General features: G+C 67.3%; 205 protein-coding genes, 1 tRNA gene and 1 riboswitch (1 of these 207 cut by a window edge). Of the genes, 129 read left to right on the forward strand and 77 right to left on the reverse strand.

Annotation, left to right across the window (positions count from 1 at the left end; genetic code table 11):
* Positions 1-345: HNH endonuclease signature motif containing protein (locus G154_RS18515; RefSeq protein ID WP_036480139.1), on the forward strand; the 345-nt coding region annotated here is incomplete at its 5' end.
* 81 nt (positions 346-426) lie between these two features.
* Here G154_RS18515 and G154_RS18520 read toward each other — a convergent pair.
* A complete protein-coding gene (locus tag G154_RS18520) occupies positions 427-798 on the reverse strand; it encodes a hypothetical protein (protein ID WP_023985719.1) in 372 nt (123 codons plus the stop codon).
* Positions 799-853: 55 nt separating this feature from the next.
* On the opposite strand from G154_RS18520, the gene G154_RS26560 reads away from it, so the two are divergent.
* Positions 854-997 carry a hypothetical protein gene (locus tag G154_RS26560; protein ID WP_155944852.1) on the forward strand — a complete coding sequence of 48 codons (144 nt, stop codon included), beginning with the start codon at positions 854-856 and terminating at the stop codon, positions 995-997.
* A 113-nt stretch (positions 998-1,110) separates the two neighbouring features.
* Here G154_RS26560 and pgl read toward each other — a convergent pair whose 3' ends face one another.
* Genes pgl through tkt form a run of 5 tightly spaced genes read right to left on the reverse strand, consistent with a single transcriptional unit; the run spans position 1,111 to position 7,577 of the window.
* On the reverse strand, positions 1,111-1,830 hold the full coding sequence (gene pgl / locus G154_RS18525) for a 6-phosphogluconolactonase (protein ID WP_019513100.1): 720 nt from the start codon (positions 1,828-1,830) through the stop codon (positions 1,111-1,113).
* The gene (gene opcA, locus G154_RS18530) at positions 1,823-2,734 is read right to left on the reverse strand and encodes a glucose-6-phosphate dehydrogenase assembly protein OpcA (protein WP_019513101.1); all 912 of its coding nucleotides are present in this window, start codon (positions 2,732-2,734) and stop codon (positions 1,823-1,825) included. The genes pgl and opcA overlap by 8 nt, the downstream gene beginning before the upstream one ends.
* Positions 2,735-2,768: 34 nt before the next feature.
* Entirely contained in the window at positions 2,769-4,310 is a 1,542-nt protein-coding gene (zwf, locus tag G154_RS18535; RefSeq protein WP_019513102.1) for a glucose-6-phosphate dehydrogenase, read from the reverse strand.
* Between the two features lie 43 nt (positions 4,311-4,353).
* Entirely contained in the window at positions 4,354-5,469 is a 1,116-nt protein-coding gene (gene tal / locus G154_RS18540) for a transaldolase (RefSeq protein ID WP_019513103.1), read from the reverse strand.
* 17 nt (positions 5,470-5,486) lie between these two features.
* A complete protein-coding gene (gene tkt / locus G154_RS18545) occupies positions 5,487-7,577 on the reverse strand; it encodes a transketolase (protein WP_019513104.1) in 2,091 nt (696 codons plus the stop codon).
* Between the two features lie 216 nt (positions 7,578-7,793).
* Between tkt and G154_RS18550 the strand changes: the two genes are divergently transcribed.
* From G154_RS18550 to G154_RS18560, 3 genes are all read left to right on the forward strand, one after another.
* Positions 7,794-8,720 (forward strand): heme o synthase, encoded by a 927-nt coding sequence (locus G154_RS18550; protein WP_023985720.1) that lies wholly within the window; start codon positions 7,794-7,796, stop codon positions 8,718-8,720.
* 69 nt (positions 8,721-8,789) lie between these two features.
* Complete coding sequence (locus G154_RS18555; RefSeq protein ID WP_031601472.1) at positions 8,790-10,091, forward strand: dicarboxylate/amino acid:cation symporter; 1,302 nt, start codon at positions 8,790-8,792, stop codon at positions 10,089-10,091.
* A gap of 22 nt (positions 10,092-10,113) precedes the next feature.
* Positions 10,114-10,995, forward strand: a complete 882-nt coding sequence (locus G154_RS18560; protein WP_019513107.1) for a DUF4349 domain-containing protein — start codon at positions 10,114-10,116, stop codon at positions 10,993-10,995.
* On the opposite strand, the gene G154_RS18565 is transcribed toward G154_RS18560, so the two are convergent.
* Positions 10,992-11,963, reverse strand: a complete 972-nt coding sequence (locus G154_RS18565) for a quinone oxidoreductase (RefSeq protein ID WP_019513108.1) — start codon at positions 11,961-11,963, stop codon at positions 10,992-10,994. The two genes, G154_RS18560 and G154_RS18565, sit on opposite strands and share 4 nt — an antisense overlap.
* An 18-nt stretch (positions 11,964-11,981) precedes the next feature.
* Here G154_RS18565 and G154_RS18570 point away from each other — a divergent pair, with 18 nt between their 5' ends.
* Positions 11,982-12,920 (forward strand): RimK family alpha-L-glutamate ligase, encoded by a 939-nt coding sequence (locus tag G154_RS18570; protein ID WP_019513109.1) that lies wholly within the window; start codon positions 11,982-11,984, stop codon positions 12,918-12,920.
* 16 nt (positions 12,921-12,936) lie between these two features.
* Positions 12,937-13,275 (forward strand): MmcQ/YjbR family DNA-binding protein, encoded by a 339-nt coding sequence (locus tag G154_RS18575; RefSeq protein ID WP_019513110.1) that lies wholly within the window; start codon positions 12,937-12,939, stop codon positions 13,273-13,275.
* Here G154_RS18575 and G154_RS18580 read toward each other — a convergent pair whose 3' ends face one another.
* The 6 genes from G154_RS18580 to G154_RS18605 form a co-directional block, all read right to left on the reverse strand.
* Positions 13,276-14,331 (reverse strand): ABC transporter ATP-binding protein, encoded by a 1,056-nt coding sequence (locus tag G154_RS18580; protein WP_019513111.1) that lies wholly within the window; start codon positions 14,329-14,331, stop codon positions 13,276-13,278.
* Between the two features lie 21 nt (positions 14,332-14,352).
* Positions 14,353-15,189 carry a carbohydrate ABC transporter permease gene (locus tag G154_RS18585; protein ID WP_019513112.1) on the reverse strand — a complete coding sequence of 279 codons (837 nt, stop codon included), beginning with the start codon at positions 15,187-15,189 and terminating at the stop codon, positions 14,353-14,355.
* Positions 15,186-16,055 carry a carbohydrate ABC transporter permease gene (locus G154_RS18590; protein ID WP_019513113.1) on the reverse strand — a complete coding sequence of 290 codons (870 nt, stop codon included), beginning with the start codon at positions 16,053-16,055 and terminating at the stop codon, positions 15,186-15,188. Before G154_RS18590 ends, G154_RS18585 begins: the two co-directional genes overlap by 4 nt.
* 49 nt (positions 16,056-16,104) lie before the next feature.
* Positions 16,105-17,403 carry an ABC transporter substrate-binding protein gene (locus G154_RS18595; RefSeq protein WP_019513114.1) on the reverse strand — a complete coding sequence of 433 codons (1,299 nt, stop codon included), beginning with the start codon at positions 17,401-17,403 and terminating at the stop codon, positions 16,105-16,107.
* Positions 17,404-17,469: 66 nt separating this feature from the next.
* Positions 17,470-18,255, reverse strand: coding sequence for an SDR family NAD(P)-dependent oxidoreductase (locus tag G154_RS18600; RefSeq protein ID WP_019513115.1), 786 nt, complete (start codon positions 18,253-18,255; stop codon positions 17,470-17,472).
* Positions 18,252-19,739 carry an FGGY-family carbohydrate kinase gene (locus G154_RS18605; RefSeq protein WP_019513116.1) on the reverse strand — a complete coding sequence of 496 codons (1,488 nt, stop codon included), beginning with the start codon at positions 19,737-19,739 and terminating at the stop codon, positions 18,252-18,254. The genes G154_RS18600 and G154_RS18605 overlap by 4 nt, the downstream gene beginning before the upstream one ends.
* A gap of 220 nt (positions 19,740-19,959) precedes the next feature.
* Here G154_RS18605 and G154_RS18610 point away from each other — a divergent pair, with 220 nt between their 5' ends.
* Both G154_RS18610 and G154_RS18615 read left to right on the forward strand, forming a co-directional pair.
* The gene (locus G154_RS18610) at positions 19,960-20,775 is read left to right on the forward strand and encodes a BtpA/SgcQ family protein (protein ID WP_019513117.1); all 816 of its coding nucleotides are present in this window, start codon (positions 19,960-19,962) and stop codon (positions 20,773-20,775) included.
* Positions 20,772-21,503 (forward strand): inositol monophosphatase family protein, encoded by a 732-nt coding sequence (locus G154_RS18615; RefSeq protein ID WP_019513118.1) that lies wholly within the window; start codon positions 20,772-20,774, stop codon positions 21,501-21,503. Before G154_RS18610 ends, G154_RS18615 begins: the two co-directional genes overlap by 4 nt.
* Here G154_RS18615 and G154_RS18620 read toward each other — a convergent pair.
* The 6 genes from G154_RS18620 to mptB all read right to left on the reverse strand — a co-directional run bounded on the left by G154_RS18620 (position 21,486) and on the right by mptB (position 27,422).
* Entirely contained in the window at positions 21,486-22,289 is an 804-nt protein-coding gene (locus G154_RS18620) for a DeoR/GlpR family DNA-binding transcription regulator (RefSeq protein ID WP_019513119.1), read from the reverse strand. The genes G154_RS18615 and G154_RS18620 overlap by 18 nt on opposite strands.
* Before the next feature lie 57 nt (positions 22,290-22,346).
* Positions 22,347-23,318, reverse strand: a complete 972-nt coding sequence (locus G154_RS18625) for a heme A synthase (protein ID WP_019513120.1) — start codon at positions 23,316-23,318, stop codon at positions 22,347-22,349.
* A gap of 63 nt (positions 23,319-23,381) precedes the next feature.
* The gene (locus tag G154_RS18630; protein ID WP_019513121.1) at positions 23,382-24,056 is read right to left on the reverse strand and encodes a DUF429 domain-containing protein; all 675 of its coding nucleotides are present in this window, start codon (positions 24,054-24,056) and stop codon (positions 23,382-23,384) included.
* 5 nt (positions 24,057-24,061) lie between these two features.
* Positions 24,062-24,838, reverse strand: coding sequence for an ABC transporter permease (locus G154_RS18635; RefSeq protein WP_019513122.1), 777 nt, complete (start codon positions 24,836-24,838; stop codon positions 24,062-24,064).
* Positions 24,835-25,773 carry an ABC transporter ATP-binding protein gene (locus G154_RS18640; RefSeq protein ID WP_019513123.1) on the reverse strand — a complete coding sequence of 313 codons (939 nt, stop codon included), beginning with the start codon at positions 25,771-25,773 and terminating at the stop codon, positions 24,835-24,837. Before G154_RS18640 ends, G154_RS18635 begins: the two co-directional genes overlap by 4 nt.
* Positions 25,770-27,422 carry a polyprenol phosphomannose-dependent alpha 1,6 mannosyltransferase MptB gene (mptB, locus tag G154_RS18645; protein ID WP_019513124.1) on the reverse strand — a complete coding sequence of 551 codons (1,653 nt, stop codon included), beginning with the start codon at positions 27,420-27,422 and terminating at the stop codon, positions 25,770-25,772. The genes G154_RS18640 and mptB overlap by 4 nt, the downstream gene beginning before the upstream one ends.
* A 90-nt stretch (positions 27,423-27,512) precedes the next feature.
* On the opposite strand from mptB, the gene G154_RS18650 reads away from it, so the two are divergent.
* The 12 genes from G154_RS18650 to G154_RS18705 all read left to right on the forward strand — a co-directional run bounded on the left by G154_RS18650 (position 27,513) and on the right by G154_RS18705 (position 39,209).
* The gene (locus G154_RS18650) at positions 27,513-28,286 is read left to right on the forward strand and encodes a metalloregulator ArsR/SmtB family transcription factor (protein ID WP_234713092.1); all 774 of its coding nucleotides are present in this window, start codon (positions 27,513-27,515) and stop codon (positions 28,284-28,286) included.
* Positions 28,283-29,713 carry a Fe-S cluster assembly protein SufB gene (sufB, locus tag G154_RS18655; RefSeq protein WP_019513126.1) on the forward strand — a complete coding sequence of 477 codons (1,431 nt, stop codon included), beginning with the start codon at positions 28,283-28,285 and terminating at the stop codon, positions 29,711-29,713. Before G154_RS18650 ends, sufB begins: the two co-directional genes overlap by 4 nt.
* 50 nt (positions 29,714-29,763) lie before the next feature.
* Positions 29,764-30,915, forward strand: coding sequence for a Fe-S cluster assembly protein SufD (sufD, locus tag G154_RS18660; protein ID WP_192817337.1), 1,152 nt, complete (start codon positions 29,764-29,766; stop codon positions 30,913-30,915).
* Positions 30,912-31,679, forward strand: coding sequence for a Fe-S cluster assembly ATPase SufC (gene sufC, locus G154_RS18665; RefSeq protein ID WP_019513128.1), 768 nt, complete (start codon positions 30,912-30,914; stop codon positions 31,677-31,679). The genes sufD and sufC overlap by 4 nt, the downstream gene beginning before the upstream one ends.
* Positions 31,680-31,709: 30 nt before the next feature.
* Positions 31,710-32,975, forward strand: coding sequence for a cysteine desulfurase (locus G154_RS18670; RefSeq protein ID WP_019513129.1), 1,266 nt, complete (start codon positions 31,710-31,712; stop codon positions 32,973-32,975).
* Positions 32,972-33,433, forward strand: a complete 462-nt coding sequence (gene sufU / locus G154_RS18675) for a Fe-S cluster assembly sulfur transfer protein SufU (RefSeq protein WP_023985725.1) — start codon at positions 32,972-32,974, stop codon at positions 33,431-33,433. The genes G154_RS18670 and sufU overlap by 4 nt, the downstream gene beginning before the upstream one ends.
* On the forward strand, positions 33,430-33,777 hold the full coding sequence (locus G154_RS18680) for a metal-sulfur cluster assembly factor (RefSeq protein ID WP_019513131.1): 348 nt from the start codon (positions 33,430-33,432) through the stop codon (positions 33,775-33,777). Before sufU ends, G154_RS18680 begins: the two co-directional genes overlap by 4 nt.
* A gap of 453 nt (positions 33,778-34,230) precedes the next feature.
* The gene (locus G154_RS27180; protein ID WP_234713091.1) at positions 34,231-35,967 is read left to right on the forward strand and encodes a family 16 glycosylhydrolase; all 1,737 of its coding nucleotides are present in this window, start codon (positions 34,231-34,233) and stop codon (positions 35,965-35,967) included.
* A 67-nt stretch (positions 35,968-36,034) separates the two neighbouring features.
* Positions 36,035-36,388: a thioredoxin gene (trxA, locus tag G154_RS18690; RefSeq protein WP_019513133.1), complete on the forward strand. Its 354-nt coding sequence runs from the start codon at positions 36,035-36,037 to the stop codon at positions 36,386-36,388.
* A 46-nt stretch (positions 36,389-36,434) separates the two neighbouring features.
* Positions 36,435-37,265, forward strand: coding sequence for an enoyl-CoA hydratase (locus tag G154_RS18695; RefSeq protein WP_031601475.1), 831 nt, complete (start codon positions 36,435-36,437; stop codon positions 37,263-37,265).
* A 24-nt stretch (positions 37,266-37,289) separates the two neighbouring features.
* On the forward strand, positions 37,290-38,918 hold the full coding sequence (locus tag G154_RS18700; protein ID WP_019513135.1) for an ABC-F family ATP-binding cassette domain-containing protein: 1,629 nt from the start codon (positions 37,290-37,292) through the stop codon (positions 38,916-38,918).
* A 99-nt stretch (positions 38,919-39,017) separates the two neighbouring features.
* Positions 39,018-39,209: a helix-turn-helix domain-containing protein gene (locus G154_RS18705; RefSeq protein WP_023985727.1), complete on the forward strand. Its 192-nt coding sequence runs from the start codon at positions 39,018-39,020 to the stop codon at positions 39,207-39,209.
* 15 nt (positions 39,210-39,224) lie between these two features.
* Here the strand turns inward: G154_RS18705 and G154_RS18710 are convergent, their stop codons facing one another.
* A complete protein-coding gene (locus tag G154_RS18710; protein ID WP_019513137.1) occupies positions 39,225-39,791 on the reverse strand; it encodes a TetR/AcrR family transcriptional regulator in 567 nt (188 codons plus the stop codon).
* A gap of 29 nt (positions 39,792-39,820) precedes the next feature.
* Positions 39,821-42,643 carry an aconitate hydratase AcnA gene (gene acnA / locus G154_RS18715; protein ID WP_019513138.1) on the reverse strand — a complete coding sequence of 941 codons (2,823 nt, stop codon included), beginning with the start codon at positions 42,641-42,643 and terminating at the stop codon, positions 39,821-39,823.
* A gap of 209 nt (positions 42,644-42,852) precedes the next feature.
* On the opposite strand from acnA, the gene G154_RS18720 reads away from it, so the two are divergent.
* The 6 genes from G154_RS18720 (at position 42,853) to G154_RS18745 (ending at position 49,126) form a co-directional block, all read left to right on the forward strand.
* Complete coding sequence (locus G154_RS18720) at positions 42,853-43,386, forward strand: DUF6676 family protein (protein WP_023985728.1); 534 nt, start codon at positions 42,853-42,855, stop codon at positions 43,384-43,386.
* A 211-nt stretch (positions 43,387-43,597) separates the two neighbouring features.
* Positions 43,598-45,052 (forward strand): NlpC/P60 family peptidoglycan endopeptidase RipA, encoded by a 1,455-nt coding sequence (gene ripA, locus G154_RS18725; protein ID WP_023985729.1) that lies wholly within the window; start codon positions 43,598-43,600, stop codon positions 45,050-45,052.
* An 88-nt stretch (positions 45,053-45,140) separates the two neighbouring features.
* On the forward strand, positions 45,141-45,791 hold the full coding sequence (gene ripB / locus G154_RS18730; RefSeq protein WP_045546531.1) for an NlpC/P60 family peptidoglycan endopeptidase RipB: 651 nt from the start codon (positions 45,141-45,143) through the stop codon (positions 45,789-45,791).
* A 137-nt stretch (positions 45,792-45,928) separates the two neighbouring features.
* Complete coding sequence (locus G154_RS18735) at positions 45,929-47,065, forward strand: MoxR family ATPase (RefSeq protein ID WP_019513142.1); 1,137 nt, start codon at positions 45,929-45,931, stop codon at positions 47,063-47,065.
* Entirely contained in the window at positions 47,062-48,012 is a 951-nt protein-coding gene (locus G154_RS18740) for a DUF58 domain-containing protein (RefSeq protein ID WP_019513143.1), read from the forward strand. Before G154_RS18735 ends, G154_RS18740 begins: the two co-directional genes overlap by 4 nt.
* Before the next feature lie 106 nt (positions 48,013-48,118).
* Positions 48,119-49,126 (forward strand): VWA domain-containing protein, encoded by a 1,008-nt coding sequence (locus G154_RS18745; RefSeq protein WP_019513144.1) that lies wholly within the window; start codon positions 48,119-48,121, stop codon positions 49,124-49,126.
* Here G154_RS18745 and G154_RS18750 read toward each other — a convergent pair.
* Positions 49,123-50,199 carry an aldo/keto reductase gene (locus G154_RS18750; protein WP_019513145.1) on the reverse strand — a complete coding sequence of 359 codons (1,077 nt, stop codon included), beginning with the start codon at positions 50,197-50,199 and terminating at the stop codon, positions 49,123-49,125. The two genes, G154_RS18745 and G154_RS18750, sit on opposite strands and share 4 nt — an antisense overlap.
* Positions 50,200-50,341: 142 nt before the next feature.
* Between G154_RS18750 and G154_RS18755 the strand changes: the two genes are divergently transcribed.
* Genes G154_RS18755 through G154_RS18770 form a run of 4 tightly spaced genes read left to right on the forward strand, consistent with a single transcriptional unit; the run spans position 50,342 to position 54,033 of the window.
* On the forward strand, positions 50,342-51,274 hold the full coding sequence (locus G154_RS18755) for an AraC family transcriptional regulator (protein WP_019513146.1): 933 nt from the start codon (positions 50,342-50,344) through the stop codon (positions 51,272-51,274).
* 56 nt (positions 51,275-51,330) lie between these two features.
* A complete protein-coding gene (gene fabG1, locus G154_RS18760; RefSeq protein ID WP_023985731.1) occupies positions 51,331-52,086 on the forward strand; it encodes a 3-oxoacyl-ACP reductase FabG1 in 756 nt (251 codons plus the stop codon).
* Between the two features lie 41 nt (positions 52,087-52,127).
* Positions 52,128-52,937: an NADH-dependent enoyl-ACP reductase InhA gene (gene inhA, locus G154_RS18765; protein WP_019513148.1), complete on the forward strand. Its 810-nt coding sequence runs from the start codon at positions 52,128-52,130 to the stop codon at positions 52,935-52,937.
* Between the two features lie 16 nt (positions 52,938-52,953).
* The gene (locus tag G154_RS18770) at positions 52,954-54,033 is read left to right on the forward strand and encodes a ferrochelatase (RefSeq protein WP_019513149.1); all 1,080 of its coding nucleotides are present in this window, start codon (positions 52,954-52,956) and stop codon (positions 54,031-54,033) included.
* A gap of 18 nt (positions 54,034-54,051) precedes the next feature.
* Here the strand turns inward: G154_RS18770 and G154_RS18775 are convergent, their stop codons facing one another.
* Positions 54,052-54,900, reverse strand: a complete 849-nt coding sequence (locus G154_RS18775) for a hypothetical protein (protein ID WP_019513150.1) — start codon at positions 54,898-54,900, stop codon at positions 54,052-54,054.
* A 57-nt stretch (positions 54,901-54,957) separates the two neighbouring features.
* Here G154_RS18775 and G154_RS18780 point away from each other — a divergent pair, with 57 nt between their 5' ends.
* The 3 genes from G154_RS18780 to G154_RS18790 all read left to right on the forward strand — a co-directional run bounded on the left by G154_RS18780 (position 54,958) and on the right by G154_RS18790 (position 58,176).
* The gene (locus G154_RS18780; protein ID WP_019513151.1) at positions 54,958-55,386 is read left to right on the forward strand and encodes an NfeD family protein; all 429 of its coding nucleotides are present in this window, start codon (positions 54,958-54,960) and stop codon (positions 55,384-55,386) included.
* A gap of 66 nt (positions 55,387-55,452) precedes the next feature.
* A complete protein-coding gene (locus tag G154_RS18785; protein WP_019513152.1) occupies positions 55,453-56,661 on the forward strand; it encodes an SPFH domain-containing protein in 1,209 nt (402 codons plus the stop codon).
* A 138-nt stretch (positions 56,662-56,799) separates the two neighbouring features.
* Positions 56,800-58,176, forward strand: coding sequence for a hypothetical protein (locus tag G154_RS18790; protein WP_131701314.1), 1,377 nt, complete (start codon positions 56,800-56,802; stop codon positions 58,174-58,176).
* 1 nt (position 58,177) lies between these two features.
* Here the strand turns inward: G154_RS18790 and G154_RS18795 are convergent, their stop codons facing one another.
* Positions 58,178-58,921, reverse strand: coding sequence for a TVP38/TMEM64 family protein (locus G154_RS18795; RefSeq protein WP_023985732.1), 744 nt, complete (start codon positions 58,919-58,921; stop codon positions 58,178-58,180).
* A gap of 151 nt (positions 58,922-59,072) precedes the next feature.
* Here G154_RS18795 and mutA point away from each other — a divergent pair, with 151 nt between their 5' ends.
* The 10 genes from mutA to G154_RS18845 all read left to right on the forward strand — a co-directional run bounded on the left by mutA (position 59,073) and on the right by G154_RS18845 (position 80,064).
* Positions 59,073-60,908 (forward strand): methylmalonyl-CoA mutase small subunit, encoded by a 1,836-nt coding sequence (mutA, locus tag G154_RS18800; protein ID WP_023985733.1) that lies wholly within the window; start codon positions 59,073-59,075, stop codon positions 60,906-60,908.
* 1 nt (position 60,909) lies between these two features.
* Positions 60,910-63,174, forward strand: a complete 2,265-nt coding sequence (gene scpA / locus G154_RS18805; protein ID WP_019513156.1) for a methylmalonyl-CoA mutase — start codon at positions 60,910-60,912, stop codon at positions 63,172-63,174.
* A complete protein-coding gene (gene meaB / locus G154_RS18810) occupies positions 63,174-64,157 on the forward strand; it encodes a methylmalonyl Co-A mutase-associated GTPase MeaB (protein ID WP_019513157.1) in 984 nt (327 codons plus the stop codon). Before scpA ends, meaB begins: the two co-directional genes overlap by 1 nt.
* Before the next feature lie 118 nt (positions 64,158-64,275).
* Positions 64,276-65,580 (forward strand): serine hydrolase domain-containing protein, encoded by a 1,305-nt coding sequence (locus G154_RS18815; protein WP_019513158.1) that lies wholly within the window; start codon positions 64,276-64,278, stop codon positions 65,578-65,580.
* Between the two features lie 789 nt (positions 65,581-66,369).
* Complete coding sequence (gene pks2, locus G154_RS18820; protein ID WP_023985735.1) at positions 66,370-72,639, forward strand: type I polyketide synthase; 6,270 nt, start codon at positions 66,370-66,372, stop codon at positions 72,637-72,639.
* Positions 72,640-72,700: 61 nt separating this feature from the next.
* The gene (locus G154_RS18825) at positions 72,701-74,146 is read left to right on the forward strand and encodes a condensation domain-containing protein (RefSeq protein ID WP_023985736.1); all 1,446 of its coding nucleotides are present in this window, start codon (positions 72,701-72,703) and stop codon (positions 74,144-74,146) included.
* A 31-nt stretch (positions 74,147-74,177) separates the two neighbouring features.
* Positions 74,178-75,542, forward strand: a complete 1,365-nt coding sequence (locus G154_RS18830; protein ID WP_019513161.1) for a hypothetical protein — start codon at positions 74,178-74,180, stop codon at positions 75,540-75,542.
* 14 nt (positions 75,543-75,556) lie between these two features.
* Positions 75,557-76,927 carry a hypothetical protein gene (locus G154_RS18835; protein WP_019513162.1) on the forward strand — a complete coding sequence of 457 codons (1,371 nt, stop codon included), beginning with the start codon at positions 75,557-75,559 and terminating at the stop codon, positions 76,925-76,927.
* A 56-nt stretch (positions 76,928-76,983) separates the two neighbouring features.
* Positions 76,984-78,729 (forward strand): AMP-binding protein, encoded by a 1,746-nt coding sequence (locus tag G154_RS18840; protein ID WP_036480149.1) that lies wholly within the window; start codon positions 76,984-76,986, stop codon positions 78,727-78,729.
* A gap of 3 nt (positions 78,730-78,732) precedes the next feature.
* The gene (locus G154_RS18845; protein ID WP_019513164.1) at positions 78,733-80,064 is read left to right on the forward strand and encodes a hypothetical protein; all 1,332 of its coding nucleotides are present in this window, start codon (positions 78,733-78,735) and stop codon (positions 80,062-80,064) included.
* Positions 80,065-80,073: 9 nt separating this feature from the next.
* On the opposite strand, the gene G154_RS18850 is transcribed toward G154_RS18845, so the two are convergent.
* Positions 80,074-80,874, reverse strand: coding sequence for a GAP family protein (locus tag G154_RS18850; RefSeq protein ID WP_019513165.1), 801 nt, complete (start codon positions 80,872-80,874; stop codon positions 80,074-80,076).
* Between the two features lie 43 nt (positions 80,875-80,917).
* Positions 80,918-82,189: a glycosyltransferase gene (locus G154_RS18855; protein WP_019513166.1), complete on the reverse strand. Its 1,272-nt coding sequence runs from the start codon at positions 82,187-82,189 to the stop codon at positions 80,918-80,920.
* 108 nt (positions 82,190-82,297) lie between these two features.
* On the opposite strand from G154_RS18855, the gene G154_RS18860 reads away from it, so the two are divergent.
* Positions 82,298-83,533 carry a hypothetical protein gene (locus G154_RS18860; protein WP_019513167.1) on the forward strand — a complete coding sequence of 412 codons (1,236 nt, stop codon included), beginning with the start codon at positions 82,298-82,300 and terminating at the stop codon, positions 83,531-83,533.
* A gap of 24 nt (positions 83,534-83,557) precedes the next feature.
* On the opposite strand, the gene G154_RS18865 is transcribed toward G154_RS18860, so the two are convergent.
* Positions 83,558-84,292, reverse strand: a complete 735-nt coding sequence (locus G154_RS18865) for a hypothetical protein (RefSeq protein ID WP_019513168.1) — start codon at positions 84,290-84,292, stop codon at positions 83,558-83,560.
* Positions 84,293-84,378: 86 nt separating this feature from the next.
* Positions 84,379-84,756: a transcriptional regulator gene (locus G154_RS18870; RefSeq protein WP_019513169.1), complete on the reverse strand. Its 378-nt coding sequence runs from the start codon at positions 84,754-84,756 to the stop codon at positions 84,379-84,381.
* A 134-nt stretch (positions 84,757-84,890) separates the two neighbouring features.
* Here G154_RS18870 and G154_RS18875 point away from each other — a divergent pair, with 134 nt between their 5' ends.
* Together G154_RS18875 and ileS are read left to right on the forward strand one after the other, a co-directional pair.
* Positions 84,891-85,625 (forward strand): hypothetical protein, encoded by a 735-nt coding sequence (locus G154_RS18875; protein ID WP_019513170.1) that lies wholly within the window; start codon positions 84,891-84,893, stop codon positions 85,623-85,625.
* A gap of 231 nt (positions 85,626-85,856) precedes the next feature.
* Entirely contained in the window at positions 85,857-89,033 is a 3,177-nt protein-coding gene (gene ileS, locus G154_RS18880; protein WP_019513171.1) for an isoleucine--tRNA ligase, read from the forward strand.
* Between the two features lie 6 nt (positions 89,034-89,039).
* On the opposite strand, the gene G154_RS18885 is transcribed toward ileS, so the two are convergent.
* On the reverse strand, positions 89,040-89,252 hold the full coding sequence (locus G154_RS18885; protein ID WP_023985737.1) for an RNA-binding S4 domain-containing protein: 213 nt from the start codon (positions 89,250-89,252) through the stop codon (positions 89,040-89,042).
* Positions 89,253-89,309: 57 nt separating this feature from the next.
* Between G154_RS18885 and G154_RS18890 the strand changes: the two genes are divergently transcribed.
* On the forward strand, positions 89,310-90,650 hold the full coding sequence (locus tag G154_RS18890) for a DNA polymerase IV (protein ID WP_081650054.1): 1,341 nt from the start codon (positions 89,310-89,312) through the stop codon (positions 90,648-90,650).
* A gap of 3 nt (positions 90,651-90,653) precedes the next feature.
* On the opposite strand, the gene G154_RS18895 is transcribed toward G154_RS18890, so the two are convergent.
* The gene (locus tag G154_RS18895) at positions 90,654-91,577 is read right to left on the reverse strand and encodes an asparaginase (protein WP_019513174.1); all 924 of its coding nucleotides are present in this window, start codon (positions 91,575-91,577) and stop codon (positions 90,654-90,656) included.
* Positions 91,578-91,656: 79 nt separating this feature from the next.
* Here G154_RS18895 and lspA point away from each other — a divergent pair, with 79 nt between their 5' ends.
* The 5 genes from lspA to G154_RS18920 all read left to right on the forward strand — a co-directional run bounded on the left by lspA (position 91,657) and on the right by G154_RS18920 (position 98,950).
* Positions 91,657-92,364 carry a signal peptidase II gene (gene lspA / locus G154_RS18900; RefSeq protein ID WP_023985738.1) on the forward strand — a complete coding sequence of 236 codons (708 nt, stop codon included), beginning with the start codon at positions 91,657-91,659 and terminating at the stop codon, positions 92,362-92,364.
* Positions 92,364-93,293: an RluA family pseudouridine synthase gene (locus G154_RS18905; protein WP_019513176.1), complete on the forward strand. Its 930-nt coding sequence runs from the start codon at positions 92,364-92,366 to the stop codon at positions 93,291-93,293. The genes lspA and G154_RS18905 overlap by 1 nt, the downstream gene beginning before the upstream one ends.
* Before the next feature lie 2 nt (positions 93,294-93,295).
* On the forward strand, positions 93,296-94,255 hold the full coding sequence (gene rarD, locus G154_RS18910) for an EamA family transporter RarD (protein WP_045546528.1): 960 nt from the start codon (positions 93,296-93,298) through the stop codon (positions 94,253-94,255).
* Positions 94,256-94,282: 27 nt separating this feature from the next.
* On the forward strand, positions 94,283-97,471 hold the full coding sequence (locus tag G154_RS18915; RefSeq protein ID WP_023985739.1) for an RND family transporter: 3,189 nt from the start codon (positions 94,283-94,285) through the stop codon (positions 97,469-97,471).
* Between the two features lie 177 nt (positions 97,472-97,648).
* Positions 97,649-98,950 (forward strand): UDP-glucose/GDP-mannose dehydrogenase family protein, encoded by a 1,302-nt coding sequence (locus G154_RS18920; RefSeq protein WP_023985740.1) that lies wholly within the window; start codon positions 97,649-97,651, stop codon positions 98,948-98,950.
* Here the strand turns inward: G154_RS18920 and G154_RS18925 are convergent.
* Positions 98,938-100,284 carry a mannosyltransferase gene (locus G154_RS18925; RefSeq protein WP_081650057.1) on the reverse strand — a complete coding sequence of 449 codons (1,347 nt, stop codon included), beginning with the start codon at positions 100,282-100,284 and terminating at the stop codon, positions 98,938-98,940. The genes G154_RS18920 and G154_RS18925 overlap by 13 nt on opposite strands.
* A gap of 262 nt (positions 100,285-100,546) precedes the next feature.
* Here G154_RS18925 and G154_RS18930 point away from each other — a divergent pair, with 262 nt between their 5' ends.
* A complete protein-coding gene (locus G154_RS18930; RefSeq protein WP_234713090.1) occupies positions 100,547-101,875 on the forward strand; it encodes a mannosyltransferase in 1,329 nt (442 codons plus the stop codon).
* Here G154_RS18930 and G154_RS18935 read toward each other — a convergent pair.
* From G154_RS18935 to G154_RS18945, 3 genes are read right to left on the reverse strand one after another with little or no spacing between them, the layout of a single operon-like run.
* The gene (locus tag G154_RS18935; protein ID WP_019513182.1) at positions 101,765-102,580 is read right to left on the reverse strand and encodes an ABC transporter permease; all 816 of its coding nucleotides are present in this window, start codon (positions 102,578-102,580) and stop codon (positions 101,765-101,767) included. The genes G154_RS18930 and G154_RS18935 overlap by 111 nt on opposite strands.
* Positions 102,577-103,314: an ABC transporter permease gene (locus tag G154_RS18940; RefSeq protein WP_019513183.1), complete on the reverse strand. Its 738-nt coding sequence runs from the start codon at positions 103,312-103,314 to the stop codon at positions 102,577-102,579. The genes G154_RS18935 and G154_RS18940 overlap by 4 nt, the downstream gene beginning before the upstream one ends.
* Complete coding sequence (locus G154_RS18945) at positions 103,311-104,243, reverse strand: daunorubicin resistance protein DrrA family ABC transporter ATP-binding protein (RefSeq protein ID WP_019513184.1); 933 nt, start codon at positions 104,241-104,243, stop codon at positions 103,311-103,313. The genes G154_RS18940 and G154_RS18945 overlap by 4 nt, the downstream gene beginning before the upstream one ends.
* Before the next feature lie 141 nt (positions 104,244-104,384).
* Here G154_RS18945 and dnaE point away from each other — a divergent pair, with 141 nt between their 5' ends.
* On the forward strand, positions 104,385-107,927 hold the full coding sequence (dnaE, locus tag G154_RS18950; RefSeq protein WP_019513185.1) for a DNA polymerase III subunit alpha: 3,543 nt from the start codon (positions 104,385-104,387) through the stop codon (positions 107,925-107,927).
* 28 nt (positions 107,928-107,955) lie between these two features.
* Here dnaE and G154_RS18955 read toward each other — a convergent pair whose 3' ends face one another.
* Entirely contained in the window at positions 107,956-108,399 is a 444-nt protein-coding gene (locus G154_RS18955) for a PPOX class F420-dependent oxidoreductase (RefSeq protein WP_023985743.1), read from the reverse strand.
* Between the two features lie 74 nt (positions 108,400-108,473).
* On the opposite strand from G154_RS18955, the gene G154_RS18960 reads away from it, so the two are divergent.
* Positions 108,474-108,851 carry a MerR family transcriptional regulator gene (locus tag G154_RS18960; protein WP_187697563.1) on the forward strand — a complete coding sequence of 126 codons (378 nt, stop codon included), beginning with the start codon at positions 108,474-108,476 and terminating at the stop codon, positions 108,849-108,851.
* An 8-nt stretch (positions 108,852-108,859) separates the two neighbouring features.
* Here the strand turns inward: G154_RS18960 and G154_RS18965 are convergent, their stop codons facing one another.
* The gene (locus tag G154_RS18965; protein ID WP_019513188.1) at positions 108,860-109,051 is read right to left on the reverse strand and encodes a hypothetical protein; all 192 of its coding nucleotides are present in this window, start codon (positions 109,049-109,051) and stop codon (positions 108,860-108,862) included.
* Between the two features lie 113 nt (positions 109,052-109,164).
* On the opposite strand from G154_RS18965, the gene ilvA reads away from it, so the two are divergent.
* A complete protein-coding gene (ilvA, locus tag G154_RS18970) occupies positions 109,165-110,439 on the forward strand; it encodes a threonine ammonia-lyase IlvA (protein WP_019513189.1) in 1,275 nt (424 codons plus the stop codon).
* Here the strand turns inward: ilvA and treZ are convergent.
* From treZ to G154_RS18990, 4 genes are read right to left on the reverse strand one after another with little or no spacing between them, the layout of a single operon-like run.
* The gene (gene treZ / locus G154_RS18975; protein ID WP_023985745.1) at positions 110,427-112,163 is read right to left on the reverse strand and encodes a malto-oligosyltrehalose trehalohydrolase; all 1,737 of its coding nucleotides are present in this window, start codon (positions 112,161-112,163) and stop codon (positions 110,427-110,429) included. The two genes, ilvA and treZ, sit on opposite strands and share 13 nt — an antisense overlap.
* Positions 112,163-114,427, reverse strand: a complete 2,265-nt coding sequence (gene treY, locus G154_RS18980) for a malto-oligosyltrehalose synthase (RefSeq protein WP_023985746.1) — start codon at positions 114,425-114,427, stop codon at positions 112,163-112,165. Before treY ends, treZ begins: the two co-directional genes overlap by 1 nt.
* Before the next feature lie 13 nt (positions 114,428-114,440).
* Positions 114,441-116,570: a glycogen debranching protein GlgX gene (gene glgX / locus G154_RS18985; RefSeq protein WP_019513192.1), complete on the reverse strand. Its 2,130-nt coding sequence runs from the start codon at positions 116,568-116,570 to the stop codon at positions 114,441-114,443.
* Between the two features lies 1 nt (position 116,571).
* The gene (locus G154_RS18990) at positions 116,572-118,740 is read right to left on the reverse strand and encodes an acyltransferase family protein (protein WP_023985747.1); all 2,169 of its coding nucleotides are present in this window, start codon (positions 118,738-118,740) and stop codon (positions 116,572-116,574) included.
* 92 nt (positions 118,741-118,832) lie between these two features.
* Here G154_RS18990 and G154_RS18995 point away from each other — a divergent pair, with 92 nt between their 5' ends.
* The 4 genes from G154_RS18995 to G154_RS19010 are packed head-to-tail and all read left to right on the forward strand — an operon-like array spanning position 118,833 to position 122,507.
* Positions 118,833-120,125, forward strand: coding sequence for an adenosylmethionine--8-amino-7-oxononanoate transaminase (locus G154_RS18995; protein WP_019513194.1), 1,293 nt, complete (start codon positions 118,833-118,835; stop codon positions 120,123-120,125).
* Positions 120,126-120,154: 29 nt separating this feature from the next.
* Entirely contained in the window at positions 120,155-121,291 is a 1,137-nt protein-coding gene (locus tag G154_RS19000; protein WP_019513195.1) for an 8-amino-7-oxononanoate synthase, read from the forward strand.
* A 10-nt stretch (positions 121,292-121,301) separates the two neighbouring features.
* A complete protein-coding gene (gene bioD / locus G154_RS19005; RefSeq protein ID WP_019513196.1) occupies positions 121,302-121,979 on the forward strand; it encodes a dethiobiotin synthase in 678 nt (225 codons plus the stop codon).
* A gap of 3 nt (positions 121,980-121,982) precedes the next feature.
* Positions 121,983-122,507 carry a 2'-5' RNA ligase family protein gene (locus G154_RS19010; RefSeq protein ID WP_019513197.1) on the forward strand — a complete coding sequence of 175 codons (525 nt, stop codon included), beginning with the start codon at positions 121,983-121,985 and terminating at the stop codon, positions 122,505-122,507.
* Here G154_RS19010 and G154_RS19015 read toward each other — a convergent pair.
* Positions 122,497-123,081, reverse strand: coding sequence for a TetR family transcriptional regulator (locus G154_RS19015; protein ID WP_019513198.1), 585 nt, complete (start codon positions 123,079-123,081; stop codon positions 122,497-122,499). The genes G154_RS19010 and G154_RS19015 overlap by 11 nt on opposite strands.
* A 70-nt stretch (positions 123,082-123,151) precedes the next feature.
* Here G154_RS19015 and bioB point away from each other — a divergent pair, with 70 nt between their 5' ends.
* From bioB to G154_RS19030, 3 genes are read left to right on the forward strand one after another with little or no spacing between them, the layout of a single operon-like run.
* On the forward strand, positions 123,152-124,147 hold the full coding sequence (bioB, locus tag G154_RS19020; RefSeq protein WP_019513199.1) for a biotin synthase BioB: 996 nt from the start codon (positions 123,152-123,154) through the stop codon (positions 124,145-124,147).
* Positions 124,148-124,171: 24 nt separating this feature from the next.
* Complete coding sequence (locus tag G154_RS19025; protein ID WP_162269055.1) at positions 124,172-124,420, forward strand: hypothetical protein; 249 nt, start codon at positions 124,172-124,174, stop codon at positions 124,418-124,420.
* Positions 124,417-125,097 carry a DUF2567 domain-containing protein gene (locus G154_RS19030; protein ID WP_069566720.1) on the forward strand — a complete coding sequence of 227 codons (681 nt, stop codon included), beginning with the start codon at positions 124,417-124,419 and terminating at the stop codon, positions 125,095-125,097. Before G154_RS19025 ends, G154_RS19030 begins: the two co-directional genes overlap by 4 nt.
* Here G154_RS19030 and G154_RS19035 read toward each other — a convergent pair.
* Together G154_RS19035 and G154_RS19040 are read right to left on the reverse strand one after the other, a co-directional pair.
* Positions 125,033-126,382, reverse strand: coding sequence for a lipase family protein (locus G154_RS19035; protein WP_019512110.1), 1,350 nt, complete (start codon positions 126,380-126,382; stop codon positions 125,033-125,035). The genes G154_RS19030 and G154_RS19035 overlap by 65 nt on opposite strands.
* A 43-nt stretch (positions 126,383-126,425) precedes the next feature.
* Positions 126,426-127,118 (reverse strand): NUDIX domain-containing protein, encoded by a 693-nt coding sequence (locus G154_RS19040; RefSeq protein ID WP_023985750.1) that lies wholly within the window; start codon positions 127,116-127,118, stop codon positions 126,426-126,428.
* Positions 127,119-127,166: 48 nt separating this feature from the next.
* On the opposite strand from G154_RS19040, the gene nadA reads away from it, so the two are divergent.
* From nadA to G154_RS19110, 14 genes are all read left to right on the forward strand, one after another.
* A complete protein-coding gene (gene nadA / locus G154_RS19045) occupies positions 127,167-128,216 on the forward strand; it encodes a quinolinate synthase NadA (RefSeq protein ID WP_019512108.1) in 1,050 nt (349 codons plus the stop codon).
* Positions 128,213-129,784, forward strand: coding sequence for an L-aspartate oxidase (locus tag G154_RS19050; protein WP_019512107.1), 1,572 nt, complete (start codon positions 128,213-128,215; stop codon positions 129,782-129,784). The genes nadA and G154_RS19050 overlap by 4 nt, the downstream gene beginning before the upstream one ends.
* Positions 129,784-130,659: a carboxylating nicotinate-nucleotide diphosphorylase gene (nadC, locus tag G154_RS19055; RefSeq protein ID WP_019512106.1), complete on the forward strand. Its 876-nt coding sequence runs from the start codon at positions 129,784-129,786 to the stop codon at positions 130,657-130,659. The genes G154_RS19050 and nadC overlap by 1 nt, the downstream gene beginning before the upstream one ends.
* A gap of 403 nt (positions 130,660-131,062) precedes the next feature.
* Positions 131,063-132,553 (forward strand): aldehyde dehydrogenase, encoded by a 1,491-nt coding sequence (locus G154_RS19060; RefSeq protein ID WP_031601481.1) that lies wholly within the window; start codon positions 131,063-131,065, stop codon positions 132,551-132,553.
* A 446-nt stretch (positions 132,554-132,999) separates the two neighbouring features.
* Positions 133,000-133,773 (forward strand): ABC transporter permease, encoded by a 774-nt coding sequence (locus G154_RS19065; protein ID WP_019512104.1) that lies wholly within the window; start codon positions 133,000-133,002, stop codon positions 133,771-133,773.
* A gap of 13 nt (positions 133,774-133,786) precedes the next feature.
* Entirely contained in the window at positions 133,787-134,653 is an 867-nt protein-coding gene (locus G154_RS19070; RefSeq protein ID WP_019512103.1) for an ABC transporter permease, read from the forward strand.
* 3 nt (positions 134,654-134,656) lie between these two features.
* Positions 134,657-136,027, forward strand: coding sequence for an MCE family protein (locus tag G154_RS19075; protein ID WP_019512102.1), 1,371 nt, complete (start codon positions 134,657-134,659; stop codon positions 136,025-136,027).
* A 34-nt stretch (positions 136,028-136,061) separates the two neighbouring features.
* Positions 136,062-137,093 carry an MCE family protein gene (locus G154_RS19080; protein ID WP_019512101.1) on the forward strand — a complete coding sequence of 344 codons (1,032 nt, stop codon included), beginning with the start codon at positions 136,062-136,064 and terminating at the stop codon, positions 137,091-137,093.
* Positions 137,090-138,448, forward strand: coding sequence for an MCE family protein (locus tag G154_RS19085; protein ID WP_031601482.1), 1,359 nt, complete (start codon positions 137,090-137,092; stop codon positions 138,446-138,448). Before G154_RS19080 ends, G154_RS19085 begins: the two co-directional genes overlap by 4 nt.
* On the forward strand, positions 138,445-139,773 hold the full coding sequence (locus tag G154_RS19090; protein ID WP_019512099.1) for a virulence factor Mce family protein: 1,329 nt from the start codon (positions 138,445-138,447) through the stop codon (positions 139,771-139,773). The genes G154_RS19085 and G154_RS19090 overlap by 4 nt, the downstream gene beginning before the upstream one ends.
* Positions 139,770-140,927: a virulence factor Mce family protein gene (locus tag G154_RS19095; protein ID WP_023985753.1), complete on the forward strand. Its 1,158-nt coding sequence runs from the start codon at positions 139,770-139,772 to the stop codon at positions 140,925-140,927. The genes G154_RS19090 and G154_RS19095 overlap by 4 nt, the downstream gene beginning before the upstream one ends.
* Position 140,928: 1 nt before the next feature.
* Complete coding sequence (locus G154_RS19100) at positions 140,929-142,359, forward strand: MCE family protein (protein WP_019512097.1); 1,431 nt, start codon at positions 140,929-140,931, stop codon at positions 142,357-142,359.
* Positions 142,326-142,880 carry a hypothetical protein gene (locus G154_RS19105; protein ID WP_031601483.1) on the forward strand — a complete coding sequence of 185 codons (555 nt, stop codon included), beginning with the start codon at positions 142,326-142,328 and terminating at the stop codon, positions 142,878-142,880. Before G154_RS19100 ends, G154_RS19105 begins: the two co-directional genes overlap by 34 nt.
* Positions 142,877-143,443: a hypothetical protein gene (locus tag G154_RS19110; protein ID WP_019512095.1), complete on the forward strand. Its 567-nt coding sequence runs from the start codon at positions 142,877-142,879 to the stop codon at positions 143,441-143,443. Before G154_RS19105 ends, G154_RS19110 begins: the two co-directional genes overlap by 4 nt.
* A 21-nt stretch (positions 143,444-143,464) precedes the next feature.
* Here the strand turns inward: G154_RS19110 and G154_RS19115 are convergent, their stop codons facing one another.
* From G154_RS19115 to G154_RS19130, 4 genes are read right to left on the reverse strand one after another with little or no spacing between them, the layout of a single operon-like run.
* Positions 143,465-144,862, reverse strand: a complete 1,398-nt coding sequence (locus G154_RS19115) for an FAD-dependent oxidoreductase (protein ID WP_019512094.1) — start codon at positions 144,860-144,862, stop codon at positions 143,465-143,467.
* Positions 144,859-145,122, reverse strand: coding sequence for a ferredoxin family protein (locus G154_RS27410; protein ID WP_019512093.1), 264 nt, complete (start codon positions 145,120-145,122; stop codon positions 144,859-144,861). Before G154_RS27410 ends, G154_RS19115 begins: the two co-directional genes overlap by 4 nt.
* Complete coding sequence (locus G154_RS19125; RefSeq protein ID WP_045546513.1) at positions 145,122-147,329, reverse strand: molybdopterin-dependent oxidoreductase; 2,208 nt, start codon at positions 147,327-147,329, stop codon at positions 145,122-145,124. Before G154_RS19125 ends, G154_RS27410 begins: the two co-directional genes overlap by 1 nt.
* Positions 147,326-149,011 (reverse strand): long-chain fatty acid--CoA ligase, encoded by a 1,686-nt coding sequence (locus tag G154_RS19130; RefSeq protein ID WP_019512091.1) that lies wholly within the window; start codon positions 149,009-149,011, stop codon positions 147,326-147,328. Before G154_RS19130 ends, G154_RS19125 begins: the two co-directional genes overlap by 4 nt.
* A gap of 287 nt (positions 149,012-149,298) precedes the next feature.
* Here G154_RS19130 and G154_RS19135 point away from each other — a divergent pair, with 287 nt between their 5' ends.
* The 6 genes from G154_RS19135 to G154_RS19160 all read left to right on the forward strand — a co-directional run bounded on the left by G154_RS19135 (position 149,299) and on the right by G154_RS19160 (position 156,049).
* Complete coding sequence (locus G154_RS19135; RefSeq protein ID WP_019512090.1) at positions 149,299-150,273, forward strand: PDR/VanB family oxidoreductase; 975 nt, start codon at positions 149,299-149,301, stop codon at positions 150,271-150,273.
* A gap of 130 nt (positions 150,274-150,403) precedes the next feature.
* On the forward strand, positions 150,404-151,690 hold the full coding sequence (locus tag G154_RS19140; RefSeq protein ID WP_019512089.1) for a cytochrome P450: 1,287 nt from the start codon (positions 150,404-150,406) through the stop codon (positions 151,688-151,690).
* A gap of 43 nt (positions 151,691-151,733) precedes the next feature.
* Positions 151,734-152,132 (forward strand): SCP2 sterol-binding domain-containing protein, encoded by a 399-nt coding sequence (locus G154_RS19145; protein WP_019512088.1) that lies wholly within the window; start codon positions 151,734-151,736, stop codon positions 152,130-152,132.
* 99 nt (positions 152,133-152,231) lie between these two features.
* Positions 152,232-153,314 (forward strand): NAD(P)-dependent alcohol dehydrogenase, encoded by a 1,083-nt coding sequence (locus tag G154_RS19150; RefSeq protein ID WP_045546524.1) that lies wholly within the window; start codon positions 152,232-152,234, stop codon positions 153,312-153,314.
* 105 nt (positions 153,315-153,419) lie between these two features.
* A complete protein-coding gene (locus G154_RS19155; protein WP_019512086.1) occupies positions 153,420-154,691 on the forward strand; it encodes a CdaR family transcriptional regulator in 1,272 nt (423 codons plus the stop codon).
* Positions 154,692-154,765: 74 nt separating this feature from the next.
* Positions 154,766-156,049 carry a LuxR C-terminal-related transcriptional regulator gene (locus tag G154_RS19160; protein WP_162181526.1) on the forward strand — a complete coding sequence of 428 codons (1,284 nt, stop codon included), beginning with the start codon at positions 154,766-154,768 and terminating at the stop codon, positions 156,047-156,049.
* Between the two features lie 433 nt (positions 156,050-156,482).
* On the opposite strand, the gene G154_RS19165 is transcribed toward G154_RS19160, so the two are convergent.
* The 4 genes from G154_RS19165 to G154_RS19180 all read right to left on the reverse strand — a co-directional run bounded on the left by G154_RS19165 (position 156,483) and on the right by G154_RS19180 (position 159,414).
* The gene (locus G154_RS19165) at positions 156,483-157,580 is read right to left on the reverse strand and encodes a PrsW family intramembrane metalloprotease (RefSeq protein ID WP_019512084.1); all 1,098 of its coding nucleotides are present in this window, start codon (positions 157,578-157,580) and stop codon (positions 156,483-156,485) included.
* Complete coding sequence (locus G154_RS19170; RefSeq protein ID WP_131701313.1) at positions 157,577-158,146, reverse strand: hypothetical protein; 570 nt, start codon at positions 158,144-158,146, stop codon at positions 157,577-157,579. The genes G154_RS19165 and G154_RS19170 overlap by 4 nt, the downstream gene beginning before the upstream one ends.
* A gap of 162 nt (positions 158,147-158,308) precedes the next feature.
* Positions 158,309-158,944 carry a LysE family transporter gene (locus G154_RS19175; RefSeq protein ID WP_019512082.1) on the reverse strand — a complete coding sequence of 212 codons (636 nt, stop codon included), beginning with the start codon at positions 158,942-158,944 and terminating at the stop codon, positions 158,309-158,311.
* A 47-nt stretch (positions 158,945-158,991) separates the two neighbouring features.
* Complete coding sequence (locus tag G154_RS19180; RefSeq protein ID WP_019512081.1) at positions 158,992-159,414, reverse strand: nitroreductase family deazaflavin-dependent oxidoreductase; 423 nt, start codon at positions 159,412-159,414, stop codon at positions 158,992-158,994.
* Between the two features lie 66 nt (positions 159,415-159,480).
* Between G154_RS19180 and hisD the strand changes: the two genes are divergently transcribed.
* The 10 genes from hisD to G154_RS19230 are packed head-to-tail and all read left to right on the forward strand — an operon-like array spanning position 159,481 to position 168,549.
* The gene (gene hisD, locus G154_RS19185; RefSeq protein ID WP_031601487.1) at positions 159,481-160,806 is read left to right on the forward strand and encodes a histidinol dehydrogenase; all 1,326 of its coding nucleotides are present in this window, start codon (positions 159,481-159,483) and stop codon (positions 160,804-160,806) included.
* Positions 160,803-161,933 (forward strand): histidinol-phosphate transaminase, encoded by a 1,131-nt coding sequence (locus tag G154_RS19190; protein WP_019512079.1) that lies wholly within the window; start codon positions 160,803-160,805, stop codon positions 161,931-161,933. Before hisD ends, G154_RS19190 begins: the two co-directional genes overlap by 4 nt.
* Positions 161,930-162,550, forward strand: coding sequence for an imidazoleglycerol-phosphate dehydratase HisB (gene hisB, locus G154_RS19195; protein WP_019512078.1), 621 nt, complete (start codon positions 161,930-161,932; stop codon positions 162,548-162,550). Before G154_RS19190 ends, hisB begins: the two co-directional genes overlap by 4 nt.
* 2 nt (positions 162,551-162,552) lie before the next feature.
* On the forward strand, positions 162,553-163,179 hold the full coding sequence (hisH, locus tag G154_RS19200; RefSeq protein ID WP_031601488.1) for an imidazole glycerol phosphate synthase subunit HisH: 627 nt from the start codon (positions 162,553-162,555) through the stop codon (positions 163,177-163,179).
* Positions 163,180-163,202: 23 nt separating this feature from the next.
* Positions 163,203-163,937: a bifunctional 1-(5-phosphoribosyl)-5-((5-phosphoribosylamino)methylideneamino)imidazole-4-carboxamide isomerase/phosphoribosylanthranilate isomerase PriA gene (gene priA, locus G154_RS19205; RefSeq protein WP_019512076.1), complete on the forward strand. Its 735-nt coding sequence runs from the start codon at positions 163,203-163,205 to the stop codon at positions 163,935-163,937.
* A complete protein-coding gene (locus G154_RS19210) occupies positions 163,937-164,749 on the forward strand; it encodes an inositol monophosphatase (protein WP_019512075.1) in 813 nt (270 codons plus the stop codon). Before priA ends, G154_RS19210 begins: the two co-directional genes overlap by 1 nt.
* A gap of 1 nt (position 164,750) precedes the next feature.
* The gene (gene hisF / locus G154_RS19215) at positions 164,751-165,524 is read left to right on the forward strand and encodes an imidazole glycerol phosphate synthase subunit HisF (RefSeq protein WP_031601489.1); all 774 of its coding nucleotides are present in this window, start codon (positions 164,751-164,753) and stop codon (positions 165,522-165,524) included.
* 31 nt (positions 165,525-165,555) lie between these two features.
* Positions 165,556-165,900: a phosphoribosyl-AMP cyclohydrolase gene (gene hisI / locus G154_RS19220; protein WP_019512073.1), complete on the forward strand. Its 345-nt coding sequence runs from the start codon at positions 165,556-165,558 to the stop codon at positions 165,898-165,900.
* 35 nt (positions 165,901-165,935) lie between these two features.
* Positions 165,936-167,555 (forward strand): N-6 DNA methylase, encoded by a 1,620-nt coding sequence (locus G154_RS19225; protein WP_019512072.1) that lies wholly within the window; start codon positions 165,936-165,938, stop codon positions 167,553-167,555.
* Complete coding sequence (locus G154_RS19230; RefSeq protein ID WP_019512071.1) at positions 167,545-168,549, forward strand: hypothetical protein; 1,005 nt, start codon at positions 167,545-167,547, stop codon at positions 168,547-168,549. Before G154_RS19225 ends, G154_RS19230 begins: the two co-directional genes overlap by 11 nt.
* Here G154_RS19230 and G154_RS19235 read toward each other — a convergent pair.
* Both G154_RS19235 and G154_RS19240 read right to left on the reverse strand, forming a co-directional pair.
* Positions 168,546-169,343 (reverse strand): ABC transporter ATP-binding protein, encoded by a 798-nt coding sequence (locus G154_RS19235; RefSeq protein WP_019512070.1) that lies wholly within the window; start codon positions 169,341-169,343, stop codon positions 168,546-168,548. The genes G154_RS19230 and G154_RS19235 overlap by 4 nt on opposite strands.
* Entirely contained in the window at positions 169,340-170,011 is a 672-nt protein-coding gene (locus G154_RS19240) for a FadR/GntR family transcriptional regulator (protein WP_023985760.1), read from the reverse strand. Before G154_RS19240 ends, G154_RS19235 begins: the two co-directional genes overlap by 4 nt.
* Positions 170,012-170,203: 192 nt before the next feature.
* Here G154_RS19240 and G154_RS19245 point away from each other — a divergent pair, with 192 nt between their 5' ends.
* Positions 170,204-171,841, forward strand: coding sequence for a 2-isopropylmalate synthase (locus G154_RS19245; protein WP_019512068.1), 1,638 nt, complete (start codon positions 170,204-170,206; stop codon positions 171,839-171,841).
* Here G154_RS19245 and G154_RS19250 read toward each other — a convergent pair.
* A complete protein-coding gene (locus G154_RS19250; RefSeq protein WP_023985762.1) occupies positions 171,828-172,283 on the reverse strand; it encodes a peroxiredoxin in 456 nt (151 codons plus the stop codon). The two genes, G154_RS19245 and G154_RS19250, sit on opposite strands and share 14 nt — an antisense overlap.
* 61 nt (positions 172,284-172,344) lie before the next feature.
* On the opposite strand from G154_RS19250, the gene G154_RS19255 reads away from it, so the two are divergent.
* The 6 genes from G154_RS19255 (at position 172,345) to lgt (ending at position 179,553) form a co-directional block, all read left to right on the forward strand.
* Positions 172,345-173,898 carry an anthranilate synthase component I gene (locus G154_RS19255; RefSeq protein WP_019512066.1) on the forward strand — a complete coding sequence of 518 codons (1,554 nt, stop codon included), beginning with the start codon at positions 172,345-172,347 and terminating at the stop codon, positions 173,896-173,898.
* The gene (locus G154_RS19260; RefSeq protein WP_019512065.1) at positions 173,895-174,542 is read left to right on the forward strand and encodes a TIGR02234 family membrane protein; all 648 of its coding nucleotides are present in this window, start codon (positions 173,895-173,897) and stop codon (positions 174,540-174,542) included. The genes G154_RS19255 and G154_RS19260 overlap by 4 nt, the downstream gene beginning before the upstream one ends.
* A 68-nt stretch (positions 174,543-174,610) precedes the next feature.
* On the forward strand, positions 174,611-175,426 hold the full coding sequence (trpC, locus tag G154_RS19265; RefSeq protein ID WP_019512064.1) for an indole-3-glycerol phosphate synthase TrpC: 816 nt from the start codon (positions 174,611-174,613) through the stop codon (positions 175,424-175,426).
* A 40-nt stretch (positions 175,427-175,466) separates the two neighbouring features.
* Entirely contained in the window at positions 175,467-176,720 is a 1,254-nt protein-coding gene (gene trpB / locus G154_RS19270) for a tryptophan synthase subunit beta (protein ID WP_019512063.1), read from the forward strand.
* Positions 176,717-177,505 carry a tryptophan synthase subunit alpha gene (gene trpA / locus G154_RS19275; protein WP_019512062.1) on the forward strand — a complete coding sequence of 263 codons (789 nt, stop codon included), beginning with the start codon at positions 176,717-176,719 and terminating at the stop codon, positions 177,503-177,505. The genes trpB and trpA overlap by 4 nt, the downstream gene beginning before the upstream one ends.
* Positions 177,502-179,553: a prolipoprotein diacylglyceryl transferase gene (gene lgt, locus G154_RS19280; protein ID WP_019512061.1), complete on the forward strand. Its 2,052-nt coding sequence runs from the start codon at positions 177,502-177,504 to the stop codon at positions 179,551-179,553. The genes trpA and lgt overlap by 4 nt, the downstream gene beginning before the upstream one ends.
* 6 nt (positions 179,554-179,559) lie before the next feature.
* Here lgt and G154_RS19285 read toward each other — a convergent pair whose 3' ends face one another.
* Positions 179,560-180,231 carry a DUF222 domain-containing protein gene (locus G154_RS19285; RefSeq protein ID WP_019512060.1) on the reverse strand — a complete coding sequence of 224 codons (672 nt, stop codon included), beginning with the start codon at positions 180,229-180,231 and terminating at the stop codon, positions 179,560-179,562.
* On the reverse strand, positions 180,176-181,150 hold the full coding sequence (locus G154_RS19290) for a DUF222 domain-containing protein (RefSeq protein WP_019512059.1): 975 nt from the start codon (positions 181,148-181,150) through the stop codon (positions 180,176-180,178). Before G154_RS19290 ends, G154_RS19285 begins: the two co-directional genes overlap by 56 nt.
* 348 nt (positions 181,151-181,498) lie before the next feature.
* On the opposite strand from G154_RS19290, the gene G154_RS19295 reads away from it, so the two are divergent.
* The 3 genes from G154_RS19295 (at position 181,499) to G154_RS19305 (ending at position 187,311) form a co-directional block, all read left to right on the forward strand.
* Complete coding sequence (locus G154_RS19295; protein ID WP_019512058.1) at positions 181,499-182,917, forward strand: NarK/NasA family nitrate transporter; 1,419 nt, start codon at positions 181,499-181,501, stop codon at positions 182,915-182,917.
* Positions 182,918-183,037: 120 nt separating this feature from the next.
* Entirely contained in the window at positions 183,038-187,021 is a 3,984-nt protein-coding gene (locus G154_RS19300; protein WP_019512057.1) for a bifunctional nitrate reductase/sulfite reductase flavoprotein subunit alpha, read from the forward strand.
* A gap of 80 nt (positions 187,022-187,101) precedes the next feature.
* The gene (locus G154_RS19305) at positions 187,102-187,311 is read left to right on the forward strand and encodes a hypothetical protein (protein WP_019512056.1); all 210 of its coding nucleotides are present in this window, start codon (positions 187,102-187,104) and stop codon (positions 187,309-187,311) included.
* A gap of 7 nt (positions 187,312-187,318) precedes the next feature.
* Here G154_RS19305 and G154_RS19310 read toward each other — a convergent pair whose 3' ends face one another.
* From G154_RS19310 to ilvD, 3 genes are all read right to left on the reverse strand, one after another.
* Entirely contained in the window at positions 187,319-188,326 is a 1,008-nt protein-coding gene (locus G154_RS19310) for an ABC transporter substrate-binding protein (protein WP_019512055.1), read from the reverse strand.
* Complete coding sequence (locus G154_RS19315; protein ID WP_234713089.1) at positions 188,326-189,108, reverse strand: methyltransferase domain-containing protein; 783 nt, start codon at positions 189,106-189,108, stop codon at positions 188,326-188,328. Before G154_RS19315 ends, G154_RS19310 begins: the two co-directional genes overlap by 1 nt.
* A 56-nt stretch (positions 189,109-189,164) precedes the next feature.
* Positions 189,165-189,351, reverse strand: a riboswitch (cobalamin riboswitch).
* 7 nt (positions 189,352-189,358) lie between these two features.
* Positions 189,359-191,203, reverse strand: a complete 1,845-nt coding sequence (ilvD, locus tag G154_RS19320; protein ID WP_019512053.1) for a dihydroxy-acid dehydratase — start codon at positions 191,201-191,203, stop codon at positions 189,359-189,361.
* A gap of 78 nt (positions 191,204-191,281) precedes the next feature.
* Between ilvD and G154_RS19325 the strand changes: the two genes are divergently transcribed.
* Positions 191,282-192,115 (forward strand): helix-turn-helix transcriptional regulator, encoded by an 834-nt coding sequence (locus G154_RS19325; protein WP_019512052.1) that lies wholly within the window; start codon positions 191,282-191,284, stop codon positions 192,113-192,115.
* Positions 192,116-192,161: 46 nt separating this feature from the next.
* Here the strand turns inward: G154_RS19325 and G154_RS19330 are convergent.
* Positions 192,162-192,247, reverse strand: a tRNA-Leu gene (locus G154_RS19330).
* A 127-nt stretch (positions 192,248-192,374) separates the two neighbouring features.
* Here G154_RS19330 and G154_RS19335 point away from each other — a divergent pair.
* On the forward strand, positions 192,375-193,706 hold the full coding sequence (locus G154_RS19335; protein WP_019512051.1) for a M20/M25/M40 family metallo-hydrolase: 1,332 nt from the start codon (positions 192,375-192,377) through the stop codon (positions 193,704-193,706).
* A gap of 16 nt (positions 193,707-193,722) precedes the next feature.
* Positions 193,723-194,256 carry a YbhB/YbcL family Raf kinase inhibitor-like protein gene (locus tag G154_RS19340; protein WP_019512050.1) on the forward strand — a complete coding sequence of 178 codons (534 nt, stop codon included), beginning with the start codon at positions 193,723-193,725 and terminating at the stop codon, positions 194,254-194,256.
* Here the strand turns inward: G154_RS19340 and G154_RS19345 are convergent.
* From G154_RS19345 to G154_RS19355, 3 genes are read right to left on the reverse strand one after another with little or no spacing between them, the layout of a single operon-like run.
* Positions 194,253-195,305 carry a quinone-dependent dihydroorotate dehydrogenase gene (locus G154_RS19345; RefSeq protein WP_045546520.1) on the reverse strand — a complete coding sequence of 351 codons (1,053 nt, stop codon included), beginning with the start codon at positions 195,303-195,305 and terminating at the stop codon, positions 194,253-194,255. The two genes, G154_RS19340 and G154_RS19345, sit on opposite strands and share 4 nt — an antisense overlap.
* Before the next feature lie 11 nt (positions 195,306-195,316).
* Positions 195,317-195,559, reverse strand: a complete 243-nt coding sequence (locus tag G154_RS19350) for a DUF5703 family protein (protein ID WP_019512048.1) — start codon at positions 195,557-195,559, stop codon at positions 195,317-195,319.
* Positions 195,556-196,569, reverse strand: a complete 1,014-nt coding sequence (locus tag G154_RS19355; RefSeq protein ID WP_019512047.1) for a YncE family protein — start codon at positions 196,567-196,569, stop codon at positions 195,556-195,558. The genes G154_RS19350 and G154_RS19355 overlap by 4 nt, the downstream gene beginning before the upstream one ends.
* 108 nt (positions 196,570-196,677) lie before the next feature.
* Between G154_RS19355 and G154_RS19360 the strand changes: the two genes are divergently transcribed.
* The 8 genes from G154_RS19360 (at position 196,678) to G154_RS19395 (ending at position 203,116) form a co-directional block, all read left to right on the forward strand.
* Complete coding sequence (locus tag G154_RS19360) at positions 196,678-196,989, forward strand: hypothetical protein (RefSeq protein ID WP_019512046.1); 312 nt, start codon at positions 196,678-196,680, stop codon at positions 196,987-196,989.
* A 52-nt stretch (positions 196,990-197,041) separates the two neighbouring features.
* The gene (locus G154_RS19365) at positions 197,042-197,872 is read left to right on the forward strand and encodes an undecaprenyl-diphosphate phosphatase (RefSeq protein ID WP_019512045.1); all 831 of its coding nucleotides are present in this window, start codon (positions 197,042-197,044) and stop codon (positions 197,870-197,872) included.
* A gap of 25 nt (positions 197,873-197,897) precedes the next feature.
* Positions 197,898-198,581: a histidine phosphatase family protein gene (locus tag G154_RS19370; protein ID WP_019512044.1), complete on the forward strand. Its 684-nt coding sequence runs from the start codon at positions 197,898-197,900 to the stop codon at positions 198,579-198,581.
* Between the two features lie 33 nt (positions 198,582-198,614).
* Positions 198,615-199,202: a DUF3090 domain-containing protein gene (locus tag G154_RS19375; protein ID WP_019512043.1), complete on the forward strand. Its 588-nt coding sequence runs from the start codon at positions 198,615-198,617 to the stop codon at positions 199,200-199,202.
* Positions 199,186-200,022, forward strand: a complete 837-nt coding sequence (locus tag G154_RS19380) for an SCO1664 family protein (protein ID WP_019512042.1) — start codon at positions 199,186-199,188, stop codon at positions 200,020-200,022. Before G154_RS19375 ends, G154_RS19380 begins: the two co-directional genes overlap by 17 nt.
* 90 nt (positions 200,023-200,112) lie before the next feature.
* Positions 200,113-200,871 (forward strand): 3'(2'),5'-bisphosphate nucleotidase CysQ, encoded by a 759-nt coding sequence (locus G154_RS19385; protein ID WP_031601492.1) that lies wholly within the window; start codon positions 200,113-200,115, stop codon positions 200,869-200,871.
* A 103-nt stretch (positions 200,872-200,974) separates the two neighbouring features.
* On the forward strand, positions 200,975-202,213 hold the full coding sequence (gene mshC / locus G154_RS19390; RefSeq protein WP_023985768.1) for a cysteine--1-D-myo-inosityl 2-amino-2-deoxy-alpha-D-glucopyranoside ligase: 1,239 nt from the start codon (positions 200,975-200,977) through the stop codon (positions 202,211-202,213).
* Between the two features lie 21 nt (positions 202,214-202,234).
* Positions 202,235-203,116, forward strand: a complete 882-nt coding sequence (locus G154_RS19395; RefSeq protein ID WP_019512891.1) for an SDR family oxidoreductase — start codon at positions 202,235-202,237, stop codon at positions 203,114-203,116.
* 26 nt (positions 203,117-203,142) lie between these two features.
* Here G154_RS19395 and G154_RS19400 read toward each other — a convergent pair whose 3' ends face one another.
* Positions 203,143-204,012: a PAC2 family protein gene (locus tag G154_RS19400; RefSeq protein WP_019512892.1), complete on the reverse strand. Its 870-nt coding sequence runs from the start codon at positions 204,010-204,012 to the stop codon at positions 203,143-203,145.
* 529 nt (positions 204,013-204,541) lie between these two features.
* Here G154_RS19400 and metH point away from each other — a divergent pair.
* A complete protein-coding gene (gene metH / locus G154_RS19405) occupies positions 204,542-208,204 on the forward strand; it encodes a methionine synthase (RefSeq protein ID WP_234713093.1) in 3,663 nt (1,220 codons plus the stop codon).
* 36 nt (positions 208,205-208,240) lie between these two features.
* On the opposite strand, the gene G154_RS19410 is transcribed toward metH, so the two are convergent.
* Entirely contained in the window at positions 208,241-209,056 is an 816-nt protein-coding gene (locus G154_RS19410; RefSeq protein ID WP_019512894.1) for an SDR family oxidoreductase, read from the reverse strand.
* A 65-nt stretch (positions 209,057-209,121) separates the two neighbouring features.
* Here G154_RS19410 and G154_RS19415 point away from each other — a divergent pair, with 65 nt between their 5' ends.
* Positions 209,122-209,805, forward strand: a complete 684-nt coding sequence (locus G154_RS19415) for an HAD family phosphatase (protein ID WP_019512895.1) — start codon at positions 209,122-209,124, stop codon at positions 209,803-209,805.
* Here the strand turns inward: G154_RS19415 and G154_RS19420 are convergent, their stop codons facing one another.
* Positions 209,806-210,609 (reverse strand): serine hydrolase, encoded by an 804-nt coding sequence (locus G154_RS19420; RefSeq protein ID WP_019512896.1) that lies wholly within the window; start codon positions 210,607-210,609, stop codon positions 209,806-209,808. It abuts the gene before it with no gap.
* 216 nt (positions 210,610-210,825) lie between these two features.
* On the opposite strand from G154_RS19420, the gene G154_RS19425 reads away from it, so the two are divergent.
* The 5 genes from G154_RS19425 to G154_RS19445 all read left to right on the forward strand — a co-directional run bounded on the left by G154_RS19425 (position 210,826) and on the right by G154_RS19445 (position 215,452).
* A complete protein-coding gene (locus tag G154_RS19425) occupies positions 210,826-212,295 on the forward strand; it encodes a sugar porter family MFS transporter (RefSeq protein WP_019512898.1) in 1,470 nt (489 codons plus the stop codon).
* 71 nt (positions 212,296-212,366) lie between these two features.
* Entirely contained in the window at positions 212,367-212,648 is a 282-nt protein-coding gene (locus G154_RS19430; protein ID WP_019512899.1) for a phosphoribosyl-ATP diphosphatase, read from the forward strand.
* Between the two features lie 2 nt (positions 212,649-212,650).
* Positions 212,651-213,496, forward strand: coding sequence for an ATP phosphoribosyltransferase (hisG, locus tag G154_RS19435; protein ID WP_023985770.1), 846 nt, complete (start codon positions 212,651-212,653; stop codon positions 213,494-213,496).
* Between the two features lie 79 nt (positions 213,497-213,575).
* Entirely contained in the window at positions 213,576-214,076 is a 501-nt protein-coding gene (locus G154_RS19440) for a DUF4126 family protein (RefSeq protein ID WP_019512901.1), read from the forward strand.
* Positions 214,076-215,452 carry an FAD-containing oxidoreductase gene (locus G154_RS19445; protein ID WP_019512902.1) on the forward strand — a complete coding sequence of 459 codons (1,377 nt, stop codon included), beginning with the start codon at positions 214,076-214,078 and terminating at the stop codon, positions 215,450-215,452. Before G154_RS19440 ends, G154_RS19445 begins: the two co-directional genes overlap by 1 nt.
* A gap of 23 nt (positions 215,453-215,475) precedes the next feature.
* On the opposite strand, the gene G154_RS25635 is transcribed toward G154_RS19445, so the two are convergent.
* Complete coding sequence (locus G154_RS25635) at positions 215,476-216,087, reverse strand: TetR/AcrR family transcriptional regulator (RefSeq protein WP_019512903.1); 612 nt, start codon at positions 216,085-216,087, stop codon at positions 215,476-215,478.
* Between the two features lie 249 nt (positions 216,088-216,336).
* Between G154_RS25635 and G154_RS19455 the strand changes: the two genes are divergently transcribed.
* Both G154_RS19455 and G154_RS19460 read left to right on the forward strand, forming a co-directional pair.
* Positions 216,337-217,284, forward strand: coding sequence for a phosphotransferase (locus G154_RS19455; protein ID WP_157884750.1), 948 nt, complete (start codon positions 216,337-216,339; stop codon positions 217,282-217,284).
* Entirely contained in the window at positions 217,281-217,817 is a 537-nt protein-coding gene (locus G154_RS19460) for a nuclear transport factor 2 family protein (protein WP_019512905.1), read from the forward strand. Before G154_RS19455 ends, G154_RS19460 begins: the two co-directional genes overlap by 4 nt.
* Positions 217,818-218,110: 293 nt before the next feature.
* Here G154_RS19460 and G154_RS19465 read toward each other — a convergent pair whose 3' ends face one another.
* Genes G154_RS19465 through G154_RS19485 form a run of 5 tightly spaced genes read right to left on the reverse strand, consistent with a single transcriptional unit; the run spans position 218,111 to position 221,240 of the window.
* A complete protein-coding gene (locus tag G154_RS19465) occupies positions 218,111-218,710 on the reverse strand; it encodes a flavodoxin family protein (protein WP_019512906.1) in 600 nt (199 codons plus the stop codon).
* Positions 218,703-219,218: an SRPBCC family protein gene (locus tag G154_RS19470; RefSeq protein WP_019512907.1), complete on the reverse strand. Its 516-nt coding sequence runs from the start codon at positions 219,216-219,218 to the stop codon at positions 218,703-218,705. Before G154_RS19470 ends, G154_RS19465 begins: the two co-directional genes overlap by 8 nt.
* A complete protein-coding gene (locus tag G154_RS19475) occupies positions 219,215-219,526 on the reverse strand; it encodes a helix-turn-helix transcriptional regulator (protein ID WP_019512908.1) in 312 nt (103 codons plus the stop codon). Before G154_RS19475 ends, G154_RS19470 begins: the two co-directional genes overlap by 4 nt.
* 53 nt (positions 219,527-219,579) lie before the next feature.
* Positions 219,580-220,398 (reverse strand): thioesterase family protein, encoded by an 819-nt coding sequence (locus G154_RS19480; protein WP_019512909.1) that lies wholly within the window; start codon positions 220,396-220,398, stop codon positions 219,580-219,582.
* Positions 220,395-221,240, reverse strand: a complete 846-nt coding sequence (locus G154_RS19485) for a RecB family exonuclease (RefSeq protein ID WP_019512910.1) — start codon at positions 221,238-221,240, stop codon at positions 220,395-220,397. Before G154_RS19485 ends, G154_RS19480 begins: the two co-directional genes overlap by 4 nt.
* A 133-nt stretch (positions 221,241-221,373) precedes the next feature.
* On the opposite strand from G154_RS19485, the gene G154_RS19490 reads away from it, so the two are divergent.
* Complete coding sequence (locus G154_RS19490) at positions 221,374-222,228, forward strand: tRNA (adenine-N1)-methyltransferase (RefSeq protein WP_019512911.1); 855 nt, start codon at positions 221,374-221,376, stop codon at positions 222,226-222,228.
* On the opposite strand, the gene G154_RS19495 is transcribed toward G154_RS19490, so the two are convergent.
* Together G154_RS19495 and G154_RS19500 are read right to left on the reverse strand one after the other, a co-directional pair.
* Positions 222,225-222,815 (reverse strand): hypothetical protein, encoded by a 591-nt coding sequence (locus G154_RS19495; protein WP_019512912.1) that lies wholly within the window; start codon positions 222,813-222,815, stop codon positions 222,225-222,227. The two genes, G154_RS19490 and G154_RS19495, sit on opposite strands and share 4 nt — an antisense overlap.
* A gap of 10 nt (positions 222,816-222,825) precedes the next feature.
* Positions 222,826-223,320 carry a hypothetical protein gene (locus G154_RS19500; protein WP_023985772.1) on the reverse strand — a complete coding sequence of 165 codons (495 nt, stop codon included), beginning with the start codon at positions 223,318-223,320 and terminating at the stop codon, positions 222,826-222,828.
* 145 nt (positions 223,321-223,465) lie between these two features.
* Here G154_RS19500 and arc point away from each other — a divergent pair, with 145 nt between their 5' ends.
* Both arc and G154_RS19510 read left to right on the forward strand, forming a co-directional pair.
* Complete coding sequence (arc, locus tag G154_RS19505; RefSeq protein WP_019512914.1) at positions 223,466-225,277, forward strand: proteasome ATPase; 1,812 nt, start codon at positions 223,466-223,468, stop codon at positions 225,275-225,277.
* Between the two features lie 21 nt (positions 225,278-225,298).
* Complete coding sequence (locus G154_RS19510; RefSeq protein ID WP_019512915.1) at positions 225,299-225,940, forward strand: hypothetical protein; 642 nt, start codon at positions 225,299-225,301, stop codon at positions 225,938-225,940.
* Here the strand turns inward: G154_RS19510 and G154_RS19515 are convergent.
* Positions 225,895-226,797, reverse strand: coding sequence for a LysR family transcriptional regulator (locus G154_RS19515; RefSeq protein ID WP_019512916.1), 903 nt, complete (start codon positions 226,795-226,797; stop codon positions 225,895-225,897). The two genes, G154_RS19510 and G154_RS19515, sit on opposite strands and share 46 nt — an antisense overlap.
* 72 nt (positions 226,798-226,869) lie before the next feature.
* Between G154_RS19515 and G154_RS19520 the strand changes: the two genes are divergently transcribed.
* On the forward strand, positions 226,870-227,808 hold the full coding sequence (locus tag G154_RS19520) for a DMT family transporter (RefSeq protein ID WP_019512917.1): 939 nt from the start codon (positions 226,870-226,872) through the stop codon (positions 227,806-227,808).
* Here the strand turns inward: G154_RS19520 and G154_RS19525 are convergent.
* Together G154_RS19525 and G154_RS19530 are read right to left on the reverse strand one after the other, a co-directional pair.
* Positions 227,774-228,064 carry a DUF732 domain-containing protein gene (locus G154_RS19525; protein ID WP_019512918.1) on the reverse strand — a complete coding sequence of 97 codons (291 nt, stop codon included), beginning with the start codon at positions 228,062-228,064 and terminating at the stop codon, positions 227,774-227,776. The two genes, G154_RS19520 and G154_RS19525, sit on opposite strands and share 35 nt — an antisense overlap.
* A gap of 119 nt (positions 228,065-228,183) precedes the next feature.
* Positions 228,184-229,353, reverse strand: a complete 1,170-nt coding sequence (locus G154_RS19530) for a hypothetical protein (RefSeq protein ID WP_234713088.1) — start codon at positions 229,351-229,353, stop codon at positions 228,184-228,186.
* 48 nt (positions 229,354-229,401) lie between these two features.
* On the opposite strand from G154_RS19530, the gene G154_RS19535 reads away from it, so the two are divergent.
* Positions 229,402-230,686 carry the 5' portion of a cell wall metabolism sensor histidine kinase WalK gene (locus G154_RS19535; protein WP_019512920.1) on the forward strand. The gene runs 119 nt beyond the window's last position, so 1,285 of the gene's 1,404 nt are visible here — the first part of the coding sequence; it begins with the start codon at positions 229,402-229,404; its stop codon lies beyond the right edge, outside the window.

Genomic DNA, 230,686 nt, shown 5'->3' on the forward strand with positions numbered 1-230,686 from the left:
CCGTTGGATGTCGGGCGCGCCCAGCGGTTGTTCACCCCGGCCATCCGTAAAGCGCTGGCCGTCCGCGATGGCGGATGCGCCCATCCGGGGTGCGGGCGGCCGGTGTCCTGGTGCGATGCCCACCACATCCAACCCTGGAGCGCTGGGGGTGCAACCGGTGTGGACAACGGGGTGCTGCTGTGTCGACTGCACCACAGCTTGATCCATCACGGGGGTTGGCGGGTCTACCTCGGCCGCGACCGGCATCCGTGGTTCATTCCACCCCACGAGCTGGGTGGGCCCGAACCGGAGCCTCTGCGCTCCCACAACCGGCGCACCATGACCGACCTACCGGCGGCGGCGTGAGCGGCTTACCGCGTAGGCCCGGGTCACCCAGGCCGTTGCGAAGCACCTTGACAACTACACAGTGAGAACCGGCGGGCCGAGCTAGATGTGTGCCGCCCGGCGCAGCTGGGAGACCAGACCGCGGACCGCGCTCTCGACTACCGCGATCGGGGTGGCAATGGCCTCACCCAGTTCGACGATCGCTTCTACCCGCGCGACGATGAGCTCAAGGCGTTCGACCATTGCGATCAGCCGGGGAGCCAGTTCGTCGATGCTGTTGATCGTCGAATTGAAGCGGTCCAGCGTGACATCGAGCTCGCCGATCGAATTGTTCAGCGTCACGACGGTGCGGTCGAGATCGGTCAGCAGGGTTTCCACCTGCACGACAGTGGCGTCGGCGTTCAGCGCTGCCTGCGTCAACGTCCTGATTCGCCTGGTAGCCGGGCGGGCCCGACCACCGCTTCCGTCTGCCATGAAATCAGTATGCGGTCGAGGGAACCGAATCGGGCGCAGGTGCGTCTGATTCTGTATGGCGAAGTTCTGTTACGGGAGCCCACGGCTACACCCAGAACCGGGATCGGCGCGTGCGGTGGCCGATTACCTGGCCGGATACGGCGAGGCGCTGGCGGACAGTCGGTCGGACTGCTCGCCAGACCAGATGGCCGAGGACTGACATCGGGCACGCTGACATCGTGCGGACGGAGATCAGGCGGCTCCGAGATCAGGTGCGCTGAGATCACGCGGCCCGCAGATCAGGGTGACCCGCCGGTCAGGGGAGAACGGAGGTCAGGCCGGCAGCTTGCTCGCCGACGCCTTGTCCAGCAGCCACACGGTCTTCTCGCGGCCGACCGCACCCGCGGCCGGGATGTCCACCGGGTCGGCCCCGCCGATCGCCGCGGCCACCGCGTCGGCCTTCTCCTCGCCGGCCACCACCAACCACACCTCTTTGGCGCGTCGCACGGCGGGCAGGGTCAGGGTGATACGTCGCGGCGGGGGTTTGGGGGAGTCGGTCACGGCCACCACGAGCCGCTCGGTTTCGCGCACCGCGGGACTGTCGGGAAACAGCGAGTTGACATGTCCTTCGCCGCCCATGCCGAGCAGATGGACGTCGAACTCGTCGGGGAGCAGCCGTTCGTAGGCGCGCGCGGCACGTTCTGGATCATCACCGAACTCGCCGTCGGATGCGGCCATGGCGTGCACATTCTCGGTGGGAATCGAGATGCTCTCCAGCAGCGCTTCGCGGGCCTGCCGGAAGTTGCGGTCGGTGTCGTCGTGCGGCACGAAACGCTCGTCGCCCCAATAGAGATGGACCTTCGCCCAGTCGATGTCCGGGCTGTACCCGGTGACCTGGCGCAGCATCTCGATGCCGACGGTGCCGCCGGTCAACACCACGTCGGCGCGGCCATGGTTGACGATGGCCGACGTGATGACGCCCACCAGACGCGCGGCGGCGGCCTTGGCGAGTTCCTGCGCATCGAGGTAGGTCTCGATCACCTGCTCAGACATAGCTCACCCTATCGATTCCCTGAAGTGCTTCGAAGTAGATCTCGTCGGCGTCGAGGCGCCGCATGTCCTCGGCCAGGCAGTCGCGGGTCTCCCGGCGGGCCAACGGAATCTGGGCGTCCGGTTTGCCGGTCCTGGTCAGCGTCGCCGTGACACCGTCCTGTGGCCGGCTCAGCGTGATCGTCTCGCTGGCGCGGGTGAGCTCCACCTTGAGCTCGCCGACGGCACGGGTCACCGGGCAATCCAGCCGCCCGGCCAGCCAGCCGGCCAGAATGTCCAGGGCGGGTTCGTCTTTGAGTCCGGACACCACCACCTGCGTGATCGGTTCGTGGGGTGCCTGATCGACCGCCGCGGTCAGTAGCGCCCGCCAGTACGTGATGCGGCTCCAGGCGAGATCGGTATCACCGGGGGTGTAGCCCGACAGCCTGCTCTTGATGCACGCCAGCGGATCTTCACCGTTGGTGGCATCGGTGATACGCCGAATCGCCAACGTGCCCAGCGGGTCCTGCGCAGGCACCGGCGGGGCGAGGTCCGGCCACCAGGTGACCACGGGGGTGTCCGGCAGCAGGAACGGGGTGACCACACTGCTGGCATGGTTGGCCAACGGGCCGGACAACCGGAGTACCACCACCTCGTTGGCACCGGCGTCGCTGCCGATTCGCAACTGGGCGTCCAGGCGTGCGTCCAGGCTCAACCGGTCGCCGGGGATGACCACGATCACCCGGCACGGATGCTCACGGCTCGCCGCATTGGCCGCCTCGATCGAATCCTCAAGCACCGCTTCGGTATCCGGAGCGATCACGAGTGTCAGCACCCGGCCGAGTGTGATCGCGCCACCCTCCTCGCGCAGGGCAACGATCTTCTTGTTGATGGCACCGGTATTGGTATCGGGCAGGTCGATGATCATCGCTGAGCTCCTCGATTCTCCGCGCGTGCACGCGTCACGGCCGCCGCCACTCGCGTCCGACGCGGCGCAACATCTCGAATGCCGACTCCGGGCCCCAGGTACCGGACTCGTAGCTGTCGGGTGTGCCGTGTGACGCCCAGTACTCCAGCGCGGGATCCAGGATCTTCCAGGACAGTTCGACCTCGGCATTGACCGGAAACAGCGATGGTTCGCCGAGCAACACATCCAGGATCAGCCGCTCGTAGGCCTCCGGGGACTCCTCGGCGAACGCCGAACCGTAGGAGAAGTCCATGCTGACATCGCGGACCTCCATGGCATTACCCGGTACCTTCGAGCCGAACCGCAGCGTGATGCCCTCGTCGGGCTGCACCCGGATCACCAGGGCGTTCTTGCCCAGCTCCTCGGTCATGGTCGCGTCGAACGGCAGATGGGGCGCCCGCTTGAAGACCAGCGCGATCTCGGTGACCCTGCGGCCCAAGCGTTTTCCGGTGCGCAGATAGAACGGCACACCGGCCCAGCGGCGGGTGTCGACATCGACGGTGATCGCGGCGAACGTCTCCGTAGTCGAGGTCTGGGAGAACCCCTCCTCGTCGAGCAGCCCGACCACCTTCTCACCGCCCTGCCAGCCCGCGGCGTACTGGCCGCGGGAGGTGGTCTGGTCCAACGGTTCGGCCAACCGGCTGGCGGCCAGCACCTTGATCTTCTCGGCCTGCAGTTCGGCGGGGGAGAAGCTCACCGGCTCCTCCATCGCCGTCAGCGCCAGCAGCTGGATCAGATGGTTCTGGATCACATCGCGGGCCGCACCGACACCGTCGTAGTAGCCGCCCCGACCGCCCAGACCGATGTCCTCGGCCATGGTGATCTGGACATGGTCGACGTAATGGGCGTTCCAGATCGGCTCGAACATCTCGTTGGCAAAACGCAACGCCAAGATGTTCTGCACCGTCTCCTTGCCCAGATAGTGGTCGATGCGGAACACCGACGACTCCGGGAACACGCTGTTGACCAGGCCGTTGAGCTCCTCGGCGCTGGACAGGTCGTGGCCGAACGGCTTCTCGATGACCACCCGGCTCCAGCTGTCGCCGTCCTTGGCGGCCAGGCCCGACCGGGACAGCTGCTCCAGTACCTGCGGGAACGCCTTCGGCGGAATCGACAGGTAGAACGCGTGATTGCCGTTGGTCCCGCGCTCGACGTCGAGGGTGTGCAAAGTCTCGGCCAAGTGTCCGAAGGCCTCGTCGTCATCGAATGCGCCCTGGACGAATCGGAAACCCTCCGCCAGGCGGTCCCAGACCTCCTGCCGGAACGGGGTACGCGCGTGCTGCTTGACCGCGTCGTAGACGACCTGGCCGAAATCCTCGTCGGCCCAGTCCCGCCGCGCGAAGCCGACGAGGGCGAAGCTCGGCGGCAACAGTCCGCGGTTGGCCAGATCGTAGATCGCCGGCATCAGCTTCTTGCGGGCCAGATCGCCGGTGACCCCGAAGATCACCACCGCACACGGCCCCGCGATGCGGGGCATGCGCTTGTCGCGCTTGTCCCGCAGCGGGTTGTGCCATGTCGATGCCTCGGCTGTGCTCATCGCGTGTCCTCTGCTGTCGCGTCGGAGAGGCTGGTTTCTCGGCCTATTTCTTGGCGGCGTCGAGCTGTCCCTGGGTGGCCTCCATCAGCTCGGCCCAGGACTTCTCGAACTTCTCCACGCCCTCTTCCTCGAGGGTGATGAACACATCGTCCTTGTCGATGCCGACCGCGACCAGGGCATCGAAGACACCCTGCGCCTCGGCGGCCGTGCCACTGACCGTGTCGCCGGTGACCACACCGTGGTCGGCGACGGCGTCCAGCGTCTTCTCCGGCATGGTGTTCACCGTGTTCGGCGCCACCAGCTCGGTGACATAGAGGGTGTCGGAGTAGTCCGGGTTCTTGACCCCGGTCGACGCCCACAGCGGACGCTGGGCGCGGGCGCCGTCGGCCTTGAGCGCGGCGAAACGCTCGCCCCCGAACAGCTCCTCATACGCCGCGTAGGCCAGGCGGGCGTTGGCCACACCGGCCTTGCCGCGCAGGTCGAGCGCCTCCTTCGAACCGATCTTCTCCAGGCGTGCGTCGATCTCGGAATCCACCCGCGAGACGAAGAAGGACGCGACCGAATGGATCTTGGACAGGTCGTGGCCGGCCTCCTTGGCCTTCTCCAGGCCCGCCAGGTAGGCGTCGATGACCGCCTTGTGACGCTCCACCGAGAAGATCAGCGTGACGTTCACCGAGATGCCCTCGGCGATGACCGCGGTGATCGCGGGCAGACCTGCCTGCGTGGCGGGGATCTTGATCAGCAGGTTGGGCCGGTCGACGATCTTCCACAGCTCGATCGCCTGCAGGATCGTCTTGTCGGTGTCATGCGCCAGGCGCGGGTCGACCTCGATGGACACCCGGCCGTCAACGCCATCGGTGGCCTCGTAGGTCTTGGCCAGCACATCGCAGGCATTGCGGACATCGTCGGTGGTGACGGTGCGGATGGTGGCATCCACATCGGCGCCCTGGGCGGCGAGCTCGTTGACCTGCTCGTCATAGGCATCACCCTTGGACAGCGCGGCCTGGAAGATCGACGGGTTGGTGGTCACGCCGACGACGCTCTTGGTGGCGATCAGATCGGCGAGGTTGCCGGTCTGCAACCGCTCACGCGACAGGTCGTCGAGCCAGACGGACACCCCGGCGGCGGATAGTGCGGCCAGATTTTCGTTCTGAGACATGGTTTTTCGCCTTACGTTTAGTTGTCGAGGGTGCGTTCGGCGGCGGCGACGACGTTCTCGGCGGTGAAACCGAACTCACGGAACAGCGTCTTGTCGTCGGCGGATTCGCCGTAATGCTCGATCGAGACGATCTCGCCGGTGTCCCCGACGAGCTTGTGCCACGGCTGGGCGATCCCGGCCTCGACGGCAACGCGGGCCGACACACCCGGGGGGAGCACCGAATCGCGGTATTCCTTGGGCTGGCTCTCGAACCATTCCACGCACGGCATCGAGACCACGGCCGCCACCACATCCTTCTCGGCAAGCAACTTCTTGGCCTCCACGGCCAACTGCAGCTCCGAACCGGTGGCGATGATGATGACGTCCGCCTCGGTCGCGTCACCGCCGCCGAGCACGTACCCGCCCTTGGCGACACCGTCGGAATCGGTGCCCTCCAGAACCGGGATGCCCTGGCGGGTCAGGATGAAACCGACCGGGCCGCTGCCGTTGCCGCGGGCGATGATGCTGCGCCAGGCGTAGGCGGTCTCGTTCGGGTCACCGGGACGGACCACCGACAGGTTCGGGATGGCCCGCAACGCCGCGAGGTGCTCGATCGGCTGGTGGGTGGGGCCGTCCTCACCGAGGCCGATCGAATCGTGCGTCCAGATGTAGATGGTGTCGATATCCATCAGCGAGGCCAACCGCACCGCGGGACGCATGTAATCGGAGAACTGCAGGAAGGTTCCACCGAACGCGCGCGTGGGACCGTGCAACACGATGCCGGACAGGATGGAGCCCATCGCGTGCTCGCGGATGCCGAAGTGCAGCACTCGGCCATACCAGTCGGCGGTGAAATCGTCGGTGGAGATGCTCGGCGGCCCGAACGACTTCACACCTTTGATGGTGGTGTTGTTGCTGCCGGCGAGATCGGCCGAGCCGCCCCACAATTCGGGCAGCTTCGGGGCGACGTCGTTGAGCACCTGCCCGAACGCGGCTCGGGTGGCCACCGCCTTGGAGCCGGGCTCCCAGTACGTCAGGTCGGCGTCCCACCCCTCGGGCAGTTCCTCGGCGGTGAGCCGGTCCAGGAGTTTCTTGCGCTCGGGCTCACGCTGCGCCCAGGCGTCGAAATCGGTCTGCCACTTCTCGTGCGCCTCGCGGCCGCGGTCGACGAGCTTGCGGGTGTGCTCGATGACCTCGGGCCGCACCTCGAAAGTCTTCTCCGGGTCGAAGCCGAGGATCTTCTTGGTCGCGGCGACCTCGTCATCACCGAGTGCCGAGCCGTGCACGCCGCCGGTGTTCATCTTGGTGGGGGCGGGGTAGCCGATGATGGTCCGCAGCGAGATGAACGACGGCTTGTCGGTGACCTTCTTGGCCTCCTCGATGGCCTTTTCGATCCCGACGACGTTCTCGCCGCCCTCGACCTCCTGCACGTGCCAGCCATAGGCGCGGTAGCGGTCGGCGACGTTCTCGCTGAGCGCGATATCGGTGTCGTGCTCGATGGAGATGTGGTTCTTGTCGTAGAAGACGATCAAGTTGCCCAGCTGCTGGGTACCGGCCAGCGACGACGCCTCGCTGGTGACGCCCTCCTCGATGTCACCATCGGAGGCGATCACATAGATGTAGTGGTCGAACGGGCTGGTGCCCGCCGGAGCGTCGGGATCGAACAGGCCGCGCTCGTAGCGGGCGGCCATCGCCATGCCGACCGCCGAGGCCAGACCCTGGCCGAGCGGGCCGGTGGTGATCTCCACACCCTTGGTGTGCCGGAACTCCGGGTGGCCGGGGGTCTTGGACTTGAAGGTGCGCAGCGCCTCGATGTCCTCCAGTTCCAGACCGAACCCGCCCAAGTACAGCTGCAGGTAGATGGTCAGGCTGGAATGGCCGCACGACAGCACGAAGCGGTCGCGGCCGATCCAATGGGTGTCGGACGGGTCGTGGCGCAGCTGGCGCTGGAACAACGTGTAGGCCAGCGGGGCCAGGCTCATGGCGGTGCCGGGATGGCCGTTACCGACCTTCTGGACGGCGTCGGCGGCCAGTACCCGCACGGTGTCCACGGCGGCCGAATCGACCTCGGTCCAGTCGTCGGGATGGTTCGGTTGTGTGAGGGCAGAGATTTCTTCGACGGTGGTCACTACCTTCACTCCTACTTTCGCAAAACGGTGGACTAGCTACCTGAACCACCCTAATGCCGTCGAATCATCCGGCGCAGGCCGGTCAGGGCCCGCGGGGGCAGTGTTCACCGTGGGATTCACCCGGGAACCGACCCTGCGGTGTCGTGCCGATCGGGGTGCGGTCTACCATCGTCTGTAGTAGAAGCCCGCGTGACCGCTGCCCGAGGAGTTATTTGCGTGAGCATTCGCGAGCGCCGTTCGGTCAGTAGGGAACCGAGTCGGATCCGCACCACGGTGTTGGCGTACGTGGCGTTGACCAAGCCGCGCGTCATCGAGTTGTTGCTGGTGACGGCCATCCCGGCGATGTTGTTGGCCAACCGTGGCACCGTCGATCCGGTACTCATCCTGAACACCTTGATCGGCGGAATGATGGCCGCGGCCGGAGCCAACACGCTCAACTGCGTGGCCGATGCCGATATCGACAAGGTCATGAAGCGCACCGCGCTGCGGCCGCTGGCCAAGGCCTCGGTGCCCACCCGCAACGCCCTGATCTTCGGACTGGTGCTCACGGTGGGCTCGTTCGCCTGGCTGTGGTGGACCACCAACCTGCTCTCGGGCGTGCTCGGCCTGGTGACCATCGCGTTCTACGTGTTCGTCTACACGTTGCTGCTCAAACGCCGCACCTCGCAGAACGTCGTGTGGGGCGGAGCGGCCGGCTGCATGCCGGTGATGATCGGCTGGTCGGCCGTCACCGGCACCATCCAGTGGCCGGCGTTGGTGATGTTCCTGATCATCTTCTTCTGGACGCCGCCGCACACCTGGGCGCTCGCGATGCGGTACAAGGAAGATTACAAAGCCGCCGGCGTGCCGATGCTGCCCGTGGTGGCCACCGAACGCCAGGTCACCCGGCAGATCCTGATCTACACCTGGTTGACCGTGCTCACCACGCTCACCCTGGTGCTGGCCACCGGGTGGCTCTACGCCGCGGTCGCCACACTGGCCGGTGTCTGGTTCCTGGTGATGGCCCATCAGCTCTACTCCGGGGTCAAGCGCGGCGAGCCGGTGAAGCCGCTGCGGCTGTTCCTGCAGTCGAACAACTATCTCGCCGTGGTGTTCTGCGCGCTGGCGGTGGACTCGGCGCTGGCGCTGCCGCAGTTGTTCTAGGCCGTCCTGTTCCGCCCGTAACTCGGGCGAAATATCGCGGTAGCCGTCCCGGCCTACGGTCTGGGACCTATGCGGAAAATTCTGACTCATCCGGCGATGCAGATCGGGGTCGCCGCGATCGGCGGCATCCTGTTCGGTCTCGCGGTCGGTGACTGGGCGGCCAATCTGAAGTTCGTCGGCGACATGTTCATCCGGCTGATCCAGATGTCGATCGTCCCGTTGGTGATGGCCTCGGTGATCGTGGCCACCGGTTCGATGACCGGCACCGGCACCGGCAAGATCGCCGCCCGCACCTTCGGCTGGATGCTGGGGTTCTCGGTGATCGCGGCGCTGCTGGCATGGGGACTCAGCGTGCTCATCCGGCCAGGGGCAGGCATCGAGTTCACCGGGCCCGTCGACGCCGGTCTGCAGGAGTCCGCGCAGGAGGCCCTGGGCTGGCAGGACACCCTGCTCAACTTCGTCTCCACCAACATCTTCGCCGCGATGTCGACGGCGACCATGGTGCCCATCATCGTGTTCTCGCTGCTGTTCGGGATCGCGCTGCGCATTCAGGTCACCAGGACCGGCGACACCCGGGTCCTGAGCTTCGTCGACCAGATCCAGCAGATCGTGCTGACGATGATCCGGCTGGTCATGTACATCGCGCCGATCGGTGTGTTCTGCCTGCTGGCGGCGCTGGCCGGCGATATCGGATTCGCCGTGGTGACCACCGCGCTGAAGTATCTGGGGGCCAACCTCGCCGGAGTGCTCATCCTGTTCGTGCTGTTCGTCGTCGTGGTGACCGCCCGGACCCGGCTCAATCCGTGGCTGCTGCCGGGAAAGCTCACCGAACAGACCGCGATCGCCGTCACCACCACCAGTTCGGCGGTCACCTTCCCCACGGTGCTGCGCAACACCGTCGAGAAGGTCGGGGTGAGCCAGAAGGTGGCCAACTTCACCCTGTCGGTGGGCCTGACCATGGGCTCCTACGGTGCGGTGCTCAACTACATGATCGTGGTGATGTTCCTGGCCCAGGCCGGTGACATGGAGCTGAGCATCGGGCAGATCGTGCTCGGCATGGGGTTGGCAATCCTGCTCAACATGGGCACCATCACCGTTCCGGGCGGATTCCCGGTGGTGGCGATGTTCCTCGCGACATCGCTGGGGTTGCCGTTCCAGGCAGTCGGTCTGCTGATCGCGGTGGACTGGTTCGCCGGGATCTTCCGCACGTTCCTCAATGTCAACGGTGACACCTTCGTCGCGATGCTGGTGGCCGACGCCGACGACGAGATCGACCGCGACGTGTACTACGGCAGGAAGACCGTGACCGCAGAGGAGATCGACCTCGACCAGTATCAGGACGCGATGGCGCGCGCCGACGCCGCGGACTGAGCGCTGGTTACCATCTGGCGGTATGACAGTGCGGTGGTCGGTGCGGGGACTGGCCGGGATTCTGGTGTTGCTGGCGCTGACAGCGTGTGCGGGCGGTGCACCACCCGCACAACCCGGCGCCGCCGAGGACTTCGCCGCCGGCGGCGCCACCGCGGCGCCGGCTCCGCTGACCGGACCGGCGCAGAAGGCGCCACCACCGCAGGCACCGCAGGTGCCTCCGATCGTCTCGCGGGACATCGTCAAGACCGCGACCATGACCGTCACAGTGGCCGATTCGGGCGATCCGGTCACCGCCGCGGACAAGGCGGCCGGCATCGCCGGTGACGCCGGCGGCCGGGTCGACAGTCGCACCGAGTACGGCGGCTCGGCGTCGGACCCGGCCCGCGTCGCGCTGATGTTGCGCGTGCCCGCCGACAAGCTGGACGGGGTGATCGAGGGCCTCAAGGGGTTGGGCAGCGTGGACGCGCTGGACGTCCGGGCCGAGGACGTCACCAGCCGGCGTGTCGATCTGGACGCCCGGATCAAGGCCCTGCAGACCTCGGTGGACCGGCTGTTGGCGATCATGCGTGACGCACGTGACCCCTCGGCGCTGATCGAGGCCGAGAACGCCCTGTCGCAGCGCCAGGCCGATCTGGACAGTCTGCGTGCCCAGCGGGCGGCGCTCGGCGATCAGATCGCGCTGAGCACCGTCACCGTGGATCTCGTCGCGCCGGTCGCCGGCGGACCCGCACCGCGGCAGTATCAGGGATTCTTCGGCCAGGTCGAGCGGGGCTGGGATGCCCTGGTGGACACCGGAACCCACATGTTCCTGCTGGTCGGTCTGATGGTGCCGTGGGTCGGTGCGGCGCTGGTGTTGCTGGTCGTGGTGTACGCGGTGATCCGTTTGGCCAGGCTGCGGCGTTAGGGCACCAGCACGATCGAGCCGACCGTGCGGCGGCCCTGCAGATCGGTGTGCGCGCGCGCCGCCTCGGCCAGCGGATAACGCTCGCTGACGGTGATGGTGATCGAGCCGTCGGCGATGGCATTGATGAGCTCGCCTGCCCGCCAAGAAAATTCGTCGGCGGTCCGGGTGTAGGCGCCGAGGCTGGGGCGGGTCAGGAACACCGAGCCCGCGGCGTTGAGGCGCTGCGGATCGAACGGAGGCACCGGGCCGCTGGCGGCGCCGAACAGTGCCAGCGTGCCGCGCACGGCAAGGCTGGCCAGGCTGGCCTCGAATGTCGACGCGCCGACACCGTCGTACACCGCGGCCACCCCGCCGCCGGAGAGCTTCTTGACGGTCGCACCGAACTGCTCGGCATCCTCGGGATAGTCGAGAACCTCGATCGCACCGGCCCGCCGGGACAGTTCGGCCTTCTCCGGTGTCGAGGCGGTGGTGATCACCTTGGTGCCCAGGCTGGTGGCCCACTGGGTCAGGATCAGGCCGACCCCGCCCGCGCCGGCGTGCACCAGGATGGTGTCGCCGGGCTGCACGGCGTACACCGACTTGAGCAGATAGTGCGCCGTCATGCCCTTCAGCAGCGCCGAGGCGACCTGGTCGGGGGCCACGCCCTCGGGCACGTAGGCCACGAAATCGGCTGGGGCGACGCAATAGTCGGCATAGGCGCCGACCGCGTTGGCGGTCACCACCCGGTCGCCGACACTGAGTGCGGCCACGTCATCGCCGACGGCGGCGATGGTGCCGCACACCTCGGTGCCGGAGATGAACGGCGTCTCCCGCGGGTAGAGGCCCGAGCGGAAGTAGGTGTCGATGAAGTTCACACCGATCGCCTCGGCGCGGATCAGCACCTGACCGGGGCCGGGGGAGGGCTGGGGCTTTTCGACGTAGGTCAGGACCTCAGGTCCGCCGGTCTGGGCGACTTCGATGGCATGCATACCCCCTATCATCCACGTGTGAAGCTTGCCCGGCCTGACCTCCTCCATCCGCGCATCGTCCTCGCCAGCTGTGCCGCCCTGCCCGAAGGGGACAGCGATGACGACGGGCTGGTCAGCGCGCTGCGCGGGCGTGGCCTACATGTGCAGTGGTGTGCCTGGGACGACCCGGCGGCCCTGGAGGCCGACCTCGTGGTGCTGCGCGCCACATGGGACTACACCGAGCGCATCGCCGAGTTCCTGAACTGGACCCGTGCGGTGCGCAATCTGCTGAACCCGCCGGACATGGTCGCCTGGAACACCGATAAGCACTATCTGCTGGACCTGGCCGATGACGGGCTGCCGATCGTGCCGACGCGTTACTTCGCCGCCGACGAGACGGTCCGGGTGCCAGACGGCGAGGTGGTGGTCAAACCCGCCGTCGGTGCCGGCTCGGCGGGCGCTCAGCGGTTCGTCGACGCCGAGTCCGCACGTGCCCATGCGACCCGTTTGCAGGCCGATGGGCGCGCCGTGCTCGTGCAGCCCTACGACCCGCGCATCGCCGTCGGTGAGACCGCGCTGGTCTTCCTCAACGGCCAACCCTCCCACGCGTTCACAAAGGGCCCGATCCTGCCGCCTGCCGGACGGGAGCCCGAGTTCGAGGAGACCGGCACGTTCGCCGCAGAGAAGCTGGGGTCCGCCGACCCGGCCGATGAGGTGTGGGAGCTCGGACATGGCGCGGTGGCCGCGGCCACCCGCCGCTTCGGCATCGCCGCCGGGGAACTGCTCTACGCCAGGGTCGACGTCATCGGTGGCGCCGAGGATCCTCGCCTGCTGGAATTGGAACTGGTCGAGCCCTCGCTGGGCTTCCGTCAGCTCCCGGCGGCCGACAAGCAGCGTGCCGAACGCGAATACGCGCTCGGTGTCGAATCCGCGTTGCAGCGGCTGGGTCTCGGTCCGCTGTCCCACCGGGACCGCTAGCGGCGATCAGGTCGCCGTGTTCGATGCCGATGATGTGCAGCGCGCCGCGCTGTCGTTGCCCGAGACCGTGGAGAAGGAGCGCTGGGGGCACCCGACTTTCGACGTGGCGGGCAAGATGTTTCTCACCATCCCCGACGACCAGACGTCAATTGCGGTGCGCTGCCCGCGGTTCGACCGCGAGGAGCTGATCGCCGCCGAACCGCACAAGTTCTGGGTGCCGCCGCACGAAGCCGCGTCGGCCTGGGTCAGGGTGCGCCTCGACGCCCTGGAGGACACGCAGGAGCTGCACGACATCCTGACCGATTCCTGGCGTCAGGCGGCCCCCGGCAGGCTCACCGATACCGAGGACTCCTGATCACGCCGAGTCGGCAAGGCGTACGCCGGTCTGCACGTCGAACCGGTGCACATCGCGGGCGGACAACGCGACGGGCGTGCCGACCGGGATGGCGCTCAGGGCCGCCGCGTCCACCACGCTGGTCAACTGCTGATCGGCCGCCCGCAGCGTGACGATGGCGCGGGGACCGAGCAGTTCGACGAGTTCGACCACCACCGAGGCCTGTGCGTCCGGCGTCAGGACGAGATCGTCGGCGCGTACCCCGATGGTGACCGCAGCCGCATCCGGTCCGCCGACATCGATTCGCACACCGGCAGCGGTGCGCAGTTGTCCACCGGTCACCGCGCCGTCGATCAGGTTCATCTTCGGGCTGCCGACGAAGGTGGCCACGAAGGTGTCCGCCGGTCGCCGGTAGACCTCGGCGGGCGGCCCGGCTTGGGCGATGCGACCCTCGCGCATCACCACGATGCGGTCCGAGAGTGTCATCGCCTCTTCCTGATCATGGGTCACATAGAGCGAGGTGATACCCAATTTGCGCTGCAGGCGCAGTAATTCGGTACGGGTCTCCACCCGCAGCTTGGCATCGAGATTGCTCAGCGGCTCGTCGAACAGGAACACCGCGGGCTCGCGGATGATGGCCCGCCCGATGGCGACGCGCTGTTGCTGACCGCCGGACAAATCCTTGGGCTTGCGCTCGACCAGCTTGCCCAGACCGAGCGATTCGGCGACCTCGTCGGCCCGGCGCAGCGCCTCGTCACGACCGATCTTCTTGGCACGCAACGGGAACGCGATATTCTCCCGAACCGTCAGATGCGGGTAGAGCGCATAGTTCTGGAACACCATCGCGATATCGCGATCCTTGGGCTCCAGGTGGGTGACGTCCCGGTCGCCGATGTGGATGGTGCCGCTGCTGACCTGCTCCAGCCCGGCAAGCATGCGCAGCGAGGTGGTCTTACCGCACCCCGACGGGCCGACCAGGACGGTCATGCTGCCGTCGGCCAACTCCAGATCGAGATCCGAGACCACCGCGGCCGCCCCGTAGGACTTGCCGACTCCTGTGAACGTCACCGATGCCATGGAAAATGCAACCTCGCTTGTCTAGTACTTGACCGCGCCGCCGCTGATCCCCTGGACCAGGCGTCGCTGGATGAAGAAGCTCGCGACCACGACCGGGACGATCGCGATCATGATCGCCGCGCTCATGGTGCCGATCTGAACACCGCGGAACGTGTTGAAGTTCGCGATCGCCACCGGCAGGATCGCGGCGTTCCCGGGGGCCAGGATCAACCCGTAGAACAGGTCGTTCCACGACAGCGTGAAACCGAAGATTCCTGCCGCGCCGATTCCCGGGTACACCTGCGGCAGGACCACCATCCGGAAGGCCTGCCAGCGGGTGAAGCCGTCGACACGGGCCTGCTCCTCCAACGAGGCGGGCACCGCCTCGAAGAAGCCGATCAGGAACCAGGTCACCAGCGGTAACACGAAGGACAGATGCGCGAAGATGACCGGGACGATGGTGTCGGTCAACCGCAGGGCATGCGCCATGGTCAGGAACGGGAACACCATGACCGCCGGCGGAACCACCTGCGCGGCAAGCATTCCGAAGCGGGTCAGTGATCCGCCCGCACGGTACTTGGCGATCACATACGCGCCCATGCTGCCCACCACCAGGCTGATCGCCACGGTGATCACACCGACCAGCGCGCTGCGTCCCGCCGCGGCGAACACCCCGGAGTCGAACACCGCCTGCCAGTTGGCCAGGTTGGGGGTGAAGGCGATGAGGAAGGGTTCCGACATCTGCTCGGGTGTCTTGAAACTGGCCAGCGCAACCCAGGCGATGGGGAAGAGCACGAAGATGAAGGCCGCGGTGAGAAATGCCAGCCTCAGCACCTCCAGGGGGCGCACGTTCGCACGGGCGGGGCTGTGTGTGCTCATCGGGCCGCGCTCCGTTCGGCCGCGCGGTTGCGCTCCATGGCGCGGAAGGCCACCACGATGACGGCCAGCACGAGCACCAGCACGATGAAGGCCATCGCGCTGGCCTGGGCCAGCCGGAAGAACTGGATGCCCTCCAGGTACATGTAGAACTGCAGCGTCTGGGTTTCGGTGCCCGGCCCGCCGCGCGTGGTGGCGTAGACGTATTCGAACACCCGCAGTGCGTCCAGGCCCCGCAACAGCACCGCCACCGTGAGTACCGGGGCGAGCATGGGGATGAGCACCCTGCGCAACCGGTACACCGGACCGGCCCCGTCCACCTTGGCGGCCTCCATGGGTTGTTTGGGCATGGATTCCAGCCCGGCAAGGATCAGTAGCACCATGAACGGCGTCCACTGCCAGACATCGATGAAGGCCAGTGTCAGCAAGGCTTTTCCGGCGCCGAAGAAGTCGTAGTCGGCACCGACGGCGTGCAACAGCGCCGGGACCGCACCGATCTGGTCGTTGAGCAGGAAACGGAAGATCAGGCCGACGGCGATGGGGGTGATGAACATCGGTGCCAGCACGATGGCCCGGGACAGGTCCTTGGCCCAGCGCTGCTGATGCAGGGCCAAGGCCAGGGCGAAACCGAGCACCAGTTCGGTACTGACGGCGATCAGCACGTAGCCGCCGGTGGTGGCGAAGGCCTCCCAGAACGCCGAATTGGACAGGGCGGAGGTGAAGTTGGCGGTACCGACGAAGTCGGGTTGGCCGCGATCGGTCAGCTTGTAGTCGGTCACTGACAGATACGCCGCGTAGCAGAGCGGGAACCCGACGGCCACGGCGAACAGGGCGAGCAGTGGCATCAACATGCCACGCGTGAAACTCATCGCTGCCACCCCCGCCGCATGCCGGTCGTGACCGCCGGATTCTCTACGGTCACTGCTGGATCCGCTCCGCTGCTGCCTGCGCGTCACGCAGGGCGTCGGCGACGCTCTTGTTCCCGGCGGCGGCATCGTTGAGCTCGGTGCCGACGGCCTGGATCATCTCCTCGCCGCCCTTGCCCTGGGTGAGCGGGGACGCATCGGCCAGGATCTCGCCGACGGTCTTGTAGTAGTCCGCACCGTAACCGTCGGACAGCACCTTCGGGTTGGTCAGCGAGCTCTGCCGGACCACCGCACCACCGTTGGCGACGCGTTCGGCGTCGATGTCCGGCGAGGTCACCCAGGACGCGAATGCCCAGGCCGCGTCGGCGGCACCGGAGTTGGCCGGAATGGCCCAGCTCCACAGTCCGAGCGCGGATTTGCCGCCGGGGATGGGGGCCAGCGCGAATTGGCCGGCCCGCGGGCCGGAGGCACCCTCGGGATCGTTGAGCGCGGGCAGGTTCCAGTTGTACCCGATCATCGATGCGGCATTGCCGCCGGAGACCGAACGGAATGCCTCGTCGAAGCCCCAGGACAGGCTGTTGGCCGGTGCGGCGGTCCGGTAGGTCTCGATATAGGCCTCCAGCGCCCGGGCGGCCTCGGGGGTGTCCAGGGTGGGCTTGCCGTCGGCGCCGTAGATCGAGCCGCCCGCGGCGAACAGCCAGTTGGCCCATTCCTCGAAGATCTTGTAACCGCGCTGCGGTTGCATCGCGATACCGGCCCGTTCGGGGGTCTTCAGGCGCTGCGACGTGGAGACCAGGGCATCCAGGTCGGTCGGTGCGCTCAGTCCGGCGGCGGTGAGATCACCGGTGTTGTAGATGTAGCCGAGGGCATAGTTGTAGAACGGCACACCGTAGGTGGTGCCCTCGACATCGGTGATCGCGGTCAGCGAGTCGAAGAAGTCGTCCGGCCGGTAGTCGGTGGTGGCGGCGATGCGGTCGTTCAGTGGCTCAAGGAAGCCGGCGTCGGCGAAATCGTCCATCCACGGGTTGTCCACCACGATCAGGTCGTAGGCGGGCTCGGATGCCTGGAACGAGGACACCAGCCGGTCGCGCATCTGATCGAAGGTCATGGTCTCGATCTCGACCTTGATATCGGGGTACTTCTGGTTGAACTGTCCGACAAGGCCTTTGACGATGTCGGTATCCGGCACGTTCTCCATCAGCACCCGCACGGTGGCGTTGGTGTCGGTGGGCACATCGCCCACGCCGGAGGAGGTCTGCTCGCCGGAACCACCGCTGCCTGCGCAGCCGGCGAGGGTGAGGCTGGTGGCGGCGATGATCGCCGTCAACCAGCGCGAGGTCGGTATTTTCATGGTCCTCACTTTTCTTTGTCCGAGGGGTAGAGCGTGAAGGGGGATCTGCCAGGCGACGGCAAGCACTCAGTCCATGTAGGCACCGCCGTTGACGGACAGTGCTTCTCCGGTGATGAACCGGGCATCCTCGGAGACCAGGAAGGCCACCGCGCGCGCCACATCATCGGGGGTTTGCAGGCGGCCCAGCGGGGTGGCGTCGATCCAGGACTGCCGGACACCGTCTGGGGTGGAGCCGCTGAGGGTGGCCTCCCACTCCAGTTCACGACTCTGCATCGGGGTGGCGACGAAACCGGGACACACGCAGTTGACCGTGATGTCGTTGGCCGCCAGCTCGAACGCCATCGCCTGGGTGAGGCCGAGCACGCCGAATTTGGAGGCCACATAGTCGGCGAGGAAGGGCACCCGGCCCTGTTTGGCGGCCATGGACGCGGTGTTGACGATCGTGCCGTGGACTCCGGTGCGGATCATCGCCCTGGCGGCGGCCTGCCCACACAGGAACACACCTTTGAGATTGATGTCCAGGCTGCGGTCGAGCTGTTCGACCGAGACGTCGACGAAGCGGGCCATCGCCGAGATGCCGGCATTGCTGACCCACGCGTGCAGCCCGAGGCGGGCGGCCACATCATCGGCCAGTGCGGTGGCGGCGGCGGCATCGGTGACATCGAGGCGGGCCGCCTCGTGCCCGGATCCGGTAAGACCGGCACGGGTCTGCTCGGCGGCCGCGGCGTCGATATCGGAGACCACCACTCGCCATCCCCGCCCGGCAAGAGTGGTGGCGATGGCCCGGCCGATCCCCGATCCGGCGCCGGTGACGACGGCGGTCTGGTGGTGGGAGTTCTCGACTGTGGTCATGGCCGGGCCTTTCGGGCGATGCGGTGGGATATCGGGGTGAGCACGTCGCCGAGTTCGCGCCACTGGGCATAGGCCTCGGCGTATCGGTCGACGTTCTTCGGGTTGGGGACCACGGGCTCGCCGAGGGTCTGGAACTTCGCGGTGCTGTCCCAGCCGTCCAACAGTCCCGTGCCGACCGCGGCGATGACGGCAGCGCCGAGCGAGGCACCGGGGTGTCCGACGACGGGGGACAGCGGTGTGTCGAGGACATCGGCGAGAATCTGCTTCCACAGCACCGATTTGCTGCCGCCGTTGGTCACCAACGCACGCTGCAACCGCACTCCCATGGCGGCGAAGACCTCGGTGTGGTGTTTGAAGCCGAACGCGATGGCCTCCAGGACCGAGCGGTACATGTCGGCGCGGGTGTGTGCCAGGTCCAGGCCGACGAACGCGCCACGCAGGTCCGGATCATGCAGCGGGCTCTTCTCGCCGAGAAAGTAAGGAAGACAGAGGATGTCGGCCGGATTACGGGTCTGCGCCTCGTCATCGAGGGCGACCAGGTCGATGCCCCCGGACAGCGTCTGGAACCAGCGGATCAGGCTGCCGCTGGTGGCCATGCATCCGTTGGGTAGCCACCGGCCCGGCACCGGATGGGCATCGAGATAGAGCCGGGCGTCGATGACCGGCGTATCGGCGGCGGCCAGGATATCCCCGGCGCCGCCGAGTTTGACCAGCCAGTCGCCCGCGGTGTTGATGCCCGCGGCGTAGGCCGACAGGACGTGGTCGGCGCCGCCGACGATGAGCGGCAGTCCGGCTTTCAGTCCGGTGGCCGCGGCAGCCGCGGCGCTCAGTTCGCCGGCCTGGGTACCCGGCGCCAGCACCGGGGGCACCAGCTCGGCGGACAACCCCGCCGCGGTGTACATCGGTTCGTAGCGCTCACCCTCGACGGTGCCGAGCCCGGATTCCAGCGCCCAGTTCAGCTCGACGTGGGCGGGGGCCCCGAGCGCCATCAACACCCAGTCGTAGGAGCCGACCAGATGGGCGGTGGCGGCCCAGTGCTGCGGCTCGTGATGTTGCAGCCACAGCGCCGTCGGCGCCACCGATTGCTGGGTGATCGCCGAACCGGTGGCGCGCAGGACGGCCGTGTCATCCAGGGTGCTCTTCAGCTCGGCGATCTCGGCGGTGGCGCGGGCGTCGTTCTGCAGCAGGGCACGCCGCACCGGTGCGCCGTCGCGATCGACCGCGATGACGGCCGGGACCATGCCGGTGGTGGACAACGCGGCGATGCGGTCGCTGCCGACACCGGATTCGGCGAGCACCTCGCGGATACCGGCGTGGACATTGTGCAGCCATTGGGCGGGGTCGGCCTCGGCGTGGCCGGGCGCATCGGAGAACAGGCGGCTCTCGTGGGTGGCCTGGGCGATGATGCGCGCGCGAGCGATGTCGACGAGCACGGTCTTGGTGCCGGTGGTGCCGATATCGATGCCGATCGTGAACTCCGGCATGCCATCCCTTCGGTCGATCGCTACGTATTCCTGGCGGTGGGACCACAATACTGACTCTGTTATATTCTCACAATAGGTGAGCGTCAATCACGAATAATCACGGGATAGTCCTGGATTTGTGTGATTAAGTAACATAGGTTTAACCCACGACCGCGCTTGAACGCGACGTTCTTCCACCCCGTGAAGCTCTGAAAACCCATGAAGCGGAGAGGCAATCCCCATGACAAGTTGGCTCGATGACGTATTCGGTGTGCAGAAGCCGGTGATCGCCATGCTGCACCTGGCCGCGCTGCCCGGTGACCCCGGATTCGATTCGGCGGCCGGTATCAAGGCCGTGGTCGAGCGCGCGAAGCAGGAGCTGGATGCGCTGCAGTCCGGCGGTGTCGACGGCGTCATGGTCTCCAACGAGTTCAGCCTGCCCTATCTGACCAAGACCGAACCGATCACGGCGATCACGATGGCCCGGGTGATCGGCGAGCTGCTCGGCGATTTCGCGGTGCCCTACGGTGTCAACGTGCTGTGGGACGGGCGCGCGTCGATCGACCTGGCGGTGGCCACCGGCGCGCAGTGGGTGCGCGAGATCTTCACCGGCGTCTACGCCAGCGATTTCGGGCTGTGGGACACCAACGTCGGTGAGGTGGCCCGACACCGGGCCCGCATCGGCGGCGCGGGCGTCAAGCTCCTGTTCAATATCGTGCCGGAGTCCGCGGTGTACCTGGCCCAGCGTGACCTGGCCTCGGTCACGGCCACCACCGTCTTCGCGACCAAGCCCGACGCGATCTGCGTCTCCGGCCTGACCGCCGGCGCGTCCACCGACACCCAGGCGCTGCGCGTGGTCAAGGACAATGCCGGTGCGGTACCGGTTTTCGTCAACACCGGCGTGCGCGCCCACAACGCCGCGGAGCAACTGTCGATCGCCGATGGTGCGGTTGTCGGCACGTACTTCAAGGAGGACGGCAAGTTCGAGAACCGCGCCGTGGCCTCGCGAGCCGCCGAACTGATGGACGCGGTCAAGGAATTCCGTACCTCGTTATGAGCGAGGACTTGCGGCTATTGGCGATCGAGGCGGCGCGCCGCGGCGCGGCGGTGTGCATGCAGCACTGGGGTGAGCGGGTTCCCATCGCCACCAAGGCCACCGCGGGTGACGTGGTGACCGCGGTGGACACCGCCGCCGAGCAGACCGTCCGGGAGATCCTGCTCGCGGCCCGCCCCGATGATGGTGTCCTCGGTGAGGAGCTGGCCGAACAACTCGGGACGGGACCGGTGCAGTGGGTGGTCGACCCGCTCGACGGGACGACCAATTACGTGCGGCGGCTGCCGTTCTTCGGCACCTCGGTGGCGGCGCGCTCACGCGTGGACGGGTCCTGGTTGGCCGGCGCGGTGTGCGCGCCGGCCCTGGGTACCACCTGGAGTGCGGCCAAAGGGCTTGGCGCACGGCTCGACTCGGGCAACGGCGAAGTCTCGCTGCCGTTACCGCTGATGGAGTCCTCGGTGCGGCTGCTCGGCACCGGGCTGTCGTATGACCCGGGCCACCGGCGGCGCCAGCTGCGCGATCTGGGGGCGGTGATGACCGAGTATACCGATATGCGCCGGTTCGGGGCCGCCGCCCTGGACCTCTGCCTCCTCGCCCAGGGCAGCCTCGACGCCTTCATCGAAGATGATCTGGCAGTGCACGATTGGGCGGCCGGTGCGCTCATCGCCGAGGAGGCCGGCGCGACGGTGTCGCGGGCCGAGGACGGCGGGGTCTCAGCGCGTCGACGCTGAGCGTTCGGCGTTGACGCACACCACCGAGACGCCAGAGGCGCGCAGTGCCTCGACGGCGGGATGGGTCGACGGTCCGTCGGTGACCAGGATCGAGATCGCCGATACCGGTGCGACATTGATCAGCTGCACGCGGCCGAGCTTGGATGCGTCGGCGGCGACGATCACCCGGTCCGCCGACCGCATGGCCGCCTGCTTGACGTTGCCTTCTTCGCGGTGGTATTCGGAGGCGCCGCGCTTACCGTCCACCCCGGCGATCCCCATGACATAGGTGTCGCAGTTGTAGCGCAGGTAGAAGTCCTCGGCCTCGGCGCCGATCAGGCTCAGCTCGCCGGGGCGCACCTTGCCGCCGGTCAGCAGGATCGTGGTTTCCGGTTCGTCGGCCAGTTCGACGGCGACCAGCACGCTGGGAGTGATCACCGTCAGGCCGAGATTGCGGCCCTTGACGGCGCGGGCCACCGCCAGCACCGTGCTGCCGCTGTCGAGGATGACCGTCTCGCGGGGGCGCAGCAGATCGGCCACCGCATGGGCGATGTGCAATTTTTCGTCGGCGGAGTCGGCGGCGCGCGCATCGAAGGACGGTTCGGTGGACTTCCCGCCGTAGGCGATGGCGCCACCGAGAACGCGGCGGGCGATGCCCTGCTCCTCCAACCGCTCGATATCGCGCCGGATGGTCATCTCGGAGACGTCGAATTCACCCGCCAGCGTGGCGAAGTCGACCTCACGGTCGGTGTGGATCCGGGCGGCGATGGCCGCCCGCCGGGCGTGCGCGCTGAGGCCGGCGGTCATCACCGAAGTCTATGTGAAAGATGTGAATCAATCACACACATCGCTGATCTGGGCTGATCAGGCAGCGGTGGCGACGGGCTCCGGCGCCGGGGTCGTGCGCCGCTCCCGCATCGACGCCCACAGCGCGGCCGTGGCGGCTGTGCAGGCTCCCGCCCCGGCCACGTGCAGTGCGACGAGGGCCTCGGGAACGCCGGTGAAGAACTGCACGGCGCCGAGTGCGCCCTGGGCGATCACCAGCACGACGACCGCGACCAGCCGGATCCGCACCGGCCGCGGAGCGCCGACGGCAAGCAGCGCAAAGCCCAGCGCCACCACCAGCGACAGATAACCGATCAGCAGGGTGGAGTGCATGTGCACCAGCGTGGTGATCTCCACCTCCAGGCGGGGGACCGGTCGCTCGGGACTCTTGTCGCCGGCGTGCGGGCCCGCGCCGGTGACCATCGTTCCGGTCACCAGGACCGCCGAGAGCGCCAACCCGCTCAGTGCCGTCAGCTGCCGCAGCGGTCTGGGCACCACCGCGGTCGGGGTGCCGTCGTCGGGTTCACCGATCTTGGCGAACAACAACACCGCCAGCCAGACCATCGCCATCGACACGAGCAGGTGGATCGCGACGGTCCACCACAGCAGACCGGTGAGCACGGTGATGCCGCCGATGACGGCCTGCAGGACCGTCGAGGCCGGCATCAGCCACGCATAGACGAGGACGTCACGGCGGCGCCGGGCGCGGGTCACGGCGATGACCGCGGCCGCCGCGGTGAGCACCACCAGGAAGGTCAGCATCCGGTTGCCGAACTCCACCGCTTGGTGGATGCCGGGCACCTCGGGATGTGGCACCGGGGTGAAACTTCCGGGGAAGCACTGCGGCCAGGTCGGGCAGCCCAGACCCGATGCCGTGACGCGCACGATGGCACCGGTGACCGCGATTCCGCCCTGGGTCAGGATGACCAGGAAGGCCACGATGCGCTGGGTTCGCAGGCTGGGCATCGGCAGCACGTCGACGAGTCGCAGGAAGAGTCGTCCGACAGCCACGGATCCGATGGTAGAGCAGCGCTAACTACGCGATGTAGTAGGGGTTGTGAGCCCGGCCCGGCCTCAACACCAGATCGCCAGGCGCCGGCCCCGCGCGTCGACCTGCGGCGGGTCCGGGAGGCTGAACGCCGCCCCCGTCGCGATGCGGTGCGCGCTCCACGCGGCGGCGGCGGCATCCAGGACGTCATCGGCGGGCACTCCCGCCGCGGCGCCGAGATCTTCGGGGATCTCGATCCCGTGCCCGGCCAGTACGCGTAACCGGGCCCGCTGGCCGCGCCAGCTCTTCTTCCTCCCGTCGTCGGGCGTCAGGCCCATCTCGCGGAAGGACAGCTCGGGATGCACCTCGAACAGCGGTAGCGCGGAATCGGCATGCAGCGCCTCGGCTTCGAGGAACTTCTGCCGCAGACCCCAGGTCTGGATGCTGATCCCGGACCCGGTGAGTTCCCTGGCCGTCACGCAGGCGGCCGCGTGATCGGGGGCATCGAACACCGGCCGCGGCGGCATCAGGAACAGGCTCGACGACCGCGCGCCCAGTCGACGCTGAGCGGTCCGGTCGGAGGTTCGTACCGCGTCGTCGAGCAGACCGAGGGGAATGTCCACGCCGACCACCCGGGCATCGGGCACCGCGGCGACGAGCGCGGCCAGGCGCGGGTCGACATGGGCCGCGCGATAACGACCGTCGCGCAGTTCGATGCCGACCCAGCCGCCCTTGCAGCCGTCGACACCGAGGGTGATCACCGCCGTCAGGTGAACCGGAACCAGCGCAGCGCCGCCAGCGCCGACAACACGCCCCAACCGGCCAGCACGGCGACCCCGAACCAATCCACCGACAGCGTCATCGCCTGCGTCAGCGCCTCGGTCAGCGCCCCCGACGGGGTCAGCCGGGCCACCCAGCGCAACGCCGCCGGAACCGGGCCGCCGTCGAGGGTCAGCGCCCCGAGCCCCGCGAAGACGAACCACAGCAGGTTCGCCAGCGCCAGCACGATCTCCGAGCGCAAGGTGCCACCCAGCAGCAGACCGAGCGCCGCGAACGTCGCCGTACCCAACGCGATCACGACCGCGCCCAACGCCAACGCCGCGACCGGTGGCCGCCAGCCCAGCGCGATACCGATGCCGCCCAACAGGATCGACTGCAGGAAGACGACGGTGACGACGGCCAGTGACTTGCCGGCGATCACCCCCCATACCGGCAGGGCGGTGGCACCCAGCCGCTTGAGCGCCCCGTACCGGCGGTCGAACGCGACGGCGATGGCCTGGCCGGTGAACGCCGTGGAGATGACCGCCAGCGCCATGATGGCCGGCGTGAAGGTCGCCGCCCTGTTGGCCCCGAACTCGCCGAGCGGCAACAGGGTGAGGCCGACCAGCAGGGTGATCGGGATGAACATGGTGAGCAGCAGCTGTTCGCCGTTGCGCAGCAGCAGTTTGAGCTCAAGGCCGAACTGGGCCCGCAGCATCGCACCGACGGCGGCGGGCCGGGGATCGGGGGAGAAGGTCCCGGCGGCAAAACGATTCGCGCTCATCTCAGCTCCCGGCCGGTCAGATCGAGGAAGACATCCTCCAGGCTGCGTTGCTCCACCCGCATGTCGGTGGCCAGCACGTTCACCCGGGCGCACCATGCGGTGACGGTGGCAAGCACCTGCGGATCTATCCGTCCCTCCACCAGGTACTCACCGGCGGTGGTCTCACCGGCCCGGTAGTTCTCCGGCAGCGCCGAGACGAGCAACGACAGGTCGAGCCGCGGCGGCGCGGTGAAACGCAGCTGGTTCTCGGCGCCGCTGCGCATCAGCTCCGCCGGGGTACCCGCGGCGACGGTGCGGCCGTGATCGATGATGACCAGCCGGTCGGCCAGCTCCTCGGCCTCGCTCAGATGGTGGGTGGTCAGCACGACGGTGACGCCGTCGCGGCGCAGCGCGTCGATCAGTTCCCACACCACGATGCGGGCGTGGGCGTCCATGCCCGCGGTCGGCTCGTCGAGGAACACCAGCTCGGGCCGCCCCACGACGGCGCAGGCCAGCGCCAGGCGCTGCTGCTGGCCACCCGAGAGCCTGCGGTAGGTGGTGCGGGCGACATCGGTCAGACCGAGGGTCTCGAGCAGCCACTGCGGGTCGAGGGGATCGGCGGCATAGGAGGCCACCAGGTTCAGCATCTCGCCGGCGCGGGCGGCCGGGTAGCCGCCGCCGCCCTGCAACATGACCCCGATCCGCTCGCGCAACCGGGCGTTGTCCGCCGCCGGGTCCAGGCCGAGGATCTCGATGCGACCGGAATCCGGGCGCAGGAATCCCTCGCACATCTCCACGGTGGTGGTCTTACCGGCGCCGTTGGGTCCGAGCAGGGCGAACACCTCGGCCCGGCGCACCTCCAGATCGAGATTGTCGACGGCGGCGGGTGCCGAGGCCGGTCCGTAGCGTTTGGTCACCCCGAGCAGGCGTACGACAGCGTCAGAACCGGTGGTCACGGAGATTCAGCGTAGGCGTCGGGTCTGGCAGCCGGTGGCTCTGGTCCGGGTCGCGGGTCGTCGGGGCCCGGCGGTGCCAGTGCGCGCCACGGCAGATGCCGGTAGGTGATGGCGATGATGATCAGCACGATCACCGCGCTGGCCAGCGTGGCATCCAGAATCTGGAACAGCGCGAACCGGTCACCGTTGGCGGTCGGCCCGAAGATGCCCACCACCAGCGTGATACCGATCGCCGACCCGCGGAATCCCGGTCGGGTGGCCCAGGTGGCCAGCGGGATGATCGCCCACAGCAGATACCAGGGCTGCACCACCGGGAACAACAACACGCTGGCGCCCAGCGCGACGCCGAGGCCGCCGACCGGATGCAGACGGCCGCGCAGGACGGCCAACAACAGCCAGCTCACCAGGACCGCGATGATGATCACACCGATACCGCGCGTGAGGCCCAGCACCGATGTCGTGTGGTCACCGAGGCCCAGCAGGATGCCGACCTGGCCGGTGCCCAGGGCGATCAGCGTCGGCGGGGACATCCAGGATCGGACGACGTTCGCCGTACCGAGGGTGAACACCCAGCCGAAGCCCAGGCCGCTGGCCCAACCGATGATCGCCATCACCGCCAGCGATAGTGCGCCCAGCGAGAAGCTCGCGGCGAGGAATGCTTTCACGGTGCCACCCCAGTGCCAGGCCAGCGCCATCACCACGAAACCCATCGCCAGCAGTGCGGGCAGCTTCACCTGGGAGGACATCGTGATGAGCACGGTGCCCGCGGCGAGCATCGCCGCGGCATGTGGTGGCAGCCGCCAGCTGTGTTCGCGCACCCCGTCGATCCCGCGCAGCGCGAACTCGGTGCCGGCCAGCATCAGGCCAAGCATCAGCGCCTCGTTGTGGATCCCGGCGACCAGGTGCATGAACAACAGCGGGTTGCACGGGCCCAGCCAGAGCGCGCTGACCTCGGCGACGCCGCAGCGCCGGGCCAGCCGAGGGGTGGCCCAGACGATCAGGCCGACGCCGACGAGCACCACCAGCCGGTGGCACAGCACCGCGGCGACGATGTTGTCGCCGGTGAGCACCGAGATGCCCTCACCGATCCACAGGAACAGCGGTCCGTAGGGGGCCGGGGTCTCGCGCCACAGGCTGGGCACCGAGAGGGTGAAGACATGGTCGAGCCCGAGCCCGGGAGCCGGGCCGACCTGGTAGGGGTCCAGCCCGATCCGGGCGATCTGACTCTGTGCCAGATAGGAGTAGACGTCCTTGCTGTACATCGGCGGGGCGAACAGCAGGGGCAGCAGCCACAGCAGCAGGGTGCGGTCGAGCTGGCTGCGGGACATCTTGTGCGGTCCGAGCGCGAAGCGCCCCAGCATCAGCCACGCCAACGCCATCATCACCGCGCCGGTCGTCGTCATCGTCAGCGATACGGTCTGGATGCGGGAGGGCAGGTTGAGCAGTCGCACGCCGAAGGTCGGGTCCTGGACGACGGGCCGAGCACCCGCGCCGAGCGCGCCGATGGCCATCAGCACCGTCCCGGTCGCGCCGAAAACCCTGGTCCGGCGCAGCGAGACGACCTCGGCATTGTTCAGCGGCGAACCGACGGCTCGCTCGTCGGCATGCCAACGGGCGACCGCGGAACTGAAGGACCCGAGGGCGGTCATTCGAGCAGCGTAACGGCCGCCGGCAAGCGGCCCGTCCGGGTAAGGGTTACCTTGGTGGAACCGCTGATCGAATTCCGTCACAATGGTGTTGTGAAATTACGTCCGGAGACTTCCGTCGCCACTGGCGGCGCGCTGTCTTCGGTCTCCACCGATGGGCATACCCGCGGAGCCATCGTCCAGCTGCTGCTCGAAGGGCCGGTCACCGCGGGGGATATCGGATCTCGGCTGGGCATCTCGGCGGCCGGCATCCGTCGGCACCTCGACGCGCTCATCGAGGCCGGTGACGCCGAGGCCAGTGCCCCGGCGGCCTGGCAGCACAACGGTCGAGGCAGGCCCGCCAAGCGGTATCGGCTCACCGCCGCGGGTCGCGGAAAGCTCACCCACGCCTACGACGACCTCGCCGCGGCGGCCATGCGCCAGCTACGGGAGATCGGTGGCGACGACGCCGTGCGCGCGTTCGCGCGCCGCCGGATCGACGATCTGCTGGCCGGGATCGACGATGCCGTCGTGACCGGTGATGTCGAGCAGACTGCCAACGAGGTCGCCGCGGCGCTGACCGAGGCGGGTTACGCGACGTCCACGGCGCCGGTGGCCGGGCCGCTGCCCGGCGTACAGCTCTGCCAGCATCACTGCCCGGTATCGCATGTCGCGGAGGAGTTTCCGGAGCTGTGTGAGGCCGAGCAAGAGGCCTTTGCGGAGATCCTCGGCACCCATGTCCAGCGGCTGGCCACCATCAGCAACGGTGACTTCGCCTGCACCACGCACGTTCCACTGAGCTCGACTCCGGCCGCCGCCGGCGAGCCCACCGATGATCGGCACGCAGCCCGCGCCGATTCCACCACCACACAAGGAGTGTCGCGATGACCCTCACCCCCGAGACACCATTGACCCAGGAGGAAACCATTGCCTCCCTGGGCAATTACGGTTACGGCTGGTCGGATTCCGACGTCGCCGGCGCCAGTGCCCAGCGCGGTCTGTCCGAGGCGGTGGTCCGCGACATCTCGGCCAAGAAGAACGAGCCGGAATGGATGCTCGACATCCGGTTGAAGGCGCTGCGCACCTTCGACAAGAAGCCGATGCCCAACTGGGGATCCGATCTGGACGGCATCTACTTCGACAACATCAAGTACTTCGTGCGCTCCAGTGAGAAGCAGGCCGCCACCTGGGACGACCTGCCCGCCGATATCAAGAACACCTACGACAAGCTGGGCATCCCGGAGGCGGAGAAGCAACGGTTGGTCTCCGGTGTCGCGGCCCAGTACGAGTCCGAGGTCGTCTACCACTCGATCCGTGAGGATCTGGAGGCGCAGGGCGTCATCTTCCTGGACACCGACTCGGGTCTGCGTGAGCACCCGGAACTGTTCAGGAAGTACTTCGGCACCGTGATCCCGGCCGGGGACAACAAATTCTCCGCGCTCAACACCGCGGTGTGGTCGGGTGGGTCGTTCATCTACGTCCCGCCGGGCGTGCACGTCGACATCCCGCTGCAGGCCTACTTCCGGATCAACACCGAGAACATGGGTCAGTTCGAGCGCACCCTCATCATCGCCGACGAGGGCTCGTACGTGCACTACGTCGAGGGCTGCACGGCACCGATCTACAAGTCCGACTCGCTGCACTCGGCGGTCGTCGAGATCGTGGTCAAGCCCGGTGCCCGGGTGCGCTACACGACCATCCAGAACTGGTCGAACAACGTCTACAACCTGGTCACCAAACGGGCCCGTGCCGAGGCCGGCGCCACCATGGAGTGGGTCGACGGCAACATCGGGTCGAAGGTGACGATGAAGTACCCGGCCGTGTGGATGACCGGTGAGTACGCCAAGGGCGAGGTGCTCTCGGTGGCGTTCGCCGGTGAGGGCCAGCACCAGGACACCGGCGCCAAGATGCTGCACCTGGCTCCGCACACGTCGAGCAACATCGTGTCCAAGTCGGTGGCGCGCGGCGGTGGCCGTGCCTCCTACCGTGGACTGGTTCAGGTCAACAAGGGTGCCCACGGCTCGAAGTCGAGCGTGAAATGCGATGCGCTGCTGGTCGACACGATCAGCCGCAGCGATACCTACCCCTACGTCGACATCCGCGAGGACGACGTCACGATGGGCCATGAGGCCACCGTGTCGAAGGTCAGCGAGGATCAGATGTTCTACCTGATGAGCCGCGGCATGACCGAGGACGAGGCGATGGCCATGGTGGTGCGTGGCTTCGTCGAGCCCATCGCCAAGGAACTCCCGATGGAGTACGCGCTGGAACTCAACCGGCTCATCGAACTCCAGATGGAAGGCGCGGTCGGCTAGTGAGTGAACTGACTACCGCGGTCGAAGGTGGCCGCAAAACCGGTTCGGCTCTGAACGCCAACAAGGGCGAGCAGTTCTCCTCGTTCGACGTCGATGCGTTCGAGGTGCCCGGTGGCCGTGACGAGCTGTGGCGGTTCACCCCGCTCAAGCGTCTGCGCGGCCTGCACGACGGTTCGGCGCAGGCGACGGGTTCGGCACTGGTCGAGGTGACCGAGCGCCCCGGCGTGACGGTCGAGTCCGTGCCGCGCGACGACGTGCGTCTCGGCCAGGCCGGTGTGCCCTCCGATCGCGTTGCGGCCCAGGCGTACTCGTCGTTCGGCAATGCCACCGTGGTGACCGTGGCCCGCGACACCGAGGTCGCCGAGCCCATCGAGATCGTCGTCACCGGTCCCGGTGAGGGCAATGTCGCCTACGGGCACCTGCAGATCCGGGTGGAAGAGCTGTCCCGGGCGACCGTGGTGGTCGACCTGCGCGGCAGCGGCACGTACGCCGACAACGTCGAGATCATCGTCGGTGACTCGGCCCGACTCGGCGTCATCTGGATCGCCGACTGGGCCGACGACATGGTGCACGTCAGCTCGCATCATGCCCGGATCGGCAAGGATGCGGTGCTCGGCCACGTCAACGTCACCCTCGGTGGCGATGTGGTGCGGACCACGGCCACCGTGCGGTTCACCGCTCAGGGCGGCGAAGCCCAGTTGCTCGGCACCTACTTCGCCGACGACGGTCAGCACTTCGAGTCGCGGTTGCTCGTCGACCACGCGGTACCGAACTGCAAGTCCGACGTGCTGTACAAGGGTGCGCTGCAAGGCGATCCGGCCTCCGACAAGCCGGATGCGCACACCGTGTGGATCGGCGACGTGCTGATCCGCGCCGCGGCCACCGGCACCGAGACCTACGAGGCGAACCGCAACCTGGTGCTCACCGACGGCGCCCGTGCCGATTCGGTGCCCAACCTGGAGATCGAGACCGGTGAGATCGCCGGTGCCGGACACGCCAGTGCCACCGGCCGTTTCGATGACGAGCAGCTGTTCTATCTGCGTGCCCGGGGTATTCCCGAGGAAGCGGCCCGCCGTCTGGTGGTCCGCGGCTTCTTCGGCGAGATCATCGCCAAGATCGCGGTGCCCGCCGTGCGCGAACGCCTGACCGAAGCCATCGAACGAGAACTAGCCATCACGGAATCGAAAGCAGCCCAAGAATGACCACGCTCGAAGTCAAGGACCTCAACGTCTCCGTCGCCAATCCTGAAGGCGGGGACGACATCCCCATCCTCAAGGGGGTGAACCTGACCGTGCGGTCGGGGGAGACCCACGCGGTGATGGGTCCCAACGGATCCGGTAAGTCCACGCTGTCCTACGCGATCGCCGGCCATCCCAAGTACAAGGTGACCTCCGGTGCGATCACCCTCGACGGTGCCGATGTGCTCGAGATGAGTGTCGACGAGCGGGCCCGCGCCGGACTTTTCCTGGCCATGCAGTACCCGGTCGAGGTGCCCGGTGTGTCGATGTCGAACTTCCTGCGGACCGCGGCGACCGCGGTGCGCGGCGAGGCACCGAAGCTGCGGCACTGGGTCAAGGAGGTCAAGGGCGCGATGACCGACCTGGACATCGATCCCACCTTCAGCGAGCGCAGCGTCAACGAGGGTTTTTCCGGCGGTGAGAAGAAGCGCCACGAGATCCTGCAGCTGTCGCTGCTCAAGCCGAAGATCGCCATCCTCGACGAGACCGACTCCGGGCTCGACGTGGACGCGCTGCGCATCGTCAGCGAGGGCGTCAACCGTTATGCCGAGGCGGAGAACGGTGGCCTGCTGCTGATCACGCACTACACCCGGATCCTGCGTTATATCCGTCCGCAGTTCGTGCACGTGTTCTACGACGGCCGGATCATCGAGTCCGGAGGCCCGGAACTGGCCGACGAGCTCGAAGAGAACGGTTACGAGCGATTCACCCAGGCAGCGGCAACCTAGTCACATCCACCGCGTAGGAGGAGCCCGACCATGACAACGACATCCGTCGACCGCGCACTGGATCTGGAGGGGATCACCCGTATCCGGGCCGACTTCCCCATCCTGAGCCGGGTGATGCGCGGCGGGTGTCAGCTGGCCTATCTGGACTCCGGTGCGACCTCGCAGAAGCCGCTGCAGGTACTCGATGCCGAACGCACCTTCCTGACCACCTCCAACGGCGCGGTGCACCGCGGTGCCCATCAGCTGATGGAGGAGTCGACCGATGCCTACGAGCAGGGTCGAGCCGATATCGCGGCGTTCGTCGGTGCCGATGACGATGAGCTGGTGTTCACCAAGAACGCCACCGAGGCCATCAACCTGGTCGCCTACACGTTGGGGGACCGGCGCTTCGCGAACGCGGTCGGGCCCGGTGACGTCATCGTCACCACCGAGCTCGAGCACCACGCCAACCTGATCCCCTGGCAGGAACTGGCGGCGCGCACCGGGGCAACGCTGAAGTGGTACGCCATCACCGCGGACGGTCGGATCGATCTGGACAGCCTCCAGCTCGACGAGCGGGTGAAAGTGGTTGCCTTCACCCATCACTCGAACGTCACCGGCGCGGTGGCTCCGGTCGCCGAATTGGTGGCACGGGCCAAGGCGGTGGGTGCGCTGACCGTGCTGGATGCGTGCCAGTCGGTTCCGCATCAGCCGGTGGACTTCCACGCCCTCGACGTGGATTTCGCGGCGTTCTCCGGGCACAAGATGTTGGGCCCCACCGGGATCGGCGCCCTGTACGGCAGACGCGAGCTGTTGAACCAGCTGCCGCCGTTCCTGACCGGCGGTTCGATGATCGAAACCGTCACCATGGAGAAGGCCACCTACGCCGCGGCGCCACAGCGATTCGAGGCGGGCACGCCGATGACGTCGCAGGTTGTCGGATTGGCTGCGGCGGCGCGGTATCTGACGGCGATCGGCATGGCGAACGTGCAGGCGCACGAGAACGAGTTGGTCGCCGCTGCGCTGGCCGGCCTGGCCACCGTGCCGGGTGTGCGCATCATCGGCCCCACGGGTACCGAACACCGCGGATCGCCGGTCAGCTTCGTCGTCGAGGGTATCCACGCCCACGATGTCGGCCAGGTGCTCGACGACGAAGGGGTCGCCGTGCGGGTAGGCCATCACTGCGCGGCCCCGCTGCACCGTCGGTTCGGTATCAGCGCCACCGCGCGCGCCTCGTTCGCGGTGTACAACACGCTCGACGAGGTGGACCGGCTGGTGGCCGGTGTGAAGCGGGCGGTGGAGTTCTTCGCCCGATGAGAATGGAACAGATGTACCAGGAAGTGATCCTGGACCATTACAAGCACCCGCATCACCGTGGGCTGCGGGAGCCGTTCGGTGCCGAGGTGCACCACGTCAACCCCACCTGCGGTGACGAGGTGACCCTGCGGGTGCAGCTCTCGGCCGATTCGGACACGGTGCTCGACGTGTCCTATGACGGCCAGGGCTGCTCGATCAGCCAGGCCGCCACCTCGGTACTCACCGATCAGGTGATCGGCCAGACCGTCGGGGATGCCCTCAAGACGGTCGCGGCGTTCACCGAGATGATCTCCTCGCGCGGGAACATCTCCGGTGATGAGGACGTGATCGGCGACGGTATCGCCTTCGCCGGTGTGGCCAAGTATCCGGCACGGGTGAAGTGCGCGCTGCTGGGGTGGACCGCTTTCAAAGCTGCGCTGGCCGAGGCCAGCCATGAGGACGTTGAGGACAAGCGATGAGTGAACCCAAGGCCGGCAACGACGAGTTTCTCGCCGATCTGGAAGAGGCGATGCGTGACGTGGTCGATCCCGAACTGGGGATCAACGTCGTCGACCTCGGACTGGTGTACGGCCTGAACGTGGAAGATGGTGAGGCCGGCACCGTCGCCCTGATCGATATGACGCTGACGTCGGCGGCGTGTCCGCTGACCGACGTCATCGAGGATCAGTCCCGTAACGCGTTGGTGGGTCCCGGCTTGGTCGACGAGATCAAGATCAACTGGGTGTGGAATCCGCCGTGGGGTCCGGACAAGATCACCGACGACGGCCGCGAGCAGTTGCGCGCGCTCGGCTTCACCGTCTGACCCGGTGTACGCGAGGTCGGCGCGAGTCGACCAGCAAACAGTCGGAACGGTACGACCGCACCAGTTTTGTCGCCGAAACAGCACGACCATCCCGACGGGTGTCCTCGGTCGTCGTTAACTGAACTCCGTGCCGGCGACGAGAAGTTCGGTGTCACGGGCCAATTCGGGCCCGCGGTGCCGCAATGTCGCTCCCGCATTCCGCCATATGGCCGTCTCGTGTCGGTTATTGTTCGGCATGCGACGGTCCGCCGCCGCAGGCACGTTCAAACATTTGGTGGCAAAACGAGTTTCAGTGCGGCGACCGTCGTTTCGGGTTCGGCGCACTGGTAGCGGTCTGCTGTGTGACGATTTGATTTTGTGCTGGGCACTATCGGCGGATGGTGGTATGCCGCCGCGGTGCCCGCCGATGTCACGCCCTCCCGCCTTTACGTTCGGTGAAGGAGGACAGCGGCTATGCCCACGACTGATGAGGTCCGCAAGCGGTGTGAGCGGCGGCTATGGCTCGGAGCGGGGATGATGACCGCCGGTCTGGCCGCCGCCATCGCCTCCGGGCAGGGGATGGCCGCCGCGACGGCCGACGAAGGATCGACCGCCAGCAGTGCCAGTGCCGGTAGCTCGGCCGGTGACTCGTCCGCGCCGGGCACGTCGGCGACGACTGACGCCGGACGTGACTCGTCTCAGTCCGAGTCCGTCTCGGCCGGTGTGGTGTCGGGCGATACGGACTCGGATGCGGACTCGACAGAGCCGACCGGAACCCGCGGGCAGCGTGTTCCGTCACGGCTGAGCGAGACCACCCGATCCGCGGCGCGGCACGAGGCGTCCACCCGCGGCGACGAGTCCGACACCATGGCGGAGTTCGGCCGACCGCGGACCGTCGCGGTCGCCGATATCGACGTCGAGGCCGGGTCCGAGGCCGAGTCGCAGACAGCGGCTCCGGTGACAGACACAGTGGCCGAACCTGATGCGGTGATTGTCGAGGAGTGGCCGGACAAACCCTACGACCGGCGCAGGTCGGAGTCCGACATCCGTCGTGGGCAGACCGGTCGCGACGACGGCCATGCCGCCGGCCGTCCCGCCGTCGACGAACAGAGCGACCGGTCCCCGTCGACCGACGAGGATCAGGGTTCATCGGAACCAGCTGTTGCGCAGAGCAGTTCGATCAAGGTGGCCACCTCGGCCGCGGCGGCCGAACCCGCCGCACTCGGTAGCGTGGTGCACGAGATGATGGCACGCCTGGGCCTCACTCCGGTGATGCAGGTGCTCGACCATATCCGTACCGAGATCACGGCGATGATCCAGCACGCGTGGTCGCAGGTCCGCACGCTCTTCCTCGGGCCGTCGGCCAACCCGGTGGTGGTGCCCCCCGACACCGCGCCGGGCAATCCCTCGGCAGGCACCTCCGATCCGGTGTTGTTGTGGGAGACGAATTTCACCTCGTTGGCCGAGGCGATGCAGTCGTGGTCGCTGCAGAGCGGCCGGTGGGGCCAGTCGGCCGGTGAGAACCAGTACTACACACCGGATTTCTCCAATGTCACCGTCGACGAGAACGGCTACCTGGTGATCAGTGTGCGCCGCGAGGCCACCCCGGACAATGCGGCCGCCCCGCACGATTACACGTCGGCGCGGGTGGTGTCCTACGGAAACCAGTCCGTCATGCCCAACAGCAGGATCGTGGCCCGCATCCAGATGCCGTATGCCGAGGGTCTGCTGCCTGCTTTCTGGATGGTCGGTCTGGAACCCGGTCACGAGTTCGACTGGCCGCGTCAAGGTGAGGTCGACATCGCGGAGTATCCCGGGTTCGGCTCCGCCGACGGCAGGACGCAGTGGACGGGCAACATCCACGGACCCGCGGCCGGCGACAACACCGTCGACGTCAAACTGCACGATGTGGGCGCCGATATCGGCACCGACCTGTCCGCGGGGTTCCACGAGTACGGCATCGACTGGTACGCCGACCGCATCGTCTGGCATGTCGACGGTGTGCAGACCGGTCAGGTGACCAAGGCCGAGTACGAGGCGATGGGCGGTGACTGGACGCCGTTCTCCGGCGCCTGGCCGCACTACCTGATCCTGAACGTGGCGGTGGGTAATCCGTGGACCGGTGACCCCGATCCGACGGCGGCCTTCCCCGAACAGCAGATGAAGGTGGATTGGGTGCGCGTCTACTCACTCGACGCGGTCGCAACCTGATGGCGGGCGGGACATACTGGGAATTGGCACCGGGAATTGGGATCGCCGCCCCGACGTTAGGAAAAGTGTGAGTACAAAGGACATCACCGCAGCCGAATTCAAGTCGGTCATCGATGACAACGAGATCGTCATCGTCGACTTCTGGGCGACCTGGTGCGGTCCGTGTCGCGCCTTCGCCCCGACGTTCGGAGCGTCGGCGGACAAGCACCCCGATATCGTGCACGCCAAGGTGGACACCGAGGCTGAGCCCGAGTTGGCGCAGGCCGCCGAGATCCAGGCCATCCCGACCCTGATGGCCTTCAAGAAGGGACACCAGGTGTTTCGCCAGTCCGGCGCGCTCGGTCCCGCTCAGCTCGAGGAGCTGATCACCAAGATCAAGGAGTTCGACGTCGACGCGGCCATCGCGTCGCAACAGAACTGACGGTCGATCGTCGACTGCGCCATCGGGCGGGCCGTGCCGCGATAACGTGCACGGCGTGACTGAGCACAGTGAATTCGTAAAGGTCTCCCAGCCGGCACCCGGCGTGGCGTTGGTCACGTTGAACAGGCCCGAGCGGATGAACTCGATGGCGTTCGACGTCATGGTGCCGCTGCGCGCCGTGCTGGCCGATCTGCACCATGACAATTCGGTCCGGGTGGTCGTGCTGACCGGCGCCGGCCGGGGATTCTCCTCCGGCGCCGACCACAAGTCCGCCGGCTCCGTGCCCCATGTCGAGGGCCTCACCAGGCCGGCGTTCGCGCTGCGGTCCATGGAGGTCCTCGACGGGGTTATCCTGGCCTTGCGCCGGCTGCATCAGCCCGTGATCGCCGCGGTCAACGGTGCGGCCATCGGCGGAGGCCTGTGCCTGGCGCTGGCCTGCGATATCCGAATCGCCGCGGGTGGGGCGTATTTTCGGGCGGCGGGTATCAACAACGGGCTGACGGCCAGCGAGCTGGGATTGTCGTATCTGCTGCCGCGCGCCATCGGGGCGTCGCGGGCCTTCGAGATCATGCTCACCGGTCGCGATGTCGACGCGGCCGAGGCCGAACGGATCGGGTTGGTGTCCAGTGTGGTCCCCGATGACGAGCTGTTGGCACGCTGCTTCGAGACCGCGCAGCGGATCGCCGCATTCTCCCGGCCGGGAATCGAGTTGACCAAGCGCACGCTGTGGAGTGGACTGGACGCCGGTAGCTTGGAAGGCCATATGCAGGCCGAGGGGCTGGGGCAGCTGTATGTGCGGCTGCTCACCGCCAACTTTGAAGAAGCGGTCGCGGCGCGCAAAGATAAGCGGTCGGCCGTATTCACCGACGACAGATGACGACAACCCGAGGAGAGCAGCAGCGTGATCACCGCAACGGACCTGGAGGTCCGCGCCGGGGCGCGCACTCTGCTGTCGATCGAGGGTTCCGCGCTGCGCATCCAGCCCGGCGACCGGATCGGCCTGGTGGGGCGCAACGGCGCAGGTAAGACCACCACGATGCGCATCCTGGCCGGTGAGGGTGAGCCCTATGCGGGCAAGATCGAGCGCATCGGCGAGATCGGCTATCTGCCGCAGGACCCCAGGGAGGGCGACCTCGACGTGCTGGCGCGCGACCGGGTGTTGTCCGCGCGCGGCCTGGACACCCTGCTGTCGGATCTGGAGAAGCAGCAGGTGCTGATGGCGGAGGTCGCCGACGACGCGGCCAGGGACAAGGCGGTACGCCGGTACGGCCAACTGGAGGAGCGGTTCGCCGCCCTCGGCGGCTACGCGGCCGAGAGCGAAGCCGGCCGCATCTGCGCCAGCCTGGGCCTGCCCGACCGGGTGCTCACCCAGCCGCTGCGCACCCTCTCCGGCGGTCAGCGCCGCCGTGTCGAGCTGGCCAGGATCCTGTTCGCCGCGAGTGACACAGGCTCGGGATCGGCCACGACACTGCTGCTCGACGAGCCCACCAACCACCTCGACGCGGACTCGATCGGCTGGCTGCGCTCGTTCCTGCAGAACCACACGGGCGGTCTGGTGGTCATCAGTCACGATGTCGAGCTGTTGGCCGATGTGGTCAACCGGGTGTGGTTCCTCGACGCCGTCCGCGGCGAGGCCGATGTCTACAACATGGGTTGGCAGCGTTATCTCGATGCGCGCGCCACCGACGAACAGCGGCGCCGACGCGAACGTGCCAATGCCGAGAAGAAGGCGGGCGCGCTGCGGGCGCAGGCGGCGAAGATGGGCGCCAAGGCCACCAAAGCCGTTGCCGCGCAGAACATGCTGCGTCGCGCCGAGCGGATGATGGCCGAGCTCGATGACGAGCGGGTGGCCGACAAGGTGGCGCGTATCAAGTTTCCGGTACCTGCACCGTGCGGTAAAACGCCCTTGGTGGTGAAGGGTCTGACCAAGACCTACGGTTCGCTGGAAGTGTTCACCGGCGTCGATCTGGCCATCGACCGGGGCTCCCGCGTGGTGGTGTTGGGCCTCAACGGCGCGGGCAAGACGACGTTGCTGCGATTGCTGGCCGGTACCGAAACTCCTGATGCCGGTGGGCTTGTCCCCGGCCATGGCCTCAAGATCGGCTACTTCGCGCAGGAACACGACACACTCGACAACGCCGCGACCGTCTGGGAGAACATCCGGCACGCCGCACCGGACACCGGAGAGCAGGAACTACGAGGTCTGTTGGGCGCCTTCATGTTCACCGGGCCGCAGCTCGATCAGCCTGCCGGCACCCTGTCCGGCGGTGAGAAGACGCGGCTGGCGTTGGCCGGTCTGGTGGCCTCCACGGCCAATGTGCTGCTGCTCGACGAGCCGACCAACAACCTCGATCCGGCTTCCCGCGAACAGGTTCTCGACGCGTTGCGCAGTTATCAGGGCGCGGTGGTGCTGGTGACGCACGATCCCGGCGCGGCCGAAGCCCTGGACCCGCAGCGGGTGGTACTGCTGCCGGATGGCACCGAGGACTTCTGGTCGACCGAATACCGGGACCTCATCGAGCTGGCATAGGGCCTTCTGCAAGGCTTTTCGTCAATTCACCCCCGCATGCGTTTTACCGGTTCCTAGTCTGGGTACTCGCGCACACGGATCGGGAGTGGGGAGAAATCGATGACTGAATCCGACAAGTCCCGTGAGCAGGTGCTGTCCGACTTGCGCAGCGCCTACGAGCGCGGCGCGAGTATCCGCTCGCTGGTGGCCCAGACCGGCCGGTCCTACGGATCCGTGCACAGCATGCTGCGCGAGTCGGGCACGCGGATGCGCAGCCGGGGCGGACCAAACCATCGCAGGCGCGCCAGCTGACCCCTCGGCGATCCCTCAGCCGGGCTGGCGCACCGACTCCTCGACGAGGTCGAGCACCGCGCTGAGGTTCTCGGTGTCCTCGCCGGAGGCCAGTCGGGCGACCAGACCATCGAGCACGAGGTCCAGATAGGTCTGCAGCACCGCCCCGGGCACATCATCGCGCAGGCGGCCGGCCTGTTTCTGCTTGCGCAGCCGTTCCGTGGTGGCCGCCGACAACTCGGCCGACCGCTCCGCCCAGCCCTGATGGAAGGCCGGGTCGTTGCGCAGCTTGCGCGCGATCTCCAGACGCGTCACCAACCAGTCGAACTGATCCGGCGCGGCCAACAGGTCACGCATCACCTGGATCAGACCCTCGCGCGCGGCCACATCGGCCATCCGCTCGGCATCCTCGCGGGCCAGTTCGAAGAACAGGGTGTCCTTGTCCTTGAAGTGGTGGAAGATGGCGCCGCGCGACAGCCCGATGGTGTGTTCGAGCCGCCGCACGGTCGCCTTCTCGTAGCCGTACTCGGCGAAACAACGCCGAGCGCCGTCGAGGATCTGGCGACGACGCGCCGCCAGATGGTCGTCGGTTACCCGTGGCACGGGTGATTCCCGCTACTTCTTCCGATCTCCTAGTTCGCCTTGAGCATGTTGCGCAGCACGTACTGCAGGATGCCGCCGTTGCGGTAGTAGTCGGCCTCACCGGGGGTGTCGATACGCACCACCGCGTCGAATTCAACCGTCTGCCCATTTTCTTTGGTGGCGGTGACATGCACGGTCTTCGGCGTCTTGCCCTCGTTCAGCTCGGTGATGCCCGCGATGTCGAAGGTCTCGGTGCCGTCCAGCTTCAAGCTGGCCGCCGATTCTCCGGCCGGGAACTGCAGCGGGATGACGCCCATACCGATCAGGTTGGACCGGTGGATGCGCTCGAAGGATTCGGTGATGACGGCACGCACTCCGAGCAGTGAGGTGCCCTTGGCCGCCCAGTCACGGGACGAACCCGAACCGTATTCCTTGCCGCCCAGCACGACCAGCGGGATACCGGCCTTCTGGTAGTTCACCGAGGCGTCGTAGATGAACGCCTGCGGACCGCCATCTTGGGTGAAGTCGCGGGTGTAACCGCCCGAGACGTCATCGAGGAGCTGGTTCTTGAGGCGGATGTTGGCGAAGGTGCCGCGGATCATCACCTCGTGGTTGCCGCGTCGCGACCCCAGCGAGTTGTAATCCTTGCGCTCCACGCCGTGGGCGTCGAGGTACTGCGCGGCCGGGGTGCCCGGCTTGATCGCGCCGGCCGGGCTGATGTGATCGGTGGTCACCGAATCACCCAGCAGGGCAAGCACTCTGGCGCCGGAGATATCGCTCACCGGCTCGGGATCTGCCGGCATGCCGTCGAAGTACGGGGCCTTGCGGACATAGGTCGAGGCGTCGTCCCATTCGAAGGTGTTGCCCTCCGGGGTGGGCAGCGAACGCCACCGATCGTCACCCTTGAACACGTCGGCGTAGGACTCGGTGAACATGTCCCGGTTGATCGAGGAGGCGATGGTCTCCTGGATCTCCTGCGACGTCGGCCAGATGTCTTTGAGGAACACGTCGTTGCCGTCGTGATCTTGGCCCAGCGGATCGGTCTCGAAGTCGAAGTCCATGGTGCCCGCGATGCCGTAGGCGATGACCAACGGCGGGGAGGCCAGGTAGTTCATCTTGACGTCGGGGGAGATGCGGCCCTCGAAGTTGCGGTTACCGGACAGCACCGCGGTCACCGACAGGTCGTTGTCGTTGATGGCCGCCGAGATCTCGTCGGGCAGCGGACCGGTGTTGCCGATGCAGGTGGTGCAACCGTAACCGCCCAGGTAGTAGCCCAGCTTCTCCAGGTAGGGCCACAGGCCGGCCTTGTTGTAGTAGTCGGTGACCACCTGGCTGCCGGGCGCCATGTTGGTCTTGACCCACGGCTTGGAGGTCAGGCCCTTCTCGACGGCCTTCTTGGCCAGCAGTGCGGCGCCGATCATGACCGACGGGTTGGAGGTGTTGGTGCACGAGGTGATGCCCGCGACCACGACGGCGCCGTGATCGAGCACGAACTCGCCCCGTTCCTCGGAGCGCACGGTGACCGGCTTGGACGGCCGTCCCTCGGCGCCGTTGGACGCGTTCGGGATGACCGCGCCGTCGTCGGCGAACGACAGCGTCGCCGAATCGCTTGCGGGGAAGGACTCTTCGATCGCCTCGTCGAGCTTGGTCTCCGGCGCGGGGTGGTTCTCCTCCACGTAGTTGTGGATGTCCTTGCGGAACGCGTTCTTGGCATCGGTGAGTTCGATGCGGTCCTGCGGACGCTTCGGGCCGGAGATCGAGGGCACCACGGTGGACAGGTCGAGCTCCATGTACTCGGAGAAGACCGGCTCTTTGTCCGGGTTGTGCCACATGCCCTGTTCCTTGGCGTACGCCTCGACCAGCGCCAGCTGCTCCTCGGTGCGCCCGGTCAGTCGCAGATAGTTGATGGTCTCCTCGTCGATCGGGAACATCGCGGCGGTGGAACCGAACTCGGGGCTCATATTGCCCAGGGTGGCGCGGTTGGCCAGCGGTACCTCGGCGACGCCCTTGCCGTAGAACTCGACGAACTTGCCGACCACGCCGTGCTTGCGCAGCATGTCGGTGACGGTCAGCACCACATCGGTCGCGGTGACGCCCGGCTTGATCTCGCCGGTCAGCTTGAACCCGACGACACGCGGGATCAGCATCGAGACGGGTTGGCCCAGCATGGCGGCTTCGGCCTCGATACCGCCGACGCCCCAACCCAGCACGCCGAGGCCGTTCTCCATCGTGGTGTGGCTGTCGGTGCCCACACAGGTGTCCGGGTAGGCCACACCGTTACGGGTCATCACGACGCGGGCCAGGTACTCGATGTTGACCTGGTGCACGATGCCGGTGCCCGGGGGGACGACCTTGAAGTCGTCGAAGGCGCCCTGACCCCACCGCAGGAACTGATAGCGCTCGCCGTTGCGTTCGTACTCCAGCTCGACATTGCGCTCGAAGGCGCCGGCATTGCCGAAGACGTCGAGGATGACGGAGTGGTCGATGACCATCTCGGCGGGGGACAGCGGGTTTACCTTGTTCGGGTCGCCGCCGAGGGTCGCGACGGCCTCACGCATGGTGGCGAGGTCGACGATGCAGGGGACGCCGGTGAAGTCCTGCATCAGCACGCGGGCGGGGGTGAACTGGATCTCGATGCTCGGCTCTGCCGAGGGATCCCAGTTCGCGATGGCCTCGATGTGTTCTTTGGTGATGTTCGCGCCGTCCTCGGTGCGCAGCAGGTTCTCCGCGAGCACCTTGAGGCTGTAGGGCAGTTTCTCGGTTCCGGGTACTGCGTCGAGACGGTAGATCTCGTAACTGTTGGCCCCGACGGTCAGCGTGTCGCGGGCACCAAAAGAGTTCAAGGATGAATTGGCCGTGTTGTCGTTGCTCACATCAACTCCCGGTTAGATCCTGCCGGCGACGGGCTGTGTCGGCGGCATGCTGACCCTAACAGTACGCTTGTCCTGCAAGGCGGGGAGGGTCGGGTCCAGTCTTGTCCAGTACTCGGCTCGATGCGAGCCCGTCGGGCAGAATTTCTCCCCACACGCCGACCGGTGAGTCGGATGTTCGGGCCCCGGATGCGCGGCGGTACGGTGCGGTGGTGACCGGACCGCACGTTGTGCCACACCTTCCCGCTTACATCCCGCCGGGGATCGACATGAACCTGGTCAAGGATCAGGTGCGCGACGGCGGCGTCAGCGCTCCGGCCGGAGCCGATATCGCCGGTCTGCGCGAGGTGGTCTCGACGGCCAAGGCCGAGGGGATCGACCTCAAGATCGTGGTGATCGACCAGAACCCGCCCATCGATACCCCGTTGCGCGATATCGCCACCGAGGTGGGTCAGGACTTCCCGGGATCGACCGTGCTGGCCATCAGCCCGTTCTATGCGGGTACCTACAGTCAGGAATTCGACAGGGTCACCCTCGAGGCGGGTCAGGACCTCGCGAAAACGGGCGATCCCGTCCAATCTTCGAAGAATTTCGTCACTGAGTTGCAGACCCCGGACTTTCCCTGGACGCCGTTTACCGCAGTACTTGTGCTGGCCGTTGCCGCAGCCGCGGTTTTGACCCGTGTAATGCAGGTTCGTGCCAAGAGGGCCGTTGCTGACACGGCACCTCCTCCGTCGGCGGAGTAAACGCCGCAACCCCTTTCTCGAATTCGAATATCACTATTCGATAACGCCGTTTCCAATTACATTCATGTAATTTGTGACTAAAGTTTCTTTAGGGCGTGATGTGACGTACGGTGCAAACAGTGTTTGGTGTTGCAGCTGTGGTTGATGTGACTGCTGACACTCAGCCGCAGTGCCGTGTAGTCCGCGTTGAGCCCTAGGAGACCTGAGTCCCATGAGACGCACCCCAGGCGCCTCCGCGTCCCGTTTCTACGGACGGATCTGCGCAGTCCCGGTGACCGTCGGCCTGTTGTGCGCCGGCGTTCTGCCCGACGGCCCGATCGCCGCACCGATCGCGATCGCCGATCCGGCCAAACCCGAGGGCATCGCCGCCTTGGTGGCCGCCGTCGCCGACGCCAACCAGAAGCTGCAGGATCTCGGTGCCGCCGTGCAGCTCCAGCAGGAGAGCGTCAACAAGGCGCTGCTCGACGTGCAGAACGCACGCGACAACGCCGCCGCCGCGGCCGCCGAGGTGGAGGCCAGTCGGCGCGGTGTCGACGATGCCAACACCGCCATCGCCGATGCGCAGCGCCGTGTCGACACCTACGCGGTGGCCGCCTACGTCAACGGTCCGTCGGCCTCCTATCTGACCGCCACCGATCCCGAAGCCGCATTGCAGACCGCCGCCGCCGGCCAGGCGCTGGCCGTCAACTCCCAGCAGGTCATGGGCGATCTGCAGAAGGCGCGCACCGAGCAGGTCAACCGCGAGTCCGCGGCCAGGCTGGCCAAACAGAACGCCGACAAGGCCGCCGCCGACGCGCAGTCCAGTCAGGACGCCGCCGTGGCCAGCTTGACCCAGGCGCAGCAGACATTCGGGTCCCAGCAGGGTGAGCTCGACCGGCTGACCGCCGAACGTGCTGCCGCACAAGCGAAGCTGGACGCCGCGCGCCCGCTGGCGGCCCCCTCGGCGCCGGCCGCGACGGCACCGGCCGGACGGGCCCCGGGTACACCCGGTCCGGCCGCGCCCGGCGCCACTGCGGACTGGGATCGGGCCCCCGGCGGAGCCCCGGCCCCGGCGCAGGCCAGCCAGTGGGATCTGACGCTGCCCGCGATTCCCAGCGCCTTCGTCAGCGGTGATCCCATCGCCATCATCAACGCGATCCTGGGCATCATGCAGACATCGGCCCAACTGACCGCCGACATGGGGCGCAACTTCCTGCAGAAGCTCGGCATCCTGCCCACCCCGACCGGTTTCACCAACAACGGGGCCATTCCCCGGGTGAACGGCCAGGCGGCGTCGGAGTACGTCATCAAGCGGGGGATGTCGCAGATCGGTGTGCCGTACTCCTGGGGTGGCGGCAATGCCGCAGGCAAGAGCAACGGTATCGACGGAGGCGCAGGGACAGTCGGTTTCGACTGCTCGGGTCTGGTGCTCTACGCCTTCGCCGGCGTTGGTATCAAGCTGCCGCACTACTCCGGCGCGCAGTACGACATGGGCCGCAAGATCCCGACCTCGCAGATGCGCCGCGGCGACGTCCTGTTCTGGGGTCCCGGCGGCAGTCAGCACGTCGCGATCTACCTGGGCAACAACCAGATGCTCGAAGCCCCCTACACCGGTTCGACCGTCAAGATCTCGCCGGTGCGCACCAGCGGGATGACCCCGTACGCCGTCCGTTACATCGAGTACTAGAAGCACTGACTACGTAGGGAATTCCTTGAACTCCACACGCTTTCGTACATTGACCCGGGTGCTGGCAGCACTGGCGGTGGCCGCCGCGATGGCCATCGGTGCCGCCGCACCCGCCACCGCCGACCCCGGCGAGTGGGACCCGACGCTGCCCGCGCGGCCGAGCTCGGGTGCCCCCGGTGACCCGGTGGCCATCGCCAACGCCTCCTTCCAGGTCAGCAAGATCGCGCTGGAGACCACCCAGAGCCTCGGCTCGAAGTTCCTGCAGTCCATCGGCCTGGCACCAGCGCCGGCCGCGTCGACTGGCGGCCTGCTGCCCGGCGCCCGGGTGCGCGGCCCGCAGGCCATCGAGTACGTCATCCGCCGTGGCGGTTCCCAGATCGGCGTTCCGTACTCGTGGGGTGGGGGCACCCTGACCGGTCCCGGCCCCGGTGTCGACTACGACGACGGCAAGATCGGTTACGACTGCTCGGGCTTCACCCGGTACGCGTTCGCCGGTGTCGGTGTGCAGATCCCCAAGTACTCCGGCGATCAGTACACCTCGGGTGGTCGCGCCGTCTCCCCGTCGCAGGCCAAACGCGGCGACCTGATCTTCTGGGGCCCGGGCGGCAGCCAGCACGTGGCCATCTATCTGGGTGGCGGCAAGATGCTGGAGGCCTCCGGTTCGGCAGGCAAGGTGACCGTCAGCCCGCTGCGCACCGCGGGGATGTCCCCGCACCTGGTTCGCGTCATCGAGTCCTGAGCCCACGGCACGCCGGGCGGGCGACGTCGACGGATTCCGGACTGCCTGGAATAGTTGACGGCGGACGCCCGGCCAGCTCGGCGGTCGCCACCGAAGTCCAGCGAGTTTGTTGCAGATCGACCGTGGGAGGAAGCTAGATGACGTCACCGAGTGGGCCGCCGCAGGGCGCCGGAGGCTATCAAGGCCCGGCCCCGACGCAGGGCTACCCGCCCGGCACGCAGAGTGCACCACCCGCGGGTTCCGGCCTGCAGCAGGAGGTACACACCCTCGAGCGCGCGATCTTCGAGGTCAAGCGCATCATCGTCGGTCAGGACCGCCTCGTGGAGCGCATGCTCGTCGGTCTGCTCGCCAAGGGACACGTGCTGCTGGAGGGCGTGCCCGGTGTGGCCAAGACCCTCGCCGTGGAGACCTTCGCCAAGGTGGTCGGCGGTACCTTCGCCCGCATCCAGTTCACCCCCGACCTGGTGCCCACCGATATCGTCGGTACCCGCATCTACCGGCAGGGCCAGGAAGAGTTCGATATCGAACTCGGTCCGGTGGTGGTGAACTTCCTGCTCGCCGACGAGATCAACCGCGCGCCCGCCAAGGTGCAGTCCGCGCTGCTCGAGGTCATGGCCGAGCGCAAGATCTCCATCGGCGGAAAGACCTTCCCGCTGCCGACGCCGTTCCTGGTGATGGCCACCCAGAACCCGATCGAGCAGGAGGGCGTGTACCAGCTGCCCGAGGCGCAGCGCGACCGCTTCCTGTTCAAACTCAACGTCGACTACCCGTCGCCGGAGGAAGAACGCGAGATCATCTATCGCATGGGCGTCAAACCGCCTGAGCCCAAGCAGATCCTGAACACCGGGGACCTGCTGCGGCTGCAGGAGGTGGCCGCCAACAACTTCGTGCACCACGCGCTGGTCGACTACGTGGTGCGCATCGTCACCGCGACCCGTGAGCCGGAGAAGTTCGGCATGCCCGACGCCAAGGCCTGGATCGCCTACGGTGCCTCGCCGCGCGCCTCGCTGGGCATCATCTCGGCCTCGCGGGCGCTGGCGCTGGTGCGTGGACGCGACTACGTGATCCCCCAGGATGTCGTCGAGGTGATCCCGGATGTGCTGCGGCATCGTCTGGTGCTCACCTATGACGCCCTGGCCGACGAGGTCTCGGCCGAGACCGTGATCAACCGGATCATGCAGACCGTCGGTCTGCCGCAGGTCAATGCCATTCCGCAGCAGGGTAACTCGGCGCCTCCCGGGGTGCCCGCCGCGGCGGCGGCCGGCGGTCGGTGACGGGGACCGGCAGGCGCGCGGTCGACCTGCCCTCGCTCAAGCGCGGCGAGATCCGCGACCCCGCACTGAGTGCGGCGCTGCGCAAACTCGAGCTCACGGTGCGCCGCAAGCTCGACGGTGTCCTGCACGGTGATCATCTCGGTCTGATCCCGGGTCCCGGCTCAGAGCCGGGGGAGTCCCGGATGTATCAGCCCGGCGATGATGTCCGCCGGATGGACTGGTCGGTCACCGCTCGCACCACCCACCCCCACGTGCGGCAGATGATCGCCGACCGCGAGCTGGAAACCTGGTTGGTCGTGGACGTCTCGTCCAGCCTGGACTTCGGCACCACCGGCTGTGAGAAGCGGGATCTCGCGGTCGCCGCGGCGGCGGCCATCACCTTCCTCAACAGCGGGGGTGGCAACCGCATCGGGGCGGTGATCTCCAACGGCGAGACGATGAAACGGGTGCCCGCGCTGTCGGGTCGACTGCACGAGCAGGAGTTGTTGCGCGCCATAGCGACAACGCCGCAGGCGCCGCTGGGTGTGCGCGGTGACCTGGCCGGTGCCATCGACGCGCTGCGCCGCCCGGAGCGCCGGCGGGGGATGGCCGTCATCATCAGTGACTTCCTCGGACCCATCGACTGGATGCGGCCGCTGCGGGCCATCGCGGGCCGCCATGAGGTGCTGGGCATCGAGATCATCGATCCCCGCGATGTCGAGCTACCCGATGTCGGCGATGTAGTCCTGCAGGACACCGAGTCCGGGGTGACCCGCGAATTCACCATCGACGAGAAGCTGCGCGATGATTTCGCGAGGGCCTCGGCCGCTCACCGCGCCGAGGTCGCCCGCACCCTGCGGCGCTGCGATGCGCCGCTGCTCACCTTGCGCACCGACCGGGACTGGATTGCCGACGTGGTGCGCTTCGTCGCGGACCGGCGCCGGGGTGCCATGGCGGGTGGGCGATGAGCGCTTGCGCGAAGAGCAGACAAGCCCCGATGAGCGCTTGCGCGAAGAGCAGACAAGCCCCGATGAGCGTGGTTGGGGCAATCGATACCGAAATGACTAGGCACACATGACATTGCCATTGCTCGGGCCGATGAGCCTGTCGGGTTTCGAACACAAATGGTTCTTTCTGTTCCTGCTCGCGGTGCTGGGGCTCGTCGTCCTCTACATCGTGGTGCAGCGGGCGCGGAAACAGCGGATCCTGCGATTCGCCAATATGGAACTGCTGGAGCGGGTGGCGCCCAAGCAGCCGAGCCGGTGGCGCCATCTACCCGCCATCCTGCTCATCGCCGCGCTGACCCTGCTGACCGTCGCGATGGCCGGACCGACCAATGACGTACGCATCCCGCGTAACCGTGCCGTCGTCATGCTCGTCATCGACGTCTCGCAGTCCATGCGGGCCACCGACGTGGCGCCCAGCCGGCTCGTCGCCGCCCAGGAGGCGGCCAAGCAGTTCGCCGATCAGCTGACACCCGGGATCAACCTCGGCCTCATCGCCTATGCAGGTACCGCCACGGTCCTGGTGTCCCCGACGACCAATCGGGAGGCCACCAAGAACGGGATCGACAAGCTGCAGCTGGCCGATCGCACCGCCACCGGCGAGGGCATCTTCACCGCCCTGCAGGCCATCGCCACCGTCGGCGCGGTGATCGGCGGCGGTGACGAGCCCCCGCCCGCGCGCATCGTGCTGATGTCCGACGGCAAGGAGACGGTGCCGTCGAATCCGGACAACCCCAAGGGCGCCTATACCGCCGCGCGCACCGCCAAGGACCAGGGTGTGCCGATCTCGACGGTGTCCTTCGGCACGCCGTACGGGTATGTCGAGATCAACGAACAGCGGCAGCCGGTGCCGGTCGACGACGAGATGCTGGCCAAGATCGCCGAACTCTCCGGGGGCGAGGCCTTCACCGCCTCCAGCCTGGAACAGCTCAAGGCGGTGTTCAGCTCCCTTCAGGAGCAGATCGGCTACGAGACCATGAAGGGCGATGCCAGTGTCGGCTGGCTGCGTCTGGGCGCACTGGTGCTCGCGCTGGCGGCGCTGGCTGCGCTGCTGATCAACCGCCGCCTGCCCGGCTAGTAACGGGCGGTGCCCGCCGACAGCGGCGGGTACTCACCCGAGCGGTGACCGTCGACCGTTGCGCCGGCGAACTGCAGCGCGGCCAGTAGATCCGGTTCCACCGCCGGCCGCAGACCGGGATCGGACACCGCGTCCAGCCGCTGCAGCTGTGCCTGCGCCAGCTCGATATCGAGCCCGGCCAGGTTGGTCTGCAGATGGTCGAGTCGGCGTGCACCGAGGATCGGCACGACGGTCCCGGGCCGGGCACGCAGCCAGGCCAGCGCGACGGCGGCCGAGGTGGTGCCCAGTTGGTCGGCGATCTCGCCGACCGCCTCGATGACGTCGAACTCGTCCTCGGTCGGCCCGCCGACGAAGGCGGCGCGGGCCGAGTCGTGAACCTGCGCCCCGCGGCGGTACTTGCCGGACAGGAAGCCGTTCTGCAGTGGGCTCCATGGCACCAGCGCCAGGCCCTGGTCGAGTGCGAGCGGCGCCACCTCGGCCTCGACACCGCGGTTGAGCAGTGAATAGCCGATCTGCAGGGCCACCAGCGGCGTCCAGCCCTGCAGCAGTGCCCGCGTCTGGGCTTGCGCGGTCACCCAGGCCGGGATGTTGGAGAACCCCACATACCGGATCTTGCCCGCGCGAACGAGATCGTCGAGGGTGCGCATGGTCTCTTCGATCGGGGTGTGCCGGTCCCAGTTGTGCAACCAGTACAGGTCGATGTGATCGGTGCGCAGCCTGCGCATGCTCTCCTCGAGCTGGGCGATGATCGAGCGTCTGCCCGCACCGCCACCGTTGGGGTCGCCGGGGAACATGTTCGTGAAGAACTTGGTGGCCAGAATGACACGATCGCGTCGATTCGGGTGAGCGGCGAAGTAGTCACCGAGGATCTTCTCGGAGTGTCCGTTGGTGTAGAAGTTGGCGGTGTCGATGAAGTTTCCGCCGTGGTCGAGATAGCTCGAGATGATCGCCGAGGCCTCGTCGGGGCTGCAGCCGGCGCCGCCGGCGTCTTCGCCGAAGGTCATGGCGCCCAAGGCGAATGGGCTGACACGGAGGCCGGAACGGCCGAGGGTGACGTAATGGTCGAGCGACATCGGATGTCTCCTTGATCGGGCTGGTGGTTACTCGTTTCATGCAACCGTGGCGGCCGGGTCCAGCGGTAGGCCGATCCGATCTGATTCCTGCCTGATCCGCTCAACGATGGATGAATCGTGCTGTTCGTGATTCGCTGAGCACATGACCGCCGAGCACATGACATCCGAGAGCACCACCGCGGCCACGCTGTCCGAGCTGCGCCGGCTGGTGGACACGCATGCGGTGGCGTCGATGACGACGGTGATCGACGGGCTGCTGCTGTCCCGTGTCGACACATCGGAGCCGGAGTACTCACTGACCGAGCCGCTGCTCGTGATCATGGCGCAGGGTGCCAAACGGATCCTGCTCGGTGACCAGATGTTCGATTACCGCAGCGGCGACCTGCTCGTGGTGGCCGCCGAACTGCCCGTGAGCGGGCACTTCGTCGGTGCCGATGCCGCCACTCCGGCGCTCGGGGTCGGCATCGTGCTACGCCCGACCGCGATCGCCGAACTGCTGCTCGCCGCTCGCGGCAGACTCCATCCGGCAAACGTGGGCGGGCCGGCTGGCCCGGCCATGGCCAGCGGACCCGCCGAACCCGCGCTGCTCGACGCGGTGCTGCGGCTGACCCGGTTGGTGGAGCATCCCGACGATGCCGCGGTACTTGCCCCGCTCGTCGAAAAGGAGATCCTGTGGCGGCTGCTCACCGGTCCGCACGGGGCACTGGTGGCCCGTATCGGCACCACCGGCGGGGTCTCGGCACATATCAACCGGACCATCCGCTGGATTCGCGACAATTACGCCGAGCCACTGCGCATCGCCGACCTGGCCGCGCGGGCCGGGATGAGTCCCTCGTCGTTTCACCGGCACTTTCGGGCCGTCGCGGCGATGAGCCCGTTGCAGTTCCAGAAGCAGATCAGGCTTCAGCAGGCACGAGCGTTGCTGGCGGCCGACGCCGGCGATGTCGCCGGAGTCGGCCACCTCGTCGGCTACGACAGCCCGACCCAGTTCAGCCGGGAATACCGCAGGATGTTCGGTGCGCCGCCGCGACGCGATGCGGCCCGGGGGAGTGCGCCCGCCCCGCTGCTGCCGTGATCGGCCATGCTGATGCGATTTCGGGACTGTGCAAGTCAGGCACTAAGTTGGCCTACATGAGTGAGAGCGCTGCTACCGAAGCGACCCCGGTCGGCCGTCCCCCATTCGTCTCCCGCTCGGTGCTGGTCACCGGCGGTAACCGCGGTATCGGTCTGGCCATCGCCCAGCGGCTGGCCGCCGACGGCCACAAGGTGGCGGTCACCCACCGCGGATCCGGTGCCCCCGAGGGGTTGTTCGGTGTGGTCTGTGACGTGACCGACAACGACGCGATCGACCGGGCCTTCAAGGAGGTCGAGGAGCACCAGGGGCCCGTCGAGGTGCTGGTGTCCAACGCCGGTATCTCCAAGGACGCGTTCCTGATGCGGATGACCGAGGAGCGTTTCACCGAGGTCATCAACGCCAACCTGACCGGCGCGTTCCGGGTTACCCAGCGTGCGTCTCGCAGCATGCAGCGCAACCGTTTCGGCCGCATCATCTACATCGGCTCGGTGTCGGGCATGTGGGGCATCGGCAACCAGGCGAACTACGCGGCCGCCAAGGCCGGCCTGATCGGAATGGCGCGGTCGATCTCGCGTGAGCTGTCCAAGGCCGGCGTGACCGCCAATGTCGTCGCCCCTGGCTATATCGACACCGAGATGACCCGCGCGCTCGATGAGCGCATCCAGGCCGGGGCATTGGAGTTCATTCCCGCCAAGCGGGTCGGCACCGCCGCCGATGTCGCGGGCGCGGTCAGCTTCCTGGCGTCCGAGGACGCGGGATACATCGCCGGAGCGGTCATCCCCGTCGACGGCGGCATGGGAATGGGTCACTAGACCCACCGCCGCGGCAGCGCCACGAGAAAGGAAACCAGGACATGTCAGGACTTCTGCACGGTAAGCGCATCCTCGTCACGGGGATCATCACCGACAGTTCGATCGCGTTCCACATCGCCAAGCAGGCCCAGGAGGCCGGCGCCGAGCTGGTGCTGACCGGGTTCGACCGGATGAAGCTGATCCAGCGCATCGCCGACCGGCTGCCCAATCCGGCACCGCTGCTGGAACTCGATGTGCAGAACAGCGAGCACCTCGATTCGCTGGCCGGCCGGATCGCCGAGGTGATCGGCGAGGGCAACAAGCTCGACGGTGTGGTGCACTCGATCGGTTTCATGCCGCAGACCGGGATGGGCGTCAACCCGTTCTTCGATGCGCCCTACGAGGATGTCGCCAAGGGCATCCACATCTCGGCCTACTCATACGCGTCGCTGGCCAAGGCCACCCTGCCCGTCATGAACAGCGGCGGCAGCATCGTGGGCATGGACTTCGACCCGACGCGCGCGATGCCCGCCTACAACTGGATGACCGTCGCCAAGAGCGCCCTGGAATCGGTCAACAGGTTCGTCGCGCGAGAAGCAGGACCGTTCGGTGTCCGCTCGAATCTTGTTGCCGCAGGACCGATCCGCACGCTGGCGATGAGCGCCATCGTCGGTGGTGCGCTCGGCGCCGAGGCCGGTGACCAGATGCGGCTGCTCGAAGAGGGCTGGGACCAGCGCGCTCCTATCGGCTGGAACATGAAGGACCCGACCCCGGTGGCCAAGACCGTCTGTGCCCTGCTCTCGGACTGGCTGCCGGCGACCACCGGCACCATCATCTACGCCGACGGCGGCGCCAGCACCCAGCTGCTGTAGGAAGGCGTGCAACCCCATGCACTTTGACGCGCTGCTGCTGCTGTCCTTCGGTGGACCCGAGGGGCATGACCAGGTGATGCCGTTCCTGGAGAACGTCACCCGCGGTCGCGGGATCCCGCCCGAGCGGCTGGCGGCGGTCGCCGAGCACTACCACCACTTCGGTGGTGTCTCGCCGATCAACGGCATCAACCGGGCGCTCATCGAGCAGATCGAGGGCGTGCTCGCCGATCAGGGCCGCGATCTGCCGGTGTACTTCGGCAACCGCAACTGGGAGCCGTTCGTCGAAGACACCGTCACGGCGATGCGCGACAACGGCGTTCGCCGGGCCGCGGTGTTCTCGACGTCGGCATGGGGCGGTTACTCGGGATGCGCGCAGTACCAGGAGGACATCGCCCGGGCCCGGTCCGCGGTCCCCGACGATGGCAACGGTCCGCCACCCGAACTGGTGAAACTGCGCCAGTACTTCGATCATCCGCTGTTCGTGGCGATGTTCGCCGACGCCATCGCCGACGCCGCAGGGACCCTGCCCGCCGAGCGGCGCGCGGGGGCGCGACTGGTGTTCACCGCGCATTCCATCCCGTTGCGGGCGGCCGACCGGTGCGGCCAGGACCTCTACGAGCGGCAGGTGGGATACGCGTCGCGGTTGGTGGCGGCCGCGGCCGGTTACGACGATTTCGATCTGGTCTGGCAGTCCCGGTCGGGCCCGCCGCAGGTGCCGTGGCTGGAACCCGACGTCGGGGATCACCTCGAGGTGCTCGTCGAGCGTGGGGTCGACGCGGTGATCGTCTGTCCGATCGGTTTCGTCGCCGACCACATCGAGGTCATCTGGGATCTGGACAGTGAACTGGCCGAGCAGGCCGACGCCGCGGGCGTGGCACTGGCCCGGGCGACGACCCCCAACGCACAGCGCCGTTTCGCCGAACTGGTGATCGGCCTGATCGACGAGCTGCAGTCGGAGCAGGCTCCGGCCAGGGTCGTTGGACCGCAACAGGTTCCCGGTTACGGAAACAGTCTCAACGGGTCCTTCTGCACCCCTGCGTGCGTCCCGGCGCCCGCGCAGGCGGGTCGGCCCGGCTCGGGTCCGGCCACCCGCTGAGCGGTAGGGGACCGGCGATCAGCGCCGCCAGGCCGAGTAGAGGATCGCGTTGATCGCGGCCAGCCTGGCCGTGCGCACCACCGAGGCCAACGGCCGCAGGGTGTCCGAGGCGATCTGAACCTCCGAGCTGGTCTGCAGCCCGATAGGGATCAGGCCGGAACTCGCCGTGATGATGGCGTCGATATGTGCCGCGTTCTCCAACACCCGCAGCGCCCGCTCGGGGGTGTGATCGGGCAACCGGTGCAAACGTGTCGCCTCCAGTAACTGCTCGACCATGCCCCGCGGATCGTCGATGTCGGCGACGCCGATACCGGCACTCAACGCGCTCAGGGCGTCGGCCGCCGAGCGCACCGCCGAGCGCAGCGTGTACTCGGCCTCGCCGAGATCGTGATGCTCGAGCACGACGGGTCCGGGCACGGAGTAGAGCGTCCACGCCAGCGACACCGGATCGGGTTCGTAATCGGGATCGTCGATGTCCTCGTAGGCGTATTCGGGCACCATCCCCACCGACCGGCCGGGATGCGTGCCGACGATCATCGCCTCGCCCATCGTGACCGCATCACGCTGGAACTGGGTGTCCGGCGGAAGGCCGCGCACATCGCCGGGAACCGGCAGCACCAACGCCACCGCGGGAGTACCGGCGGCCGGGCCGGCCGCGGTGCGCATGCTCTGCAGCAGCGACATGGTGCCGGAATGATTCAGGTCCGGCCACGGAAGCCCGGTGGTGCCGGCCGCGACCGAATCGTAGGCCGTAACGGAATGCTTTGGCGCCCATTGCGATAACGCATCGAGGACATCATCGGGGGCGGCGACGCCCGCAAGCCAGGCGTTGACCCATACCGTCAGCGAAGCACTCGGGCACCACATAGTTTCCGCAGTGTAGTTGTCGCCTGCCGGAACGGCCGGATTCGCTAGGCTGGGAACATGCCTGCATGGATCTGGCTGGTCGCGGCCCTGGGACTGGCAGGAGCAGAAGCCCTCACCGGTGACATGTTCCTGCTCATGCTCAGTGGCGGTGCGCTGGCCGCGGCCGGGGCGAGCTTCGTGTTCGACTGGCCGATCTGGGCCGACGGCGCGGTGTTCCTCGTCGTCTCGGTGCTGCTGCTGGCGCTGGTGCGCCCGGCGCTCAAGCGCCGGATGCTGTCCGGGGTGGGCCTGCCGGATCCGGCGAAGGCCTTGGAGGGTCGCGCCGCACTGGTGCTCGCCCCGGTCTCTCGGGATGCCGGCCAGGTCAAGCTGGACGGCGAGGTGTGGACGGCGCGTCCGCTCAACGACAACGATGTGTTCGAAAGCGGGGACCAGGTGACCGTCGTGCACATCGACGGTGCCACCGCGGTGGTCTCCAAGATCTAGACCGCAACACCCGGTCCGGGCCGTCACGTCGTCTGGACCGAAGAGTCGAACCCGGAGGGGGATCTGATGGACGGTGCGATTACCGGATTGGTACTACTGGCGGTGCTGGTGATCTTCGCGGTGATCATCGTCGCCAAATCGGTGGCTCTGATCCCACAGGCGGAGGCGGCGGTCATCGAACGCCTCGGCCGCTACAGCAAGACGGTGTCGGGTCAGCTCACGCTGCTGCTGCCGTTCGTCGACAAGATCAGGGCCCGGGTCGATCTTCGCGAGCGGGTGGTGTCCTTCCCGCCACAGCCGGTGATCACCGAGGACAACCTGACCGTCAACATCGACACCGTCGTCTACTTCCAGGTCACCGACCCTGCCAAGGCGGTCTACCAGATCAGCAACTACATCGTCGGCGTGGAGCAGCTGGCCACCACCACATTGCGCAACGTCGTCGGCGGGATGACCCTGGAGCAGACGTTGACCTCCCGTGACTCGATCAACGGGCAGTTGCGGGGCGTGCTCGACGAGGCCACCGGCCGCTGGGGTCTGCGCGTCGCCCGCGTCGAGTTGCGCAGCATCGATCCGCCGCCGTCGATCCAGGATTCGATGGAAAAGCAGATGCGTGCCGATCGCGAGAAGCGCGCCATGATCCTCACCGCAGAGGGCAGCCGCGAGGCGGCCATCAAGGCTGCAGAGGGGCAGAAGCAGGCACAGATCCTGGCGGCCGAGGGCGCCAAGCAGGCCGCGATCCTGGCCGCCGAGGCCGACCGGCAATCCCGGATGCTGCGCGCCCAGGGTGAGCGCGCCGCGGCCTACCTACAAGCGCAGGGGCAGGCCAAGGCCATCGAGAAGACCTTCGCGGCGATCAAGAAGGGCCGCCCGACCCCGGAGATGCTGGCCTACCAGTACCTGCAGACGTTGCCGCAGATGGCGAAGGGGGAGGCCAACAAGGTGTGGCTGGTGCCCAGCGACTTCGGCTCCGCGCTGCAGGGATTCACCAAGATGCTCGGCGCGCCCGGTGAGGACGGCGTGTTCCGCTACACCCCGTCGCCGGTGGACGACGGCCCGACGAAGTCCGACGAGGAGGAGGCCGAGGAGGTCGCCGACTGGTTCTCCACCGAGACCGATCCGGCGATCGCCCAGGCGGTCGCCAAGGCCGAAGCCGAGGCCCGGAATCCGGTGCCGCCGCTGGGCGCGCCGACACCGTCGCCGGCACTCGGCGGACCCGCGGCGGACGTCGCGTCGCAACCACAGCAGCAGGACGGCGCCCATCGCGCGCCATGACCACACCCCGAGCCGATAGTTGACGCCCGCGTACAATTTTTGCTGCTTAAGGGCCGCGTGCGTGGTCTAATGGCATATTGACTGGTTGCTGACGATGAAGCTGGCCCCGTGCCGGTCAGAGGACGAAATGGCGGCGCTATGACGAGAGTGTGCGTACCCGGCGCGCTGGGTGCATGCCTGCTTTCGGGGGCACTGCTCATCGGTGGGCCGGCCGCCATCGCGTTGGCCGACGACGGACCCTCCGGCGGTGGCACGGGAGGTACGTCGTCGGTGGGCTCGGGTGGTTCCACCGGGACCGCGCCGACGCCCGGGACGCGCACCCAGACCGATTTCGGTTCGACGGTGCGGGATTCGATCCGCGACACCCTCCGCGATGTCCGCAACACCCTCGGCACGCTGGGCTCGCCCAATACAAAGCCGCAGCCGGGAACCGGCACCTCGGGCACCGACATCGAGCAGCAGAACGAGCTGATCCTGCATCCCGCCGATTCCGACGCACTTCCCGACGCGACTCCCGACGTCACCCCCGAGATCGCCATCGGGATCGTGGCGCCGACCGTCGCAGCGACCGATACCGTCGCCGTATCGGTGCCACCGGTCACCCCGGCGCCGCAGCCCACCAGCGATCCCGAACCTGCGCCCACCCCGTCGGCTGGCACCAACCCGCGACCCAGCGCGCCGGAAACCAAGACCTCGACCCCTGTTCGTCCGCTCCCGTTCGCCAAGGTGCCCGATGTCATCGCGACCTTCGGCAACACGATGACCACCGTGCTGGGCTCCACCCACGACACGGTGGCGGCGGTACCGGCGCTGCTGGCCCTGCTGCCGACGTCGAAGGATCCCGTCGCCGACGTCATCTCCACCATGGAGTCGATGCTGACCTCGGTGAACACCTCGGTCAGCGCGATCATCACGCTGCCCGCCGACCTCAGCGCGCTGATGGGCGTGCCCATCGCGCCGAGTCCGGGCGCCCCGCCGGCCGCCACGCCGCGAACGTTCCAGGCAGCACCCTCGACCGACCTGTCCGAGATGATGCTGGCGCCCGTGCAGGCCGCCGATCCCGCCGGTGCACTGCTCGCCGAGATGCCGGCGCAGCCGTCGCTGCTCGCGTCGCCGACGACCGTCAGCCTGCGGACAGCCGCCCCCGCGGTCCCGATTCCCGTCGGACTACGCGGTATCGCCACCTCGTCGACGCCGGATTCGTTCCTCGACCGGGCGGTCAGCGAGGTCCTGCTGCCGCTGTCGCTGGCCGCGCTTGCCGCGGTGGCGCTGCCCGGGGTGGGCGGCCTGCTGGTGATCCTGGCACTCGGCATCCGCATCGGGTACCGGCAGGCGAAGGCGGGATGGGCCGTTCACGTGGCCGGCTTCGGACGTTTCGCCGGGGCAGGACCGCTCGGTGTGGTCCGGTCCGGTTCGATGGTCGCGCTGCACATCCCGCGCGGCATCCGCAGCAAGGCGGCCGGTGGAAGCCCCGCCGTGGTGCGGTTCCTGGACCGCTCCGACAAGGCCGCCTGACTCAGCCGTTCTGCGCCGCACTGTCCTCGACGGCAGGCTGTCGATCGCCGTCGTGGTGGTGACGATGCGCCCGGATCTCGTAGATCAGACCGGCGATGCCGACAGCGGCGGTGCAGGCCGAAACCAGGAACAGCAGCGGGCTGATGTTGCCCGTCAGCGCGTCGCCGAGGATCACCACGGCGGCGGTCCCCGGGATCACACCGACCAGTGTGGCGACCGCATAGGGCAGCAGTCGGACCGCGGACGCGCCGGCGGCGTAGTTGAGCACCGCGAATGGCACCGCCGGGATCATCCGCATCGACAGCACCGTCACCCAGCCCCGTTCACGCAGGCGGGCATCGAGCGTGTCCACCCGCGGATGGCTCACCAACCGGCTCAACTGCCAACCGGCCGCGCGCACCAGCACCACGGCGATCACGGCGCTCACGGTGCTGGCCACCACCGCAAGCCCGATACCGAGCAACGGTCCGAACAACAAACCAGCCGACAGCGTGAAAGCGGTTCGGGGAAAAGGGAAGACCGTCATCACGGTGTGCGCGGCGAAGAACACCAGGGGAAACCACGGGCCGGCCGCGGTGGCCCATTCCCGCATCTGCATCGCGGTCGGCAGCGGCACCAGCAATGCCACTGCGACAAGAATCACAATCGTGGCGGCGATGCCGAGGACGCGCCGGTGCGGCAGTTGGGCCGCGGTGCCCGCCACCGTGGCTGCGACGGTGCGCAGCGTGCTGACGACGGGTTTCACGTGTTCCAACCCTACGGGGCGCGCCGCAGGGACGGTGCGCACCACGGTCGGCGATCCGGCGGGCGAGCCCGCCCACTGCACGAAGTGGTGGTAACGATCATTTAGCCTCATGAGGAGTTCACCCGCCCCACACTGCGAAAACAGGAGTCACATGTCCTCGAGCGTGATGGAATCGGACCGCGAGCGCTGGCGCTCCGGGGTGGCGGCCGTGCTGGCGAAAAGCCTGCGCCGCGAGGTGGCCGACCTCCCCGAGGAGCCCGAGCGGCTGCTCGACTCACCCACCTACGAGGGCTTCCCGGTGCGGCCCCTCTACACGAGTCTCGACGGACATTCCGAACCCGCGCTTCCGGGTCAGTGGCCATTCGTCCGTGGCGGTGACGCCCGCCGCGATGTGCTCAGCGGATGGAAGGTGGCCGAGGAGTTTCCGGCCGGGCACACCTCCGCGGCCGACGCCAACAACGCCGCGCTGCTGGCACTGACCGAGGGCGCCAGCGCACTGGTGCTCAAGGTGGGGGCCCATGGCGTGGCCGCCGAAGAGTTCGCCCAGCTGGTACAGGGCATCTACCTGGATCTGGTTCCGGTGGTCGTCGACGCCGGAGCCGATTACGCGGATGCCGCCGCCGCGCTGCTCCCACTGTTGGCCGACTTCGACGACGACCAGAATTCGCGACTCTCGGTGGATCTGGGTGCCGACCCGTTGACCGCCCCGCTGAGCGGTCGGGCCGCACCGGCGCTCGCCGACGTGGTGACGGTGGCGACCGGAATCGCCGGCAGGCAGGGCGTCCGGGCGATCACGGTGGATGGTCCCGCACTGCACAATCTCGGTGCCAGCGCGGTGTGGGAGCTGGCCGCCGTGGTGGCCGCGGGTGTCGAGTATCTGCGGGCGCTCGTCGCCGCGGGCCTCAGCCCCGCACAGGCCCTCGGACAGATCAGCCTCCGGCTGGCGGCCGATGACGATCAGTTCACGACGATCGCCAAGATGCGCGCGGTGCGCCGGCTGTGGGCGCGGGTCGCCGAGGTGATCGGCGCCCCCGAGGCCGGCGCGGTCACCGTGCATGCGGTGACCTCGGCGCCGATGATGAGCCAGCGTGACCCGTGGGTGAACATGTTGCGCACCACGCTGGCGGCATTCGGTGCCGGCGTCGGCGGTGCCGACACCGTGCTGGTGCAGCCCTTCGACGCCGCGATCCCCGGCGGGCTGCCGGGAACGGCGACGAGCTTCACCCGGCGGATGGCGCGCAACACCCAACTGCTGCTGCTCGAAGAATCGCACCTGGGCAAGGTGCTCGACCCGGGAGCGGGCTCCTGGTTCATCGAGGACCTGACCGTGCAGCTGGCCGAACACGCCTGGGCGCACTTCCAGGATCTGGAGAGCCGCGGCGGGCTCACCGCCGCGCGCGATCACCTCGACGAGCAGATCGCCACCGTGCGCGGGCAGCGCGCCGCGGACATCGCGCACCGGCGGACCTCGCTGACCGGTGTGAACGAGTTCCCCAACCTCGCCGAGAAACCGCTACCGGCGGGGTCGCGCGCCGAGGAATCCGCCCGGATCTACCGCTACGCCGCGGAATTCGAGGCCCTGCGCGACCGGTCCGATGCCTATCTGGCCGAGCACGGGACGCGCCCGCAGGCCGTCCTGCTACCGCTGGGCCCGTTGGCCGAGCACAACATCCGCACGACCTTCGCGGCCAACCTGCTGGCCTCCGGTGGCATCGAGACGGTCAACCCGGGCACCGTGGATCCCGCCGGTGTGGCCGCCGCGGTCGGTACGCACACCGTGGCCGTCATCTGCGGTACGGACGCCCGCTACGGCACCGAGGTCTCCGATATCGCGGCGGCCGCGCGCGCGGCCGGGATCACGCACCTGTACCTGGCCGGACCGGAGAAATCGGTCGCCGAGGCGACCGCCAAGCCCGACGAGTACCTCACCGCCAAGATCAACGCCGTCGAGGCTCTCTCGACCCTGCTCACCCGATTGGGAGCGTGACATGACGTCAACGGAGAAGACCGAAACGGCGGCCATCGCCAGCTTCGCCGATGTGCCGCTGCAGGGGGACACCACCCCGGCCGCAGCCACCGCCGAAGGTGTCGCCGAGCTGGCCGCCGGGGCCGCCGCGGCACACGGCTACACCCCCGAACAACTGGTGTGGGCGACGCCGGAGGGCATCGACGTCAAGCCGGTCTACATCGCCGCCGACCGTGACCAGGCCGCCGCCGCCGGATATCCGGTGGACAGCTTCCCCGGCGACCCGCCGTTCATCCGCGGGCCCTACCCGACGATGTACGTCAACCAGCCATGGACGATCCGCCAGTACGCCGGTTTCTCCACCGCGGCCGAGTCCAACGCCTTCTACCGGCGCAACCTGGCCGCCGGTCAGAAGGGTCTGTCGGTCGCCTTCGATCTGGCCACCCACCGCGGTTACGACTCCGACCATCCGCGGGTCGCCGGCGATGTCGGTATGGCGGGTGTGGCCATCGATTCGATCCTGGACATGCGCCAACTCTTCGACGGTATCGACCTGGGCAGCGTGTCGGTCTCGATGACGATGAACGGCGCGGTGCTGCCGATCCTGGCGCTCTACGTGGTGGCCGCCGAGGAGCAGGGGGTGGCTCCGGAGAAACTGGCCGGGACCATCCAGAACGACATCCTCAAAGAGTTCATGGTCCGCAACACCTACATCTACCCGCCCAAACCGTCGATGCGGATCATCTCCGACATCTTCGGCTACACCAGCGCCAAGATGCCGAAGTTCAACAGCATCTCGATCTCGGGTTACCACATCCAGGAGGCGGGCGCGACGGCCGATCTGGAGCTGGCCTACACGCTGGCCGACGGCGTCGAGTACATCAAGGCGGGCCTGGACGCCGGCCTGGACATCGACAAGTTCGCACCGCGGCTGTCCTTCTTCTGGGGCATCGGGATGAACTTCTTCATGGAGGTGGCCAAGCTGCGTGCCGGCCGGCTGCTGTGGAGTGAGCTGGTTTCGCAATTCGACCCGAAGAGCTCCAAATCGCTTTCCCTGCGCACCCATTCGCAGACCTCGGGTTGGTCGTTGACCGCGCAGGACGTCTTCAACAACGTCGCGCGCACCTGTGTGGAGGCGATGGCCGCCACCCAGGGGCACACCCAGTCGTTGCACACCAACGCCCTCGACGAGGCGCTGGCGCTGCCGACCGACTTCTCCGCTCGGATCGCCCGCAACACCCAGCTGTTGCTGCAGCAGGAGTCGGGCACGACGCGGCCGATCGATCCGTGGGGTGGCTCGTATTACGTCGAGTGGCTGACCCATCAGCTCGCCGACCGGGCCAGGGCACATATCGAGGAGGTCGCCGAATACGGCGGCATGGCCCAGGCCATCGACGCGGGCATCCCCAAGATGCGCATCGAGGAGGCCGCCGCGCGCACCCAGGCACGCATCGACTCCGGTGTGCAGGCACTGATCGGTGTGAACAAGTACCAGGTCGCCGAGGATCAGGAGATCGAGGTCCTCAAGGTCGAGAACAGCCGGGTGCGCGCCGAACAGCTGGCCAAGCTGGAGCGCCTCCGTTCGGAAAGAGATGAGCACGCCACCCAGGCCGCGCTTGCCGAATTGACCCGTGCCGCTGGGGAGAACGTGGCCACCGGGGAGGATGGTCTCGGCAACAACCTGATGGCGCTGGCCATCAACGCGGCCCGCGCCCACGCCACCGTCGGTGAGATATCCGATGCGTTGGAGAAGGTGTACGGCCGTCATGTCGCGGAGATCCGCACCATCTCCGGCGTGTATCGCGACGAGGTCGGGAAGGCTGGCAACGTGAGTACCGCGACGGATCTGGTGGAGCGCTTCGCCGAGGCCGACGGACGACGTCCGCGCATCCTGGTGGCCAAGATGGGCCAGGACGGACACGACCGCGGACAGAAGGTGATCGCGACGGCATTCGCCGATATCGGCTTCGACGTGGACGTCGGTTCGCTGTTCTCCACTCCGGACGAGGTGGCCCGCCAGGCCGCCGACAACGACGTGCACGTCGTCGGGGTGTCCTCGCTGGCTGCCGGTCACCTCACGTTGGTGCCCGCACTGCGCGACGCGCTGGCCGAGGTGGGTCGCCCGGACATCATGGTCGTGGTGGGCGGGGTCATCCCGCCCGGCGACTTCGACGAGTTGTATGCCGCGGGTGCCACCGCGATCTTCCCGCCGGGAACCGTGATCGCCGATGCAGCGATCGGCCTGCTGCACAAGCTGGCCGAGCGACTCGGGTACAGCCTGGCTTGATGAGCCGCCCGGATCTTGCGCCCGCAGAATTGGCGTCGGCACTGCGCAGCGGGGATCGCGCGGCGCTGGCCCGCGCGATCACCCTTGTCGAGTCGACGCGCGCCGACCACCGGCAGCGGGCACAGGAGCTGCTGCTGGAGCTGATGCCGGACGCGGGCAGCGCCGTCCACGTGGGCATCACCGGGGTGCCCGGGGTCGGCAAGTCGACGACAATCGAGGCGCTGGGCATGCACCTGATCGAGGCCGGACATCGGGTGGCGGTGCTGGCCGTCGATCCGTCCTCGACGCGCACCGGCGGATCGATCCTCGGGGACAAGACCCGGATGGCGAAGTTGGCCGTCCACCCCGACGCCTACATCCGGCCTTCTCCGACATCGGGAACCCTCGGTGGGGTGGCCCGGGCCACCCGCGAGACCATCGTGCTGCTGGAGGCGGCAGGCTTCGACGTGATCCTTGTCGAGACCGTCGGGGTGGGCCAATCCGAGGTGACGGTGTCGGACATGGTGGACACCTTCGTGTTCCTGACCCTGGCCCGCACCGGAGATCAGTTGCAGGGCATCAAGAAGGGCGTCCTGGAGCTGGCCGACATCGTGGTGGTCAACAAGGCCGACGGTCCGCACGCCGTCGAGGCGCGAGCCGCCGCGCGCGAGCTGGCCGGCGCCTTGCGGTTGATCTATCCGCGCGAAACTCTTTGGCGGCCACCGGTTCTCACCATGAGTGCGTTGACCGGCGACGGGCTGGAACAGCTGTGGCAGACCGTGGAGGAACACCGCAGGGTGCTGACCGAGGCGGGGGAGTTCGAGTCGCGCCGACGCGCCCAGCAGGTGAACTGGACCTGGTCCATGGTCCGTGACACGGTGTTGGACCGGGTGCTGAGCAACCCGGAGGTCAAGCGGATACGTGCCGATGTCGAGCGTCAGGTGCGCGATGGCGAGCTGACCGCGGCCCTGGCGGCCCAGCGGATCCTCGACGCCGCCGACTGAGTCGGCGCGGACAGCGTTATGGCTGGCGGGATGCCGCTTTTCGGCAAACCCCGACGTCCTCACGGTTAGGTAACAGTCCTCGGTAGTTAGCCAGCCGGCGGAGTACATTGTGGCGACTGTGACCTACGCAATAGATGGTGAGCGCAACGACGCGTTCGCCGAGCAGACCGGGGGCGTCCGCGCCGGCGTCCTGCCGCGCGGCGTGCGCGGTGCCGCCGATCCCAGCTTCGCGCTCGCGGTACAGGCCTTCTCCCGGCTGTTCGGTCCGCGCCGGTTCGGCGGCGGCGCGCTGACGGTGTACCTGGACGGGGTTCCCGTCGTCGACGTCTGGACCGGCTGGGCCGATCGCGCGGGCCGGCGACGCTGGTCGGCCGATACCGGCGCCATGGTCTTCTCCGCGACCAAGGGGCTGGCTTCCACCGTCATCCACCGGCTGGTGGACCGCGGACTCGTCGATTACGAGGCGCCGGTCGCCGAGTACTGGCCGGAATTCGGCGCCAGAGGTAAGGGTGCCATCACGGTCCGCGACGTCATGCGGCACCGGGCGGGTTTGTCCCAGCTCAACGGTGTCACCATGGCAGATCTGCTCGACCATGTCCGGATGGAGGAGCGCATCGCCGCCGCGCCGCCGGGGTTGTTGCGTGGTCGGCCCGCCTACCATGCTCTGACCTACGGCTGGCTGGTCTCGGGACTGGCCCGGTCCGTCACCGGGCTGGGTATGCGTGAGCTCTTCCGGACCGAGCTGGCGCGCCCGCTCGACGTCGACGGTATCCATTTGGGTCGGCCGCCGGTCTCGGCACCGACCCGGCCCGCCCAGATCATCGGTCCGCAGCGGCATCTGCAGAACCCGATCGTCAACCTGCTCACCCCACGGCTGGCGGCGCTGCCGGTCTCGGGGGGCCTGGGCGCGCTCTACTTCCCCGGGATGAAGTCCGTGGTGCAGGGGGAGACCCCGCTGTTGGACGGCGAGATGGCATCGGCCAACGGTGTGTCGACCGCGCGCGGCTTGGCGCGGGTGTACGGCGCGATCGCCAACGGCGGCGAGATCGACGGCACCCGGTTCCTGTCCGGTTCGGTGGTGGCGGGTCTGACCGGCCCGCGCAGCCTGCATCCCGATGGGTCACTGGGTATGCCGATGTCCTTTCACCTCGGCTACCACGGATTGCCGCTGCCCGGTGTGCTCCCGGGGTTCGGCCATGTCGGGCTGGGGGGCTCGCTGGGCTGGGCTGATCCGGCCGCCGGGCTGGCATTCGGTTACGTGCACAATCGGCTGCTGACCCCTCTGGTGGTCGCCGATCAGGCCGGGTTCGTGGCGATGGCGGCGCTCATCCGCCGGGGCGCCGCGCGTGCCAGGCAACGGGGATTCGCCGCGGTTCCGCGCTTCGGTGCGGGATCCGCGGGGCCGGCCGCGACGGCTGTCTGAACGCCCCGGCCGGTCCTTGTTTCGGTCGCCCGAAGTTTTGCTTGCCGCGGCGATCATCACGCGATACCGCGGGTAACACGATATTGCTGGTGACCTCGGCAGTTGGCTGGATGAATGGATATACGGCGCCGTGCAAGGGCATTTTGCCGCTGTCGCAGCGCCGGACCGGCCCCATTCCGAACGTGCAGATTCCGTTACCCAGTCAAAGGTTGCCAACCTCTCTGGCGAACTCGCCGGGATGCGCGTCGCCGAACCCCCGCGATATCGCGTTGCCCATGCCAGTGTGATCATTGTGACTGCTGTTTACTCAGCTAGTGCGTGTTGAGCGGGCTGTTCGCGTCCTCGGCCGACAGCTTCTTCACAGTTTCGACGCACGTGTCGACATGCTGCATGGTCGGTCCAATGTGTTTGCTGGCAAATCCGTTGGCTAATCCATCGCTTGACAAGGTGACTCGAATCACATTTACTTGGACGTCAATATGGATGTTCATTCGCAGGTGGAAGGCCCGATGCGCAGTTGCTGGAATCACAAGACGTAGCTGGTGTAGCCTGCGCAACGGCGCTCTTGACGCTGTAGAGTTCGCAGTGGATTTGCTCGATTTTTAACGCCGTCGTCAACGGGGACGACTACGCTCCGACTCGGAGGCGAGTTGAAGCGAGGTCCGGAGAGGGTGAGGAAGAGTGCGCAACGGTTTTGTGCTCCTGTCAGACCGGCAGCCCGGTTGACCCGGCAGTAGCCAGCGCGCCCACTCAGTCTCGTACTACCCGTTTGGAAGAGGTTTGAACTTCGTGGTTGATACACCTGTCACAACTGTCGCCGTCATCGGGATGGCGTGCCGGTTGCCTGGCGGAATCGACTCACCTGACCGTATGTGGCAGGCGTTGCTCGGTGGCGAGGACCACGTCACCGTCATCCCGGCGGACCGCTGGGATGCCGACGAGTTCTACGATCCCGAGCCCGGTGTGCCCGGCCGGTCGGTCTCCAAATGGGGTGCCTTCCTCGACGACGTAGCCGGTTTCGACGCCGACTTCTTCGGTATCAGCGACCGTGAGGCCACCGCCGTGGACCCGCAGCACCGGCTGCTGCTGGAGACCGCGTGGGAGGCCATCGAGCACGCGGGCATCGACCCCGCGACGCTGCAGGGATCGCGCACCGGTGTGTTCATGGGCCTCACCCACGGCGACTACCAGCTGCTGGCCGCCGACGCGCACTCGATCGAGGGCCCCTACGGATTCACCGGCAACAATTTCAGCATGGCCTCGGGCCGCATCGCCTATCACCTCGGCGTGCACGGACCGGCCTACTCGGTGGATTCCGCATGCTCCTCCGGTCTGCTCGCCCTGCACCTCGGGTGCCGCAGCCTGCACGACGGCGACAGCGACCTGGTGCTCGCCGGTGGGGTGAACCTCGTCCTGGAGCCCCGCAAGTTGTCCTCGGGTTCCGCGCAGGGCATGTTGTCGCCCACCGGTCAGTGCCACGCGTTCGATGCGGCCGCCGACGGTTTCGTGCCGGGGGAGGCCACCGGCGTCGTGCTGCTCAAGCGGCTCGCCGATGCCGAACGCGACGGCGACCGCATCCTCGCGGTCGTGCGGGGTAGCGCGGTCAACCAGGACGGTCACACCGTCAACATCGCCACGCCCTCGCGCGACGCCCAGGAGGCCGTCTACCGCGCGGCGCTGGCGTCCGGCGGTATCGACCCGACCACCGTCGGCATGATCGAGGCGCACGGCACCGGAACTCCGGTCGGTGACCCGATCGAGTTCGCCGGCCTGGCCGCGGTGTACGGCACCGCGGGCCCCGTCGCGCTCGGCTCGTCGAAGACCAACTTCGGCCACGCCCAGTCCGCAGCGGGCACCATCGGCATCATCAAGAGCGTGCTGGCTCTGCAGCACGCGACGGTGCCGCCGAACGCCAACTTCAACCGGCTCCCCGACGAGCTCGCCAAGATCAAGACCGACCTCTTCGTGCCCGCCGAGATCACCCCGTGGCCCGTCACCGATGCACCGCGGCGCGCCGCGGTCTCGGCCTACGGACTGTCCGGCACCAACGTGCACGCCGTGCTCGAAGAGGCACCCGCCGTCCCGGCAGCCGCCACCGATACCGACGCGGCCGGTCACGTCTTCGCGCTGTCCTCGACCTCGGCCGAGGAACTGCGCCGCACCGCGGGCAGGCTGGCCGACTGGGTGGCGGCCCAGGGCGAGGACCTCAGCCTGCACGACCTCGCCTACACGCTGGCGCGTCGCCGTGCGCACCGGCCGGTGCGCACCACGGTGCTCGCCGACGACCGTGCGGGATTGATCGCCGCGTTGCGTGAGGTCGCCGACGGCGAGACGCCCTACCAGCGGGCCGTGGGCGATGGTGAACGCGGTCCGGTCTGGGTGTTCTCCGGTCAGGGCTCGCAGTGGGCCCGCATGGGTGCCGGGCTGCTCGACGGTGAGCCGGCCTTCGCCGCCGCCATCGCCGAACTCGAGCCGCTGATCGCCGCGGAGTCCGGTTTCTCGGTCACCGATGAGTTGACATCCGCGCAGACCGTCACCGGTATCGACAAGGTGCAGCCGACCGTGTTCGCCGTCCAGGTGGGCCTCGCCGCCACCCTGAAGGCCTACGGGGTGACTCCCGGTGCGGTGATCGGCCACTCGATGGGCGAGGTCGCCGCGTCGGTGGTCTCCGGTGTGCTGACCCTCGCCGACGGTGTCAAGGTCATCTGCCGCCGCTCCAAGCTGATGGCCACCATCGCCGGATCCGGTGCGATGGCCTCGGTCGAACTGCCCGCCCAGCAGGTGCTCTCCGAACTCGCGGCGCGCGGTGTCAACGACGTCGTGCTGTCGGTGGTCGCATCGCCGCGCTCGACCGTCGTCGGCGGCGCGAAGGAGTCGGTGCGTGAGCTGATCGCCGAATGGGAGAGCCGCGATGTGATGGCCCGTGAGGTCGCCGTCGACGTGGCCTCGCACTCTCCGCAGGTCGACCCGATCCTCGACGACCTGGCCGACGCGCTGGAGGACCTCGATCCGTCCGAGCCCGAGATCGACTACTACTCGGCGACCCTGTACGACCCGCGCGATATCGCCGACTTCGACGCCGACTACTGGGTCGACAACCTGCGCCACGCGGTGCGGTTCGCCGCGGCCGTGCAAGCGGCCCTCGAGGACGGTTACCGCGTCTTCACCGAGCTGTCGCCGCACCCGTTGCTCACCCATGCGGTCGACCAGACCGCAAGCAGCCTGGACATCGCGCACGCGGCGCTGGCCAGTGTGCGGCGTGAGCAGGAGCTGCCGCACGGGTTGCGGGCCGTGCTCGCCGATCTGCACAACGCCGGCGCCAGGGTGGACTTCTCGGCGCTCTATCCGACCGGCAACCTCGTCGACGCCCCGCTGCCGACCTGGACGCACCGCGAGCTGATCCTGGTGCGCGACCCGCTGGAACTGGCCCCCGGCGGTGCGACGCTGGCCGTGCATCCGCTCCTTGGCGCGCACGTTCGGCTGCCCGAGGAGCCCGAACGGCACGCCTGGCAGGCCGATGTCGGCACCGAGATCCAGCCGTGGCTGGGGGATCACCAGGTGCACAACGTGGCGGCACTGCCGGGTGCGGCGTATTGCGAGATGGCGTTGGCCGCAGCCCGCAACGTCCTCGGCGAGGACGCCGAGGTCCGCGATATCAGCTTCGACCAGATGTTGCTGCTGCAGGAGAGCACCGAGGTGACGGCGGCCGCGACCGTGACCCGCGAGGGATCCGCCGATTTCGCGGTCGAGACCTATCTCGACGGCGAGCAGGTCAAGCGGGCGTCGGCCACGCTGCGGGCCGCCGATGCCGATACCGTTCCCGCCGCCGTCGACATCGATGGCGAGCTGGCCGCGCACACGGTGCGTGTCGACGGTGCCGAGATGCGCGCCTGGTACAACCAGCGCGGCATCCAGTACGGCCCCGCGTTCGCCGGGTTGGTCGCCGTCTACGTCAACGATGGATCCGATGTGCAGTCGGACTCGGTGCTGGCCGAGGTGGCGCTGCCGGGGTCGATCCGCTCCCAGCAGGGCGCCTACGGCGTGCACCCGGCGCTGCTGGACGCCTGCTTCCAGGCCGTCGGCGCCCATCCCGCACTGCGCGGCGATACGACCGGCACCCTGATGCTGCCGCTGGGGGTGCGCCGGATGCGCGCATTCGGCTCCACCCGCAACGCGCACTACTGCCGCGCCACGATCATCGGTATCACCGCCAACGCCGTCGAGGTCGACCTCGACCTGCTCGACGAGGCAGGCACCGTGCTGCTGGCCGTCGGCGGTTTGCGGTTGGGCACCGGGGTTTCCGACAGCGGGCAGCGCGAGCGCACCTTCAACGACCGGTTGCTCACCGTCGAGTGGCGTCAGCAGGAGCTGCCCGAGGTCGACTACCACGGCGGCGGTCGGTGGTTGCTGATCAGCACCTCGGACGCGGCCGATCTGCTGGCCACCAGGCTTTCCGATGCGCTCAAGAGCCACGAGGCGGACGTCACCACCATGGTGTGGCCGCAGCATTCCGATCACGACACCCATGCCGCCCGGCTGCGTGAGCAGCTGGAGGCGCAGTCCTTCGGCCACGTTCTGGTGGTGACCCCGCCGCGGCACGGGGTGGCCGACGAACAGTCCGGCGTCCGCGGCGGCGACAACGTCCGGCACCTGGTCAAGATCGTCCGCGAGCTCCCGGAGGCACCGGGCGAGGCGCCGCGGCTGCACGTGCTGACGCGTAACGCCCAGACGGTGTCGGGTGAGGATTCCGCGAACCTGGACGAGGCCGGACTGCGTGGGCTGATCCGCGTGATCGGCACGGAGTACCCGCAGCTCAAGACCGCGCATATCGACGTCGACGACTACACCGATGCCACCCAGATCGCCGCGCAGCTGCTGTCCGGTTCCGATGAGGACGAGACCGCCTGGCGTTCCAGCCTGTGGTACGTGGCCCGGCTGACGCCCGGCGCGCTGCGGCCCGAGGACCGCCGCACGACGGTGGTCAATCCGGCCCGCGACGGGATGCGTCTGCAGATCCGCACGCCGGGGGATATCCAGTCCCTCGAGCTGGCGGCCTTCGAGCGGGTGGCACCAGGGCCCGGTCAGATCGAGGTCTCGGTCACCGCGTCGAACCTGAACTTCGCCGATGTGCTGGTGGCCTTCGGGCGTTACCCGTCCTTCGAGGGCCGGTTGCCCAAGCTGGGCGCCGATTTCGCCGGTGTCGTCACCGCGGTCGCGCCGGGGGTCACCGGGCACAAGGTCGGTGACCGCGTCGGCGGCATCTCCGCCGACGGCGCCTGGGCCACCTTCGTGACCTGTGATGCCAACCTGGCCGTCACGCTGCCGCCGGGGCTGCCCACCAATCGGGCAGCAGCGGTGCCGAGTGCGCACGCGACCGCCTGGTACAGCCTGCACGACCTGGCCCGCATCAGCGCCGGTGACAAGGTGTTGATCCACTCCGCCACCGGTGGTGTCGGCCAGGCGGCCGTCGCCATCGCGCGGGCCGCCGGGGCCGAGATCTTCGCCACCGCGGGCAGCGAGGCCCGTCGCGAGCTGTTGCGGGGCATGGGCATCGAACATGTCTACGATTCGCGCAGCACCGCGTTCGCCGACCAGATCCGCGTGGATACGGACGGCTACGGCGTCGATATCGTGCTCAACTCGCTGACCGGGGCCTCCCAGAAGGCCGGCCTCGAGCTGTTGTCGTTCGGCGGCCGGTTCGTCGAGATCGGCAAGCGCGACATCTACGGCGATACCCGGATGGGTCTGTTCCCGTTCCGTCGCAACCTGTCGTTCTACGCCGTCGACCTCGCGCTGCTGTCGCTGACCGATTCCGACACGCTGCGTCGCCTGCTGGAGGTCTGCTACCAGCAGATCGCCGACGGGGTGCTGCCGCTGCCGGAGACCACGCATTACCCGCTGCAGGACGGCGCCACGGCCATCCGCGTCATGGGTGCCGCCGAGCACACCGGCAAGCTCGTCCTGGACATCCCGCACGGTGGCCAGATCGACGCCGTGGTGCCGCCCGGTGAGTTTCGGGCGGCGCGGTCCGATTCGGCATACATCGTCACCGGCGGCCTCACCGGGCTCGGACTTTTCCTCGCCGAGAAGTTGGCCGACTCCGGTGCCGGACGGATCGTGCTCAACGGCCGGTCGGCACCGTCGGAGGCGGCCACCGAGGTCATCGATCGCATCCGCCGCGGCGGGACCGAGGTCGAGGTGCAGCGCGGGGACATCGCCGATCCCGAGACCGCCGACCGGCTGGTCGAGGCGGCGTGTGCAACCGGTTTCCCGCTGCGCGGCGTGTTGCACGGAGCGGCGGTCATCGAGGACGCGGTGTTGGCCAACATCACCGACGAACTCATCGAACGCGACTGGGCGCCAAAGGTTTACGGTGCGCTCAACCTGCACCGCGCGACCGCCAAGCAGGCGCTGGACTGGTTCTGCGTGTTCTCGTCGGCGGCGGCATTGGTCGGTTCGCCCGGCCAGGGCGCCTACGCCGCGGCCAACAGCTGGCTCGACGCCTTCACCCACTGGCGTCGCGGTCAGGGCCTGCCCGCGACATCGATCGCGTGGGGGCCCTGGTCGCAGATCGGTGCAGGCACGGCACTGGCGGAATCCGGCGAGGCGGCGATCGAGCCGGAGGAAGGCGCGTACGCGTTCGAGACGCTACTTCGCCACGATAGGCCGTACAGTGGGTATGCACCCGTGGTCGGCACCCCGTGGCTGGCGGCGTTCGCGCAGAGCAGTAAGTTCGCCGAAGCGTTCCGGTCGACGGGTCAGCGCAGTACCGGCAGCGCCTTCCTCGCGGAGCTGCACGAACTGCCGCGTGACGAGTGGCCGGCCCGGATGCGTCGCATGATCTCCGAGCAGATCAGCCTGATCTTGCGGCGGTCGGTTGATCCCGACCGTCCGCTTGCGGAGTACGGGCTGGACTCGCTGGGCACGCTCGAAGTACGAACCCGCATCGAGGCGGAGACAGGTATACGCATCGGATCCACGGATATTTCGACCATTCGGGTGCTCGCCGATCGTCTGTGTGACGTTCTCGCCCCCGAAGAAGTATCGGTTCCGTCATGATCGAAGGTCGTGCAACGTCGCTCGAACCCCGATCCGACGTCGTCGAAGCAGGAGACAGATTGTGGTAGCGATGAAACCGATCCATGACTGGGTCGGCGAACCAGGTGCCGTGATTTCCTGGCATCCCTCGCGGTCGACCCTGGCCAAGGTCAAGGACGCCCCGGTCAGTGATGTCCCGGTCAGCTACCAGCAGGCACAGCACCTGCTGGCCTACCGCAAGCATTCGGCCGCGGGCACCGATATGGCCAGGCTGAACATCCCGTCCTGGGATATCCCCGGACGCTGTGACGTCCGTGCCATGACGCATGTCATCAACGCGTACCTGCGCAGGCACGACACGTTCCACAGCTGGTTCGAGTACACCGAATCGGGCGAGATCCTGCGCCATACGCTCACCAATCCGCGCGATATCAAGTTCGTCGCCACCGAGCAGGGTGAGATGACCTCCCAGCAGTGGCGTGAGCACATCCTGGCCACCGCCAGCCCGTGGGAATGGGACTGCTTCCACGTCGGCGTGATCCAGCGCGCCGACCACTTCACGGTGTACATCAGCGTCGACCACGTGCACACCGACGCCATGTTCATGGGCCTGGCCTTCGTCGAGATCCACATGATGTACAACGCCCTCGTCGAAGGTGCTGCCCCGCTCAAGCTGCCCGAGCCGGGCAGCTATGACACCTACTGCCGCGAACAGCACGAGTACGTCTCGGCGCTGACCACGGATTCTCCCGAGGTGGCGGGCTGGATCGACTTCCTGGAGAGCAGTGGCGGCTCGTTGCCGACGTTCCCCCTGCCGTTGGGTGACCCCTCGGTCGCCTACACCGGCGATGTCATCACCCTGCCGCTGTTGGACAAGGAACAGGGCGACCGGTTCGAGGCCATGTGCATCGCGGCCGGCGCCCGCTTCAGCGGTGGCGTCTTCGCCTGTGGTGCCATCGCGCATGCCGCCCTGACCGGCGACGACGTCTACCGCGTGATCACGCCGACCACGACCCGGCGCACGCCCGCGGAGTTCATGACCACCGGCTGGTTCACCGGCCTGGTGCCGATCACCGTCCCGGTGGACACCGAGACCTTCGGCAACACCGCCCGCGCCGCGCAGGAGTCCTTCGACGGCGGGCTGGACCTGGCCCACGTCCCGGTCGAGCGGGTGCTGGAGCTGGGTGCGGAATCACACGGCCTGCGCGCACCCAACGGTGGTGTGCCGATGCTGTCCTACCTCGACGTCGGGCTGCTCTCGCCCGGTGTGATCGCCGAATGGCAGCGGCTCAACGGCACCATCTGGAGCGACTCCCGCGCCGCCTATCAGGTGGGAATGTGGGTCAACCGGGTCGAACACGAGACCACCGTCACCGCGGCGTTCCCGGCGAACCCGATCGCCCGCGAATCGGTCCTGCGCTATCTGGAGGCGATGAAGGCCGTATATGTCAGCGTCGTCGAAGGTCGCGATCTCGCGATCCTGCCGATCGGTGCCGACGCCGCGAGCCTGAACCTCAAGACGGCCTGATCGCCCTGTTCGCATCGGAGGTGTCGACGCGATGAGTCGTGCCGCCACACGGCCGGCGCAGCGGGACGACCGGATCGACTTCACCGATCAGGCGATGTTCCTCGGCCTGCGTGCCACCGGCCAGGAGGCCGTCATGCAGATCGTGTGGATCTACGAACGTCCCGTCGATCTCGACGCCATCCGCGGATTCCATGCCCACATCGGGTACGGGCTGCTGGGTAGGCGTATCGAACGGTCCGCGCTGCGATTCGGTCGGCACCGCTGGGTGTCGGCGCTGGGCCCGCAGTCCGAGCTCGACTTCGCCGCACCGCGTCCGCGCGCGGAACTGGGCCGCTGGATCGACGAGCGGTCGGCCATGCCGCTGGACCCCGAGTACGGGCCCGCCTGGCATGTCGGTGTGCTGCCCATGACCGACGGCGCGACCGCGGTCAGCATCGTCATATCGCACTGTGTCAGCGACGGGGGCGGTGCCCTGGCGGCGATGGTCAACGCCATCCATCGCCGACGCCTGGACTTCGGCTACCCGCCGCCGGGGTCACGGACCCGTGCCCGGGCGCTGCGCGCCGATCTGCGCGATACCGTGCGCGGTCTTCCCGAGGTGGGTCGCACCGTGGTCGAGGCGGCTCGCCAGGCGCTGCGCCGACGCGACGAACTCACCGCATCGGGGTCCACCAAATCCGCGGTCAGCGGCCCTGACGAGCAGGTCTTCACCCCATCGGCGACGGTCCGCATCGCACTTACCGACTGGGACCGCCGGGCCGGCGAACTCGGCGGCAACGGTCATTCGCTGGTGGCCGGGTTCGTCGCCAAACTCGCCGAGCAGATCGGCCGGGTGGGGCCCGACGGCATGGTGACCCTCAACATCCCGCAGGGCGACCGCAGGCCCGGCGACGACGACACCCGGGCCAACGCGGTGATCCTGGTCAATCTGGCCATCGACCCGGCCAAGGTCACCGTCGACCTCGCCGACGCGCGCGCGGCCCTGAGAGAGGGTCTGCGGGTGGCCCGCGAGGTGCCCAACGACGATCTCAAGCTGCTTCCGCTGACCCCGTTCATCCCGAAGCGGGTGGTGCGCAAGATGGCCGACGTGGCCTTCGGCTTTTCCACCGAGCTACCGGTGTCGTGCTCGAACATGGGTGATGTGCCCCCGGACCTGCCGAATATCGACGGCACACCGGCCGATGTGGTGTTCCTGCGCGGTATCGACCGGGTGGCCACCCGGCATGCGTTGGAGCAGCGGTGCGGGCTGCTCACCGTGGTCGCGGGCCGGATCAACGGTGCCGAGGTGTTGACGTTCGCCGCGTATGCGCCGGGCGCGGAGAACACCACCGCCTGGTTGCGGGCCGAATTGGACAAGACGCTGGCCGCCTTCGAGCTGTCCGGTGTGATCGAGTAAAGAGGGGACAGTCTGTGGAGTTCACCAACGGCGACGCCGTGGGCAATCGGCTGACGCTGTGGGACGAGGCGATGGTGCGCGCCAACCGCGCGACCGGCCGGGTGCAGATGATCCAGGTGGTCTGGGTCTACGAGCACCCGGTGAACATGGACCAGGTGCGCCGATTCCACCGCAACTTCGGTTACGGGATGGCGGGCCGCCGGGTCGAACGATCCCCGTTGCCGTTCGGCAGATACCGGTGGGTGGCCGCGCTCGGCCCGGCCGCACCGCTGCACGTCAACACCGATCCGTTGCCGCGCGCGGAGATCGGGGACTGGGCCGACCGGTGGGCGCAGGTCACGGTCGATCCGGAGGACGGACCGGGGTGGCAGATGGCCGTGCAGTCCTTCACCGACGGCGTGACGGCCATCTCGGTGGTGGGTTCGCACTGCCTGGGTGACGGGGTGGCCGCGCTGCTGGCGGTGGGCACGGCGGTGGCCGGTGCCAACATCGACATCGGCTATCCGCCGCCGCTGTCGCGGCGGACCGGTCGCGCGATCGTCGAGGACCTGCGCGAGACCGTCCGCGAACTCCCGACCATCGCCCGCGCCGCGCGTAAGGCGGTCAAGGTGCTGCGCGCCGGAGCCCAGGAGGCCGCCCAGGAGGCCGCGCCGAAGGGCGCCCCCGCCCGCCCGGCCATCGCCGATCCGCACGAGCGCGTCATCGTGCCCGCCATCACCGCCTATGTCGATCTGGCGGAGTGGGACGCCAGGGCCGAGTCCCTCGGCGGCAACGGTTATTCGATGCTCGCCGCGATCTGCGCCAAGCTCGGTGAACGGATGGGCAGGCGTAACCCGGACGGCAACATCTCGCTGCTGATCGCCATCAGCGACCGCACCGCCCAGACCGACGTCCGGGCCAACGCGATGTCCTTGGTCAACGCCAAGATCGATCCGACGGATCTGACCAAGGACCTCAGCGGCACCCGCGCCACGCTGCGCAACGCGCTGAAGTCCGCCAAGGACCAGCCCGACGAGATCCTCGAGCTGATGCCGCTGACGCCGCTGGTTCCCAAGCGACTGGTGAAGAAGGTCGCCGACATCATGATCGCCTCCGACGACAAGCCGGTGGTCTGCTCCAACATGGGCGATCTGCCCTCGATGCTGGCCAGCGTCGATGGCACCGAGGCCGAGTACACATCGTTCTTCGGCATCGACCAGGCCACCCCGCGGGTCGAGCTCGAAAGTGGAGACGGTCAGTTGGTCGTCGTGTCCGGTCGGCTCAATGGCAAGGTCATCATCGGCATCGTCGCCTATGAGGCCGGGGCGGAGAACTCGAAGTCCCGGTTGCGCACGCTCACCACCGAGGCGCTGGCTGAATTCGACCTCACCGGCGTGTTCGTTTAATACTGCTTACCGATTGAGCTGGTTCTCGAAAGAGAATTGCCGAGAAAGGCATCACCGTGTCCGACACCAACCTCATCGGCGTGCTGCGCGAGCGTGCGAGCCTGCAGCCTGAGGACATCGCGTACACCTTCATGGACTACGACCATGAATGGGATGGCGTGGCCACCACCCTGACGTGGTCCCAGCTGTATCGCAGGGTCCGCAATCTGGCCTCCGAGATGCGCCAGATCGGTCAGCTCGGCGACCGTGCCGTCATCCTGGCACCGCAGAGCCTGGAGTACGTGATCGGTTTCCTGGCCTCGCTGGAGGCGGGCATCATCGCGGTGCCGCTGTCGGTGCCGATGGTCGGCCAGCATGACGAGCGGGTGTCCGCGGTGATCAAGGACTCCACGCCCGCGATCATCCTGACCACCTCGTCGGTGGCCGCGACCGTCGCCGAGTACGCCAAGACCGATGACGGTGCCGCCGCGGCCACCGTCATCGAGGTCGACGCCTTGGATCTGGAGGCCCGCCGCAAGTCGCTGTCCAGCCGCGAGCAGAAGCCCGAGTATCTGCAGTACACGTCCGGCTCGACGCGGACCCCGGCCGGGGTGATGGTCACCCACCGCAACCTCACCTCGAACTTCGAGCAGATGATGTGCGCGTTCTTCCCGCACTTCGGCAAGGTGCCGCCCTCGGGCGCCCACGTGGTGTCGTGGTTGCCCTTCTATCACGACATGGGTCTGCTGCTCGGCATCGTCGCCCCGGTGCTCGGCGGCTGGAGCACCGTGTTCACCACCCCGTTGTCGTTCCTGGCTCGCCCCGCCCGCTGGATCCAGCTGATGGGCAGCTACCCGCGCGTCGTCACCGGCGGCCCGAACTTCGCCTTCGAACTGGCCGCCGGTCGGACCACCGACGAGGATCTCGACGGTATCGACCTCAGTGACGTGATCGCCGTGTACAGCGGCGCCGAGCGGGTGCACGAAGCGACCCTGAAGCGGTTCTCGCAGCGGTTCGCCAAGTTCAACTTCGACGAGGGGGTCATCCGGCCCTCGTACGGCCTGGCCGAGGCAACGCTGTTCGTCGGCACCGGCGTTCCCGGCCCGCCCAGCGTGGTGTCCTTCGATCCGGAGAAGTTGTCCGCCGGGGTGGCCGAGCGCACCGCCGACGGCAGCGGAACGAAACTGGTCGGATACGGCCGCCCGGAGGACCCCGTGGTGCGCATCGTCGATGCGGAGACGCTGATCGAGGTGCCTGCCGGCGGTATCGGCGAGATCTGGTCCCACGGCGAGAACAACTGCCTCGGCTACTGGGACAAGCCCGAACAGACCGAGCACACCTTCGGCGGGATGATCACCAACCCGTCCGAGGGCACGCCCGCGGGCCCCTGGTTGCGCACCGGTGACCTCGGCTTCCTCTCAGACGGTGAGCTGTTCATCATCGGCCGGATCAAGGATCTGCTGATCGTGCGCGGCAGCAACCACTATCCCGACGATATCGAGGCGACCATCCAGGAGATCACCGGTGGCCGGGTGGCGGCGATCGCGGTAGACGGGGACCGCAGCGAGCAGCTCGTCGCGATCATCGAGGTCAAGAAGCGCGGTGACTCCGAGGCCGAGGTGATGGAGAACCTCCTCAACATCAAACGCTCCGTGGCATCGGCGGTATCGCAGACGCACGGTATCGCTGCCGCCGACCTGGTGCTGGTGCCGCGCGGGGCCATCCCGATCACCACCAGCGGCAAGATCCGCCGCCAATCCTGTGTGCAGAAGTACCGTGACGGCGAGTTCGCGCGGCTCGACGAAAACCTGCAAACGGTGTGACCGGTGGGTGACAACACCCTGGCCTATATCGACCAGGCGTCGTTCCTGGGGCTGCGGGCCCTCGGCCGCGGCCCGATCGTCCAGACGGTCTGGGTGTATGACCGGCCGGTCGACATCGACGGTCTGCGGCGGTTGCGCCGCGAACTGGGCCACGGCCTGCTGGGCAGGCGGATCGAACGATCGGTCCTGCCGTTCGGCAGGCACCGGTGGGTGGCCGACACCAGCGCGCCGACACTCGACCTCTCGGTACAGGAGATATCCCGCAGCGAGGTGGGGGACTGGGCCAACAGCCGGCTCGCGGTGCCGATCGATCCGGAACGCGGCCCGGGATGGCGGCTGGCGGTTCAGCCGTTGGTCGACGGTGGCGGGGCGGTCAGCCTCACCGCCTCGCACTCCCTGGTCGACGGCCTCGGGTTCATCTCTGCCGTCACCGACGGCGTGAACGGTGTGCGGCACGATCTGGGTTACCCACCGCCCGGATCTCGGCCGCGTCGAAGGGCTTTCGCTCAGGACGCCCGCCAGACGCTGGCCGCTGTACCGGAGCTGGCCGCCGCGGTGGTGGCCTCGGCGCGGGTCGCCAGGGCTGAGCGCGCAGACCTCACGACGTCGATCAAGGCCGCCGGGGACGTGCCGCCCGGCGACGACGTGCCGATGGTTCCGCCGTCGGTGATCACCTTCGTCGATCTCGATCAGTGGGATGCCTGCGCGAAACGGCTTGGCGGCAGTAGTAATTCGCTGTTCGCCGGACTCGCGGCCCGAATCGGTGCACGCCTGGGCCGGTTGAACTCGGCAGGCCGGGCGAATCTGTCCTGGCCGGTGAGCGAGCGTACTGCCGGTGATACCAGGGCCAATGCGCTGGTGTCGGTATCGATGACAGCCGACCCGGACGAGGTGCTCGGCGATCTGGGCGGGGTCCGCGCCGCCATGCGGCAGGCACTCGCGGAGTCCGCGCAGACCTCGGTGAAACTGACCGGCCCGCTGCCACTCACCCCGTTCACCCCCAAGGTCGTCCTGCGACGGCTGGAGGGCATGGTGCTCGCGGTCAACGATCCGATCGGCTGCTCGAATCTCGGCGAGCCCGAGGACGCGTTCAGCCGGCCCGACGGTACTCCCGCAGATTTCGTGTTGATGCGCGGTGTGGAGCCCAACGTGACCAGCAGGGAGCTCAACCGGATCGGTGGCCAACTCGTGTTGGGCGGAATCCGGGCCAGGGGACGGTTCGGGGTCTCGGTATCAGCCTGGTCGGTGCGCGGGCCGAACTCGAAAGCAGCGCTGCGCGAACTGGTCTCGGCGGCTTACGCGGACTTCGGACTCACCGGGCTGGTCGAGCTGTAGTCCGACCGGTCACAGGCCGGTGATACCGAGCCCGATCAGGATCAAGCCGGCGATCGCGACGAAAACACCTGCCTGCTTGCGGGTTCGGCTGCGCACCCACGAGTTCATCTGCTGCACCCAGGTCCGGGTCTTCTCCGGCGCCACGATGAAGCTCAGCATCGGCAACGTCGCGGCCCACCCGGCCAGCAGCAGGAAGGTCAGCAGCGCCAATCCCTGCTCCAGCGGCGGGGTTTGGGACGCGATGATGATCGCGAGCAACGCGAAATAGTCGATACTCGGCATCGCCGTCGCGGCACCGATGGACGCCGCGAACACCGGCGACTCACTCTTGAGGAACCGGCGGATCCGCGCGAGGAAACGCGTCCGCCGGCGCGGCGGTGTGGTTTCGGCGACCAGATCGGCCACGTGCTCCTCATGGCCCGCACCATCAGTGTCCGAACGATCAGTGCCCGCACCGTGATTGCCTGCGCCGTCGACCGCGGCGGCCTCGCCACCACCGGCCGGAATCTTGTCCTTCGGCCGGAACCGGTCCAGCGGGATTTTCGAGGCCAGTACCGCGCCCAGCAGCACCAGCACCGCGCCGAAGGCGATCTGGAGTGGCGCGGGGTGAATGTTGCTGTCGCCCAGGAAACTGCGGTGGAAGACGAACAGGACGGTCAGTCCGACGCTGAGGCTGATCGTCAGCCCGGTGCACTGGAAGACGATGAGGTGTCGGATGGGATGCCGTCTGGTCAGCAACAGGGCGATCAACCCGAGGCGTGTGGGTTCGATGCTGACGGTGAGGCCGAGCAGCACAACGGTCGTCCACACGAGCGCAAACGGTACCGTTTGGGTTCGCCGTCGGCAACTTGCGTCACCCGCCGGTGCGCGCCGCCTCCTCGAGCAGGTCGGCGGCAGTCCCGACGCTCTGCGATGCCGGGCGCATCCTTCCGGCGAGCAAACGCGCGCTCTCGGCGACACCCGGCGCCAGCACGGTGCGCAGGTCGGCGAGCAGGGAGTCCCGGGCGGTGGCCGAGAATCGACGGTAGGCGCCGACGCCGAGACGCGCGACCTGTTTGCCCCACAGTGGTTGTTCGGCGGCCACCCACAACACCAGGGTGGGGATCCCGGCGCGCAGGCCGGCAGCGGTCGTGCCGGCACCACCGTGGTGGACGACGGCGCGACACGACGGGAACACCGCCGAATGGTTGACCGCGGGCACGACCAGGACGGCATCGGTGGGCGCGGTCTCGTCGAACGCCGAGAAACCCGCGCAGATAAGCGCGCGCTCACCCAGCTCGGCGCAGACATCGGTGATCATGCGCACCGCCTCGGCGGGGGAGTCCAGCGGCATACTGCCGAACCCGAAGTAGATCGGCGGGCTGCCGCCCGCGATCCACGACATCACCTCCTGGTCCACCCCGGTGGACTTCTGCAATGTCATGGACCCGATGAGAGGGCGCCGTTCGCCCCATTCGGCGGCCAGCCCGGGGAAGAACACCGGATCGTAGGCCTGGATCTCCAGCGCGCCACCGGAGACGATGCGGGTCACCGGTGAGTTCTTCGCCGGTGCCAGACCCAACTCCGCACGCTGGCGGGCCTCGGCCGGTCGCAACAGCTGCCAATGCACCCATGAGCCGGCCGCATACCCCGCGGCGAGGATCGCCTTCGGTACGCGCACCGGCAGCAGTTGGCTGTTGGCGCGCACCGGGAAGTAGTGCACCTCGGCGAGCGGAAGCCCGCGGGCCTCGGCGATGTTGGCGGCGATCTCCTGATAAGCGGTACCGGTCACGATCAGATCCGCGTCGCCGGCCAGCGACAGCAGTGTCCGGCTCATCTCGTCCCAACCGCGGGTGGCCGCTGCCCTTGCCCTACGCACCGCGTCGAGGGGATTACCCAGCCGCATCCAGTCCGCCGGGGTGGCCGCGGTGAGCGCGTCGGGGCGTTCGAAGACATCGCCCTCGAGCTGCTTCTGGGAATCGGGGCCGTAGCCGACGGCGGGCAGCCCGACCGACTCGACGAACCCGACCAGATTCGGTGGCACCGCCATCGGCACGTCGTGTCCGCGGCGCTGAAGCTCAAGAGCCACGGCCGCACACGGTTCTACGTCGCCGCGGGTGCCGTGGATGGTGATCGCGATCTTCATCGGTCGCCGTCGTCGAGCGGCGCACCGTGGCATCCGGTCGGCACGCCGACAGACTATATACTCGCCGCGTCAGGCGGCACGGGCCGCCATAATTTCAGAAGGGGCCAGATGACGAGCAGCGCGGTCAGCACCGGCCCCAGCCGCCGCTACTACCTGACGTTCGGTGTCCTGCTGTTCGTGTGGGCCACGATTTTGGTGCTGGTCGCGGCGAGGTTCGTCCCGGACGGTTATTGGTACTCCTATTTCTCCGTCGACTATTCGCAGGGCTTCATCCGACGCGGCTTGGCCGGCGAGATCGTCAACCTGTTCCCCGACGAGCGGTACTTCGGCGCGTTGGCGGTGCTGCGCTGGGTGCCGACGGTGGTGTTCGCCCTCGGCCTTGCCGCGGTGGCCTGGTTCGTCGCGGTGCGCAGCGGCCGATCCGATCGCAGGTGGTTGCTGGCGCTCCTGATTCCCTTGCTGCCCTTCGGTTTTGCCTTCGGTGTGTTCTCGGCGCGGACAGATCTGCTCGGCGCCGCGGCGCTGGCCGTGTTCGCGGTCGTCCTGGCCGCGGTCACCACCCGTCGCGCGGTGATCATCAGCGCGGCGGTATACGGCGCGGTCACCGTGGTGCTGACCCTGATCCACGAGGCAACCGTCTTCCTGTTCGGGCTCGGCGCGATCGTGGCGCTGGTGGTGCTGGCGGCGCACCTCGGTACCGGCGCCCTGCGCCTGTGTGCGGCGCTGGCCCTGGGTCCCGGCATCGTCGCGGCTCTGACGGTGTCGTTGTTCGGTGCCCGTGGGAAGTCGGCGGCGCTGTGCGAGGTGGTGCCGCACGGCGTGATGAACCATCCGCTGGCCGGTAATCCGACACCGGGTCAGCTGCTGCGTGGATTCCGCTACGAGGTCGATTATCACGACTGGATGTGCCGGGCGATCCTGCCGCTGTTCGACCAGAGCTTCGGAGATGCGCTGGGCTTCGTCGCCAGCATCGGGGCGGTGGCGCTGGTGGGATCGACCATCTACGGCGTCGTGGTGCTTGCGGTGTCGATGGGCCTCATCGCCGAGGTGTCCGGCGTATCGGTGGCACGGTTCCGCGACGCCTTGTCGGCGCAGCGAGCCGCGGTCGCCGTCGGGCTGGTACTGATCCTGCCGGTGTTCCTGACCGGCGTGGACTGGATCCGATGGTGGGTCATCATCGCCTTCGACCTCGCCATCGTGTTCCTGCTGTTCGTGAGTCGCCGAGCCGAGATCGACCAACCCGCGACGCCTCGCTCGGTGAAGGTGCTCACGGTGTTCGCCCTCGTGCTGGCGTTGGTGCCGATCGGCATCATCCCGGGATTCGGTGCGCCGGTACCGATGTGATCCGTACCGATGTGATCCGAGGCCTCAGCGGTTGGCCTTGCTGAACCATTTCGTCTTGATGCGCCAGGAATGCGCCGAGGAGATCGCGAAACCGGCGCCGCAGCCGCAGGCGAAGATCCACACCAGCACACCGCGCTCCAGATCGAGCGCCGCCGGCCAGATCGCGGTGGCGATGCGGATCGTGCACGCGATGATGCCGCTGGCGCAGGCGGCCAGGTAGATGTTGGCGACCCGGCGCGACCGCGGATCCTTGCGCAGCACCAGCAGTGCGCGCGCACCGTAGACCAACAGGTAGATCAGCAGGCCGCAGAGCATGGTCCAGTAGGCGGCCAGCCACCCGTCGGTGGGCGAGGCGAAGAAGTCGCGGGCGTAGGCGTCGTGGGCGCTGCTCATGGCGAACGTGGCGAGCAGCAGCGGGATGCAGAGCGTGGCGGGATATTCGACGTATTGCTTGAAGGCGCGTTGCATGGAGTGGTCGTCCTGCAAACGGCCCAGCGCGTTGTAGACGATGGCCGATGCGGCCACGATGTACATGTCGTGGCCGATGAAATCTTCCAGATTCCACATTCCGGTCCACGAGTGCAGGACTCTGCCGATGGTCTCCGACGCCCACGGCGACATCAGCAGGATGGCACCGCCCTGGAGCGCGATGTTGAGGGTGGCGGCCACCTCCCAGCGACACGACCAGGTGACGCGGCGGATCCACAGGCTCCACGCGATACACATCAGCGTGATCGCGATCAGTGCGGTGATTTCCATCGTGCGCCTTTATGGACGTAGAAAGCGGCCGTAGAAGCCGGTATCACGTACGTGACACCGGACAACTTGCCAGCAAATTCTAACCGTTAGAGGGGCGGCGCGTCGCTACGTGGGCGTAATTCGGAGATCTTTTTCGGGCGTGCGTGTTGCTGGGTGGTGGTCTGCTCGCGGACGGACTCGGCGACCGCGGTGACGGTGAACGGCGTCGACTCGATGTAGTTCCAGACCTCTTGCCTGCTCATCAGGCCGAATCGGATCTGAAGGTCGGGATAACTCAGCGCGAACCGGTCGGCGATGCGGCGCAGTTCTTCGGCGTCGGGGTAGCTGACCTCTTTGATGCGGCGGTAATAGGTGCTGCTGGAGATGTCCAACGCGTCATAGATGTCCTTGGCTTCGACATCGCCGTCCAGCAGGTAATCAAGCAGGGCTTTCAGTTGGCGGCCGTTCTCATCGGTACGGGGCACCCACCGACAATAACCCTTTCCCATAGTTGAGGGCCAGCAACCGTTCGGTGGACATATGGCCGTTAATTGACAGGGGTGTCAGACTTTCGGGAGTGATGTCCCAATTCTGGGACTCCGGCTGTAGTCTCTGTCACATGGTTGCTCCGCTGTTCCAGGATCGGGTTCGCGTCGACTCTTTCGGTGCAGATGTTCTTGCTGTCGACGTCCTCGCTGCACCCGACGCGTCCCAGTTCTCGGCATCGCTGCCGTCGACGCCGGACATATCGACCGCCGGCTTCGATCTGGTTGTCGGTCACGCGCGTGATATCGCGGCGACCCTGACGCTGACCGACTACGAGGCCCACGGACTGCCCGCCGAATCGGATCTGTGCCGTGTCGGCCTGGAACTGCCGCCGGTGCTCAGCGCCGAACTCGACGGCGCGGCGGCCCACCTGGGCATCCTCAACGGCAAGATCCTGATCGCCGCACTCGGCAGGGCAGTGGCGCGCACCATCGGTCGCGGCGTCCTCGCCGTGGACGTCGATGCGCACATCATCGCCCTGGACTGCGTGATGCCCGCCGAGCTAGACGCCACCGAGATGATCGCGCACGTTTGCTCGGCGCTGGTCGCTTCGACCGGGCGGCATCATGAGCAGCAGCCGGCCGACCTGTCCTTCCGGTGCGCCGGCCCCGTCTCGGCCGACGAGCCGCTGGCCGGACATGCGCTGGAACTGCGCGCCTACCGCTGCAACGGGCTGGTGCAGATCGACTTCTGGTACGACACCCGGCGCTTCGAGGCGTACACGATCGAGGAGCTGACCGAGCAGTTCCCGCTGGCCCTCATCGAGATCACCTCGGAGGCGGTCCCGGAGGAGATCGACGCCGCCTGAGCGTTAGACTCCGTAGTCAACGACGCAGATCCGGCCATCACCGGGGAGTCTCCGGAAGAACGGGCTGGATCCGCTGCGGTCCCGCCCTAGTAGAACCGGACGGGCAGGCCCGTCATCGCCTGTAGTTGAGCGGCGGATCCGCGTGGTCCGCAAGCGGGGTGGTACCGCGGGCTCGCGCACCGGCGCGACGTTCGTCCCCGTGCCTGAATCGCTGGGCACACAGGAGACGCAGTGACCGCTGACCCGAATTCGGCCGCTTATCCCAAGCCGGCCGCCGGAACCCCCAACTTCCCGGCGCTGGAAGCCGAAGTTCTCGACTACTGGGGTGCCGACGACACCTTCCGGGCCAGTATCGCCCGCCGAGACGGCGCGCCGGAATATGTGTTCTACGACGGTCCACCGTTCGCCAACGGCCTTCCGCACTACGGCCACCTGCTCACCGGCTACGTCAAGGACATCGTCCCGCGTTACCGCACCATGCGCGGATACAAGGTGGATCGGCGGTTCGGCTGGGATACCCACGGCCTGCCCGCCGAGTTGGAGGTGCAACGCCAGCTCGGGATCACCGACAAGAGCCAGATCGAAGAGCTCGGCATCGAGAAATTCAACGACGCCTGCCGCGCCTCGGTGATGAAGTATGCGGGCGAGTGGCGCGCCTACGTCACCCGCCAGGCCCGCTGGGTCGACTTCGACAACGACTACAAGACGATGGACCCGGACTTCATGGAGTCCACCATCTGGGCGTTCAAACAGTTGTGGGACAAGGGTCTTGCCTACCAGGGCAACCGCGTGTTGCCGTACTGCTGGAATGACGAGACCCCGTTGTCCAACCACGAGCTGCGGATGGACGACGACGTCTACCAGAGTCGCCAGGACCCCGCGCTGACCGTCGGATTTCGGATCACCGACGATGCCGAATCCGCCTTGGCCGGCGCCTACCTGCTGATCTGGACCACCACGCCGTGGACGCTGCCGTCGAATCAGGCCGTGGCGGTCAATCCCGGCGTCTCCTACGTGGTGGTCGACGGTCCCGACGGGCACCGTTTCGTCCTCGCCGAAGCCCGGTTGGGTGCCTACGCCCGCGAACTGGGTGAAGAACCGGTCGTCGTCGCGACCTTCCTGGGTGAACAGCTGCTCGGCACGCGCTACCTGCCCCCGTTCGCCTACTTTGTCGACTCCGATGCCGCGCGGAACTCCTTCCAGGTGCTCGGCGCCGATTTCGTCAGCACCGAGGACGGCACCGGGCTGGTGCACATGGCCCCGGCCTATGGCGAGGACGACAAGGCGACCGCCGATACCGCCGATATCGTGGCGGTCACCCCGGTCGATTCCAAGGGCCGGTTCGACGCCAGCGTGCCCGATTACGCAGGCCTTCAGGTGTTCGAGGCGAACCCGCAGATCATCAAGGACCTCAAGAACGGCACCGGGCCCGCGGCGGTGAATGCGCCGGTGCTGCTGCGGCACGAGACCTACGAACACTCCTATCCGCACTGCTGGCGCTGCCGTAACCCGCTGATCTACCGGGCGGTGTCGTCCTGGTTTGTCAAGGTGACGCAGTTCCGGGACCGGATGGTGGAGCTCAACCAGCAGATCACCTGGTACCCCGAACATGTCAAGGACGGCCAGTTCGGCAAGTGGCTCTCGAACGCGCGGGACTGGTCCATCTCGCGAAACCGCTACTGGGGCACACCCATCCCGGTGTGGGTTTCCGATGACCCCGCCTACCCGCGCACCGACGTGTACGGCAGCCTCGACGAGCTCGAACGCGATTTCGGGGTACGCCCGGACAACCTGCATCGACCGTTCATCGACGAGCTGACCCGCCCCAATCCCGATGACCCGACCGGCAAATCGACCATGCGGCGCATCGAGGACGTGCTCGACGTCTGGTTCGACTCCGGGTCGATGCCCTATGCGCAGGTGCACTACCCGTTCGAGAACCAGCAGTGGTTCGACGGCGCCAGTGGTCCGGACGGCACCGAAGAAGCCCATTTCCCCGGCGATTTCATCGTCGAGTACATCGGGCAGACCCGCGGCTGGTTCTACACCATGCATGTGCTCTCCACCGCCTTGTTCGACCGGCCGGCGTTCAAAACCTGTGTCTCGCACGGCATCGTGCTGGGCAACGACGGTCAGAAGATGAGCAAGTCGCTGCGCAACTACCCGGACGTGTCGGAGGTTTTCGACCGCGACGGCTCTGATGCTATGCGCTGGTTCCTGATGGCCTCACCGATCCTGCGCGGCGGGAACCTGATCGTCACCGAGCAGGGCATCCGCGAGGGTGTGCGGCAGGTGCAGTTGCCGTTCTGGAACGCCTACACCTTCCTTACCCTGTACGCCCCGGCCAAGGGCACCTGGCGTACCGATTCGACCCATGTGCTGGACCGTTACATCCTGGCCAAGCTCGCCGCCCTGCGTGACGAGTTGACCGCCTCGCTGGATGTCTGCGATATCTCCGGCGCGTGTGACCAGCTCCGGCAGTTCACCGAGGCGCTGACCAATTGGTATGTGCGACGGTCGCGTTCGCGGTTCTGGGAGGAGGATGCCGACGCGATCGACACCCTGCACACAGTGCTGGAGATCACCGGGCGGTTGGCCGCTCCGCTGCTGCCGCTGGTGTCGGAGGTCATCTGGCGCGGGGTGACGGGACAGCGGTCGGTGCACCTGACGGACTGGCCGTCGGCCGATGAGCTGCCCGCCGATCCCGATCTGGTGGCCGCCATGGACCAGGTGCGCGAGGTGTGCTCGACGGGCTCCTCGCTGCGCAAGGCCAAGAAGCTGCGGGTGCGGCTGCCGCTTCCCAAACTGACGGTCGCGGTTCAGAATCCGGACAGCCTGCAGCCGTTCGTGGATCTGATCGCCGACGAGCTGAACGTCAAGGCGGTCGAGCTCAGCGATGAGATCGACACCTACGGCCGATTCGAGTTGGCGGTCAACGCCCGCGCCGCGGGCCCGCGGATCGGCAAGGACGTGCAGGCGGCCATCAAGGCGGTCAAGGCCGGCCAGGGCGTGCTCAACGCCGATGGCACGCTCACCGCCGGGCCCGCGACCCTGCTGCCCACCGAGTTCACCTCCAAACTCGTTGCCGCGGATCCGGAATGGACCGCGGCGTTGCCCGACGGTGCCGGCCTGGTGGTGTTGGACGGCAATGTGACCCCGGAACTGGAGGCCGAAGGCTGGGCCAAGGACCGCATCCGTGAGCTGCAGGAACTGCGCAAGACCACCGGTCTCGACGTCTCCGACCGCATCACGGTGCGCATGTCGGTGCCTGCGGAATTCGCCGAATGGGCGGCCACCCACCGCGATCTGATCGCCGGTGAGATCCTGGCAACGGACTTCGATTTCGGCGAGGTCGTCGACGGCCATGATGTCGGCGAGGGCGTCCTGGTGACCATCGCCAAGGCGTGATCTGGCTCAGTCCGCCGTGACCCGGGCCGACCTGTCGGCGAAGGACACCTCGTCACCGGGTCGCAGCTGACGCCCGCGGCGCAGATCGACCTCACCGTTGACCGTGACCAGGCCCTCGGCGATCACCGATTTGGCATCCGCGCCGCTGTCGATCAATCCGGCCAGCTTGAGGAACTGCCCCAGTCGGATCGACCCGTCGCGGATCGGCACGTTGTCCATGCCGCCAGGGTAGTGGCGTGTGGTCGCGCCGTCGGACCATGCGCCTAGCATCCAGGTGTGCATCGGTGGGTTCTGCATCTGGACATGGATGCGTTCTTCGCCTCGGTCGAACAGTTGACCAGGCCCACCCTGCGCCATCGTCCGGTTCTGGTCGGTGGCCTCGGCGGCCGCGGCGTCGTGGCCGGCGCCAGCTATCAGGCGCGGGTCTTCGGGGCGCGCTCGGCGATGCCCATGCATCAGGCACGCAGGCTCGTCGGGGCCGGCGCCGTGGTCCTGCCCCCTCGCGGCGCGGTGTACGGGACCGCCAGCCGGCGGGTCTTCGCCACCGTCCGGTCGGTCGTGCCGGTGCTGGAACAGCTGTCCTTCGACGAGGCGTTCGGCGAACCGGCCGAACTGGCCGGCGCCGCCGTGGCCGAGGTCGAGGAATTCTGCGAGGCCCTGCGTTCCCGGGTGCTGGCCGAGACCGGGCTGATCGCATCGGTGGGGGCGGGCTCGGGTAAACAGCTCGCCAAGATCGCCTCCGGGCTGGCCAAACCGGACGGTATCCGGGTCGTCGGGAGTGCCGACGAGCGGGCTCTGCTCTCGGCCCTGCCGGTCCGCAAACTCTGGGGTATCGGCCCGGTGGCCGAGGACCGGCTGCGCAGGCTCGGTATCGAGACCATCGGGGCGTTCGCCGCGCTCAGCGACGGTGAGGTCGCCGATGTCCTGGGCGCCACGGTCGGCCCGGCGCTGCACCGGCTGGCCCGCGGCATCGACGACCGCCCGGTGGCCGAGAACGCCCCGGCCAAGCAGATCAGCGCCGAGTCCACCTTCGCCGAGGATCTGCGCACCCTCGATCAACTCCGCGACGCGATCACCACGATCGGTGAGCACGCGCACCGGCGCCTGATCAAGGACGGCCGGGGTGCGCGCACCGTGACGGTGAAGCTCAAGAAGTCCGATATGGCGACCCTGACCCGCTCGGCGACGCTGCCGTATGCCAGCACCGACGCCGCGACCCTGGTGGCCACCGCCCGTCGGCTCCTGCTCGATCCGATCGAGGTGGGGCCCATCCGCCTCGTCGGCATAGGCTTTTCGGGGCTTTCCGAGGTACAGCAGGAATCGCTGTTTCCCGATCTGGATCTCGTCGACGAGGAGGTGCCCGACAGCCGCACCCCGGCGCCGGTGCGCGCCGGGCCGGAGCCGTGGCGCGTCGGTGACGACGTGCGGCACACCGAGCACGGTCACGGGTGGGTGCAGGGTGCCGGGCACGGGGTGATGACGGTGCGCTTCGAGACCCGGGCATCCGGGCCGGGGATCGCGCGCACGTTCCCGGCAGATCTGCCCGATCTCAGCCGGGCCGACCCGATCGACAGCCTGGACTGGCGCGCCTATCTGGACACCCTCGACCCGGCCTGACCATCAGCCCCACCGGGCGAAGACATCGTCGACCGCTGCGCCGGCGGCCAGCGCGGCCATCAGCAGCACCCGCGCCTGGGCCGGGCGCAGACCGGGCACCGGCACGGCCCCGGCGTCGGTCAGCTCGCGGCCCGGCCCGTACACCGGGCGCACCCGGCCGCCGGGGACCCTGGTGCCGACGGCGACGGTGACCCCGGCGCGCACCGCGCGGCGGACCCCGTCGATCACGGCGGCCCCGGCGTTGCCCGCGCCGAGGGCCTCCAGGACGATCCCGCGCGCCCCGGCCGCCACGCAGGCCTCGATGCCGACAGCGTCCGCGCCCGGATAGGCGGCGACGATGTCCACCCGCGGCGCGGCGGCCGCGCTCGACGCCACGAACCGCGGGCCACGCGACGGCCCGGACATCTCGACGCGCCCGTCGCGCACCGAGCCCACCGCGATCCCGGTGAACCCGGACAGGTCCTCGGTGGCGGACTTGTACAACCCCAACGGTTGCCAGATGGTCCCGGCGAAGCTGACCAGGACCGCTGCCGGGCCGGACCGCGCGACGGTGATGGCGTCGCGCAGATTGGCCGGACCGTCGGCATCGGGGGCATCGGCACTGCGCTGAGCCCCGGTCAACACCACCGGCACCGGACCGTCATGGGTCAGCTGCAGCCACAGAGCCGTCTCCTCCATGGTGTCGGTGCCGTGGGTGATGACGATGCCGCCGCAGTCGGGCCGCGTGCCCTCCTCCCGGACCGCGGCGGCCATCCGGTCCCAGTCGGCCGGACCGAGCGCCGAGCTGTCCACGGCCATCAACTCACGCACCCGTACGTCGAGACCGGTCGTCAGATCGGCACCGCTGCGGGTGGGACGCGCCACCCCGTCGGTCCCGGCACTGGTCGCGATGGTGCCGCCGGTGCTGATGACGGTGATGGCGGGCATGGCTGCGATTGTCCACCATCGTCACGGCAGATCAGGACGGCATGGCGGCGTCGGCCCCACTGTTTGGGATGATGGTCCGGTGACCGAAGAATCGACGGGCGCCGTCCCACCGGCGAGCGCGCACGACGCAGCACCACCGCCACCCCGAAAGAGGTTGCGCCTGCTGCTCGCCATCGCCGGTGTGGTGTTGCTCCTCGATATCGTCACCAAGGTGTTGGCGGTTCGGCTGTTGGTGCCCGGACAGCCCGTGTCGATCATCGGTGACACCGTCACCTGGACGCTGGTGCGCAACTCCGGTGCGGCCTTCTCGATGGCCACCGGCTACACCTGGGTCCTGACGCTGGTCGCCACCGGGGTGGTCGTCGGCATCATCTGGATGGGCCGTCGGCTGGTGTCGCCGTGGTGGGCGCTCGGGCTGGGCATGATCCTCGGCGGCGCGCTGGGCAACCTGGTCGATCGCTTCTTCCGTTCCCCCGGTCCGCTGCGCGGGCACGTGGTCGATTTTCTGTCCATCGGGTGGTGGCCGGTGTTCAATGTCGCCGACCCGGCCGTGGTGGGCGGGGCGATCCTGCTGGTGGTGCTGTCGTTGTTCGGTTTCGATTACGACACCACCGGCCGCCAGCGCCCGGAAAGCGCCGAGGCCGAGCCCGTCGGGCAGGAGAACCCGGCGCCGGAGAACCCGGTGTCGGAGAACCCGGTGTCGGAGAACCCGGTGTCGGAGAACGACGTGCCCGCCCCGGCGACGGTGGCCGACAAGCCCAACGACCAACCGAACACCCAGAGCTGATGACCACTCGCTCGATGCCCGTTCCCGAAGGCCTGGCCGGCATGCGCGTCGACGCGGGCCTGGCCCGCCTGCTGGGCCTGTCCCGGACCGCGGCCGCCGCCATCGCCGAGGAGGGCGGTGTCGAGCTCGACGGGACCGCGGCGGGTAAGTCGGACAAACTCGTCGCCGGTGCCTGGCTGGAGGTGCGGCTGCCCGAACCACCCGCGCCGGTGGAGAACACGCCCGTCGATATCGAGGGCATGTCGATTCTGTACTCCGATGCCGACATCGTCGTCGTCGACAAGCCGGCCGGCGTGGCCGCGCACGCATCGGTGGGGTGGACCGGGCCCACGGTGTTGGGCGGCTTGGCCGCGGCCGGCTTCCGGATCACCACGTCCGGCGTGGCCGAGCGCAAGGGCATCGTGTCGCGGCTGGACGTCGGGACATCGGGTGTGATGGTGGTGGCGATCTCCGAGCGGGCCTACACGGTGCTCAAGCGGGCGTTCAAGGAACGCACGGTGGAGAAGCGCTACCACGCGCTGGTGCAGGGTCACCCCGATCCGTCCAGCGGAACCATCGATGCACCGATCGGCAGGCACCGCGGCCAGGATTGGAAGTTCGCGGTCACCGAGAGCGGCCGCGACAGCGTCACCCACTACGACACCATCGAGGCGCACGTCGCGGCCAGTCTGCTCGACATCCATCTGGAGACCGGGCGTACCCACCAGATCCGGGTCCATTTCGCGGCGCTGCACCACCCCTGCTGTGGTGACCTCACCTACGGGGCCGACCCGACCCTGGCCAAGAAGCTCGGCCTGGAGCGGCAGTGGCTCCATGCCCGCTCGTTGGGCTTCGCGCACCCGAGCGACGGACGATGGCTGGAGATCACCAGTCCCTATCCGGCGGATCTGCAGGCGGCACTGGACCGCGTGCGCGGCTACGACCGGTGACGGTGCGCGCCGCCGATCGGCAGCGCAGCGGGTGGGTGTTCGGTATCGGCGCCTACGGGATGTGGGGTCTGTTCCCGGCGTTTTTCCCGCTGCTCAAACCCGCGGGCGCGGTGGAGATCCTGGCGCATCGCATCGTCTGGAGCGCCGCGTTCCTGGCGATCGTCGTCGTGCTGGTGCGCCGGGTGGCGGATCTGCGCGCCATCACCGCCCGCACCTGGGGCCTGCTGGCGATCGCGTCGGCGCTGATCTCGGCCAACTGGGCGATCTACGTGTACGCCGTGAACAACGGTCACGTCGTCGATGCGGCGCTGGGCTATTTCATCAATCCGCTGGTGACCGTCCTGCTGGGGCTGCTGGTGTTCCGCGAACGGCTCGCCGGGGCGCAGTGGGTGGCCTTGGCCGTCGCGGTCGGTGGGGTGGTGGTGCTGACCTGGCAGTTGGGCGCGCCGCCGTATATCGGGTTGGGGCTGGCGCTGTCCTTCGCGCTGTACGGCGCGGTCAAGAAGGTGGTGCCGGTCGACCCGCGGGTCAGCGTCGGTGTCGAGGCGGGTCTGGCCACCCCGTTCGCGCTGGGCTACCTGGTGTTCCTGCAGCATGACGGCACCGGCACGTTCCTCGGCTCCGGTGCCGGGCACAGTGTGCTGTTGATCGTCGCCGGCGTGCTCACCGCCCTGCCGCTGCTGCTGTTCGCCGCGGCGGCCCAGCGGTTGGCCCTGGTGACCATGGGGCTGCTGTTCTACCTGACACCGGTGATGCAACTGTCCTGGGGTATCGCGGTGGGTGGCGAACCGATGCCACCGGCCCGCTGGGTCGGATTCGGGCTGATCTGGGTGGCGTTGGCCATTTTCACCGCCGATTCCGTGCTGCGGTCTCGTGCCCGCCGGAACGTCCGCCGGGACGTCCACGGTGGCGCCCTGGACCAACCGGCCACCGCGCCGGATGATCGTGGCGGGACGAGTTAACAGCAACACCATGTAGCCTAGTCGCCAATGCCCAGACGTCCTAAGGTGACCATCCACGGTCTGCTTGCCGCCAACGGCAAGATGATCGTGCGTCATCCGGTACTCATGATCGCCACATGGCTGGTCATCGCCGGTTCCCTGTTCGCGGCCATCCCGCCGTTGGCGGTGGTCGCGCAGAAGAATCCGCCGGACTTCGTGCCTTCGGACTCGCCCGTTGTCGTCGCCAACCAGCAAATGACAGAGGCCTTCACCAAAGAGGGTGAAGAAGGCAATGACATGGGCAACCTCATCGCGGTCGTCCTGGTCAACGAGGACGGGCTGACCGACGCCGACGAGCAGACCTACCGGCAGCTGGTGGCCAAGCTCGGCGCATCCCCGGCGGTGTCGGCGACCCAGAACTTCGTCGAGATCCCCGAGTTGCGGGCCGGCATGGTCAGCAAGGACAACAAGGCCTTCAACCTGCCGGTGGGCCTGAACGGCGCGATGGGCGGCGCCGACGGTCTCGCGGCCTATCGCGAAGCGCTGGCGATCATCAACGAGACCACAGCCGGGACGACGCTGGAGCCCGTCATCGTGGGCGCCGCGGCCACCATGGACGATGTCACCGACATCGCGCTGCGCGATCAGTTCATCATCGAGGTCTCCACCGTGGTCACGGTGCTGCTGATCTTGATCATCGTCTATCGCAATATCGTCGCGATGCTCATCCCGCTGGTCAGCATCGGTATCTCACTGGCTGTCGCCCAACAGGTGGTTGCCGGCCTCGGCCTGCTGGGGCTGGGTCTGGCACCCCAGACGATCGTGCTGATCACCGGCATGATGATCGGCGCCGGTGTCGATTACGCGGTCTTCTATTTCAGTCGCTATCAGGAGCATCTGCGCGGCGGCATGAAGACCGATGCGGCGATCGTCGCCTCGATGGTGTCGATCGGGGAGGTGATCGCCGGTTCGGCGGGCACGGTGGCCATCACCTTCCTGGGCCTGTCGTTCGCCACGTTGAGTGTGTTCTCCAGCGTGGGGCCGGCGCTGGCGGCGACGATCACGATCGGCTTCCTCGGGTCGATCACGCTGCTGCCCGCTTTCATCGTGCTGGCCGGGCGCCGTGGCTGGGTCAATCCCCGCAAGGACGTCACCGGTCGGTTCTGGCGCCGGTCCGGCGTCAACGTGGTGCGTCGTCCCGTGTTGAACCTGACCGTCAGCCTGCTCCTGCTCGTCGGTCTGGCGGCATGCACACTGCTCATCGACTTCAACTACGACGACCGGCGAAATCTCCCCGAGGACTCGGCCAGCAACCAGGCCTACGAGCGGATGAACGAGCACTTCCCGATCAGCAACTCGTTGCAGCAGTTCATCGTGATCCATTCACCGACCCAGGATCTGCGGTCTCCGCGGGCGCTCGCCGATATGGAGCAGATGGCCTTCCGGATCAGCCAGATCCCCAACATCGACGCCATCCGGGGCATCACCCGACCCAACGGTGAGATGTTGGCCGAGGCGCGGGCGACCCATCAGGCCGGTGAGGTCGGTGACAAGCTCGGCGAGGCGACCAACCTCATCGACGAGAACGATTCCCGGCTGACCCAGCTGTCCGAGGGCGCGCACGCGCTTGCCGACGCCCTGGACAAGATCCGTGACGAGGTGGTCGGGTCGGCGGGCCCGATCAAGACCATCCTGGTGTCGCTGGCCCAGACCCAGCAGGACTTCGGCGGGGTCGAGACGCTGCGCAGCATCGACGCCAGCGCCCGGATGATCGACCTGTTGCGCGGTGTCGGCCGCGCCATGGGCGGCGGCATCGAACAGGTTGTGCTGCACACGATCTGGCTCGGTCCGATGGTGGCGCTGCTGAACTCCAGCCCGCTGTGCACCATGGACCCGGTGTGCCGCGCGGTGCGCTCGGATATGGGCGACATCATGGCCGCCTACGATGACGGCACCATCCAGCAGCTCTACGAGCTGTCCAAGCAGATGGAGAACACCCAGCCCGGTGACAGCCTGTCGAAGTCGGTCAGCGGCGTCACCGACAACCTCGAGCGGTCACTGACCGCCGTGGAGGATCTGGGGCTGGACAGCCCGGCGGCGGTAGAAAAGCAGGTCGACGAATTGGTCGACGGCATCAACAAACTGGCCGATTCCAGTGCTTTGCTCGCTCAGGGCGTGCAGTTGCTCGTCGACCAGACCCGGCAGATGGGCGGGGGACTGACGCAGGCATCGGACTTCCTGCTGGCGATGAAGCGTGATGCCGGCGACCCGTCGATGTCCGGCTTCTACATCCCGCCGCAGATCCTCACCCGCCCGGAATTCGAGAAGGCCGCCCAGCTGTTCATCTCGCCCGACGGACACACCGCGCGCTATCTCATCCAGACCGCCCTGGATCCGCTGAGTACCGATGCGATGGATCAGGTCGACGACATCGTGGAGACGGCGCAGAATGCCCGGCCCAACACCACGTTGGAAGACGCCGAGATCACGATGGTCGGCCTGAGCGCGGTGCAGAACGATGTCCGCGGCTACTACAACGGCGATTTTCAGTACATCGTGTTGGTGACGTTGATCGTGGTGTTCCTGATCCTGACCTTCCTGCTGAAGGCGATCATCGCGCCGATCTACCTGGTGATCTCGGTGGTCTTGTCCTACGCATCCGCGATCGGCATCGCGGTGATCTTCTTCCAGTTCATCCTCGGCCAACCCATCTTCTGGAACATCCCCGGTATGACGTTCCTGGTGCTGGTGGCCGTCGGCGCGGACTACAACCTGCTGCTGATATCCCGGATCCGGGAGGAGGCCCATCGGGGCACCAAGGTCGCGATCATCCGCACGATCGGCGCGACGGGCGGCGTGATCACCTCCGCGGGTCTCATCTTCGCCGCGTCGATGCTCGCGCTCACGGTCAGCAGTATCGCGGCGATCGTGCAGACCGGTTTCATCATCGGTGTCGGGTTGCTGCTGGACACCTTCGTGGTGCGCACCATCACGGTGCCGGCGATCGCGGTGCTGTTGGGGGAGAAGAACTGGTGGCCCAACCGGGTGCCCAACGAGTTGCGCAGCCACCTCTCGTTCCTGCAGAACCGCCGTGGTGTGGTCAGGGATGCGCCGGTGAAGACCGCGCCGATCGCCTTCCCCGTCGACGATGATCCGGTCGACGACGACACCGATGTCGGCTACGGCGTCGCTGTCGCAAAGGCCTCCATGGTCACCGCGGCATGGCGGGATCGTTAGCGGCAGGGCCGAGGGGCAGGCCTGTCGGAGCGCTTCTGCGTTTCTCGATGTTCATGTGTTCGCGGTGTTCGCGGTGAGGGTGATCGCTTAGGATCGACGCAGCTATCCGGCATGTCGACGGGGCCAGGTCAGCCGTCGGCGCGTCCGGCGTGACCAGTGTGCGGCAGAGAGGTCGATGTGCGTCTGACAGTGTTCGGTCTGGGATATCTCGGGCTCACCCACGCGGTGTGTATGGCCGAACTCGGCCACGATGTGCTCGGGGTGGAGACCGATCCGAAGCGGATCGCCAAGTTGGGCAACGGTGAGGTGCCGTTCTACGAGCCGGGCGTTGCCGAGCTACTGCGCAAACACCTGCAGACGGGCAAGCTGACCATCACGGCCGACTACGCCCAGGCCGCCGAATGGAGCGAGCTGTACTTCATCGCGGTCGGAACCCCGCAGAAGAAGGGCGAATCCGCGGCCGATCTGCGCTACGTCAACGCTGTCATCGACACCTTGGTGCCGTTGTTGCGCCGCGATGTGGTCGTGCTGGGTAAGTCCACGGTGCCCGTCGGCACGTGTGCGAATTTGACAACGCGCGCAACGGAATTGGCCGATGGCGTCACCGTGGAGATCGCCTGGAATCCGGAATTCCTGCGCGAGGGCTACGCCGTACAGGACACCATCACACCCGACCGGGTGGTCCTGGGTTGCCACGGTGGCGGCCGTGCCGAAGCGGTGACCCGCGAGGTGTACGCGCAGATCCTGGAGCGTCAGACCCCGTTCATCCTCACCGATCCGGAGACCGCGGAGCTGGTCAAGGTTTCCGCCAATGCCTTTCTGGCGACGAAGATCTCGTTCATCAATGCGATCGCCGAGGTCTGCGACGCGGTCGGTGCCGATGTGGCCGCCGTCGCCGATGCGATCGGCTACGACGCGCGCATCGGCCGCCGCTTCCTCAACGCCGGTATCGGCTTCGGCGGCGGCTGCCTGCCCAAGGATATCCGGGCGTTCATGGCCCGCGCCGGTGAACTGGGTGCCTCGGAGGCGCTGACCTTCCTTCGCGAGGTCGACAACGTCAACATGCGCCGCCGCACCCGGATGGTGGAGGTGGCCCGTAAGGCCTGTCCGGTCGGGTTGCAGAGCGCCAACATCGCCATCCTCGGTGCTGCCTTCAAACCGGATTCCGACGATGTCCGCGACTCACCCGCCCTCAACGTGGCCGGCCAGCTCCAACTGCAGGGCGCATCGGTGACGGTGTATGACCCCAAGGCGATCGAGAACGCCCGTGCGGTGTTCCCGACGCTGTCCTATGCGGCATCGGTCGACGACGCCTGCGAGAACGCCGACCTGGTCATGGTGCTGACGGAGTGGTCGGAATTCGTCGCCATCAACCCGTCCGATCTCAGCGCGATCGTGCGGAACAAAACGGTGATCGACGGCAGGCTCTGCCTGGACAAGGAATGGTGGATCAAGTGCGGATGGAACTACCTGGTCTGAGGCACCGCTGAGCTGACGGCCCGGCCCACCGGCTGCGGGTCGACCGGCACCTGGACCACACGATCGGCCGATACCTCGGCGTCGATATCCAGTGCGACGGGACCATCGCACTGGTGTGGCGTCCGGCGAGTGATCCGCCGACCGGCGAAGATCATCCAGCCCAGTGTCGCCAGCGTCATCGGGACGTACACGGCGGCACCCCACGCGAGATACCACGGGCGCGAGAAGGTCCACACGCTGGACTGCAACAGCGACAGGGCAGACGGTATCCCGATCAGCAACACCGCGAACCACACCCAGCCGAGGACACGGGCCCCCGGCTGGTCGCGCCATGGGCCGTTGATCAGCCAGATCATCAGCGGGATCAACCAGACCCAGTGGTGGGTCCACGAGATGGGCGAGGCCATCAGCCCGAACAGTTGGACCACCAGCAGCGACCCGAGGACGTCACGGTTTCCCGTCTTACCGAGCGCTCGCCAGGCACATATCGAAAGCACGGCGGTGGCGGCGATGGCCAGGGGTACCAGCACCGTGTGCCCGGCGTCGTACCCGACAATCCGCGACACGGTGCCCAGCCACGACTGGTTGTTGCTGGTCCCCGTGGAAACCGGAACCCGACGGAACAGCGCGACGAAGAACTCCCGCGTTTCACCCGGCGCGATCAGCGCGGTGATGCCGACGGTGGCGAAGAACGCGGCGACGGCAAAGGCCGCGGCCGCCCATCGCCGCATCGCCAGGAAGTACAGACCCGTGATCGCCGGGGTGATCTTGACTCCCGCGGCAAGGCCGACCAGCAAACCCGCCAGCCATGATCTCGATGTGTACGCCGCGTACAACGCCGCGAAGGTGAGGAACACTCCGACCTGGGAGTAGTTGAGCAGCAGGCGAATCGGCTCCAACCAGATTGCTGCGGCGGTCCACAGCATGGCAACCCGGTGTCCGCCCCTGCCGATCATTCGTTGACTTATTCGCACGATTCCGTACAGGCATGCAATGGTCGCGAACTGCCACAGCCAGGCAACAACGAAGAACGGAAGCCATTGCAGCGGGTAGAAGAGCATGGCCGCGAACGGCGGATAGATGAACGGCAACTGCTCGCCCAGCAAATCGGTGTAACTGAGCTGGTACAGCGTGCCGGGGTGGTCCAGCGCGGCCCCGCCGGCGATGTACACACGCAAATCGACGAACATGTCCGGGATGTTGGTGGTACCGATCGACCGGATGGCGATGCTGACGACCAGCAACCACGGCGCCAGCGTTATCGCGCGTTCCCCCAAACGCTTCACAGCACTCCAATCATCGATTTTCGTCGGTCTGTGACTGACACCGAGAATGCGGCCCTGGCTGAATTCAACCCCGAAAACCGCCCTGTCGCAGCGTCAACCTAACGACGTCATCGCTGTCATACAAGCGCATCGGAGTGCGCCATTGCGGCGATTCACCGGATTTCGTAGCGAATTCGGGGCATCGGTCGTCTCGTGGACCGCTCGGACCCGGTACTCGGACCCGCTACGACAGCCGGGCCGATCAGCCACCCGCGCGATGGCACCCGTGCACCCGAGCGTGAGCCGGTCGCGGTGCCTTATAGTCGCCCTGGTGAGTACGGATTCTGTTCCGTCGGCGCGAGATCGGTTCGCGCGTCTAAAAGCGCTGGCTCCGGCAATTTTCGCGCTCAGTGTGGTCCTGCGGGTGGCGTCGACGATGGGGTATTACCTCGTCGAGGGCGACGCCTTCTTCGATTTGCGCATCTACGTTCTCGGCGGCGCCGCGCTGAACAATCCGGGCACGCTCTACGAGTTCTTCTATACCGATCCGCTGAAGAACGAGCAGCTTCCGTTCACCTATCCACCGTTCGCGGCGATCCTGTTCTATCCGCTGCACCTGCTGCCCTTCGGCCTCACGGCGCTTTTGTGGCAGCTGGCCCTGGTGGGTGCGGTCTATGCCACCGTACGACTGAGCCAGCGTTTCGTCGGTGGCGGGAGCCGGCGGATCGCCATGCTGTGGACCGCGGTCGCGATCTGGATGGAGCCGCCCGGCGGCAGCATCCAGGTCGGACAGATCGGCATCTTTCTCATGCTCGCGGTGCTCTACGCCGCCTACAGCACGCGCTGGTGGGTGTCCGGCCTACTGATCGGCGTGACGGCGGGCATCAAACTGACCCCGGCCATCACCGGGTTGTACTTTGTGGGGGTCCGCCGCTGGGGTACCGCCCTCTTCTCCGCGGTGGTGTTCTTCGCGACCGTCGGCATCGGTTATCTGCTGCTGCCCGACGAGACACGACGCTACTTTCCCGGGCGCATGAGCGAGGCCGGCCATGATCTTCCCGTCGGGTCGGTCTGGAATCAGTCCTGGCGCGGCGGCCTGTCCCGAATCGTGGGCCACGATGTGGGGACCGGTGCGCTGCTGATCGGTGCCTTGCTGGTCACCGCGCTGATCTCGGTGTTGGCGTGGCGGGCGCTCGGATCGGTGGGCGGTGCACGCGACCGGTTGGCTTCGCTGCTGGTGATCCAGATCTTCGGGCTGGTGGCCTCGCCGGTGGCCTGGACCCACCACTGGGTGCGGGTGGTGCCCCTGATGATCTGGTTGTTCCATGGGCCGTGGCGCGCGAAACCCGGTGCCCGCCTGCTGGGTTGTGTGTGGTTCGCCCTGATGGTCCTCAGCGTCCCGACCCTGCTGTCCTCGGCGCAGTCCAGCATCCACGACATCAGCCAGCCGTGGTATCTGGCGTGGGCGGGACTGGTCTACCTCGTCGCCGCCGTCGCGACGCTGGTCTGGATGATCGTGGCGGGACGGCGCGCCGACTACCCGGATGGCTCAGCCGCCGACGGGCCCGGACTCGGCCGCCCGCCGGTAACCGCGCACCGCCGCGGGACCGAAGATGCTCCCGAGCAGGATGACCCAGACCGCGGTGACGGCCAGCGGTAGTCCGATGTTCGCATCGCCCACCGACAGCAGTCGCATCGTCTCGACCGCCGCGGCGACGGGTTGGTACTCGGCCAACGGGCGCAGCGTTGCCGGGGTCTTGTCGACCGGGACGACGGCGGCGAAAGCCAGTCCGACGCTCACGGTGCCGAACCAGGCCAAGATGGTGCGGCCCTCACCGCGTAGACCCAGGATGATGACGATCAGCGTGTAGACCGCCACGATCACGCTGGGGATGACCAGATAGCCCGCCAGCGCGACGATGTTGCCGTGGAAGCGGAACCCGAGACCGTAGCCGATCGCGGCGACCAGCACAGTGCCCAGCACGGTGCGAAGGGCCTCGGCCAGCACGATGCCGGCAAGGGCGCTGCCGCGGCGCACCGGCATGATCCACAGGCGGGTGAGCAACCCGTTCTCGCGGTCATGGGACATCATCGACCCCGACGCCGCCGACCCCGACATCGCACCGACCAGCGCGCACACCGGGATGAGCAGGTCGAGTCCGCTGTTGCCGGTGATCCTGGTCATCGACTTGCCCACCAGCACGCTGTAGGTGAGCAGCAGAACCGCGGGGAACATCAGCGCCTGCAGTGGCACCGTGGGATACCGGCACCACTGCACGAGCAACCTGACGGCGAAGATCCAGACCTCGTCGGCCACCTCTCGCGCGGCGCCACGACGCGGTGGCTGCGCCTGCGGGCGGGTCATCGGGTTCGCCGCTGTTCTCGCAGGGCGGCGTAGCCGAAAAGGCCGAGGAACAGGAGGCACCAGCCCACGCTGGCCCATGCGTTGGGCGCATCGACCCGGCCGTCGGTGAAATCGCGCAGGGCCTCGGTGATCTGGGAGACCGGTTGGCTGGAGACGAACGGTTGCAGGGCGGTGGGGAAGGACTCCGTCGGCGCCAATCCGGTCGACAACAGCACCAGCAGTAACTGGGGGATCAGCAGTAGCTGGCCGGCGACCTCGCTGCGCTTGGCGCGCGCACCCACGGCATCGGCGCCCAGCGACAGCGCCAGGGTCAACACCAGGGCGAGTCCGAAAAATGCTGTGGCATAACCGATTCCGCCGGTAAACCGGAAACCGAACAACAGTGCGCCCAGCGTCGAGGCCATGATTGCCAGTAGGCCGCGGACAAGGCAGTAGTACATGCGTGCCGTCAGCGGAGCCAAGCGTGAGATCGGCAGCGTCTGCAGCCGCCTGCTCATCCCGTCGGCGTTGTCCGCCGCGGCGCGGTCGGTGGTGGTCAACGCTCCGAAGAACATCGCCTGCACCACGACCGCCGGGAGTACGTACTGCGCGTAGGTCATCCCGTCGGTCACGATGACGTCCTGCAACAGGAACACCAGGCCGATGATGCCGACCAGGGGAGCGACGATGGCGAAGGCCAGATCCACCCGATTGCGTCGCATCAACCGCGCGGTCAGGATGACCGGCGCGCTCACGACGCGGCGGAGGGGGCGGTCAGGTGCAGGAACACCTCGTCGAGCGTCGGGCGCCGCAACGAGATGTCGAGCAGTTCGACGCCGATGTCCTCCAGCCTGCGGAACACCTCCGACAGCGTGGCGGTGCCACGGGGAGCGGGCACCGAGACGCGCATGGCCTTGGCGTCCACCTCGACCTCGTCGAAGTCGCTGAGCGCCGCGGCGATCCGCGGCAGGTCCTCGGCGTGCATCGCCGTCATCTGGCAGTAGCCCGGCCCGGCCCGGCGCTTGAGTTCGTCGGCCGTGCCGCTGGCCACCACGCGGCCCGAGTCGAGGATCACGACGGAGTCGCTGAGCACGTCGGCCTCCTCGAGATATTGGGTGGTCAGCAGAACGGTGATGTCCTGTGCGGACATTTCCGACACCAGATCCCACACGTCTCGGCGACTGCGCGGGTCCAGACCGGTCGTCGGCTCGTCGAGGAACAGCACCGTGGGCGACACCACCAGCGACACGGCGATGTCGATCCGGCGGCGCATGCCGCCGGAGTATCCGCTCACCTGCCGGTCGGCGGCCCCGCGCATGTCGAACCTGGTGATCAGCTCGTCGGCCCTGGCGCGGGCCCGGCTCTTGGAAAGCCCGCGCAGGCGGGCGAAGAGCACCAGGTTCTCCCTTCCGGTCAGACGCAGGTCCAGTGCGGCGTCCTGGCCGGTGACCCCGATCGCGCGGCGCACCTGCGCGGCGTCGGCGACCACGTCGTACCCGGCCACCGTCGCCGACCCCGCCGACGGCCGTACCAGCGTCGAGAGGATGTTGACGGCGGTGGTCTTCCCGGCGCCGTTGTGGCCGAGCAGGGCGCAGACCGAACCGGTGGGGACCGCGAAGCTCACGTCCCGCAGAGCGGTGATGCCGCCGCCGAACGTCTTGGCGACACCGTTGAGCTCGATCACAAAATCCCACGATACAACCGGCGGCCGGGGGTCGTTGCCGGGCGAGAAGGCCGGTCGCGCCGCAGCTGGGCGCGGGTGTGCCGGACACGTCCCCGCGACACGCCCGGGGATGTCGGTCGGCACCCATAGAATCGTCGTCCTATGGGCTCCTCGTTCGTGCATCTGCATAACCACACCGAATACTCGATGCTCGACGGCGCGGCCAAGGTCAAGCCGATGATCGCCGAGGCGCAACGCCTCGAGATGCCGGCCATCGGAATGACCGACCACGGCAACATGTTCGGGGCCAGCGAGTTCTACAACGTCGCCACCGATGCCGGGATCAAGCCGATCATCGGTATCGAGGCCTACATCGCCCCCGCTTCTCGATTCGATACCAAGCGCGTGCAGTGGGGTGATCGCAGCCAGAAGGGTGACGACGTCTCCGGTAGTGGTGCCTACACCCACATGACGATGGTCGCCGAGAATGCGACCGGTCTGCGCAACCTGTTCAAGCTGTCCTCGCTGGCCTCGTTCGAGGGCCAGCTGGGCAAGTGGTCGCGGATGGACGCCGAGCTGATCGCCGAGCACGCCGAGGGCATCATCGCCACGACCGGGTGCCCCTCCGGTGAGGTGCAGACCCGGTTGCGGCTCGGGCACGTCGACGAGGCGCTGGAAGCCGCCGCCAAATGGCAGGACATCTTCGGTAAGGAGAATTTCTTCCTGGAGCTGATGGACCACGGCATCGAGATCGAGCGCCGGGTCCGCGACGGGCTGCTCGAGGTGGGCCGCAAGCTCGGCATCCCGCCGTTGGCCACCAACGACTGCCACTACGTCACCCGCGAGGCCTCGCAAACCCACGAGGCGCTGCTGTGCGTGCAGACCGGCAAGACGCTGTCGGATCCCACCCGGTTCAAGTTCGACGGTGACGGCTACTACCTGAAGTCGGCCGCGGACATGCGGGCGCTGTGGGATCCGCAGGTGCCCGGTGCCTGCGATTCGACCCTGCTGATCGGCGAGCGCGTGCAGTCCTACGCCGATGTGTGGACCCCCCGTGACCGGATGCCGGTCTTCCCGGTTCCCGACGGCCACGATCAGCAGTCCTGGCTGACCCACGAGGTGATGACCGGGCTGGCGGAGCGACGGTTCCCGGGTGCGCAGGTTCCCCAGGAGTACATCGACCGCGCCGACTACGAGATCAAGGTCATCTGTGACAAGGGCTTCCCGGCGTACTTCCTGATCGTCGCCGACCTGATCAACTACGCCCGCTCGGTCAACATCCGGGTCGGGCCCGGCCGTGGGTCGGCGGCCGGTTCGCTGGTGGCCTACGCCATGGGCATCACGAACATCGACCCGATCCCGCACGGCCTGCTCTTCGAGCGGTTCCTCAACCCCGAGCGTCCGTCGGCACCCGATATCGATATCGACTTCGACGACCGCCGCCGCGGTGAGATGGTGCGCTACGCCAGCGAAAAGTGGGGTAGCGACCGGGTCGCGCAGGTCATCACCTTCGGCACCATCAAGACCAAGGCCGCGCTGAAGGACTCGGCTCGGGTCAACTACGGCCAGCCCGGTTTCGCCATCGCCGACCGCATCACCAAGGCGCTGCCGCCGCCGATCATGGCCAAGGACATCCCGCTGTCGGGTATCACCGACCCCAAGCACGAGCGGTACAAGGAGGCCGCCGAGGTACGGGGGCTCATCGACACCGATCCCGATGTGCGCACCATCTACGAGACCGCCCGCGGCCTGGAGGGTCTGGTCCGCAACGCCGGCGTGCACGCCTGCGCGGTGATCATGAGCTCCGAACCCCTCGTCGACGCGATCCCGCTGTGGAAGCGCCCGCAGGACGGCGCCATCATCACCGGCTGGGATTACCCCTCGTGTGAGTCCATCGGCCTGCTGAAGATGGACTTCCTCGGTCTGCGCAACCTCACCGTCATCGGTGACGCGCTGGAGAACATCAAGGCCAACCGCGGTATCGATCTGGACATGGATCATCTCCCGCTCGATGATCCGGCGACCTATGAGCTGCTGTCCCGCGGTGACACCCTCGGGGTGTTCCAGCTCGACGGCGGGCCGATGCGTGACCTGCTGCGCCGTATGCAGCCGACCGGATTCAACGACATCGTGGCCGTGCTGGCGCTGTACCGGCCGGGCCCGATGGGCATGAACGCGCACAACGACTACGCCGACCGGAAGAACGGTCGCCAGCCGATCAAGCCGATCCATCCAGAGCTCGAAGAGCCGCTCAAGGAGATCCTGGCCGAGACCTATGGCCTGATCGTCTACCAAGAGCAGATCATGTTCATCGCCCAGAAGGTCGCGTCCTACACCATGGGCAAGGCCGATGCGCTGCGAAAAGCCATGGGCAAGAAGAAGCTCGAGGTGCTCGAGGCCGAGTACAAGGGCTTCAAGGAGGGCATGACGGCCAACGGGTTCTCCGAGGCCGCGGTGAAGGCGCTGTGGGACACCATCCTGCCGTTCGCCGGGTACGCGTTCAACAAGTCGCACGCCGCCGGTTACGGGCTGGTGTCGTTCTGGACTGCCTATCTCAAGGCCAACTACCAGGCCGAGTACATGGCAGGTCTGCTGACCTCGGTCGGTGACGACAAGGACAAGGCCGCCATCTACCTGTCGGACTGCCGCCGGCTCGGCATCACCGTGCTGCCGCCCGACGTCAACGAATCCGTGCACAACTTCGCCTCGGTCGGCGACGATATCCGCTACGGCCTCGGCGGGGTGCGCAATGTCGGCGCCAACGTGGTCCAGTCGATCATCAACGGCCGCAATGAAAAAGGGAAGTACACCGACTTCTCGGATTATCTGAACAAGATCGACATAACGGCATGCAACAAGAAGGTGACCGAGTCCCTGATCAAGGCGGGCGCCTTCGACTCGCTGGGGCATCCCCGCAAGGGCCTGTTCCTGGTGCACGCCGATGCGGTGGATTCGGTGCTCGGTACCAAGAAGGCCGAGGCCATCGGCCAGTTCGATCTGTTCGGCGGCGGGGACGCCGACACCGGGATGGAGTCGGTGTTCACCATCCCGGTGCCCGAGGGTGAGTGGGAGGACAAGCACAAGCTGGCATTGGAACGAGAGATGTTGGGTCTCTACGTGTCCGGCCATCCCCTCGACGGTGTCGCCCACCTGCTCGCCGCGCATGTCGACACCCAGATCCCGTCGATCCTGGAAGGCGATATCGCCAACGACACCCAGGTGCGCATCGGCGGAATCCTCGCCTCGGTGAACCGCCGGGTCAACAAGAACGGTCTGCCGTGGGCCTCGGCGCAGGTGGAGGACCTGACCGGCGGTATCGAGGTGCTGTTCTTCCCGCAGACCTATTCGGCGTTCGGTGCCGATATCGCCGATGACGCGGTGGTCATCGTCGGTGCGAAGGTGGCCATCCGTGACGACCGGATCTCGCTGATCGCCAACGACCTTGTGGTGCCGGACTTCTCGAATGCCCAGGGTGACCGGCCGGTTGCGGTGAGCCTGCCGACGCGGCAGTGCACGGTGGACAAGGTGACCGCGCTCAAGCAGGTGCTCGCGCGGCACCCCGGCACCTCGCAGGTGCATCTGCGGCTTATCAGCGGTGAACGGATCACCACCCTGGAGCTCGACCAGTCGCTGCGGGTCACCCCGTCCTCGGCGTTGATGGGTGATCTGAAGGCGCTGCTCGGCCCCGGTTGTCTGGGCGGCTGAGGTCCGCCCACGGCGCCCCCGATCGGTTCTACAGTTCGATGGCCACCATCGCGCTGTCGGGCCACAGCGTGCGATGCGTTGCCCGGCGCAGCTTTTCGCGCAGCGGGAGGTCGCGGTGCACGCTGGTGACACCGGGGATCGTCACCATCGGCAGGATGTTGTACTGCCACCCGTAGCGGCGGTGTAGCGCGGTGTTGGCCTGCTCGGCCGCCTCGCCGGTGAGCAACCGGGCCCGGCCGGGACGGAAGGTGCCCACCCGTTCGCCGCGGTGATCGCAGATCGCCACCTCGACGTCGGAATGTGCCTGCAGTCGACGGGTCTTGGGGCCGATCTTGGTGCGCAGCAGCATGGTTCGCCCGTCCAAAGCGAACCACATCGGCGTATCGACGCACCTACCATCGCGGCGGTACGTGCGCAGCATGGCGTACCGGGAGCGGCTGAGGGCGGTCAGGTCGGTGTCTGTTTTTGGCATGACGCCAGTGAACAACTTAGAGTTGGCTTCAAGTCAAGCGGTGTGCGTCGAGAGGGGCGGTGATGATGACGGGAGTGCTGACCATCGGCGAGGTGTCGCGTCGCACCGGGATCGCCCAGACCACCCTGCGGTACTACGAGCAGATCGGTTTGTTGCCCGCCCCGAACCGGGTCGGCGGCCAACGTCGTTACAAGGAGGCGGTGCTGGTTCGACTGGAGATCATTCGCGCATGCAAGACGGCGGGCTTTGCACTCGAGGACATTGCGGTGCTGATCGGAGACGATGCGCCGGGCCGACCCGCCTCGCGGGCTTTGGCCCAGGCGAAGCTGGCCGAGATCGACGTCACCATCGCCTCGTTGCTACGCGCCAAGGAAACCATCCGTCGGGGGATGGAATGCCAATGCCCGTCGATCGACGCCTGCGCGTGCGGCATCGATCTGCAACCGGCGTAGCGCGATACCTAGCGGCGCGCCGTCATGCCGCCGGCCACCCAGATCACGGTGGCGATACCGGCAGCGGTGAGGACGGCGGTGCCCATGCTCGCGGTCGTCATGCCGACCGATGCCAGGACCAGCACGCCCACGATCAACGCGAGCAGCTTGTGCATCGGCCAGGGCACCCCGGCGATGGCGAATTCGGTCTGGGTCGTCACCTCACCACGATAACTCGCAACCCAGAGTTCGGGCAACCGAAACTCTGTATTGGGCGTGTCACGCCCGGTGGTCAATTTTCACGGACGGCCCAGGTGGTGGCACCATTGTCGGGGTGTCCACCGATCTGAACCAGAGCACCTCGCCGCTGACCGCCACCGATGTGGACGAGGCTGCCGAGCGAATTTCGGGTGTGGTCACGGTGAGCCCGCTGCAGTTCAGTGATCGGCTGTCCCAGATCACCGGTGCGCAGGTCTATCTCAAGCGCGAGGATCTGCAGGCGGTCCGCTCCTACAAGCTGCGCGGCGCCTACAACATGTTGATGCAGCTGACGCCCGACGAGCTGGCCGCCGGGGTGGTGTGTTCCTCGGCGGGCAACCATGCTCAGGGCTTCGCGTTGGCGTGCCGGTCGATGGGCGTGCACGGACGCGTCTACGTGCCTGCCAAGACGCCCAAGCAGAAGCGGGACCGCATCCGTTATCACGGTGGTGAGTTCATCGAGCTGATCGTCGGCGGCAAGACCTACGACATGGCCGCCCAGGCCGCCCTCGATGATGTGGCCCGCACCGGAGCCACGCTGGTACCGCCCTACGATGACCCGCGCACCATGGCCGGCCAGGGCACCATCGCCGTCGAACTGCTCGACCAGCTGCCCGGTGAACCAGACCTGGTGATCGTCCCCATCGGCGGCGGCGGATGCATCGCCGGGATCACCACCTATCTGGCCGAGCGCACCACCGGCACCGCGGTGCTCGGTGCCGAACCGGCCGGGGCCGCCTCGATGCTGGCCGCGCTGGCGGCGGGCGCACCGGTGACGCTGGAGCATGTCGATCAATTCGTCGACGGGGCGGCGGTGGCCCGGGCGGGCACGCACACCTACGCCGCCTTGGCAGCCGCCGGTGACATGGTGTCGGTCACCGCGGTCGACGAGGGCGCGGTCTGCTCGACGATGCTCGATCTGTACCAGAACGAGGGCATCATCGCCGAGCCCGCGGGCGCGCTGTCGGTGGCCGCGCTGCTGGAGGCCGACATCACCCCCGGATCGACGGTGGTGTGCATCATCTCCGGCGGTAACAACGATGTGTCGCGCTACGGCGAGATCCTGGAACGCTCCCTGGTGCACCGCGGGCTCAAGCACTACTTCCTGGTCGACTTCCCGCAGGAGCCCGGGGCGCTGCGCGGCTTCCTGGACACGGTGCTCGGGCCCAATGACGACATCACCCTCTTCGAGTACGTCAAGCGCAACAACCGGGAGACGGGCGAGGCCCTTGTCGGCATCGAGATGGGCTCGGCAAGTGACCTGGACGGCCTTCGTGCCCGCATGGAGGCCTCCGATGCTCATGTCGAACTGCTCGAGCCGGGTTCCCCGACGTATCGCTACCTGACCTGAGTAGCGCGGGCTCCCCGCAAGACCGCGAACGACTGCGCGGGGATCTCGGTGCCACCGTCGCCGGAAGAGGAGGGCGGTTCCCAGGCCAGCACCACCTCACCGTCGACCGGCACGGTGACCGCCGCCTCGCCGAGGTTGCAGATCACCGCGAAGGTGCCGCGATACATGACGATCCAGCGTGCCGACTCGTCGTAGTCGATGCGCAGCCGGGTCAACCACGGATCGGCGAAGTCGGGCTCGTTGCGTCGCAGCGCGATCAGTCCGCGATACGTCTCGCGCAGGCGGGCGTGCACACCCTGGTCGACCTCGTCCCAGTTCAGCTTGGACCGTTCGAAGGTGGCCGGGTCCTGCGGGTCGGGGATCTCGTCGGCATCCCACCCGTGCGCGGCGAATTCGGCCTTGCGGCCCTCGGCGGTGGCGCGGGCCAATTCCGGTTCGGGATGGGAACTGAAGAATTGGAACGGGCTGCCGGCACCCCATTCCTCGCCCATGAACAGCATGGCGGTGTACGGCGATCCCAACGCGAGCGCGGCCTTGACCGCGAGCTGCCCGGGCGTCAGATTCTGTGAGGGCCGATCGCCGACCGCCCGGTTGCCGACCTGATCGTGGGTCAGCGTGTAGGCCACCAGTCGCGTCGCGGGGACCGTGGCGATGTCCAGCGGACGGCCGTGCCGCCGGCCGCGGAACGACGAATAGGTGCCCGCATGGAAGAAGCCGTGGGCCAGTGTCTGCGCCAGCGTCTGCAGGGAGCCGAAATCGGCGTAGTAGCCCTGCCGTTCGCCGGAGACCGCGGTGTGGATGGCGTGGTGGATATCGTCGTCCCATTGGGCCGTCATCCCGAGCCCACCCTGATCACGTGGTGTGATGGTCCGCGGATCGTTCATGTCGCTCTCGGCGATCAGCGCCAGCGGCCGCCCCAAGTGCGTTGCCAGCTTCTCGGTTTCGGCCGAGAGCTCCTCCAGGATGTGGATGGCCGTGGTGTCCACCAGCGCATGAACGGCGTCCAGGCGCAGACCATCGGCGCCGAAATCGCGCATCCAGCGCAGCGCGCAGTCGATGATGTAGCGGCGCACCTCGTCGGCACCGTCGTCGGCGATGTTGATCGACTCGCCCCACGGATTGCTGCCGCTGGACAGGTACGGGCCGAAGCGCGGCAGGTAGTTCCCGGACGGTCCGAGGTGGTTGAACACGGCGTCGATCAGCACACCGAGACCGCGGGCATGGCAGGCGTCGACGAAGCGCAGCAGTGCGTCCGGTCCGCCGTAGGGTTCGTGGACGGCGTACCAGAGCACACCGTCATAACCCCAGCCGTGGCTGCCGCTGAACGCGTTGACGGGCATCAGTTCCACGAAGTCGACACCCAGATCGACCAGGTGATCCAGCTTCTCGGTGGCCGCGTCGAGGGTGCCGGCCGGGGTGAAGGTCCCGATGTGCAGTTCGTAGATGGTGGCACCCTCGACCGAGCGGCCCGCCCACGGTGCCGGCGCAGTGGGCGGCTGCCAGCGCTGCGAGGATCCGTGCACCCCATCGGGTTGCCGCGGTGAGCGCGGGTCGGGCAGCACCGTGTCGTCGTCATCGAGCACGAATCCGTACCGACTGTCCGGACGGGCGTCGACGTCGACATGCCACCAGTTGGCCTCGTCGCGCTGCATCGGGTACCGCGCCCCGTCGAGCTCCAAGGTCACCCGGTCAGGGCGAGGTGCCCATACGTCGAATGTCGCCATCACACACGCTCCAGCAGCACACCGGGCAGCTCGGCGAACAGGTCGGCGGCAGCGGTCGCGCCGTCGAACGTACGACCGGTCAAGCGGTCGGTCCAAGTGCCCTCGGGCAGCGTCACAGTCGTCTCACCCCAACCGGTGTCCTCGAGTCGGGCGGTCCATCTGCCGACCGCCACCACGATGTCGGTGCCCCTGCCGTAGGCGAGGACGTGATCGGCGGCCGGACCGCCGGCCAGTAGTGGGCGGTATCCGCCGCTCAGGAAGGTTTCGGGCCGTTCGCGGCGTGATCGCAACGCGGCATGGACGATCCGGATCTTCGGGTCGGCGAGATCGGCGAGCGCCTTGCGGCGAACCGCGTAGTCGACCGGCCGCCTGTTGTCCGGGTCGACCAGGCTGTCGTCGAGAAGTTCGGTGCCCTGGTAGACATCGGGAATGCCGGGCACGGTGAGTGCGAGCAGCTTCTGGCCGATGGCGTCGTTGAGGGCGTGCGGATGGAGCTGGCCGACCAGAGCGGTCAGTTCCGTGCCCACCGGCCCGTCGAGCACCGCGTCCAGCCAATCGTGTACCGCCGATTCGAACTCCGTGTCCGGGTCGTTCCAGGTGGTGTGCACACCGGCTTCGCGGATCGCTTTCTCGGCATAGGCATGCAGACGGGTTCGTAGCTCGTCGGTCACCTCGCCATGCACCGGCCAGACGCCGAAGATGTTCTGCCACAGGAACAGTGCGGTATCTGCATCGGGTGCGATCACCACCTGGGACCAGCGTGCCACCCGGTCGGCCCAGAGCGCAGGCACCTGGGACAACACGCCGATGCGTGCCCGGACGTCTTCGCTGCGCTTGGTGTCGTGGGTGGAGGTGGTCACCATCGCGCGCGGCCACAGCGCCGCCCTGGTGGCGTTGCGCGCATGGAACTCGGCGGCGCTGACACCGAACAGGTCGGGTTCGCCACCGACCTCGTTGAGGGTGACCAATCGGGCATCCCGGTAGAACTGGCAGTCTTCGACGGCCTTGGCGGTGACGGCACCGCACAGCTGCTGGATGCGTTTGGCCGATTCTCCGGCTCCGGCCAGCGCCGCGGCCACGATCTGCAGTGGGGCGGCGAGATCCGGACGGACGGAGATGGTTTCGGCGATCGCCACCGGGCCCAGCGCGGCAAGGGCGGGATAGTCGAACCGGTACACGCCGATATGGGTCAGCAATGCGGTCATCGATTCGGGCAGCTGTGGGTGATCGGTCCCGGTCTCGGCGACGATGGTCCGGCGCACGCGGGCCAGCTCGCTGGCCAGCGTCACGGTGGCCGCGGTCGTCTTGAGTTCGGCGATCTGGGTCTCGTATTCCGATGTCCCGCCGTAGAGCCCATCGAGGTCGGACTGGGCGGAAGGATCGAGGAAGACGCCACCCACCTCGCGCAACGCGTCGTAACCGGTGGCACCGTCGACCGGCAGCGACGTGTCCAGCGCCTCGTCGGGTGCCAGGATCTTCTCGATCACGATCCAGGCGTCGGGACCCACGAGTTCACGTAGCCGCGTGAGGTAGTCGGCGGGGTCGGTCAATCCGTCGGGGTGGTCGATGCGCAGCCCGTCGACCAGTCCCTCGGCGAACCAGCGCGCCACTTCGGCATGCGATGCGGCGAACACCTCGGGGTCCTCCTGGCGCAGCCCTGCCAGCGAGGTGATGGAGAAGAAACGGCGGTACCCACACACGTTGTTCCGCCAGCCGATCAGCGTGTAATGCTGGCGTGCGTAGACCTGCTCGGCGGTGCCGGCTCCGGTGCCCGGCGCGATCGGCCACGCCCGGTCGCCGAGGCGCAGCACGTCGCCGTCCACCGCCAGCCCGGCTATGTCGTCGTCAGAACCAAGCACCGGCAACACGATTCGCCCGTCCGCCAGGTCCCAGTCGATGTCGAAAAATGCCCCGTACGCCGAATCCCTACCGTGCGTGAGCACATCCCACCACCACGGGTTGGCCTGCGGATCCTCCACACCGACGTGGTTGGGCACGATATCGACGATCAGGCCCAGCCCCCGTTCGCGCGCCGCCTCCGAAAGGCCACGCAGCGCGTCGGGACCGCCGAGGGCCGCCGACACGGTGGTGGGATCGGTGACGTCGTAGCCGTGCGTCGACCCTTCTGCGGCGGTCAGGATGGGGGACAGGTACAGATGGCTGACCCCCAACTCGTCCAGATAGTCGAGCAGGGCGAGTGCGTCGGCGAAAGTGAACGCGTCCCCGCGCATCTGGAGTCGATATGTGGAGACCGGGACACCCATCAGCCGTTACCGCCTAGGTCGTTTTCTTGAGCACCCGAAGTGATCGTGGCTGCAGCGAGATCTTCTCACCGGCAGATATGGTCACCTCGACGGCACCGGCGGGGTCGCCGGTGTCCAAGGCGGTTACCCACTTTTCGGCGTAATCATCGGGCGGCAGCACGAAATCGAGCTCCTCGTCGTGTGCGTTGAAGCACAGCAGGAACGAATCGTCGCGGACCCGCTCACCACGCGCGTTGGGTTCTGGGATGGCGTCACCGTTGAGGAACACCGCGATGCTCTTACCGAACCCCGATCCCCAGTCCTGCGGCGTCATCTCCGCACCGGCCGGGGTCAGCCAGGCGATATCGCGCACCTGCTCACCGCTGCGGATCGGGTTGCCCGCCAGGAATCGGCGGCGCCGGAACACCGGGTGCTTCTTGCGCAGGGCCACCGCCTTGCGGGCGAACTCCAGCAGTTCGGCGTTCTCGTCGAGTTTGGACCAGTCCACCCACGCAATCGGCGAGTCCTGGCAGTAGGCGTTGTTGTTGCCGCCCTGGGTTCGGCCGATCTCATCGCCGTGGCTGATCATCGGAGTGCCCTGGGACACCATCAGGGTGGCGATCATGTTGCGCATCTGCCGGGACCGCAGGCCGATGATGTCGGGATCGTCGGTCGGTCCCTCCACCCCGCAGTTCCAGGACCGGTTGTGGCTTTCGCCGTCCCGGTTGTCCTCACCGTTGGCCTCGTTGTGCTTCTCGTTGTAGGAGACCAGGTCGGCAAGGGTGAACCCGTCGTGACAGGTGACGAAGTTGATGCTCGCGCCGGGGCGGCGCCCGGTGTGCTCGTAGAGATCCGAGGAGCCGGTCAGACGGGAGGCGAACTCGCCGAGGGTGGCCGGCTCGCCGCGCCAATAATCGCGCACCGTATCGCGGTACTTACCGTTCCATTCGGTCCACAGACCGGGGAAGTTGCCGACCTGGTACCCGCCCTCGCCGATATCCCATGGTTCGGCGATCAGCTTGACCTGACTGATCACCGGGTCCTGTTGCACCAGATCGAAGAACGCCGAAAGCCGGTCCACATCGTAGAACTCGCGCGCCAGCGTGGAGGCCAGGTCGAAACGGAAACCGTCGACGTGCATCTCCAGTACCCAGTACCGCAGCGAGTCCATGATCAGCTGCAGCGTGTGCGGATGTCTTGCGTTGAGGCTGTTGCCGGTGCCGGTGAAGTCCTTGTAGAACTGCTCTTCGCCGTCGAGCAACCGGTAGTAGGCGGCGTTGTCTATCCCGCGGAAGTTCAGGGTCGGCCCCAGGTGGTTGCCCTCGGCCGTGTGGTTGTAGACCACGTCGAGGATCACCTCGATACCCGCGGCGTGGAAGGAGCGCACCATCGCCTTGAACTCGGCGACCGCGCCGCCCGCGTGGCGGTTGGACGCGTACTCCGAATGGGGTGCGAAGAAGCCGAAAGTGTTGTAGCCCCAATAGTTTCGCAGCCCGAGATCGAGCAGCCGATGGTCGTGTAGGAACTGGTGCACCGGCATCAGTTCGATCGCGGTCACGTTGAGCGCCTTGAGATGTTCGATGATCGCCGGGTGGGCCAGCCCGGCGTAGGTGCCGCGCAACTCCTCGGGGATGTCGGGATGGCACTGGGTCAGGCCCTTGACGTGGGCCTCGTAGATGACGGTCTCGTGGTAGGGCGTCTTGGGTGCCCGGTCCGATCCCCAGTCGAAGAACGGATTGATCACCACGCTGGTCATGGTGTGACCCAGGGAGTCCACCGCGGGGTCGGCCGGTGTCACGGCCGGATGGTCGGACTCCAGATCGTAGGAGAACAGTGCCTGACCGAAGGTGAAGTTGCCGTAGAACGCCTTACCGTAGGGATCGAGCAGCAGTTTGCTCGGATCGCAACGCTGTCCGGCGGTGGGATCCCACGGTCCGTGCACCCGGAAGCCGTAGCGCTGGCCGGGACTCACCGTCGGCAGATAGGCGTGCCAGACGTAGCCGTCGACCTCGTCGAGCGGAATCCGCTGTTCGGTGCCGTCCTTGGCGATCAGGCAGAGTTCGACCAGCGTTGCGACCTCGGAGAACAACGAAAAGTTGGTTCCCGCACCGTCATAGGTGGCGCCCAGGGGGTAGGGCGTACCGGGCCAGACCGTCGTGGCCACGTCACCACCAGCCGGTCGCGGCCGCGAGCTGCCGACCGAGTTCGTTGGTCATGGAGCGCACGTAGGTCGTCGACAGATGGTGAGAGTCGTGATAGACCAACACATTTCCCTCCACTACTCGGCAGAATTCCGGTCGGCACACGGCGTCGGTCATATCGAGCGGTTTGAGATTGGGGAACCGATCCACATAGTCGAGGGTGGGATTGACGTCGGACAGTACCTCAGCCCGATCGATACCGCAGGAGATGGCGTCGCCGCCGCTGGCAAGGCAGTCGGCCGGGAAATAGGGCTTGTTGTTACGTGTCAGCCACGGCGTGTCACGCATGGCCAGTACGTCGATACCCGCGTCCAGGAACTCCTGCCAGATTCCGAGATACTGGCTGGGCATCACGTCACCGGGTTTGATGTTCCACGGCCGGGTGGAGGTGGTGAAGACGTAATCGGGTTTGTCGGCCAGCAGCTTGGGCATGACCTTCTCGTTCCACTCCCGGCACTTCGGGTAGGGGCGGTTGTCACCCATCACCAGCGGCTTCTGCTCGGTGGTCAGCGGGCAGCCCATCTTCAGGTAGGTGACGACCTTGAAATCGTGGAGCCGGCCCAGCAGGTCGAGGGCGGTGATCCAGTGCTCGGCGTGTGAACCACCCGCCAGGGCGATCGTGCGGGAGGCGTCCTTGTCCCCGTAAGTGCAGTTGATGACGTCGACATTGTCGAAATCGCTGATGCACCCGGCCGGCGTCGATTCGGGGATATCGTTCTTGGCCTCCAGCACCGTCGGGCGCATCGGGAGCTTGGGGACCTTCGCATGGTTGATCAGTGCCCGCGCCCCGGGGTAGTCCCTGGCCGACAGTCCCGACAGCTCCTTACCGCTGGCGCGCTCGACGGTCACGTGCTCGCGCCAGGTGAACGATGTCGCGGTCAGCGTGACGCCCAGCAGCGTGACGAAGGAACCCAGCACGATGGTCGGGCGTCGCAGTCGCCGGCGCCACGGAATCACCACCGCGGCGCTCGACCGGGCCGGTGCCCGGTAGCGCAGCGGGGTTTCGACATAGCGCATCGTCAGCCAGGCCAGCACACCGGAGACCAACAGCACCACGGCGCCGTCGACGAAATCGACATGTTCCTTGCCGCTGTAGGCCAGCCAAAAGATCAGCAGCGGCCAGTGCCACAAGTACAGCGAATAGGCGATCGAACCCAGCCAGACGAACGGCCGGGTCGCCAGCAGCCGGTTCGGGGCCGGCAGTGCGCCGTCGGTGCGCGGGTCGGCGGCGCGATTGGCCGCCGACAGGATGAACAGCACGGTCGCCCCGACCGGTACCAGCGTCCACGGTCCGGGGAACTCGCGCACACCGTCGATGAGCCAACCGCAGGACAGGATGGCCGCCAGGGCAACGGTCGCGATGATGGTCCGCAGCCACATCGGCCACCGCACGTAGGGGACCAGGGCGCCGACCAACGCCCCGAGCGTCAACTCCCACGCCCTGGCGAAGCTGTCGTAGTAGGCGGTGGCCTGGTCGGTGTTGTGGGCGTGGATCGCGTACACGAACGAGGCGATGGTGACGGCGGCAAGCACCACGATGAACACGGTGCGCAGATGCCTGCCCAGCCTGCCGCGCAACGCATAGGCCAGCGCCAGGATCAGGGCGAGGAAGGCGATGTAGAACTGGCCCTGCACCGACATCGACCAGATGTGCTGCAGCGGGCTGACGGTCTCACCCGCGCGCAGATAGTCGGCCGCGGTGTTGGCCAGTTCCCAGTTCTGGTAATAACCGAGGCTCGCCAGGCTCTGGTCGGCGAACGTCTCCCAGCGTGTCTCGGGTTGGATCAGGATGGTCAGTACCGCGGCGGCGGCAAGCACGACGATGAGCGCGGGCAACAGCCGCCGCACCAGCCGGATGACCTCGGATACCGGCCGGATGGCGGCCGCCTCGTCCAGTGCCGAGCGCAGCAGTCGTCCGCCGAAGAAGAAGCCCGACAGCGCCAGGAAGACGTCCACGCCGCCGGAGACCCGTCCGAACCAGACATGGAACACCGCGACGAGTGCGATGGCGACACCGCGAAGTCCGTCGAGGTCATGCCGATAGAAGCCCGAGGTGCGGGTGCCGGTCGTGGTACCGGTCGTGGTCACCGGGCCGTCGGTACGCGCAGGTCGGGCTGGAGCGAGGGTCATCATGGTCGGGGAGTCAATCTACCCAATTATCCTGGGTGCCTCAGGCCACGGGCGCGGCGTCACACCTGCCGGGCGAGGCGATAGTGTCCGGATCCATGCCCGCGTTGACGCCGGCCGAGATCGGCGCGATCGACTCCGCGCACATCTGGCACCCCTACAGCACCATCGGCCCCGCGGCGTTACCGCCGGTGGTGGCGACCGCCGCCCGCGGCGCCTGGCTCGAACTACATCACCGCGGACGCCGCATCGACGCGCTGGACGCGATGAGCTCGTGGTGGACCGCGGTGCACGGGCACGGACACCCCCGCCTGGACGCGGCGCTGAGTGCGCAACTGGCCACCATGAACCACGTCATGTTCGGCGGTCTGACCCACGAGCCCGCCGCCCGGCTGGCCCGATTGCTCGTCGACATCACCCCGGTCGGGCTGGAGACGGTGTTCTTCAGCGATTCGGGCTCGGTCTCGGTGGAGGTGGCCGTCAAGATGGCGCTGCAGTACTGGCGCAGCCGCGGCCGGCCCGGCAAGCACCGGCTGATGACCTGGCGGGGCGGGTATCACGGTGACACCTTCACTCCGATGAGCGTGTGCGATCCCGCGGGCGGTATGCACGCCATCTGGAGCGATGTGCTGGTCCGCCAGGTCTTCGCGCCCGCGGTGCCCGGTCCGTTCGATACCTCCTATGTCGCCGCGTTCGAGGCACAGTTGACCGAACATGCCGACGAGCTCGCCGCGGTGATCGTCGAACCGGTTGTGCAGGGCGCCGGCGGGATGCGCTTCCACGATCCGCGGTACCTGGTCGAACTGCGCCGGATCTGCGACGAGAACGAGGTGCTGCTGATCTTCGACGAGATCGCCACCGGATTCGGCCGCACCGGGGAGTTGTTCGCCGCCGACCACGCCGGTGTCAGCCCCGACATCATGTGTGTAGGCAAGGCGTTGACGGGCGGTTATGTCACCTTGGCTGCGACATTGTGCACCGCGGAGATCGCCACGACGATCAGCAACGGAGACCCGGGCGCGTTGATGCACGGACCGACCTTCATGGCCAACGCCCTGGCCTGCGCGGTGTCGGTGGCCGCCGTCGAGCTGCTGCTGGAGGGGGACTGGCGCGGCGCTGTCGGTGCAATCGAGGCGGGACTGCGGACCGGTCTGGAACCGGCGCGCGAGCTGGCCTCGGTGGCCGATGTGCGGGTGCTCGGTGGCATCGGTGTCATCGAGATGGCCGAACCGGTCGATATGGCGGTGGCCACCGAGACCGCGCTGGAGCACGGCTTGTGGTTGCGGCCGTTCGGCAGGCTGGTCTACGCCATGCCGCCCTTCATCTGTACGCCCGACGAGGTGAGTCAGATCGGTGCGGGCATGGTGGCGGTCGCGCGTGCATTAACCTGAACGGTGTTCAAGTGTCGAAAGGACGTCCAGTGACACGCACCGGTCTTTCCCCACTGGCCTGGCTGGCCGGTGTCGAGGAGCGCCGCCGCGCCCAGGGGCTGCGCCGCACGTTGCGGGCCCGCCCGCCCGTCGGCACCGAGCTCGATCTGGCCTCCAACGACTATCTCGGGCTGTCCCAGCACCCCGATGTGCTGGCCGGCGGCGTGCAGGCGCTGCGCACCTGGGGTGCCGGCGCCGGGGGCTCGCGCCTGGTCACCGGTAACACCGAACTGCATGAGCAGTTCGAGGCCGCACTCGCCGATTTCGCCGGATTCGAGTCGGCCCTGGTGTTCTCCTCGGGCTACGCCGCGAATATCGGGGCGCTGGTATCGCTGACCGGTGCCGGCTCGCTGCTGGTGTCCGACGCGTTGACCCATGCCTCGATCGTCGACGCGTGCCGGCTGTCGCGGGCCCGCATCGCGGTGACCCCGCACCGCGATATCGCGGCGGTCGCCGATGCGCTGTCGGCCCGGTCCGAGGAGCGTGCCGTCGTGGTCACCGAGTCGGTGTTCAGCACCGACGGGGTGTTGGCCCCGCTGCGCGAACTGCACGAGGTGTGCCGCCGATTCGGCGCGCTGCTGGTGGTCGATGAGGCGCACGGTCTCGGGGTGCGCGGTACGGGCGGGCAAGGTCTGCTGAACGAAGTCGGGTTGGCCGGCGCGCCGGATGTGGTGATGACCACGACGCTGTCCAAGGCGCTCGGCAGTCAGGGCGGCGCGGTGCTCGGCCCGGCCGCCGTGCGGGCCCACCTCATCGACACCGCGCGCACCTTCATCTTCGACACCGGGCTGGCCCCGGCCGCCGTCGGTGCGGCGCTCGCTGCGCTGCAGGTGCTGGTCGCGCAGCCGCAGCTGGCGGGTGCGGTGCTGGCCAGGGCGGCCGAGTTGGCCCGGATCTGCGATGTCGCCGAGGAACCCACCTCGGCCGTCGTCTCGGTCATCCTCGGTGACCCCGAGGTCGCCGTCGCCGCGGCGGCGGCATGCCTGGATCGTGGCGTGCGGGTCGGGTGCTTCCGTCCGCCGACGGTGCCTGCCGGGACATCGCGATTGCGGTTGACGGCCAGGGCCGCCCTTACCGCGGAGGAGATGGCGCTGGCCCGTGATGTGCTGACCGAGGTTCTCGGGTGAGCGAGAACAGATGAGCATCGTCATGGTCACCGGCACCGACACCGGGGTCGGCAAGACGGTCACGACCGCGGGATTGGCGTGCGCGGCGCGGTTGGCCGGCCTCGATGTGGCGGTGTGCAAACCGGTGCAGACCGGAACCGTCGACGGCGACGACGACCTCGGCGAGGTCGGCAGGCTCGCCGGCATCACGGCGCTCCACGGCGGTTGGCGTTATCCCGAACCGCTGGCTCCGGTCGCGGCGGCGGACCGGGCCGGGCTGGCACTGCCGACCGCGCCGGAACTGCTCGACGCGGTGCGGGCCGCCGATGCTCCCGGGCGGCTGACCATCGTGGAAGGCGCCGGCGGTCTGCTTGTCGAACTGGGTGCCGACGGGGTGACGCTGCGCGATCTGGCCAGAGCGCTGGGCGCACCGGTGCTGGTGGTCGTCGCGCCCGGCCTCGGCACCCTCAACCACACCGCGCTGACCCTGGAAGCCCTCGCCGGGCACGGGCTGGACAGCGCCGGACTGGTCGTCGGGTCGTGGCCGTCGCAGCCCGGTATCGCCGAGCAGGGGAACCGGGCCGCGCTGGCAGAACTCGGGAAGATCCGGGCGGTGCTACCCGCCGGCGCGGGGCGAGTGACTCCGCGGGAGTTCGAGACGATCGCCGCGCAGTCCTTCGACCGCCCCTGGCTCGCGGGATTGGCCTAGCGCGTGGTGCATTCGGTGGAGTTGACCCTCGACGACGCCGGCGATGCCGCGGTGCGCCGGATCTGGACCGCGCTGCGGGATGCCGGCCTGCCCAGTCAGGCCGACCACACCGGCGCGAGCAACCGACCACATACGACGCTGACCGTTGCCGAGGACATCTCGCGCGCGGCCGACCCCGATCTGGTCGCGGCGCTCCCGCGCCTCCCGATGCCGTGCCGGCTCGGCGCGCCGGTGGTGTTCGGTCAGGGTCGCTATACGGTGGCGCTGCTGGTGGTGCCCTCCGTCGAACTGCTGGACCTGCATGCACAGGTGCATCGAATCTGCTTGCCGCACATGGCTTCCGGCGCGTTAGGGCATACCGGTCCCGGTAGCTGGACACCGCACGTGACGGTGGCCCGTCGGGTCGGGGCCGAGCAGCTGGCCGCGGTGTGCGAGATCGCCGCGGCGGGACGGGAGATCGAGGGCGGGTTCGCCGGCCTGCGTCACTGGGACGGCAATGCCCGCATCGTCCAGCCGATCACCGGCTGAGGGACTTGTAGGCCGCCATCCCGTCGATCAGCAGGGTCAGGCCGAATCCGAAGCGCTGGCCGGCATCACCGGCCAGCGCGGACTGGCTTTCGGGAAGGTCGGCACCCGCGGCGTCCCACTGCAGCCGGGACTGTTCGTCGACGGTGAATCCCAGCACGTAGTAGACGACGGTGCGGGCGGCGAGTTCGGAATGCGTCCCCGCCACGCCGGCCTCGGTTGCCGCGGTGCTCAGCCAGGAGACGATCTCCGCCATCGCCGCCGACTGGCCGGCCGCGAAACTCGCCGACACCAGTTCGGCGCCGTCGGTATGCGACAGCAGGGCGTCGCGCAGCCGGCGGCACGCCGTGTCCAGCTGCTCGCGCCAGGTGCCGCTGGTGGGCTGCTCCAGGGCGGGCTGCAGGATCCGGTCGGCAACGGCGCCGAGCAGTTCCTGCTTGTTGGCGAAATGCCAGTACAGCGCGCCGGGGCTGACGTTGAGCTCACGGGCCAACCTGCGCATCGTCAGATCGGCGATACCGAAGTCGTCCAGCAGTGCTGTCGCCGCGTCGACGACATCCCGTTTGTGGAGCTGCACCCCCTTACCTTAACCTGAACACCGTTCAGGCTTGAACGGTGTTCAAGGCATCCCCGACGGAGGTTCACCGATGACCGACATTCTGGCTGTGGCGCGTGAGCAGGTACTCGATCGCGGAGTCGGTCTCGACCAGGATCAGACCCTGCAGGTGCTGCAGCTGCCCGATGATCGACTCGACGATCTGCTCGAACTGGCCCATGAGGTCCGGATGAAGTGGTGCGGTCCGGACGTCGAGGTCGAGGGCATCATCAGCCTCAAGACCGGCGGGTGCCCCGAAGATTGCCACTTCTGTTCGCAGTCCGGACTGTTCGCCTCCCCGGTGCGCAGCGCCTGGCTGGACATCCCAAGCCTGGTGGAAGCGGCCAAGCAGACCGCCAAGACCGGGGCCACCGAGTTCTGCATCGTGGCCGCCGTGCGCGGTCCCGACGAGCGACTGCTCGCCCAGGTCGCCGCCGGTATCGAGGCCATCCGCAACGAGGTCGACATCCAGATCGCCTGTTCGCTGGGCATGCTCACCGAAGAGCAGGTGCAACGCCTGGCCGATATGGGCGTACACCGCTACAACCACAATCTGGAAACCGCGCGCTCCTTCTTCACCAATGTGGTGACCACCCACAGCTGGGAAGAGCGCTGGGACACCCTGCGGATGGTGCGCGAGGCCGGTATGGAGGTCTGCTGCGGCGGCATCCTCGGGATGGGTGAGACGCTGGAGCAGCGCGCCGAATTCGCCGCGAACCTCGCCGAACTGGATCCGCACGAGGTGCCGCTGAACTTCCTCAACCCGCGGCCGGGCACGCCGTTCGGTGATCTTGAGGTGCTGCCGGCCGCCGAGGCCCTCAAGGCCGTCGCCGCGTTCCGGCTGGCGTTGCCCCGCACCATGCTGCGCTTCGCCGGCGGACGCGAGATCACCCTCGGTGACCTCGGCGCCAAGCAGGGCATCCTGGGCGGCATCAACGCCGTGATCGTCGGCAACTACCTCACGACACTGGGCAGGCCCGCCGAGGCCGATCTGGAACTGCTCGACGATCTGCAGATGCCCATCAAGGCTCTCAACGCGACGCTCTAGGGCGCGCTGTAGAACTGACACGTGATGATCGACGAATCCCAGGCGCTGCCGGCACCGGTGGCCGCGGGTGTCTACAACCTCTACACCGGCGTCGAGCTCGGCGACGAGGCGGGCGCGGCCGTCCCGACCGCGGCCGCGTTGGGTCTGGAACCGCCGCGGTTCTGCGCAGCGTGTGGGCGCCGGATGATCGTTCAGGTGCGCCCCACCGGCTGGTGGGCAAAATGCTCGCGGCACGGTGCGGTCGACTCCATCGATCTCGACGCGCGCCGATGATCGTGGCCGAACAGGTGGCGCCGCCGCGTACCGGCCGGCGGACGGCCGCGTCGCGGGTCTTCCTCGCACTGCTGGCGACCGGCGTGCCGATCGGCGCGTTGTGGGCATGGCTGGCACCGCCCGCCCGGGGCATCGTCGCGCTGACCCGGTCCGGCGACCGGGTCAAGGCCTACCTGGGCAACGACTCCGACCAGCTGTTCCTCGGGGCGTTCCTGCTCGTCGGCTTTGCGGGCGTGGTCGCCGTCGTCGCCGCCGTGGCGGTCTGGCAATGGCGGGCCCATCGCGGTCCCGTGCTGCTGGTCGCGCTGGCGGCCGGGTCGGCGGGCGCGCTGGGGGTCGCGGCCGGAATCGGTGCGGTGCTGGTCCACTGGCGCTACGGCACCATCGACGTGAACACCGCTCCGGTCAGCGAGACCGACCGCGTCCACTACGTGTTGGAGGCGCCCGCGGTGTTCTTCGGGCATGGTCCGCTGGTGGTGGCCGCGACCGTCTTGCTGCCCGCCGCGGTGGCCGCGATGACGTACGCGCTGCTGGCCGTGTCGGCCTCTCGTGACGATCTCGGCGCGTGGCCGCCGGCGCGCTATCCCGGGATCTACCCGCCGGTCGCGCCGGTCAGCGGTCCAGGACCGACAGCGGCAGCCGGCGAAGACGCCGTCCGGTCAGCACCTTCGCCGTGATGACCGCCAACCGCGCCATACCGCGGTAGGTCGACGGGTTGAACAGCGTCGGCCATGTGGTGCGCGCCAGGTTGGCGCCGAGCGGCCGGCCCGCGAAGCGGTCGGACAGCCAGCGCAACGCCATGGGAGCAGACATCGGGTGCAACAGCAGATGCTCGCTGAACATGTCCCGGTGGTAGGTGACATGTGCGCCACCGGATGAGTAGGTGTCGGCGAGCTCGTCGATACCGTCCACCGAGATGATCTCGTCGTGCACGGCCTGGATGATCAGCACCGGCGGGGTCGGCACCGCGGCACCGAGCTTGATGTCGTCGAAGACGTGCTGCACCTCGGGTGCGGACAGGATCTGTTCCAGCGGTTGATCCAGCAGGTCGCCCATATCCGTGCGCCAGAACCGCACGATGGCTTCCACCGTCGTCATGTGGTGCAACCGGTCCAGCAGGTCACGGCCGTATTCGCTGGTGTGTTCGGCGATGATCCGCTGCAGACCGGGGTAGACGTCGGCCAGTGCGGCGACCACCAGCGCGGGAAGGGCCGCGGCGAACGTGCCGTTGAGCTTGCGGAACGTGCGGCCCAGATCGCCGACCGGGGAGCCGAGCACCGCGCCGACGATATTGAGCTCGGGGGCGTAGGTTCCGCTCATCTCGGCGGCCCAGGCGCTGGCAAGTCCGCCGCCGGAGTATCCCCACAGGCCGATCGGCGCCTCGGGAGAGAGGTCGAGCTGTTCGGAGCCGATGGCCGCACGCAACCCGTCCAGGATGCGGTACCCGGGCTCGTAGGGCGTGCCCCAGCTGCCGTTGACCCCCTCATGGTCGGGTACCGAGACCGCCCAGCCCTCGGCGATCGCGGCGGCCACCAGTAGCATCTCGAACTGCGGCACCGAGCCGGGCGCCACGGCGTGGCGGCGCAGGGCGTAGGACGGGAAGCACCGCGAGGTGATCGCGTCGATCGCGCACTGGTAGGAGACCACCGGGCAGATCTGCTCGGGACCACGCTCTGCCGGGACGACGATCGTCGTGGCGGCGGCCTCAGGCCTGCCGTTCATATCGGTGGTCCGGTAGAGCAACTGCACCGCCCGGATCTGCTGCGGGATCAGGCCGAGGAAGGCCAGCTCGACGTCCCTGCTGCGCAGCACGGTGCCCGGGGTGGCGTGCTGGAAGCCCTCGGGGGCCACGTAGAACGGATCGTCCTCGGGCAGCTGCGGGCGGGCGCGTCGGTCGAGCGCCTCATGCGGGACGGCGCCGATCCACTCGGCGTCCGATAGGGCGGAGCTGCCAAAGTCCATCCGGGCATTGTTACTTAAGAACCGTCTAAGAATCCAGTCCGACTCACCCGGGTGGCCGTAACGCCGCGAACTCGTCGGTCACCCGATACCTGTCCTCGGTGAACCGGTACAGCGCCGCGGGCCGCCCGCCGCTGCGGCCGGAACGCGCCGTCGTTCCGGTCCTGGTGATCACCTGCCGACGCTCGAGCACACGCTGCAGATTGGTCACGTCGACCGGGTGGCCCAGTGCCGCGCTGTAGATGTCTCGCAACGTGGACAACGCGAATTCCTTTGGTGCCAAGGCGAAACCGATATTGGTGTACGACAGCTTGGCGATCAGCCGGGCGCAGGCGTTCTCGACCATGGTGCCGTGGTCGAAGGCCATCGGCGGAAGGTTCGACACCGGGTGCCAGCGGGTGTCCGGTGGTAACTCGGGGGTGGCGGGGGAGGGCACCAGGCCGAGGAAGGTCGATGCGATGGTGCGCGCCCCCGGCACCCGGGCCGGGTCGGAGAACACCGCCAGCTGCTCCAGGTGTGCCAGTTCGCGCAGGTCGACCTTCTCGGCGAGTTGACGCCGAACTGAACTGATCATGTCCTCGTCGTGCCGGAGCTGACCGCCGGGTAGTGCCCAGGCGCCGCGTTCGGGATCCATTGCGCGCTCCCATAACAGCACGCTGAGCTGCGGGTTTTTGGTGTCCAGCCGGCGAACCTGGAGCACGACGGCGAGCACTTCGTGCGCGGTGCTACGATGAGCCATGTTTTCGATCATAAGTCGAAAACCTCGGTAGGCAAAAAGGAGACTGCCATGACGGTCCTGGATCGCACCGGCGCACTCAACAGCGTGCTGGCTGCACGCATCGTCGACGGCGCCGGCGGATACGGCGGCATCGTGCCCGACGGGCAGTGGGCCGCGGAGGTGCGCAGACTCGCCGATCTGCGCAACGCGACGCTGCTGGCGCACAACTACCAGCTGCCGGCCATCCAGGATGTCGCCGACCACGTCGGTGACTCGCTCGCGCTGTCGCGCATCGCGGCCGAGGCATCCGAGGACACGATCGTGTTCTGCGGGGTGCACTTCATGGCCGAGACCGCGAAGATCCTCAGCCCCGACAAGACCGTGCTCATTCCCGATCAGCGCGCCGGCTGCTCATTGGCCGACTCCATCACCGCCGAGGAATTGCGGGCGTGGAAGGACGAGTACCCCGACGCCGTCGTGGTGTCGTATGTGAACACCACCGCCGCGGTCAAGGCGCTCACCGACATCTGCTGTACCTCCTCGAACGCGGTCGAGGTGGTGGCCTCCATCCCCGAGGACCGCACCGTGCTGTTCTGCCCCGATCAGTTCCTGGGTGCACATGTCCGCCGGGTCACCGGCCGCAAGAACCTGCACGTCTGGGCCGGTGAGTGCCATGTGCACGCCGGTATCAACGGCGACGAGCTGGCCGCGCAGGCCCGATCGCATCCGGATGCCGAGCTGTTCGTGCATCCCGAGTGTGGTTGTGCCACCTCGGCGTTGTACCTCGCCGGTGAGGGTGCCGTGCCCGAGGAGCGGGTGAAGATCCTGTCCACCGGCGGCATGCTCGATGCCGCGCGTGAGACCCGCGCCCACCAGGTGCTGGTCGCCACCGAGGTCGGCATGCTGCACCAGTTACGCAGGGCTGCACCGGAAGTCGACTTCCTCGCGGTCAATGACCGGGCGTCGTGCAGCTACATGAAGATGATCACGCCCGCCGCGTTGCTGCGCTGCCTCGTCGAGGGCGCCGACGAGGTGCACGTCGATGCCGATGTCGCCGCGGCCGGGCGTAAGAGTGTCCAGCGCATGATCGAGATCGGGCAGCCCGGCGGCGGGGAATGATCACGTGCGGTGGTGCCGGCTTCTGGCAGCAGCGCGCTGACGTCGTCGTCATCGGGACCGGGGTCGCCGGACTGGTCGCGGCCCTGGCCGCGGCGCGTACGGGCCGAAAGGTCGTGGTGCTCAGCAAGGTCGGAGAGACGGCCACCTTCTATGCCCAGGGCGGTATCGCCGTGGTCCTGCCGAGCACCGAGGATTCGGTGCAGGCGCATGTGGCCGACACGGTGGCCGCCGGCGGCGGGCTGTGTGATGCCGACGCGGTGGCGTCCATCGTCGCCGACGGGTATGCGGCGGTGTCCGAGCTGGTCGCCGACGGCGCCCGGTTCGACGAGTCCCGGCCCGGGCAGTGGTCGCTGACCCGCGAGGGTGGGCACACCCGGCGCCGCATCATCCACGCCGGCGGTGATGCCACCGGGGCCGAGGTGCAGCGCGCCCTCAATGCTGCTGCGGCGCAGCTGGATATCCGTCACCACCATGTGGCGGTCCAGATCTGCCGGGACGGTGCCGGTGTCACCGGTGTGCTGGTGCACAGCGAGGCCGGGCCCGGACTGTTGCACGCGCCCGCTGTCGTCCTGGCCACCGGTGGGCTGGGTCATCTCTATGCCGCCACCACCAACCCGGTGGGCTCCACGGGCGATGGTGTGGCCCTGGCGTTGCGGGCCGGCGTCGCGGTCGGCGATATCGAGTTCGTGCAGTTCCACCCGACGATGCTGTTCACCGGCGCGGCCGGTGGACGTCGACCGCTGGTCACCGAGGCCCTGCGGGGTGAGGGCGCGATCCTCGTCGACAGCCACGGTGACTCGGTGACGGCGGGTGCGCATCCGCTCGGCGATCTGGCGCCGCGGGATGTGGTCGCGGCCGCGATCGACGACCGGCTGCGCGCCACCGGGGACGCCTGCGTCTACCTCGACGCGACCGGCGTGCACGGTGTCGCAGAACGCTTTCCGACCGTCACGGCGGCCTGTCGGGCCGCGGGCATCGATCCGGTCCGCCAACCGATCCCGGTGGTTCCCGGTGCGCATTACAGCTGCGGGGGAGTGCGCACCGATGTGCACGGCCGCACCGAACTGGCGGGCCTGTTCGCCGCGGGCGAGGTCGCCCGCACCGGTATGCACGGCGCCAACAGGTTGGCCTCCAACAGCTTGTTGGAGGGGCTCGTGGTGGGCGGGCGCGCCGGACGGGCGGCAGCTGCGCACGCCGGGCGGGCGGGAGTCACCCGCGCGGTATTCGACGACGCGCCGCGCGCACCGATGCTGGAGCGCACAGCCCTGCAACACGCGATGAGCCGCGACGCCTCGGTCGTGCGCGACGCCGCGGGGTTGCAGCGGCTCACCGCGACCCTGTCCGGTGCCGTCGAACGGCCACTGACCGATCGGATCGGTGTCGAAGACGCGGCGCTCACCCTGACGGCACGTGCCGTGGCCGCGGCGGCGTCGGCGCGCACCGAATCCCGCGGTTGTCACCACCGCGCGGACCATCCCGATACCGATGCCGCCCAGGCGCACGGCACCACCGTGCGACTCGACGATTCCGGTGTGCCGCAGGCGGTCGCACCGTTGGGAGCAAGCTGATGAACGGAGTGCAGGTGCACGCACTGACCGATACCGAACGTACCGAGGCGCGCGCGCTGATCGAGCGAGCGCTGGACGAGGACCTGCGCTACGGCCCGGATGTCACGACCGAGGCCACCGTGCCTCCGGACGCGGTCACCACCGCGGTCATGGCCTCGCGTGAGCACGGTGTCGCCGCCGGTATCGACGTGGCCGTCCTGGTGCTCGACGCCGTGTTGGGCTCCGACGGCTACTCCGTGCTGGAGCGGCTGGCCGACGGTGCCCGGGTGCAGCCCGGTCAGGCGCTGTTGCGGGTGCAGGCGCCCACCAGGGGACTGCTGACGGCCGAGCGCACGATGCTCAACCTGGTCTGTCATTTATCCGGTATCGCCACCGCGACCGCCCACTGGGTCAACGCGGTGGACGGTACCGGCACGCACATCCGTGACACCCGGAAAACCCTGCCCGGCATGCGCGCCCTGCAGAAGTACGCCGTGCGGGTCGGCGGCGGCGTCAACCATCGGATGGGGCTCGGTGACGCCGCGTTGATCAAGGACAACCATGTCGCCGCGGCCGGGTCGGTGCTGGCCGCCCTTGCGGCGGTGCGGGCGGCGGCGCCGGATATCGCGTGCGAGGTCGAGGTCGATTCGCTCGAACAACTCGATGACGTCCTCGGGGCCGGCGTCGAACTGGTGCTGCTGGACAACTTCCCGGTGTGGCAGACCCAGATCGCCGTGCAGCGCCGCGACAGTCGCTCACCGGCCACCAAACTGGAGTCCTCTGGCGGGCTTTCGCTGGAGTCGGCGGCGGCCTACGCCGCCACCGGCGTCGACTATCTGGCCGTCGGCGCGCTCACCCATTCGGTCCGGGTGCTCGACATCGGCCTGGACAGTTAGCCGGCGACCGGCAAGCCTGCCGCAGTGACGTACCCCAGGTTTTGTTCCTACCTGGTTGCGAGGGCCTAGGTCGGCTGGCTCGCGGTGTGTGCGGTGCCGACAATCGACTTTCCTGATGACGACATCGAGTGCAGCACCAATTCAGGACAGCCGAGTGAGGCTGCTGAACTGGTGCAATCCCATGCCTCACATAATGTCATCGGTCGTGCAATCGGATTGCAAAACTGGCCAATAGGCTCTTGCCCGCGCGGCCGACAGCGCGACCGGTTTGTTGGATTACCTGACTGATGGGGCGACGCGTTCACCTCTTTCGGGCGATGGTGCGGGGTATCGCCCTCGCGGTTGACTGCCAGGGGACCGAGTCGAAGGAGGCGCCGTGGCAGCGGACGTCAAGCATTACGCCATGTTCATCGATGGAAAGCACGTGGATGCCGCGGAGGTCGATGAGATCCGCGATCCGGCGACCGAAGAGGTGGTCGCCACGATCGCGCGCGGGAGCGTCGAGCACGCCGATGCCGCGGTGGCGGCGGCGCGGGCAGCGTTCGAGTCCGGGTCGTGGTCAAAGATGGCGCCCGCCGATCGGTCAGCGGTACTGGTGAAGATCGCCGACCGGATGGGGCAGGAACTCGACGAGCTCGTGGAGCTGGAAATCCATGCCAACGGTGCCACCGTGCGTCAGGCCACGGGATTCCACATCGGCTACGCGCCGACACACTTCCTGTACTTCGCCGAGCTCGCGGCCACCTACCAATGGGAACAACAGGTCGGCACCCAGGCGTATCCGACGATGTCCACCAACATCATCCGTCATGAACCGCTCGGTGTGTGTGCGGCCATCGTGCCGTGGAATTTCCCACTGCTGCTGGGGATCTGGAAGGTCGGGCCGGCGCTCGCCGCCGGCAACTCGGTGGTCATCAAGCCCGACGAGAAGACCCCCTTGACGTTGCTGCGGCTCTGCGAGATCGCCAAGGAATGCGGCCTGCCCGACGGCGTCCTCAATCTCGTCACCGGTCCCGGCCCGACCGTGGGCGCCCGGCTGGCCGAGCACCCCGATGTCGACAAGGTGGCGTTCACCGGATCGACGCCGGTGGGCCGGGAGATCATGCGCCTGGCCTCGGCGACGGTGAAGAAGGTGTCACTCGAGCTGGGCGGCAAGGGCGCTCAGGTGCTGCTCGACGACGCCGATCTCGATGTCGCAATCGACGGCGCCCTGTTCGGGTGCATGCTCTATTCCGGCCAGATCTGCGAGTCGGGAACACGACTGCTGGTGCCCGAGGACATGTACGACCTCGTGGTGGACCGGCTGGTGGATCGTGCGTCGGCGCTGAAGATCGGCGACACCACCGATTTCGACACCGATGTGGGTCCGGTGATCTCGGCACGGCAACGCGACCGGGTGCTCAGCTTCCTGGACAGCGCCCGCAGTGACGGCGCCAAGGTCGTGCTCGGCGGCGGTGCGCCCCAGGGCGCAGCTTTCGAGAAGGGCTACTGGGTCGAGCCGACCATCGTCACCGAAGTGACCAACGACATGGAGATCGCGCGCGAGGAGATCTTCGGTCCGGTGCTGTGCGTGCTGCGCTACACCGATGAGGCCGACGCCGTCCGGCAGGCCAACGACTCGCAGTACGGGTTGAGCGCGGGCGTATGGAGCACGGATTACGAACGCGCCGTGGAGATCGCGGACCAGCTGCGTGCCGGCACGGTCTGGATCAACAACTGGCACCAGATCGATCCGGCCCTGCCGTTCGGCGGCTACAAGCAGAGCGGACTGGGGCGTGAGTTGGGCCCGCACGCACTCGACGAATACACCGAGACCAAGCATGTGCACATCGACCTGACCCAGAAGGTGGAACGCCACATCTTCGGTGCACTGTTGTCAGAGCCGCCCCACTAGCACGCTCTCGCACCTACCCATGCGCCCGTGAGGGCGCCGGAAACCGGACCGCCTGCCCGCTGACGCTTTCGCGGGCAGGCGGCCTCCTTTTTCGGCCATATGGCTATTTCCATTGCCCATCAGGACATTTAGATCGATGCACCGCGTCGGTGCGGCCCGGGTGAAGTTTGCGGGCACGTCAATTTCAACGCCCCGTTCGGGGTAGCGACTTATCTCCTTTGGGGGCTGACGCCGACAGACCGGGGATGGTTTTCTGTGTCAGCGGTCACAACACGTCGGGACGTCGGCTCATCGAGAAACTCGCGGTCCGCGTCGGCGTGTGCTTCGTCAGCGAGGCACCACCATCGTGACTGGTTCACACCGACTTTGCATCTGGGAGCACACGTGGCATCTGGCCTTCACCATCCGGTCGCATACAGCGGGACCGAACGAGCACACCGGCAGACATGCTGCTGACCGCGGGCCCGCTCGCCAAACCCGTGCGCGCGATCGGCGGGTTCTTCGGCATGACCCTGGATGTCTTCGTCGGGATCTTCACCTCGCCCCTGGCCTGGCGCGAATACCTGGCCCAATCGTGGTTCGTGGCGCGGGTCTCCGTCCTGCCGGCAGTGCTGATGATCATTCCGTACGCGCTGATCAACACCTTCATCTTCAACATCCTGCTCAGCGAGTTCGGTGCCGCAGATTTCTCCGGAGCCGGCGCGGCGTTCTTCAATGTCAACCAGATCGGGCCGCTGGTAACAGTTCTCGTGACCGCGGGTGCGAGCGCCACCGCGATGTGCGCAGACCTTGGAGCACGCACCATTCGCGAGGAACTGGATGCTCAGCGGGTGATGGGCATCGACCCGATCCAGACACTGGTCATCCCGCGGGTACTGGCAGCCACCACGGTCTCGGTGGCGCTGATGGGCCTGGTCGTGCTCGTCGGGATGGTGGCGTCGTTCATGTTCTGTGTCTTCGCACTGGATGTCTCCGCGGGAGTCTTCGTCTCGGGCATGACGGTCGTGACCGGACTCAGCGACGTCATCGTGTCTTTGGTGAAGGCATTCCTGTTCGGGCTGGGAGCCGGGTTGATCGCCTGCTACAAGGGCATCTCGGTCGGTGGCGGACCTGCCGGCGTCGGCAACGCCGTGAACGAGACGGTGGTCTTCGCGTTCATGGTCCTGTTCACCGTCAACATCGTCGTCACCGTCATCGGCGTTCAGTTCACCCTGAAATAGGTTGGGATAAAACATGTCACACACCGCGACCAGTGGCCGGCCGGCGGGACGGTATCCGCGGCTGGCTCGCACCCGAAACCGCATCCTGGCGGAGCTGGACCAGATCGGTGCCCAGACGCGCTTCTACTTCCTCACGCTCGCCCGGATTCCGGATGCGGTGATCAACTATCGCCCGGAATTGCTGCGCCTGATAGCGCAGATGGGGCTGGGTTCGGGCGCGCTGGCATCCATCGGTGGAACCGTCGTGATCGTCGGGTTCATGACGATGACGACGGGCGCGGTCGTGGCAGCCCAGGGCTACACCCAGTTCCAGTCGGTGGGTGTGGAGGCATTCACCGGGTTTGCCTCGGCGTTCTTCATTCCCCGGTTGATCGTCCCGGGTACGGCGCAGGTCACGCTGACGGCAACCGTCGGCGCCGGGGCCACCGCACAGATGGGAGCGATGCGCATCAACGAGGAGGTCGATGCGTTGGAAGTGATCGGTATCCGCACCGTCACCTACCTCGCCGCGACCCGGGTGCTGGCTGGAACCATCGTGGTGATTCCTTTGTACGCAGTGGCATTGATGATGGGATTCGTCGCAGCGCGGTACGGCACGACCCTGATCTACGGTCAGGCCTCGGGCGTGTACGACCACTACTTCAACACGTTCCTCAACACCACGGATCTGGTGGTGTCATTCCTGCAGACGATCGTGATGATCGTCGTGGTGATGCTGGTGTGCACCTACTACGGCTACACCGCCACCGGTGGACCTGCGGGTGTGGGGGAGGCCGTCGGTCGTGCGGTGCGCGCATCCATGGTCGTGGGCGCCGTGGTGCTGGTGGCGGTCACGCTGGCCGTCTATGGGCAGTCCGGCAACTTTCACCTGGCGGGCTGAACCGTGGATGTCGTTCGCGGGAAGCCCCGTATCGCCAACGCCTGGTGGTCACTCATCCTGTTCTTCGCGGTGGTCGCGTTGGTGTTCGTCACGGTCACCTCGTTTCGCGGCACGTTCCGTTCGGTCGTGCCGGTGACGCTCACCGCGGATCGCACCGGACTGGTCATGGAGACCGGCGCAAAGGTCAAACTGCGCGGTATCGACGTCGGCCGCGTCAGCCAGATCAGCAGCAAAGGCGCCGGTGCGCAGTTGAAGCTGGACATCGACTCCGATCAGATCCGCTACATCCCGGAAAACATCGAGGCAAGGATCGCCGTCACCACGATCTTCGGTGCCAAGTTCGTCGATCTCGTCTACCCGTCGAATCCCAGTGGGCAGCGATTGGCCGCCGGTGCCGCCCTGCGCTCCACGAATGTCACCACCGAGGTGAACACCGTCTTCGAGAACGTCGTCGATCTGTTGGACATGGTGGATCCGCTGAAGCTGAACGCCGTCCTGACCGCGGTGGCTGACGCCGTGCGCGGCAAGGGCGAAAAGATCGGTGCGGCGACCACCGACCTCAACGAGGTGCTGACGGCGCTGAACTCCCGCAGCGACATCTTCCGGGAGGACATCCGGGCCCTGAAGAATCTGGGTGACACCTATAGCGCGGCTGCCGAGGACATCGTCTCCATCCTGGACGCGGTGAGCACCACCGGCACCACCGTCGTCGACCACAAGGATGCGCTGGATACCCTGCTGCTCAACGCCATCGGCGTATCGGAGGCCGGTTCGAATCTGTTGGTCTCCAGCAAGGACAACCTGGTCACCGCGATCAACAGCCTGGAACCGACCATCGAACTGTTGAACATGTACAGCCCCGCCTACGCGTGCACACTCCAAGGCGCGCAATGGATCATCGACAACGGCAAGGGTGTCTTCGGCGGCGATGGCCGGACGTTCGTCGTGGATGTGGCGTTACTACCTGGCAACGACCCGTACTCCTTTCCGGAGAATCTTCCGGTCGTCGCCGCCAAGGGCGGTCCCGGAGGTCGGCCCGGATGCGGCTCCCTACCGGATGCGACCAAGAACTTCCCGGTGCGCCAACTCATCACGAACACCGGATGGGGTACCGGGCTGGATATCCGGCCCAACCCGGGCATCGGGCGCCCGTGCTACGCGAACTATCTTCCGGTGACCCGCGCCGTCCCCGAACCGCCCAGCATCCGGCAGTGCCTGCCCGGCCCGGCGCCGGGACCGCAGCCCTACCCCGGTGCACCGCCCTACGGTGCCGCGCTGTACGGACCGGGAGGCGTGCCGCTGTGGCCGGGGATACCACCGGCGGCACCCGCCGCCACCTCACCGGCCACGGCCGGGCAGGGCGGTCCGCCGTGATGACCGAGGGCTCACCCAGGAAAGGAGAAACCTCGTGACCGACAACCTCAAAGGCATCATCATCCGCCTCGGTCTGTTCATGACGGTGTGTGCGCTCGCCTTGGCCGCGACCATGGTGGTTTTCTCACAGTTCCGCTTCGGCGGCAGCGCCCACGACTACAGCGCCGAGTTCAGCAATGTGTCCGGTTTGCGCGAGGGCAACATGGTGCGCGTCGCCGGCGTCGAAGTCGGCAAGGTCACGAGCATCAACGTCAACCCCGATGCCACGGTGCGGGTCGAGTTCAGCGCTGATCAGGCCGCGGTTCTCACCGAAGGCACCCGCGCGGAGATCCGCTACGACGACCTCATCGGCGGTCGGTACATGGCGCTGGTCGAAGGCGCTGGGAGCGCCCAGGTGCTGAACCCCGGGCAGACGATCCCGTTGGCCCGGACACAACCCGCGCTGGATCTGGACTCGGTGACCGGCGGGTTCCGCCCACTGTTCCGCGCGTTGCAGCCCGATCAGATCAATGACCTGAGCGGTCAACTCCTACACGCAATACAAGGGGAGGGTCCCACCATCGCTTCGTTTCTGAATCAGGCTGCCGCAGTGACCAATACGCTCGCCGACCGCGACCTTCTCATCGGCGAGGTGATCGACAACCTGAACGTGGTGCTCGGCACGCTCGGCGGTCAGAGCGACCAGCTCGACAAGGCAGTGACCAACGTGTCCGAACTCGTACACGGTCTGGCCGAGCGCAAGACCGATATCGCCAACGCGGTCGCTCACACCAATGCGGCGACCGGATCGATCGCCGACCTGCTGGCGCAGACACGCCAACCGATCCAGAAGGTGGTGACCGACACCGACCGGGTTGCCGGGACGATCCTGGCGGACCGGGAGTACTTCGATCAACTCCTCGACACCCTGCCCGACAAGTACCGGATGCTCAATCGGCAAGGTATCTACGGGGACTACTTCGGCTTCTACTTCTGCGATGTGATTCTCAAGCTCAACGGTAAAGGCGGACAGCCGGTCTTCGTCAAGGCGGCCGGTCAGAGCACGGGACGGTGCGCACCGAAATGAGAGCGACACGACCCTTTTCGGAGCGCAATCCGTTGGTACTCGGCGCGGTCGGCCTGCTGGCGGTCGTCGTGGTGGTGGCGGCGGCACTGGGTAACCAGATGCTGCCGTTCCTCAACCAGAACAAGAGCTACTCGGCGTACTTCGAGGACGCCGGTGGCCTGTACACCGGTGCGATGGTCCAGGTTTCGGGCTATCCGGTAGGCAAGGTGGCCTCGATCGAACTGGAGGGACCCGGTGTGCTGGTCACCTTCGATGTCCCCGATGACATTCACATGGGTGATCGGACCGAGGCCGCGATCAGGACAAAGGGCCTGTTGGGCACCAAGCAACTCGATGTGGTTCCGCACGGCGACGGCGAGCTGACCGAACCGATCCCGATGGACCGGACGACATCGCCTTATCAGCTACCCGAGGCGCTGGGTGAGTTGGCCACCACGATCAGCGGGCTCGACACCCATCAGCTCTCGGACTCGTTGGCCACGCTGGCAGAGACCTTCGCCGATACCCCGCCACAGTTGCGTGATGCCGTCAAAGGCGTTGCACGCTTTGCCGATACGCTGAACAACCGCGACGACCAGTTGCGCAACCTGCTCGACAACGCGGCCAAGGCCACCGGGGTGCTGGCCCAGCGCACGGACCGGATCGTCAGTCTGATCCGCGACACCAACGCGCTGCTGGCGCAGTTGCAGACCCAGAGCGCGGCGCTCGATCAATTGGCCGGCAACATATCTGCGGTATCGACGCAGCTGAAGGCGTTCATCGCCGAGAATCGTCAGCAGTTGAAACCCGCCCTGGACAAACTCAACGGGGTGCTCGCAATCGTGGACAGCCGGAAGGACCGTGTCCGGGAGGCGATCAAGGGACTCAGCACTTACGCCATGGCGCTCGGGGAAACCATCGGATCGGGCCCCTTCTTCAAGGCCTACGTCGTCAACCTCCTCCCGGGGCAGTTCGTGCAGCCGTTCGTCGATGCTGCCTTCTCCGACCTCGGTCTGGACCCGTCGACGCTGCCACCCTCACAGCTGTCCGATCCGCAGATCGGCCAGCCCGGCACGCCGGCATTGCCGGTACCGTTCCCCCGCACCGGACAGGGTGGTGCACCGCGAATGACCCTGCCGGACGCGATCACCGGGAATCCGGGCGATCAGGGATGCGGCCCCCCGGGCCTACCGCTGCCCGGCCCCACCGGCTGCTACCCCTACCGGGAGCCGCCGCCGGCGCCCGCGCCGGGCGGACCGCCGCCCGGGCCGCCGGCACTACCGCCCAATGGTGCGCAGCCGCCCGCTGCGCCGACGCCGGAGCCGGTCTACGTACCGGCGCCGGGAGAGCCCACACCGCATGGAGGACAACCGTGATCACGGCGATACGCAACCCGCGTGCCATCCTGGCGGCCGTCCTGGTTGCGGTTCTCGCCGCGGGCACGATGGTCGCGGTGAAGGTCGACGACCACATCAACAGGATGTCGATCGTCGGCTACTTCGACAACAGCACCGGTCTGTTCGCCGGCGACGACGTCCGCATCCGTGGGGTGACGGTCGGCAAGGTCGACAAGATCGAACCAGAGGCACAGCGCGCCAAGATCACTTTCTGGATCGACCGCAAGTTCAACGTGCCGGCCGAGGCGAAGGCCGTGATCCTGTCCCCACAACTGGTGACCGGGCGTGCAATCCAGTTGACACCGCCCTATTCCGGCGGTCCGACGATGGCAGGGGGAGCTGTCATCCCGCAGGACCGCACCGCGGTCCCGGTGGAATGGGACGATGTCCGAGCCCAGCTGGAACGGCTCACCGACATGCTGCAGCCCACCGAACCCGGTGGGGTCAGCACCCTCGGCGCGGTCATCGACACCGCCGCCGACAACCTGCGCGGTCAGGGTGCGACCATCCGGGACAGCGTCATCAAACTGTCGCAGACGATGTCCGCGCTCGGTGACCACAGCAAGGACATTTTCGGGACAGTACGCAATCTGGCAACACTGGTGACCGCGCTGCGCGACAGCAGTGACCTGCTCAGTCAGCTGAACGTCAATCTCTCCCAGGTATCCGGACTTCTCGCCGACAACCCGCATGAGGTCGGTCAGGCAGTCCAGGACCTGAATGCCGTTGTCGGCGAAGTGCAGACGTTCGTCGCGGAGAACCGCGAACCGATCGGTACCGCATCGGACAAACTGGCCTCGATCTCTGCCGCGGTGGTGGGCAGCCTCGGTGACCTCGAACAGACCCTGCACGTACTGCCCACGGTCATGGCGAACTTCAACAACATCTACGAGCCTGCCAACGGATCGCTGACGGGGCAACTGATGGTCAGCAACTTCGCCAACCCCGTGTCGTTCCTGTGCGGCGCCATCGAGGCGGCTTCCCGTCTGGGCGCCGAACAGGCGTCCAAACTGTGCGCCCAGTACCTCGCGCCGATCGTGAAGAACCGGCAGTACAACTTTCTCCCGCTCGGCGAGAACCTGTTGGTGGGCACCCAGGCGCGGCCCAACGAGGTCACCTACAGCGAGGAGTGGATGCGCCCGGACTATGTGCCGCCGCTGCCCGAAACAGGCCCCGCCGCCGGCGATCCGAACGCGCTGCCGGCGGCACCGCTGGCCGCGGAGGCGCCGCCGGCCCCGGTGGTGGCCACCGACCCCACCGCCGGACTGCCCGGCATGATGACTCCTCCCGGAGGTGGCTCATGACGTCCCGCCGTTGGCGCCCACTGGTGTCGGGCCTACTCGTCTGTGTTGCCGTCACCGTGCTGTCGGGCTGTGGCTGGCGTGGCGTCAACTCCCTGCCGCTTCCTGGTACCGAAGGCGATGGCCCCGGTGCGTACAGCATTCAAGCCCAGATGCCCGATGTCAGTAACATTCAGCCGAATTCCCGTGTGCGGGTGGCCGATGTGACGGTCGGTCACGTCTCCAAGATCGAGCTGCAGGGCGGCCACGCGCTGGTGACGATGCGGCTCAACGGTGACGTGCAGTTGCCGGCCAACGCCACCGTGAAGATCGGCATGACCACCATCTTCGGTTCACTGCACATCGAGTTGGCGGAACCGGCCGATCAGCCTGCGGAGGGCCGACTGCACGACGGTTCGTTGATTCCGCTGGCGCGTGCCGGCGCGTATCCGACCCCCGAGCAGACTCTGGCGGCGCTGTCGTTGGTGCTCAACGGCGGTGGTCTCGGTCAGGCCGGCGATATCACCGAGGCCCTCAGCACCGCCTTCGAGGGCCGAGAAGATGATCTGCGCAGCCTGATTCAGCAGTCCAGCCGCTTCGCCGAGAACCTCAACGACCAGAGCGGCGACATCATTGCCGCGACGGAGAGCCTGAACGGCCTGGCCGGAAAGTTCGCCGCGCAGGAACCCGTACTGGACCGTGCGGTCCGCACGCTGCCGGACGCGTTGGCGGTCCTCAACGACCAACGCGACAACCTGGTGCGGGCCGCGGACCAACTCGGCCAGTTCAGTGCGCTGACCACCGACACGGTCAACCAGAGCAAGGAGAATCTGGTCAAGGAGTTGCAGCAGGTCGGCCCGGTGCTGGAGTCGCTGGCCAATGCCGGTCCCAGCCTGACCCGGTCGTTGGGGCTGCTACCGACCTACCCCTTCCCCAACGCGGATATCGAGAAATGGCAGCGCGGTGACTACGCGAACCTGACTGCCGTGATCGACCTGACATTGAGCCGTATCGACGCCGGGTTCTTCACCGGCACCCGGTGGGAGTGCGACCTGACCCAGCTGGAACTGCAGTGGGGACGCACCATCGGGCAGTTCCCGAGTCCCTGCCTGGCGGGCGGGCCGAATGGTCCTGGCAATCCGCTCACCGCGCCCTACCGATTCGACCAGGGGCGATGACATGCACCTGAACAAGCAAACCCGGATCCAGCTGGCGATCTTCACGGTGATCGCCCTGGTGGCGCTGATCCTGATGGGCGTCCACTACATGAAGCTGCCCGTCAAACTCTTCGGCATCGGCCACTATTCGGTGACGATGCAGCTACCGGTGACCGGCGGTCTGTATGGCAGCAGCAATGTCACCTATCGCGGCACCGAAGTGGGGCGGGTCGACGCCGTGCGGCTGACCGACAACGGTGTGGTCGCCGAGATGACGCTGAATTCGGACATCCCCATCCCCAGCGATCTGCGGGCGGAGGTGCATTCCCAATCGGCGATCGGGGAACAGTACGTGGAACTGCTGCCGCGCAGCGCTTCCGCACCGCCGCTCAAGGACGGCGATGTGATCGCGCTGGCCGACACCTCGGTACCGCAGAACATCAATGACGTCCTGGACGCGGTGAAGACAGGACTGGAAGCGGTCCCGCGGGACAACCTCAAGACGGTGATCGACGAGTCCTACACCGCGGTGGGCGGTCTGGGCCCGGAACTGACCAAAATCGTGTCCGGCGCGATCACCCTGTCGAACGACGCCAGGGACAATCTCGATCCCATGTTGGCCCTGATCGACAACGCGAAGCCGGTCCTGGATTCCCAGACCGAGACCTCGGATGCGATCCAAGGCTGGGCGTCTCACGTCGCCACGGTGACACGCGAACTACAGGAACACGATCGGGATGTCGCCGGCGTCATCGACCAGGGCGGCCCGGCGCTGAACGAGGTCCGCCAACTTGTCGATCGGGTGCAACCCACGCTGCCGGTCGTGATGGCCAACCTGGCCAGTGTCGGGCAGGTGGGGCTGACCTATCAGGACAGTCTCGAACAGATTCTGGTGCTGCTGCCGCAACTCGTCGCCATCGAGCAGGGATCGCTGGCCGCGAACGTCAACACCAAGCAGGACTACAAGGGTGCCTACCTCAGTTTCAACCTGAATCTGAACCTGCCACCGCCATGCACGACCGGATACCTGCCGACCCAGCAGGCGCGCAACGCCGCACTCGTGGACTATCCCGACCGGGCTCCCGGCGACCTGTATTGCCGTGTCCCGCAGGATTCTCCGTTCAACGTGCGTGGTGTACGCAACACCCCGTGCGTCACACGACCGGGTAAGAGGGCGGCCACCGTACGTGAATGCGAGAGCGATACCGAGTTCGTGCCGCTCAACGACGGCTTCAACTGGAAAGGCGATCCCAACGCCACCGGTACCGGGCAGGCCATCCCGCAGTTGCCGCCACCTCCGGCGACGCCACCGCCGATCGCCGTGGCGTACTACGACCCGGCAACCGGTGCCTACATCGGACCGGACGGCAAGCAGTACACGCAGTCCGATCTTGCCCAGAACGCACAGAAGGATTCGACATGGGAGACACTTCTCCTGCCCCCGGGCAGCTGATGGAACTCGACGACACCGAGTCACCCACTCCGGCAGTCAATCCCACGAGACGGCGGCTACTGGTGCTCGTACTGCTCCTGGTCGTGGTGCTGTCCGGGCTGCTGGGCGGGTTGGGCTACGGCTATTACAAGCAGCTGCAGAACCGGCAGGCAGAGGGTGAGTTCCTGCAGGCGGCGCGGCAAGGTGCGCTGAACCTCACCACCATCGACTGGGAGCAGGCCGATGCCGACGTGCAACGGATCATGGACGGCGCCACCGGTACCTTTTACGACGACTTCGCCACGCGATCACAACCGTTCGTCGATGTCGTGAAGCAGGCCAAATCGGTTTCGGTGGGGACGGTCACCGAGGCCGGCCTGGAATCGTGGACCGGTGACGAAGCCCAGGCCCTGGTCGCGGTGTCGGTGAAGACCTCCAGTTCCGCCGGCGCCGAACCTGTCCCGCGCGCCTGGCGGATGCGGATCGCGGTGCAGAGAATCGATGGTCAGTTCAAGGTCTCACGGGTGGAGTTCGTGGCATGAATCAGCTCGAGCCGACCGCCGCGGCGGCGGCGGCGGCAGAAGAATCGGTCCAATCGGCCCGCGCCGCTCGGGTTCGCCGTGTCAACTGGATCTCGCTGGCGGCTTACGTCCTGCTACCGGCGTTGGCCGTGCTGCTGGCCGCCGGCGCCGGCTACGTCGCGTGGCAGTCGGCGGTGCTCCGGCAGGTCCAGGCAGCCAGCGGTGACACGGTGCGCGCGGCCACCGATGGCACTGTCGCGCTGCTGTCCTATCGTCCCGAGACCGTCGAGCAGGATCTACAGGCCGCCCGGAGCAGGTTGACCGGCCCGTTCAGTGACACCTACGGATCGCTGACGCATGATGTCGTGATCCCGGGCGCCCAGCAGAAGCAGATCGCAGCAACGGCCACCGTGCCCGCGGCGGCCGCGGTCTCCGTCTCGGCTGACCGCGCCGTGGTCCTGCTTTTCGTCAACCAGACCGTCACCGTCGGCAAGGATGCACCGACCAACTCCGCCTCGAGTGTCCGGGTCGGGTTGGAGAAGGTCGACGGGCGTTGGCTCATCTCGCAATTCGACCCGGTGTAGCTCTGGCTGGTGTCGGCTCGCTCAGCGCTCGCCAGCCGCGCTCGCCGAGTTCGCGCGATCGAGTAGTGCGGATCGGCTGGTCAGTTTGATCCGGGGCCGGCCGAAATATGCGCCGGCCCGCCGTTCGTGGCGATCGATCGCCTTCCACTGCTCGTCGGTGACGACCGCCACCTGCCGACGAGCCAATTCGGCGGTGACCTGGGCACTGCTCAGCGTGTCGGCAGTCGGGAGGTTCCCGGTCCGGTGGTCCTCGAGTAGCGCGCGGACCGTGTCGCGAGCGCACTTCTTGTTCGTGCCGATGATGCCGCTCGGACCGCGTTTGATCCAGCCCGTCACGTAGACACCAGGTGATCCCACGACACGTCCACCCTCGTTCGGAATGGTGCCGGTGTGCTGGTCGAAGGGCAGCCCGGCGACAGGAGCGCCGCGGTAGCCGACGGCCCGCAGGACCAGACCTGCCGGCAGGGTGGTGGTGTCCGTCGTGCTTCGCGCACGCAGCGACCCATCGGGTCCCGCGATCAGCTCGTTGCGGGCGATCGTGACGGAATCGACGCGGGTAGTCCCGTGGATCTGAATCGGGGAGGCCATGAAGTGCAGCACGATTCGCTTGCCCGCGCCCGTCCGTGGGCGTTCGAGGTAGCTGCGGATCGTGGTGAGCTTGCGGACATCGACGTCGGTGGTGGTGGCCGAACCGAGGTCGACGCCTTCGACGGCGATGTCGACGTCCTTGAGTTCACCGAGTCCCTCGAGTTCGGGATTGTTGAACGCCGCCTGGTTCAGGCCTCGCCGGCCGAGCACGATCACTTCGCGGATACTGCTGTGCCGCAGAACTTCCAGCGCATGGTCGGCGATATCGGTGCGGCGGAGTTCGTCGTCGGGCAGGGTGAGTATCCGGGCGATGTCGAGTGCGACATTGCCGTTGCCGATCACCACGGCGCGCTCGGCGCTCAGATCGAACTGCATCTCGGCCTGGTCCGGGTGACCGTTGTACCAGGAGACGAACTCTCGGGCCGAATGGCTACCGGGTAGCTCTTCGCCGTCGATGCCCATCCGGTTGTCGCCGGCCGCGCCCACGGCGTAGATGACGCCGTCGTACCACGCAGCGAGCTCGTCGTGATGGACATCGCTGCCCAGCTCCACGTTGCCGAAGAACCGAAACCCCTTGCGGGCGGCGATGGCGTTGAAAACGGTCGACACGAGTTTCTTCTCGGCGTGATCCGGGGCGACGCCACCACGGACGAGCCCCCACGGCGTGGGAAGCCGTTCATAGACATCGACCTCGATCTGCTCGTCGTGCAGGTCGACCACTTCGCCGTGGAGGTAGGTGCCATGGGGGCCACTGAGGAGATGCCCCGCGGCATAGAGGCCGGCGGGACCGGAGCCGACGATGGCGATGCGCAGGGGCCGGCGTTCGGTCATGGTGTGACACTCCGGTAGTACTGCGCGTTGTGCTCGACGTAGTCCGTGTAGCGCGCCGGTATGCGCGCCGCGTCGAAGATCGCGTCGACCGGGCAGGCCTGCACACAGGCTTCGCAGTCGATGCAACTCTCGGGGTCGATGAACAGCTGCTCGGCGGTATCGAACCCGGCTTCGTCGGGGGTGGGGTGAATGCAGTCGACGGGGCAGACCTCCACGCAGGAGTAGTCGGCCACACAGGGTGCGGCGATCACAAAGGCCATCAGAGTTCCCTTTCGGCGCCGACGGTGGCGGTCACCGCGGCTCTGGTCACCTCGACGGAGACGCCGTTGTACACGGCGTTGCCGCTGAGCACGTCGACAGCATCGGGTGCATCGGGTGTCAGGATGTTGTAGTTGGCGCCCCCGGCGGCCGTCGCGCGACGCCACCCGCCGCGATGCCCCCAGCCGTGGGGGAGCCCGATCGCGCCGCGGATGATGTCATCGGTGACCTGCGCTTCGACCGTGATGGCACCTTGCGGTGACGTCACGACGACGTGGTCACCGGTGTCGATGCCCCGCACCGCGGCGTCGGCCGGGTGGATGCGCAACCGCTGGACACGATCACCGGCCATCAGTTTGGGCACGTTGAGCATCCAGGTGTTGTGCGACCGCAGTTCGCGGATGCTGAACAGCCGCAGCGGATATGCGTCGACGTCGTGAACGATGCGGGCGGCCATCCGGCCCATTTCGCGGACAAACCGCGAATCGTCGAGATGCACACGTCGGTCCTTGTGGTGCAGGCGGTGGCGTGCAACTCCGGTGGGGAGTCGGTCGGCAAGTTTGACGCCGCCCGGGTGGCGGAGCAGTTTCTTGCGACTGATGCCGCGTCGCCGCAACCCGAACAGGTCTCCGTGTGGACCGATACGCATGAATGCGTCGGCGACGAATGACGGCTTCAGGCGGATACCGAGTGTGGCGGCCAGCTGCGCGCCCGGGGCCGGGGACGGCGCGAGACCGATGCGTTTGGCGATCTGGTCAACGATCCACCAGTCCTCTCGGGCCTGTCCCCGCGGCGGTACCGTCGGCGAAACCCACTGCGCATAGGGCACATTACTGTGCGGCTGGGTGAAGATGGGCATTCCTTCGCGCTCCAGCCACAAGGCCGGCGGCAGGATGTAGTCCGCCAATCGTGACGTGTCGGTGAGGTAAGGGTCGACGCAGACGAGGAGGTCGAGGCTCGCCAGGCCGCGTTCGACTTCGCCGCTGTTGGGTATGGACATCGCGGGGTTGCCGAAGCAGTTGATCAGCGCGCGTAGCTGGCCTTTTCCCGGGGTCAGCATCTCGGTGGCCATCGTCGCGGCCGGTGACGTGCCGAGCACCTCCGGATGCCCGTCGACGCGGGTACGCCAACGGTCATATCCGTTGAGGCGGAATAGCTTTGTGAACTGTTCGGTGTCCAAGGCGGGGATCCCGAAGACCATGCCGCCGGCCCGGTCGAAGTTGCCGGTTGCGATGTTGATCGCGTCGATAAGGAACTTCGTCAACGTGGAGAAGGGGCCCAGCGATGCTCCGCACCGTCCATACACGCACGCGGCCGGTGCCGCGACGAAGTCCCGCGCCAGCTTCTCGATCGTCGCAACGGGTATGGCCGTTTCGGCAGCGGCCCGCTCCATGTCGACGTCACCCACGACCGCCCACAGGGCGTCTCGGCCGCCGCGGGACGATGCCAGTACTTTTGTGTCTTCCAAGCGTTCACGCAGAATGACATGCAGCATCGCGGCCAGTAGCCACGGGTCCGCCCCTGGAAGAATTGGCTGGTGCTCGAACAGCTGGGCCGTTTCGGAGCGCCGCGGGTCCACGATGACCACACGACCGCCCCGTTCGGGAATCCTGAGCAAGGACGTTCGGATGTGCCCGACGTTCAGCATGCTGCCGTGTGAGACCACCGGGTTGGCGCCGAGACAGAGGAAGAAATCGGTGCGGTCGACATCGGGGACCGGGTTGACGAGGTTGTGGCCGTAGACGGACTCACCGACGACCCAGTAGTTGTTGATATCGATCGAGGCCGCGGTGTAGAAGTGTTTGGTCTTCAACGCTGCCGCGAAGCCGAAGATCCAGAGGAACGCCGAGTAGTTGAACGCGCCTGCGTTACCCAGATACAGCCCGATCGACTCACGTCCGTGTTCGGCCACGACTGCACGCAGACGTCGGCCGATGTCATCGAGCGCCTCATCCCACCCGACCGCGGTGAAGGTGCCATCGGGTTGTCTGCGCATAGGGTGCAGAATCCGGTCGGGATCCTCACGGACCGCGGGAAAGGCGATGCCCTTCGAGCAGGCGAATCCATGGGAATTCGGGTGCGTGGGGTCGGGCCGCAAGGTCACCGTGTCGTCGTCGCCCACAGTGGCGACCAATCCGCATGCCGCCTCACAGATCCCGCAGTAGAGGTGGGAATTCTTCTTGCCCACCCGTGCCTCGGCAGTGCTCATCGGATTGCCGCCTGATCCCGTAGCGCAGGCCCGCTCGCGGTCTCGGTCTCAACACGTTGCCTCCCGGACAGTCGGCCATCGGCGAGCATTGCCCGCAGCACCTTCTTGTCGAATTTGCCGACGCTGGTCTTGGGTACCTCGGCGATGTAGGCGTATTCGTCCGGCAGCTGCCACCGGGCGAACTGATCCTGGAGGTGGGAGTTGAGCGCCTCGGGGCTGGTGGTTTCCGCGGTGTCGACGACGACGCAGGGGAGCGGCCGCTCCGTCCAGTGTTCGTCGGGTTTGGCAATCACCGCCGCCTCGACGACCGCCGGATGGGACATCAGGGCGTTCTCCATCTCGATCGAGGAGATCCATTCACCGCCGGACTTGATGACATCCTTGACCCGGTCGGTGATCTGGAGATAACCGAGGGGGTCGATGGTAGCGACATCGCCGGTGCGCAGCCAGCCATCGCGGAAGGCCTCTGCGCTGGCCGCCTCATCCAGGTAGTAACCCGACGCGATCCACGGTCCGCACAGCTCGAGCTCGCCGGCCTGCTCGCCATCCCACGGCAGTTCCGTGCCGTCCGGGTCCACGATGCGCACTTCGACGAGCGGTGAGATACGGCCGGTCTTGGAACGGTACCGCCAGAATTCGTCACCCTCGGTGCCGGCCGGGGCTTCGGCGATGGCCACGAGAGGACTGGTTTCGGTCATGCCGAAACCCTGCACGAGCGGTGTACCGAAGGCCGCTTCGAACCGCTGCATGAGCGACAGCGGTACCGCGGCACCACCGCAGGTGACACGACGCAGGGATGCCAGCGCCTGGGGAGCGGACGCCGACGTGCGCAGCACGTCATTCCAGATGGTGGGGACAGCCGCGGCGAACGTGACCTTCTCGGCGGCGATCAGGCGAACCAGCGGATCGGCCTGAAGGAATCTCCCGGGCATGATCAGCGCGGCGCCCAGCAGCCCGCAGGTGTACGGCAAGCCCCACGCGTTGGCGTGGAACATGGGAACGACCGGCAGCACCCGGTCGCCGGACCGGACATCGAGGGTGTCGTTCAGACACTCGGCCATGGCGTGCAGCACCGTCGAGCGGTGGCCGTAGAGAACGCCTTTCGGATTACCGGTGGTTCCGCTCGTGTAGCACAGGCTGGCCGCGGCCGATCCGTCGATGTCCGGATAGTCGTAGTGCTCGGGCTCATCGGCGATCAGCGCCTCATAGGCCAGCGCATCGGTCAGCATCTGCGCGCGGCCGGCATCGCCGATCACGACGAAATGTTCGATCGCCGGGATCCTGGACAGGATCCGCTCTACCTGCGGCACCAGCGTCTCATCGACGATGAGGACGCGGTCTTCGGCATGGTTGATGATGTAGACGAGTTGCTCGTCGGTGAGCCGGATGTTGAGGGTGTGTAGCACCGCGCCCATGCAGGGCACCGCCAGATAGATCTCCAAGTGCTGCTGGGTGTTCCATGCGAAGGTGGCGACTCGGTCGCCTTCCCGGATGCCGAGGCGGTGCAGCGCGTTGGCCAGTTTGTCGGCCCGGCGCACCACGTTGCCGTAGGTGCTGCGGCTGACGGTGCCCTCGTCGTCGATCAGCGTGACGACTTCGACGTGGGCATTCATGGTTCGCATCCGGCGCATCACGTGCTGGAGGGTGATCTCGAAGTCGTTCTGTACCAGTGATTCGACCATGAGTTCTCCCTGTTCCGAACCTGCCCGTGCGATCACGCACCGTTGAACCTGTCCCGGTAGACGCTAGGAACACTGGGGGTACCCCCACGATCTCCCGTTGGCGGGATGCACATAGGCCGAACGGGTCTGCGTGCCTGGAGGTCTGCCGGGCTGACGACGCGGATGCCCCATTCGGGGTATGGCGTTCCACCTTGCGGTGGCTGTCGCCGATGACAGGGGTGACGAACGCTCGTGAGATGCAGTCAGAAGTCTCGGAGGGATCAGAAGTCGTGGAAGGAAGGGTGTCTGTGACCGACACGGACCCGGCGCGGAAGGACGCGCTCGAACTCGTCGTCGCCCATCGTGCTGATCTGGCCGACGGTGTGGTGGGACTGGTCTTGGAGGATCCGGCGGGTGGACCGCTGCCGGAATGGACTGCGGGCGCGCATATCGATCTCGAGCTGACCGATGTGCTCGTGCGGCAGTACTCGCTGTGTTCCAGCCCGGATGACCGCCACCGGTGGAGGGTGGCGGTGCTCCTGGAGCGCGGCGGGCGCGGCGGGTCCCGGCACGTGCACGATAGCGTCGTCCAGGGCAGTCGAATTCGGGTGGGTGGACCGCGCAACCATTTTCCGTTGCAGCCCGCCGACCGATACCAGTTCATCGCCGGTGGCATCGGTATCACGCCGATCATCCCCATGATCGAACGGGCCGAAGCGGACGGCGCCGACTGGCACTTGTTGTACGGCGGTCGGCAGCGATCGTCCATGGCGTTCGCCGACGTGCTGGCCGGCTACGGTGACCGGGTCACCTTCTGGCCGCAGGACGAGCTCGGGATGCTCGATCTGAACAGCGTTCTCAGGGAAAGTCGCGACGACACCCTGGTGTATTGCTGCGGGCCCGAAGGCCTGCTCTGCGCTGTCGAACAGGCCTGTTCGCACTGGCCGGCTTCGGCATTGCACGTCGAACGGTTCGCGGCCAGGCCAGACGCGCTGGCACCAGCGGAGGGCGCGCTGGACACTTTCGACGTGGTGTGCCGCACATCCGGCGTCACGGTCACCATCGGCCGCGGTGAGTCGATCCTGGAGACGTTGCGGGAGAACGGTATCAACATGCTGGCGTCCTGCATGGAAGGCATCTGCGGCACGTGCGAGACCCGGGTGCTGGAAGGCACGCCCGATCACCGTGACTCGGTGTTGAGCGCCGACGAGCAGGCTGAGAACGATTACATGATGATCTGCGTGTCACGGTCGCTCTCGCCGACATTGGTGCTCGACGTATGACAGCGGTGCTCCGCACCGGCGGCGGGAGCGTGATCGATCTCGGGGTGCACCGTAGGCACCCCCAACGAGAGATACACCTGCCCCATGCGCCGGATCGTCAGGAGTTTTCGCTGGTGGCAACGTTCTGGTCATGACGAGCACCGCCCAGCACCCAGTCATCACCGATCCCGCCCTCGACCTGTCCGCCCGGTCGTTCTGGAGCCGCAACTTCGAGGATCGCGAGAAGGCCTTCGCGCACTTCCGTGCCGAGAACCCGGTGCCCTACCACCGGGCGTTCGAGTCGACGCTGTTGCCGCCCGACGAGAACACCCCCGGGTTCTGGTCGGTGACCCGGCACGAGGATTGCCGCTACGTGTCCCGCAACCCCAAGCTCTTCTGCTCGGGCAAGGGCGTGCTGATGGAGGACATGCCCGAGATCGTCCTCACCGCAACGGCGTCCTTCCTGGTGATGGACGGCGAAGATCACCGCAAGATGCGTGGCGTCGTCGAGAAGGCGTTCACTCCGCGCAACGTGCGCAAGATCTCCGAATGGATCGCCCAGCACGCACGCGAGCGGCTCGACGAGATCATCGAACGAGGGGAGGGCAACTTCTCCGAGGACTACGCAAAGTACGTGCCCGGACGCATCTTCGCGCACTTCTTCGGCCTGGACCGCGACAGCGAAGAACAGCACATCGTGATGGAAGCCGCCGAACGGATGCTTGCCTGGGACGACCCACGCATGTCGCTCGGCCGCGATGCGCTCACGACGCACGCCGAGGAGGCCGAGCGCATCCAGGACGTGGCGCTGGCCCAGGCGGAGAAGCGGCGTAAGGATCCCAAGGACGATCTGATGACCTGGGTCGTCAATGCGGAGTTCGAAGGAAAGACCCTCGAAGAGTGGGAGATCGCGGCATTCTTCTCGCTGCTGGGCTCGGCGGCCAACGACACCACCCGGCACTCGATCGCGCATGCGGTCCGGCTGCTGTCGGATAACCCCGACCAGCGGGCACTGCTCCTGGAGGACATCCCGGGCCGGGTCGGGGGTGCCGTCGAGGAGATCGTTCGACATGCCAGTCCGGTGATGCACTTTCGCCGCACCGCCACCGAGGACGTGATGATCGGCGACACGGAGATCAAGGCGGGCGAACACGTGGTCCTGTGGTATTGCTCGGGTAACCGTGATCCCCAGCAGTTCGATGACCCGGCAAAATTTGACATCATGCGTAATCCCAACGACCACTTGGGTTTCGGTGCCGGAGGTCCGCACTTCTGCCTGGGTAACGCGATGGCGCGTCAGATGATGCGGTCGGTGCTCACCGAGATCTACACCCGCATTCCCGACATCACCGTGGTCGGGGAGCCCGACTTCCAGGTCAACAATTTCATCCATGGGGTGCACGCCCTGCCGGTGCGCTGGACACCGACCGCACGCTGACATCCGTATTCACATCGAAACATCCACCCTCGGAGAGGAACTCATGTCCTACTACAACAGCGCCGAAGAGATCTACCAGTACCTCGGCGGCGTGTTCCGTGCCGCCAACGACACCGAGGTCGGCCCCAAACTTATGGGCGCGGACATCGACTTGCAGGTGTACTACACCGATCCGGATGCCGCGATGACGGTGCGTCTGCGGGAACCCAAGATCGAGGTCTTCGATGGCGCCGACAACGAAGAAGCCGACGTGAAGCTCTACATGACGGCCGATATCGGCAACAAGTTCTGGCGCGGTGAGTACAACCTCGGGGTGGGCCTGGCCAAAGGTCAGGTCAAGGCCAAGGGGCCGGTCAACAAGATCCTCAAGCTGGTCCCCCTGACCAAGCCGCTGTTCCCGATCTACCGCGAACTGGTCGCCGGAAAAGACGCCTCGGCCTGAAAAAAAGACTTCTGACAGGAGAATCCGTTGACTGACACCACTTCCCCGGTGAGCACGCTGGACCACCGTGCACACACCGTCCGTACCGCACAGGTGGCCGTGCTTCGCGAAGAGGGCCGGCCCCTGTCGTTGGAGGACGTCGAGCTCGCCGAGTTGGTGAGCGACGAGGTGCTGGTCCAGATTGCCGGGGTGGGCATCTGCCACACCGATATCTCGGCGGCAGAAGGACTCGTCCCGCTGCCGCTGCCCGCCGTCCTCGGTCACGAAGGGGCCGGTGTCGTGATGGCGGTCGGTCCGAGTGTGCGCACCCTCGCAGTGGGTGACCACGTGGTGTTGAGCTACGACTTCTGTGGGGAATGCCGGACCTGCACCACCAAGACCCCGGCGTACTGCGAACTGTTCGCACCGCTCAACTACTTCGGAGAGCGGCTCGACGGCACCGTGACCATGCGGTCTGGCGACGAGGACGTGCATGGCAACTGGTTTGGCCAGTCGTCGTTTGCAAGCCTGGCCATCGCCAACGAACGCAACGCGGTCAAGGTCCCCACGGATCTGCCGCTGCACCTGCTGGGGCCCCTCGGTTGCGGTCTGCAGACCGGAGCGGGCAGCGTCATGAACGTGTTGCGTCCGAGCCCGGGTGACAGCCTTGCGGTATTCGGGCTGGGCGCAGTCGGTCTGGCCGCGGTGATGGCGGGTAAGGCGGTCAATTGCGAGCCCATCATCGCCATCGACATGAACCCGGCGCGTCTCGAACTGGCCCGCGAACTGGGTGCCACCCACTGCATCAACCCGGCGGAGACCAAAGACCTCGTCTGGGACGTGATGAACCTGGTGCCGAATGGGGTCAACTGTTCGCTGGACGCGGTCGGTTCGAATCTGGTGATACGTCAGGCGCTGGAAATTCTCAGCTCACCCGGCCACTGCGCCACCGTGGGGTTCCACGGGCTCCAGCACGACATCACGATCGATCAGGGCCATCTGCTGCTGGGCCGGCGGCTGTCCGGAGTCATCGAGGGTGACGCCGACCCACGCGAGTTCGTGCCGGTGCTCATCGAGCTGTATCGCGACGGCAAGTTCCCGTTCGACCGACTGATCGAGACGTTTCCGCTGGCTCAGATCAACGAAGCAATCGCGGCATCGACAAGTGGCGCCGTGATCAAGCCCGTCGTTGCCTTCGGCTGACTCGGCAACGTTGATCAATGAACCTTTGCAGCACAGGCTTGGTGCTACCGTCACTCGATCGCTGAGCACATATTGGGGGCGCAGTTGGCTCAAGAACTCGTGCAGATGACGCCCGACGACGCCGCCGCGGTGGCTGCCAAGATCGATGTGAACGACCTCGCCGAGCGGATCGGTCTGCGGGCCGTCGAGGTGATCGCCGATCTGCACAACGCCCAGGACAAGGACCTGGAGCAACTGACCGTCGAGGCCGCCCTGAGCAACGTGCACGCCGTGTTGCGTGGCTTTGCCGGAGCCGAAGACCCGGCGTTCGTGCAGCCACCGGAGCTGACGCTCAGCTGGGTGGCCACCATGGCCCAGCGCGGTATCAGCGTTGCCGCGATACCGCGTTGCTATGTGATCGGGATGGGCCTGTGTGATGCGGCGCTGCGGAAAGCGGTGCACGGCCTCGCCGCTTCGGAGGACGTGAAGTGGAATCTCACCAATGCGGCGCTGAACTACCTCTACGAGTACTGCGAGAAGATCACCGGTGATCTCGTCGATCACTACCAGCGGGAACGCGAGTTATGGGTGCGCGGTGCCGACTCGGTGCGTGCCGAGCTCGTCCTCGCCATCCTCGCTGGGCGTCCCGTGGACCTGCACGCCACCAGCGCTGCGCTGGGCTACAACCTCGATCGACCGCATATGGGCCTGATGGTGTGGGCTGATCCGCGCAACCCGGACAAGCCACCGCTGCAGGCTTTGAAGAGAACGGCCGCACAGTTGGCTCATCAACTCAAGGGCATGGAGCTACTGGTGGTGCCCGCGGGTTCGGCCATGGTCTGGGCATGGACAAGCGGGCCGGCACTCGCCGACGAGCTTGCCGGTGAGCTGACGATCGACGGCCCGCTGCTCGCCTCGATCGGTGGGCCCAGCCCGGGGGTGGACGGATTTGCCCGGTCCCACCGGCATGCCAAGGAGGCGCGCCGCATGGCCGGCGTGTTCGCGCACGCAGCCGGAACGGTGACGCATCACCGCCAGGTGGCGCTGGCCGCGCTGCTCACCCACGATCTGTCGGCATCACGGGAATTCGTCGAGGACGAGCTCGGCGAGCTTAGCTCTGATACCGAACGCAATCGCAGGTTGAGGGCGACGCTGGTGGTCTACTTCCACGAGAACATGAGCTGGAGCAGGACCGCGGAGCGGCTGGGTGTGCATCAGAACACCGTCATGTACCGCGTTCAGCAGGCAAAAGAGCTCCTCTCGTGCTCGCTGTCCGAACGACGGCTGGAGTTGGAGGCGGCGTTGCGGTTGGCCGAAGTCAGCGCCAACCTCAGTCCAGGCGGTCTTGCGGGTTCGGGTCAGCCGGAGCGCGACGTTTGCCAGGACGACTGGAAGTAACTTCCAGATGAACGGACAGGATTTGGAACCGGCTTCCATAGGTTAGTGGGATGGGTCTCTCTACCGTTGTGGATGTGACTACCGCCACCCTTGAGGTTCCCGATCTGAGCAGCTTTGTCCCGCTTCTCGACGTCGATCCGACGGATGCGTCGACGCCTCCGGAGGTCGGTGGGACCCCGCTGGATGACTGGTCGGTGGTCGGCGCGCCACTGCGCGATCACGCGCTGCGTGCGCGGATCTCCGCTGTGCTACACCGAGTGGCCGCGCTGCCAGGCTTCGGTGGCACCACTGTCATCGACGACGAGCGCGACTTCGCCACGATCGAGTCGGCGCTGGACTCGGCGCGCACGCAACTGTCGGGTCTGGCCGGCTCGAACCATGTCGCCGTGATCGGTCCGGCCACGGCGCGCTGTGTCGCATTGCTGACCGAGTTGGCCGACCTGCGCGTGCAACTGGCGGAGGTGCGAGCGGCGCAGCGCAACGAACGGTACGCCGCCACCCGCAACGCGCTCTCGCGTCTGCACGGAGTCGACTCGGTCGAACAGATGTTGGAACGGGCGCCCGCCGAATTGGCCAGGTGCGGTTTCGACCGGGTGATCGTGTCCCGGGTCGAAGAGTCGACATGGTGGGTGGAGAACGTCCACGTCCGGGCAGACCCGCAGTGGGCCAACGAGATTGCCGAGGCCGGTCGCGCGAACCCGGCGCGCATCGATCACCTACTGGTCGAAAGCGAGATCATGCGGCGCCGCGCGCCGGTCCTTGTTCGCGATGCGCAGCACGCCCCGCGCATCAACGCGGCCATCGGTGCGGCCTCGCTGTCGCGGTCCTACGTCGCCGCACCGATCATGCCCGATGGACGCGTCATCGGGATGTTGCACGCAGACTGTTACCTCAGCCGTCGGCACGTCGACGAGGAGGACCTCGCCGTCCTGTGGATGTTCACCGAGGGGTTCGGTTACGCCTTCCAGCGCACAGCGCTCAGCGAGCGACTCCGCGGCGCACGCGACGAGATCCAGCGGATGGCGCGTGATATCGCCACGTCCGCTGACGACCTCTGTTCGGCCCGCACGACCCTCGGACGCCCGCGCGGGCACCTCGCGGACCACGCGACGCCGCCGGTGGCGGCATCGCTGGCGGCCAATTCGAGCATCGAAATGCTGTTGTCGCGCAGGGAGATCGAGGTCGTCTCGCTGATGGCAGAAGGTATGAGCAATGGTGCGATCGCCACTCATCTGGTGATCTCGGAGGGCACGGTCAAGACGCACGTCAAGCACATTCTGCGCAAGTTGAAGGCGTCGAACCGGGCCGAGGCGGTGTTCAGGTACATGCGGATGACGGCAGTTCACGGGGTGCGGTAGCCATCGCGAGTGGCATGGTGCTGCCTGCTGGAACGTATTGACCACGGCCCCCGGGATGGTGGACACCGGCCGGGCGGCATGTGTCGGCTGAGTGCGACGGAAACTCGACTGGGCTGATCATGCCGATCTTCGAGTGTCGTCGACGGTCCGGCGGCGAGCCCCGCGGCAGTCCTCGTCGGCCAGTTGTATGGGTTGTAGAACTCCGATTTCGATGTGCTCCACCCGCAGTGACAGCTCTGAAGAAAAAGACCACCGCGGTGCCTATGATTCGTACGCTGCGAGAGGATCTGGGCAGCGAGCAGGGCACGCTCACCCGGGGTGGCCCGCCGACTCGGCTATGGCGTCGAGGCGGTGCGCTCCCTGATCGACCAGACCGACGGGCCCGGTGGTCAGCTACCAGCCGCCGCGTGCCTGACCTGCCAGTTCAGTGCAGTCAGCCCGAGGACTGCAGCAGCTCGAGCGCGTCGTTCTGCGCGTGTCGCATGGCCTTCTTGGCGCGCCGTCCGCCGCTGCGCCGAGCCTGCTTGCGCAGCCGGCGCCGTGCCTTGGCCGTCGCCAGTGAGTCGAGTACCTCGTCGGGCACCGCGGCAAGGGTCCCGTCGGCGCGTCCGGCCGCGATGCGCTCGGTCACCCACTGGCGTTCGAAACGCAGCAACCACAACACCGGAATCAGGAACACCACCAGGGTGACCGCGATCTTGACCAACGCGCCGCCGATGGGTGAGTCCCAGAAGAAATGCATGAAGGAGGCCGCCGCCATCAGCGGCAGAGCGAGCAGCACCCGACGTGCATAGGACCACTGCGGCGGACCGGTGAAGGTCGGCAACAGCAGCATGACGCCCACCGCGAACAGCCCCGTGTACGCCCAGTGCGCGGGAACGGCGGTCAGCACCCGCACCAGAAGTTGGGGGCCGGCACCGGCGAGATCGGAGTCCAGGCTGTAGATCGCTTCCCGGGTGGCGTAGGTCAGATCTTCCATGACGTCGAAGCCGAACCCGACGAACATCCCGACCAGCAACGCGTGGGAAATCCGGTGGAACACCGACGAACACAGCACCAGGATGACCGCCGCGCACATGCCCTTGGATGCCTCCTCGATGATCGGCGCGGTGAGGGACGCTTCCCAGGCGGCCATCGTCTCCGGCGACAGATACCGCGACCAGACGCCGGCGAGGGCGGTGTTGCCGTTGACGGCCATCACCAATGCGGTGGTGCCACCGAGTGCGGTTCCGGCGAGCAGCGCCTGCGGGTAGCGCCGCGCGCTGCGGTACGGGTCGAATTTGAACATCAACCAGAACAGAACGACGATGAAGCCGATCCACAGGGGCGCCAACCAAAGCTGTGCGTCCATCACCATGCCGAAGGCGCTGCCGTTGGCGCTCAGCAGCAGGTAGGTGCTCACCACCAGGGTGATCACGTACAGCCAGAACACCGCTGAACGTGGCCGGTACACCACCGGCACCCGGGCAGGCCCGGCCGGGCCCGGTACGACATTCGGCGTCGACGTGGCGGGTGCCTCGGTCTGGGTCACTGCTGCTTCTCCCTGGTGATCAGGCCGGCGATGGTCTCGATGTCGGGGCCCTGGCTGGCCGGATCGGTGAGGGCGATCACCGATACGACGACATCGTCGTCGTAGAGGAAGGCGCAGGTTCCGGTGGTGTCGGTGGTCACCGCGACGCACGTGTCGCCGGAGAGCGTGGCACCGTTGCCGCTGATCACCCCGCCGTCGAGCGCGGCGCTGACCCCGTCCACGCGGTTGGCCCGCATCAGTCGCTGGGCCACCGCCGCGGGGTCACGGTCCATCCGGTCGTAGGCCTGGATCAGGACGAGGTTGCCGTCCTCGCGCATGATCACCGACGATCCTCGATCGATGATCTGCCAGCCGTCCATGGCGCCGATTGCGATGCGCTCTCCGTCGTCGGTGACCAACTCCACCGGCGTGACTTCTTCGGCATCGGCCGACCAGTCCCGCTCGGGTAGGACCGCATTAGCTGTCACCGGGATGAGCGGCACCGCGAGGATGCCGATGCCGAGTGCGAAAGCAGCGGGTTTCTGGGTCAATCGACGCCGGCGTGGCGGCGCTGTGGGATCGGCCATGCGCCAGAAGTTACGGCACACCAGCGGTTTCTGCGCGTATTTACGGTGTTGTCAGTTTACGGCGAGCGGGGACTGCCCAGCGGATGTCATCGCTGTGGCGATTCATCGGCGCGGAAAGGGCTTCCTTGGGCAACAAAATGCGCCCAAATGGGATTTGCTGGCTCAGGCGGGTGCGGCCCGGCGGACCAGTGACAGCACGACGGCAGCCAGAGCGAACATCGTCGAGATGGCGCGGTTGAGGATGGTCTGCTGCCGGGCATTGTGCAGCCAGCCGACCATCCGCCCGGCCAGGCCGGTGTAGGTGCCCATGACCGCGATGTCGACGGCGAGCATCGTCAGCCCGATCGCCAGATACTGGGGCAGCAGCGGCATGGCCGGAGTGACGAACTGGGGGAGTGCGGCCAGGAAGAAGACCAGCCCCTTGGGGTTGGTCGCGTTGACCAGGAATCCGCGCAGCACCAGAGCGCGCCGGCTGCCCGGTGTCACCGCGTCCATCTCCTCGCGCAGATCCCGCGGCGCCGTGCGCCATTGCCGGATCGCCAGGTAGGCCAGGTAGGCAACGCCGAGCCATTTGACGACCGTGAACGCGATCGCCGAATTGGCAACGATGGCACCGACACCGGCGGCGACCAACACCAGTTGCAGCATCAGGCCGATCTGCAGCCCGAGCACGCTGTACCAGCCGCGCCGTAGGCCTTCGGACATCCCGGTGGCCATCGACTGCACCGCGCCGGGTCCGGGAACGATGCTGATCGCGATCGCGGCGCCGAGGAACGCCAGCCATACCTGCCAGGTCATGGCCTCAGATTGTTCCAGGAGAGCGCAACCGGTTTCTGACGGCAGTATCAGGCGATATCGGCGACGAACACCCCGGTCTTGCGCAGCATCACCCTGGCGATGAGCGGCAGCGAGCGGTCGACCGTGCCTGCGGGCAGGACCCGCGGGTTGACCACATGCAGGTCCTTGCCCGAGACCTTGATGTCTGCGGATCCGGCGGCCAGTACGTTCTTGACCCAGTTGGTCTTGCCGTGGATCAGCCCGATCGCCAGGACGTCGCCCTTGCGGTACGCGGTGACCGGCGTCTCATAGGCGGTCCCGGAGGTGCGCCCGGTGTGCCGGATGACACTCATCCCCGGCAGCTTGCGGCTCAGCGGCGTCATCAGCGGATTGATGTATTTGATCTGGAAGTTCTCCAGCGCGGGCGGTACCAGCATCGGCACACCGGCGGCGTTATTGGGATGTTCTTTTCGTGAAGGTGACGCGGACATGACGGCTCCCGAATTCGATTTGGCCTGCTCTGGGACAATAGTCCCGTGACGTCATCAGGATCGCTCATGTCCCGCATCGACCTGCGCGGTGCGGACCTTTCCGTGGCCCGGCTACGCACCACCCTGCCGCGCGGTGGGGTCGACGTCGACGCCGTGGTTCCCCGGGTCCGTCCCATCGTCGACGATGTCATGGCCCGCGGCGCGGTGGCCGCGCTGGAATACGGTCAGTCCTTCGATGGCGTGCGGCCCGACTCCGTCCGGGTGCCCGCCGACAAACTGGATGAGGCGCTTCGGGTCCTGGATGCCGATGTGCGGGCCGCGCTCGAGGTCGCCATCGAGCGCACCCGGATCGTGCACGCCGACCAGCGCCGCACCGACACGACGACGACACTCGGTCCCGGCGCCGTCGTCACCGAACGCTGGGTGCCGGTCGAGCGCGTCGGGCTCTATGTCCCCGGCGGTAACGCCGTCTACCCGTCGAGCGTGGTGATGAACGTCGTGCCGGCCCAGACCGCCGGTGTCGACTCCCTCGTGATCGCGAGCCCGCCCCAGGCGTCGAACCCGCCGGCGTTCCAGGGTCTGCCGCACCCGACCATCCTGGCCGCGGCAGCGCTGCTGGGCGTCGACGAGGTGTGGGCGGTCGGCGGCGCGCAGGCGGTGGCGCTGCTGGCCTACGGCGGTACCGACACCTCGGGTGAAGAGCTGGATCCGGTCGACATGATCACCGGACCCGGCAACATCTACGTGACCGCGGCCAAGCGCATCTGTCGCTCCCAGGTCGGTATCGACGCCGAGGCGGGCCCCACCGAGATCGCGATCCTGGCCGATCACACCGCCGACCCGCGGCATGTCGCCGCCGATCTGATCAGCCAGGCCGAGCACGACGAGATGGCCGCCAGCGTGCTGGTGACCGACAGCGTGGCGCTGGCCGACGCCGCCGATGCCGAGGTGGCCGCCCAGCTGGAGACCACTGTGCACCGCGAGCGGGTCACCGTCGCGCTGACCGGTGCACAGTCCGCGATCGTGCTCGTCGACGATGTCGAGGCCGGGTTGAAGGTCGTCAACGCCTACGCCGCCGAGCACCTGGAGATCCAGACCGAGGATGCCGCAGCGGTCGCAGCCCGGGTGCGCTCGGCCGGTGCGATCTTCGTCGGGGCATGGTCCCCGGTGAGCCTCGGCGACTACTGCGCCGGGTCCAACCATGTGCTGCCCACCGCCGGGTGCGCCCGGCACTCCAGCGGATTGTCGGTGCAGACGTTCCTGCGCGGTATCCACGTCGTCGAATACGACGAGGCCGCGCTCAAAGATGTTGCCGGTCATGTGATCACGCTGTCCAAGGCGGAGAATCTGCCCGCCCACGGCGAGGCCGTCCGACGGAGGTTCGAGCAGTGAGCGCGGCCAAGATCACCCTCGAGGACCTGCCGCTGCGGGACAGTCTGCGCGGCAAATCTCCCTACGGTGCACCGCAATTGGCGGTACCCGTGCGGTTGAACACCAACGAGAACCCGCACCCGCCCACCCAGGCGCTCGTCGACGACGTCGCCGAGTCCGTGCGTGATGCCGCCGCCGAACTGCACCGCTATCCCGATCGCGATGCGGTGGCACTGCGCACCGATCTCGCCGAGTACCTGCGCACCCAGACCGGCGTCGACGTCGGCGTCGACAACGTCTGGGCGGCCAACGGATCGAATGAGATCCTGCAGCAGCTGCTGCAGGCGTTCGGCGGGCCTGGCCGGCGCGCCATCGGTTTCGTGCCGTCCTATTCGATGCACCCCATCATCTCCGACGGCACCCAGACCCAATGGCTGGAGGCCGCCCGCGCCGAGGATTTCGGCCTGGACATCGATCGTGCCGTCGCGGCGATCACCGAGCACCGCCCCGACGTGGTGTTCCTGGCCAGCCCGAACAACCCCTCGGGCCAGAGCGTCACCCCGGACGAGCTGCGCCGGGTGCTCGACGCCGCGCCCGGTGTGGTCATCGTCGACGAGGCATACGGAGAGTTCTCCTCCCAGCCCAGCGCCATCGGGTTCATCGCGGACCATCCGGCCAAGCTCATCGTCACCCGCACCATGAGCAAGGCATTCGCCTTCGCCGGCGGCCGGCTGGGTTACCTGATCGCCGATCCCGCCGTCGTCGACGCGATCCTGCTGGTCCGGCTGCCGTATCACCTGTCGGTACTGACGCAGGCCGGCGCGCGCGCCGCGCTGCGCCATGCCGACGAAACCCTGGGCAGTGTGCGGACGCTGATCGCCGAGCGTGTCCGGATCGCGGCGGCGTTGTCCGGCATGGGTTACCGCGTGATCCCCAGCGACGCCAACTTCGTGCTCTTCGGTGGCTTCGCCGATGCCCCGGCCGTCTGGCAGCGCTATCTCGATGCCGGCGTGCTGATCCGCGATGTCGGCGTGCCCGGCTACCTGCGGACCACCGTCGGCCTCGCCGAAGAGAACGATGTGTTCCTCGATGTGAGTGCCACGATCGCCGAATCCGGCGTCCTAACGCAGAACCAAGGAGTCTCATGAGCCGCCGGGCCAAGGTCGAACGCAAGACCCGCGAATCGGACATCGTCGTCGAGATCGACCTGGACGGCAGCGGTCAGGTCGACATCACCACCGGCGTGCCGTTCTTCGACCACATGCTGACCGCGCTGGGCAGTCACGCCAGCTTCGATCTCACGGTGCACGCCAAGGGTGACACCGAGATCGAAGGCCATCACACCATCGAGGACACCGCCATCGTGCTGGGCCAGGCACTCGGGCAGGCCCTCGGCGACAAGCGGGGTATCCGCCGCTTCGGTGACGCCTTCATCCCGATGGACGAGACGCTGGCCCATGCCGCGGTGGACGTATCCGGCCGACCGTACTTCGTGCACACCGGCGAACCCGATTACATGGTGGAGTTCACCATTGCCGGATCCGGTGCCGGTGCGACCGCGCCCTATCACACCGTGATCAACCGGCACGTGTTCGAGTCGCTGGCCTTCAACGCCCGCATCGCGCTGCACGTGCGCACCCTCTACGGTCGCGACCCGCACCACATCACCGAGGCCGAGTTCAAGGCCGTCGCCCGCGCGCTGCGCCAGGCCGTCGAGTTCGATCCGCGGGTCACCGGTGTGCCCTCGACCAAGGGCACGTTGTAACCGTGGGACTTTCGAAGAAGGTGACCATCCTCGACTACGGCTCCGGGAACCTGCGCTCGGCGCAGCGCGCCCTGGAGCGCACCGGCGCCGAGGTCGAGGTCACCGCCGACCCCGCCGCGGCGCTGCAGGCCGATGGTCTGGTGGTGCCCGGCGTCGGCGCGTACGAGGCGTGCATGGCCGGGCTGCGTGCGATCGACGGTGAGCGCCTCATCGACGAGCGTGTGGCGGCCGGGCGGCCGGTGTTGGGAATCTGCGTGGGAATGCAGATCATGTTCACCGAGGGCGTCGAGTTCGGGGTGCAGACCCGCGGCTGCGCCCAATGGCCCGGTGCGGTGACGCGCCTGGACGCGCCCGTCATCCCGCACATGGGGTGGAACACCGTCGACGCACCATCGGAGAGCACCCTGTTCAAGGGCCTCGACCCCGACACCCGGTTCTACTTCGTGCACTCCTATGCGGCACAGACCTGGACCGGCTCCGCCGACGCGACGCTGACCTGGGCGACACATGAGGTGCCATTCCTGGCGGCCGTCGAGAACGGCGCGCTCTCGGCCACCCAATTCCACCCCGAGAAGAGCGGCGACGCCGGTGCGACGCTGCTGCGCAACTGGGTCGACAGCCTCGATTGAGACGACAAGTAAGGTAACCGCACGTGTCATTGATTCTTCTTCCCGCCGTCGATGTCGTCGAGGGACGGGCGGTACGCCTCGTTCAGGGCGTGGCCGGCAGCGAGACCGAATACGGCTCGGCCCTGGACGCGGCACTGGGCTGGCAGCGCGACGGCGCCGAGTGGATCCATCTGGTCGATCTGGACGCGGCCTTCGGCCGCGGTTCCAATCGTGAACTGCTCGCCGAGGTCGTCGGAAAACTCGACGTTGCCGTGGAACTGTCGGGCGGTATCCGCGACGACGAATCGCTGCGCGCCGCGCTGGCCACCGGGTGCCGGCGGGTGAACCTCGGGACCGCAGCGCTGGAGAACCCACAGTGGTGCGCCGCGGCGATCGCCGAGCACGGTGACAAGGTCGCCGTCGGTCTGGACGTGAAACTGGAGAACGGCGAGTACCGGCTGCGCGGCCGCGGTTGGGAGACCGACGGCGGCGATCTGTGGCCGGTGCTGGATCGCCTTGTCGGCGAGGGCTGTTCGCGCTTCGTCGTCACCGATGTCACCAAGGATGGCACCCTCAACGGTCCCAACCTGGAGCTGCTGGCGTCGGTGACCGAGCGCACCGACGCGCCGGTGATCGCCTCCGGTGGCGTGTCCAGCCTCGATGACCTGCGGGCCATCGCCACCCTGACCGACCGCGGGGTCGAGGGCGCCATCGTCGGAAAGGCGCTCTACGCAGGGCGATTCACCCTTCCCGAGGCACTCGGCGCGGTCAGCGGCTGATGCTCGAATCCGAGCAGTTGGCCGGCCTGGTCGCGACGGCCACCCAGATCCTCGACGAGGCGTCGGGCCAGTTCGTGGTAGGTCATCGCGCCGACTCGGCGGTGCGCAAGCAGGGCAACGATTTCGCCACCGAGGTGGACCTGGCCATCGAGCGGCAGGTCGTCGCGGCGCTGACCGAGCGCACCGGCATCGGGGTGCACGGCGAGGAGTTCGGCGGGGAACCGCTGGATTCCGAGCTGGTCTGGGTGCTCGACCCGATCGACGGCACGTTCAACTACGCGGCAGGCTCACCGATGGCCGCGATCCTGCTCGGGCTGCTGTACAAGGGGACTCCGGTGGCCGGGCTGACGTGGCTGCCGTTCGTCGGTAACCGATACACCGCCATCGTCGGTGAGCCGTTGCGCGACAACGGCACCGAGCTGCCCACCCTGGGCACCACCGGGCTTGCCGAATCCATCATCGGTATCCAGACCTTCAACATCGACTCGCAGGGCCGGTTCCCCGGCCGCTACCGCGTCGAGGTGCTCGCCAACCTGAGCCGGGTGTCCTCGCGGATCCGCATGCACGGGGCCACCGGGGTCGACCTGGCCTATGTGGCATCCGGAATCCTGGGTGGTGCCATCAGTTTCGGTCACCATGTCTGGGACCACGCGGCCGGTGTGGCGTTGGTGCGGGCAGCCGGTGGGATCGTCACCGACCTGGCCGGGCAACCGTGGACCATCGAATCCAAATCGGCGTTGGCCGCCGCGCCCGGTATCCACCAGGACATCCTGGAGCTGGTGGCCGCCGCCGGGGCACCGGAGGATTACTGAAATGGCGATTGCAGTCAGGGTGATCCCGTGCCTGGACGTCGACGACGGCCGGGTGGTCAAGGGTGTCAACTTCGAGAACCTCCGGGATGCCGGTGATCCGGTCGAGCTGGCCGCGGCCTACGACGCGGCCGGGGCCGACGAGCTGACCTTCCTGGATGTCACCGCGTCCTCGTCGGGACGCAGCACCATGCTCGAGGTGGTGCGTCGCACCGCCGAGCAGGTCTTCATCCCGCTGACAGTGGGCGGCGGGGTCCGGTCGGTCGCCGATGTCGACATCCTGCTGCGCGCCGGCGCGGACAAGGTGTCGGTCAACACCGCCGCCATCGCCCGGCCCGAACTGCTCGCCGAGTTGTCCCGTCAGTTCGGCTCGCAGTGCATCGTGCTGAGCGTGGATGCCAGGACGGTGCCCCCGGACCAGGAGCCGACGCCGTCGGGCTGGGAGGTGACCACCCACGGTGGGCGCCGGGGTACCGGGATCGACGCCGTCGAATGGGCTCGCCGCGGTGCCGAGCTGGGTGTGGGGGAGATCCTGCTGAACTCGATGGATGCCGATGGCACCAAGGCGGGTTTCGATCTGCCGATGCTGCACGCGGTCCGCGAGGCCGTCTCGGTGCCGGTGATCGCCAGCGGTGGAGCCGGTGCGGTGGATCATTTCGCCCCCGCCGTGCACGCCGGTGCCGACGCGGTGCTCGCGGCCAGCGTCTTCCATTTCGGTGAGCTGACGATCGGTGAGGTGAAGGCCGCGATGGCCGCCGACGGCATCGAGGTGCGATGAGCGCTTGCGCGAAGAGCCGAGGACTGAGCTGATGGCTCTCGACCCCGCCATCGCATCGCGGCTCAAACGCAACGCCGACGGACTGTTCACTGCGGTCGTCCAGGAGCGGGGCAGCGGTGACGTCCTTATGGTGGCCTGGATGGACGACGATGCGTTGGCCCGCACGCTGGAAACTCGCGAGGCGACCTACTTCTCCCGCTCGCGCGGCGAGCAGTGGATCAAGGGCGCCACGTCCGGCCACACCCAGTACGTACATTCGGTTCGGCTGGATTGTGACGGGGACAGCGTGCTGCTGGAGGTCGATCAGGTGGGCGGCGCGTGCCACACCGGTGACCACAGTTGTTTCGACGCCGACCGTTTGCTCGGGGACGGCTGACCGGTTTTGTCGGTGCCATCGTTGAGAATGACGGGGTGACCGAAGACAGCGCTGCCGCACGCAAGGCGCGTGGCGCGTTCTTCACCCCGACGTCGATCACCCGGTACCTGGCCGACTGGGCCGTCCGGGGCCCCGCCGACACGGTATTCGAGCCCTCCGCCGGCGATGCGGCCTTCCTGGTCGCCGCCACCGAACGGTTGCGCGGTCTGGGGGTCGAAACCCCCGAGTTGCACGGTGTCGAGATCCACGCGGCCAGCGCGGCCACCGCCCGGCGCCGGGTGGCCCAGGCCGGTGGCAGGGCGACGGTCCGCACCGCCGATTTCTTCGATGTCACCCCGCGGCCCACCTACACCGCGGTACTGGGCAACCCGCCCTATATCCGGTATCAGGATTTCCGCGGTAAGCAGCGGGCCCAGTCGCGCCGCGCGGCGCTGCACGCGGGGGTGACCCTCTCGGCATTGGCGTCCAGCTGGGCGGCGTTCACGGTGCATTCCGCGCTGTTCCTGGCTCCCGGTGGCCGGATGGCGCTGGTGCTGCCTGCGGAACTGCTCAGCGTCAACTATGCCGCCGCGGTCCGCAAGTTCCTGTTCGACCGGTTCGCCAGCGTCGAGCTGGTGATGTTCGACGAGCAGGTATTCCCCGGGGCGGAGGCCGATGTGGTGCTGCTGCTTGCCGACGGGTTCGACGCGGGCCCCTCCGGGCACGCCGTCATCCACCGTGCCCGCAACGCGGATTCGCTGAATACCAAACTGGTACAACGACACTGGTCACCCGAAGATCCCTCGGATAAATGGGTCAGCGGCCTGATCGGGCAACGCCCCGTCGAGGTGTTGCATGGCCTGCAGGCCGCGGGGCACTTCGACGTGTTGGAACGCTGGGGTGAGACCACGCTCGGCATGGTCACCGGCAACAACGGCTACTTCGCATTATCGCCGGAGCGCGTCGCCGAACTCGGTCTCGACGACGCTGACCTGCTGACGCTGTCGCCGCCGGGCAGCGCACATCTGCGCGGGCTGGCGCTCTCGGCCCAGCACCTCAGCGCCCTCGGCGCCGAAGGGCGTGCGGTGCACCTGTTCCGGCCCGGTGACCGACCCTCGACCGCCGCGCAGCGGTACATCGCGGCGGGCCAGGCCGCCGGGGTGCACCTCGCGTACAAATGTCGGGTTCGCACACCGTGGTATCGCGTGCCGTTGCTCGCCCCGGCGGACCTGCTGCTGACCTGTATGAACGCCGACACGCCGCGGCTGGTCACCAATCGCGCGCACGCGCATCACCTGAATTCGGTGCACGGGGTGTACCTGCGCGCCGAACACGCCGCTCTCGGCCGCGACCTGTTACCGCTGGCCGCGTTGAACTCGGTGACGGTGTTGCACGCAGAGATGGTGGGGCGCGCCTATGGCGGCGGCGTGCTCAAGATCGAACCGCGAGAAGCGGACCGCTGGTTGGTGCCCGCGCCCGAGGTCGTGGCGGGGCGAGCGGCCGAGCTTCGGGCGGTGCGGCGCAGCGTGGCCGCTCTGCTGTCGCGCGGCAGGCTGCTCGATGCGGTGGCACTGGTCGACGACGCGCTGGCTCTGGAAGCCGATCTGGAATCTGTTCGGGCGGCTCGTCATTCGCTGGCAACTCGCCGGGCGGTAAGGTCGCGCCGTGCCCGCTGAACCGTCCACGAAGGCCACCGCGTGGGCCATTTTCGACCGGATCGTCGCCGATGCCGCGCCCGATGGCCAGTACACCAACCCGTGGATCCGCACCGGTGACGCGTTGAGCTTCGAGCCCGACTTCCGGGTGTTGCGCAAGCTGCTGGGTGTGCCGTTGTACCTGGGTGCACCGTCGACCACCGGCGTGCCCGCCTTGGCGCTGGATGTGTGGATGGCCTACGAGTTGCGCCGTGCCGGCTTCGATCCCGACGCGGTCTGGCCGCGCGCGACCGACCCGCGCATCATGCCCGGTGCGATCTCCCATCTGCTGCAGGCGCTGCCGGTGCGGGAGCGGCAGCTGATCGAGCAGCGGTTGCGGCGCTCGATGAAGGGCGTATCCGCTTCCAGCGCAAGTGTTTTGGGCAAGCATTACATGAAGCAGGTCGATGTCATCATGTCCGACTGGGATACCGGTCCCGAACTGCTGATCAGCACCAAGCGGATGGATTCCAGCTTCGGCAAGAACGCCGCGAACCGCGTCGAGGAGAGCTACGGCGATGCCAAGAACCTGCGGTTACGGCACCCGCTGGCGGCGCTCGGGTTCGTCTACGGGTTGCGCTCGACGATCCTGACCTCCGAGCCCGACAAGGCGGAATGGATGGTCGATCTGCTCGGCAAGCTCGGTACCGAGGATGACGCGTACCACGCGGTCGCGTTGGTGATGATCGACTATGACGACGGGGTATCCGCCATCGGGGAGACCCCCGGCGATGAGGTCGACAGCATCGAGAAGGCGGACCCCGACGTCCTGTTCGAGATCGTCGATGTCGAGACGGCGGCCGTCGATCAGGCTGTGGCGGCGCTGCCCAATGTCGTGATCCGCCACGATGCGGTGCCCGCCAACCTGCAGCCCTCGCGTTTCCTGGCGACGATGGCCCATCGGGTCATCGACACCGCGCCCGTGACGCGCCACCGTGAGGCGCGGCGCCGCCGCAACGCCGCCGCGCAGAACTAGCGTCGCGCCCGTGCGCGGGTGGCCCGTGCGCTCCAGCGGCCGTCCTCGAACCCGACGGTCACCGGATGTCGGAAAGCCGCGCTGACATGCTCGGTGGTCAACGTCGTGACGGCAGGCCCGCTGGCCACGGTGCGACCCTGACCGATCAGCACGGCGTGGGTGGTGCTGATCGGCAATTCCTCGAGGTGGTGGGTGACCAGGATCGACGCCATCTCCGGATGCGTGTGGGCGAGCGTGTCGATGGTCTCCAGCAGCTGTTCGCGCGCCGCGACGTCCAGGCCGGTGCTGGGTTCGTCGAGCAGCAGGAGCTTCGGATCGGCGATCAGGGCGCGCGCGATCAACGTGCGGCCGCGCTCACCATGGGACAACGTCGGCCACACCGCGTCGGCGCGGGCGATGAGCCCGACGGTGTCGATCAGTTCGTCGGCGCGGCGGATCTGTTCGGCGCTCGGGGTCCAGCGCGCCGCGGTGTCGACGGTGGCGGTCACACCGGTCAGCACCACCTCACGCACGGTCAGCGGGTACTGCAGCCGGTGCCGGGGGTTGACGTGGCCGATCGAGCGACGCAGGACTGTCAGATCGGTGGTGCCCATCCGCGCCCCCAGGATGGTGACCGTACCGCTGCTCGGAAACGTCACTGCCGCACAGAAACCCAGCAGGGTGCTCTTACCCGCCCCGTTCGGACCGAGCAGTGCCCAGTGCTCGCCGGCCTGCACCGTCAGCGAGATGCCGTCGATGATCTGCTTACCGTCCCGGCGGAAGGTGACATCGGCGAGCTCGAGGACGGGCGTCATGAGAAGGTCTCCCGCAGTGTGCTCAGGTGGGTTCGGCTGGCCGCGGATGCGGCAGCGGCCGAGCGTGCGGTGATGGCGTCGGCCAGTTCCCGGTGGCAATCGTGGTCGGCGGCCGCGCTGGCGACGGGTGCGATCTTGAGCATGTCGATCATGGCGGCGCGAAGTCGCGGCAGGAAGGCGTCGAACAGGCCGAGCAGCACCTCGTTGTGAGCGGCCGCGATGACCGCACGGTGAAACGCCATATCGGCATCGACGTGGTTGGGGATCGATCGGCCCTCGACGCCGCGGGCGGCCAGCGTGCGGCGGATCTCCCGCAGATCCGCCGGTGTCCGACGGTCGGCGGCCAGCGCGGCGGCCTCGGACTCGATGGCGATGCGCGCCTCGACGACGGTCGCGATGGTGGCGCGACGCAGGACGACGTCCCAGTCCTCGGCGGTGTCCAGTGCGGTGACGAACACGCCGGCACCCTGCCTGCTTTCGACGACACCACGGCCGGCGAGTTCTCGGATGGCCTCGCGCACGGTGGAGCGCCCCACGCCCAGCTGGGCGGCCAGCGTCGTCTCACCTGGTATCCGGTGCCCGAGCGGCCATTCGCCGTCGCGGATCCGGTTCAACAGCAATTCGGCGGCCTGCGCCGCCAGCGGGTGTCGTTGCACCTGGCTCACCATCATGGTGACCTCTCTACTTGTCTGAGGAGTCGTGTACAGTCTAGCCATCATGACGCGCCAGCTTCTCCTTCGCCGCCTCGACAGGGTCTGACCGACCGGCCCCCTGTCGTGGGGCTTCGTCGCGCCGGTCGGAACTTCGCCCGACCGACAAGGAAAACGCTCGTGAACTGGAACCGTCAACAACCCTCTCCGATGCCGTGGCACCGCTACACCGACATCTACGATCGTGCGGAAGTGCCACTGCGGCAACGTCACTGGCCCGACGCCAGGCTGGTTCAGGCGCCGCTGTGGGTGCCCGTGGATCTGCGTGACGGCAATCAGGCGCTCGCCGAACCCATGGACCCCGCGCGCAAGAAACGGTTCTTCGAACTGCTGGTCGCCATGGGATACAAGGAAATCGAGGTGGGGTATCCGTCGGCGTCGCAGACCGATTACGACTTTGTCCGGCTCATCGCCGAATCCGATATAGCGCCCTCGGACGTCACCATCGTGGTGTTCACCCCGGCCAGGCGCGACCTCATCGAGCGCACCGTGGAATCGGTGCGCGGTATCGGCAACGATGTGGTCATCCACCTGTACACCGCGACCGCGCCGACGTGGCGGACCACCGTGCTGGGCAAGGACCGTGCCGAACTGCGTGAGTTGATCCTCTCCGGCGGTCGCGATGTGCTCGAGCTGGCCGGAGAACACCCCGGGATTCGCTTCGAGTTCTCCCCGGAGGTGTTCAACCTGACCGAACCGGACTACGTCCTGGAGATCTGCGATGCCATGACGCAATTGTGGTCGGCGACCCCCGATCGCCCGGTGATCCTGAACCTGCCGGCCACCGTCGAGGTCGCCTCGCCCAACGTCTATGCCGATCAGATCGAATACATGCACCGAAATATCGCCCGCCGGGACAGCGTCATCCTCTCGGTGCACCCGCACAACGATCGCGGAACCGGCGTTGCCTGTGCCGAACTCGCGGTTCTGGCCGGCGCGCAGCGGGTGGAGGGGTGCGTTTTCGGCAACGGCGAGCGCACCGGCAATGTCGACATCGCCACGCTGGCGCTCAATCTCTACGCCCAGGGTGTCGACCCCGAGATCGATTTCTCCGATATCGACGAGATCGCCCGCACGGTCGTCCATTGCACCCGGATGCCGATCCACGAGCGGCACCCGTACGTGGGCGATCTGGTGCACACGGCGTTCTCCGGCACCCACCAGGACGCCATCAAGAAGGGGCTGGCCGAGCACCGGGACAGGGCCGCGGCGACCGGCCGGCCGGAAGGCGACATCGAGTGGCGGGTGCCGTATCTGCCGATCGACCCGGCCGATATCGGGCGCACCTACGAGGCGGTGATCCGGGTCAACTCACAGTCGGGCAAGGGCGGTATCGCCTATCTGCTGCAGGCAGACCACGGGCTGGACCTGCCGCGCCGGCTGCAGATGGATTTCGCCCGCCGCGTGCAGATACGCACCGAACAGAGCGGGGTGGAGATCGACTCCGATGAATTGCTGGAGTTGTTCGAGGATGCCTACCTGCGGGCGGATGGTCCGGTACAGCTGAAGGACTGGCACACCGGCGCCGACGGCAATACCGCGATCACCCTCGTCGTCGACGGGTGCGTGCGCACCGGGACGCACACCGGCATCGGGCCGGTCGAGGCGCTCACTCGGACGCTGGCCACCGTGGGTCGTCGCGTCGACATCCTGAGCCTGACCCAGCAGTCGATCGGCGCCACGGCCGTCAGCTATCTGGAGCACCGGGCCGGCTGGTCGTGCGGGCGCAGCGATTCGGTGCTGGGCGCGTCGATGGCCGCGGTTCTGCACGCGGTCAACGCGACCTGAGCACCTCCAGTGCCTTGTCGGCGTGGGTGTCCATGCTGAGCTCGCTGGAGATGACGTCGAGTATCCGGCGGTCGGTGTCGATCACGAAGGTCGTGCGCTTCACCGGCATGAACTTGCCCAGCAGCCCGCGCTTGACGCCGAAGGCGGTGGCGACGGCGCCGTCGGCATCGGAGAGCAGCGGGTAGTCGAAACGCTGCTGTTCGGCGAACTTGGCCTGTTTGTCGACCGGATCGGTACTGATGCCCACCCGGGAGGCGCCGATGGCGGCGAACTCGCTGGCCAGGTCGCGGAAGTGACAGGCCTCCTTGGTGCACCCCGGCGTCATGGCTGCGGGGTAGAAGAACAGCACGATCGGACCGTCGGCCAGCAGCGCGGTCAGACTGCGGGCAGTACCGGTCTGGTCGGGCAGTTCGAACTCGGCCACCTGGTCGCCGGTCTTCAGATGAGTCACGGCTGCCCACGCTACGCCCGGTGCGGGTTCGGCGTCTGGGAGGATTGGCCGCGTGCAACGACCAACGCCCGCCGACACCCTGGCCGTCACGACCGCGCGCGCGGACTTCCGGGACCTTGCCGCCGGCCATCGTGTGGTGCCGGTGACCCGCAAGGTGCTCGCCGACAGCGAGACCCCGCTGTCGGCCTACCGGAAGCTGGCCGCCAACCGGCCGGGCACCTTCCTGCTGGAATCGGCGGAGAACGGCCGGTCTTGGTCGCGTTGGTCGTTCATCGGAGCAGGTGCGCCGTCGGCGCTGACGGTGCGCGACGGCGAGGCCGTCTGGCTGGGCACCACCCCGCAGGGGGCGCCGTCGGGTGGTGACCCGCTGGCGGCGCTGCGGACGACGCTGGATCTGCTGGCCACCGCGGCACTGCCCGGGCTGCCGCCGTTGTCCTCCGGCCTGGTCGGGTTCTTCGCCTATGACCTGGTGCGGCGGTTGGAACGGCTGCCCGAGCTGGCCACCGACGACCTCGGCTTGCCGGACATGCTGCTGTTGCTGGCCACCGATATCGCCGCCGTCGACCACCACGAGGGCACCATCACCCTGATCGCCAACGCGGTGAACTGGAACGGCACCGACGAACGCGTCGACGAGGCCTACGACGATGCGGTGCGGCGCCTCGATGTGATGACCGCCGCGCTGGCCGAGCCGCTGGGATCCAGCGTCGCTACCTTCAGCAGGCCGGTCCCGCAGTACCGGGCCCAGCGCAGCGTCGAGGAGTACACCGCCATCGTCGAGAAGCTGGTCGGCGATATCGAGGCCGGTGAGGCCTTTCAGGTGGTGCCCTCGCAGCGTTTCGAGATGACCACCTCCGCTGACCCACTCGACGTCTACCGGATGCTGCGCGCCACCAACCCCAGTCCGTACATGTACCTGCTCAATGTGCCCGACGCGCAAGGCGGGCTTGACTTTTCGGTGGTCGGGTCCAGTCCGGAGGCACTGGTCACCGTCGCCGACGGCAAGGCGACCACTCATCCGATCGCCGGCACCCGGTGGCGCGGGGACACCGAGGAAGAGGACCTGCTGCTGGAAAAGGAGCTGCTCGCCGACGAGAAGGAACGCGCCGAGCATCTGATGCTGGTGGACCTGGGCCGCAATGACCTCGGGCGGGTGTCGGAACCGGGCACGGTTCGCGTCGAGGATTACAGCCATATCGAGCGCTACAGCCACGTCATGCACTTGGTGTCCACGGTCACCGGGCAGCTCGCCGAGGGCAGCACCGCGCTCGACGCCGTCACCGCGTGCTTTCCGGCGGGCACCCTGTCCGGCGCGCCCAAGGTGCGGGCCATGGAGCTCATCGAGGAGGTCGAGCTGACCCGGCGCGGCCTCTACGGCGGGGTGCTGGGATATCTGGACTTCGCCGGGAACGCCGACTTCGCCATCGCCATCCGGACCGCGCTGATGCGCAACGGCACCGCCTATGTCCAGGCCGGCGGGGGAGTCGTCGCCGACTCCAACGGCCCCTACGAGTACAACGAGGCGACCAACAAGGCCAAGGCGGTGCTGGCGGCCGTCGCCGCCGCCGAGACGCTGCGCGAGCCGCTGCAGACCGAGTCGTCATGATCAGGGCCGCACAGGGGTTGCTGGTTCTGGGCGCTCTCGCACTGTGGGTGGCCTCGCGGTTGCCGTGGGTGCAGATCAGTTCGGCCGACGGTCTCGGCCAGCCGAAGACCACGACGCTCAACGGCGCCGCCTGGTCGACCGCGCTGGTGCCGCTGGCGCTGGTGCTGCTGGCCGCCGCCGTCGTCGCGCTGGCGGTGCGGGGACGGCTGCTGCGGGCGGTGGCGGTGCTGGTGGCCGCCTGTAGTGCCGGGATCGGCTACCTGGGGGTCAGTCAGTGGGTGATCCACGACATCGCGGTGCGCGCCGCCGGGCTGGCCGGGGTGCAGGTGGCGGACCTGGTGGGATCGCAGCGGTTCCATGCCGGCGCGGGCACGGCGCTGCTCGCGGCGGTGATCACGCTGGTCGCAGCCGTGATCTTGATGCGCTCGGCGGGTACCGGCACGGCGGCCGGGGCGCGCTACGCGGCGCCGGCAGCGCGTCGCGAGGCCGTACGCGGTGAGGCTGCCGACGGTACCGCGGGCATGTCAGAGCGGACCATGTGGGACGCCATCGACGAGGGGGCCGATCCCACGGTGGCGCCGGCACCGGCACCGGCGGATGAGCACAACGAACCGGGCGGCGAACCGGACAACAAGGGTCGGTGATGGCAGGTGCAGCGATGGCGACTAACCTTCATGGGAACGCTCCGACCGATCGCAAAGGACCAAGGCCAATGACGGCGACCGTGCTCGACTCCATCATCGAAGGAGTCCGCGCCGACGTTGCCACCCGGGAAGCCGTGGTCAGCTTCGCCGATATCAAGCAGCGGGCCAAGGATGCGCGCCCGGCGCTGGATGTGATGGCGGCGCTGCGGGCGCCGGGTATCGCGGTGATCGCCGAGGTCAAGCGGGCCAGCCCGTCGCGCGGGGAGCTTGCCTCCATCGCGGATCCGGCGCAGCTCGCGACGGCCTATGAGGACGGCGGCGCTCGCATCATCAGCGTGCTGACCGAGGAACGGCGTTTCCACGGCTCGCTCGACGATCTGGACGCGGTCCGTGCCGCGGTGTCGATCCCGGTGCTGCGCAAGGATTTCATCGTCGGGCCGTACCAGATTCACGAGGCGCGCGCCCACGGCGCGGACATGCTGCTGCTGATCGTCGCGGCGTTGGAGCAGCGGGCACTGGAATCGATGCTCGATCGCACCGAATCGCTCGGGATGACCGCCCTTGTCGAGGTGCACACCGAGGAAGAGGCCAACCGCGCGCTCGATGCCGGGGCCACCGTCATCGGTGTCAATGCCCGTGACCTGAAGACCCTCGAGGTCGACAGGGACTGCTTTGCCCGGATCGCCCCCGGTCTGCCGACCGATGTGATCCGGATCGCCGAATCGGGCGTCCGCGGTACCGCCGATCTGCTGGCCTATGCCGGTGCAGGTGCCGATGCGGTACTGGTCGGCGAGGGGCTGGTGACCAGCGGCGACCCGCGCGGGGCGGTATCAGAGCTGGTCACCGCGGGTGCCCACCCGTCATGCCCGAAACCTTCCCGCTGACTCAACCGATGAGCCGCTCACTCGAAGAGGCGTTGTGAACATGGGCGATATCTCCGGATTGCCGAACACCAGTGCTGCACTGGCCGAACCGACCAGCCACGATCCCGATGCCAGGGGTCATTTCGGTGCCTACGGGGGCCGACTGGTACCCGAGGCGCTGATGGCCGTCATCGAGGAGGTCACCGCCGCGTATGAGAAGGCGCGCAGCGATCAGACATTCCTCGACGAGTTGGACCGGCTGCAGCGTCACTACAGTGGACGTCCCTCGCCGATGTACGAAGCGGAGAACCTGAGCCGCCACGTCGGTGGCGCGCGGATCTTCCTCAAGCGAGAAGACCTCAACCACACCGGATCTCACAAGATCAACAATGTTCTCGGGCAGGCGCTGTTGGCCCGCCAGATGGGCAAGACCCGGGTGATCGCCGAGACCGGGGCCGGTCAGCACGGGGTCGCGACCGCGACGGCGTGTGCGCTGCTGGGGTTGGAGTGCGTCATCTACATGGGCGCGGTCGACACCGCTCGACAGGCGCTCAACGTGGCCCGGATGCGCCTGCTGGGTGCACGGGTGGTCGCGGTGGAGTCGGGTTCGGCCACGCTGAAGGACGCCATCAACGAGACCTTCCGTGACTGGGTGGCCAACGCGGACAACACCTATTACGCGTTCGGCACCGCCGCCGGACCGCACCCGTTCCCCCTCATGGTCCGTGATTTCCAGCGGATCATCGGTTTGGAATCCCGCGTCCAGATCCAGGAGCAGGCCGGCAGGTTGCCCGACGCGATCGCCGCGTGCGTGGGCGGCGGTTCCAACGCCATCGGCATCTTCCACGCCTTCCTCGATGACCCTGGCGTGCGGCTGATCGGTTTCGAGGCCGCCGGTGACGGTGTGGAGACCGGGCGGCATGCGGCGACCTTCGCCGGTGGTTCCCCCGGTGCGTTCCAGGGATCGTTCTCCTACCTGTTGCAGGACGAGGACGGCCAGACCATCGAGTCGCACTCGATCTCCGCGGGCCTGGACTATCCGGGCGTGGGGCCCGAGCACGCGCTGCTCAAGGATGTCGGGCGCGCCGAGTACCGGCCGATCACCGATACCGAAGCGATGGACGCCTTTTCGCTGTTGTGTCGCACCGAGGGGATCATCCCGGCCATCGAGTCGGCCCATGCGGTGGCGGGTGCGGTCAAGCTTGCCGCCGAGCTCGGTCCGTCGGCGATCATCCTGGTGAATGTGTCGGGCCGCGGCGACAAGGATGTCGAGACGGCCGCAAAGTGGTTCGGATTGCTGGGGGATGACGCGTGAGCCGATTGTCGTCGGTGTTCGAGACCTGCCGCGCCGAGGGTCGCGCGGCACTGATCGGTTATCTCCCCACGGGATTTCCCGATGTGGACACCTCGATCGAAGCGATGACAGCGCTGGTCGAATCCGGTTGCGACATCGTCGAAGTCGGCGTGGCGTACTCCGATCCCGGGATGGACGGACCGACGATCGCCCGCGCCACCGAGGTGGCACTGGCCGGCGGGGTGCGTGTGCACGATGCGTTGCGAGCCGTCGAGGCGATCAGCAACGCCGGTGGTGCTGCGGTGGTGATGACCTACTGGAATCCGGTGCTGCGCAAGGGCGTCGAGACGTTTGCCCGCGACCTGGCCAACGCCGGCGGGCTCGGTCTGATCACCCCGGACCTGATTCCGGACGAGGCCGATGACTGGATCGCGGCGTCGGAGTCCAACGGCCTGGATCGGATATTTCTCGTGGCGCCGTCCTCGACACCGGAGCGGCTGGCCGCGACCGTGCAGGCCTCCAGCGGATTCGTCTATGCCGCTTCGACGATGGGCGTCACCGGCGCGCGTGACGCGGTGTCCAACGCCGCACCGGAGCTGGTGAGTCGGGTCAAGGCCATCTCGGATATCCCGGTGGGGGTCGGGCTCGGCGTGCGTTCCGGACAGCAAGCCGCCGAGATCGCGGCCTATGCCGACGGTGTCATCGTGGGCTCGGCGCTGGTGTCGGCACTGGATGACGGCGTCGATGCGCTGCGAACGTTGACCGCCGAGTTGGCCGATGGTGTGCGGCAGGCGGTTCGCGCATGACGGTGACCACGCTGGCCTATATCCCCAGTCCGGATCAGGGTGTGTGGTTCATCGGCAGCGTGCCGCTGCGGGCGTACGCGCTGTGCATCATCGCCGGCATCGTCGCCGCGCTGGTGATCGGTGATCGCCGCTGGGCCGCGCGCGGTGGTGAACGCGGCGTCATCTACGACATCGCGCTGTGGGCGGTGCCGTTCGGTCTGGTCGGTGGACGGCTCTATCACGTGATGACCGACTGGCCTACCTATTTCGGTGAGGGTGGCGCCGGTCTGGTCGCTGCCTTCCGAATCTGGGACGGCGGTCTGGGGATCTGGGGCGCGGTCGCGTTGGGTGCGGTGGGCGCGTGGATCGGGTGCCGTCAGCGGGGGATTCCGTTGCCGGCGTTCGGTGATGCGATCGCACCGGGCATCATCCTGGCCCAGGCCATCGGTCGGCTCGGTAACTACTTCAATCAGGAGCTGTACGGTCGCGCGACGACCGTGCCGTGGGGCCTGGAGATCTACGAGCGCCGTGATGCGGCCGGCTTCCGGGACACGCTCAACGGTGTGTCGACCGGACAGGTCATCGGTGTGGTGCACCCGACGTTCCTGTACGAGCTGTTGTGGAACCTGCTGGTGTTCGCGCTGCTCATCTGGGCCGACCGTCGGTTCAATCTCGGCCATGGCCGGTTGTTCGCGCTGTATGTGGCCGGGTACTGCGTCGGTCGGTTCTGTGTCGAGCTGTTGCGCAGCGATACCGCGACCCTGATCGCCGGGATCCGGATCAATTCGTTCACCTCGACGTTCGTGTTCATCGGCGCGGTGGTCTACATCATGGTCGCGCCCAAGGGACGCGAGGCGCCCGAGACGCTGGTGGGTAAACAGGCACAGCAGGTGTCGGTGGACGACCTGGACACCACGGTGATCGCGACGGCAGGTGCCGCAGGTGGTGCTACCGCCGCGGTGGCGGTGGCGGATCCGCCGGACACGAAGGTGGCTCTCGACGAGCAGGAGACCGAGGTCGCCGAAGCCGCCGATCGTGCCGATGTCGACGAGGTGGCCGTCGAGACCGCGGTGCTGGAGATCGCCGAGCCCGACGGTGAGCCGGAACAGACCGATGACGAGGTCGAGGGCGTCGACGTCGAAGGGTCGGCCGAGGCCGAGGCGGCCGATGAGTTCGAGGTCGAGGCTGAAGCGGTCGAGGACATGTCCGTTGAGGACTCAGCGTTCGAAGAGGGTGAGCCTGCGGCCGAGGCGGCAGCCGATGATGCTGCGGCGGTCGATGAAGACGATGCGTTGCCGAGCGGTCCGGAGGCCGAGTTGCTGGCGGTGACCGGTGTCGAGCCCGATTCTGCGGGTGAGGTCGAGGTTGTCGATGAAGCTGACGGAGCCGCGGCTGAGGCTGAGGCGGTCGAGACTGCTGAGGACAAGACGTCGGAGGCGTCGGTTTCCGAGTCGTCGGAGACTGAGTCGGCCGAGGCCGATTCCGTGCCTGAGCCGGTTTCCGAGTCCGCCGACGAGGGTGAGCCTGTGGCCGAGACGGCAGCCGATGAAGACGATGCTTTGCCGAGCGGTCCGGAGGCCGAGCTGCTGGCGGTGACCGATGTCGAGCCCGATTCTGCGGGTGAGGGCGAAGTTGTCGATGACGCTGACGGAGCCGAGGCTGAGGCTGAAGCGGTCGAGACTGCTGAGGACGAGGCGGCAGCCGATGATGCTGCGGCAGCGGATGAAGACGATGCGTTGCCGAGCGGTCCCGAGGCCGAGCTGCTGGCGGTGACCGATGTCGAGCCCGATACCGCGGGTGAGGTCGAGGTTGTCGAGCCCACCGAGGATGATGAGTCGGAGCCTTCGGAGGCTGAACCGGCGGAATCCGACTCCGATGCAGCCGAGGCTGCCGCTGAAGAGCCGGCCACCGAGGCCGGGGAAGCCACAGAGTCGGAATCCGAGGACAGCACAAAAGCGGACGACAGCGCCGAAGCCGAAGCTGCCGCTGCGCCGGACCACACCCCTTTTTCGACAACCCCACTCACAGCTCGCGAACCCCGCAAAAGGTTCTGGCAGCGCCGGCGCTGAGTACCCCTACCGCTCCTCACCGGAGTCGTCCTCTCGCCGTCGTAGGAGTTCTTCGGGATGGTGGTAGTGGTTGACAGTGTCCTGCCCGATATCGAGCAACGGCGGCGGATGCCAGTGCACGCGGCCGTCCGGGCCGATGCTGGTGGTCCACCCGGTATCGAACGCCATCTGATTATCTGCGGCACAACCCAATCCGAGTCCCGTGATATCGGTCTGCCCGCCTGCGCTCCAGTCTTGTTCGGCGTGCATGCCCTGGCAACCCGCTCCACTGACCGGGCAGTTGGGCATGGTGCAGCCTCGGTCGCGGCTGATCATGACCAGTCGTTGAGCTTTGGAGGCCAGGCGTTTGGAGCGGGCGAGGTAGAGCGGTTCGGCGGTGTGCTCACGGTAGATCAGCAGGTAGTGGTGCGCGTGCGCGGCGAGGCGGATGAGGTCGCGCATCGGCATCGTGGTGCCCACCGAGGTGTGGGCGATCCCCGCCGCGGCGTGTAGCTCGGCCAAGGTGGTGGACACCACCACGGTGACCGGTAACCCGTTGTGCTGGACCAATTCTCTGGACATCAACGCGTTGCGGACGACCGCCTTGAGTGCATCGTGATAGCGCTGGGAGGCGCCACAGGTATCACGACCGGCCGCGCTGCGGGGGTCGACATCCAGTGCGGCACGGCGCCCCTGCAATTCGTCGAACGGTACCGGCGCGGGGCTCGGGTCGGCCAGCGCCGCGTCCAAGTCGGCACGGCGCTGCTCGAACGGTTCGGCCGTGGGCCGCAACGGTCGGCGTAGCGGGCTGAATGGGCACAGCGGGTGCCGGTGCAGGCAGACCGTCTGTATGGTCCAACGGGTTCGGCGAGGGATTGGAAACCGGCGCTTCGTCGGCGGGATTGTTGATCCCCGGAGCGCCCCATACCTGATTCACCGTCTTGAGGTAGGCGCCCAGCTCCGGATCGACCCACCCCGAGATGCGGATCAACCCGTCGGGATCCTGGCGTCCCAAGGTGATTCCGCGTTCGTGGGCGGCGATATCAGGACCATCGCCATCGGGGTTGAGCGCGCACACCGCGTAGTCGGCGACCTCACGCAAGGTGCGCGGGGTGATCCGGGTAGCCGCCTCGACCAGATCGGCCTCCAGTTGTCCGCACCGCTGCCGGGCGGCGTAGCGGCCGGCCCGCTCCACCGCGGTGCGGATCTCCTGCACATGCTCGAGGTTGATGGTGCCCTCGGCCAATGCCGCGGCACATGCGGGCAGGGTCGGCAACAACACCTGCCCGTCTAGGCTGTGGCGTGGCCCGAGGTCGGCGGCATCGCGTAGCCGGTGGGCGGCCTCGGCCTCCGAGATCCGCAGCCGGATGGTCAAGATCTGGGCCCAGGTGCGGGCACCGATTTCTTTGGGCGTGCTCTGGGCCTGTAGCGCAGCCATGATGCGGTGGTCGAGCGCGGCGGTGGTGCGGGCGCGGTGCTCGCGCTGAGATTGCAGCGTCAACAGATCCGCCGGCGACAGGCGGGTGACGTCGAGGGCGGCCAGCTGCTCACAAGCGGAGTCGTAGGCATCGAAGGCCGCCAACACGACCTCTCGATCCGCCACCCCGTTCGCCAACATGTTCGAATTCTAACGCCGGGGTCTGACATGACAGGGCGTTGTCCACAGGTTGCGAAGCCATCCACAGATAGAGAAAAACTACTGGCGCCCAACCGGTTTCAGGGGTACAAGCAAGCCGTTCGGCGCGTGAATCACCCCGGCGGCATCGCGTGCGGCTGGTCACCGAAAACACATGTCGATTGTTTCCGCTCCGTTTCGTCGATGCTGCGGTCGTGAAACCCTGGGCGCACCAGCACCATCGGACTCGATGTGAGTAGGTGTTGACAACCCCGACATGGTGGGGCAACCGGTGCGGAATGGCCGAGCCATAACTTCTGTCTCAACCGTTTCCATTGCTGGGAGGAATCCGTGCTCAACACACGCCGCAACCGCGATATCGCGCACTGGGATGCCGAAGACGCCGACGCCTGGGAATCCGGTGGGAAAGACATCGCCAAGCGCAACCTGATCTGGTCGATCTTCGCTGAGCACGTGGGCTTTTCGGTGTGGTCGATCTGGTCGGTGATGGTGTTGTTCATGCCACAGGACGTCTACGGCATCGACGCCGCGGGCAAGTTCTATCTGGTGGCGATGCCGACACTGGTCGGCGCCTTCATGCGCATCCCGTACACCATCGCCCCGGCCCGATTCGGCGGTCGCAACTGGACCATCGTCAGCGCCCTGCTGTTGCTGATCCCGCTGGCGCTGACGCTGTGGGTGATGTCGCAGCCCGGCACGTCCTACACCACGTTCATGCTGGTGGCGGCGTTCGCCGGCCTCGGCGGCGGCAACTTTGCCTCCTCCATGACGAACATCAATGCGTTCTACCCGCAGCGTCTCAAGGGCTGGGCGCTCGGGCTCAACGCCGGCGGTGGCAACATCGGTGTGCCGGTCATCCAGCTGATCGGCCTGCTGATCATCGCCACCGTGAGCAACACGGCGCCCTATCTGGTCTGCGCGATCTACCTCGTGCTCGTCGGTCTCGCGGCCCTCGGTGCCGCGTTCTTCATGGACAACCTCGGCAACCAGCGCTCCAATCTGGGCGCCATGGTCGAGGCGATGCGATTCTCACACTCCTGGGTGATGAGCTTCCTCTACATCGGCACGTTCGGCTCGTTCATCGGATTCAGCTTCGCATTCGGCCAGGTGCTGCAGATCAACTTCCTCGCCGGCGGTGACACCCCGGCGCAGGCATCGCTGCACGCCGCGCAGATCGCCTTCCTCGGCCCGTTGCTCGGATCCATCTCGCGTCCGATCGGCGGTAAGCTCGCCGACAAGATCGGCGGCGGAAAGATCACGCTGTACGTGTTCGTCGCCATGATCTTCGCTGCCGGAATCCTTGTCGCCGCAGGCGTTCTCGACGACAGCGCGGCCGGTGCGCCCACCGGTGGTCAAATGATCGCCTATGTGGCCGGTTTCATCCTGCTGTTCATCCTGTCGGGTCTGGGCAACGGTTCGACCTACAAGATGATCCCGTCGATCTTCGAGGCCAAGGCACAGGGCCACGACGAGTGGAGCCGTGAGGAGAAGGCGGCCTGGTCGCGGAGCATGTCCGGTGCCCTCATCGGCTTCGCCGGCGCGGTCGGCGCACTGGGCGGGGTGTTCATCAACATCGTGCTGCGGATGTCCTATGTCAGCGATGCGAAGTCGGCGACCAACGCGTTCTGGGTCTTCCTCGGCTTCTACGTGATCTGCGCCATCGTCACCTGGTTCGTGTTCCTGCGGTTGTCGTCGTCGAAGGCAGCAGCCAGCCCGGCGGCTCTACCGGAATCGGTGGTCACCGCGTAACCGGACGAACTCGGCCTCACGAGGTGCTCACCGCGGGGATGGGCGTCTTGTGAGGTCGAGTTTTCCTTGCCATAACGTCGCCTCAAAGGAGCCGGAACAGTGCCAGCACACGATGGTGGCATGTCGGTGACCACGCGGACCGCCTGCTCGTACTGTGGTGTGGGCTGCGGTATCGAGGTCGCCACCGAGACCGATCAGGACACCGGGCTGCCGGTGATCGCCAAGATCAGCGGCGACAAGCTGCATCCGACCAACCGCGGCAGATTGTGCACCAAGGGCGCCACCCACGCCGAGCTGATGGCCGCGACCGAGGGCAGGATGACCGCCGCGCTGGTGCGCCCCGAGCGCGGCGCGCAGCTTGTGGAAACCCCGGTCGAGGAGGCCGTGGCGCAGGCCGGGAACCGGCTGCGGGCCATCGTCGACGAACACGGGCCCGACGCGGTCGCGCTGTACGTATCGGGCCAGATGTCGCTGGAGGCGCAGTATCTGGCGACCAAGCTGGCCAAGGGTTATCTGCGCACCGTGCACATCGAATCGAACTCTCGGCTGTGCATGGCCAGCGCGGGCACCGGCTACAAGCAGTCCCTCGGCGCCGACGGCCCGCCCGGCTCCTACACCGATTTCGATTCGGCGAACCTGTTCTTCGTCATCGGCGCGAACATGGCCGATTGCCATCCGATCCTGTTCCTGCGCATGGCTGACCGGCTCAAGGCCGGCGCCAAGATGATCGTGGTGGACCCACGGCGCACCGCCACCGCCGACAAGGCCGACCTGTACCTGCCGATCGCTCCGGGTACCGACCTCGCACTGCTCAACGGGCTGTTGCATCTGCTCGTCGTCAACGGCGACATCGACGAGGAGTTCATCGCCGAACACACCGAGGGCTGGCAGGACATGCCTGCGTTCCTCGCCGATTACCCGCCCGCCCGGGTGGCCGCCATCACCGGACTGGACGAGGCCGACATCCGAACCGCCGCATCGATGATCGCCGAGGCGGGGGAGTGGATGACGTGCTGGACCATGGGCCTGAACCAGAGCACCCACGGCACCTGGAACACCAACGCCATCTGCAACCTGCATCTGGCCACCGGTGCGATCTGCCGGCCGGGTAGTGGGCCGATGTCACTGACCGGACAACCCAACGCGATGGGCGGCCGCGAGATGGGGTACATGGGACCGGGTCTACCCGGCCAGCGTGTGGTCCTCTCGGCCGAGGACCGGGCGTTCTGCGAGGAACAGTGGGGGCTGGAGCCGGGCACCATCCGATCCGAGGTCGGTCCGGGCACGGTGGCCATGTTCGAACAGGCCGCCGCCGGTGAGATCAAGGCCTGCTGGATAATCTGCACCAATCCCGTTGTCTCCGTGCCGAACCGAGCGACAGTCATCGCCGCCCTGGAAGCGGCCGAGCTCGTCATCACCCAGGACGCCTACATCGACACCGCGACGAACCGCTACGCCGATATCGTGCTGCCGGCCGCACTGTGGTCCGAGAGTGACGCGGTGATGGTCAACTCCGAGCGCAACATCACCCTGCTGCAGCAGTCCGTCACGCCGGTGGGCCAGGCGCGGCCGGACTGGGAGTTGATCTGTGGTGTCGCCGAGTATCTGGGTTTCGGTGACGATTTCGCCTACAAGTCCAGCGCGCAGATCTTTGACGAGATCCGTCGCTTCGCCAATCCCCGCACGGGATACGACCTGCGCGGAGTCAGCTATGACCGGCTGCGCGAGACGCCCGTGCAGTGGCCCTGCCCACCCGCCGATCCCGATGACCGCCACCCCATCCGTTACGTCAACGACGGTGTGTCGCAGACCCTGCACGTCGACGCCGACGGGCACCGTCCCCGGCTGGCGTTTCCGACACCATCGCGGCGGGCGCAGTTCCTCGCCCGGCCGCATATGGACCCGCACGAACTGCCCGACGACGATTATCCGATGGTGCTCAACACCGGTCGGCTGCAACATCAGTGGCACACCATGACCAAGACCGGTCGGGTGGCCAAACTCAACAAACTCGATGCCTCGCCGTTCGTCGAGATCCACCCCGATGATGCTGCGGCGCTAGGCATCACCGCCGCCCACCACGTCGAGCTCACCTCCCGGCGCGGTCGCGCCGTGCTGCCTGCATCCCTCACCGACCGGGTACGCCGGGGCAGTGTATGGGCGCCGTTTCACTGGAACGACGAGCACGGTGAGTACCTCGCAATCAACGCCGTCACCAACGACGCCGTCGACGCGTACTCCCTGCAACCCGAACTGAAAGTGTGCGCCGTACGGCTACGGGCCATCGAGGTGGCCGCACCAGATCCGCTCGATCTGCGCACGGCCGGACCACAATTCACCGATGACGAGAAGCTCTATCTGTCCGGGTTCTTCACCGGGTTGGACGCGACACCGGGCGGCGTCCCGGTCCTGCCGCTCTCGGCGCCGGTGCGCCCGGCGGTCCGCCTGTGGGTCGACGGACTCCTGGCGGGCACCTACTCACGCGCAACCGAGCAACCCGCCACCGGACCACTGGTGCTGTGGGCTTCCCAGACCGGCAATGCCGAGGAGTTCGCGATCGGGCTGGCCGCACGCATCACCGGTGCCCGATCGGTCACCATGGACGAGGCATCGTTGGACGATGTCGCCGCGGCGACCGAGGTGTTGGTGATCACCAGCACCTTCGGTGACGGCGGGCCACCGGACAACGGCGCGGACTTCTGGGACCGGCTGTGCCGCGCCGACGCGCCGGCGCTGACCGGGGTGCGATACGCGGTGCTCGGGATAGGGGACAAGGCGTACGCCAATTTCTGTGGTCACGCGAAGTCTCTGGATGCCCGCCTGGCCGAGCTGGGTGCCGTCCGGACACACGAACTGGTCGAATGCGAATCGCACGACGACGCACCGATGGCCGCCTGGGCCGCGGCGGTCACCACCGAGCCCGCCGACATCGCAACCACCGCGACCGCACCCGGACCCGCGCGAACGACCACACCACCCCGGCCCGCCGCACCGCTGACCCGGGGCAATCCGCTGTCGGCGCCGGTGAGCCGCAACACTCGCCTGACCCCGGTGGTGGCCGCCAAGGAGGTGCGTCAGATCGGGTTCGACATCACCGAACACGTCGCCGAACACGGCGTGAGCTATGCCGCCGGGGATTCCCTGGGGGTGTTCGTCGGCAACGATGCCGACTCGGTGCGGGCCTGGCTGGCCGCCACGGCCCTGTCCGGCGATGAGATCGTCGAGGTCGACGGTGCCGAGGTCGACCTGCGGACCGCCCTGACGCGTTCCTACGACCTGTGCAAGGTGACCCCGAACCTGCTCGGGTTCGTCACCGAACGGTGCCCTCAGGCGAAGGTGTTGCGACGGTCCGGTGCGAAACTCGACAGCTGGCTCGCCGGCCGCAATGGGCTGGACATCGTCGAGGAGTTCGCCGTCCGGGCCGATCCTGCCGAATGGCTGGACGCGCTCGTCCGGCTCACACCGCGGCAGTACTCCATCTCGTCGAGTCCGTTGGTGAGCCCACACGAGGTGCAGCTGACGGTCTCGGTGCTGCGCTACCGCACCGCCCGTGGCATGGCGCGCGGTGGCGTCGCCTCCACATTCCTGGCCGACCGGGCGCAGGCCGCGCCGGTGTTCGTGCAGCGCTCACCGAACTTCCGCCCGCCCGAGGACTCGGCCACACCGATGATCATGGTCGGCCCGGGTACCGGGATCGCACCGTTCCGGGCGTTCCTGCAGGAGCGTCGCGCGCAAGGCCACCGCGGCCGCAACTGGTTGTTCTTCGGTGACCAGCACCGCGACCAGAACTTCTACTACCGCGACGAGGTGCAGGCCATGGTCGACGACGGCTTCCTCAGCCGGCTGGACCTCGCCTTCTCGCGCGACCAGTCACGGCGGGTGTATGTCCAGCACAAGATGACCGAACGCGGTGCCGACCTGTGGCGCTGGCTGCAGGACGGTGCGCATTTCTACGTCTGCGGTGATGCGACCCGGATGGCCGCCGATGTCGACGCGGCGCTGCTGGCGATCATCCGCAAGCACGGATCGCTGTCCGCCGAGGCCGCCAACGATTACAAGAAGGAGCTCGTCGCCACCAAGCGATATGTGCGAGACGTGTATTGATCGATCACCGTGAATAAAAATCCACTCACGGGCGTTGCATCTCACGTACGAACCAGAACTTGGATCAGGAGACACGCAACATGAGTTGGCAGACCGGTGACTTTGTGACCGCCAGCCGCGAGATCGACGAGATGGATGTTCAGACGGTGCCGGAAGGTGCCGTCGGCACGGTGGCCGAGACCACGGTCTTCGGGAAGCCCAAGGTGGTCTGCTTCACCGTCCCGACGGTGTGGGGGCCCAAGCGCGCCTGCGTGCACGTACACCGCGGCGATGTGGAACTGGCCGGCTGATGCCCGGTCAGCTGTCCTGACGCAGGACGTCGGCGATCATCTCGACGGCGTCGACATTGCGCAGTGACGGGTCCAACGCGGTGCCGGGCACCACGACATAACGCTGTTCGCGGACGGCGGTGAGCTGACGTGCCAGCGGATCGTTTTCCAGGAATTCGATCTTGGCGGCCGCGGTGTCACCGTCGTCACCGCGCGTCAGGTCGGCCAGCACCAACACGTCGGGATCGCGGTCCAGAATCGCCTCCCACGAGGTTTCCGGCCACAGCTGACGGCTGTCGGCGAACGCGTTTCGCGCCCCGACAGCCTGCGTGATCAACCCTGGGGCGCCGCAGCACCCGGCGATATACGGCGCCCGGGTGGCCGAGTACCAGTACATCAGGCTGGTGTCGGAGGTGTTCAGGCCGGCGGTCGCGGACCGTACTCGATCCTTCAGCGATGTCACGAGTCGGGCCGCGTTCTCCTCGACCCCGAATATCCGTGCGATGTCCCCGATTTCGGCATAGATGTCCTCGAAGGTCAACGCGCGGTGCTGTTCTGCCTGCTGCCCGCTGCACTCGCTCGCCGACAGGTAGGTGGGAATGCCCAACTCGGCAAAGCGTTCGCGCGACGCGATGCCCTGGTCGGAGAACGTGTAGGCGAATGTGGCGTAGACGAAGTCGGGTTCGGTGTCCAGAACGGTTTCCAGCGAGGGGAAATCGGCGCTCAGTTCGGGGACCTTCGCGTTGGCCTCGGCCAGGTGCGCCGGCACCGGTTCGTTCCACGATGCGGTGCCGACCATCCGATCGGCCAAGCCGAGAGTGAGCATCAGCTCGGTGGCGGGTTGATTGACCGAGATGGCGCGTGCGGGCGCTGCGGCCATCTCGACGTCGATACCGCAGTTCTTCAGTACGACCGGGAATCCCGCGCCGGCGGTCGGCGTCGCCGAGGTGCCGACCTGGTCGGGAGTCTGGGTGCCGCATCCCGAGACCAATATCGACACCGCGCCCAGAGCGCCGATGACGCGCTGCCACGACATCACTTGACCCCCATGACCACGTAGTCGTCGAGCAGTTGCCAGACCGTGCCCACCTCGGAGAATCCGGCCTGTGCCAGGGCGGCGAGATGGAAGTCCACCGCGGTGGTGGGCGGCGGATTTCGGTGCGCGAACCGCTGATCACGCAGCACCGCCAGATCGGCCACGCCGTCGCGGGACGTCGCTGCGGCCCACCACTGATCCCAGGTGGCCGATCCGGCGGCGTGCGCCCGTGCCTGGGTGGCGGCGTCGTGTGCGGCGGACAGTCTGCGCAGGGTCGGCTGGCGCCCGTCGAACCGGAAGTGATCGCCATTGAGCAGGATGCCGTTGTCGGACAGCAGCTCTGCCGCGGCGGTGTACACGCCCAACAAGGTCTGCGGGGTCAGCCAGTGCAGCGCGGTGGTGGAGACGAAAGCCGATATCGGTGCGCCCGCCGTGGCGGCTGCCACCGCATCCGGCCAGGTGTCCTCGGCAAGGTCTGCCTCGACCACACCGAACCGGTCGTGGGCGCCGAGCGTCCGGGTGGCCAGGTCGAGCAGCAATGGATCGAAATCGAGGGCGATCACCCGGGCACCGGGAAGTGCGTCGAGGATGCGGGCGCTCAGCGATCCCGGCCCGCAGGCGAGATCGACGACCACGGGCTCGTCACCGCAGGCTAGTCCGATGATGTCGGTGATGGCGCGAAAGCGGGATTCACGGCCCGCGATATAGGCCGATTGTTGGTCGTCCCACGCCTGTACGAGGAAGTCGGGATCGGCGAGATCGCCGCGCATGGATGCGGACATGAGGGATTCCTTCGGCATCAGGGGCCTGATCAGCGAGACCCGGTGACAAGCCGCGACACACCGTCGCGGATGCCAGCAGGTATTCGGACTCGGGGGTCGTCCTCGGCAGGCCGCCTTCCCGGGAGCATGCACTCCCAGTGGCATGTGGCCCGCCTCGTCATCCCCTCACCGCTGCGCGTCAGTCCCGGATTCGCACCGGGTTCCCTACTCCCTGCGGAGGTGACTGGCCCGCACAGGCTAGCAGGGTGAGCTACACCGCATCGATGTCTCGGGCCGCACCCTTGTCTGCCGAGAGCGCCAACGCGGCGTACGCACGCAACGCCGCCGACACCGTGCGGCGCCGATCCCTGGGCCGGTATCCGCCGGCGGCCTCCAGGGCCGCGCGTCGACGCTCCAGTTCCTCGCGTGGCACCTCGACCTCGATGCTGCGGCGCGGGATGTCGATGGTGATCAGGTCACCGTCGGCCACCAACGCGATGGTGCCGCCGGCGGCTGCCTCGGGGGAGACGTGGCCGATGGACAGGCCCGACGTACCGCCGGAGAACCGACCGTCGGTGATCAGCGCGCATTGCGTGCCCAGCCCGCGGCCCTTCAAATAGGCTGTCGGATAGAGCATTTCCTGCATGCCCGGTCCGCCCCTCGGTCCCTCGTAACGGATCACCACCACATCGCCGGGCTGCACCCGGCCGGACAGGATGGCGTCCACCGCGTCCTCCTGTGATTCCAGCACCACGGCCGGACCGGAGAACGTCCAGATGGATTCGTCGACGCCCGCGGTCTTGACGATGCAGCCGTCCACCGACAGGTTGCCGCGCAGTACCGCCAGCCCGCCGTCGGCGGAATAGGCGTGGGCCACATCGCGGATGCAGCCGTTCTCGGCGTCGGTGTCCAGGCTGTCCCACCGCTCGGACTGCGAGAACGCCGATGCCGACCGCACGCACCCCGGTGCGGCGTGGAAGAGTTCGACGGCCTCGGCCGACGGCGATCCGCCGCGGATGTCCCATGCGCGCAGCCATTCCGCCATCGAGCCCGAGTGCACGGTGTGCACCGTCTCGTGCAGATGACCGCCGCGCCACAGCTCGCCGAGGATGGCCGGGATACCTCCGGCGCGGTGCACATCCTCCATCAGGTAGTGACCATTGGGGGCGACCTTGCACAGGCACGGGATCAGCCGGCTGCGCTTCTCGATGTCTTCCAGGGTGTAATCCAGCTCGGCCTCCCGGGCGGCGGCCAGCAGGTGCAGCACGGTGTTGGTCGACCCGCCCATCGCGATGTCGAGTGCCATGGCGTTGTCGAACGCGTCGCGCGTGGCGATGTTGCGGGGCAGGACGGAGGCGTCATCGTCGTCGTAGTAGGCCCGCACGATGTCCATCACCGTGCTCCCAGCCTTTTCGTAGAGGGCGCGCCGCGCGGTGTGGGTGGCCAACACCGAACCGTTGCCGGGCAGGGCCAGCCCGAGCGCCTCGGTGAGGCAGTTCATCGAGTTGGCGGTGAACATGCCCGAGCATGAGCCGCAGGTCGGGCAGGCGGCCTCCTCGATGCGCGAGATGTCGTCATCGGAGACGTCGGTGTTCACCGCATCGGCGATGGCCGACACCAGATTGAGCCGGGTCTTGACCGTGCCGTCGACCAAGACGGCGGTGCCACCCTCCATCGGGCCGCCGGAGACGAAGACGGTCGGGATGTTCAGGCGCAGTGCGGCCATCAGCATGCCGGGAGTGATCTTGTCGCAGTTCGAGATACACACCAACGCGTCCGCGCAGTGCGCGTTGACCATGTACTCCACCGAGTCGGCGATGAGCTCGCGGGACGGCAACGAGTAGAGCATTCCGCCGTGACCCATCGCGATGCCGTCGTCGACGGCGATGGTGTTGAACTCGCGCGGCACCCCACCGGCGGCCGAGATGGCCTCGGAGACGATGCGGCCGACGGGCTGCAGGTGCGTGTGCCCCGGCACGAACTCGGTGAAGCTGTTGGCCACCGCCACGATGGGCTTGCCGATATCGGAGCCGGCGACTCCGGCGGCCCGCAACAGCGAGCGTGCTCCCGCCATGTTGCGACCGTGGGTGACCGTGCGGGACCGCAGTTCTGCCATAACACACAGCGTGGCATCCGGGACATCTACGTGGGAAGACGGTGCTGATACCAGTACTGGCACTACTACCATCGAAGGATGGACACACGTAGCAGGCAGCGCCGGGCGCTCGGGGAGTTCCTGCGGGCTCGCCGGGAGGCCGCCGCGCGCGCCGACCTGGGCTATGCCCCGATGCCGCGGATGCGCACCAGCGGCCTGCGGCGTGAGGAGGTCGCTCTGGCGGCCGGGGTGAGCGTCACCTGGTACACGTGGCTGGAGCAGGGCCGCGAGATCAACCCCTCGCGCCAGGTTCTCGATGCGGTCAGCACGGCCCTGCGGCTGACCCCGGCTGAACGTGACTACGTGCGCAGCCTCGGCGGGCATGCCCCGGAGCCGGTTCCGACCGACGTGCCGACGCCGCCGCATGTGCAGCGCTTCCTGGACGCGCTGGGCGGGTACCCGGCGTTCGCGATCGGGCCGTTCTGGGATATCACCGCGTGGAACAGTGCCTACGCCGCGCTGTATCCGAACATCGCGGTGACCGCCGAGGCCGACCGTAACCTGCTCTGGCTGATGTTCATGGACCCCGCGATCCGGGAGTTGTTGCCGGACTGGGAAAACGACAGCAGCCGCTTCCTGGCCGAGTTCCGGGCCGAGGCGGGATCACGGGCGGGCGAACCGGCTTACTCGACCTTGGTCGACCGGCTTCGCGCGGCCAGCGACCATTTCGAGTCGCAGTGGCGCAGGCGCAGCGTGCAGCGGTTCACCTCGCGGGAGCGGCGTTTCTTCCGCGCCGGGATAGGGGAGATGCGCCTGGAACACCACCAGCTGGCGCCGGTGGATGTGCCGAACATCCAGATCGTGGCCTACCTGCCGGTGCCCGACAGCGGGGCGGCCGAACGGCTGGCCACGCTGGTGGCCGGCGCCGGATGAACCGATACGACCCCGGTTGAGCAACCGGGGTCCTATCGAGAAACTGTGTCCGAGGGGGGACTTGAACCCCCACGCCCGTTAATAGGGCACTAGCACCTCAAGCTAGCGCGTCTGCCATTCCGCCACTCGGACATCGCTCCGCGCCGTCGGCGAGGAGCGACTAAGGCTAACGGATAGGGGCGGTCGGACCCAAACCAGCCCGTCGGCGCCGGTGCGCCACTCTGTCCGGGCGGGCACCGGCGATGGTACGAATGGGGTTGTGACCGTCCAGCCCAGCGCCGCCGACGAGGTGGTCGACCTCGTCAGCACCCTCATCCGTTTCGACACCTCCAACACCGGAGATCCGGCGACGACGCGGGGCGAGGCGGACTGCGCGCAGTGGGTGGGTGACCGCCTCCGCGAGGTCGGCTACAGCACCGAGTACATCGAGGCCGCCCCCGGCCGCGGCAACCTGTTCGCCCGGTTGCCGGGTGCGGACCGTTCACGCGGCGCCCTGCTGATCCACGGCCATCTGGACGTCGTGCCCGCCGAGCCCGCCGACTGGAGCGTGCACCCGTTCTCGGGTGCGGTGAAAGACGGCTATGTCTGGGGCCGCGGCGCGGTCGACATGAAGGACATGGTCGGCATGATGATCGCCGTCGCACGCCACTTCAAACGCGCGGGCATCGTGCCCCCACGCGATCTGATCTTCGCCTTCGTCTCCGACGAGGAGCACGGCGGCACCTACGGCGCCCAGTGGCTCGTCGACAACCGGCCCGACCTCTTCGACGGTGTCACCGAGGCGATCGGTGAGGTCGGCGGTTTCTCGCTGACCGTGCCCTCGCGGCACGGCGGCGAGCGCAGGCTCTATCTGGTGGAGACCGCCGAGAAGGGCATCGCCTGGATGCGGTTGTCGGCCCGGGGCCGCGCCGGACACGGCTCGATGGTGCACCAGGACAACGCCGTCACCGCCGTCGCCGAAGCCGTCGCCAAGCTGGGCAGGCACCAGTTCCCGCTGGTGCTCACCGAACCGGTGGCGCAGTTCCTGGCGGCGGTCGCCGAGGAGACCGGCTACGAATTCGACATCGACTCACCCGATCTCGACGGCACCATCGCCAAACTCGGTGATATCGCCCGCATTGTCGGGGCCACACTGCGCGATACCGCCAACCCGACGATGCTCAAGGCCGGCTATAAGGCCAACGTGATCCCGGCAACGGCCGAGGCCGTCATCGACTGCCGGGTGCTGCCCGGGCGTCGGGAGGCCTTCGAACGCGAGGTCGACGAGCTCATCGGCCCCGACGTGGTGCGCACCTGGGAACGCGATCTGCCGTCTGTCGAGACCACCTTCGACGGTGATCTCGTCGATGCGATGAACGCCGCGCTGCTGGCTGTCGATCCCGAGGCGCGGATCGTGCCGTACATGCTCTCCGGCGGAACCGATGCAAAAGCATTCTCACGGTTGGGCATTCGCTGCTTCGGCTTTGCCCCGCTGCGGTTGCCGGCGGATCTGGACTTCGCCGCGTTGTTCCACGGCGTCGATGAACGGGTACCCGTGGACGCATTACAGTTCGGCACCGAGGTGCTCGAGCATTTCCTCACCAACTGCTGACCAGAAGAGGGGCGATATGACCGCAACACCCGCAGATCCCTACGCCAACCTGCCGAAACTGCCGACCTTCGAGCTGACCTCGGAGACCTTCACCGACGGCCAGCCAGCAGGCAACGATCAGGTCAGCGGCATCATGGGCGCGGGCGGCAAGGATGTCTCACCCCAGCTGAGCTGGTCGGGCTTCCCCGAGGAGACCCGCAGCTTCGCGGTCACCGTGTACGACCCGGACGCTCCGACATTGTCGGGGTTCTGGCACTGGGCCGTCGCCGATCTGCCCGCGACGGTCAGCTCGCTGCCCGCCGACGCCGGTAACGGCGATCCGTTGCCCGGCAACGCGGTGACGCTGACCAACGATGCGGGACTCAAGCGCTTCCTCGGTGCGGCGCCGCCCGCCGGACATGGCCCGCACCGCTACTACGTGGCCGTGCACGCGCTCCCGGTGGAGTCACTCGAATTGCCCGAGGGCGCCACGCCGGCCTTCCTCGGGTTCAATCTCTTCGGTCAGGCCATCGCTCGCGCCGTGCTGCATTTCACCTACGAACAGAACTAGAAGCGGGTCTCCGCGCCGACTGCCTCCGACAGCGAGGCGAACCCGCCCTCGCGCAGTCGGCGTGCCAGACCGTCGTGGATCTGCTTGGCGTACAGCCCACCGCCGTAGACGAAACCGGTGTAGCCCTGCAGCAGCGAGGCGCCGGCCAGGATGCGTTCCCAGGCGTCCTCGGCGGTCTCGATACCGCCGACGCTGACCAGCACCAGGTGATCGCCCACGCGCACGTAGAGCCGACGCAACACCTCAAGGGCGCGTCGGGAGACCGGCGGACCGGACACCCCGCCGGCGCCGAGCTCGTCCACGCCAGGGGTCCGCAAGCCGTCCCGGGAGATCGTGGTGTTGGTCGCGACGATGCCGGCCAGGCCCAATTCGACGGCCAGATCGGCGATATCGTCGATATCGGAGTCCGACAGGTCGGGCGCTATCTTGACCAACACCGGCACCGTGACGACCTCGCGGACGGCGGCCAGGATGGGCCGCAGCGACTCGACCGCCTGAAGATCGCGCAGCCCCGGGGTGTTCGGTGAGCTGACGTTGACCACCAGATAGGACGCCAGCGGGCCGACCAGTCGTGCGCTGGTGACGTAATCGTCGACCGCCTGCTCGGCGGGGGTGGTCTTGGTCTTGCCGATGTTCACCCCGATCGGTACATCGGATCGGTGCGTGCCGAGCTGCCGGGCCAGCGCCGCCGCCCCGCGGTTGTTGAAGCCCATCCGGTTGAGCAGACCGCGGTCGGCGGGCAGCCGGAACATCCGCGGTGCCGGATTTCCCGGTTGACCCTGGGCCGTGACCGTGCCGATCTCGGCATACCCGAAGCCGAGCGCGCCCCAGGTCTGCAATCCGTGACCGTCCTTGTCGAAACCCGCGGCCAGCCCGAGTGGCGCCGGAAAGCGCACACCGGCGACCGTGCTGGCCAGGATCGGGTCCGACGCGCCCAACCTGCCCGACAGGACGCGACGGCTCCACCCGGTCGAGGTGGCCAGCCGCAGTATCGCGAACACGACGGCATGAATACGTTCGGGCGCGACGAGGAAGAACGCGCGCCGCATCAAGCGGTAGATCACAGGGCCGGCTGCTCTCCGAGTGCGGTCTTCTTGCGACGCAACAACACGCGCCGGCTCCCGTCGGTATAGAGCCGCACCTTGGTCAACTCCCAGCCGCGATACTGCGCCTCGATGGACAAACGCACCGACGCCGACAACCGCGTGACATCGGGGGGCAGGCGCAGCGGCACCCATTCGTAATCCTCGGAAAGGTCACCGGCCCAGCCCGCGGGCATCCGGCTGCGTGCCACCGTCGTCATGACCTACTCGCCCCCTTGATCACCTGTACCCCGGCGCCGGAACCGGAGACCACGTACAGGGTGTCGCCGGCATCGTCGAAGGCCAGGGTATTGGGTTGCTGCACTGTCCTATAACGCACCTTTTCAACGGGTATTCCGGTAGCCAGATCGTAGCCAATGACGGTGTTGGTCGCCGTCTGTGACACCCAGGTCATCTTCGTCGACCCGGTCACGCCATAAGGGGCCTCGCCCACCGGGTACCGCTGCCGCAGGATCAGCGGATCGGTGCCGAAGACCAGCAGTGCTCCGCCGCGGGTATCGGTGACGAGCACTCGTCCGGCGGGGTCGACGGTCATCGACGTGGCCCCCTCACCGGCGCGCAACGCCTGCTCGGGCTTGGTCCCGTCCTCGTCGATCTCGGTGACCGAGGTCTGGCCGCGGTCCAGCACGATGATCGAATCATTTTGGGCGACAAGGGTATCGACGCGTGCGAAGTTCTTCAGACTCGTGCCGACCTCGGTGTCGGAGCGCAGTGTGAACACCGTGCCGTCGGCGCTGCCGAGCACCAGCGTCCCGTCGGCATTCCGGCCGATCGCGGTGAAGTCGGTGTCGGCATGGTCCTTGACCTCCACCGGGGTGGCGGCGCCGGCGGCGACGTTCGCTCGCACATACCCACCACGGATGGACAACCAGACTTCCCCGGAACCGTCACCGGTGATCGCGGTGGCCGCCGCGGGCAGCGCGATGGTGCGCGCGGGCCCGTCGGCGGGCACAACGGTGAGGCGGTCGGCGGGGCCCAGCACGACCGCCGAGGAGGTGCGGATATCGAAGACGGCGGCGATTCCCGGTGCCGACAGTGGCTTGACGACGCCGTCGACGGCACCGCTGACCTGTGGCGACACGGCCGGTGTCGCGACCGGAATGGTCGGTGGTGGCGAATCGGCGGGCGTCGACGAGCACGCGGAAACGACGCCGACGGCCAGGGTCAATGCCGAGAGGGAACGCACCCGGAATGCGGATTTCGTGGTCATGGGCCTTCAAAACTCCTGATTCCGCATTCCGTCTGCATTCGTGTTCGCAGTTTGCGCAAAGTTTGCCAATGGGGACGTAACCGTCAATTTGTGGGTATGGTGCGTGCTATGGCACTGGCTCCGGAGACCGAACTGTCGGCAGACGAGTTTGCCATCGAGCACGTCTCGACCGGCGTGCACGCCAGCGGGTTCGGAACCCTGGGTGATGGCCGCAGCTTCTCCTTTCACGTCGCGGACCGGCAGAACCTGGTCGTCGAGGTGTACCGGCCCCGGCTGAGTGGTCCCGTTCCGCAGAGCGAAGACATCATCGCCCGCACGTCCCGCAGTCTGAAAGATATCGATCTCGCCGATGAGCGCAGCGTAGCGGCCACCGTGCGCGATGCCGTCGCCGGAGCGGAGCCGGTGCGCGCGACGCGCTGACTCGACCCCCACGGTACGGTCGTGCGCGTGATGAGAGACGTCCATGTCTGACATGTCCTGGTTGCAGGTCGTCGTGCTTGCGATCGTCCAGGGGCTGACCGAGTTCCTTCCGGTGTCCTCCTCCGGTCATCTCGCGATAGTGTCCGAGGCGTTCTTCGGCGCCGACGCCGGCGCGTCGTTCACCGCCGTGGTGCAGATCGGTACCGAGGTGGCCGTCCTGCTCTATTTCGCGCGCGATATCGGGCGCATCGTGACGGCCTGGTTCGGCGGATTACGACACCCCGACCGGCGGACCCCGGACTACTGGCTGGGCTGGTGGGTCATCATCGGCACCATCCCCATCGGGATCTTCGGTTTCACGCTGCAACATTTCATCCGTGATGACGTCCGCAATCTCTGGGTCATCGCCACCGCGCTGATCGTGTTCTCCTTCGTCATCGCCGCGGCGGAGTACTTCGGGAAACAGACCCGTCCCATCGAACAGTTCACGCTCCGCGACAGTCTGCTCATCGGTTCGGCCCAGGCGCTCGCGTTGATCCCGGGCGTGTCGCGTTCCGGGGTGACGATCAGCACGGGGCTCTTCCTGGGACAGAAGCGCGAGGCCGCGGCGCGGTTCGGTTTCCTGCTGGCCATCCCGGCGGTATTGGGCTCCGGGCTCTACGAACTGAGCCACGTGTTCGAGCCGGGGGACACCGGTATGAGCGCCACCGTCACGCAGATCGTGCTGGGCACCGTCATCGCCTTCGTTGTCGGGTACGCCGCCGTCGCATGGTTCCTGAAGTTCCTGGTCAACCACAGCATGTACTGGTTCGTGGGGTACCGGATCACCCTCGGCGTCGTCGTGATGATCCTGCTGGGCACCGGGGTACTCGCCGCGAAATGACCCCGCCGACCCGAAGGGCCCGCCCGTGACCGTCATCCTGCTGCGGCACGGCAGATCCACCTCCAATACCGCGCACACCCTGGCCGGTCGCTCGGCAGGCGTCGACCTCGACGACACCGGGCGCGAGCAGGCAGAGGCGGTCGTCGCCCGGATCGGAACACTGCCGGTCAAGGCGATCGTGCGCTCACCGCTGCTGCGCTGTGCGAACACCGTCGCGCCGCTGGCCGCCGCCCTTGGTATCGAGCCGGTGGTCGAGGACCGGATCATCGAGGTGGACTACGGCAGCTGGACCGGGCGCAAGATCTCCGAACTGTTCAAAGAGCCGCTGTGGAAGGTGGTGCAAGCTCAACCGAGCGCGGCAGTCTTCCCCGACGGTGAGGGCCTGGCCCAGGTGCAGTCGCGCGCCGTCGCGGCGATCCGCGAACACGACCGGCGGCTGTCGGAAACGCATGGCGGCGATGTGCTGTGGATCGCCTGCACCCACGGCGATGTCATCAAGTCGGTGCTTGCCGATGCGCTCGGCACCCATCTTGACAGCTTCCAGCGCATCACGGCAGACCCCGCGTCGATGAGCGTCATCCGCTACACCGAGACGCGGCCGTTCGTGCTGCATGTCAATCACACCGGCAACGGATTGACCGCCGCGCTGAACGCCGCCCCGGACGCCGCCCCCACCGGTGACGCGGTCGTCGGTGGCTCGACCGCTTGAGTCCGGCCGCTACCGGCTATTTTGAAAGGTGCCATGGCCCGCGCAATTCATGTCTTCCGCTCACCCGACCGTTTCGTGGCCGGGACCGTCGGGCAGCCCGGGAACCGCACGTTCTACCTGCAGGCCGTCCACGACAAACGCATCGTGTCGGTGATGCTGGAGAAACAGCAGGTGGCCGTTCTCGCCGAGCGCATCACCGCCCTGTTGGTGGAGATCAATCGCCGGTTCGGCACCCCCATCCCGCCCGACACCGGCGAGATCGACGACCTGCAACCGCTCGAGATGCCGGTGGATGCCGAGTTCCGGGTGGGCACGATGGGGCTGGGCTGGGACGCCGAGGCACAGACCGTCGTGGTCGAACTGCTCGCGGTCTCCGACACCGAGTTCGACGCCTCGGTGGTGCTCGACGATGCCGAGGAGGGCCCCGACGCGGTCCGGGTCTTCCTGACCCCGGAATCGGCACGGGAGTTCGCGACGCGGTCCAACCGGGTCATCTCGGCCGGGCGGCCTCCATGCCCGCTGTGTGACGAACCGCTCGATCCCGAAGGCCACATCTGCGTGCGCACCAACGGATATCGGCGCGGTGCCTTCGGCGGGACAGATGATGAACCGCCCTTCTGATGCCGATCTCGCGGAACTGCTTGCCTCCGGCGAGCTGAACGTTCTCGGGCGCATCCGCTCGGCGAGCAACGCGACGTTCCTGTGCGAGTCCACCCTCGGCGAGCGGACGGTGCATTGCGTGTACAAGCCGGTTGCCGGCGAGGCGCCACTATGGGACTTCCCGGACGGAACTCTGGCGGGCCGCGAGCGTGCGGCGTATCAGATCTCGGCAGCACTCGGCTGGGATATTGTGCCGCACACCGTCATTCGAGGCGGTCCTGCCGGTATCGGGATGGCGCAGGTGTGGGTCGACCAGCCAGGCGACGGTTTGACCGACGACCCGCCCGATGATGACCGCGACGCTGGTCCGGACCTGGTGGACCTGGTGCCTGCGGGCAAGGTGCCCGCCGGTTATCTGCCGGTCCTGCAGGCCTATGACCAGTCCGGTGACGCCGTCGTGTTGGTGCACGCCGACGATGACCGGCTGCGGCGGATGGCCGTATTCGACGTGCTGATCAACAATGCCGACCGCAAGGGCGGGCACATCCTGGCCGGTGTGGACGGCCGGGTTCGTGGCGTCGACCACGGTGTGACCCTGCACACCGAGGACAAGCTGCGCACCGTGCTGTGGGGGTGGGCGGGCAAGCCGGTCCCCGACGACGCGCTGACCGCCGTCGACCAGTTGCGAGTCCGTTTGCGCGATGGGCTGGCCGACCAGCTGCAAGAACACCTGACCCCCGCCGAAGTGGCCGCACTGGGCGCGAGAATCACTGCGCTGCTTGACGATCCGGTGATGCCGTCACCGGATCGACACCGCCCGATCCCGTGGCCCGCCTTCTAGCCACGGGTACCCGACCCGGCAGCGCCCTGGCCCCACCGCGATACTTGTCCGGTGACTCTCGCCGCGCATACCGACGCCGAGGTGGCCGCGATGGTGGCCGCCGAAGCCGGGGAGCTGCTGCTGGCCGTCCGCGAGGAGGTCGGTTTCTACGACTCCTACGAACTCGGTGATGCCGGCGACCGCCGGGCCAACACCTTCATCCTGAAACGCCTGGCCGAACTCCGCCCGGGTGACGCCGTGCTGTCCGAAGAGGCCGTCGACGACCTGTCCCGGGTGCATGCCGACCGGGTGTGGATCGTCGATCCCGTCGACGGCACCCGCGAGTACTCGATGGCGGGACACGCCGACTGGGCCGTGCACATCGCGCTGTGGCAACGCAACGGCCCTGCCGGAGCCGCCCCGGCGGCGACCGATGATCAGGGTGCCATCACCGACGCCGCCGTCGCCCTGCCCGCGCTGCACCAGGTGTATCGCACCGACACCGTCACCCCGCCGCCACCGCGACGCGACGGGCCCATCCGGATCACTGCCAGCACCTACCGCCCACCGGCCGTGCTGTGGTGGTTGCGTGAACAGATGGACGTCGAGGTCGTCCGGATCGGCTCGGCGGGCGCGAAGGCGATGGCCGTGGTGCGCGGCGACGTCGACGCCTACATCCACGCGGGAGGCCAGTGGGAGTGGGATTCGGCCGCCCCGGCCGGCGTGCTCTGGGCCGCCGGCCTGCACGCCACCCGACTGGGCGGGGCGCCGCTGGTCTACAACCGGCGCGATCCCTACCTGCCGGATCTGCTGATGTGCCGGCCCGAGCTGGCAGGCCCCTTGCTGGACACCATCCGGTCGGCCTTCTAGAGGATGCGGCCGGGGAATGAACCGACCCGTCAACTTGTCGGTTCCTGGCGAAAGGCAGATCCAACGGAGGGCACCGGTGAGCCAACAACCTAGAGTCGACGTCATGCAGTCCTGGCCGGCGCCGACCGTTCCCACATTGCCGGGCGCCGGTGTCGCGCTGCGGCTCTACGACACCGCCGACCGCCAGGTGCGGCCGGTTTCCCCGGGGCCCACAGCGACCATGTACGTCTGCGGGATCACCCCCTACGACGCCACCCACCTGGGGCACGCCGCCACCTATCTGACCTTCGACCTGGTCAACCGGGTGTGGCGGGACGGCGGCCACGAGGTGCACTACGTCCAGAACATCACCGATGTCGACGACCCGCTGTTCGAGCGGGCCGAGCGCGACGGTATCGACTGGCGCGAACTCGGCGACCGCGAGACTCAGCTGTTCCGCGAGGACATGACCGCCCTTCGGGTGCTGCCGCCGCGCGATTATGTGGCGGCCACCGATGCCATTGCCGAGGTGGTCGAGCTCGTCGAGAAGATGCTGGCCGCCGGGGCCGCCTATGTCGTCGACGACGCGCAGTATCCCGACGTGTACTTCCGTGCCGACGCGACCCGGCAGTTCGGCTACGAGTCCGGCTACGACCACGAGACCATGTCCCGGCTGTTCGCCGAGCGTGGCGGTGACCCGGAGCGCCCCGGCAAGGCCGATCCGCTCGACGCGCTGCTGTGGCGTGCAGAACGTCCCGGGGAGCCCAGCTGGCCGTCACCATTCGGCGCGGGCAGGCCCGGATGGCACGTGGAGTGCGCCGCGATCGCACTGACCCGTATCGGTACCGGCCTGGACATCCAGGGCGGTGGATCGGACCTGATCTTCCCGCACCACGAGTTCTCCGCCGCACACGCCGAATCCGTGAGCGGCGAGCGGCGCTTCGCCCGGCACTATGTGCACGCCGGGATGATCGGCTGGGACGGCCACAAGATGAGCAAGAGCCGCGGCAACCTGGTGCTGGTCTCGCGGTTGCGCGCCGACGGGGTGGATCCCTCCGCGGTGCGGCTGGGCCTGTTCGCCGGTCATTACCGGCAGGACCGGTTCTGGAGCGACGACGTCCTGGCCCAGGCCCAGACCCGGCTGGAGCAGTGGCGGGCGGCCGCCGCGCTGCCGGCGGGGCCCGATGCCACCGATCTGCTGAGCCGCGTCCGCGGCTACCTCGCCGATGACCTGAACACCCCGAAAGCTCTTGCCGCCATTGATGGTTGGTGTACCGACGCATCGACCTACGGCGGTAGCGACCCGACGGCACCGGGACTGGTCGCGGACCTGGTCGATGCATTGCTGGGAGTGCGGTTGTAACCGCCGAGTAGGTTGACGGCCATGAGCTCACTGCACGGCAAGGTCGTCTTCATCACCGGGGGAGCGCGCGGGGTGGGCGCCGAAGTGGCCCGCAGGTTGCGCCGCAAGGGCGCCAAATTGGTGCTCACCGATCTCGATGCGGCGCCGCTGGACGACCTGGCCACCGAACTTGGTGGTGACGCCCACGTATTGACGGTGCTGGCGGACGTCCGCGATCTGGCGGCCATGCAGAGCGCCGCCGATGCCGCCGTGGCGCATTTCGGCGGTATCGACATCGTGCTCGCCAACGCGGGTATCGCCAGCTTCGGCTCGGTGCTGGCCGTCGATCCCGAGGCATTCAGACGCGTCATCGACATCAACATCATGGGCGTGTTCAACACGGTGCGGGCGACGCTGCCCTCGATCATCGAGCGGCGGGGCTACGTCCTCGTGGTGTCCTCACTGGCCGCGTTCACCTCGGCGCCCGGCCTCGCGGCCTATCACACCTCCAAGGCCGGTGCGGAGTACTTCGCGAACACCCTGCGCCTGGAGGTCGCCCATCACGGCGTGGACGTCGGCTCGGCGCACATGAGCTGGATCGACACCCCGCTGGTGCAGGACGCCAAGGCCGACCTGTCGGCGTTCCGGGAGATGCTGTCCAAACTGATGCCACCGCTGAATCGGACCACCACCGTCGAGGCGTGCGGGGCAGCCTTCGTCAAGGGCATCGAGGGCCGCAAGAAACGGATCTACTGCCCACGGTGGGTGGGTGCGTTCCGCTGGATCCGGCCACTGGTGTCCACCCCGCTCGCCGAACGCGACATCCGCACATTCACCCCGGAACTGCTGCCACGCCTGGATGCCGAGGCCGCCGCACTGGGACGGTCGGTCAGCGCGCGGATCGAGGCGCTGGAGAAGCCCTGACGACCGCGGTGCTGGTCGGGCTCGGCCTACCGGCCTCGGCGCCGTAGGTACCGCTCGAACTCCGCGGCCAGCGCATCCCCGTCGATCTTGCCGAGCGCGTCGTTCATATCGACCTCGGCATCCCCGCGTTCCTCAAGGGACTGCACGTACTCGGCGATCTCGTCGTCCTCGGCGGTCATCTCGGTCACGGCCTGTTCCCATTCCTCGGCCGCACTGGGCAGGTCGGCCAGCGGCACCTCGATGTCGAGCACATCCTCGACGCGGCGCAACAGCGCCACGGTGGCCTTGGGGTTCGGCGGTTGTGACACGTAGTGCGGCACCGCCGCCCAGAACGTCACCGCGGGTATCCCGGCCTGCACGCAGGCGTCCTGGAACACTCCGGCGATCCCGGTAGGTCCCTCATAGCGGGTCTCTTCCAGCCCGAAGAACTTGGCCGAGTCGGCGGAATAGGCGGCACCGGAGACCGGGACCGGACGGGTGTGCGGGGTATCGGCCAGCAGCGCACCCAGGATCACCACGGTGTCGACGTTCAGCTTGTCGGCGATCGCCAGCAACTCGGCGCAGAACGTGCGCCACCGCATATTGGGTTCGACGCCGTGCATGAGCACGATATCGCGGTCACTGCCGGGCGGGCGGCAGTGCGAGATGCGCATCGACGGCCAGACGAGCTCCCTGGTCACGCCGTCGATCTGCCGGATCACCGGGCGATTGACCTGGTAGTCGTAATACGTCTCGTCGTCGATCTCGACGATGGTCTCGGCCTCCCAGATCGAGTCGAGGTGTTCGAGCGCACCGCTGGCCGCATCACCGGCGTCGTTCCAGCCCTCGAAGGCTGCGACGATGACGGTGTTCTGCAGGTTCGGCAGGCGGGGGCCACTCGCATCCGACGGTGTCACTCTGCCAGCGTAAGCCCTGACCGGCGGTCGTGAGTCCTGCCGGGCCGCGTGGCGAACGGGCATCGGTCGCCTGTGTGCGCTCGGGCGGGCGGCAAACCCGGTTGACGGGCCCGATTACCCTGTTCCCATGGTTGCCGACACCGTCGTCGGCGAGCCCGTCGAGACGAAATATGTTCGGCGGCAATCGCGTTGATCATGATTGCCGTGTGGTTGCCGACAAGGCCCTGGTCAGGGTCGGTGCCGGCGACATCATGGGCGTCCGGACGTCGTTTGGGGGACGACGTAGACTTTTCTCCGTCGAGAGGCGTTGCAACGGCTACCAGGGGGTCGAAAGCCCGGGTATCCGCCACGCTCGGCAGAGTCAAGGACGCCTTCCGTCATGGAAGGAGTGCATGTGACCGCTGCGACATCTGGCACCTCAGCGACGCCGACCGGCACTGGAACGACCGGAACTGGAACGACCGGGTTCCCGCCGAACATCCGGCCCGACTGCACCGCCGAGCTGACGGCCGCACTCAACCAGCGGATCATGGTGATCGACGGCGCGATGGGTACGGCAATCCAACGTGACCGCCCCGACGAGGCCGGCTACCGCGGCGACCGGTTCACCGAATGGCCGACGGCGCTGCAGGGCAACAATGACCTGCTCAACCTGACCCAGCCGCAGATCATCGAGGGCATCCACCGCGAATACCTGCAGGCCGGTGCGGACATCCTTGAGACCAACACGTTCAACGCGAACGCGGTCTCGTTGGCCGACTACGATATGGCCGCGCTGGCTTACGAGCTCAACTACGCCGGTGCCGCGCTGGCGCGCACGGCCGCCGACGAGTTCAGCACGCCCGAAAAGCCCCGCTACGTCGCCGGGGCCATCGGGCCCACCACCCGGACGGCGTCGATCTCACCGGACGTCAACGATCCCGGTGCCCGCAACGTGTCCTACGACCAGTTGGTCGCGGCCTATCTGGAGGCTGCCAACGGTCTGGTCGACGGTGGCTCCGACCTGCTCATCGTCGAGACCATCTTCGACTCGCTGAACGCCAAGGCCGCGGTGTTCGCCATCGAGACCCTGTTCGAGCAGCGCGGACGCCGGTGGCCGGTGATCATCTCCGGCACCATCACCGATGCCTCCGGCCGTACCCTCTCCGGGCAGGTCACCGAGGCGTTCTGGAACGCAATCCGGCACGCCAAACCGCTCGCCATCGGTCTGAACTGCGCGCTGGGCGCGCCCGAGATGCGGCCCTACATCGCCGAGATGGCGCGCATCGCGGACACCTACGTGTCCTGCTATCCCAACGCCGGGCTGCCCAACGCCTTCGGTGAGTACGACGAGTCCCCGGAGCGCCAGGCCGGCTATATCGCCGAGTTCGCCGATGCCGGGCTGGTGAACCTGGTCGGCGGTTGCTGTGGCACCGCGCCGCCGCACATCGCCGAGATCGCCAAGACCGTGGAGGGCAAGCCGCCGCGCGAACTGCCCACCATCGGGGTGGCCACCCGGCTGTCGGGTCTGGAGCCGCTCAACATCACCGACGATTCGCTGTTCGTGAACATCGGCGAGCGCACCAACATCACCGGATCGGCGCGGTTCCGCAATCTCATCAAGGCCGAGGACTACGACACCGCGCTGTCGGTGGCGTTGCAGCAGGTCGAGGTCGGTGCCCAGGTCATCGACATCAACATGGACGAGGGCATGATCGACGGCGTCGCCGCGATGGACCGGTTCACCAAGCTGATCGCTGCCGAGCCGGATATCAGCAAGGTCCCGGTGATGATCGACTCCTCGAAGTGGGAGGTCATCGAGGCGGGCCTGAAAAACGTGCAGGGCAAGCCGATCGTGAACTCGATCTCGCTGAAGGAAGGCGAGGAGAAGTTCATCCGGGAGGCCCGGTTGTGCCGCAAATACGGCGCCGCCGTGGTCGTGATGGCCTTCGACGAGCAGGGCCAGGCCGACAACCTCGAGCGCCGCAAGGAAATCTGCGGGCGGGCCTACCGGGTGCTCACCGAAGAGGTCGGATTCCCCGCCGAGGACATCATCTTCGACCCGAACTGCTTTGCGTTGGCCACCGGCATCGAGGAGCACGCCACCTACGGGATCGACTTCATCGAGGCCTGCGCCTGGATCAAGGAGAACCTGCCGGGTGTGCACATCTCCGGGGGCATCTCCAACGTGTCGTTCTCGTTCCGCGGCAACAATCCGGTCCGCGAGGCCATCCACGCGGTGTTCCTCTTCCACGCCATCAAGGCCGGCCTGGACATGGGCATCGTCAACGCGGGCGCGCTGGTGCCGTATGACTCGATCGACCCCGAGCTGCGGGACCGGATCGAAGACGTGGTCCTCAACCGGCGCGAGGATGCCGCCGAACGACTGCTCGAGATCGCCGAACGGTTCAACAAGACCGAGAAGTCCGAGGATCCCGCCGCGGCCGAGTGGCGATCACTGCCGGTCCGTGAGCGCATCACACATGCGCTGGTCAAGGGAATCGATGCCAACGTCGACGCCGACACCGAGGAGCTGCGCGCCGAGATCGAGGCCGCCGGCGGACGGCCGATCGAGGTCATCGAGGGACCGCTGATGGATGGCATGAACGTCGTCGGCGACCTGTTCGGTTCGGGCAAGATGTTCCTGCCCCAGGTGGTGAAATCGGCGCGCGTCATGAAGAAGGCGGTGGCCTACCTGCTGCCGTACATCGAGGCCGAGAAGGAAGCCAACGGTACGGCCTCTACGAAGGACACCAACGGCACCATCATCATGGCGACCGTCAAGGGCGATGTACACGATATCGGTAAGAACATCGTCGGTGTTGTGTTGCAGTGCAACAACTTCGAGGTGATCGACCTGGGTGTGATGGTGCCCGCGCAGAAGATTCTGGACGCCGCCAAGGAGCACGACGCCGATATCATCGGGTTGAGCGGCCTGATCACCCCGTCGCTGGACGAGATGGTGAATTTCGCGGTGGAGATGGAACGCGAGGGCCTGGAGATTCCGCTGCTGATCGGCGGTGCGACGACCTCGCGCGCACACACCGCGGTCAAGGTCGCGCCGCGCCGCAAGGGTCCGGTGGTGTGGGTCAAGGACGCCTCCCGCTCGGTGCCGGTGGCCGCCGCGCTGCTCGACGACAAGCAGCGGCCGGCCCTGCTCGAGGCCACCGCCAAGGACTACGCCTCGCTGCGGGAACGGCACGCCCAGAAGAACGAACGCCCCACGTTGCCCCTGGAGAAGGCTCGGGCCAACCGCACTCCGATCGAATGGGAGGGCTACACGCCGCCGGTGCCTGCCCAGGGCCTCGGGGTGCGCGAATTTCTCGACTACGACCTGGCCGAGCTGCGGGAGTACATCGACTGGCAGCCGTTCTTCAACGCCTGGGAGATGAAGGGCCGATTCCCGGACATCCTCAACAATCCGGCATCGGGTGAGGCCGCCCGCAAGCTCTACGACGACGCGCAGCAGATGCTCGACACGTTGATCAAGGAGAAGTGGCTGACCGCCAACGGTGTCATCGGTTTCTTCCCGGCCAACGCGGTCGGTGACGACGTCGAGGTCTACACCGACGAGACCCGCGGCGAGGTGCTCACCACGTTGCACAACCTGCGTCAGCAGGGCGAGCACCGGGACGGTATCCCGAACCGGTCACTCGGCGATTTTGTCGCGCCCAAGCAGACCGGGCTGGCCGACCATGTCGGCGCATTCGCCGTGACGGCGGGCCTGGGCAGCGCGGACAAGATCACCGAGTTCAAGGCCGATCACGACGATTACAGCGCCATCCTGCTGGAATCGCTCGCCGACCGGCTTGCCGAGGCGTTCGCCGAACGCATGCATCAGCGCGTCCGCACCGAGTTCTGGGGTTACCAACCCGATGAGGATCTTCCCAACGAGGCGCTGATCGGCGAGAAGTACGTCGGCATCCGCCCGGCCCCCGGCTACCCGGCGTGCCCCGAGCACACCGAGAAAACGACCCTGTTCGAGCTGCTGGACGTCACGAAGCGGACCGGTATCGAGCTGACCGAGTCCATGGCGATGTGGCCGGGTGCGGCGGTCAGCGGGTGGTATTTCTCGCACCCGCAGTCGCAGTACTTCGTGGTCGGTCGGCTGGCGCAGGACCAGGTGGCCGACTACGCCAAGCGCAAGGGGTGGACGCTGGCCGAGGCCGAGCGCTGGCTGGCGCCCAACCTGGGCTACAACCCGGAGGACTGACCGCGGAGGTCCGCACCGATCAGCGGTCGGCACCGATCAGCCGAACGCCTCGCGGTTGCGGGCGGCCCACTGGGCCATCGATTCCGCGGGTGTGCCGGTGATCCGCTCGACATTGTCATTGGCGATCTGGTCATTGGCGATCTGTTCGTCGCCGGTCTTGCCGTCGAAGAGGTCGAGGTACCAGTCAACGCCATCGCCCATGAGGGGGCGCAGTAACGCGTCGGCCTCGGCACGGCTGCAGCGCCGCATCTCGACGTCGATGCCGAGCCCGATGCCGATCTCACGGGCGATCTCGGCGCGGGTCAGCGCGCGTGGTCCGGTCAGCTCGTACATCGTGCCCAGGTGGGCGTCCCGCAGATCGGCGAGCAGATGAGCGGCCACCCGGGCGATATCGCGCATGGACACCGGAGATTGCACTGCATCAGGCGCGATGTCGTGCACCACCCCGGTCATGATCTGGGGTGCCCACATCATGAAGTTGTCGCTGAACTCGCCGGGACCCAATTGGGTCTGGCCTAGCCCGGATGCGGTGACGGCATCGGCGTGCTGCTGCCAGTGCGCGCCGCCGGTGAGCGCCACCACGTAGCGCACCCCGGCAGCGGTGAGGTGCTCCAGGGTTGCCGCCAATGTCGGGGGATGCGGTGCCAGATAGACCCGCTCGACACCGTCCAACGCCGCGGGTAACGAATCAGGCTTTCCCAGGTAGCCGGTGACGGCGGTCACCGAATCGGGCAGTGCGGCCTTCGCCGGGTTGACCGTCAGCGCGCGGATATCGTTGGCGCCCAGCGCGATCAGCTCATCGACCACCTGCCTGCCGATATTGCCCGTTGCGCCCGTCACCAGAATTGTCATACCGACACCGTATCCACGGGATCCGACAGTTCGGGCCGCATCGGCGTCGATGAGACACTGGTGTCATGCGTGCGGTGTTGTGGGATATGGACGGAACGCTCGTCGACTCCGAAAAGCTCTGGGACATCGCAATCCAGGACCTGTACCGCAAGCACGGTCGTGAACTCACCGCCGAGGTGCGTACCAGCACCATCGGCGGGTCGAGCGAGAACGTCTTGGCGATCGTCTACGCCGATCTGGGTTTGCCACCCGATCCCGAGGACATGGCGCGCACCGCGGACTGGATGCACGATTACGTCGGTGAGCTCTTCGCCGAGGGCCTGCCGTGGTGTGCCGGCGCCCGGGAGATGCTCGACGCGCTGACCGTCGCCGACGTCACGATGGCGTTGGTGACCAACACACGCCGTGTGCTCACCGAGAAGGCTCTGGACAGCATCGGGCGGGACTACTTCGCGGTGACCGTATGCGGTGACGAGGTGCCCAGTGGCAAGCCCGCACCGGATCCCTATCTGCGCGCCGCCACGCTGCTGGGCCTGGAACCGGGCGCGTGCCTGGCCGTCGAGGACTCCGTCACCGGGGCGGCCGCCGCGGAGGCGGCCGGGTGCGCAGTGCTGGTCGTACCCAACGAGGTCGCGGTGCCCGGTGGGCCGCGGCGTCGGCACGCCGCATCGCTGGCGGACCTCGATGTGCACGCACTGCGCGATATCCACACCGAGCTCGGCGTGGTCAGCGACGAGCGCAGCGCCTGATCACGGCGTTCCCGATGGGAACAGCGTGCGCACGGCGCGCGTCATGGTGTCCCTGGCGCCGGCGGCGCCATTGGGATCCAACGAGCTGATCGCCAGCACGTAGCGGTGGTCGGCGCCCACGATGCCGGTGGAGACGTGGAGTTGGTTGTCCCCGTTCCAGCAGCAGAACCAGCCCTGCTTGACGGCCAGCGGGGTGCCCGACAACCCGTCGGGCAGCCCGAACCGTTGCGGGTAACCATCGGCCCCCTGTGGTGTGAAGCCGGCCAGATTGCCGATGATGATCTCGGTCTGCTCCGGCGGGAGCCCGCCGGAACCGTTGAGCAGCATGTCGTAGTAGTGCACGAGATCGGCGGCCGTGCTCTGGGTGACATCCCAGTGTCCGTTGGCAGGCGCGGTCGTTGCCGCCAGTCCGTATCGCCGTGTGACGCGGTCGATCACGGCGTTGCGGCCACCGCGGTCCCAGAACATCTGGGCCGCACCATCTTCGGATGATCGCAACATCGCGTCCAGCGCGGCGTGATCGGACTCGGACAAGGTCGATGATCCGGTCGACTCGCGGTACAGCGCATCGTCGGCGATGAACAGCTTGACCACCGATGCGATGGGAAAGGAGGTGTTGCCGTTGGACACGAGCCGGCCGGTGTCTCGGTCGAGTATGGCGAGCTCGAGATCGGCACCGGAGGAGGCGGCCTCGCTGGTGGCCATCTGTACCCGTTCGTCGATATCGTCGGGCTCGGCCCCGGCCGGGCTCAGCGGGACCCATAGCAGTCCGGCGAGCGCGAGGATGGACAGTTTGCCGAACATGGGTCTCCCTGCGGGCTGATCCGAACCGAACCGAAGATCTTTCCGCATTACCCCTGCTGCGGCACGCCCAATCGGATATCGCTCAAGATCACCCGGCGGCGCCATCGGCCGATTGCGGCACCGATGCCGAAACGCCGCGGATTATCGACCCGCCACGGCCGCGTCTGTGCCATCGTGAAGTGACACGCATCACGGTGCCGGGGAAGGACGATCTCGATGACGCACGGTCCGGTCGGAGGCGATGAAGCCTCGTTGTTCGATGGCGACGCGAGTTTCAACTCGGGCCGCACTGCGGTGCGGATCGCGGCGGTGGCCGCCCTCGGCGGTCTGTTGTTCGGTTACGACAGCGCGGTGATCAACGGCGCGGTGAGCTCCATCCAGGAGGATTTCGGGATCGGCAATGCCGAACTGGGATTCGCGGTCGCCTCCGCGCTCCTGGGTGCCGCGGCGGGCGCGATGACGGCCGGACGTATCGCCGATCGGATAGGCCGGATCGCGGTCATGAAGATCGCCGCCGTCCTGTTTTTGATCAGCGCGTTCGGTACCGGCCTGGCGCACGATGTGTGGACGGTGGTGCTGTTCCGCATCGTCGGTGGCATCGGGGTGGGCGTGGCCTCGGTGATCGCACCGGCCTATATCGCCGAGACCTCACCGCCGCAGATTCGTGGCCGGTTGGGTTCGCTGCAGCAACTGGCCATCGTGTTGGGCATCTTCGCCTCGTTCGTCATCAACTGGCTGCTGCAGTGGGCCGCGGGCGGACCCAACGAGGTGCTGTGGCTCGGCCTCGACGCGTGGCGCTGGATGTTCCTGGCGATGGCCGTGCCCGCGGTGCTCTACGGTGCGCTGGCCTTCACCATTCCGGAGTCGCCGCGCTATCTCGTTGCCAGCCACAAGATTCCGGAAGCCCGCCGGGTCTTGAGCATGTTGCTCGGCCAGAAGAATCTGGAGATCACCATCACCCGCATCCAGGACACCCTGGAACGCGAGGACAAACCGTCGTGGCGCGACCTGCGCAAACCCACCGGTGGTGTCTACGGCATCGTCTGGGTGGGTCTGGGCCTGTCGATCTTCCAGCAGTTCGTCGGCATCAACGTGATCTTCTACTACTCCAATGTGCTGTGGCAGGCCGTCGGATTCAGCGCCGACGAGTCGGCGGTCTACACCGTGATCACCTCGGTGATCAACGTGCTGACCACCCTGATCGCCATTGCCCTCATCGACAAGATCGGCCGCAAACCGCTGCTGCTCATCGGGTCGGCCGGGATGGCGGTCACCCTGGCGACCATGGCGGTCATCTTCGCCAATGCCGCGGTCAACGCCGACGGCACCCCCAGCCTCCCGGGAGCTTCCGGCGTGATCGCGCTCGTCGCGGCCAATCTGTTCGTGGTCGCGTTCGGCATGTCCTGGGGGCCGGTGGTCTGGGTGCTGCTCGGAGAGATGTTCCCCAACCGCATCCGTGCCGCCGCGCTGGGCCTTGCCGCCGCGGGGCAATGGGCCGCCAACTGGGCGATCACCGTGACCTTCCCGGAGCTGCGCAACCACCTGGGGCTGGCCTACGGCTTCTACGCGCTGTGCGCGGTGCTCTCCTTCGTGTTCGTGTCCAAGTGGGTGCGTGAGACCAAGGGAGTGTCTCTGGAGGACATGCATGCCGAGCTGTTGAGTACCGACGACGCGGTGGGGAAGTGACCTTTCGGGGTTGAATCAGCGAGGCGCACGTGCCGCCGGGGCGCAATCCCGTTGGGGGTTGAGTTCGGCGCATGAAACAATCGCTGTCCGTGAAGACCTTCGAGGCCCTGTTCGCCGAGCTCAGTGAGAAAGCCAAGACCCGTCCCGCCGGGAGCGGGACGGTCGCCGCACTGGATTCCGGCGTCCACGGCCTTGGCAAGAAGATCCTCGAGGAGGCCGGCGAGGTGTGGCTGGCGGCCGAGCACGAGAGCGACGCGGCACTGGCCGAGGAGATCAGCCAGCTGCTGTATTGGACCCAGGTGCTGATGCTGTCGCGGGGGCTGAAGCTCGACGACGTCTACCGGAACCTGTGACCATGTTGCGCGTCGCGGTGCCGAACAAGGGTGCACTCAGTGAATCGGCGTCGGAGATCCTCTCGGAGGCCGGCTACCGCCGCCGCACCGATCCCAAGGATCTGACCGTCGTCGATCCGGCGAACAACGTCGAATTCTTCTTCTTGCGACCCAAGGACATCGCGATCTATGTGGGCTCGGGGGAGCTGGATCTCGGCATCACCGGCCGTGATCTGGCCGCCGACGCCGATGCGCCGGTCAAGGAACGGCTCGCGTTGGGCTTCGGTTCGTCGACGTTCCGCTACGCGGCCCCGGCGGGCCAGGACTGGCAGGTGGCCGACCTCGCGGGCAAGCGGATCGCCACCGCCTATCCGAATCTGGTCCGTCGTGATCTGGCCGCCAAGGGAATCGAAGCGACGGTGATCCGGCTCGATGGTGCGGTGGAGATCTCGATTCAGCTCGGGGTGGCCGATGTGATCGCCGATATCGTCGGATCCGGACGCACGCTGCGGTTGCACAATCTGGTCGCCTTCGGTGAGTCGCTGTGCGACTCGGAGGCAATCCTGATCGAACGGTCGGACTCCGAAGCCGACCCGGCGCGCGACCAGTTGGCGGCCCGGGTGCAGGGCGTGGTCTTCGGCCAGCAATACCTGATGCTCGACTATGACTGTCCGCGCACGGTTCTGGACCAGGCGACCGCGGTCACACCGGGTCTGGAATCGCCCACCATCGCGCCGTTGGCCGACCCTGATTGGGTGGCGGTGCGCGCGCTGGTGCCGCGCCGGACGGTCAACACCATCATGGATCAGCTCGCCGCGATCGGGGCCAAGGCGATCCTCGCCTCCGATATCCGCTTCTGCCGGTTCTGATCGGCTGCCGGATCACCCGGCTCACCAGCGTCATGCGTGTTAGCGTCCGAGTGTCAGCTGGTCCAGCGCGGAGGTGCTCATGACGGTGGTCCTGGTTCTGCTGCTGGCGCTGTTGATCGGCGTGGTGGCCGGTCTGCGCGCACTCACGCCACCGGCCGTGGTGGCCTGGGGCGGTCTGCTCGGCTGGATCGAACTCGACGGGACCTGGGCGCAGTGGCTGGCTCACCCGATCACGGTCACGGTGCTCACCATCCTGCTGGTGGTCGAACTGGTCACCGATCAGCTGCCCGCCACACCGCCCCGCACGGTCACCATGCAGTTCGCCGCGCGCCTGTTCACCGGCGCCCTCGCCGGTGCGGTGCTGGTCAGCGGCGTCATCGGTGATGCCTCCGCGGGCAACGTCATCTCCGGTATCGGTGCAGGCCTCGTCGGCGCGGTGCTGGGCACGATGGGCGGCTATCGCGCCCGCAAGGCACTGGTCGAACGCAACGGCGGCAAGGATCTCCCGGTGGCCCTCGTCGAAGACGTGATCGCCGTGGCGGGCGGATGTGTAGTGGTCTACCTCGCGTCGCTGATCTGATGCCGCAGACAACAGCCTTCGACGCCATCATCGTGGGCGCGGGGCAGGCCGGTCCTCCGCTGGCCGGCCGGCTCACCGACGCCGGCCAACGCGTCGCGGTGATCGAGCGCAAGCTGGTCGGCGGCACCTGCGTGAACTCCGGTTGCATCCCCACCAAGACGCTGGTGGCCAGTGCGCATGCTGCCCATATCGCGCGCCGCGGAGCGGATTTCGGTATTGATACCGGCACGGTCACCGTCGATATGGCCAAGGTGAAGGCGCGTAAGGACGGCATCGTCGAGTCCGACCGCCATGGGGTGGAATCCTGGATCGAGGGGATGAACGGCGCGACATTGCTGCGCGGACACGCCCGTTTCGTCGACCCGCGCACCATGGACGTCGACGGCAAGCTCATCAGCGCGGACCGGATCTTCCTCAATGTCGGTGGCCGGGCGGTGGTGCCCGACCTTCCTGGCCTGTCCGATATCGACTATCTGACGAATGTGTCTGTGCTGGAACTCGATACCGTTCCCGAACACCTGGTGGTGATCGGCGGCAGCTACATCGCGCTGGAGTTCGCGCAGATGTACCGCCGATTCGGTGCAGCGGTCACCGTCATCGAACGTGGGCCGAGACTGACCTCGCGCGAGGACGAGGATGTGTCCGCCGCCATCCGCGGCATCCTGGAGGCCGAGGGGATCGTCGTCCACACAGGCGCCGACGATATCCGGTTCACCAAGCATGACAACGGGTTCGAGGTGACGCCACGGGCCGGCGCCGAACCCATCAGGGGCAGCCACGCGCTGATCGCCGTGGGGCGAACACCCAACACCGACGATCTGGGCCTGGACAAGGCCGGAGTGCGCACAGATCACCGCGGTTATATCGAGGTCGACGACCGGCTATGTACGTCCGTCGGGCACATCTGGGCGATGGGGGACTGCAACGGCAAGGGCGCGTTCACCCACACCTCCTACAACGATTTCGAAATCGTCGCGGCCAATCTGCTCGACGATGATCCACGCCGGGTCAGTGACCGGGTGCCGACCTATGCGCTCTACATCGACCCGCCGCTGGGCCGGGCCGGGATGACCGCGGACGAGGTGCTGCGCTCGGGCCGAAAGGCGTTGGTGGGCACGCGTCCGATGACCAGGGTCGGTCGGGCAGTGGAAAAGGGTGAGACCCAGGGCTTCATGAAGGTGGTGGTGGACGCCGAGACACAGCAGATCCTCGGTGCCTCGATCCTCGGCGTCGGTGGCGATGAGGTGGTGCACTCGATCCTGGACGTGATGACCGCGAAACTGCCCTACACCGCGATATCGCGCACCATGCATATCCATCCCACGGTCAGCGAGTTGATTCCGACGCTGTTGCAGGATCTCAGGCCACTGACGTAGCCGAAACCAGCACGGCATCGGCCTCAAGGGTCCGCGGTCGAGAACGTGCTGAGCACGCCGAGGATCATGTCGAGGGTTGCCTGTTCGGCGGCAAGGCGCAGCTCGGGTGACTGGTGTTCATGGCGTTCCAGATCGGCAAGCAGGGCGAACACGACGGTGATCAAACCGCGAATGCGAAGTGATCGATCCACGCCGGGTTCTGGTGCGGTGGCGGTGAGGCGACCGACGATCAAAGTCGTTGCAGCCCAATCGGGGCGACCGACGAGTTCGATGCCGGGGTAGTCGCGGACCTTCTCCATGAAGCGAGCGTGGTAGCTGTCCGGATTCGCGCGCTGGTATTCGAAGACCGGTTCAAGCAGTGCCTCGAGGAGTCCGCGCGCGGTGGGGTCCGCCGTCGCCTCAAGCGCGGCGAGCCGTTCCAGGCGTCGGGGTTCGAAGATCTTCTGCCGTGCGTCGATGACCGCTGCGATCAAATCCTCGCGAGTGCCGAAGTGATACCGGATGGCGGCACTGTTGCGCTGGCCTGCCTCGGTGACCACTTGTCGCAACGACACCGCAGGTCCCTGCGTGGCGATCAGACGTTCAGCGGCATCGATGAGCGCGGCGCGTCCGTGCCGCTGACCGCCATCGTCCATGCGCCAAGAGTATCACGAACGTATTGTATGAATAACCCATTTGTATTAGCTTCGGTGGGATAGTTGGCGTGAACATGTGGAGGTGCGATGTCTGGTTTGGGTGCGATACCCGCTGATGCGAGAGAATTGACCCCCGATCTGCTGGAGCGGCTGATCGGCACCCTCAATCCCGGGGTTTCGGTGCGCGATGTCAGGGTGCGCCGAGTGTGGCAATGGGGTGAGGGGGACGCAGTCTCCACCGCGGGACGAGTGGATCTGGAGCTGACCTACGGCGCGGATGGGAATGGACTGCCCACCAACGTCGTGCTCAAGGTGGCGCGTCCGGAGCTACCCGCTTTCCCGCTGTACCGCAACGAAGTTGCCGCATACAGTCGGCTGCGGCCCTGGCGATTCATCCGAACGCCGCGATGCCTCGGCGCCTGGTTCGACGAGCGCACCGGGAGCTTCGGGTTGGCCCTCGACGACCTGACCACTTCGGGTGCTCGATTCGCTTCGGCCGTTGTCTCACCGTCGGTGGCGAGCATCGAAGACGCCATCGCGCAGCTGGCAGCGCTGCACGCCCGGAACTGGGGCAGTGGTGCCGATTGGTCATCCTCGGAACTGGATTGGGCGCAAACGCATCTGGCGGGCGAGTTGCACGACCTGTTCAACCATCCCGATCTGGTGCCTGCGATGATCGCCGACGAGGTGGCCAACACCGGTCACAAGCGCGAGCTGGTGCAATCGGCCGGCGAGAGCGCGGATTCCCTGTTCGACAAGGTTCGGCTGGTCCAACAGCACCAGTCGGGACTGCAACAGACGCTCGTGCACGGAGATTGCCACGTGGGCAACACTTTTGTGCTCCCAGACCAGACGATGGGTTTCGTCGACTGGCAGCTGAGCGTCCGCGGCCACTACATGCACGATCTCTCCTATTTGATCACCACCGCGCTCGACGTGAACGTTCGGCGCGAGCACGAAAGGCGGCTCGTCGAACTGCACCGTGATCTGCTCCGCCAACACGGTGTTGATGATCTTCCGACGCCGGCCGAGGCATTCGACGAGCATCGGCGCGCCCAGGCGTGGAACGCCTACATCGGTTGGTTGACCTGCCCGGTAGCCAACTACGGGTGGGAAGTGAACGTGGCCAATCATATTCGCATCCTCACTGCATATCGCGATCTCGATAGCGCGGCGGCTATCGAGGACATTCGGTGAATGCGGACGAGCGACTGCAGGCCCTGATCGACAAGGATGAGATCCGGGAATTGGCGCTGCGGTATTGCCGCGGTGTCGATCGCAAGGATCCGGCCTTGTTGCGGTCACTCTATACCAGTGACGGTATCGACAACCACGCCAACATCTTTCGGGGCAGCGCCAGTGCCTACGTCGAGTTTCTGGAGTCGTCGTTTCAGTTCATCCAGATCGGCGCGCACTATGTCTGCAATCATCTGATCGAACTGGATGGTGATGAGGCCAGCGGTGAGGTCTACGCGCTCGGCTATCACATCCTGCCCATCGCCGACAGTCGACCGATCGAGTCGTTCGTCGGTGTGCGCTATCTGGACCGATACCGGCGAGAAGATGGGCAATGGCGCTTTGCCAGTAGGGAAGTGGTCATCGATCTGGACCGAAGTCGCACCGTCGAACACCGTGGGGCGGACCCGATGGACGCCGAGGCGGATTTGTCCTACCGGGTGTTGACCGGTGAACGCTTTCGGCGCAGAAGCGCATACCCCGTGCTGGATTGAGCGTGCCCGCCGGCGCGAGCGGGTCCGGCGGCTCGCTCTCCGCCCGCTTGCGGATTCGCTCCGAATGAAGTGCACCCAGGACGATGTGGTGCTGGTCCAGGCGAAGTTGTCCATGAGCATTGGGACACCATTGAATCGGAGGAGTTGTTGCTCAACTCGAGCTTTTCGACGCTTAACGAGGATGCGGTGCTTTTTAGCACTCGCCGGGCGCAATCAAGCGAGTGGATACGTCGGACGGGGTATGCGTGACATGGAATCGCTGTGCGAGTCGAGTCCGACGCTGTTACAAGATCTCAAGCCGCTGACGTGACCGCGCGCCCCGCGGTGAGCTGGGCGGTCACCTGCGCGACGCGCCCGCCGAGATGGGTGAAGGTCGCGAGATCGGCGGCATGCACATCGTGGCGATCTGCGTCGACATCGGTCTGGGCGCCGGCGCCCAGCCAGAAGCCCAGCCGATTGAGGTCGTGCTCGCTGCCCGCGGAGCTGTTCCAGCCCGGACCCAAACCCAGGTTGACCCAATGCATGTGGTGCTGGGCGGCGAAGACGGACAGCGAGATCAACGCGGTGAGCTTGTCACCGCTCTTGGCCCCGGAGTTGGTGAATCCGGCGGCCACCTTGTCCCGCCAGGCCCCGGTGGTGCAGCGCCGTCCGGTCTGCTCGGCGAATGCCTGGAAACCTGCCGATATGTTGCCCATGTAGGTGGGTGCGCCGAAGATGATGGCATCGGCGTTGTCGAGGGTGGCCCATGCGGTGTCGGTCAGCTCGCCGAGGTCGACCATGTCGACGTGGGCACCCGCCGCGCGGGCACCGTCGGCGACGGCGTCGGCCAACGTGGCGGTGTGGCCGAAGCCGGAGTGGTAGGCCACCGCGACGGTGGGCGGGGTATCAGACATCATGGTGATCTCCTCCGTGGTAAATCGTCTGTGCCAGTTGGCGATAGCGGTGGCGCCAGGGCGGGAGCGGCGCTCCGTCCAGTAGTGCGGCGAGTCGGTCCAGGAACGCGTGGGTGCCCGGCCGGAAGCCGCCGGCGTTACGCACGCCGAGGCCGCGGTGGGTGAGCACCAAACGCGTGCCGGCGTTCTCGGGGTGCAGTTCGTAGCGCACGTATCCCGGTTCGGCGATCCGCTGGTGCCACTCGTGTTCGAGCACGTGCGGTGGGTCCCAGACGGTGATCCGGCCGGTCATCCGCTTGGCGACTTCGGGGGTCGGGGGATCGGTGGGAACCATGTCGATGTGTCCGCCGACACGCGGTTCGATGACGGTGGGGCCCATCCACCGCGCGCGCTGCGCGGGTTCGGTGAGCGCCGCCCAGACCGTGGCCGGTGGATGCGCCAGCCAGCGATCGAAGCGCAGCGTGGCACGGTCCCCGTCGACGATGAGATCGCCTGCGGTGTCGCTCATGACTGCTCCGGGTTGTCGAGATGGCGCTCGAGCGCGTCCAGGTGGGCCGTCCAGAAGTGGCGGTAACGGTCCAGCCACTCGTCCATCTGGACCAGGCCGTCGGCGCGCAACGCGTAGATCCGGCGCTGCGCATCCGAACGCACCTCGACAAGGCCGACCTCGCGCAATACGCGGAGGTGGCGCGATACCGTCGGCTGCGTCAGCTCGGGCAGGCTGGCGACCAGTTCGCCTGCCGAGCGCTCACCTTCACGTAACGCGTCCAGCAGCACCCGGCGGCTGGGTTCGGCGACCGCCTCGAAGACATCCACGTCCGTCAGTATTGCAGTTCATCTATATAGACGCAATGCGATATTTGGGGGGGTCAGTGGGTGCGCTGTACCAGCAGGGTCTGCGCCGAGGTCCCGATGAAACCGTCCCGGTCGAAGATCTCGGCCGTTGTCACGCCGATACCGTCCGGACCGATGGACGCCCGTGCGCGCAGGCCGAAATCGTTCCCGCGCGGTACGCGGTGCAGGTGCACGGCGGTATCGGTGTTCATGAAGGCGAAGTCGGCGGGCTCCAGCACGGCGCCGATCCCATTGGCCGAGTCGACCACCTGGGCCAACCGCTGCAACGGGGTCGTCGGCTCGTCATCGACCAGCGGCACCAGCGGACTCATCCAGGCCTGGGCGGCCGCGCCCGGTTCGGTGGCCTGGTTGCGCCAACTCACGGTCTCCAGATAGCCGGGAGCACCGAGCCAACCGTGTGCGCTGTCCACGGCCACCCCCTCGGTCAGCGGGGTGTATCGGTCGGTGCGGACGTCGGCGGTGTCACCGGTGGCCAGTAGCCATGCGCTCACCCGGGCGACCGGACGGTCCGGCGCGTCGGCCGGACACATCTCGGCGACCGCCAGACTGATCCGTGCACCCGGCCGTTGCACCCACGCGCGCACCCGCACGGGTGCGACCGGGACGGCGCCGAGGATGTCGAGCAGGAGACGCCCCACCCGCAGCTGGGGCCGGTCGAGGTACAGCTCCTCGATGGCCTTGGTCAGCAGGGCAAGCGGCGGGGAGCCGTGCTGGATGGCGGTACCCCAGTTGCTGGCCGTGCTGATGGTCGATTCGAACAGCTGAACCCCGCCATCGGATCCGAGCCGACGGTAGTGCGGTGCCAACGAGGCGTCGGCGCTGGCGGCCGTCATTCGGCGGGCGCCTCCGGCCAGCCCGGGTACGGCGGCGGCGCGCCACCGAATTCGGGACACCGCGCCTGGTGTGCGCACCAATCACACAGCTTGGATCGCTTGGCCCGGAAATCGCCGGTGCGCCCGGCCGATTGGATGGCGCGCCAGATGGCGGTCAGGGTGCGCTCGAACCGGACCAACTCCTCCGGATCGGGGGAGTAGTCCAGCACCTGGCCGTCGGCCAGATAGATCAGCCGCAACCGGGCGGGTAACACGCCGCGAGATCGCCACAGCGCCACCGCATAGAACTTCATCTGGAACAGCGCTTTGGCTTCGGCCAGCGCCCACAGCTCCGACGGTGCCTTGCCGGTCTTGTAGTCGACCACGCGCATCTCGCCGGTGGGGGCAACGTCGATGCGGTCGACGAACCCGCGCAGCAGCGTGCCGTCATCGAGCTCGACCTCGACCCGCTGTTCGCAGCTGTGCGGGTCGAACCGGGTCGGATCCTCCAGCCGGTAGTAACCCGAGAGCAGCTTGCGCGCATCGCGCACGAGTGCGGGGCGCAGTTCGGCATCGAGTTCCTGGCCTCCGGCGGCCTGCTCGGCGGCGACCCGTTCCAGCGCGGGATCGACCAGTGCCAGTGCGGTGTCGTGGTCGCGCTCGGCGGCAGGCAGGGCGTAGAGGTCCTCGAGCGCGGCGTGCACCACCGATCCCCGTAGCTGAGCCGCGGACACCGGCTCGGGCAGGCGGTCGATGGCTCGGAAACGGTACAACAACGGGCACTGTTTGAAATCGCCGGCGCGCGATGGGGACAACGCAGGGCGCCGAGCGGTTGCCGTTCCTGTCGTGGTGGCGACGCTCATGTCCGGAAGCCTATGTCGGGGTCCCGACAATCAGCGCATGTCGGGGTCCCGACAATCAGCGCATGTCGGGGTCCCGACAATCAGCGCATGCCCTCGGCGGTCTTCCGCGGCGCGTCTGGCAGGCTAGGGCCCCGTGGCAATCACTGGTCCGTTCGTCGTCGGCGATCGCGTGCAACTCACCGACGCCAAGGGGCGGCACTACACGGTGGTGCTCAGCCCTGGTGCCGAGTTCCACACTCATCGCGGGGCGATCCCGCACGATGGTGTGATCGGCCTGCCCGAGGGCAGCGTCGTGAAGTCCACCAACGGCGACCCGTTCCTGGTGCTGCGCCCACTGTTGATCGACTATGTGCTCTCGATGCCGCGTGGCGCCCAGGTGATCTACCCCAAGGATGCCGCGCAGATCGTCCACGAGGGCGATATCTTCCCCGGTGCCAGGGTGCTGGAGGCGGGCGCCGGATCGGGTGCGCTGACGTGCTCGCTGCTGCGCGCGGTCGGGCCGGCCGGGCAGGTGATCTCCTACGAGGTCCGCGACGACCATGCCGTGCATGCCATCCGCAATGTCGAGACCTTCTTCGGCGAGCGGCCGGCCAACTGGGATCTGCGCATCGCCGACCTCAACGAGTATCCGGTCGCTGACGGAAAGGCCGAGCCCGATCGGGAGATCGACCGGGTGGTGCTGGACATGCTCGCGCCGTGGGAGGTACTCGATACGGTCGCCGGCGCCCTGGTGGCCGGCGGGGTGCTCATCATCTATGTCGCCACCGTCACGCAGCTGTCCCGCACGGTCGAGGCGCTGCGCGAACAGCAGTGCTGGACCGAGCCGCGGTCCTGGGAGACCATGCAGCGGGGCTGGAACGTCGTCGGTCTGGCGGTGCGGCCCCAGCACAATATGCGTGGGCACACGGCGTTCCTGATATCGGCGCGCAAGCTTGCCCCGGGCACCATCACCCCGACGCTGCTCAAACGGCGCAAGCAACAGGTCTAGCGCGGCGGCGTCTGTGGCGCGGCGGGAAGCGGGTTCTGCGCCTGCAACTCGAGCAGTTCATCGGCGGTTTCCCTGGTCAACTGCCAAGCGCCGTCGTGCAGGGTGAACTGCATCGGGAAGGTGAATGGTGCGGCGCCGGGAATCGGATTGGCGGGTGCGACCGTGACTGTCGCCACGACATCCCCGGCATCTCGGCCCTCGCCGCCCGCGCCGTCCGCCCACGTCAGATCGGCCGCCTGAAACGCCAGCGGAGCCAGGCCGGCATCGACGGTGGCCTTGGCGAAACGATCGAGCGCCGCGGCGTCCTCCGGGGTGGCGAATTGCACCAGCGGCACCTTTTGCGCGCCGGGAATCGAAGGGTCGGCCAGCTTTCCCAGTACCTCGGTGAGCGCCTCCGGTGCCGGCAGCGCCGCCGCGGGCGGCTGGAATGGTATCGAGGAAGTGCTGGTGGGAGCTGTCGCCGGGGACTGTGCGGCGGGCCCGCCGCCGGGCTGGTCGGCGCATCCGGACAGCAAGAGCGCCGCCACCGAGGTGACGGCGCTCAATGCCTGCTTCGTGGTGAGGGGCACACCCCCGGTGCGGCGCATTGCCGTACGGTCAGCCTGCCGCCGAGAGCAGCGACAGCGCGGACTGCTTGGTGACCTGCCAGCCGGTGGGGCTGGGCCCTGCGATGAACGTGACCGGCTGGGTGGCGGTGCCGCCGGTGGCCGCGGTCGCGGTGACGTTGGCGGTGGCGACCGGACCGTTGACGTCGATGTCGGCGACGTTGAAGGTGAGCGGGAACTTGCCCTCGCGTGCCGCGTTGCTGTACGCGCGGTCGGCCGCGATGGACTCGAACCGCCCGACGCCGCCCTGGATATAGGGCGCCTTACCGGCGAACGATCCTGGGCTGGCGAGCGCGGTGAGCGTTTGCGTCAACGGCGCGGCCAGATCGGGGGCGGGTGACTGTGGCAGCGGGGTATCCCACACCACAGGAACGATTGCCGGCGCGTTGCTCGCCGTCACCGACGACACGCCCGCAGCTGCGGCGGTCACCAGACCGGCTGCTGCGGCACTGGTCACTACGCCGGTAACGAGGGTTTTGATGAGCACAGTGGTCCTTTCCAACGGGCCAAGTATTCAGTGAGGTTAACAGCGTTGCTGGTGTGTCGAATTCCTAGACCGCACACAAAGGCTGAATCGCCGGTAGCGTTGAAGTTGTTACTGCGCCAACATTCGGTGCGGGAGGGAGCGCAACATGACTGATTCCGAGCGTTCGGGCTTGTCCGCCGAGGATGCCGCCGAACTGGAGAGGTTGCGCCGCGAAGCTGCGGCACTTCGTGAACAACTCGAGCAGACGGTGGGAGCGGGCAGCGGCCTGCGCAGCGCCCGTGACATCCAGCAACTCGAGGCGCGCATCGATTCGTTGGCCGCGCGCAACGCGAAACTGATGGACACCCTCAAGGAGGCCCGTCAGCAGCTGCTCGCGCTGCGCGAGGAGGTCGATCGTCTCGGTCAGCCGCCCAGCGGCTACGGGGTGTTGTTGGCCACACACGAGGACGAGACCGTCGATGTCTTCACCTCCGGCCGCAAGATGCGGCTGACGCTGTCGCCCAATATCGAGGTCGCCGGTCTGAAGCAGGGGCAGACGGTCCGGTTGAACGAGGCGTTGACCGTCGTGGAGGCAGGCACCTTCGAGGCTGTCGGCGAGATCAGCACCCTGCGGGAGATCCTGGACGACGGTCACCGCGCCCTGGTCGTCGGCCACGCCGACGAGGAGCGCATCGTGTGGCTGGCCGAACCGCTGATCGCCGCCGAGTTCCTGCCCGAGGGCGTCGAGGTCGACGAGACCGACCTCGATGACGGGCAGCCACGCAAGCTGCGCCCCGGTGACTCGCTGCTGGTCGACACCAAGGCCGGTTACGCCTTCGAGCGCATCCCCAAGGCCGAGGTGGAGGATCTGGTCCTGGAGGAGGTGCCCGATGTCAGCTACGGCGATATCGGCGGCCTCACCCGCCAGATCGAGCAGATCCGCGATGCCGTCGAGCTTCCGTTCCTACACAAGGACCTCTACCGCGAGTACGCGTTGCGGCCGCCCAAGGGTGTGTTGCTCTATGGCCCGCCCGGGTGCGGCAAGACGCTGATCGCCAAGGCTGTCGCCAATTCGCTGGCCAAGAAGATGGCCGAACTGCGTGGCGAGGAGTCCCGCGAGGCCAAGAGCTACTTTCTCAACATCAAGGGCCCGGAGCTGCTCAACAAGTTCGTCGGTGAGACCGAGCGGCACATCCGGTTGATCTTCCAGCGGGCCCGCGAGAAGGCCTCTGAGGGCACCCCGGTGATCGTGTTCTTCGACGAGATGGACTCGATCTTCCGGACCCGTGGCACCGGTGTGAGTTCGGACGTGGAGACCACGGTCGTGCCTCAGCTGCTCTCCGAGATCGACGGTGTCGAGGGCCTGGAGAACGTCATCGTGATCGGCGCCTCCAACCGTGAGGACATGATCGACCCGGCCATCCTGCGGCCCGGCCGCCTCGACGTGAAGATCAAGATCGAACGGCCCGATGCCGAAGCGGCACAGGACATCTTCAGCAAATACCTCACCGAGGATCTGCCGGTCAACTCCGACGATCTCGACGAGTTCGGCGGCGACCGCGCGCTGACCATCAAGTCGATGATCGAGAAGGTCGTCGACCGGATGTACGCCGAGATCGACGACAACCGATTCCTGGAGGTCACCTATGCCAATGGTGACAAGGAAGTCATGTACTTCAAGGACTTCAACTCCGGCGCGATGATCCAGAACGTGGTCGATCGGGCCAAGAAGTACGCGATCAAGTCGGTGCTGGAGACGGGGTCGAAGGGTCTGCGTATCCAGCACCTGCTCGACTCGATCGTCGACGAGTTCGCCGAGAACGAGGATCTGCCCAACACCACGAATCCGGACGACTGGGCCAGGATCTCGGGGAAGAAGGGCGAGCGGATCGTCTACATCCGCACGCTCGTCACCGGCAAGAGTTCGTCGGCCAGCCGGGCCATCGATACCGAGTCGAATCTGGGTCAGTACCTGTAGATCGCGGTTTAGAATCCTGCGGTGCAGTCAGCCGGTGTCGACGTTTTCGGCAAGCGCTACGGCGAGGTCTTGTTGGTGGAGGCAGCCGAGGGCGGGCTGCAGGCGACGGTCTACAACACCTTCGGGCTCAACGATTGTCCGGCGCGGCTGTGGGATGCCCTGGACGCCACGGCGATCGCGGCCGAGCATGGTGTGCTCGCGGCGCATCTGAACGGTCCGAGGTACTGGCTGATGAGCCGCATCGAGAAGGCACCCGGTGAGGCCATGCCGCGTGCCACGTTCGGCGGCCTGGACATGCTGCGCCAGGCGACGGTCAGACTGTCGGCGATGAACCCGTCGCCCTACGGCGAGAATCGGGTGGATCGGCGGGCGGTGTTCGTGTTCGACGCCGGACGCCGCGTGTATGAACTCAGCGATCCCGACGGTCGCCGATGGATCATGCAGACCTACAGTCAGACCGTCGACAAGGACCTGGAGATGGCCGACCTCAGCGATCTGGCTGCGCGGTTGTCCCTGCCCGCGGGCTGGGGTTTCCACTCGTATGTCCCCGATGTGCCGGTCGTCGTCGACACCACCGGCGCCGAGGCGATCGTCACCCAGGACGATCTGGCCAACACCTATTCGCTGGTGGACACGATCCCCGCTGCGATCGCACGGAGCTGAGCAAGCACCAGTGCGATCGCAGGGCGCGACTCGGCGCCGGCACGGGTGACGGCCTCGATCCGCCTGGCCAGCCGCACATCGCCGATCGGCACGCGGACCAGATCGCGTGCCAGCGTGACGTAGCGGGGTAGCAGGGCGATACCGATCCGGGCGGCAACCAGTTCTTCGGCGACGCGAAAGTCGTTCACTCGTTGAATGATTCGCGGGCTGGATCCGGTCAGGGTGGCCATCGACTTGAACGCATCGTCGACCATCAGGCCGCCCGCCACACCGACCCAGTCCTGGCCGGCGAGTTCGGAGAGATCGACCCGGGGCCGCGTTGCCAGCGAGTGCGTCGGCCACAGCAGCACATCGAGCGGTTCGCGCAGGAGCACCGTCGAGCTGAACCTCGGTCCCCATGAGCTCGTATCGCGGTCGTCGCGGTGCACGACGACCACGTCGAACTCCGTGAGCTGCTGGGGTGCGTGGGCCGCCGGAACGTCGATATCTCGGCCGAGTACCTCGACACCGTGTGCGCCGGCGTCGCCGATCAACGGCGCCAACAACATCGCGGCACCGGACGGGAAGAACGAGACCGTCACCTGACCGCGTGGTGTGCTGCGATAGCTGTCCATGTCCGCGTGCGCCCGCTCCAGCGCTGCCAGCACGTGGTCGGCGTGACCGACCAATACCCGTCCGGCATCGGTGAGCCGGACACGGCGGCCCGCAGGCTCGAGCAGGGTGACACCGGCTTCGCGCTGCAACGTCTTCAACTGCTGGGAGACCGCCGATGGTGTCATCGACAGCACGTCGGCGACCGCGGCGACCGTGCCGTGGTCGGCGAGTTCGCGCAGCATCCGCAACCGATGCACATCCATGTAGTGATGCTACTTCTATCGTTAAGAATCTGTAGCTGGACTGCATGGTTGTCGAGCGGCCACGCTGTCCCGGTGACCCGTTACCGCGTCGACCTCGCTCTGCTGGCCGTGGCGGCAGTCTGGGGTTCGAGTTACCTGGCCATCAAGGAATCCGCCGTTCCCTCAGGGGTGTTCGGCTTCCTGGCGGTGCGCTTCACCCTTGCCGCCGTCGTGCTGGCCGTGCTGATGGGGCGGCGATTGCGGCGTATCACGCGCGCCGAGCTCGCTTCGGGCTCGCTCTTCGGGGTGATCCTTGCCGTCATCTGCATCGCCGAGACCTACGGAGTGACGCAGACATCGGCGTCCAACGCCGGACTCATCATGGCGCTCACCGTGGTCGTGACGCCGCTGCTGGCGCGCGGCGGAACCCCTGCGCTGTTCTACGTGCCCGCGGCGATGGTGGTGCTGGGGTGTGCGCTGCTCACCCAGTCCGGTGGCTTCACCGCGCCAGGGGCCGGTGATGCTCTGATCGCGCTGGCTGCGGTGGTGCGCGCACTCCACATCACGGTGATGGCGCGACGTCCGGGCATCGTCGATCCGGCGGCGGTGACCCTGATCCAGCTGTGCACCGTGTCGGTGCTGACCGCGGTACCGGCGGTGCTGCTCGGTCAGTCCGGCGCGGTGCTGGACATGTCGCTGTGCCAGTGGGCCCTGACCGGGTATCTCGCCATCGCCTGCACGGTGTTCGCGTTCGGGCTCCAGGTCTGGGCGGTACGGCGCAGCTCGCCGGCCCGGGTGGCGCTGATGCTCGGCACCGAGCCCGTATGGGCGGTCCTGATCGCGGTCTGTCTCGCGGGGGAGTCGCTGACACCGGTCGGATTGCTGGGCGCGGCAATGGTTCTCGCGGGCACCCAATGGGGGCGCGCGGTTCAGTCCCGGCCCGCCGCACCCGCGCCTGCGCCGCTACCCGCGGGCCCGGGCATGCGTTCGCCGATGCTCAGCAGAGGTGGACGATGGCGGTCTTGTAGATGAAGGTGGCGTCTTCGTGGTTGACGTTCTCGTTGGTGTTCTCGTAGATGGCATCGAGCGTGACCTGCATGGGCACCCCGTTGGCCAGGTCCTTGCAAACCGAGTACCCGAGATCCAGGGCGACATCCTGGGAGGTGTCGCCGTATCCGTATTCGGTCAAAGCGGTGAAATAGCCTGCCTCGTCGGCATAGGCAGGCGCGGCGAATGCGAGCCCGGCTGCGAACAAACCAGCGACGGCGGGCAGCACGAATTTAGCCATGATGATTTCCCTTCATCCCGTGTTGCGCAGTAATCGACACTCACAGGACGGTCGCCGGTGATGCGCAGCGTAGGGATTCTATGTCCGAGTCTGACAATTTGCAGTGCAAACTCCGAGACTCAGCTGGCAGACTCCATGTCCAGGTAGGCGTCACGGCCGGCGAGGCTGACGGCAACGTCGGCGACCAGTGGATCGAAGAACCGCTCGCGGTACAGCGGGTCGACACTCGTGCTCACCGTGAAGTACAGGCCCGAGAGCACCGCGACGAACAGCGAGGTGTGCACCACCGTCTGCGGAATCGGAATGTGAATTCCGAACCAGGTTCCCGCGCAGGGGGGTTCGCCGACCGCGCAGGTCTGCTCACCGGCCCACAGCACCGTCACCTCATAGGGGACCGCGATGATGCCCAACGCAAGGAAGAAGGCGAACAGGCCCGCGGTGAACAGCACCACCTGGATGGCCTGCGACACCACCATCACGGCCACCACGTTGACCTGTTCGGCGCGCGACAGTGGCGTGCGGGTGGGCTGGTGGCCGGCGGGCGGGGCCAGCGGGGTCCCGGCAAGCAGGCTTGCCGGATCGGTTTGCCCGGCCCGATCCTCGCGCAGTGCCTTGACCTCGTCGCGGATCGTCGTGACCATGAACAGCAGGGCGATCAGAGCCAGGAAACCGATTGTCTGCCAGAGGCGTTGCCGGGTCATGCGGGCGGCGAGCTGCCACAGCTCACCGGTGAAGTAGACCACCACGGTGAGCATCAGCAGCGGCAGTGCACGGCTCATCAGATTGCCGAGCGCACCGAGCTGGACCCAGGCGAAGCGAAATGCCCATGACGCGATCGATCCGAAACCCAGGTAGGTCAACCAGATCGCGATGAGCGAGATCAGCACGAAGAGCGGAACTTCGGCGGCCGCCGCGGCGGTCGCGCCGTTGACCGTCACGGGCATGACGATGACGAAGATCGCCATGACCAACCAGGCGCCCCACCGGCGCACCACCTCGCCGAGCGTGGTGTCGCGGCGATGCAGCACATACAGCGCGAAGGGCGCGGCCAGCAGAACCACGGCGATGATGCCGAGGCGCAGCGCGTATCCGTAGTTCGGTTCCGCGCCGGTGATCTCGGCAAGCAGCATCGTCACCGCCGTCAAGGCTCCGACCGAGCTGATCATCGGGGCGGAGCGCTCGATCAATGCACGCGATCGCACGCGCCGGGTGAGCACCAGCGGCAAACCTCTGTGCAGGAACCACTCGTGCACCTGCTCGTCGCTCGCTCGTGGGCTGGACTCGGACACCGCCATATTGTGCGGTATCGGTGGCCGGTTGTTTGGCACAGTGGACGCATGAGACCCGTGCTGACCCGCCCCGGCGAATGGGGGATCTCGGCACGGTCGGCATTCGTCGCGGCGAGCGTGGTGCTCGGCGCGCTGGCCGTCACCGCGGTCGTGGTGTCCTGGGTGCTCTACCAATCGATGCTCACCGGCGTCGACAACGCCGCGGCCGCGCGCGTGGCCCGGGTGGCCGCAGCGGTCGCCACCGGTGGCCCGGCCGCGCTGGATGCCGAACTGTTGTCGACCGATACCAGGATCCTGTCCGTCCAGGTGATCGACGGCCAGTCCACCGTGGTGCGTCGGTCGCCGGGCGCACCGGATACCCCGTTGATCCCCATCGACCAGATCGGTCCCGGCCCGTTGATCGGTATGCCAGAACATGATTCGGCAGTGGGTCAGATTCGGTTCAGCGCCCAGTCGGTGGTGGGGCCCGACGGGGATCGCTACACCGTCGTGGTCGGTGAGGGCAGCCGTGTGGTCATCTCGACGGTCGCCACCGTGGTCGGTGCGCTTGCGGTGGCGGCGCCGGTGGTGATCGGGGTCTCCGCCGCGGCAACGTATCTGTTGGTGCGCCGATCGATGCGATCGGTGGACGATATCCGGTCCCGGGTCGCCGAGATCACCACATCCGATCTCACCGGTCGGGTCCCGGTGCCCGAGGGGCGTGACGAGATAGCGGCGCTTGCGCTGACGATGAACCAGATGCTCGCGCGTGTCGAGGCCGGCCACGCCGCCCAGCAGCGCTTCGTCGGCGATGCCTCTCACGAGTTGCGCAGTCCGCTGGCCACGATCATCTCCGCTCTCGAAGTCGCTCAGGCCCATCCGGAACTGCTCAATGCCGAGCTTGCCGAGCACACTCTGATGCCGGAGGCGCAACGCATGCGCTCGCTGATCGACGACCTGCTGTTATTGGCCCGCGCCGATGAGCGGGGGTGGAATCTGCGTCGCGATGATGTCGATCTCGACGACCTGGCCGCCGACGCGGTGCGTCGGATGCGGCGCGAGATCGACGGATCGACCGATGCGGGAGCGCGTATCGAGGTGCGGTCCGTCATCGAGCCGGTGCGCGTCAGCGGCGATCCGGCCGCGCTGGCCAGGGTGCTGCGCAACCTCGTCGACAACGCCGCGCGCCACGCCGTCTCGTCGGTCGAGGTCGAACTCCGCACCACCGGTGACACCGCGGTGCTCAGCATCGGCGATGACGGGCCGGGAATCCCGCCTGCGGACCGGCAGCGGGTGTTCGATCGTTTCGTGCGGCTGGACGAAGGGCGCTCGCGGGATGCCGGCGGTACCGGCC

This window comes from Mycobacterium sp. VKM Ac-1816D (genome assembly GCF_000416385.1).
Taxonomy (GTDB): Bacteria; Actinomycetota; Actinomycetes; order Mycobacteriales; family Mycobacteriaceae; genus Mycobacterium; species Mycobacterium neoaurum_A.

Coding starts and splice junctions, on each gene's coding strand:
- G154_RS18520 (WP_023985719.1), bottom strand. CDS start 798: ATGGCAGACGGAAGCGGTGGTCGGGCCCGCCCGGCTACCAGGCGAATC.
- G154_RS26560 (WP_155944852.1), top strand. CDS start 854: ATGGCGAAGTTCTGTTACGGGAGCCCACGGCTACACCCAGAACCGGGA.
- pgl (WP_019513100.1), bottom strand. CDS start 1,830: ATGTCTGAGCAGGTGATCGAGACCTACCTCGATGCGCAGGAACTCGCC.
- opcA (WP_019513101.1), bottom strand. CDS start 2,734: ATGATCATCGACCTGCCCGATACCAATACCGGTGCCATCAACAAGAAG.
- zwf (WP_019513102.1), bottom strand. CDS start 4,310: ATGAGCACAGCCGAGGCATCGACATGGCACAACCCGCTGCGGGACAAG.
- tal (WP_019513103.1), bottom strand. CDS start 5,469: ATGTCTCAGAACGAAAATCTGGCCGCACTATCCGCCGCCGGGGTGTCC.
- G154_RS18555 (WP_031601472.1), top strand. CDS start 8,790: ATGCGGAAAATTCTGACTCATCCGGCGATGCAGATCGGGGTCGCCGCG.
- G154_RS18560 (WP_019513107.1), top strand. CDS start 10,114: ATGACAGTGCGGTGGTCGGTGCGGGGACTGGCCGGGATTCTGGTGTTG.
- G154_RS18565 (WP_019513108.1), bottom strand. CDS start 11,963: ATGCATGCCATCGAAGTCGCCCAGACCGGCGGACCTGAGGTCCTGACC.
- G154_RS18580 (WP_019513111.1), bottom strand. CDS start 14,331: ATGGCATCGGTGACGTTCACAGGAGTCGGCAAGTCCTACGGGGCGGCC.
- G154_RS18585 (WP_019513112.1), bottom strand. CDS start 15,189: ATGAGCACACACAGCCCCGCCCGTGCGAACGTGCGCCCCCTGGAGGTG.
- G154_RS18590 (WP_019513113.1), bottom strand. CDS start 16,055: ATGAGTTTCACGCGTGGCATGTTGATGCCACTGCTCGCCCTGTTCGCC.
- G154_RS18595 (WP_019513114.1), bottom strand. CDS start 17,403: ATGAAAATACCGACCTCGCGCTGGTTGACGGCGATCATCGCCGCCACC.
- G154_RS18600 (WP_019513115.1), bottom strand. CDS start 18,255: ATGACCACAGTCGAGAACTCCCACCACCAGACCGCCGTCGTCACCGGC.
- G154_RS18605 (WP_019513116.1), bottom strand. CDS start 19,739: ATGCCGGAGTTCACGATCGGCATCGATATCGGCACCACCGGCACCAAG.
- G154_RS18610 (WP_019513117.1), top strand. CDS start 19,960: ATGACAAGTTGGCTCGATGACGTATTCGGTGTGCAGAAGCCGGTGATC.
- G154_RS18615 (WP_019513118.1), top strand. CDS start 20,772: ATGAGCGAGGACTTGCGGCTATTGGCGATCGAGGCGGCGCGCCGCGGC.
- G154_RS18620 (WP_019513119.1), bottom strand. CDS start 22,289: ATGACCGCCGGCCTCAGCGCGCACGCCCGGCGGGCGGCCATCGCCGCC.
- G154_RS18635 (WP_019513122.1), bottom strand. CDS start 24,838: ATGAGCGCGAATCGTTTTGCCGCCGGGACCTTCTCCCCCGATCCCCGG.
- mptB (WP_019513124.1), bottom strand. CDS start 27,422: ATGACCGCCCTCGGGTCCTTCAGTTCCGCGGTCGCCCGTTGGCATGCC.
- sufB (WP_019513126.1), top strand. CDS start 28,283: ATGACCCTCACCCCCGAGACACCATTGACCCAGGAGGAAACCATTGCC.
- sufC (WP_019513128.1), top strand. CDS start 30,912: ATGACCACGCTCGAAGTCAAGGACCTCAACGTCTCCGTCGCCAATCCT.
- G154_RS18670 (WP_019513129.1), top strand. CDS start 31,710: ATGACAACGACATCCGTCGACCGCGCACTGGATCTGGAGGGGATCACC.
- sufU (WP_023985725.1), top strand. CDS start 32,972: ATGAGAATGGAACAGATGTACCAGGAAGTGATCCTGGACCATTACAAG.
- G154_RS18680 (WP_019513131.1), top strand. CDS start 33,430: ATGAGTGAACCCAAGGCCGGCAACGACGAGTTTCTCGCCGATCTGGAA.
- G154_RS27180 (WP_234713091.1), top strand. CDS start 34,231: ATGCCCACGACTGATGAGGTCCGCAAGCGGTGTGAGCGGCGGCTATGG.
- G154_RS18705 (WP_023985727.1), top strand. CDS start 39,018: ATGACTGAATCCGACAAGTCCCGTGAGCAGGTGCTGTCCGACTTGCGC.
- ripA (WP_023985729.1), top strand. CDS start 43,598: ATGAGACGCACCCCAGGCGCCTCCGCGTCCCGTTTCTACGGACGGATC.
- ripB (WP_045546531.1), top strand. CDS start 45,141: ATGGCCATCGGTGCCGCCGCACCCGCCACCGCCGACCCCGGCGAGTGG.
- G154_RS18735 (WP_019513142.1), top strand. CDS start 45,929: ATGACGTCACCGAGTGGGCCGCCGCAGGGCGCCGGAGGCTATCAAGGC.
- G154_RS18745 (WP_019513144.1), top strand. CDS start 48,119: ATGACATTGCCATTGCTCGGGCCGATGAGCCTGTCGGGTTTCGAACAC.
- G154_RS18750 (WP_019513145.1), bottom strand. CDS start 50,199: ATGTCGCTCGACCATTACGTCACCCTCGGCCGTTCCGGCCTCCGTGTC.
- G154_RS18755 (WP_019513146.1), top strand. CDS start 50,342: ATGACCGCCGAGCACATGACATCCGAGAGCACCACCGCGGCCACGCTG.
- fabG1 (WP_023985731.1), top strand. CDS start 51,331: ATGAGTGAGAGCGCTGCTACCGAAGCGACCCCGGTCGGCCGTCCCCCA.
- inhA (WP_019513148.1), top strand. CDS start 52,128: ATGTCAGGACTTCTGCACGGTAAGCGCATCCTCGTCACGGGGATCATC.
- G154_RS18770 (WP_019513149.1), top strand. CDS start 52,954: ATGCACTTTGACGCGCTGCTGCTGCTGTCCTTCGGTGGACCCGAGGGG.
- G154_RS18775 (WP_019513150.1), bottom strand. CDS start 54,900: ATGTGGTGCCCGAGTGCTTCGCTGACGGTATGGGTCAACGCCTGGCTT.
- G154_RS18780 (WP_019513151.1), top strand. CDS start 54,958: ATGCCTGCATGGATCTGGCTGGTCGCGGCCCTGGGACTGGCAGGAGCA.
- G154_RS18785 (WP_019513152.1), top strand. CDS start 55,453: ATGGACGGTGCGATTACCGGATTGGTACTACTGGCGGTGCTGGTGATC.
- G154_RS18790 (WP_131701314.1), top strand. CDS start 56,800: ATGACGAGAGTGTGCGTACCCGGCGCGCTGGGTGCATGCCTGCTTTCG.
- mutA (WP_023985733.1), top strand. CDS start 59,073: ATGTCCTCGAGCGTGATGGAATCGGACCGCGAGCGCTGGCGCTCCGGG.
- scpA (WP_019513156.1), top strand. CDS start 60,910: ATGACGTCAACGGAGAAGACCGAAACGGCGGCCATCGCCAGCTTCGCC.
- meaB (WP_019513157.1), top strand. CDS start 63,174: ATGAGCCGCCCGGATCTTGCGCCCGCAGAATTGGCGTCGGCACTGCGC.
- G154_RS18830 (WP_019513161.1), top strand. CDS start 74,178: ATGAGTCGTGCCGCCACACGGCCGGCGCAGCGGGACGACCGGATCGAC.
- G154_RS18855 (WP_019513166.1), bottom strand. CDS start 82,189: ATGAAGATCGCGATCACCATCCACGGCACCCGCGGCGACGTAGAACCG.
- G154_RS18860 (WP_019513167.1), top strand. CDS start 82,298: ATGACGAGCAGCGCGGTCAGCACCGGCCCCAGCCGCCGCTACTACCTG.
- G154_RS18865 (WP_019513168.1), bottom strand. CDS start 84,292: ATGGAAATCACCGCACTGATCGCGATCACGCTGATGTGTATCGCGTGG.
- G154_RS18875 (WP_019513170.1), top strand. CDS start 84,891: ATGGTTGCTCCGCTGTTCCAGGATCGGGTTCGCGTCGACTCTTTCGGT.
- G154_RS18885 (WP_023985737.1), bottom strand. CDS start 89,252: ATGGACAACGTGCCGATCCGCGACGGGTCGATCCGACTGGGGCAGTTC.
- G154_RS18895 (WP_019513174.1), bottom strand. CDS start 91,577: ATGCCCGCCATCACCGTCATCAGCACCGGCGGCACCATCGCGACCAGT.
- G154_RS18905 (WP_019513176.1), top strand. CDS start 92,364: ATGACCACTCGCTCGATGCCCGTTCCCGAAGGCCTGGCCGGCATGCGC.
- G154_RS18915 (WP_023985739.1), top strand. CDS start 94,283: ATGCCCAGACGTCCTAAGGTGACCATCCACGGTCTGCTTGCCGCCAAC.
- G154_RS18935 (WP_019513182.1), bottom strand. CDS start 102,580: ATGACCCGCCCGCAGGCGCAGCCACCGCGTCGTGGCGCCGCGCGAGAG.
- dnaE (WP_019513185.1), top strand. CDS start 104,385: ATGGGCTCCTCGTTCGTGCATCTGCATAACCACACCGAATACTCGATG.
- G154_RS18955 (WP_023985743.1), bottom strand. CDS start 108,399: ATGCCAAAAACAGACACCGACCTGACCGCCCTCAGCCGCTCCCGGTAC.
- treZ (WP_023985745.1), bottom strand. CDS start 112,163: ATGGCGACATTCGACGTATGGGCACCTCGCCCTGACCGGGTGACCTTG.
- treY (WP_023985746.1), bottom strand. CDS start 114,427: ATGGGTGTCCCGGTCTCCACATATCGACTCCAGATGCGCGGGGACGCG.
- G154_RS18990 (WP_023985747.1), bottom strand. CDS start 118,740: ATGATGACCCTCGCTCCAGCCCGACCTGCGCGTACCGACGGCCCGGTG.
- G154_RS18995 (WP_019513194.1), top strand. CDS start 118,833: ATGCCCGCGTTGACGCCGGCCGAGATCGGCGCGATCGACTCCGCGCAC.
- bioD (WP_019513196.1), top strand. CDS start 121,302: ATGAGCATCGTCATGGTCACCGGCACCGACACCGGGGTCGGCAAGACG.
- bioB (WP_019513199.1), top strand. CDS start 123,152: ATGACCGACATTCTGGCTGTGGCGCGTGAGCAGGTACTCGATCGCGGA.
- G154_RS19025 (WP_162269055.1), top strand. CDS start 124,172: ATGATCGACGAATCCCAGGCGCTGCCGGCACCGGTGGCCGCGGGTGTC.
- G154_RS19030 (WP_069566720.1), top strand. CDS start 124,417: ATGATCGTGGCCGAACAGGTGGCGCCGCCGCGTACCGGCCGGCGGACG.
- G154_RS19035 (WP_019512110.1), bottom strand. CDS start 126,382: ATGGACTTTGGCAGCTCCGCCCTATCGGACGCCGAGTGGATCGGCGCC.
- G154_RS19040 (WP_023985750.1), bottom strand. CDS start 127,118: ATGGCTCATCGTAGCACCGCGCACGAAGTGCTCGCCGTCGTGCTCCAG.
- nadA (WP_019512108.1), top strand. CDS start 127,167: ATGACGGTCCTGGATCGCACCGGCGCACTCAACAGCGTGCTGGCTGCA.
- G154_RS19050 (WP_019512107.1), top strand. CDS start 128,213: ATGATCACGTGCGGTGGTGCCGGCTTCTGGCAGCAGCGCGCTGACGTC.
- nadC (WP_019512106.1), top strand. CDS start 129,784: ATGAACGGAGTGCAGGTGCACGCACTGACCGATACCGAACGTACCGAG.
- G154_RS19060 (WP_031601481.1), top strand. CDS start 131,063: ATGTTCATCGATGGAAAGCACGTGGATGCCGCGGAGGTCGATGAGATC.
- G154_RS19065 (WP_019512104.1), top strand. CDS start 133,000: ATGCTGCTGACCGCGGGCCCGCTCGCCAAACCCGTGCGCGCGATCGGC.
- G154_RS19070 (WP_019512103.1), top strand. CDS start 133,787: ATGTCACACACCGCGACCAGTGGCCGGCCGGCGGGACGGTATCCGCGG.
- G154_RS19085 (WP_031601482.1), top strand. CDS start 137,090: ATGAGAGCGACACGACCCTTTTCGGAGCGCAATCCGTTGGTACTCGGC.
- G154_RS19095 (WP_023985753.1), top strand. CDS start 139,770: ATGACGTCCCGCCGTTGGCGCCCACTGGTGTCGGGCCTACTCGTCTGT.
- G154_RS19100 (WP_019512097.1), top strand. CDS start 140,929: ATGCACCTGAACAAGCAAACCCGGATCCAGCTGGCGATCTTCACGGTG.
- G154_RS19105 (WP_031601483.1), top strand. CDS start 142,326: ATGGGAGACACTTCTCCTGCCCCCGGGCAGCTGATGGAACTCGACGAC.
- G154_RS19110 (WP_019512095.1), top strand. CDS start 142,877: ATGAATCAGCTCGAGCCGACCGCCGCGGCGGCGGCGGCGGCAGAAGAA.
- G154_RS19115 (WP_019512094.1), bottom strand. CDS start 144,862: ATGACCGAACGCCGGCCCCTGCGCATCGCCATCGTCGGCTCCGGTCCC.
- G154_RS27410 (WP_019512093.1), bottom strand. CDS start 145,122: ATGGCCTTTGTGATCGCCGCACCCTGTGTGGCCGACTACTCCTGCGTG.
- G154_RS19125 (WP_045546513.1), bottom strand. CDS start 147,329: ATGAGCACTGCCGAGGCACGGGTGGGCAAGAAGAATTCCCACCTCTAC.
- G154_RS19130 (WP_019512091.1), bottom strand. CDS start 149,011: ATGGTCGAATCACTGGTACAGAACGACTTCGAGATCACCCTCCAGCAC.
- G154_RS19140 (WP_019512089.1), top strand. CDS start 150,404: ATGACGAGCACCGCCCAGCACCCAGTCATCACCGATCCCGCCCTCGAC.
- G154_RS19145 (WP_019512088.1), top strand. CDS start 151,734: ATGTCCTACTACAACAGCGCCGAAGAGATCTACCAGTACCTCGGCGGC.
- G154_RS19155 (WP_019512086.1), top strand. CDS start 153,420: ATGACGCCCGACGACGCCGCCGCGGTGGCTGCCAAGATCGATGTGAAC.
- G154_RS19170 (WP_131701313.1), bottom strand. CDS start 158,146: ATGGCCGATCCCACAGCGCCGCCACGCCGGCGTCGATTGACCCAGAAA.
- G154_RS19175 (WP_019512082.1), bottom strand. CDS start 158,944: ATGACCTGGCAGGTATGGCTGGCGTTCCTCGGCGCCGCGATCGCGATC.
- G154_RS19180 (WP_019512081.1), bottom strand. CDS start 159,414: ATGTCCGCGTCACCTTCACGAAAAGAACATCCCAATAACGCCGCCGGT.
- hisD (WP_031601487.1), top strand. CDS start 159,481: ATGTCCCGCATCGACCTGCGCGGTGCGGACCTTTCCGTGGCCCGGCTA.
- hisB (WP_019512078.1), top strand. CDS start 161,930: ATGAGCCGCCGGGCCAAGGTCGAACGCAAGACCCGCGAATCGGACATC.
- G154_RS19210 (WP_019512075.1), top strand. CDS start 163,937: ATGCTCGAATCCGAGCAGTTGGCCGGCCTGGTCGCGACGGCCACCCAG.
- hisF (WP_031601489.1), top strand. CDS start 164,751: ATGGCGATTGCAGTCAGGGTGATCCCGTGCCTGGACGTCGACGACGGC.
- hisI (WP_019512073.1), top strand. CDS start 165,556: ATGGCTCTCGACCCCGCCATCGCATCGCGGCTCAAACGCAACGCCGAC.
- G154_RS19235 (WP_019512070.1), bottom strand. CDS start 169,343: ATGACGCCCGTCCTCGAGCTCGCCGATGTCACCTTCCGCCGGGACGGT.
- G154_RS19240 (WP_023985760.1), bottom strand. CDS start 170,011: ATGGTGAGCCAGGTGCAACGACACCCGCTGGCGGCGCAGGCCGCCGAA.
- G154_RS19245 (WP_019512068.1), top strand. CDS start 170,204: ATGCCGTGGCACCGCTACACCGACATCTACGATCGTGCGGAAGTGCCA.
- G154_RS19260 (WP_019512065.1), top strand. CDS start 173,895: ATGATCAGGGCCGCACAGGGGTTGCTGGTTCTGGGCGCTCTCGCACTG.
- trpC (WP_019512064.1), top strand. CDS start 174,611: ATGACGGCGACCGTGCTCGACTCCATCATCGAAGGAGTCCGCGCCGAC.
- trpB (WP_019512063.1), top strand. CDS start 175,467: ATGGGCGATATCTCCGGATTGCCGAACACCAGTGCTGCACTGGCCGAA.
- lgt (WP_019512061.1), top strand. CDS start 177,502: ATGACGGTGACCACGCTGGCCTATATCCCCAGTCCGGATCAGGGTGTG.
- G154_RS19290 (WP_019512059.1), bottom strand. CDS start 181,150: ATGTTGGCGAACGGGGTGGCGGATCGAGAGGTCGTGTTGGCGGCCTTC.
- G154_RS19300 (WP_019512057.1), top strand. CDS start 183,038: ATGTCGGTGACCACGCGGACCGCCTGCTCGTACTGTGGTGTGGGCTGC.
- G154_RS19305 (WP_019512056.1), top strand. CDS start 187,102: ATGAGTTGGCAGACCGGTGACTTTGTGACCGCCAGCCGCGAGATCGAC.
- G154_RS19310 (WP_019512055.1), bottom strand. CDS start 188,326: ATGTCGTGGCAGCGCGTCATCGGCGCTCTGGGCGCGGTGTCGATATTG.
- G154_RS19315 (WP_234713089.1), bottom strand. CDS start 189,108: ATGTCCGCATCCATGCGCGGCGATCTCGCCGATCCCGACTTCCTCGTA.
- ilvD (WP_019512053.1), bottom strand. CDS start 191,203: ATGGCAGAACTGCGGTCCCGCACGGTCACCCACGGTCGCAACATGGCG.
- G154_RS19325 (WP_019512052.1), top strand. CDS start 191,282: ATGGACACACGTAGCAGGCAGCGCCGGGCGCTCGGGGAGTTCCTGCGG.
- G154_RS19340 (WP_019512050.1), top strand. CDS start 193,723: ATGACCGCAACACCCGCAGATCCCTACGCCAACCTGCCGAAACTGCCG.
- G154_RS19345 (WP_045546520.1), bottom strand. CDS start 195,305: ATGCGGCGCGCGTTCTTCCTCGTCGCGCCCGAACGTATTCATGCCGTC.
- G154_RS19350 (WP_019512048.1), bottom strand. CDS start 195,559: ATGACGACGGTGGCACGCAGCCGGATGCCCGCGGGCTGGGCCGGTGAC.
- G154_RS19355 (WP_019512047.1), bottom strand. CDS start 196,569: ATGACCACGAAATCCGCATTCCGGGTGCGTTCCCTCTCGGCATTGACC.
- G154_RS19360 (WP_019512046.1), top strand. CDS start 196,678: ATGGCACTGGCTCCGGAGACCGAACTGTCGGCAGACGAGTTTGCCATC.
- G154_RS19365 (WP_019512045.1), top strand. CDS start 197,042: ATGTCCTGGTTGCAGGTCGTCGTGCTTGCGATCGTCCAGGGGCTGACC.
- G154_RS19375 (WP_019512043.1), top strand. CDS start 198,615: ATGGCCCGCGCAATTCATGTCTTCCGCTCACCCGACCGTTTCGTGGCC.
- G154_RS19380 (WP_019512042.1), top strand. CDS start 199,186: ATGAACCGCCCTTCTGATGCCGATCTCGCGGAACTGCTTGCCTCCGGC.
- G154_RS19385 (WP_031601492.1), top strand. CDS start 200,113: ATGGTGGCCGCCGAAGCCGGGGAGCTGCTGCTGGCCGTCCGCGAGGAG.
- mshC (WP_023985768.1), top strand. CDS start 200,975: ATGCAGTCCTGGCCGGCGCCGACCGTTCCCACATTGCCGGGCGCCGGT.
- G154_RS19395 (WP_019512891.1), top strand. CDS start 202,235: ATGAGCTCACTGCACGGCAAGGTCGTCTTCATCACCGGGGGAGCGCGC.
- metH (WP_234713093.1), top strand. CDS start 204,542: ATGGTGATCGACGGCGCGATGGGTACGGCAATCCAACGTGACCGCCCC.
- G154_RS19410 (WP_019512894.1), bottom strand. CDS start 209,056: ATGACAATTCTGGTGACGGGCGCAACGGGCAATATCGGCAGGCAGGTG.
- G154_RS19415 (WP_019512895.1), top strand. CDS start 209,122: ATGCGTGCGGTGTTGTGGGATATGGACGGAACGCTCGTCGACTCCGAA.
- G154_RS19420 (WP_019512896.1), bottom strand. CDS start 210,609: ATGTTCGGCAAACTGTCCATCCTCGCGCTCGCCGGACTGCTATGGGTC.
- G154_RS19425 (WP_019512898.1), top strand. CDS start 210,826: ATGACGCACGGTCCGGTCGGAGGCGATGAAGCCTCGTTGTTCGATGGC.
- G154_RS19430 (WP_019512899.1), top strand. CDS start 212,367: ATGAAACAATCGCTGTCCGTGAAGACCTTCGAGGCCCTGTTCGCCGAG.
- hisG (WP_023985770.1), top strand. CDS start 212,651: ATGTTGCGCGTCGCGGTGCCGAACAAGGGTGCACTCAGTGAATCGGCG.
- G154_RS19440 (WP_019512901.1), top strand. CDS start 213,576: ATGACGGTGGTCCTGGTTCTGCTGCTGGCGCTGTTGATCGGCGTGGTG.
- G154_RS19445 (WP_019512902.1), top strand. CDS start 214,076: ATGCCGCAGACAACAGCCTTCGACGCCATCATCGTGGGCGCGGGGCAG.
- G154_RS25635 (WP_019512903.1), bottom strand. CDS start 216,087: ATGGACGATGGCGGTCAGCGGCACGGACGCGCCGCGCTCATCGATGCC.
- G154_RS19465 (WP_019512906.1), bottom strand. CDS start 218,710: ATGTCTGATACCCCGCCCACCGTCGCGGTGGCCTACCACTCCGGCTTC.
- G154_RS19470 (WP_019512907.1), bottom strand. CDS start 219,218: ATGAGCGACACCGCAGGCGATCTCATCGTCGACGGGGACCGTGCCACG.
- G154_RS19480 (WP_019512909.1), bottom strand. CDS start 220,398: ATGACGGCCGCCAGCGCCGACGCCTCGTTGGCACCGCACTACCGTCGG.
- G154_RS19485 (WP_019512910.1), bottom strand. CDS start 221,240: ATGAGCGTCGCCACCACGACAGGAACGGCAACCGCTCGGCGCCCTGCG.
- G154_RS19495 (WP_019512912.1), bottom strand. CDS start 222,815: ATGCGCCGCACCGGGGGTGTGCCCCTCACCACGAAGCAGGCATTGAGC.
- arc (WP_019512914.1), top strand. CDS start 223,466: ATGACTGATTCCGAGCGTTCGGGCTTGTCCGCCGAGGATGCCGCCGAA.
- G154_RS19515 (WP_019512916.1), bottom strand. CDS start 226,797: ATGGATGTGCATCGGTTGCGGATGCTGCGCGAACTCGCCGACCACGGC.
- G154_RS19525 (WP_019512918.1), bottom strand. CDS start 228,064: ATGGCTAAATTCGTGCTGCCCGCCGTCGCTGGTTTGTTCGCAGCCGGG.